Genomic DNA, 230,686 nt, shown 5'->3' with positions numbered 1-230,686 from the left:
GGATTGACATCGACTGACGCCCGATCATTCGCCGCCAATTAGGCCTTGAATGTTTGCAGTCCAGTCCAGTGAATTCTTCCCATATAAGCTCACCCTCAATTCTCGTGGGTTTGTTTACCCAGGGTATGATCTAAGCCGGGCTCAGCATTCAATGCCGAACGCAGCTTCATCGGTCAACAATCCATGCTTACAAGCGTCACGGTTGTTTTCCGCAGGCTAGATTTGCAGGCACGGCAACATCCATCAGTTTGGGGTCGGGCAAGTTAAGATTATTCATGATCCGGGCGTACTCGGCTTCCGATTTGCCCGCCAGGCGAGGGTTGTAATGCTTCTCCTCGTAGATGGAAGAGCTCAGCATTCCTTTGTAGTCATGCGCTGGATACACCAACGTATCGTCAGGTAAGCGGAACAGCTTGTTAACGATAGAATCGTAGCTCTTGCGCGGGTCGCCGCCCTGAAAATCAGTCCGGCCACTACCTCGAATCAATAACACATCGCCGGTGAATACCGCCTGCTGGTCGCCCTGATTCCAGTAAAAACTAAAGGATTCATCGGTATGGCCCGGAGTGTAAATGGCTTCCAGCCGAATGCCGTCGATATCAATTCGATCACCTTCCGATACGTGCTCTGATACGCATTCCGCCTTAGTGAATTCACCCATGATGGTGATGCATTTGGTGGCGTCACGCAGATCACCAAGGGCGGTGACGTGGTCAGCATGAGTGTGGGTATCAATCGCCCGGACAAGCTTGAGATCAAGTTGATCAATTAACCCAAGATAGGTCTCCGTAGACTCTTTTACGGGGTCGATGATGAGCGCTTCTCGACCCCGACCGGACGCAATGAGATAGGTGTAGGTGCTGGATGTTTTGTCGAAGAACTGACGGAACAGCATGAATTTCAACCTTGTGAAAAAATGCAAAAGATATAAATATGTGATTAAACGTAATAATAGAAAAGGCGACTGTCAATCTCAGAGGGAGTGCGCGCCATGCCTAGTGTCTCGTCCTTCGGGAGGCACTGCTTTTTTGGGTTGCTGAGGTTAGCGTACCTCCCTTCAGCCATTAATTCCGTATACACGCCTTTCAAGGGCTGCCTTGCCCTTTAATGAGGTAAAAGCCGAATATTTTCAATCCCATCCTGGAGCGATGCAATTAACGGGCATTCAACATTCCCACGCTGAGTGCAGCATTCCTGTACTAGCCCGTCCAGCGCACGCTCGATACGCTGCAGGTTTGAAATTTTCTGCCGCACACTGGTTAGTTTTTGCTCGCCCAATGCCCGTGCTTCATCGCAATGGGTACCGTCCTGCAATGTCAGCAGTCCTCCGATTTCATCAAGACTGAATCCCAGCCATTGGGCGGTTCGAATGAAGTGAAGGCGTGCCAAGGCCTGGTCGTCGTAATGACGAATGCTCCCATAGGGTTTTTCAGGTTCTGCCACCAGTCCCCGCCGTTGGTAATAACGGATGGTTTCCACCCCGATACCGGCGGCCTTAGCCAGTACGCCGATAGTCATTGAGCGTGTTTTTTTGGACATAAAGGTTGATTCCGTAGCTGACTACGGGAGTAACCTTATCTCAGTCACCCATCTCATGAAAGGAGCCATCGTAATGTCAGAGTCCAAATCCGGTCGCGGTTCGCTGATTGCCGGGGGGGTTGCGGCCGTCCTGGCGTCTGCCTGCTGCCTCGGCCCCCTGGTGCTAATCACGCTGGGTATTTCCGGCGCCTGGATTGGCAACCTGGCCGCCCTGGAACCCTATCGGCCATGGTTCATCGGTGCGGCACTGGTGGCGATGGTCTTTGCCTGGCGCCAGATATACCGTCCCGCTGGGGCCTGCCAGCCAGGCGATGTCTGCGCGGTGCCGCAAGTGCGCACGGCCTACAAGGTCGTTTTCTGGATCGTCGCGCTGCTTATTCTGGTGGCGTTGGCTTTCCCTTATGTTTTACCCCTATTTTACTGAGAGGCACTACACCATGAAAAAATCACTGACTGCCACTGCGTTGTTGCTGTTTGTTAGCCTGCCGGCCCTGGCGGCGCAACAAACAGTCACCTTGTCTGTCCCAGGCATGACCTGTTCGGCCTGCCCGATAACCGTTAAAGCGGCTCTTAACCAGGTCGAGGGGGTGAGTTCTGTTGATGTCCGTTATGAAGAACGCGATGCCACGGTCACCTTCGACGATGCGAAAACCTCCGTTGAGGCGCTGACTCAAGCCACGACCAACGCGGGCTATCCGTCCACACTGAAACAGCCTCAGGCAAAACAGGAGTAACGTTTATGAGTGGCAACAAACTTCACATTGCCGTGATTGGCAGTGGCGGCAGTGCCATGGCCGCAGCCCTGAAAGCAACTGAACGCGGTGCCCGCGTGACACTGATTGAGCGCGGCACCATTGGCGGAACCTGCGTCAACATTGGCTGTGTGCCCTCCAAAATCATGATCCGGGCGGCTCACATCGCCCACCTTCGCCGGGAAAGCCCGTTTGATGGCGGCCTGAGCGCCCAGGCGCCGGTGGTGGATCGTCCGGCGCTACTGGCTCAGCAACAGGGGAGAGTGGAGGAACTGCGTGAGTCCAAGTACCAGAATATTCTCAATGACAATGCCGCGATTACCGTTCTCAGGGGTGAGGCGCGGTTCGTGGACGAGCGCACGCTGACGGTTACGCTCAACGCCGGCGGCGAGCAGACGGTGAGCTTTGACCGGGCCTTTATCGGCACCGGCGCCCGGCCCGCTGAACCACCCGTTCCGGGGCTGGCCGAGACGCCCTATCTAACGTCCACCAGTGCGCTGGAACTGGATCGCATTCCCGAGCGCCTGGTTGTAATCGGTGCCTCGGTGGTGGCCCTGGAACTGGCACAAGCCTTTGCCCGCCTCGGTAGCCAGGTCACCGTTCTGGCCCGCAGCCGGGTGCTGTCACAGGAAGACCCGGCGGTGGGTGAGGCGATGGAAGCGGCCTTCCGTCGCGAGGGTATTGAAGTGCTCAAGCAGACCCAGGCCAGCGAGATTGCTCACGACGGCCAACTGTTCACCCTGCAGACCAACGCCGGCATGTTGCAGGCGGAGCAACTGCTGGTGGCCAGTGGTCGCACACCCAATACTGAAAACCTGAACCTCGAAGCCATCGGCGTTGCCACCGAGGGCGGTGCGATCCAGATTGACAAACATCTTCAAACCACTGCGCCGGGCATCTACGCCGCTGGCGATTGCACCGACCAGCCCCAGTTTGTCTACGTGGCCGCCGCCGGTGGTAGCCGGGCGGCCATCAATATGACCGGCGGTGACGCCAGCCTCGATCTCAGCGCCATGCCCGAAGTGATTTTTACCGATCCGCAAGTTGCCACCGTCGGCCTGTCCGAGACAGACGCTGAGGCTCGGGGATATGCCACCGACAGCCGCATCCTGACCCTCGACAACGTGCCCCGGGCGCTGGTTAACTTCGATACCGGGGGCTTCATCAAGATCGTCGCGGAGCGTGAAAGCGGGCGATTACTGGGTGTTCAGGCCGTGGCAGGCGAGGCCGGTGAGCTGATCCAGACCGCCGTGATGGCGCTGCGTGCGCGCATGACCGTCAACGATATTGCCGACGAACTGTTCCCGTACCTGACCATGGTGGAAGGTCTAAAGTTGTGTGCCCAGACGTTCACCAAGGAGGTAAAACAATTGTCCTGCTGCGCGGGGTAGGGCAGAACCGCCGATGAATAACATGCGTGAGATCATGGAACGGCCAGGGCTGACCGGAGAGGTGGAGGCCGCGCTTCATGTGGCCCTGCTGCGCGAGCCTACGCCGCGAAGCTTAAGAAGCAGGTAACGATTAGGCTGGATGAGGATACAGTAGAGTATTTCAAGAGTTAGCCAGGCCAGACCAGACACGGCGACGCCTTTTTCGGTGCGGCTTTGCCTCCACTGCAAAGGCGCGCATGCTGGCAGCGCTGCAAAGCGTTCGTCTTGACGTACGTTCCAAAAGGCGTACACTTGATTAGAATTTAAACACACAAGAGGTGCGTCATGACGGGGATCACAGCAACTGAGGCGCGCAGCAACCTGTATCGGTTGATTGATGAAACTGCCGAGTCCCATCAGCCAATCGTCATTATGGGTAAGCGGAATAAAGCGGTCTTGGTATCCGAAGAAGATTGGTCTGCAATTCAGGAAACACTTTATCTGCTCTCCGTACCGGGTATGCGTGAATCTATTCGTGAGGGGATGGACACCCCTGTGGATGAGTGCGATGAGGAGCTGGACTGGTGACATGGAAGTTGGTTTACACCAAGCAAGCCCAGAAAGACGCAAAGAAGTTGGCCTCCAGCGGTCTCAAACCAAAAGCCCAGGAACTGTTAGCGCTTATAGCGGAAGATCCATACCGCAAGCCGCCTCCGTTTGAGAAACTCATTGGCGATCTTGCAGGAGCCTACTCACGCCGTATCAATATCCAGCATCGTCTGGTTTACCAAGTGCACGAAGACGAGCGGGTGGTGAAGGTTCTAAGGCTCTGGAGCCACTATGAATAATACATAATGATAAAGCTAAAAGAAGAGTTGAGGTTTCTGTTGGCGAATCTGTCCGGATTCTGCGTGAACTTCAGGGTATGAGTCAGAATGAGCTAGCTGCGGCTACTGGCATACCCCAGTCTACTATTTCGGCTATCGAAAATGATCGGGTGCGCCTGGGTGTTGAACGTGCAAAGGTCTTGGCTCGGGCTCTGCAATGCCATCCTGCCGTGCTTGTATTCCCAGGTTGGGATATTGAGCACGAATCCGCCGCATGATCTCTCGGACAGACCTAGGATGGACAGGCGCAGCTTGATCTCAAGGTGCAATCTCGGATGGATAGGCTCGGCTTAGCCTGACCTGATTCCCAAAGGCCCGGTGGTTTCGACCCCCGGGCCTTTGCTTTTTGTGGTGCGCCTATTCTGGGTTTATTGAACACTGCGGGGCCATGCATCTTGTTTGCATATGTATGGCATATGCACTACAGTAACTCTGTGATCCCTTAACTGGAGGTAAAAAGATGCGTACTGTTTCTATTTTCAAAAATGGTAAGAATCAGGCTATTCGGCTACCTGCTGATATGGCCTATGAAGGTGTTGGGGAGCTTGAGATTTTGCGGGAGGGGGACGTGATTACTCTTCGCCCTGTGAGGCCATCCTGGGCATCTCTGCTTGAGATGCCAAAAGCAACCCCCGAGTTTCTTCAGGAGCGCCCTGTGATCACCGGTGATGAAGGTAGATTTAATCTGTGACTACGTTCATGCTCGACACGTGTATCTGCTCCTTCATCATGCGAGAACACCCCGCAGCGGTCATCCAGCGATTAACTGCCGAGGTTGAGCAGGGCAACCAGATTGTCATTTCTGCCATCACCTATGCCGAAATGCGTTACGGCCAGATTGGCAAAAAGGCCTCAACCAAACACAAGGCGCTGGTTGATGAATTTGTTAAGCGAACTGATGCCGTTCTGCCCTGGGATCAGCGGGCAGTAGACGCGACAGTAAGTGTAATGCTGGAGCTTAGTAAAACAGGCACGCTCATTGGCCCCAACGATACGGCCATAGCAGGGCACGCAATCGCCACTGCTTGCACTTTGATAACAAACAACGTGCGTGAATTTGCCCGTGTTCCTGGTCTTATATACGCAGACTGGGTTTGACGCGAAATTCATCCTTTCATGGACATCATCCTTTCATGGACAGGCGCTGGAATACTCTGGAACAGGAGGTGGAACAGGCAGACAGGCACTGGAATACTGGAGCAAGTCGATGGACATGGATGCCGGAAAAGTTTGACCGGGTGGATGCTGAGATTGCTGAACTCTTTTAACCTCTGACGAGTTGGTGGTTCGTTATTCTGGTCCTGTTCGGAAAGTTTAGTCAGAATTCAGAATGAAGGAGTAGCGGATCGTTGATGGTCCTCCGCTGTTCTCTAATCCCTGTTCTCGGCCGCGCAAAAAATGAAAAACAAGTCTTCCCCGGTTTTGGTTCCGGTTTTCGCTCTGTTCTTTGGTTCAGTCCTATTTGCCGACTTTATTCCATCAGTTTTTGGTGCCTATGCGGATCAGCGGATTTTGCTCTCGTTGTTGTTGATTGCCGTGATTGCCCTGGGGCTTGGGAGGCTGTCATATAGGGGGCAACTGGCGTCTGCAGTGCAGGAGGTGTGGCCGTTTCTCTTGCTGGTGTTCAGCTTTCTACTTGCCATGCTGCAATATCCCTCCGGGCCTTTTTATCTGGTGGAGCCGGTGTTTTATGCGCTTTACTTTTTCGCATTTGGCATCAGTGGCTACGTTATCCGGACGGAGGGTCTGGCTCGGGAGGCCGCACAGGCGCTGGTAGTGGTGGCTGCGGTAGTTTGTTTCTTCTATGCAGCGATGACGATCACAGTTTATCTTTTTGCCATTACCGATGACTTCTCCCAGCTCGACCACATTATTCCGTGGGGCTTTGTGAATATCCGTTACTGGAGCCACATAGCGACTTGGCTGATACCGCTGTTTCCATTATTTCTTCTGGTTGTGCCCTGTAAACGAAACACGCTCTGGCGGATGGGTGCTGCGTTTACGGGGGCTGTATGGTGGTGGATGCTGTTTCTGTCATCGTCCCGCGGTTCCATGATTGGCTTGCTTATTGGTTTTGTTTTGGTGTGGGCCTGCTTTGGAAGAGCGGCACTGCCTTGGGTAAGGTTGTTCGCCCGATTTGCGGTTTACGGGTTGGTCGCCTGGCTCATCCTGTCAGTGGTTATTCCCAGCCTCGTGTTTGATGAGATTCAGGTTCGTGGGCTCAAGGCAGACAGCTCCGGGCGTATGCCCTTATGGCAAGAAGCCTGGGCTATGAGTTTGCAGTACGTCCCGTTCGGCATGGGGCCCCAATCGTGGCTGACTCATGACATTCTGACAGATGCTTACCGGGCATCCCCGAAGTTAGGGCACCCTCACAACATGTACCTGATGTGGGCGGCGGAGTACGGGTGGATTTCCATAGTGGGCCTGGTCATCCTGTGTGGTTTTGCGTTGCGACATTTGTGGCGTCAGATTGCAGTGGTTCGGGCCAGGCAGGCCCATAATGGTCTATTGTTGGTGGCGTTCACGGCCTCGGTGCTGTCCGCTCTGGTTCACGCCGGCGTGTCGGCGGTGTTCATCGCACCAGGGTCCATGTTGGTGGGGTTGCCAATACTTGCGGTTTTTTGGGCACTCATGAAACCGGAACCTGCGCAACGAACAATGACTGCCTCTGTCAGCCAGTCAAGGCTCCCGAGAATGGCTGGATACGCCCTTATCATGGTGTTTCTCGTCGCCAGTACGGTTTGGTTCCGTGAAGTGCTCAGATACCAGCAGGCGATGGCTGACGATCTTGATTATTACCAGAACGAAGTCTCACTCGGCCACCTTCCCCGGTTCTGGTTTCACGGGTATTTCCCGAGGCATCCCAGCCAGATGCCGCCTCAAAATAATGGGTTATGAGTGATACGCTTAATCTGGCCGGCCTTTTGCATCAGTCAAGACAATCGATATCTCAATCCTGGTGCAATTTTATTATGCAACGAAAAAACGGCGGCTTTACCCTGATTGAACTTATGATCGTCGTCGCCATCATCGGCATACTGGCCGCCGTCGCGATACCCTCCTATCAGGGTTATGTGTCGAAATCCCAGGTAAATAGGGCTGTCGGAGAACTTTCGACCTACAAAACGTCCTTTGAATCCCAAGTGTCCGGTTCTGGTTCCGTTACGAATAATGCGCTGGGGTATACCCCCTCAAACCTCACCACGGGGGATGCCGCCACAGATATCGCTGTAGTTAACGCTGACGGTTCTGGTCACATTCAGGTGACCATGGGGGGCAATGCCCACCCAAACCTGGCGGGTGTTTTAATCAGATTTGAGCGCAGCGCTGGCGGCATCTGGCGGTGCGAGATTGATCCGAGTGCTGCCCCTCGCTGGAAGGACGCTTTCAGCCCTGACTCTTGTGTCGTGATTTAAATCGAGTGGAGTGTATGTGTTGCTTGGGCAGGCACAACATTGCTTTGTCAAGCCCTGGTCGGCAATCCTCACTTTCCGTCTGTGAGCGCCCGTGGCAAAAAAGCTTTACACCATTCCAGTATGCTATGATCAATACGATCAATATGGTTGGAGGCGTTCATGATCACAGAAACCAGCGCAGTGAAGTTCCGGCAGAATCTTGGTGAGATGATTAATCAGGTACAGTACCGGCACGACAGCATCCTGATTAAGAAAGACGGTAAGCCGGTGGCAGCCTTGGTGGATGCCCGCTTGTTTGGCCGAATCCGAAAAATGGAACAACGCTTTGAGGCGCTTAGTTCGCGATTGGAGAAAGGTTTTTCAGGTGTGCCTCAGGAAGATGGCATGAGAGAAATTGAAAGTGTGATCGCTGAAGATCGCTCCGGAAATTAATGAAAGGCACCAGGGATGGCGTTGATTCAGGCAGTTATTGACACCAACGTAATCATATCGGGCATGGCGTATCCGGCGAGCGTGCCAGGGAAAATCATACAGGCCTGGCGCAGCGGGGCAGTGGATGTGTATCTCTCCGAGTATATTTTGGATGAAATTCGCAGGGTATTACCGAGGCTGCAACACCGGCATGGCATGTCTGAGGCAGAAATAGACGACCTCGTGGACATCCTCGGGCTGCTGGCTGAAGTCATTGAGCCAGCGGCGCTGCCACTGGAATCCGTGAGAGACATCAAAGATACCCCGGTACTCGGAACCCTGATAAGCGGGATACAGACACACTCGGTAGATTACCTGATAACCGGTGATAAAGACCTGCTTGAGTTAAAGGAACATTATCCGGTGATAACCCCCGCTGAATTCTGGTCGAAACACGGTGGCCTATAGGCCTGCAGAATAGATCTTGTTTGTGATTGCGCAGAGTTTGGAAGAGCTGCTCCAGTAATAGCTTGCGATCATGGACAGGCACGATAGCTATTCTGGACAGGCGCGATAGCTTTCCTTGTCCGGGGCGCCCGCGTATTGATAAACGCCCTGGCTTAGTTCCGGGAGCAAGGCCCGAAAAGCTGCCGAGGAATGAAGGCGTCCGGTTTTGGCGGAGTTGGAGGCAAGTAGCCACCGCTCCAATCATTGTAGAGGTTGCATGAAAATATCCGCGCTTTGTTATGTTTAGTGTAACAAAGCGATGAGTTACGTGAATACGTGAGGCGGGTGGGCATGAAAACGGGGTCTGAAAACGGGGTCAGATGAAAAGTTCATCTGACCCCAAGGCCGACTCCAAGGCCGCGCTAAACCTCCACTTCCTCAAACAACTCCGGCACCTCGGCCTCCCAGCCAAATTTCTCCCGAATCCGTTTGCGCATCACGTCACTCGCCACTGCCTCCCCGTGAGTGACGTACACCTTCTCCGGTTTAAGTGAGCCTTGCTCCAGCCAGGCCAGAATCTCCTTGTAATCCCCGTGCGCGGAAAGCGAATCTAGATTATGAATTTCGGCCTTAACCGGCCAATATTCGCCATGAATCTTCACCGATTCCGCACCATTCACCAGCGCATCGCCCCGGGTACCCGGGGCCTGGAAGCCGGCAAAAACGATGCTGTTTCGCGGATTGGGCAGTAAGGTCTTCAGGTGGTGCAGCACCCGCCCGCCACTGGCCATGCCGCTGGCGGATATAATCACGCAGGGGTAACGAACAGAGTCCAGCTTAATGGATTCTTCCACCGTACGGACAAACTCAGTTTTCTCGTCCATCTGTTCGCATTGGGCGGCGTTGAGCTTGTGTTCCTTGTGATGCCTGGAGAAAATCTCTGTTGCCTTGATGGCCATGGGGCTATTCAGGAATACCGGCAGTTTGGGAATCCTGTCATCACCCATAATCTTGTGAATCGCATAAAGCAGCATCTGCGCCCGCCCAACCGCAAACGCCGGTATAAGTACAATGCCACCCCGGCCAGCCGTCCGCGTGATGATCTTCGCCAGTTCCGCCTCAGGATCGGTCTCGCCATGAACCCGGTCGCCATAGGTGGATTCACACACCAGCACATCCGCTTTTTGCAGCGGCTCCGGCGGCCGCATGATCATGTCGTTCTGCCGGCCTACATCACCACTGAATACAATCGTCCGGCCATCGCCTTCATGGTGAACGTGCACGCAGGAAGAGCCGAGAATATGCCCGGCCGGTGTGAAGGTTACCTGGAACCCTCTCACCGGCTCGAACGTCTCGTGATAGTGCAGGGATTCAAAATGCTTGAGGGCTTCCCAGGCGTCCTTCTCGGTAAACAACGGCTCCGGTTTCTCGTGCTTCGAGAACTTCTTGCGGAAGGCGTATTTCGCGTCCTCTTCCTGCAGGAAGCCGGCATCCGGCAGCAGAACCTTGCACAGCTCATGGGTGGCCTTGGTGCAGTACACCTTGCCCTTGAAGCCGTTTTTCACCAAAGCCGGCAGATAACCCGAGTGGTCAATATGAGCGTGCGTAAGCACCACCGCATCAATGGTGGACGGATCCACCGGAAACTTCGCCCAGTTGCGCCGCCGCAGGGTTTTCACCCCCTGGTACATACCGCAGTCCACCAGCACCCGGTGCTTGTCATCCGAGAGCAGATAGCGAGAGCCGGTAACCGTTCCTGTGCCGCCAAGGAAGCGAAGTTTCATATCTGATTCCTTCTTTCGGGTGAATCCGGGGCCAGAAGAACGCTTTCTTCTGACCCCTTTTTTTAGATGATACTATGGGCTTATAAAAATGGGGTCAGATGAACATTTCATCTGACCCCAAATTGACCTGAAGCAGGAAGCGAATCACATGCATTACAGCTCGATCCTCCCGGATGTCATTAAAGTGGCCGACGAGGCCAGCGAGAGAGTGCTGCAAATCTACCAGTCGGACTTCAAAGTGAGCTACAAAACCGACGATTCGCCCATCACGGCTGCAGACACTGCCGCCCATGACATCATCACCCACGGCCTGCGCAACATCAGCCGGGATATCCCCATCCTCTCCGAGGAAGGCAAGGATATTCCCTGGGAAGAGCGCAAACACTGGCGCCGGTTCTGGCTGGTGGACCCCATCGACGGTACCAGGGATTTCACCCAGCGCAATGGTGAATTCACCGTTAACATCGCCATGATCGAAGACGGCGAGCCGGTGATGGGGGTGGTGATTGCACCGGCTCTTAAAGAAGCTTACTGGGGCGTAACAGGCGAGGGTGCCTACATGCGTGATCGCACCGGCAGAGTTCGCCGTATCCGTGTTGCCGAGCCCAAGGCCGTAAAGCGCGTGGTGGCCAGCAAAAACCACCTCAACGAAGAAACCAGAGCTTTCATCGAAACGCTCGGCGAGCACGAGCTGGTGCAGGCCGGCAGCTCCCTCAAGTTCTGCAAAATCGCCGAAGGCCATGCGGATATCTATCCCCGGCTGGGGCCGACCTGCGAGTGGGATACCGGCGCAGCTCATGCCGTGTTGTCGGCAGCAGGTGGTAAGGTGGAAACGCTGGAGCGTGAGCCCTTGCGATATGGTAAGGAAGATGTCCTGAATCCATATTTCGTCGCATCCGGCGATTGGTATTGAAAAATCAAGAGGGCAGACCCCATTGATGCCTATGGCGTTTGATATAGAGCTTTCATCTTTGGCAATAATTGTCAAAAGCGGTTGGAGAGCGAGATGACTGTGGCTACAGTGAATGTTTCATTGCCAGAACCGATGAAGGAGTGGGTGGAGACCCAGGCCAATTCTGGCCGGTATACCTCAGGAAGAAGGTATGCGGGAAATCGAAGAGGCAATCACCAGCAAACGCTCCTCCGAAGGCAAATGCCTTTCCCATAATTCCAACCAAAATTGTAATAACACATCAAATCAATGCTAAAATTTCAACTCTACTTGGAATTTAAGGCATAGCCCATGGAGCTCACACTCCAGATTCATTGGAACAACCGCTGGCACGATGCCGGGCTTATTCGGTTTGTACAGCCGCAGCAAGGCCTGGCCGGGAAGCCCATGTTCTCCTACAGTGCGGGTTACGCGGTAGAGGCCCTGGAGTGGCTGGGTGACTTTGAGGCGCAGGGACTTATCGATAAAACAGCCGTCGGTGTTAATCTGCCCTGTCATTTGGGCGGTGACTACCTGGCGGGAGAGATTGCCCCTGTGTTACGGGACATCATTCCACAGGGCGCGGGTCGCAGGCACTGGTTAAAGATGCTTGGATACGAGCGGGACCCGGAACAGGCTATTGATACCCGGCTGTTGGCGGAGGGTTGCATTGCCCCAATCGGCAACCTGCGAATCAAGGAAGCGGCGGATGCTTTTGCTGAGAAGCTTTCCCAGGCCGGTCCTTCATACTTTTCTGCGGAAGAGGTTTGCACTCGCGCCGATAATCTGGTCGAGCATGCCCGGGCTATGGGTGTTGCCATTGGTGGTGCGACCGGTGCCGGCGGCGACGCTCCTAAATTGTTGTTGGTGGAAAACCACGAAGAGCTCTTTGCCCTTGAAGGAACGGTCCCTCCAAGCGAGATTCGCAAACACTGGCTCGTGAAGTTTCCCCGTGGCCGTAAAACCCGCGCCGATGTTGCCGTACTGCAGGGTGAAGCTGCCATCTACCGGGCCCTCGAGAGTCGCGGTTTCAACACGATCAAAGAGTCACGCCTTGATGAGCAGGACGGGCAGTTCGCACTCTGGCTCACTCGTTTCGACCGGGAAATGGTTGATGGTGAATTGGTTTGTCATGGTGTTGAGTCCGTCTATTCCATTATGGGCCGGATAGGCGATGGCTCCGGTCTTGATCATGCAGAGGTCATCAGTAAGCTGCAAACCTGTGTGACCTGGCCGGCCAACCCGGACAGGTTGCTGGCGGACTATCTGGTACGCGACATCCTGAACACCGCAATCGGCAATCGCGACAACCATGGCCGAAACACCTCTATTATAAAGCGAGACAGGCACATCGAACTGTCGCCAGCCTACGACCTTGCCCCAATGGTGTTAGATCCCGAAGCCATAGCGAGGACGACCTTGTGGCCCAGGAAGTTGAGAAGCGGCACGCTGGAGCCAGACTACCCCTCCATCATTAATGCCTTGTCTGCTGACCCTGGTGAGGTAACAAGGGGCGTGGTTGACCAACTGGAGCAGCTGACGGGCCTGAAGCAAGAACTGGCAAAGCATGGGGCGCCGGCAGAGATGCTTGAAAACAAGGTTATTCGGTTCAACGCCGTAGAGAAGGCTCTGGATCAGTTAAGTCATCCGCAGCTTACCGGCCAGGGCCCTGGATAAAGGTTCACCCAATGCCAAAGTTAAAAAAACCGATATCCACAGAACAAAGAATCATCGCCCGACAGGAAATGTTTGAACTCCTGGACGCGGGGGAGCTTACAATAGGGCAGGCTATTCGCCGAATGCGTCGGGAGTGGACCGGGCTCAGCCAGAGCCGGTTTGGTAAAATCGCGGGCCTGTCCGCGAATACCATTTCCGCCATTGAGCGCGATGCGAATCATGCAACTGCCAGAACACTCAATCAGATACTGGGCACCTTCGGCATGTCCTTGACCATCAGGCCCAAAGCGGCACCCAACATCGCCCAAAACACCCCAACCAAGAGGCACCAATGACCTGGTACGCCCTCCAACACAAACCCGCCCAGGGCGACCGTGCCCTGGCGCACCTGCAAAACCAGGACATCGCCTGCTTCTTCCCGAAAATCACGGTGGAAAAAATCAAGGCCGGAAAGCGCACTAAAAAGCTGGAGCCTCTGTTCCCCGGTTACCTCTTCGTCAACCTGGAGCAAACCGACCCTATATGGTCCAAGCTGCGGTCCACCCGGGGCGTGATACGGGTAGTGAGCTTCGCCAACAAGCCAGCGCCCATCTCAGACGGCGTCATTCAGCACATTAAGGACAGCCTCGATTCGGTGGCTGAACAGGGCGGTATCAAACCGGGCCAGGCCGTGCAACTGAATGAAGGCCCCTTTGAAGGCATCAGTGCGATTTTCCAGGCTTACGATGGCGAAGAGCGGGCGATTGTACTGATCAGCTTCATGCAGAAGCAGCAGCGGGTGAAAGTGCCGGTGTCTGCTATAAAGAAATAACAGGAAGACCCGGCAGGGCAATGAATCGGAGCTGCGCCAATTTCGCTTAACAGCTCAGCCCAGCGCCACATAACAATGAAGGTGAAGCTTTAATGGAAGAAAGACCTCGCGAACCTCAGTCGCACTACGATGACGAAATCAGCCTGGTGGATCTGGCGGCCACTTTTCTAAAACGCCGGCGAGTGTTTTATGCAGTGCTTTTTTCAGTGTTACTGGCGGGGATTATTTACGCCGTGCTGATGCCGGAGAAATACGATTATGTCAGCCTGATCAAGCTGGCAGAGAAGGAACCCGGCAGTTACATTGAAAAGCCCGCAACAGTCATTGCAACACTGGAGAATCGCTGGCTGCCGGAATATCAGTCGACATACCATGCGGACCATGACGAGCAGATCCCCTTCGAAATCCTCTTCGAGAATCCGGAGAACACCGGGCTGATCCGAATGGTGTCGGAGGCATCGCCATCTCAGAGCGAAGGTGTCAAACAGTCTCATGCCCTGCTCATTGATAAGCTCTCGGAAGCGCAATCGGCGGCTGTATCGAACCTGAGGGAGAATCTGGAGAGGCAAATCGAATCGCTTTCCTCGACGATAAAGATGCTGGAAGGCGCAACGGATGCCGGCGCGGCAATTGCGGCGGCTTTCGAAAAGCGGTTATCGCTTGAGGCTACCCTCAACTCCATGCAGCCAATGGAAGTTTTGACGGTAAGCCGGGAAAGCGCGGAGCGTAAGGGGCCGGCTCGGAGCCTGATTGTTCTGTTGGCCGGCCTGCTGGGTTTGATGGGAGGTGTTTTCCTCGCATTCTTTACAGAGTTCGCAAGCCTGGTGAAGGCGCAATTGACCGAAACGTGAGCGGTTTTCTTGCCTTTCCGAAGTTTTAACAATTCTTTACTCAGATAACTCTCTGAATCGCCTTGTGTCTGGCTTTTTGCCACTTGCTTGTCACAGGCGATGCCGTAAAATCAGCACCTTTCTGAAACACCATATTCATCTTCCGACAGGGACGCAGTTGGGATTTTGTTGTTCCCTTCCTTATTGTCTGTTTCCGGTCGCTTTTCAGATAATCCAACTCTATGACCTTAAAACACTGGGCCCTGGTCGGTGGGGCGGTAGCGTGCCTGGCAAGTGTTACCCTCTCGGCAGCCCCCTGGCTGGAGCCTGGAGACTCCCGGGCGCGTTTTGCGGCACAAAAGCTGGCAGATCGCGGCCATATGGATCGCACCGTCAGCACCTGGCCGCTGATGTGGAGTGCGGTGCACAGTGGTCTTGAGGCCAGTGTGAACTCGGATCAGTCGTCTGTTGGGTCAGCCGCCGCCTACCTCCGTTTTGAGAAAGAACAACAAGCCCAGCAGGGCTTCCGGGGCGAGTACAGCCTGTATGGCAGTAGTGAGATTCCCGGCATCCGGGGGTTTGATCAGAATGCATTGGCGAAGGCCGGAACGGCAATCAATCTCCAGTGGCAAGGCGAAGTCTGGGCCCTCGGGCTTAAGCCGGCTTATGCTGATAAATCGGATGACGGCAAAGAACTGCGCCTTGACGGCTCCTATCTGGCCGCGGCAGCCGGCAACTGGGTGTTTGGTGCCGGAGCCATTGACCGCTGGTGGGGGCCGGGTTGGCAGTCGAGCCTGATTCTTTCCAATAACGCCCGCCCGATGCCGGCGCTCTGGCTTAATCGCAACAACAGCGCCGCGCCGGAAACGGACTGGCTGCAGTGGGTTGGCCCCTGGCAATTTACCGCGTTCGCCGGCCAATACGAAAGCGGCAGGGCCGTGCCAGAAGCCAAGCTGATCGGCATGCGCTTTACGTTTCGCCCGGTAAGCGGACTGGACATTGGTTTATCCAGGGCGATCATGCTTGGTGGGGAAGGGCGGCCGGAAAATGCCTCCACGCTCTGGAACGCACTGATTGGCCGGGATAACGGGCAGCTTGAGGAAAACGATCCGGGCAATCAGCTCGCAAGCATCGACGCGCGCTATGGCTTTGGAATTGGCCAGCAATCCTTGGGTGTTTATGCCCAGATGATGGGCGAAGACGAAGCCGGCGCCTTCCCGGCCCGAAAATCCTGGCTTCTGGGGGCGGACTGGACCACCCAGCTCTTTAAAGCGGACCAGCAATGGTTTATCGAATACACCAATACCCTGGCCGACGACTTCCTCGGTGATGCCATGCCTAACATCACCTATGACCACTCCCGCTATCGCTCTGGCTACCGCTATTACGGTCGCAGCATGGCAGCCAGCTTTGATGGCGACGCGGAAGCCGTCACCCTCGGTGCCTTCAATTTTTACGACAACGGCACAAACCTCAGCGCGAAAATAACCTACGCAAGGCTCAATAAGGACGGCGGAAACCGAACTGTCACCCAAAACCGGGATATTGTCTATACCGTACCGGAAGGAGACCAAGACGTGGCCATTCTCGATGTCGGTTACGGTGCTCGTTTACTCAACGGCTGGCTGGATCTGAACCTTCAGGCCACCGACAAGAAAATTCAGTATCTGGGTGGCGAAAAGGATCAATGGTCCCTCGGCGCTGCCTGGACTTACCGATTCTGAACTCTGAAAAAGGAAAAAGGGGTCTGACCCCACGGGGTCATGAACTCTGAAAAAGGGGTCTGACCCCACGGGGTCATGAACTCTGAAAAAGGGGTCTGACCCCACGGGGTCAGACCCCAACTTCACAACTTCAAATCTCAAAATCCCGGACCCTCAATAAAGTGAACCTGAAAAAGCTACTCTTCACAGCCAGCCTTCTGTTGCCGCTAGCTGCAAATGCCCAATCGATCACGCCCGCCCAGATTGAGCAATTCAAATCCCTGCCCAAAGCCCAGCAGGAAGCACTGGCCAGCCAGTATGGCATAGACCTGGACAGCCTCCAGTCCTCCGGTCAGCAGAATCAGCGCCCCCGTGCAGTGCAGGTAGTGGAGCCGGTACCCAACACACCGGAGGAGGAGCGGGAGAAGGCGCGTGATGAGAAGCAGGAGGAGCAGAAGATCGCCGCAAAAAACGGCGGCCTCAAGCCCTTCGGTTACGATCTTTTCAGGGGCAGCCCAACCACCTTCGCCCCGGTAACCGAAATCCCGATCCCCTCCGAGTACACCCTCGGCCCCGGGGATGTATTGCGAATCCAACTCTGGGGTAAGGAAAACAAGAGCCTGGAGCTGCCCATCAGCCGCGATGGCACCATCAGCTTCCCGCAGTCCGGCCCCATGAGCGTGGCAGGGATGAGCTTTGATGAAGCCCGGCAACAGATACGCAAGCAGGTATCCGAGCAATACATTGGCGTTCAGGCCAGCGTCTCCCTCGGTGAGCTGCGCAGCATGCGGGTGTTTGTGCTCGGTGAAGCGCGTAACCCGGGCTCCTACTCGGTAAGCTCCCTGTCAACCATCACCAATGCCCTATACGTATCCGGTGGCATCAAACAAACCGGCTCCCTGCGAAACCTCCAGCTTAAACGCAACGGCAAACTGGTTGGCACACTGGATCTGTACGACCTATTGCTCAGAGGCGATAGCTCCCATGACAACCGCCTGCAACCCGGCGACGTTATCTTCATTCCGCCGGTCGGCAAGCGCGCCGGAATTGAAGGTGAGGTATATCGCCCCGCGCTGTATGAGCTGAGAAATGAGAACACCCTTGCGGACCTGGTTCGCATGGCCGGCGGCCTTACTCCCCAAGCCTACCCCCAGCGCATCAACATCGAGCGCACCAGCGAGGATTTCCTGCGCATCATCGCAGAGGCGGACTACACCGTAGCCGAAGGAAAGAATGCGCGAATCCAGGCGGGTGACAGAGCGAATATACCGTCAATTTCGGACATCACTGGCCAGTACATTGAGATCAGCGGTGCAGCCACCCGGGCCGGTCGATTTGCCTGGATGCCCGGCATGCGTGTCAGTTCAGTGATCAAGAACCTGGACGCAGACCTGACGCCTGTTGCGGACAAGCGCTATGCGGCCATCGTTCGTACCGATGAAAAGACCGACACTATCTCAGTTCTGAACCTGCGTCTGAGAAAGGCCATACAAAATCCGGGCAGCGCATTTGATCTGCCCCTCGAGGAAAAAGACCAGTTGCTGATCTTCTCAGATGCCGGAAAAGTGGAGGGCGGTGAAGAAGGGCGGGAGTTCACCCGCGAAAGTCTTTTCGAGCCGGTACTCCGCCGCCTGAAAAGCCAGGCAACACCTTCTTCGCCACAAAAGACCATTCGCATTACCGGGCCAGTTCGATATCCAGGAGAGTACCCCCTGCCCGCGTCCGGGCAACTTTCGGATGCGATATTCGTAGCCGGCGGCCTGAGAGATTCGGCGTCTCTATTCAATGCGGAGGTCGCGCGCTACACCACCGATAAGAACGGCATCGGCAAAACGGACATCCTCAACGTGAGCCTGGCAGATGCCATGGCCGGCAACGGCAACCTGGCTCTCCAGAGCCGGGACCGGATACTGATCAAATCCATCCCGGAATTCGCAAAAACCAGCACAATTGAGCTGAAAGGTGAGGTGCGTTACCCGGGCGAATATACCTTCCGGGATGGCGAAACGCTCAAAGAAGTTATTGAGCGTGCCGGCGGACTGACTGATAACGCTTTTCCGAAAGGTGCGGTATTTACTCGGGCCAAGTTGCGCGAACTGGAAGCGCAGCGGCTCCGCGAAGCGGAAGAACGGCTGCAGGGAGACCTCCTCGGTGTTCAGCTGGAGGGTGACTCTTTTGGGGGTCAGAATGCCCAGCGTGTGGATGAAGTGAAAGGTTTGCTTGAAGACGTACAGAGTAGCCGGCCAGTGGGAAGGATGGTGATAGATCTGCCGCAAGTGCTGGCAGACACCGGTTACCAGTCCATCCGATTACAGGATGGCGATACACTGACCGTGCCGACTATTCCTCAGGCTGTCAGCGTATTCGGTGAAGTTCAGTTCCCCACGAGCCATCTCTATACGGCTGGCCTTACTGTAGATGATTACCTGGAACGAAGCGGCGGCCCCACCCGCCAGGCAGACGAAAGTAGAGTTTATGTAGTAAAGGCAGACGGCTCGGTAATGCTGCCGGAGAAAAGCCGCTGGTTTGGCAGCCGCAGCCAGCAACTGGCGCCGGGGGATACGGTTATCGTACCAATTGATGTGGACCGCCTGAACCAGTTGGAGCTTTGGACTAACGTGAGCCAGATCGTGTACCAGATGGCCCTGGGTGCCGCCGCAGTCGGCAACCTCTGAAGCTGAAAAAGGGGTCTGACCCCGTGGGGTCAGACCCCAACTTCACAAGCACCCAACTTGACCCCACGGGGTCAGACCCCAACTTCAAGCACCCAACTCTATACACCCGACCCGGTTAAATCATGGCTCAATACGAAGTGTTTCACCCACAGCAACACGATGACGAAATCGACCTCCGTCAGCTCTTTGCCACCCTCTGGGCCGGCAAATGGCTGATTATCGCCGTCACCTTCCTGTTCGCGACAGGCGGTGTTGCCTACGCCCTGCATAAACCCAATATCTATCAGGCCAGCGTGTTGCTGGCACCTGCTAGTGAAGAGAGTGGAATAAGCGGCATCTCCGGTCAGCTCGGCGGCCTGGCCAGCCTCGCGGGTATCAACCTCGGCGGTGGTGGCTCCAATCAAACCGTTATCGCCAAGGAAGTGCTCCGCTCCCGTGCGTTCCTGGCCGATTTTATTGATCGCCACAATCTCGCCGTACCGCTCATGGCTGTGAAAGGCTGGAACATCGAACAGAGCGAGTGGCAATACAACCGGGAAGTGTACAACCCCGAAACCGGCCAATGGCTGCCGGACGAAGATGGCAAAAGCCAGCAACCCACAGACTGGGATCTGGTAAAAGCGTTTAAAGAAAACCATCTGAGTGTCAGTGAAAACAAAGAAAACGGCATGGTTACATTTTCCGTGAAGAGCCTCTCTCCAACAGCCGCACAGCAGTGGGCGCAATGGCTGGTTGAAGACATCAACGAACACATGCGCCGGCAAGACGTGGCGGAGGCTGAGGCCAGAATCAATTATCTGGAAAACAAACTGACCGATACCAACATCGCCGGAATGCAGCAGGTTTTCTACCAGCTTATCGAGAGCGAAACCCGCACGGTGATGCTGGCCAACGCCCAGCAGGAGTACGTGTTCAAAATCATCGATCCGGCGGTAGTGCCCCAGGAAAAGAGCGAACCGAAGCGGGCGCTGATTGCCATACTTGCCACCCTGCTCGGCGGCATGCTCGGTGTTTTCATCGTATTCATCCGGGCCCTCTTCAAAGGAACCCGTGAAGCTGAACAAGAGGCCAGCTAAAAAGGGGTCTGACCCCGTGGGGTCAGACCCCACCTTCACGCCTTAGCATCTCAATGAATCACCAAAGATAAAGCACCCAACGCCATGCAAACCAACAACCTCACCCTCGCAGTTATCGGCCTGGGCTACGTAGGCCTCCCCCTGGCTGTCGAATTCGGCAAAAAGCGCCCCGTCATTGGTTTTGATATCAACCAGAAGCGCGTCACCGAACTCCAGGGCGGCCAGGACCACACTCTGGAAGTGAGCAGCAAGGAACTCAAACAAGCGGCTCACCTGAGCTACACCGCCAGCGCCGACGATCTCAAAGCTGCCAACGTCTACATCGTAACGGTGCCCACGCCGATCGACGAGCACAAACGCCCGGACCTGACCCCGCTGATCAAAGCCAGCGAAACCATCGGAAAAACCCTCAAACAGGGCGACATCGTCATCTACGAATCCACGGTTTACCCGGGGGCAACCGAGGACGACTGCGTGCCGGTGCTGGAGCGGGTATCCGGCCTCGTGTTCAATCGGGACTTCTACGCCGGCTACAGCCCGGAGCGGATTAACCCCGGTGACAAGGAACACCGCGTCACCAACATCAAAAAAGTCACCGCCGGCTCCACCCCGGAAATCGCCGACCTGGTGGATGCGCTGTACAACGAGATCATTACCGTAGGCACCCACAAGGCCAGCAGCATCAAAGTGGCCGAGGCGGCCAAAGTCATCGAAAACACCCAGCGGGACCTGAACATCGCCCTGATCAATGAGCTGGCGATGATCTTCAACAAAATGGGCATAGACACCGAAGCCGTCCTGCAGGCCGCCGGTTCCAAATGGAACTTCCTGCCTTTCCGCCCCGGCCTGGTGGGTGGCCACTGCATTGGCGTAGACCCCTATTACCTGACCCACAAGGCCCAGACCATCGGCTACCATCCGGAAATCATCCTCGCCGGCCGCCGCCTGAACGACGGCATGGGCGCCTACGTGGTTTCCCAGTTGGTTAAAGCCATGCTGAAAAAGCGCATTCACGTGGAGGGCGCCAGGGTGTTGGTGATGGGGCTTACCTTCAAGGAAAACTGCCCCGACCTGCGTAATACGCGGGTGATTGATATCGTGAAAGAGCTGGCCGAGTACAACATTGAAGTGGACGTTTACGACCCATGGGTAAGCACCGCCGAAGCAGAACATGAATACGGCATCGCACCCATTGAACAGCCCAAACCCGGTCAATACGACGGTGTGATCCTTGCCGTGGGGCACAACCAGTTCAAGAGTCTGGGGGCGCCGGGTATCCGGGCGCTGGCAAAACCGGGCGGGGTGGTTTACGACCTGAAATATATTCTGTCCGCCAACGAATCCGACATCAGGCTGTAAACCATGACCCGATACGAACAGTTGCAGAATGAGCTAAACAAGGCGCCCAAAACCTGGCTGGTGACCGGCGTAGCCGGGTTTATTGGCTCCAACCTGCTGGAACACCTGCTCAAACTGAACCAGACCGTCGTTGGGCTGGACAACTTTGCGACGGGCCACCCGCATAACCTGGACGAAGTCCAAGCCCTGGTCAGCGCCGAGCAATGGCAACGCTTTTCTTTTATCGAAGGCGACATCCGCATCCTGGAGGATTGTCGGCAAGCGTGCCAAGGCGTGGATTACGTGCTGCATCAAGCCGCTCTTGGCTCCGTACCGCGTAGCATTAACGATCCGATTACCACAGATGGCACCAATATTCGTGGTTTCCTGAACATGCTCGTGGCTGCCCGTGATGCGGGCGTTTCCAGCTTCACCTACGCTGCCAGCAGTTCCACCTACGGCGACCACCCGGCGTTGCCAAAAGTGGAAGATAACATCGGTAAACCGTTATCCCCATACGCCGTGACCAAATACGTCAACGAGCTGTATGCCGACGTTTTCGCCAAAACATACGGGTTCAATACCATCGGCCTGCGTTACTTTAACGTGTTCGGCAAGCGCCAGGACCCGAATGGCGCCTACGCTGCCGTTATCCCGAAATGGGCCGCCGCGATGATTCAGGGTGATAATGTGTTCATCAACGGCGATGGCGAAACCAGCCGGGATTTCTGCTTTATCGAAAATGCCGTTCAGGCTAACCTGCTCGCGGCCACCGCTGCCCAAAGCGCCAAAAATGAAGTCTATAACGTAGCGGTGGGCGACAGAACCACCCTGAACGATCTGTTCAACGCACTGCAATCGGCCCTCGCAGAAAGCGGCAGGCCCTATGCCAAACCACCGATTAACCGGGAGTTCCGGGCCGGCGACGTCCGCCACTCCCAGGCGGATGTTAGCAAGGCTCATCGCAAACTCGGCTACACGCCGGAATACAGAATTAAAGAGGGCATAGCCAAAGCCATGCCTTGGTACATTGAACACGTTTAGGAACGAGGCCAGGATAACCGGGGTCAGAACCAAAGTTCTGACCCCATGTTCAGATCACCCGGCACCGAGTCAATAATCCTAGTTACCGACCAAAAGCCAAACTATGAAACTCCTAATAACCGGCGGCGCCGGCTTTATCGGCTCCGCCGTCATCCGCCACATTATTCAGAATACCCGGGATGAAGTGGTTAACCTCGACAAACTCACCTACGCCGGCAACCTCGAAAGCCTGGCAGAAGTAAGTGACAACGAGCGCTACGCCTTCGAACAGGTCGATATCTGCAACCGCACCGAACTCGACCGGGTACTGAAAGAGCATCAACCAGACGCCATCATGCACCTGGCCGCCGAAAGCCACGTAGACCGCTCCATCGACGGCCCGGCAGACTTCATCGAAACCAACATCGTAGGCACCTACACGCTGTTGGAAGCCACCCGCCAATACTGGCAGACCTTGGAAGCTGAAAAGAAAGCCAACTTCCGCTTCCACCACATAAGCACAGACGAAGTCTACGGAGACCTTCCACACCCGTCAGATTTCCCTTCTCCCCTTGCGGGGGAGGGGTCAGGGGAGAGGGGGCAAGCAAACCTCCCAATGTTCACAGAACAAACCCCCTACGCCCCAAGCAGCCCATATTCAGCCAGCAAAGCCAGCTCCGACCACCTGGTCCGCGCCTGGCGCCGAACCTATGGCCTGCCAACCCTGGTCACCAACTGCAGCAACAATTACGGCCCCTACCATTTCCCGGAAAAGCTCATCCCGTTGGTAATCCTTAACGCCCTGGAAGGCAAACCACTTCCGGTATACGGCAAAGGCGACCAGATCCGTGACTGGCTCTACGTAGAAGACCATGCCCGTGCCCTCTATAAAGTTGTCACCGAAGGCAAACCCGGCGAAACCTACAACATCGGCGGCCATAATGAAAAACAGAACATCGAGGTAGTGCAGACAATTTGCGATATCCTACGGGAACTCCGCCCACGGGAACGCAGCTACCGGGACCTGATCACCTTTGTTCAAGATCGCCCAGGCCACGATATGCGCTACGCCATAGACGCCAGCAAGATCCAGAAAGAACTCGGATGGCGGCCCCAGGAAACCTTCGAAACCGGCATCCGTAAAACCATGCAGTGGTACCTGGATAACCTCGACTGGTGCCAGCGCGTGCAAGACGGTAGCTACAAGCGTGAACGCTTAGGCACAGGAAGTCAGGACTGAGGCACTATCAGGACTAAGGCACTAAAGGAATGAAGCCACGTAAAGGACGCTATAATCCAAAGCGCAAACTACAGAATTCACTGCCAGTGCAGGAACTGGAGCAACTGGCCAGTAAAGTCAAATACGGTGGCAACCCCGAACACAAAAGAAATCCGGGTAATTTTGGCTTAACGCCGCCATCAGATCCGAGGCCGCACAAAACACTGTGTGACGACTGTGGTATCTTCAATAAAAGCATTGCGGAATCGCTTTTAACCGAAGGTGCTGAAAAGGGCATCGTAAGCGCTCAGATGAAAGGCCAGTGGCCCCAGAACATCTGGGCTGTGACCCGTGAAGGTCACCCGGTGGAAGCACAATTAGAAAACGAAGTACAAGGCACCTATCACGGATACCCGATGCCAGAGGCCGACCCGATGAGACAAGAAATCCTCAAACGGTGGAGCCAGTTGGCCATAGGTGGAGAAACAGATCATGCAGTTTGAAATAAACTGGATCGAAGGCTCGAACGGGACATCGACATCTGCTGATCTCTTGACCCGCTGCTACCTGGCCCTTCGGGTAAGTGGGCGCCAGCTGTTTTGCCACGAAGATCTTCTGGGCGACCATCAGGTAAAAGATGCCATTGGCGTTTCAGCGTACCCGCTGGCCGTATGGTTTGCGGCCAACTGGTGGCGCTTGCGATGGGAGCCGGGTTTAGCATCAGACGATGCATCCGCAATGCATGACTGGAAAATGAGCCATCTGCTTGCTGCAGCGGGTGAGGGCTACGCATGGCCGAACCTTACATTTGCCAGTGATGGCCAGAGCGTTCAGTTGAACCTTAAGCCCAGCTATGAAAACACAGGCTCGCTGCGTTACCTTGAACGGTTAGAGGCATGGGTGCCGGCAGAACAGTATGAATCAGGGGTAGATGAATTCATCAGCCGAACCCTTGAACAACTGAATGACTACGCTGGGCAAACTCCGCTTCATCAGTTGTGGCACACGGTTTTGGATGAAAGGGCCACACCTTCGCTGACGCTTCAGCGCCAGTTAGAAGCCAGGCTGGGCTACGATCCGGAAGAAGCTCCGGAATCGCTAATGACGCTCCTGCTCAAACTGGGCGCAGCTCACGGAGAAGCGGCCATACAGGAATTGGCGTGCATAGGCCACAAACACGCAGGAAAAACGATTGAGGAAGCGGAACAGTCTCTTGCAGAAGCCGGAGAGCTGATAACCTTGCCCATTCAGAATGTTCGCCGCTTGGCCGAGCTGCTTGGTGATGGGCAGCCAGGCTACCCTTGGGAAAAAGCGCGGGATGCAGCCAACGAAACACGTCAACATCTGGGTTTGAACAAAGGCCCGCTGAATAACCGAAAATTATCTGAGCTGTTAGAAACCTCCCCCCGGTTACTGGAACACAATCAGGCAGCCCACCGTTTACCAATAGGTCTGGGTGAGATTACAGATAACGGGCAAGCCAGGGTTGCACTGGGCAAAACACGTAAAGACTCCCGGCGCTTCATGACAGCCAGGTTCATTGCAGACGGAGTCTATGGCAGCGGGATTGGCAACTGGCTTCCGTGTACCGATGCGGCCACGGCCCGCCAAAAATTCCAGCGAGCCTTCGCGCAAGAATTTCTCTGCCCCTATAACGACCTCATTGAGTGGATGGACACTACCTATCCGGATGAAGAAACCATGGAAGCTGCAGCAGAGCACTTTGAAGTTTCACCACTCTTGATCAACACCGTAATGGTCAACCACGGCCACATCCCCCAGTCTGAACTGGAAGCCTTCCAGCAAGCTGTCTGAACGGACGTTGTTACCAAAGCATTGAAGGGTTCTGCCCCTACGTGGACAAACCCCAAGGCAACCAAGCTATGAACTTATTATTGCTAGGAAAAACCGGCCAAGTCGGCTTCGAACTCCACCGTACCCTCTCCCCCTTGGGCAAAATAACCGCCCCGGGCAGAGAAGAGCTGGATTTGATGGATGAAAAGGCAGTCACAGATTTTCTGGTGGCGACAAACCCCAGCATGATTGTAAACGCCGCCGCCTGGACGGCTGTAGACGCCGCAGAACAACAGCAAGCCGAAGCAGAACGCCTGAACACCGGTCTGCCAGAGCAACTGGCACACTACGCAGCCACCAGCAACGCCCGTCTGGTGCACTACAGCAGCGATTATGTCTACCCCGGCGATGGCGAGAAACCCTGGCAGGAAAACAGCCCCACAGGCCCGCTGAGCCACTATGGCAAAACAAAACTCGAAGGGGACGAGGCCATCAAACAAAGCGGCGCGAATTACCTGATCTTCCGTACCAGTTGGGTCTACAGCGCCCGCGGCAACAACTTCATGAAAACCATGCTGCGCCTGGCCGAAAGCAAACCGGAACTTAACATTGTGGCAGACCAGATCGGCGCACCCACCCCGGCACGCCTCATCGCTCAGGTAACGGCCTTGGCTATCCACAGTAAACTGGAAACCGGCCTCTACCACCTGGCCCCAACCGGCGAAACCAGCTGGCAAGGCTTCGCCCGGGAAATCTTTGGCCTGGCCGGCAAAAGCACCAAGGCGAACCCCATCCCAACGAGTGACTACCCAACCCCGGCAAAACGCCCGTCGAACTCACGGATGGACGTAACCAAACTCCAAGGCGCCCTCAACATCCAGCTCCCGGACTGGCAAAGCCAACTTGAGTTAACATTGAATGAACTGAACCAACAAATTTTCCAGGATGCTTTCGACACCTCAACAATGCGGATAAGCCGGCCATGATTAAAGAATTGTCTCTAAAAAACTGGAAAAGTTTTACAGAGGCCACGCTTTATATAGACCCCCTCACGGTGTTAATTGGCAGCAACGCCAGCGGCAAATCCAATGCCCTGGATGCGCTGCTGTTTCTTAACCGTGTTAGCCACGGTGTGAGTCTTTTCTCCGCGATTGCCGGAGATGTGAACCTGCCTCCGTTGAGAGGCGGTATTGAATGGGTTTGCCGAAAGCCCGAAAAGCAGTTCACTCTGATGATCGTAACGAGTGGAACAAACAGCAAACAGGATTATCGCTATAGCCTCACGGTGCAGGTGAACGGCACCAAAGCGGAAGTGCACGCCGAAGAGTTGGTTGCATTGAATTACCGGCCCAGGTCGAACAAGCCTCAGGAAAAAGCCCTGTTTCAAAGTAAACAGGAAGAGGCGGACTCACCGGCAATTCCTGTCTACTTCTCAACGGGCACGCAAGGCCGCGGAAAGCGTCTGGATTTAAGCCGGAGCCACACTATTCTTGCCCAAACCGAGACCTTATCCATACGCAAGGAAGTACAGGAAGCAGCAAGGTACATTTTGGCAAAACTGGTGCGGATATTTGTTTTTGACCCCATTCCAAGCCACATGAGGGATTACACAGCACTCTCTGACAGCCTAATGGAAGATGGCGCAAACATAGCCGGTGTGTTGGCAGGCCTGGAAGGCGAGCGAAAAGAGCAGGTAGAGCAAACGATTACGAAATACCTGAAGCAGTTGCCGGAAAGGGATATCAAACGAATCTGGACAGAAACAGTTGGCAAGTTCGGCACGGATGCCATGCTTTACTGTGAAGAAGGCTGGGACAGCCAGCCATCGCATGTAGTAGACGCCAGGGGCATGTCGGATGGCACGTTGCGTTATCTGGCCATTGTTACCGCACTATTAACGCGGGAGCCTGGCAGCCTGCTGGTTATTGAAGAGGTAGACAACGGCCTTCACCCTTCCCGTGCCCAAATGCTGGTTGAAATGCTGCAAACATTGGGTGAGGAGCGCAATATCGATGTGCTGGTGACCACTCACAACCCGGCATTGCTTGATGCTGCCGGTCCAATGATGGTGCCTTTTATCACCGTAGCAAGTCGTCATGCAAGTACCGGCTTCAGTGAGTTGACGCAGCTTGAGGATATCAGCCACCTACCCAAGCTGATGGCAGCGGGAAGCCTTGGGCGCCTGTCCACCGAAGGCCGAATTGAGAATGCGCTCAGGCGTGGTGGGTGATTAATGAAATCTGTATTGGTAATCGACACCTCGATTCTATGTGTTTGGCTTGATGTCCCGGGAATGAATAACTGCGGGCCTAACAACGACAAGTGGGACAAAACACGCGTTGAAGCAAAAATTAAGGACGAGCGCACAGCCGGCGCCACGTTTGTGTTGCCACTGGCGACCATTATAGAAACTGGTAATCACATTGCGCAGGCCAGGCATAGCCAGGAAGAAAGGGCAAAGGCTTTGGCTGAGTTAATGCACAAAAGTGCTCAGGAAGAAACCCCCTGGGCCGCATTCGCACACCAAGCGGAACTGTGGTCGCCGCAGAAGCTTAAAGTACTGGCACGAGATTGGCCTGCACTGGCAAGACAAAAAATGTCTTTGGGCGATGCCACCATCAAAGATGTTGCTGAGTACTATGCGGAAAGTGGTTATAAAGTTGAAATACTCACTGGAGACAAAGGTCTGAAAGCCTATCAGCCTTCGGCTCCCGCCAAGGTGCCACGCCGCCGGCAGCGGGGGTAGGGCATCCGCAAGTGTCTATAGCAAAAAAGTCTGTAATCTATAAGGAACAAATGTGAAAGGCATCATCCTGGCCGGCGGCTCCGGCACCCGGCTTTACCCAATCACCCGAGGCATCTCCAAACAGCTCCTCCCGGTGTACGACAAGCCCATGATTTATTACCCGCTCTCCATACTCATGCTGGCGGGCATCCGGGACATTCTCGTGATCACCACCCCGGAAGATCAACAAGGTTTCCAGCGCCTGCTCGGTGACGGCACCCAGTGGGGCATCAACCTCAACTACTCCGAACAACCCAGCCCGGACGGCCTTGCCCAGGCCTTCATCATTGGCGAAGATTTCATAGGCCAAGACAGCGTATGCCTGGTATTGGGCGACAATATCTACTATGGCCAGGGTCTGAGCAACCTGCTGCAAGCCGCCGCCAAGCGAGAGAAGGGTGCCACTGTTTTCGGCTACCAGGTCACCGACCCAGAGCGCTTTGGCGTAGTCGAGTTTGACGACAACCAGCGCGCCGTCTCTATCGAAGAAAAGCCGGCCAATCCGAAATCTGACTACGCCGTAACCGGCCTCTACTTCTACGACAACGATGTCGTTAACATCGCAAAACAGATAAAGCCATCCGCCCGGGGCGAACTGGAAATTACCAGTGTCAACCAGGCTTACCTAGAACGGGGCGACCTGAACGTCGAGCTGCTGGGCCGGGGCTTCGCCTGGCTGGACACTGGCACCTTCGACTCCCTGCACGAAGCCAGTGGCTTTATTGAAACCTTGGAAAAACGCCAGGGCCTGAAAATCGCCTGCCTGGAAGAAGTGGCCTACCGTATGGGCTTCATCGACGAAGAACAACTGCTGGCAGAGGCGGAAAACCTCAAAAAGAACAGCTACGGCGCCTACCTGAAAAAACTGGTCAAATCAGCTGAGTAAGATTTTATGAAGATTGTTGCAACAAATATTCCGGATGTGAAAATTCTGGAGCCGAAAGTATTCGAAGATGAGCGCGGCTTTTTCTTCGAAAGTTATAATCAGAGGGTGTTTGAAGAAGTTGTCGGCTATCCCATTTCCTTTGTCCAGGATAACCACAGCCGCTCGGTGAAGGGTACTCTAAGAGGCCTCCACTATCAGTTGCCACCGTACGCCCAAGGTAAGCTGGTACGAGTGACTATCGGCGAGGTTTTTGATGTGGCTGTAGATATCCGCGAGAAATCCCCAACATTTGGCCGGTGGGTTGGCGAAACACTATCTGCTACGAATAGGCGCCAGCTATGGATTCCGCCTGGTTTTGCGCATGGTTTCGTGGTGACAAGCGACGTGGCTGAATTTCAGTACAAGTGCACTGACTACTACTCCCCCGATTCCGAGGCCAGTATTCACTGGGCTGACCACGATCTGGATATCAAATGGCCGTTGGAAAACCGACCCTTGGTCTCGACAAAGGACAGTCAGGCAACAAGCTTCATTAACGCAGAATATTTCGCTTGAACCAGGGTCTGATTAGCCGCTTAATTGCTTCGGGGCGGGGAGATGGGCTTCGTGCTCAGCTTCTTAGGGGCAGCGTAGGCGTCGGTGCGCTGAAGCTGATTTCACTGCCGTTAACGCTGGCAGCTTCAATCTTGCTTGCCCGGAGTCTGGGGCCGGAAGGCTTCGGACAATACGCCTTTGTAATTGCCTTGATTACGACACTATCTATTCCGCTGGCCCCGGCATTGATGCAACTTACCACCCGTGAAACTGCTGCATTGCATCAAGCTGGCGAAGAGAGCCGAATCCGTACACTCTTGCGCTGGGGTAATCGCCATGTCTTGTTTGGCAGTGCCTTGGTAATGGTAGTGGTAGGCGGGGTTGCGCTTTGGAAGGCAGATTGGCAAATCGATGACCGTTGGACTCTGCTGCTTTTGGGCTTGTCGTCTTTGCCGTTGCTGGGGCTAAATGCTATCCGTTCAGGTATTTTAGCCGGGCTGCGCAGGATGGTGATAGGGCAGTTCCCAGATCTCGTTATCCGGCCTCTGGCTCTTTTGTTTGTTGCCACTGTAATGCTCTTGGGCGGTTTTCTGAGCCCGCTGACAGCTGTGGCAGCGTTCATCGCTGGAGCGGTTTCCGCGTTGATTGTAGGAACTGTACTGCTCCGGCGCACGTTTCCCGAAACCGGAGATGTCTTACCGTCAAACGATGCCTCGCAGCACAAGCAATGGATGCAGGCCTGGATGCCCTTCACATTGCTGGTAGCGGCTAGCACACTGAATGCACAGATCGGTATCCTCCTTTTGGGGTGGCTGAGCACAGAAGAACAGGTGGCCGCCATGCAGGTAGCCGAGCGAGGCGCGATGCTAGTGGTCCTTTCGCTAACCGTTGTGAATTTGGTTATTGGCCCACATATCACCCAGGTTCATAAAGCTGGCGATCACATCAGGCTTCAGAGTTTGAGTCGTTATTCGGCGCGGATGGCGTTGTTAGTTGCTCTGCCAATTGCCTTGCCTCTAATTTTTTTTGGTGCCCCCATTCTGGCTCTTGTGTTTGGTAATGAATATGCCGAAATTGCGACACTGCCCTTGGCGATCCTTGCGGTTGGCCAGGTTATCAATGTGACATTTGGGTCTGTTGGCATGCTGCTGACGATGAGTGGATTTGAACGTGATACCCTGCTTGGGCAGGTTGTTGCATTAATTGTCAACGTTATTGCCGCTGTTTCATTAATCCCAATTATGGGCGTGGTTGGAGCTGCTATAGCAACAGCAACGGGTCTTGTGTGCTGGAACCTTGTGTTGGGATTATTAGTGATGAAGCGACTTAAAATCAGGCCTGGTCCAATTTGAATATAGCTGGAAGTTATTATGAAGAATGAAAAATGTTCACCAATTATTTTTATTGGCATGCATCGCTCGGGCACCAGTTTACTGGGCCGCCTACTCGAAGATCTAGGCTTGTTTGTGGGAACCAAGAAGGATGAAAACAACGAAGCGCTCTTTTTTCTTGAACTCAACAGCTGGTTGATGGCGCAATGCGGCGCCCGCTGGGATAACCCTGAGCAGCTTGACTATCTTTGGAATCCAGAAGTCGAACCAGTGCTTACAGTATCAAAAAACTATGTGAGCGACCTTATGAAATCGCCCAGAGCTGCACGATATCTTGGGATGAAAAGGTACCTTAGCCAACACTCGATTTTTGCACAAAGCACTCCCTGGGGATGGAAAGATCCGCGCAACACGTTCACTTTGCCGTTTTGGCTCGATCTGTTTCCCGGCGCTCGCTTGGTTTTCATTGAGCGCCACGGTGTGGATGTGGCGCAAAGTCTCCGCGTACGTGCTGATTGCTCAATAGCGTCAACACAAAATAGATACAGTAAACTAAAGCCAATAACATGGCTAATCCCTAAGCGTGGAGGCTTCTGTGACTCGCCAAGGTCATTGTCACTGGAAGGTGGGCTATCGCTGTGGGACACCTATCAGACTCGGGCGCAAACTCAATTGGATAGTGTGGCGCAGGACAGGGTGTTCCGGGTTCGTTATGAAGATCTGCTCTCAGAGCCGCTAAAGATTCTCAAAGACGCTGCTGAGTTTTGCGGGTTGAGTACATCTGATCAAAGAGTCCAGGAGATAACTCGATCAATCAAACCCAGTCGAGCCTATTCCTATAGTAAGTCCCAGGATCTTCTTGAGTTTGCAAAAACGCATCAGAACACACTTGCTAAATGGGATTATCATGCTTGAGTGTTGAAAAAATGCGGAGATTTGAGGTTCCCTAAGTGCGCTGCTTTAAATGAATATATTGGGATACCTTGAAAATTATAGTCGAATTACGTGGTCAAGCCACTTAGGGTTAATGCGTTGATAGGTATGAACTCGGTATAGATAACGATATAAAAGACGATTTAAAAAAGTTAATGTATTTTCGTCACTTAACTTTCAGCATGCGCTGCTTATGAAGACTATTATAGAACAGCTTTACTTTTGGCTTTTTACGCTTTGCTTGTCATTTCCTAAGATGTTAATTTATCTCAAGGCGCCGATTTTGCTTGCGTTTTTCGTACTGTCTTTGGTTCTTTTTTTAAAAGTTGGCAATTTTAAGTTAAGGAAAAATTATTTCTTTTTCTTCATTGGCTGGATTTTTTTGTCTTTAACTTGGGTGGCATGGAGCGTTCTTAAGAATAACGAATTTGTCGCAATCATAGATTATTTTCGGATGTACGTGGTTTTCTTTATTGTTTATTTTTTCGTTTTTATTCTGGCCCTAAGAGTTTCTATTATTGGTATAGTTTTGAGGTCCGTCTGTTGGAGTTCTATAATAATCGCTCTGACAAACGTGACTTTAGTGATCGTTGCGTGGAGAGGACTTGATTTCCTGCCTGGCTGGTTTTTGGATGGCGTTAACTTCAAAGTTGGAATACATGACGGTTATGTTCAGATGGGAGTTAACAATATTACCTCGTTGTTTTTTATTGCGCCAATAATTTTAATAATTTCGTGCACGAAAGGGCAGTGGAAAGCCAATAACGGGAAACTTGTATATTTTTCTTTGTTCGCGGCTACATTAGCAGTAGCGCTTTCGTCTAGAAGAGCGCTGTATCTAATTTTTGTGATGAGCCCTCTTTTATTTTTTTTTATGGAGGTGATATTTTTTAAGAGGATTAAGTTCGGATTTGTCAACAGAGTAGGTGCACTGTTTTTGTCTCTAGCGGTTTTTTTTTCAGTGGCTATAGCCATTGGAGACGTCAATTACAGTAATCTTTTTCATAGAATATCCGGCGTATTTGATCATGACGAAGATAGTATAAGGATACGGCAGTTCAACGCTCTGTTGACGGGTTTTTTTGAGGCTCCATTGATGGGGAGTGGGCTAGGTGGATTTGTGGATGATGGGAGGGTCAAGGAAAAGCCTTGGTCGTATGAACTTTTTTATATGGCGTCTTTATATAAAGGTGGAGTTATAGGTTTTTCACTGATTTTCGCTTTGATGTTTTGGATCTTTATTAAGGCGGGTTTTAATTGCAAATCGTTATTAAGGTATAGGTCAGAAGGATTGGCGATATTAACTGGCATTTCCACGTTTTGTTTAGCTAGTTTTACAAATCCATACTTTTCAGGATTTGATGCGCTCCTAATATTGGCTTTGCTACCTGTGCTAGCATCTATAAGAGTTGAAAATACTGATGATTTGGTGAAATACTCGGATTTTTCTGAAAATCCCAGTGGCAGGGCAGCATGAGATCTAAACTTAGTGTAAAAAATGTTTGGCGCCCCCTGTAATCTTGGCTGTCGATTAAAACTTAACTTTTAATAAGTGTAATATAATGCGAAAGAATGACTGTTTGGCTGTTATTTTAAACTGGAATGGAGCGGATGATACTGTTGAGTGTGTGAAATCTATTGTTAGATCAGGAGAATCACTCGATGTTCTTGTGATTGATAATGGCTCTACCGATAATACTCTTCGAGTAAAGTTGGACAAGGCTTTTTTTGACAGCGACGGGTCACTCTTAGAGACCACTTTAAAAGGAGTTGACTCATTAGAGGTACGCAAAGTCTATGAGTTTGAATCAGTAAATATATTTCTTTTAGAGACTGTAGAAAATTTGGGTTTTTCTAAGGGTTGTAATCTAGGGGTTAGATTTTCTCACAACAACGGTTATTATTTTTCCTTGATTTTGAATAATGACACCGTTGTGACTCCTAATTTTCTTGGTCGCTTAAAAGGTGGACTATCGAGTCATTTTGACTTTATGTCATTTCCTCAGATCAGATATTTTTCATCACCAGAAAGAATATGGAATTGTGGTGGTAGAGTTACAGGCTATGGCAGGGTGAAATATTATTGCGCAAATGCAAAATGTGAAGTAATGGATGACCGTCCTGCGTTTGAAGTGGGTTTCGCTACGGGTTGTTGCTTTCTGGTGCGCACAGCTGATTTTGTGGAAATTGGTTTGTTTACAGAGAAGTTCTTTTTTGGCGAAGAAGATGTTGAGCTCAGCTTTAGGGTAAATAAGAGTAAGCGCAATATAAATTGTGTTCCCTCATCGATTATTTACCATAAAGTAGGTTCTAGTACCGACTCGCTTGGCGATGTGGTACTCAGGAAAGGATTTATTCACTACTTAAATCGAATTATCAATATGAAAACTCAGTTGAGTTTTTTTAAATGGAAAGCTTGGCGAAGATTGGTGCTTATAAAGGTTTTCCTGAGGTTGATTTTCAAGTATAAGTGTGATTTTTGGTATGCTCTTAATTATGTAAAGAGTTTAAGTTTTCTGTCTGAAAATCTAAATTCAGTCAGTAAGTCTCTTTTTTTTTGCATTCTCAATAATGGCTTGGCAGGTTTAAGTAGAAAATAGATAATAAGTTTGCTTAAAGTGTTGGGTTTCTAGGACAGGAATAGTTTCTTTAAGGCTTCGGGTTATTCAGGCCTTATCCAAAATCAGTATCCTTGGAAAGGATTGTTAATCTCATGAGTGGTTCTCGGAAATTGGTGGTAGTTGGTGGTCTGCCTGAACCTATTGGTGGTGTTACAAACTTCCTTTTGAGGCTCACTGCCTCTGGTCAAATCCATTCCATTGTTGATATCTATCCAAATAAAAATAAACTGGTCCCAAAAGACTTTGACGGAAAGATTTGGTTTTTACGGTCAAAGCTGAGGTTAGTTCTAAAATTTTTTGGTTTGAGTAGTTGGTTTTCCGGTAATGACGTTTTCTTTAATTTTTCTAAATCGAGATCGTTGATTTTTTTTCTGGTCTTGCCAAAAAGAAGATCTCGCTTTTTTTTGATGCTACACCATGGTGATCTGTCATCCGGTAAGTTCAGGTGGATTTATCGTTTTGCGATTTCGCGAATAGATAGGGTTTATTGTATAAGTGAGAAACAGTATGATTTTTATATCGGGATAGGTGTTGCTGAACGGAATATAATTAAGTGTAAATCCTATTTGCCGCCGCGAAATCAGCTTTCATTTTGCTTAGATCAACGATTGCAGAAGATTGATAATTTCTTTCAAGGTAAAAGGGTAATTGTATGCTCCGGATATCCATCACCATTATATAACCATAAATGGTGCATTAATTTTGTCAAGGAGCATCCTGACTGGTCACTTGCTGTCTTTCTCTATGGAGACGGCAATGATTTCGACGATATTTTGAGGCTTTCCGATGCCTTGCCAAATGTTTTATGTTTTTACAACTTTAATCAGTTTGAGTTTAATTATGCCTTAGCTAAGGCTGCGGTATATTTCCGTCCCACTGTAGAGGATAGTTTTGGAGTTGCTGTGGCAGATGCGGTGACGCTTGGTATTCCGGCATTAGCATCAAATATATGTGAACGTTATCCAGGTACCTATCTGTTTTCACCCTCTGATTATAGGTCCTTTGAAAGGGATGCATTAAATTTTTTACGGGGTAAAGGCGTACGAGCCTGCGGAGATACGAGAAATTTCCAGTTTTCATTTGAAATTAATGCTAAGGGTAAAAAATGAAGCAAGTACTTCAAGACATGAGAGAGGGAAAAACATCTTTAACCTCTGCCCCTTGCCCATCTTGCACTACAGGGGCATTGGTGATTAATACGAGTAAAACGTTGGTCTCTACCGGGACCGAGAGAATGCTGGTTGATTTTGGTAAAGCCTCCTATCTCCAAAAGGCGAAGAAACAGCCTGAAAAGGTAAAAATGGTGATTGAGAAAGTGCAAACAGACGGCTTGATGACCACTATCGACGCTGTCCAGTCCAAACTTGCTCAACCCTTTCTACTTGGTTATTGCAACGTTGGTGTTGTGTCGGAGGTTGGAAAAGGCGTAGACAATTTCCAGGCAGGAAGTCGCGTGGTTTCAAATGGTCCTCATGCCGACGTGGTTAGGGTCCCCCAAAACCTCTGCGCACTGATTCCTGATTCAGTATCTGACGAGGAAGCGTCATTTACCGTGGTTGCTTCTATTGGTTTGCAAGGCATCAGACTTGCTGAGCCCACTTTAGGGGAAAGCTTTGTAGTAACCGGAGTTGGCTTGATTGGCTTATTAACGGTCCAACTGCTTCGTGCCCACGGCTGTCGGGTTCTGGCAGTTGATTTTGATGAATCTAAGCTCGCGCTGGCTTGTGAGTTTGGCGCGAAAACCTGTAATCTCGCAAAGGGGGAAGATCCAGTTGCCGCTGGCATGGCGTTTAGCCGAGGCCGAGGCGTGGATGGGGTAATTATCACTGCGTCCACTAAATCTACAGATCCGGTTACCCAAGCCGCCCGAATGTCCCGAAAGCGGGGGCGGATTGTGTTGGTTGGCGTTACCGGGCTTGAACTGAACCGTGCAGATTTTTACGAGAAAGAACTGAGCTTCCAGGTATCTTGCTCCTATGGCCCCGGCCGGTATGACCCTGCTTATGAGGAGCAAGGGAGGGATTACCCGCTCGGTTTCGTGCGCTGGACCGAACAACGCAACTTTGAAGCAGTTCTGGACATGATGGCCAGTGGTCAGCTTGACGTGAAGCCACTGATTACCCATCGCTTCGATTTCGAGAACGCAACGGAAGCCTACGAGACCCTCTCATCCGATAAAACCGCTTTGGGTATTCTGCTGGAGTATAAAGGCGCACCAGAAAGCCGGCAGGTCAGGACCGTTACGTTGAATGAGGGCATAACCTTTAATCCACAGAAGTCTGTGGTTGGTTTTGTAGGGGCTGGTAACTATGCCTCCCGTATGCTAATTCCAGCGTTCAAGGCGGCTGGCGCTCAGTTTCATTCCATTGCAACGTCGGGTGGTATCAACGGTGTCATTCATGGTGAGAAGGCGGGGTTTGCGGAAGCCACTACAAACACCCAGGCGATGATTGATAACCCGGATATTAATACCATTGTGATCGTAACCCGCCATAACTCCCATGCTTCCTTCGTGGAGGCAGCTCTCAAGGCTGGCAAGCATGTGTTTGTTGAAAAACCTCTCGCGGTAACTCGTGATGATCTGAATAAGGTTCAGGAGCAGTTCCAGGCGAACCACGAAAGTGGTGTTACCGGTCACGTTATGGTCGGGTTCAACCGCCGGTTCTCGCCTCAGGTCCAGAAGATGAAGGAACTGCTTGAGTCGGTGAATGAGCCCAAGTCTTTCATTATGACCATCAACGCAGGGGCCATTCCGAGAGACCACTGGACTCAGGATATTGAAGTTGGTGGTGGCCGAATTATTGGAGAGGCTTGTCATTTTATTGACTTGATGCGCTTCCTTGCCGGTTCGAAAATTATGTCTGTACAAGCCCGTCGTATGGGGGATGCGCCTGGTGTAGCGGTTACGGAAGACAAGGCAGCCATCACACTTGGCTTTGCAGATGGCTCCTTCGGTACAGTGAATTACTTGGCCAACGGTGCCGCCAGCTTCCCGAAGGAGCGAGTGGAAGTGTTCGCTGCGGGCCGTGTGCTGCAACTGGATAACTTCCGCAAGCTAAGAGGGTTTGGTTGGCCGGGCTTCAAGAAGATGAACCTGTGGAAGCAGGACAAGGGCCAGGGAGCCTGTGCGGCTGCTTTTCTTGGTGCGATTGAAAAGGGCGAGGCTTGCCCGATACCGCCTAAGGAGATTTTTGAGGTGGCGCGGGTGTCGATAGAGGCCGCCGAGCAGTTACGTTCTCAGTGATAGGTTCAGGATAGTTTATGATGTCTGACATAAAAATTTGCATAGCTGGCTTGGGTTACATAGGCCTGCCTTCTGCTGCTCTGTTGGCCAACCGGGGCTATCAGGTTCAGGGTGTAGATATATCGCCAGAGGTGGTAGATACCATCAATCAGGGAGATATTCATATTGTTGAGCCAGATTTGGATTCTTTTGTTCATTCGGCGGTTAATTCCGGGCATTTGAAGGCGTCCCTCGACCCTGAGCCAGCCGATGTATTCATTCTTGCCGTGCCTACGCCTTTCCATGAAGGTTTTGTACCCAATATCGACTATGTGCTGGATGCAACCCGTGCGATTGCACCGGTGGTCAAGGCCGGTGACTTGGTGATTCTGGAATCAACTTCACCGGTGGGCACTACAGAGAAGGTTGCCCAAACCTTGCGCGAGGGTGGTGTTGATACCAACGCGGTTCACATTGCCCATTGCCCAGAGCGGGTTTTACCCGGCCATATCATGCGAGAGCTAGTCGAGAACGACCGCATTGTGGGCGGTATTACCCCCGAGGCGAGTGAAAAGGTGGCGGCTTTCTACCGTACCTTTGTAACCGGTGAGGTTTTGGTAACCGATGCCCGCACCGCCGAATTGGCGAAGTTGACGGAAAACAGTTTCCGCGATGTGAACATCGCGTTTGCCAATGAGCTTTCTCTGCTGAGTGACAAGTTCGGTATTGATGTTTGGGAGCTGATCCGGCTGGCAAACCGACACCCTCGGGTGAATATTCTGCAGCCTGGTACCGGAGTGGGAGGGCACTGTATTGCGGTAGACCCCTGGTTTATTGTGCATGAAGGTGGTGAGGATGCTCGCTTGATCCGTGCCGGGCGTGAGGTGAATACCCGTAAAACCGAGTGGGTGGTTGAAAAGATCAAAGGAGAGGTTGCCCGTTTCAAGGATGAGCAGGGACGTGATCCGGTTGTCGCTTGTATGGGGCTCGTCTTCAAGCCAAATATTGACGACCTGCGAGAGTCCCCGGCGCTGTGGGTTTTCCAGCAACTGGTCGCTGCTGATGTTCAGCCGTTGGCTGTTGAGCCGAATCTGAAAAAGCACGCGAGTATAACTCTAACGCCGTGGCAGGATGCAGCAGTTAAGGCCGATATCGTGGTTTACCTGGTGGCGCACCGGGAGTTCAAGAAGCTTGAGGTTGCTGGCAAAGTACTGGATTTCTGCGGAGTGGTGCAGGCGTGAGGGTTTTGCTCGTTTTTGGTACTCGACCCGAAGCCATCAAGATGGCCCCGTTGGTGAGGGCCCTGCAGGCAGATAGTTATTTCGAGGCGAGAGTGGCGGTAACTGCCCAGCATCGGGAAATGCTGGATCAGGTTCTGGCGCTGTTTTCGCTCGATCCTGACTACGATCTGAACGTAATGCAGCCTGGACAGGATCTGTACGATGTAACCAGCAAGGTTTTGCTTGGTCTGCGTGAGGTGCTGGCCGATTTCAAGCCGGATGTAGTGCTGGTGCACGGGGATACTGCGACTACCTTTGCGGGTGCTTTGGCGGCTTTCTATCAGCAGATTCCTATTGGCCATGTGGAAGCCGGTTTGCGTACCGGTGACTTGTATTCCCCATGGCCTGAGGAGGCCAACCGGCAATTAACTGGAAGGCTGGCGCAATGGCATTTCGCCCCGACGGAGCGCAACCGAAGGGCACTGCGAGCTGAGGGGGTTGTCGAAAATCAGCTACTGGTTACCGGCAATACAGTAATTGATGCCTTGCAGTGGGTGGTTCAGAAAATTGCCGATTCTCCCGCGTTACTGCAGCATATTAATGAATCCCTTAGAGCTTCAGGACTTGATATTGAGGTGAAGGATAAGCGTTATGTGCTGATTACGGGCCATCGCCGGGAAAATTTCGGTAGTGGCTTTGAAAACATCTGCCAGGCGCTGAGAGCGTTAGCCGAAACAAATCCAGACGTTCATTTTGTGTACCCTGTTCACCTAAACCCGAATGTTCAAGGACCTGTGAAGCGGCTCCTGGATGGGCTGAGCAATGTGCACTTGATTGAACCCCTAGGGTACGAGCCTTTTGTTTATCTGATGCAGAAATCATATCTGGTGCTGACAGACAGCGGTGGTATACAGGAAGAGGCTCCTGGCCTTGGCAAACCGGTGCTGGTTATGCGTGACAACACTGAACGCCCTGAGGCCGTAGAGGCAGGCACGGTGCGCTTGGTGGGGACGGAAAGCAGTATAATCCGAGATGCGGTGCAGGAGTTGCTGGATAATGAAATCTATTATCAGCGGATGTCCCAAGCCCACAACCCTTATGGGGATGGCGAAGCTTGTCTACGAATCGTTGAGTTTTTGAAAGACACCGTTGCAGGTAAAGGACGTTGAGACTTTGAGAATGGTAGTTCTGAAGCTAAGAGTCATTATGGCGCTTGGGCTTATTAGTGTCCTGAGGGTACTTTGGTTCCGGTTGAGTGTGCGCTTTGGGTTCAACTCGGTAAAGTGGCTGCAGGCTGATGTTCCCGAGGGGCCATTCTTTACCGCTGGGGTTATTCCGCCTGGATTGGCTAAGGGGTATCAGTACGCTCCTTCAGGCTTTGGGTGCGTACCTGTGAATGGAGATCGAACTCCTCCCGACTGGCACCGGAGTATTCTGACTAGACGTCGCTGCGTAAACCCCGACTATCCCTGGTACTTAATTCCTGATTTCGATCACGACCTGGGCGACATTAAGGGCGTATGGGAACTCTCCCGGTGGGATTGGGTGTTGGGGTTTGCACGGGAGTATTGTGAGGGGAAAGCTGAAGGGCTGACCAAGCTGGAAATCTGGCTGGATGATTGGGTAACAGCCAATCCGCCGTATTTTGGCCCTAACTGGAAGTGCGGACAGGAGGCGTCGATTCGCGTGATGCATCTGGCCATGGCGGCGATCATGCTTGGGAACGTCAATAAACCGGAAGCATCGCTTTTAAAGTTGGTCGAAGTTCATATGCAACGCATCGCTCCGACCATCAATTACGCTATTGCGCAGGACAATAACCATGGTACTTCAGAGGCCGCAGCCTTGTTTATAGGGGGTGCCTGGCTTGCAATACACGGTATTGTAGAAGGTGAGCGGTGGCAACGACAGGGGCGGAAATGGCTGGAAAATCGCGCACGGCGATTGATAGAAGAAGATGGCAGCTTTAGCCAGTATTCGGTGAACTACCACAGGGTAGTGCTAGATACTTTCTCCATGGTAGAAGTCTGGCGTAGATCCCAAGCTTTGCCTGCATTTACCGAGCATTGGTACGTAAAAACAGCGGTCGCAACCGAATGGTTGCGTGCTATGTTGCAGCCGGCTGGTGATGCTCCCAACTTGGGGGCCAATGATGGTGCCCGGTTATTGCCTCTCGCCGCGACGGATTACCGGGATTATCGGCCTTCTGTTCAGCTAGCAAGTGCACTGTTTTGCCAGCAAAGAGCGATTCAGGGGCACGGAGAGTGGAATGTCCCCTTGGGCTTGTTGGGTGTCGAAGTGCCCAAGACTCAGGCTCCGGCAATTGGTAGCGCGCTGTTTGATCATGGTGGTTACGCCATTTTGCGCAATCGAGTTTGTTTCGCATTGCTTCGATATCCGCGCTTTCGATTCCGGCCGGGCCAAGCAGATGCTCTGCATCTGGATTTGTGGCTTGGGGAGTGTAACCTTTTGCGGGACGGTGGTTCTTTCGGTTACAACACGAAAGAACCTTGGCAACGTTATTTCCCAGGAGTGGAGAGTCACAATACCGTTCAGTTCGATGACCGGGATCAGATGCCCAGATTAAGCCGTTTTCTTTTTGGGGAGTGGCTCAAAACCACCCTTTTTGAGCCTTTAAAAGAAACAGCAGATGGTCCGACTGTGTCGGCAGGGTATTGTGACTATAAGGGTGCGTGCCATACACGCAAGGTAACACTCGGTAAGGACCGTCTGAGTGTTGAAGACGAGGTTAGTGGTTTCTCAAAGTCCGCAGTGTTGCGCTGGCGATTGATGCCCGGTGAATGGAAGTTAAAAGGCCAGACTGCCACTATGGGTGACGTTTCCATTGCTGTAATAGCGAGCGTACCTATTGTTCGTTGCAAGTTGGTTGAAGGCTGGGAATCCCGCTATTACGGACAAAAAACGCCATTGCCTGTGCTTGAAGTCGGGTTGGCCAAACCCGGTCACCTGACCACGGAAATAACCTGGGGCACACTTTGAAAGTTCTATATTTTCACCAACATTTTGTCACACCCAAAGGCGCAGGTGCCATACGCTCATACGCAATGGCTCGCACGCTGATTGAGCATGGTCACACAGTTACCTTGGTTTGTGGTAGTAACACCACCGGAACCACTGGTCTTGGTGGACCGTTTTCTGTCGGCAAGCGCCGGGGAGTGGTGGATGGCATTGATGTGATTGAGTTGGACCTTGCCTATTCAAATAACGATGGATTTGTGAAACGGGCGTGGACGTTTCTTATGTTCGCACTGCGCAGCATCTGGATTGCGCTGACTGAAAAATACGATCTGGTGTTTGCAACATCAACACCACTTACCACTAGTATTCCAGGTATTTTTGCCCGCTGGATTCGCGGAAAACCTTTTGTGTTTGAGGTTCGGGACCTGTGGCCTGAATTGCCCAGAGAGATGGGCGTGATCACCAATCCGGTGGCGCTTTGGGCCATGGGATTGTTGGAGTGGGTAAGCTATCACTCTGCTCACCGTTTGGTTGGCTTGTCGCCAGGTATTGTGGAGGGCATTAAAAAGCGGGGGGTGTCAGGAATCCATATTGCAATGGTACCTAATGGTTGTGATCTGGATATTTTCACAGAAAGCGCCACACCCTGGCGGCCGCAGGGCGTAGCGGGATCAGACCTGATGGCGGTGTTCGCTGGTACCCATGGCATCGCCAACGGCCTGGACGCCGTTCTCGACGCAGCAGGTGAACTGAAAAAGCGTGGCCGTGATGATATAAAACTGGTGCTGATTGGTAGCGGAAAATTGAAGGCAACATTGCAGGCAAGGGCAAAGAGAGAGAATCTGAGCAATGTGGTTTTTCATGCGCCCGTAAAGAAATCGGAACTGGCAGGCCTGATGCGGGCCACTGATATTGGTATGCAGATTTTGGCAAATGTGCCGGCGTTTTACTACGGAACTTCACCAAACAAGTTTTTCGATTATATAGCGGCGGGCTTGCCGGTATTGAACAACTACCCTGGCTGGCTGGCTGAGATGATCGAGAACGAGCAGTGTGGTTATGCTGTTCCTCCAGCCGACCCGGTGGTTTTTGCGGACGTATTGGAACAGGCCGCCAGTGAACGGGACCAATTGCCGATTATGGGTCAAAAGGCCAAGGCCTTGGCAAAGCGGGATTTTGATCGGGAGAGGATGGCTGATGAGTGGTTGCACTGGGTGACAGGAGCAGCCCGATGATAAAACGTTCGTTTGATGTGTTTTGCTCGTTGCTTGGGCTAATGGTGATGTTTCCGGTTATTTTGGTGGTTGCATTTTTGGTTTTCTGGAAACTTGGTGGTCCCATGTTTTTCCGCCAAACCCGCCCGGGCATGAATGGCAAACCTTTCAAAATGGTGAAATTCCGCACCATGCTGGAAGCAGTTGACGATCAAGGCAATATGCTCCCGGATAATGAAAGGCTCACGCGTTTCGGGGCCGTACTTCGTTCAACAAGTCTTGACGAGTTGCCTGAGTTCTGGAACGTCCTGAAAGGCGATATGAGCTTGGTTGGTCCCCGCCCGCTGCTTATGGAGTACCTGCCACTATATTCCAAGGAACAGTACCGTAGGCATGAAGTGCGTCCCGGAATTACCGGCTGGGCTCAGGTAAATGGCAGAAACGCACTGAGTTGGGATGAGAAATTCCGGCTGGATGTCTGGTATGTGGATAATCAGAGCTTTTGGCTGGATATGAAAATCCTGTTTCTGACGGTACAGAAGGTCGTGAAGCGGGACGGTATCAATCAGGATGGCGAGGCGACCATGACCAAATTTCATGGAAATGATTCGTGAAGCGGCTGGCTATTCTTGGTGCCAGTGGCCACGGCAAAGTGGTCGCGGATGCTGCCGAGCTGTCAGGTTGGGATGACGTGATTTTTTATGACGATGCCTGGCTAGGAATCGAGACGAATGGTGCGTGGCCGGTTAACGGCGGTAGTCGAGAACTGATTGAGAGTCTCGGGAGCTACGATGGGATCGTCGTGGCCATCGGGGATAACACTGTACGTCTTGAGAAGCTTATTGAACTGGAAGCGGGAAATGCGCCTCTTGTGGTTATAATCCATCCTTCAGCGCAGGTCAGTCGCTATGCGAAGGTGTCTCCGGGGACGGTTATTCTTGCTAATTCGGTAGTGAATGCCGGGGCCGAGCTTGGCAAGGGGTGTATTATAAATACGGGCTCGGTGGTAGAACACGATTGCACGCTGGCTGGTGGTGTTCATGTTAGCCCCAATGCTGCCTTGGCCGGTGGCGTGGTTGTCGGGCGGGCAAGCTGGATTGGTATTGGTGCGGCTGTCAAGCAGTTGGTCTCTATTGGCGACGGAGTCATTGTTGGTATGGGAGCTGTTGTAACCCGGAATATGCCTGATGGGGTTGTGGCCTTTGGTAGTCCCGCCCGGCCCATGTGAAGTTTTGCACTGAATTTTTGATCTGCACAGGTAAGGCTAACTGAATGCTGAATGGTCCTTTTTCCCCTTGGCCCTCCTTCACCCAGGAGGAGGCCGATGCGGTTTCCCGGGTGTTGCTATCCAACAAGGTTAATTATTGGACGGGGTCGGAGTGCCGTGAGTTCGAAAAAGAATTCGCACGCTTTTCCGGCACGGAGTACGCCGTTGCGGTGGCCAATGGTACGGTCGCCCTGGATTTGGCTCTCAAGGGGCTGGGTATCTGCAAGGGTGATGAGGTTATTGTTACCTCAAGAACGTTTCTCGCCTCCGTCTCCAGTATCGTGACAGCGGGTGCAACGCCGGTATTTGTGGATGTCGATCGTGATTCCCAGAACATCACCGCCGAGACGGTTGCTCCCCTGATTACCAACCGGACCAGGGCGATTATTGCCGTCCATCTCGCGGGCTGGCCTTGCGATATGGATGCCTTGAACGAGTTGGCCGGCAAGCACGAGATCTCGGTGATTGAGGATTGTGCCCAGGCGCACGGTGCCACATACAAGGGAAGACCAGTCGGCTCGCTGGGCCACGTCGCCGCCTGGTCGTTCTGCCAGGATAAGATCATGACCACCGGTGGCGAAGGTGGCATGGTGACCACAAATGATCGAGGGTTATGGTCCCGGATGTGGTCTTACAAGGATCATGGTAAAAGCTGGGAGGCGGTTTACAGGCGCGAGCATCCGCCGGGCTTTCGCTGGCTGCATGAGTCTTTCGGCACCAATTGGCGCATGACCGAAATGCAGGCGGTTCTTGGTCGTATTCAGTTAAAACGCATGCCTCAGTGGCATGAAATCCGCCTCCGGTATGCAGAGCAGATCTGGAAGACCGCGCGCATCCTGCCGGGCCTCAGGGTTCCTGTGGTGCCGGAGCCTACTGGGCATGGGGCCTACAAGTGCTATCTGTTTGCTGAATCCGGTAATCGGGATAACTTGATGCAGGCCATCGTTGACAAAGGTGTTCCCTGCTTCTCAGGCTCCTGCTCCGAGGTTTATCTTGAGAAAGCCTTTGAGGGAACCGGCTGGCGGCCTGAACATCCGCTGCCTGTGGCCCATGAGTTGGGTAAGACCAGCCTGATGTTTCTGGTCCACCCCACGCTCACGCAGGCGGAGGTTGATAAAACCTGCCAGGTACTCCAAGAGGTTGTGAAGGAAGCGCAATGATCAATACTTTTCTGAATCTCCCCCGGGTGCAAAAACGGCTGATCTCTGTGGCATCCGATATGGTTGTGCTGTTCGTTGCGATATGGTCCGCGTTCGCACTGCGCCTGGAGCAGCAGTTGTGGGTGCCGGACCAAGGCCATGTCATCGTAGCCGCCATTACCGTGGTGTTTACGATTGTTGTGTTCATTCGGTTGGGCCTGTACCGCGCGGTTATCCGGTTTCTGGGCGATAAGGCGCTTCTCACCATCATCTACGGAGTGTTTGCGTCGGCCCTGGCGTTGATTATTACCGGGTACCTGCTACAAGTGCCCATTCCACGTTCGGTGCCGATTATTTACGGCGCACTGGCGTTTGTGTTTGTCAGCGGAACACGCCTCGGGGTTCGCATGCTGGTGAATCACCCTCACCAGCGGAACAAGGAAGCGGTGGCCATTATTGGTGCTGGTGAGACGGGTATGGCTCTGGCTTCAGCGCTTCGGCAGGGTATGGAATATCGTCCGGTTGTGTTTGTGACTTTCAATAAAGCCAACCACAAATCGATGATTGACGGCTTGCCGGTGGTGAGTATCGATCTGATTGCCAAGAATATGCTCAAATACGGCGTACGCAGGATTCTGCTGGCGCTGGACCCTAACTCTCGGGTTGATCGCAAGAAGCTGCTGAAACAGCTGGAGCCCCTGTCGATTCCGGTACAAACGGTACCGTCGGTTTCCGAATTGGTGGCGGGGCAGGCGCGGATCAATGATATCCGGGATCTGGAAATTGAAGATCTGCTGGGCCGTGATCCGGTTCAGCCGGATAACGCCATTGTTGCGGCCAGCCTGTACGGGAAGTCGGTGATGGTAACGGGTGCCGGGGGGTCGATTGGTTCGGAGTTGTGTCGGCAGATAATCCGGCACCGGCCGAAGGTTCTGGTGCTATTTGAGCAGTCGGAGTTTTCCCTGTACGCCATTGAACGGGAACTTCAGTCCATAAACCGGATTGAGGGGTTGGATGTGGCGCTTCATCCGTTGCTGGGCAGTGTTCACCATCGCCGCCGGTGCGAAACGGTTATGAAGGCCTTTGGTACCCAGACGGTGTACCACGCGGCGGCCTACAAACATGTGCCCCTGGTGGAGCACAATGTGATTGAAGGTGTGCAGAACAATGTATTCGGCACCTGGTACACGGCGGAAGCGGCGGTCGCTGCAGGTGTGGAACGCTTTGTACTGATCTCCACGGATAAGGCCGTGCGGCCCACTAACGTGATGGGGGCCAGCAAGCGCCTCGCGGAGCTGGTATTGCAGGGCCTGGCGCGGCGGCAGCGCGGTACGGTGTTTTCCATGGTGCGATTCGGCAATGTGCTGGGATCTTCCGGCTCGGTGGTGCCCCTGTTCCGGGATCAGATTCGCGATGGTGGGCCGGTTACGGTCACCCACCCGGACATTATTCGTTACTTCATGACCATTCCAGAGGCCAGCCAGCTCGTATTGCAGGCCGGCAGCATGGGTGAGGGCGGCGAAGTGTTCGTGCTGGATATGGGCGAGCCGGTGAAAATTGCCGACCTGGCCCGCAAGATGATTCACCTGATGGGGCTGACAGAGAAAACTGACGAGCAGCCTGAGGGTGATATCGAGATAGTCTTCTCAGGCCTTCGGCCGGGCGAAAAGCTCTTTGAGGAGCTATTGATTGGTGATGACCCTCAGGGCACTGCCCATCCACGAATCATGATGGCGCGGGAGGTTTCCATGCCTTGGGCGGATGTGGAACAGACCCTGAACCGGCTGATGCGGGCGAGCCACGAGTTTGACTGCCAGGAAGTACAGGATATTTTGAAAGCGGCGCCTACGGAGTTTGCTCCGAATAGTGGCGTTGCAGACCTGGTTTGGTGTAACGGCAATCAGGAGCGGGTAAGCGAGGCAAGGAACGCGGGCAAGGTCCGCCGGTTGCCTTTGGGCTGATGTATGATTTCAGATTATGACTTAGTTGCGGGGGCCTGATGGCCTCCGTTTTTTTACCGATTCTTGGGTTGTGCTATTCTGCATCAATCGTATGAACTTTGATGCGGAGTAAAGTGATGGCAACCATACGCAAGACAATTACATTGACTGACCAACAGGGTGACTGGGTTAAGTCTCGGATTGCCAGGGGCGGTTTCACCAACGACAGCGAGTACTTTCGTGATCTGATCCGCCAGGATCAGGCGCGTAATGCGGGGATCGAACAACTGCGTGCGGCTCTTGAAGAGGGTGAACGAAGCGGTATCAGCAACCGCACCCCGCACGAAATCCGCGAGGCGGCCAGGGAGAGGCTGAAAGCAGATGGCAAGTTACCGGCTCAGTAAAAGAGCTGATGAGGATTTTGAATCCATTTATTTGTTTGGATTGCTGAATTTTGGTTTGATTCAGGCGGACGCTTATGCCGATGGACTGGAGGAGCGCTTTGAACAGATTGCTGCGCAGCCCGATTTGTATCCGGCCATTGAGCACGTTAAGGCCGGGTACAGACTCAGTGTTTATCAGAGTCACTCAATATATTATCGGGTTGAACAAATCGGAGTTCTTATTGTTCGCATTCTGCGTAATCAGGACCTGAAAACGGCATTGCTGTAGCAAATACTCAGTTCCAGGTTTGTCTTTCTTTAGCTAGTTCACTGACAAGGATGTTGTCATGATTGAAATCAGCCACCACGGCGCCACTTCTGGCGTCACCGGCTCCTGCCATGAGTTGACGTTAACTCCCGGGATGAATAAGGGGTCTGACCCCGCGGGGTCAGACCCCAGGTCTGCCGCCGACTCCGGATCTGCGGGCATGCTGGTGAAAAAGGGGTCTGACCCCGTGGGGTCAGACCCCAACTTCATTCCCTCGGGCTCTGCCGGCATTCTCATAGACTGCGGCCTGTTCCAGGGCGAGGACTCGGGCCGCGGCGCTTCTGCTTCCGATCTCTCCATTGATTTCCCCATCGGGCATATCCGCGCCCTGGTCGTTACCCATGTACACATTGATCATGTTGGCCGCATACCCTATTTGCTGGCCGCGGGTTTTGAGGGGCCGATTATTTGTTCGGAACCGTCGGCCATTATGCTGCCGGAGATTCTGGAGGATGCCCTGAAGATTGGCTTTACCCGGGACAGGCGATTGATTGAGCAGGTTCTGGGGCTGATTCGTTCCCGGCTGGTGCCGGTGCCCTATGGCCAGTGGCATTCGGTGTTTTCCGAGGATGATGCTTCGCTGTCGGTTCGGTTTCAGAGGGCAGGGCATATCCTGGGCTCGGCCTATGTGGAGTGTGATGCGCGTGTGGGGGATTCAGAGGAGCGCATCGTATTCAGTGGCGATCTGGGCGCGCGCCATGCGCCTTTGCTTCCTGCGCCTGAATCGCCGGAGCGGGCAGATCGTTTGGTGATTGAGAGTACTTATGGGGATAAGGACCATGAGGACAGAGAGACTCGGCGTTACCGGTTGAAGGCGGTGTTGGAGCATGCGCTGGAGGATGGGGGCACGGTTTTGGTGCCGGCGTTCAGTATTGGGCGGACGCAGGAGTTGCTTTATGAGATTGAGGGGTTGATTCATGAGTTTGGGGGTGACGGCGTAGCTTCGGGCATGAAAATGGGGTCTGACCCCGTGGGGTCAGACCCCGACTTCAACGCTAACTCCGAATCTGCCGGCAAGCTCGTGAAAATGGGGTCTGACCCCGTGGGGTCAGACCCCTCCTTCACCTGGGAGTCTCTGGAAATCGTCGTCGATTCCCCGCTGGCTGCGGAATTCACCCGCATCTACCGGGATCTGAAACCCTACTGGGATGCTGAGGCCACAGAACTGGTTCGCAAGGGCCGGCACCCTTTGTCCTTCGAGCAGCTCACTGTGATTAATTCCCACGAAGACCACCTGAATGCGGTGGATTACCTGGCCCGCTCTCATCGTCCCTGTGTGGTTCTGGCCGGTTCCGGCATGTGCGCCGGTGGACGGGTGGTGAACTATCTGAAAGCCATGCTGGGTGATGAGCGCAATGATGTGTTGTTTGTCGGCTATCAGGCGGCCGGTACGCCGGGGCGGGATATTCTGACTTATGGCCCCCGGGGTGGCTGGGTTGAGCTGGAGGGCGAGCGCTATGAGATTCGGGCGAGGGTTCATCAGGTGGGTGGTTATTCGGCCCATGCCGGGCAGAGTGATCTGCTTCGGTTTGTTCAGGAAATACCCGAAGCCCCCATGGAAATCCGAATAGTGCATGGCGACGCGGACGCGAAGCAGGCGTTGAAAAGATGTTTTCATTTCCTGCGAGACACAGACATAATTATTCCAGCAGGCTAGGGCGACACACGCCGGGTTTACTTCTGGGGAAAGGATTTCAAATGAAGAAAATTGCAGTCATCGGTCTTGGATATGTGGGGCTTCCTCTTGCGGCCGCATTCGGTGAAAAGCGCCAGATTGTCGGATTTGATATCAACAGTAAGCGCATTGCCGATCTTAAAGACGGTGTTGATTATACCCGCGAGGTCTCCCGGGAAGAGCTGGCTGCTTCATCCGGATTGTCGTTCACGGACAATCTGGAAGGCATTCGCGATTCCCAGATATATATCGTGACGGTGCCCACGCCTATCAATGAGTTCAAAACACCCGATTTAACGCCGTTGATAAAAGCCAGTGAAACGGTGGGCGCGGTTCTGAAACAGGGCGATATCGTGATTTATGAATCGACGGTATACCCCGGCGCGACGGAAGAAGTGTGCGTGCCTGTACTGGAGAAAGTCTCTGGCCTGGCGTTCAACCGGGACTTTTACGCCGGTTACAGCCCCGAGCGCATTAACCCCGGCGATAAAGAGCATCGGGTGGCCAGCATCATGAAAGTCACCTCCGGTTCTACTCCGGAGATTGCCAATGAAGTGGATGCGCTTTATGCCGGTATTATTACCGCCGGCACCCATAAGGCCAGTTCCATCAAGGTGGCTGAGGCGGCAAAGGTTATCGAGAATACCCAGCGTGATCTGAATATCGCGCTGATGAATGAGCTTTCGATGATCTTCGCGCGGCTGAAGATTGATACCCATGAAGTGCTGGCGGCAGCCGCTACCAAGTGGAATTTCCTGCCCTTCAAGCCCGGCCTGGTGGGCGGGCATTGTATTGGTGTGGACCCGTATTATCTCACCCATAAAGCCCAGGCTATCGGGTATCACCCGGAAATTATCCTTGCCGGGCGCCGGGTAAATGACAACATGGGCCCCTATGCGGCGGCCGAGCTTGTTAAAGCCATGATAAAAACCGGGCACACCGTTGCTTCTTCAAAGGTACTGGTGATGGGCCTGACCTTTAAGGAGAATTGCCCGGATTTGCGAAACACCCGGGTTGTGGATGTTATCCGCGAGCTGGAGGATTTCGGTTGTGCGGTGGATGTGACGGATTGCTGGGCGGATAATGAGGAAGCCGTGCACGAACATGGTATTTCTCTGGTGGGTGCCCCGAAAGCCGGTGACTATGATGCGGTTTTTCTGGCAGTGCCGCACCGGGAATACGCTGCGAAGTCGTCAAAGGAACTCCGGGCTTATTTGAAAACGGGTGGTGTCCTGTTTGATCTCAAAGGTATTCTGCCATTGGGCGAAGCTGATTTGAGGCTGTAAATTTGGGGTCAGATGAAAAGTTCATCTGACCCCATCTTCATGAAGAGGCAGTATGCAGATTTACGATGTATTTAATGGCGATGCCGATGGCATCTGTGCACTGATCCAGCTTCGCCTCGCCGAGCCTGCGGACACAACACTCATCACCGGCGTCAAGCGAGACACGGCACTGGCCCGCCGGGTGCCGACCGACGCCCCGGCCCGGGTAAATATCCTCGATATCAGTCTCGATAAAAACCGTGAAGCCGTAGATGAACTGCTTGCCGCTGGCTGCTCGGTTTTTTATGTGGACCACCACTTTCCGGGTGAGGAACTGCCTGATAGCCCCAACTTCACTGCCTTGATCAATACCCAGCCAACCACCTGCACCAGCTTGCTGGTGGACCAGTACCTTGGCGGCCGGTTCCATAACTGGGCAATTGCAGCTGCCTTTGGTGATAACCTCAATGCTGTCGGCGAGGCATTGGCCGCTGAGGCCGGTTTATCATCAGATCAGGCTGAGGCGCTTAAAACGCTCGGCGTTTGCATCAACTACAATGGCTATGGCGCGTCGGTAGAAGACTTACACTTTCACCCGGCCGATGTGTACCGGGAATGTGTGAAGTTTGAGGATCCTCTTGAGCTGATCAATTCCGCTCCCGGAGCATGGCAGCAACTGCGAGATGGTTACGAGGCGGACATGGCGCAGGGGCAGGCGGCCCCCGTTCTTTCCGAAACGGCTAGCTCACTTGTGGTGAAACTGCCGGACGAAGCCTGGGCGCGACGGGTGAGTGGCGTGTTGGGTAATGAGCTGGCAAACCGCAACCCCGGCAAAGCCTGTGCGATCATTACTGGGAAGGCCGATAATACTCACCTGGTGAGTATTCGTGCGCCCCTGAACAACCGCAGTGGTGCCGATGAGGTGGCGCGACAGTTTGCGACCGGTGGTGGGCGGAAGGCAGCCGCTGGGATTAATTCGCTGCCGGCAGATCAGTTGGATGAGTTCTTGAGCGTGTTTGCTGCATTTTGGGCTTGATGGCGCGGCTGTCGGGATTAGCGAAGCGTAATCCGGCAAGCAAAACCAGATTTTAGGGGGAAGACCTTGGCTGAAAATATTGTCTGGCACGATCACAAGATTACCCGTGCCGAGCGTTCCGTCAACAAGAACCAGAAACCTTGCCTGCTTTGGTTCACCGGGTTGAGTGGTTCCGGCAAATCGACGATTGCCAATGCACTGGATGTCGCTTTGCACAAGCGCGGCTACCACACGTTTTTGCTGGATGGTGACAATGTTCGCCACGGTTTGTGCAAGGATCTGGGTTTTTCTGACGATGATCGGGAAGAGAATATCCGCCGCGTGGGTGAGGTTTGTAAACTCTTTGCAGATGCGGGTCTGATCGTAATGAGTGCGTTCATTTCTCCGTTCACCAGTGACCGGCGCCTGGTACGTAAGTTGTTCCCTGCGGGCGAGTTCATTGAGGTATACATGGATACGCCGCTGGCCACCTGTGAGGAACGTGACCCAAAGGGGCTTTATCAGAAGGCCCGTTCGGGCGAGATCAGGCACTTCACTGGGATCGACTCGCCTTACGAGGTGCCGGCACACCCTGAGATTCGGCTGGATACTTCCCGGCACTCGGTAGAGGCGTGTGTTGATTCTCTCATTGCCTACCTGCTTGAGCGGGAGCTGATTACCCACAAGGACTAAATCCATGGAGTGGCAAGGCATAGTGACACTGGCAACACTGTTTTCGGTGTTGTCGGCGCTTGCACTTACCCGTGTTTCCGCCGATCTGGTTTTGATGGCGGCTTTAGCGTTCCTGTTGATCATGGGAATTCTGAGGCCGGCTGAGGCTTTGGCGGGGTTCGGCAATCCGGGTGTGATTATCATCGCAACCCTGTACGTGGTGGCGGCCGGGCTGAAGGAAACCGGGGCGGTGCAGTGGATTGCCCGCCATCTGCTGGGGCATCCGAAAACCGAAAAAGGCGCCCAGCTGCGAATGGTTGCGCCCACGGGCATTCTCAGCGCTTTCATGAATAACACCGCCGTGGTGGCCATGTTCATTCCTGCCATCCAGGGCTGGGCCCAGCGGCTTGGCGTTCCGGCTTCCAAGCTGCTGTTACCTCTGAGTTATGCGGCTATTCTAGGCGGTACCTGTACCCTAATTGGCACCAGCACCAACCTTGTTGTGGATGGCATGCTCCAAAGTCGTCTCGGTATCAATCTGGGTTTGTTTGAACTGGCCTGGGTTGGAATTCCGTTACTGCTTGTGGGCGGTACCTTTCTTGTGCTGTTTGCCTCACGGATACTGCCGGATCGTGGTGGTGTTACGGAAGAACTGGATCAGGTTCGGGAGTACGGGGTTGAGGTTGAGGTGATGGCCCCGGGGCCTCTGGTGGGTAAAACCATTGCTGAGGCTGGCTTGAGGGCATTGAGTTATGGCTACCTCACTGAGATTGACCGCGGTGGCCGGCTGATTACTGCCGTAGAGCCAGACCGGACGCTGCAGGCCGGTGACCGGCTGTATTTTGTGGGAGCGCCGGAGTGTGCCAGTGAGTTGCGCCGTATCCAGGGCCTGAAGCCGGCCAACGGCAGCGTGCATAAGCTCGAGGTGGAAAACCATCAACGCTGCCTGGTGGAGGTGGTCCTCGGGCCGGAATTCCCGGCGCTGAACAAGACCATCCGCGATAGCCGGTTTCGGACCCGCTTTAATGCAGTGATTCTGTCCCTGTCGCGCGAGGGTAAGCGGGTGCCGGGTAAGCTCGGAGATATCACCTTTCGGATGGGGGATACCTTGCTGCTGGAAGCCAGCCATCAGTTTGTGGAGCAGTACCGGTTCCGGCGGGATTTCCTCCTGGTTAGCGCGTTGAATGATTCTACGCCGCCGGATTTTCGCAGGGCACCTCGTGCGCTGGGAATACTGGCACTGATGGTGCTGGTGAGTGCGTCCGGGCTTTTGCAGATTATGGAGGCCGCGTTTCTGGCCGCAGGAGCGATGATAGTTTCCGGGTGTCTTACCGCTAGCCGGGCCAGGCGCAGTGTGGATCTGCCGGTTCTGGTGGTGATTGCGGCTTCGTTCGCACTGGGAAATGCAATGACTGAAACTGGTGCGGCTATCTGGGTTGCGGATGGTATGCTGGGTTTTGGTGCGATGACACCCTGGCCGGCGCTGGCGTTGGTCTATCTTCTGACGGCGTTGTTTACAGAGCTGATTACCAATAATGCCGCAGCGGTTCTCATGTTCCCGATTGCGCTTGCGCTTTCCGAGCAGCTCGGGGTCAGTTTTCTTCCTTTTGCTGTTACGGTGATGTTTGCAGCATCCGCTTCGTTTATCACCCCTTTGGGATATCAGACTAATCTGATGGTATACGGCCCCGGGAGATACCAGTTTGTTGATTACGTTCGAATTGGCTTGCCTTTAAGCGGCTTGGTGGCTTTAACTGCGATATTATTAATTCCGCAGGTGTGGCCGTTTTGAGTCTGAATCTGATGTTCATGTTTAATTTGTAGATACTTTGAGTGCTGCGCCCACTCCTGAGCATTGATCTGCCCAAGAAGCTGATTGGCAAGGTGTTGTTTGAGATCAACCGGGAGGTGGGTCAAGGTCTTTTCGAGGGCACTAAAATCAGCTTTTTTCATGTTGCGCTCCACCGAAGGGTTGTTTATACAGTAGTATATACAGTATTGTGAGAGCGTGCCAAGCAGCAAAAGCCAACATAGCCTTAAATGTACAGTATATGGACGAGCATTATGGAAGGATCCCGGAAAATCAGCCATGATCAAAATTTCAAAAACCTTATTATTGACTATCCACGACAGGCTATTGAGCTTTTCAGCCCTGAAGAGGCCGGGCACATCGGCCGAAACGCGCGTGTGGTTCCATTGCGGCAGGAGCAATTAAAAGAGCGGCTTGGTGAGCGTTTTCGCGAGCTGGATGTCCCACTGATGGTGGAATGGCCAGGCGGTCAGCGTGAGGCGCTATTGTTTGTGCTTGAGGAGGAAACCGACCCCCAGCGCTTTTCAATACACCGTCTGGCACATTATTGCCTGGATTTGTCGGAGCTTTGTGAGACCGATCGGGTGGTGCCGGTGGTGATTTTTCTGAATATTCGGGGCAGCGAGCCGGTTCAGCTGAATCTGGGCGGTGACTGTCATGAGTACCTGAGATTCCATTACATTCGCTGTGCCTTGCAGGAATTGAATGCCGAGGACTACTGGGGCAGTAACAATCTGATCGCCCGACTGTGTCTGAGCCTGATGCAGTGGAAAGAGGATCAGAAACTGGAAGTATACGCCCGCGCCGTGAGTGGTCTGAGCATGCTGGAACCGGACCCTGAGAAGCAATTGAAGTACATTGACTTCATCGACATCTACTCAGCCCTGGATGATAATGAAATGGAACAATACAAAGCACAGTACCCGCAGGAGAACAACGTCATGGCCACCTTGAGTGAGCGGTTACGAGCTGAAGGAATGCAAAAGGGCATGCAGCAAGGAATGCAGCAAGGAATGCAGCAAGGAATGCAGCAAGGAATGCAGCAAGGAATGCAGCAAGGCGAAGCGGCCGCTCTGAAAAAGCTGATTACTCTGAAATTTGGCAAACTTCCCGGCTGGGCGGAAGAGCAAATTCACTCTGCCACTCTTCCGGAACTGGAGCTGTGGCTCGAAGCCATATTGACCTCAGATACGTTGGAGTCGCTACTCAGTCGGCATTAACATTCCTGTAGGAGTCACTTCAGTCGCGATGAATGTCATATAAGTGTTTTAAAAGCAGGGTTGCTGTTTTATGTCTGAGAACATCGTCTGGCACCACCAGAAAGTCACCCGGGCGGACCGGGCGTCCATCAAGAGCCAAAGCCCATGCCTGTTGTGGTTCACCGGCCTGAGTGGTTCCGGTAAGTCCACCATTGCCAATGCCCTGGATGTGGCCTTGTTTGAACGGGGCTACCATACCTTCCTGCTGGACGGGGACAACGTGCGCCACGGCCTGAACAGGGATCTGGGGTTTTCCGATGAGGACCGGGTTGAGAATATTCGCCGTATTGGTGAGGTGAGCAAGCTATTTACCGATTCTGGCGTGATTGTGCTCAGTGCGTTTATTTCCCCCTTCACCAGCGACAGGCGCCTGGTGCGCAACCTGTTTCCTGCCGGTGAATACTGAAGTATTTATGGATACGCCGCTTGAGACCTGTGAGGAGCGGGATCCGAAGGGGCTTTATGAGAAAGCCAGGGCCGGCAAGATCACGCACTTTACGGGTATCGACTCTCCCTACGAGGCGCCGGAGCGGCCGGAAGTGCGCCTGGATACGTCGCAGATGTCGGTTGAGGGCTTTGTGAACCGGCTAATCAGCTACCTGCTGGATCGGCAACTGATCTTTACCTCGCCCCAAGCCACCGGAGCCTAAGCGCCTATGGCGTGGGAAGCCATTGTTACCCTGCTTACCCTGTTTACGGTTTTAGCAGCACTGGTGATTGCCCGGGTGTCGGCCGACCTGGTGTTGATGGCTGCCCTGGTATTCCTGCTGATTACAAGAAACCGGTGCCGTGCAGTGGATTGCCCGTTTGCTGCTGGGCCACCCGAAAACCGAACGAGGCGCACAACTGCGTATGCTGGCGCCCACCGGTATTCTCAGCGGTTTTATGAACAATACCGCCGTTGTGGCCATGTTTATCCCCGCCATTCAGGACTGGGCGAAACGCCTGGGTATTCCTTCCTCCCGCCTTCTCTTGCCCCTGAGTTACGCCGCCATTCTGGGCTGGAAGGCTCTTGGCCCTATGGTTGGCAAAACGGTCGCCCAGGCCGGTTTGCGGGCGCTGAATGACGGCTACCTGACGGAAATCGATCGCGGTGACCGGCTGATTACCGCAGTTTAGCCGGACCGGATGCTGCAACCCGGCGACAGGGCAAGACGGTGCGGGAAAGCCGCTTCCGCCGGGATTTTCTGCTGGTCAGCGGGCTGAACGATTCCACGCCACCGGATTTTCGCGAGGCGCCCCGGGCACTGGGTATTCTGTTGTTGATGGTGCTGGTGAGTGCCACCGGCCTGCTGCAAATTATCGAGGCTGCATTCCTGGCTGCCGGTGCGATGATCCTGACCGGCTGCATTACCGCCAGCCGCGCCAGGCGTAGTGTGGATTTGCCGGTGCTGGTGGTGATTGCTGCTTCCTTTGCTCTGGGCACTGCGATAACAGAGACCGGTGGAGCAGAGTGGGTGGCCACCAGCCTGCTGGGCCTGTTCGGCCCGCTGATGCCGTGGCTGGCACTGGTTTACATCCTTACGGCAATGTTTACAGAAGCCATTACCAACAATGCGGCGGCGGTACTGATGTTTCCCATTGCATTGGCGGTGTCTGAGCAGTTGGGCGTCAATTTCCTGCCGTTCGCGGTGGCCGTGATGTTCGCGGCCTCGGCCTCGTTCATTACCCCGCTGGGCTACCAGACCAACCTGATGGTTTACAGCCCGGGCCGTTACAAGCTCATGGATTACGTGCGGTTGGGCTTCCCGTTGAGCCTGTTGGTAGGCTCAACAGCTATTGGATTAATCCCGTTTGTTTGGGCGTGTTGATCTGACTCCTGGTTGTCTGATGGTTTTGGAGCTGGCCCGGGAATGGGGGTACCTTTTCTTTGGAAAAAGAACTCGCTGCGCTCAGACACCTTTATTCTGGCAGAAAAGGTACTCCCACCTCCGGTCCGTTCGAACCTTCGGGCAAGGGTTTGGTTCCAACTACCTTGACAGAGGGGGCCGTAAACCACCGTCGCTTCGATCAGTTTGGTGGTTTGTACTGGGGCTGGCTTATTTTTTAGGGGGCAGGCCCAGTACACAGAAAAGAGGCCTGAAAATCACACTAAACGCAAAGCTGTTGTCCTGACCGATGAAATGATTCAGTACGCTGACCAGATAAAGAGTGACAAGCGGCGTGCAGACCTGGTTTGGTGTAACGGCAATCAGGAGCGGGTAAGCGAGGCAGGGAATGCGGGCAAGGTCCGGAGGTTGCCTTTGGGCTGATGTATGATTTTCGGGTTGTGAACTGATTTTGACTTGGTAGCGGGGGCCTGATGGCCTCCGCTTTCGTTGGGACTATGCAATCAGCACCTGCTAGAATTGTTTTTTCTGAATAGTCGGCGTTTTTAATCGTTTTTTTGGCAGGATAATCATTTTGGGCACGATGGTGGGTGATGAAATTGGCTATGCCTGGTTGGCGGCACGCTACAACGTGCAGGCAATCCAGCCGCTGCCGGTGGAGAGCCGTATTGGACGTAGGCGCCAAACCTACGATCAGGCCGGCTGCCGCCTGGAATACTACACAGAGCCAATGTGTCCTCAAGGCACCCTGGGCGCGCACCTTACGTTTGCGTTGAAACATGAGGGGGTGGCGCTGGAGTTCCTGGCAAGGTTGTTTTGGGTATTGCCCGCAGAGGCGCTTGCGGACTGGATACGCTCTGAACCTACCGGCCAGTATGCCCGGCGTGCCGGGTTTCTCTACGAGTGGCTAACCGGCAATACTCTGGCAGTGGAGGGTGTCGGTGGCAACTATCGTGATGCGCTGGATCCCGAACTGTATGTTACGGCGGTTACTGGGGTGTGTCGTAACCGCCGCTGGCGGATTAATGACAATCTGCCGGGGACCCCTGAATTCTGCCCGCTTGTTCGTCGCACGACTTCATTGTTGGAAGCCCGCCAGTACGGGATCGCCGACCGGCTTGCAGCGATGGAAGGTGAATTCGGGCCGGATATCTTGCGCCGCAGCGCGGTGTGGCTGACCATTAAAGAGAGCCGTGCCAGTTTCGTGATCGAGCACGAAGGGCAACATCAGAATCGCATACGCCGTTTTGCCACCGCCATGGAACAGTACTGTGGCAGGCTGGATTCTCCCCTTGATGAGGGCGCCCTGAGTGAATTTCAGTCGGCTATCCTGGATACCACTACGATCCGGACGGGCCTGCGGCAATCTCCGGTTTTTGTCGGGAGTAGCTTGATCGATTACGGTGCGGTTGTGCATTATGTCTGCCCGCACTGGGAGTGGTTGCCAGGCATGCTGAAGGGGTTGCAGTGTTTTCTGGCACGAACCGATCCGGCGGAAGCATTAGTTCGTGCTGCCGTGGCAAGTTTCGGGTTTGTCTTTATTCATCCGCTGGCAGATGGCAATGGGAGAATCTCCCGTTTTCTGGTGAACGATACCCTCCGCCGCGACGGCGTGGTGCCCGAGCCCTTTATTTTGCCTGTTTCAGCGGCGATAACGTCCTCGGCGGTGAGGCGGGCCGAGTATGATCGAATTCTTGAGCGCTACTCTCGGCCATTGATGTCGGCTTACCGTGATGCGGTCGATTTCGTCCATGAACGCGTGGCGTATGCAGATGGTATTGAATCGGACTTTGTTTTTAATGCCTATGACGAGGCGGCCCCTGCCTGGCGCTATCCGGACTTGACCAAACAAGCGGAATATCTGTTCACGATCATTCGCCACACGCTGGAACAAGAGATGCACCATCAGGCCGCCTTTCAGAGAGCTTGGTATCGCACACGCGAGGCGATCAAGGATTGGGTGGAAGGCCCTGATGAGCACATTGATCGGATGATCCGGGCAATACGCCAGCATGGCCGGGTCAGTGGCAAATTGATGAAGGAATTTCCGGTGCTGGCGCAGGCCGGCATTGCATCTGAATTAGAGCAGGCCGTAGCCGAAGGTTTTGCTGATCTGCAGGATGTGCATAATTGATGAGTCTGGTGAAGGCTATCTCTATCCAGCTCAGCTGTTTACTCGCCTCGAGCTTCACGCCTCAAATGGGGCAGTTTTTAGCATTTCAACCAATTGCAAGCGTGTCTTTCTATAACTAGTTCACTGACAAGGATGTTGTCATGATTCAAATCAGCCACCACGGCGCCATTTCCGGCGTAACTGGCTCCTGCCATGAGTTAACGTTAACTCCGGGGATGAAAAAGGGGTCTGACCCCGTGGGGTCACGAATTGACTCTGACTCCGGGGATGAAAAAGGGGTCTGACCCCGTGGGGTCAGACCCCAACTTCACTGCCAGCTTGGACCCCGTGGGGTCAGACCCCTCCTTCACCTGGGAGTCGTTGGAAATTGTGGTTGATTCGCCACTGGCAGCAGAGTTCACGCGAATCTACCGGGACCTGGAGCCATTCTGGGATGCCGAAGCTACCGAACTGGTCAAACAAGGCCGGCACCCTCTGTCGTTCGAGCAGCTCACGGTCATCAATTCCCACGAAGACCACCTGAACGCGGTGGATTACCTGGCCCGGTCCCATCGCCCCTGCGTGGTTCTGGCAGGTTCCGGTATGTGTGCCGGTGGCCGTGTGGTGAATTACCTGAAGGCCATGCTTGGTGATAAACGCAATGATGTGCTGTTTGTGGGTTACCAGGCAGCCGGTACGCCCGGGCGGGATATTCTGACCTATGGTCCGCGGGGTGGCTGGGTCGAGCTGGATGGCCAGCGCTATGGCATCCGGGCCCGGGTTCATCAGGTGGGCGGTTATTCGGCCCATGCGGGGCAGTCGGATTTATGTCGCTTTATTGATGAAATTCCTGAAGTTCCGGGAGAGATTCGGGTGGTTCATGGGGATCAGGAGGCAAAGGCGGCGTTCCGGGCGAAGCTTGACGTGCTTTTCCCTGAATCTCAGGTTGTGATTCCGGATTAGCGAGGTATTTATGCCAGTTATTTTCAGCTATCAAGGTTTCAGATTCTTTTTCTATTCGAACGAAGGCGATCCACGGGAGCCTGCTCATGTTCATGTCCGAGCTGTGGGCAAAGAAGCAAAGTTTTGGCTGTCTCCTGCCGTATCTCTGGCTCGTAATGATGGTTTTGATGCACATACTATTAGAGTATTGTTGGAAGTAACAGAGAACAACCGCCAATTGTTTGAGGATGCGTGGCATGACTACTTCGCCTGAAAAAGTATGGCTTGATGACGACAATCTTTGGGTCATACTTTCGGATGGTCGCACAATTGGTGCCCCGTTGGCCTGGTTCCCGCGCCTGCTGCATGCGGAAAAAAAAGCCAGGGATGACTTTGAGCTGAGCGTTCATGGTATTCACTGGGACTCGTTGGATGAGGATATCAGCATTGAGGGTTTGCTGACTGGCCTGGGCGACCAAACCCACCCAAAACGTAATCACGCGGCCTGATTTGGAAAGGAATTCAAATGAAGAAAATTGCAATCATTGGTCTTGGGTATGTGGGCCTGCCCCTGGCAGCGGCTTTTGGTGAAAAGCGGGAAATCGTCGGTTTTGATATCAACAGCAAGCGCATTGCTGATCTCAAAGACGGTGTTGATTATACCCGTGAGGTATCCAGGGAAGAATTGGCCGCTTCATCGGGGTTGTCATTTACGGATAATCTGGAAGGCATTCGCGATTGTCAGGTTTATATTGTGACGGTGCCAACACCGATTGATGAATTCAAAACGCCCGATTTAACGCCCTTGGTTAAAGCCAGTGAAACCGTGGGCCAGGTTTTGCAAAAAGGCGATATCGTGATTTATGAATCGACGGTATACCCCGGCGCGACGGAAGAAGTGTGCGTGCCTGTACTGGAGAAAGTCTCTGGCCTGGCGTTTAACCGGGACTTTTACGCCGGTTACAGCCCCGAGCGTATTAATCCGGGTGATAAAGAACACCGGGTAGCCAGCATTATGAAAGTCACCTCCGGTTCTACTCCGGAGATTGCCAATGAAGTGGATGCGCTTTATGCCGGTATTATTACCGCCGGCACCCATAAGGCCAGTTCCATCAAGGTGGCTGAGGCGGCAAAGGTTATCGAGAATACCCAGCGTGATCTGAATATCGCGCTGATGAATGAGCTTTCGATGATCTTCGCGCGGCTGAAGATTGATACCCATGAAGTGCTGGCGGCAGCCGCTACCAAGTGGAATTTCCTGCCCTTCAAACCCGGCCTGGTTGGCGGGCACTGCATTGGTGTGGACCCGTATTATCTCACCCATAAAGCCCAGGCTATCGGGTATCACCCGGAAATTATCCTTGCCGGGCGCCGGGTAAATGACAACATGGGCCCCTATGCGGCGGCCGAGCTTGTTAAAGCCATGATAAAAACCGGGCACACCGTTGCTTCTTCAAAGGTACTGGTGATGGGCCTGACCTTTAAGGAGAATTGCCCGGATTTGCGAAACACCCGGGTTGTGGATGTTATCCGCGAGCTGGAGGATTTCGGTTGTGCGGTGGATGTGACGGATTGCTGGGCGGATAATGAGGAAGCCGTGCACGAATATGGTATTTCTCTGGTGGGTGCCCCGAAAGCCGGTGACTATGATGCGGTTTTTCTGGCAGTGCCGCACCGGGAATACGCTGCGAAGTCGTCAAAGGAACTCCGGGCTTATTTGAAGGACGATGGTGTTTTGTTTGACCTGAAGGGTGTTTTGCCGTTGGGTGAAGCGGATTTGCGGTTGTAACATGCAGTGTGCCATCGTTCACACAGGTGGGGCAGATCCTGGGAGGTTGCGTAAAATTTACGCATGAGACTTGAGCGGCAGCTACAACAGTTTAACGGCATTCCTTTCACCAGATTGCTGGCATGATCCGGTTTTCCTGAAAGGCTACCTCCCCACCCACTCACTAATTGTCCGCTGCACCAACGCGTCGGGCAAAAACTCCTGCTCCAGCCTGCCCCGTTCTGCGTCCAGAAGCGCGTTGTAGAGTTGGGCTTCGCCGGTTGTCAGGCCGGTGGGAGCAACGGATTCGGCGGGTTGGGGTTCTTCTACGGCGTTCTCTTTCGCGAACTGTTCGAAGACCGCCTGGTTCATTAGCAGTGGCGTAAGGTGGGGCTGGTGGTTTCTGGCGCGCGCGAGCATGGTCAGGCCCCAGGTATCCAGGTCGCCCCAGTAGGCGAGGTTTTTATCGGCGAGCCAGCTGGCCTTTAGCCAGGACAGGTTCAGGCCGGAGCCGAGTACCGCCATGGTGCCGGGAGTGTGTGGCAACTGATGCAGGCAGCGTTCGTTCTCCACCAGCAACAGGTGCTGCCCCGGTAGCGGAGTCTTTTGCAGTTCGCGGGCCCGGACCCGGAACTGTGAAAAAGGCGTAAGGCCACCCTCCAGATCCGCGACCAGCAGCCAGTGATGGCCTTCATCCTCCGCACCCAGAAACGCTTCCAGGCCTGTTTCGCTGACCTGGCCATCGAACAGGATGTCCAGCATCCGCACGACCAGTTGGCGGTTGCGTTCGAAGAACTTGCTGTCGATACCCGCCAGGGGCAGCGCCCGCAGGGGCTTGCCGGCGGCACAGCCGGGGCTGAGTTGCAGGGCCAGTTTTCCGCACCGGATGACATCGCTTTCGGGCTTATCCAGCACCAGGCTGCGCCTTCGGATAATCAATGAGTGAAAGCGCTCATCCAGCGCCGCGGCCAGGCGGCTGAGTTGTTGATATTCTCGCCTTACTTCGCTGTTGCCGGTTGCCTGTATCCACTGGCTGGGCGATCCAAGCACCCAGGCTACGGGTATTTCCACGTTGTCGTTGGCGCTGCGGAACCGCACCTGTTGCCATTGTGTTTTTCCGACGGTGATTTCACGCCAGCGCTGCAGATGCTTGCGAACGCTGCCGGGATTATCCCGGACAGTGCCACCGGTGGGTTTGCTGATAGGGATTCGTAGCGGCCAGGTGTCGGCATTGAGCAGGCGCTGTTCCCGCAGGTCAGCGTTTTGCCATTGCCGGGCAAGACGGCTGGCCAGTTCAGCCGGGGATTTCATGGGCTTTCCGGGCCAGGCGTTCGGCGTGGGCTTCGAGTTCTTCCCAGCTCAGGGAGGTGAGGGTGGCCTGGAGCTCCTTGCGGTGTACCAGGATCGCAGAGCGGGTATGGGCTCGCAGTAACCGCATCTCCTTGTTGGGAGTAACGAACAGGGGGTGCAGGCCGAATTCGTTCAGGGCTGAGATAATCCGGCCGGCCACTGCATGGGAGCTTTTCGAGAAAGCTTCGTCCAGCACTATGGTGCCGAACAGAGGCAGGGTGGCACCGTCTGGGCACAGGGCGTAGCTGAGCGATGCGGTAAGGATATAACTGGCGATGATTTCTTTCTCGCCGCCGCTGCCACCCTGGGAGCCGGTGCGGGTTTCGATCACCGCGCTGCTTTCCCTGTCCAGTACCGACACTTCGAACTGTAACCGGTAGCGGGGGTCCAGTAACGCCCGGGCACCCACGGTGCGCTTGTTGTCGGCGGCATCCCTGAGCAATCCCACCATGTTTTGCAGGGCGCGGAAATGACTTTCGCCCTGGTCACCCTTCAGGGCGTCGGCGCGGAGTTGGCGCTGGGCCCGCTCCAGGGTGCGCAGGGACTCGTGGGTAACCCGGCGCGGTTCCAGCCTCAGGTATCGGCCGGGCTGGAAGTTCACCCGCCTCAGGGTGGCGTTCAAGTCCGCAATGCGTTCCTCAATGATAGCTACCTGGTTCTGGATATGGGCCAGCAGTTGGGTCACGCCCTGGTCCGAGGACTGGTTCAGGTAGTTCAGGAATCGTTCCAGCTTTTGGGGCAGGGCTTCTTCTTCCAGCACCCGCAGCCGCTCCAGGTATTCCGGGATGTCGCGAATATCGCTGCCGGTTTCCGCCAGGGCGCCGGTGTCGATGGAGCGGGCTTTTTCCATCAGTTGGGTCAGGCTCAGTTCATAGCCCTGTACCCGTTTGTTCAGAAGGCGGATATCCTGCTCCAGCTGTTCCCGCTGGGCTCGTTCCAACTGGTCGAGATGGTCGTACTGGTTGGCTTTCGGCGGGGTGAAATGCTTATCGGCCAAGGCCTGCTGCTCATCCGGCAGGCCGTCGCCGATCCTGTCCAGCAGGTCTTTGCATCGGTCGGTGGCCTGGCTTCGCTTGTCTTCCAGAAGGGCATGGCGGGTGCGTTCGTCAGACAACACCTGCTGGGTCTGTTCCAGCTGCCTGTTGACCGTTTCATACTCTTGCCGTGCCTTTTCCACGTCCGAATCCGGAGTGGTGAGGGATTCGAGGCGGGCCTGCAGTTCGTCCTGTGCGGCCTGGGCACTGGGCAGGTCGATGGTATCGAAATCGATTTCCGAGAGCAGGGTGTACAGCTTGATCTGATCCCTGGTGTCGTTCAGGGCAACTCGTGCCGTATTAAGCCGCTGCTGGACCTGCTCGGCGGCCCGCCGGGTTTCCGTCAGTTCGTCGCCCAGGGCCGCCAGCCTGTCCCGGTTGTTGAAGCCGGTCATCCAGTCCTTGTCCAGCCGCTGGTTATCCCGCTTTTCGAAATAGCCTTTCTTGCCGGACATGAGGCCCTGCATGGTCATGCCGTGGGGCGTCTGGCGCAGTGTTTCCGGCGAGCCGACACAATGGCGGTCGATACCGGCCAGCAGCTGCTTCAGGGCTTCCCTGTGAGGGTGGTTCTTGAAGTTGAGCTTGCGGGTGAAGCCATCTTCCAGGAACCGCGCCGGGGTCTGGGGTGCCTGAGCCTCCAATAACCGCACATGCAGCCGGTTCTCTCGGCTGTTGATTCGGTTCAGGGCTGTTTGCATGGCCGCGGGTGGCACCAGTAGCCGCAACCGGTGCCCGCCGATGGCACGCTCGATGGCACCGCGCCAGGCGCTTTCTTCCGATTTGACCTCCACCAGCTCCGCCACAAAAGGCAGGCTGTTCTCATCAAGGTTCAGTGCTTCGGCCAGTTCGCTGCGGAATTCCTGATACCGGCCATCGATGTTGGAGTCCGGCCTGGCCCTGATGCGGTCGATCTCCCCGGTGAGCTCGGTCAGGGTTTCGGCCAGCTTGCCGTGGTGGATCCGGAAGTCCAGTAGGCTCTTGTCCTGTTCTTCCTCCAGCGCAGCCAGTTCCCGGAGCTTTGCTGTGCCTTGTTGTTGGTTGGCGGCGAGGGCTCCCGCGGAGAGTGAGTCATCCAAGCCGAGCTTGCGAGTCAGGGATTGATAATCACTGGAGTCTCGGGCCCGCTCGTTCACCCATCGCTGTTGCAGGCTGATCTGTTCCCGCAGCTGCTCGATGCTGGCACCCCCGGCCTTCAGGTAGATGTCCTTGAGCGTGGTGGCCTTGCTGTTGAGGGCAGCCGCGGCGGTTTCCAGGGAGCGGATGGTGCTTTGGCTTTCCCCGAGCTGTGTATCTAGGTTCAGGATACGGTTACTCCACAGCTGGTAGCCCGCCTGGGCAAACCACACCGGCAAGTTATCCTTCAGGGTTTGCTGCTGGTCCAGCCCGGTGCGGGTGGCCTGGTGCTTCTCGTGGGTTTCGGCAATGGGCAATAGCGACTGGTGCTGTTTGCGGGCGGTCTCCAGTTCGCCGTGAATGGCTGCGAGGTCATCGAATTCGCTGGCCACTTCGGAGGCCCGGTCAAAGGCGGAGTGGTCTTCCAGCACCAGCTCCCGGAAAATGTCGTCGATGCTGTTGAGCTGCTTGAGGCCGGCGGCGCGGTTGAGCAGGGTGAAGGCATTTTCGCCCACCTCGAAGAACCGCCGTACCTGGGCGAGGTAGGCTTTCTTGCTGTCGTTGGCCTGCAGGCCGGGGTTGTCCCGGGCGTGCTGCTTGAGTTCCCGGGCGCCGCCCTCGTGGTGTATGGCCAGCCAGTCCTCCAGGCCCTGGTCGTCCCTTTCCGAGACCAGCCACAGGCGCTTGAGGTCACTGGTGGCGGAGCTGCTGCCATCCACCCAGAATAAGGCACCAAGGCGCAAGGCCTTGTTGCTATTGGAAAAGCGGGCGCAGACCGCGGTTACGGTCTTGCCCGGGCGAGCGATATGGCTGTTGTCCCCACTGTTGTTGCCTGCACCGGAGACGCCACGAATATAGGAGATCAGGTCCCGGTCGCTTTCATGACCGCCGGTGGAGGCGAGGTTGTAGCGGGGCTGGTGGGTGAGCAGGGTCATCAGGGCATCCACCAGGGTGGTCTTGCCACTGCCAGTGGGACCGATTATGGCGGTACCCCTGGGGTCGATTTCCGCGCAGTGCCGGCCACCGAACGGGCCCCAGTTATACAGGTCCAGGTGGGTCAGTATATACGCGGTGGGCGGGGTAACCTCGGTGGCAAACAGGTCGTTCCGGGGCAGGCTCATGACTCGCCTCCGTCCGTGTCAGCGGCCTGCCCGGCCAGCTTGCGGAAGTGGTGCAACAGGTTCTGCAGGTTTTCCGGGTTGGCCAGGTGAGTGATGATGGGGCGGATGACGACCTGATCGTTGGCATCAATGTCTGAGACGATACCGTGGTTTTTCAGATTCTCCATCAGGCTGCGCAGGCGTTTCTGGTCCCGGGTGTCGCTGCCGGTGTCACCCAGGTAGAGTTGCAGCTGCGGTATCAGTTCTTCCAGCTCCACGACAGCGTCGCCGGCACCCAGCCCGGCTTCCTGTTCATGGGCGATAAAGTGCTGCCGCAGGATGGCAATCAGCAGGGACTGTTCCATGTTCAGTCGCTGTCGGCGCACCAGGGGGTGGGACCATTCGTCGTCGTTTTCCTCGCCGTCCCGGAACAGTTGTTCGGATACCACCAGGAAGGCGAGGCCGCGGATGTCGTCCACCTTGAGGCGCAGATCCAGTGGCTCCAGAATCCGGTTGATGGCGGCAGTCTGACCGGTGGCTACCTGGTAAAGGCCGGGTTTGCGATCCGCCTCCAGCAGGCCGTATTTGAGCAGTTCCTGGGCGGTGGTTTTCAGGTTGGTGGCGGTGTACTGGTCAGTTTCCGCAGTCGGTGCCGGGGTGTCCTCGGCATGGGCCGGTGAGGGGGTACCCTGTTTCTGCGTGTCGCCTGTTTCCGGAGTGTCTGTCCGGCTGGTCAGGCGGTCAAAGTAGTCGGACATGCTGTGTTATAGCTCCCAGTCGATAGAGTGTGCGTCGTCCCTGGTGAGTGCCAGTTTCGGTACCTGGAAACGCAGTTTCTGGCCGTTGCTGTCGGTGATATCCACAGCTTCGCGGTCTTCGGAAATAGCCACCTCCGCCTCCCGGGCCATGGCCAGCCAAAGCGCGACCGTTTCCAGGTCGTGGGTAGGCGGCAGGTGGCTGGCCAGATCGGCAATGCTCATGGGCCGATCAGTCACCTTGAGCAGTTCTGCGGTTTGCTGGAACAGGGCCTCCCTGTCGAGCCCGTCGAAGGAACGCCAGAATTCCTCGTCCACCTCTTCGAGATTGACGTTCTGCTCCGCCAGTTCCAGGCCCCGGGCCTGTTCCTCGATTGCGGACTTGAATCTCAGCCGCTCCATCAGGGGCAGGCCGGAGGTTGCAACGGCCACCGGGGGCAGCGGTGTGTCACTCTTGCGGACCCGATGGCTGGACCAGTCAATCTGCAGTGCCGTATTGAGGATGCCGTTCAGTAGCTCACCCACCCGATGGTTTTCTGCCGCCAGCCCGGTCTTGAGGAAGCCCTTGACGTCCCGCTCACTGCGGGCCCGGGCCTTGATGACGGTGGCGGACTCTTGAATCAGACGAATAACCAGCCAGCGTAAATCGTCCTGTTGCTGACGGGAGAGGGCATGGCGGGTGGCCGGGTGGCGCAGAATGGTACGCAGCCGCTGTTTCATGTTGTCCAGCTCCGTGGACCGCCCCAGTTGTTCATGGAAGCCGTGGAAGACCTTGCCCTCGGAGGTTTCCAGCAGAGTGTCGTGGCCGTCGAGCAAGCGGTCGACAATCTCGCCACGGTGATGTTGTTCGCTGACGATAGACTGGCGCAGGCGTCGGTCGGCGTCGCGATAAGAGTCTTCCACGCGACGGAAGTCCGCCCGCAGGCTGATGGCCAGGTTGTAGACCTCACGAATGCCTTCGGCGGCCTCACCACCTTGCAGTACCTGGAAGCGGCCGGCTTCCACTTCGGCCAGTTCGTGCTCCAGATCTTTGATCTTGCGACGAATGTGATCCGCGCGGCTGCGGGCATCGGGGTTCAGGCGGGTTTCCAGGTTTTCGATTTCCCGCTGAACGGTGGCCAGGCGGGATGCGGTGGAGGTCATGATGCGGTTATCAAGCCCCTCTGCAAAGGCCAGGGCCTTTTGCAGAGCGTCGGTGGCAATCAGCCGGCCGTTTCTTTCGATGATCAGGCCCCGGCGGATCCAGGACCGAAGCTCCCGCCGGGCATCGCCAGCCGGGTCGTCGGTGGACAGCTCCAGGTCGTCGCTGTTGGCATGCTGGAGCAGGATGTCCGTCAGCATCTGCTGGGCATCCTCAAAAAGGATTTCCTCCCGGTTCTGCTCCAGCAATGCATGCAGACAGCTCAGAACCAGTGGTCCCCGGGTAGCGGAAAGCAGTTTCCAGGCCGGGTGCTGGTGGCGTGCCACCAGGTAGGACTGGGTGCGCAGATGGGTGCTTTCATCCATGGTGGTACTTGGTGATGTCTGGGCCGATTGACTTCGCGTTGGTAGTGGCTGGTTCAGTTCTGCCTTCTACCATGGATACTCTATCCTGTAGCGGCCCGACAGGCCAGCCAGAAGCATCGGAAGGTTTCCCGGTTGATGGTGTTTTATTTGATCCGCCGGGTGTTTTTTCTTTGTATGAGGCGGATCCGGGGTTGTAAGCACATTATTTGTACAGGGAACTTTTCAGAAGCCGCTAAAATTGACCGGATTTACTATTAAGGCTTCGTAAATAAATAATTTTGCCAGGATACATTGTTTTGTCTATTATTGTTGGCGACTTTTGGTCAACCCCAATTTAGTTTTTAAACCCCCTGTTTGAATAAGGTTTTAATTCCATGGCAAAGATTAACGATTACTACCAGAAAAAACAGCTTATGGAAAAGCTTGCTTCAGAGTTGGAACAGCTTGAAAAAGACCAGGCACTGAAAGGTGAGCTGGAGTTTGAAGACAAGGTTCGTGATTTGATGAAGAAGCATGGCAAGTCACCGAAGGATGTACTTCAGATCCTTTCTGCAATTGATCCCTCTGTGGCCGGTGGTAAGGCCGATTCAACAGCTGGCAGTCGCCCGAAGCGCCCGGTGAAAACCTACAAGAACCCGCATACCGGTGAAGTGGTTAAAACCCGGGGTGGCAATCACAAGACTCTGAATGAATGGCGTCAGAAGCATGGTAAGGAAGCTGTGCAGAGCTGGCAGCAGGACTAACGGCGTAAATCGGGGTCAGATGAAAATGGGGTCAGATGAACTTTTCATCTGACCCCATTTTCATGACCCCATTTTCATCTGACCCCAAACTTCACTCTTTCATTATCCGGACAATTTTATCGCTAAGGCAGCTTCGAACAAACCGGTTCATTGGCGCTTCTTCACCGGATTCGTAGAGCTCAAGCATTAACTCGTTAAACTCCAGCTGCCTTGACGCGGGTATATTAATCGCCGGATATCCGTTGTTCAGTAGATGGCCGTTCATCATGAATCGGCCCATCCGTTTGTTCGCATCGTAAAAAAACTGGCATCGGGCCATGGTCAGGAATATATGAATGGCCTGGTCGTAGATGTCGTTGATTTCATCCAGACTGTCTTTCATTTCATCGAATAGAGCCGGAAGCTTTTCCGCGGCCGGAGGTTCATAATCAGTGCCGGCTATGAGCACAGATCCTGAACGAAAGCACCCCCATTCCAGCGCCTCCTCTTTTGCAGCGATGGCATGCAGGCTTGTGGCACACTCTTTGGTCAGTTGGAACTGGCGTTCCCGGATCCTTTGAAACAGCGCTTTCCAGGTTTCACTCTGGTTGATGGCAATTTGCTGATCACTCAACTTGTGGCCGCCTACCGTAATGCCCTGCAGTAATGTTTGTATCTCCGGCAGCGTAAAGTTGAGGCCTTCCAGGCGCACGGCGTCATAGACAAAGACCGACACCTCTTTCTGCGCAATCATTAGTGCTCTACCCTGGTTAGGCGGCATTTGCCAGTAGGTGTCAGCAACTGCGGTCATATTGATTCCGGATCCGGTTTAAAGTGTATGCGACATTATAGCAGCGAGGTAAGGCGAATTCGGGGTCAGATGAAAATGGGGTCAGATGAAAAGTTCATCTGACCCCATTTTCATCTGACCCCAACTGTGAAGAGAGTCGCCCGCCCTCAGTCGGATATGCCGTACTTGGCCTTGAGCTGGCTTTTAAACTCAATCGAGCCGAGTGTTCTGCCGCTTTTTACCGTTTTCCGGATTTGATCTTTGAGAAAGTCTGGCATGGGCTTGGCAAACAGTTGGCGATAGCGCCGTTGGCGTTCGGATGGGTCTTTGCCGAGGGCCTGGTATAGCGGGTGGGGGCTGTGCATTTCACTGGTTTTTCCGAGCCCGTGGCACTGATAGCTTGACCACCAGTAATCTTCCGGGTTACGGACCATTCCTGCGCTGACCGGATTCATCTCAATGTAGCGCTGGCAGCCAAGCAGATAATTTTCTGAGTCAATCAGGCAGGATCGGAATCGCCCTTCCCAAAGGCCGCCGGTTCTGTCATGGCGCCGGTTGAAGTAGCGCACGTAACGCCGGCCAATTGACTGCATATAGTCTGACAGGCTTCTCTCTGTTGAAGGGGTTGCCAGCAGATGCACATGGTTTGTCATCAGTACCCAGCCATGCAGGGCGACACCGTGCTCTTCGGCATATTGCTCCATCAGACGACAGTAGAACGCAAAATCCACACGCCCTTTGAAGGTTGGCTGGCGGTTGTTTCCTCTTTGGATAACGTGTTGGGGAACGCCGGGAGGGCAAAATCTCGTGGTTCTGGGCATAACACCACATCCTTGTGATAGTTTGGTTGAGGCTGGAACCTTATCGTACGGCTACCCCGTCTACCATGACGCAGCGCACGAATTCGGGGGTCAGATGAAAATGGGGTCAGATGAAAAGTTCATCTGACCCCATTTTAAGACACCACTACGCGGTTCCTGCCTCCTTCTTTGGCGGCATACAGTGCCTCGTCCGCTTTCTGCATCCATTGCATATGGTTTTCCGGCTCGTCGGTTAACTGGGCAACGCCAATGCTGACGGTATAGCGAATCGGCGCTACGCTGGTTTCGACCACGCTCTGTTCAATGCTTTCCCGAATCCGCTCGCAGATAACCCGCGCCCCTTCGGCGTCGGTTTCCGGCAGTATGATGCCGAATTCTTCACCGCCGTAACGGCCGGCGCTGTCGGATTGGCGGATGTTGGCGCGGGTTATGCCAGCGGTGTGTCTGATCACTTCGTCGCCGGCCAGGTGGCCGTGGGTGTCGTTGACGGGTTTGAAGTGGTCTATGTCGAACATCACCAGGCTGGTGGTGTGGCCGTAGCGGCGGAAGCGTTCGAATTCAGCGTCTACCAGGTTTTCCCAGGTGCCGCGGTTGAGCAAGCCGGTGAGGCGGTCGGTCATGCTGAGTTTGGCCAACTGCTCGTTGGCGCGTTCCAGGGCGCGCTTGCTGCTGGCGATGTCGGTGACGTCGTACACCATCAGGCACACTTTCTCGACTTCGCCGGTTGTACCGGAGAGCGGGCTGATGGTGAGGTTCTGGAACATGTATTCTTCGGTACCGGTAATGGGCCGGGTGTTACGGAACCGGAACAGGTAAGGGCGTTGTTCCCAGGAGGTGAAGGCCCGGGTGTTCAGGAGGGCAACGGCATCTACCTTGCGGGCGAGCCAGGCTTTGGGGATGTCCGGGAATACATCGAACAGCACCTGGTTGCGGATTTTGTTGGCGGTGATGCCGCTGTGATTTTCCATGAAACCGTTCCAGGCCTGTACCCGGAAATCCAGATCAAGCACTACCAGGCCCACTTCCACGGATTCCAGCATGTCCACCAGCCAATGGAAGGAGTTGGCTTCTAAGTCGTTAATGGCCATCGGTCAGTCCACCAGGTATTGCAGGCGATCTTCGAGAAAAGGCACTGAATCCCCGGTGAGGAGGATCAGCATGTCGCATTCGATATCCCGGTCTTCCAGGGTGTAGCAGATTTCGATACACAGCAACTGTTCCTCCCGGCCGCTGTGGTGTTCCAGCAGTTCGGTAATTTGCCGGTGCTGGCCCAGTACGGTGGGGTGCCCCAGGCCGAGCTTCAGGTCCAACTGGTCGCCGATGCCTTTGAGGAAGGCACCGAACAGGATGCTGGACATGTCCATCAGTACTTCGACGTTGACGGCCTCGCCCTCGAGGTTTTCGTAGTGCAGCATCTCCGCCATGTCTCTGAAGCTGGCGTCTGCAAACAGCAGCAGTGCCTCACCGGCAATGCCGGCCCCGGTAAAGCCCTGGCATACGGCGGAGTAGGTGTCGCTGTTGCTGATTGAGGAAATCGCCATGTGCAGTTCCGAATTGGCGAGGAAAGCCACCTTGGGAATGGGTTGTTTCACAAATACCCTCAACAGGCGGGCCAGCAGATCCGAGGACCGGCCCATGGCCACGTTGGAGATTTCCTGCAGGTAGTCGTTCAGGGAAACGGAGATTTCCGGGGTGGCGCTGCCTGTATTCTTCAGGTTAGCGTCCTGCAGTGCGGCGTCTTCGAGGTCTCCGGGGCGGTAAACCCCGTAATCCACCAGCAGACTGAGCAGGATGCCCGTCTCGGTGGGCTTTTTGATGAAGTCGATGGCACCGAGTTTTTTTACCCGTTCCCGGGCTTCAGGCTGGATATCGCCGGAAACCACGATGGTCACGACCGGCAGGTCTTCCTTGCGGACCTGTTCCAGCACCTGGTAACCGTCCATTTCCGGCATGTTCAGATCCAGGAACATCAGCTCTGCCTCATGCCGTCGCAATTTCTCAAGTGCTTCCACGCCGTCTTTTGCGTAACTGACATCCCCCCTCAGCCCCTCTGGCAGGGCCCGGGCCATCTGCTTTCTGGCAAGGGCGGAATCGTCGCAGATCAGTATGCGGGTAGTCATTGAGGTGGCCGTTGGGGGTTGATTATCAGGTGAGAAAGTATACCAGCAGCAATTGTTATGTACAGGTTTGCTACAGCATTCGTAACGTTCGGTAAGAGGTTGTAAGTATATTAAACCAAAGGTTTTGTGACTGTATTCAAACTTGGCCGAGTATTACTGGATTTAAATGGCGATTGTGAACCTGCTCACTCTATTGGCCGGTCTGCCTTGTTTATAGTGTGTCGTCGGCAGATAAAATAATAATGGTTTTTCAGAGACCCAACTATATGAGACAGCAGGCGTATGGATACGCTGCCGTCACCCTGTTCTGCCTGGGTATTGCGCCCGTTGCCCAGGCCGAGCTGAAACCCATTTCAGACGAAACAATGGGTGAGGTGACCGGGCAGGGTTTTATTAAGATCGAGAACATACCGGGAGATCCCCACCAGTTCACGCGGATGACGCTGAGCATGGATGTGGAAACCCGGATGAATGTGGACGAGGTGAAAGCCGGTGAGATCGGCGGCGGAGTGGACTTCGCGGCGCAGCATGTGGCCCTGGGGCACATTGCCCGTAATGACGGCGTTCAGTATAACGGCCGCGCTTACAATGCCGGTGACACGGTGCCTTTCGAAGCGTTCCAGCCCTACATCGAGCTGGCGGAAGACCCGGCCGAGGGCAGGCTCTCCGGATTCCGCATGGGGTTCGGGCAGGCACGGGGATCTGTCTCTTCACTGACCAGCAGTTTCAGTGGTGATATCGGGCTCACGCTTGTTGATGATAGCGGTACCGAATTTGACGCCACACTATTTGACCAGAATTCCCAGGCCACCAACTATCGGGCCAGTTATATTGGCATAAACGATGGTTCGGCCGATTGCGCCCAGGGCATCAACTGTGCGCCTCTGGCCCAGTTGCAGTCACTGTTTGTGGGCCAGGAAAGCGCGGATGGCACGACGGGCTTCACCAGCGACTTCTTTATCGGCTTCCAGCGAGAGGGTGTTGAGTGGCAAAGCCCGGACGGCACGAACGTAATCAATGCCGGCAAGGGCGTGTTTATCAATCTGCCCACGAGCATGAAGGTGGATATGAGTCAGTTGATCAACCAGGGCGTGCCGCGATTGCAGACCCACCGGGAGGATATGGGTACCCGGCTGTTCTAGATGCTAAACTCCCGCCAGTTGGAACCCTATTTGGCAGGAGTTTAATCCCTTGATTCGCTCTTTTTACTGGCACGATTACGAAACCTTCGGTGTGGATCCGGTTCATGACAGGCCTTCCCAGTTTGCCGGAGTGCGGACGGACGCGGATCTGAATATCATCGAAGATCCGCTGGTTCTATACTGCAAGCCGGCGGACGATTACCTGCCAGCACCCGAAGCCTGCCTGATAACTGGCATTACCCCGCAGAAGGCACTGGAAAACGGGTTCCCTGAGGCGGAGTTCATCGCCCGGATCAACGAAGCCTTCAGCCAGCCCGGCACCTGTGTGGTGGGCTATAACAGCCTGCGTTTCGACGACGAAGTAACCCGCCACACCCTGTACCGGAACCTGCGCGATCCCTACGCCCGGGAATGGCAGAACGGCAATTCCCGCTGGGACATCATCGATATGGTGCGCCTGACCTATGCCCTGCGCCCGGAAGGCATCAACTGGCCCCGTAAGGAAGACGGCAGCCCCAGTTTCAAACTCGAGGCGCTGACGGCCACCAACGGGATCACCCATGAAGCCGCCCACGATGCCATGTCGGATGTGGAGGCGACGATTGCGTTGGCGAGGCTGATCAAGGAAAAGCAACCCAGGCTGTTTGATTTCGTGCTGCAGAACAAAGACAAGCACTCCGCCCGGGCCATGCTCGACACCGCCAACATGAAACCGGTTTTCCACATATCCGCCAAGTACCCGGCGACCCGTGGATGCTGTGCCCTGGTTGCTCCGGTGGCTGACCACCCCACCAACAAGAACCTGGTGATTGTGTACGACCTGCGGGAAGGCCCCGGCGAGCTGATCAACGCTACTCCTGAGCAGATTCGTGAGCGGGTGTTTACTTCCCGGGCGGAACTGGGGGAGGGCGTGAGCCGCTTTCCGCTGAAAGGCGTGCAGTTGAACAAATGCCCGGTGCTGGCGCCGGCGACCATGCTTTCCTCCCTTTCTCCGGAGCGGCTGGACGAACTGGAACTCGATGGCGATACCCTGCGGGCCAATCTGGCCATGCTGCGCAAGGCGCCGGACCTTCCGCGCAGGATTGCCGAAGCCTTTGACCAGCCCCACGAAAGCGACCTCACCGATCCGGACGAACAGCTTTACGCCGGCGGCTTTATCAGCAAGACCGACCGGGACAAGCTGAACCGGGTGCTGGAACAGCCGGTGGATACCCTGGGTGAGCTGGATGTGACTTTCGAGGATGATCGCCTGCAGGAACTGCTGTTCCGCTACCGGGCCAGAAATTACCCGGGCACCTTGATGGGTGAAGAGCTCGAGCGTTGGGAGGCGTTTCGTAGTCAACGGTTGATGCACCCGAAGAGGGGCTGGCGATCTTTCGAGGCCTACGCCCGGGAACTACAGCGCCTGGCGGCGGATCCGGAATTGACGCCGGAGAGGCGGCAGGTGCTGGAGGACTTGCATGTGTACGGGGAGTCTTTGATTCCCTATGTCTGAAGGTGGGGTCAGATGAAAACGGGGTCAGATGAAAAGTTCATCTGACCCCGTTTTCATCTGACCCCAATTTTATCTCTCAAAAAGCACGGTGATGTCATCGGCTGTCAGCGCCGAGGCAAAGCTGCCGGGTTTTCCATAGAGGCCGTCGGCCAGCCGGCTCTTGCGGGCCTGGAGGGCCTGGATGCGCTCCTCTACCGTTCCCTCGCTGATAAGGCGATACACGAATACCGGTTTGTCCTGGCCGATGCGCCAGGCGCGGTCGGTGGCTTGTTGCTCTACGGCTGGGTTCCACCAGGGGTCGTAATGAATCACGCAGTCGGCGGCGGTGAGGTTGAGGCCGGTGCCGCCGGCTTTCAGGCTGATCAGGAAAACCGGACTGTCTCCGTTCTGGAATCTTTTAACGGGGGTGGCACGGTCCCGGGTCTGGCCGGTGAGTTTTTCGTAACGGATGCCGGCAGACTCCAGCGCGGTTTCTATCAGTGCGAGCATGCTGGTGAACTGGGAAAACAGAATGATCCGCCGGCCCTCTTCCAGTAATTCGCAGATCATCTCCAGCAGGTACTCCATCTTGGCGGAACCGGCGTTACTTTCGCTGTTCAGCAGGGCCGGGTGGCAGCAGATCTGGCGGAGTTTGAGCAGGGCATCGAGAATTTCGATCTGGCTGCGGGCAGCACCTTTGCTGGCCAGGAGCTGGCGAATGCGTTTGTCCATGCTGGCGCGCACGGTTTCGTAGAGGTCCCGCTGTTCCCGGTTCAGTTCCACGTGGCGGATGATTTCTGTTTTCCGGGGCAGTTCCGGTGTTACCTGGTCTTTGGTGCGCCGCAGCATGAACGGGCGCACGCGGCGGCTGAGTTCGGCCTGGCGGCTGGCGTCACCGTTTTCTTCGATGGCCTTGCGGTAGTAGTCACGGAACGTCTTCTGGTCGCTCAGGTACCCGGGCAGGATCAGATCAAACAGGGCCCAGAGCTCGCCCAGGTGGTTTTCCATGGGGGTGCCGGTGAGGGCGATCCGGTTTTCCGCCGGCAGTTTGCGAGTGGCTTTGGCCAAAGCGGTAGCAGGATTCTTGAGGTATTGGGCTTCGTCAAAGAAGGCCAGGCTGTAGCCTTGCGCCTTATGCTGTTCGATATCCCGGGGTAGTAGTGGATAACTGGTAATCACCAGGTCGGCCCCGGGAATCTGTTCGAACAGTGGTTTGCGGTGGCTGCCGTGGAGGATCAGAAGTTTCAGCTCTGGTGCGAACTTTTTCGCTTCCGATTGCCAGTTCGCAATCAGGGTCGTTGGGCAGACTACCAGGGCAGGCGCTTTCAGCCGGCCGGCAGACTTCTCAACCTGAATGCACGCCAGGGTCTGCAGGGTTTTGCCCAGGCCCATGTCGTCTGCCAGTATGCCCCCGAGGCCAAATTCCCGCAGAAACTGCAGCCAGTTGAGGCCATCCTGCTGGTAATGGCGGAGCCGGGCATTGAGTTCGCTGGGCGGCAGTACGTCTTCCAGAGCCTGGAAGCTGGTCAGTTTTCTGCCCAGCGCCTTGAGTTCTTCACTGCTGTCCCAGTCGGCCCGGGTGCTGCCCATGACTTGCGCTGCGTCGAGTCGGGGTAGTCTGAACTTGCCGTTGGTTTCCTGTCCAAACAGGCTCAGGAGTGTTTGTACCAGTGGTTTGATCCGCTCGGAGGGGATTCGGATCAGGGTTTCGCCATTATGCAGCCAGAGGATCTCCGGCAGATCATCGGTACTCTCCTGATTGCCTTCGATGTGAACGGGAATGTATGCCAGAGCCTGGTGCAGCAGGGGGATCAGGTCTATTTTGGTGCCGTTGAAGTTTATGCCCAGCTCAACCTCAAACCAGCCCTGCGCGTCGTCGTCCGGGCGCAGGCTGCCCTGCAACTCGTCCGCCTCCACCACTGGCAGATCGAAGCTCTCATCCATTTCAATCTGCCAGCCTTCGGCGTGGAGCTGTGGTAACTGATAGGCGATGAAATCGAGCCAGGCTTTCCGGGTTGGCAGGGTAAAATCCAACAAGGCGGAACCGGGTAATTGGTTCAGGGCACGCTCGCCCTGTTCATCGGCAAGGATGCTGGCGAACTGGAAGCCGGGCAGGCCGTGGTGCAGGAAGCCGGCCTCCTGGTCTTTATCGCGGATGATCAGTACCGGGCCTTCCGATGCCTGCTGGAGAACCCGGGGCTGCTGCTCGGCATAGCCAACCTGATAGCCCTGGTAGCTAAACCGCAGGCGCGCAAGCAGCATGGGTACCTGCGCGCCGGGCGATGGATCATCCACGCTGTAAAGTTGCAAAATGGGCTGCGGGTCGGCTTTGATCATTTCCGGCGCCCTGAACGACTCGGGAAGCGGGGCGCGGGCTTGCTCCAGTAACGGTGTCAGATCCGGCAGGGCCTCCTGCAGCTGTTCTTCGGTTAAAGGCGGACATTGCTCCAGCAGGTCGCTGACTTCTGGCGAGAGCGCGCTGTGAACCGGCCCAATGCAGTGCGTTTCGGAATCCAGATACAGTGGCGGGTTGGTGTTGAGCACCGCGACCTGTGGTGGTAGCTCCCTTGGCACCAGCTGCCAGTGCCGGTCGCCTGGTAATTGCTGCCACTCGTAACCGGTCTTGATGGCATCCCCGGGCTGCAGTGGCGGATTGCTGGCGGACTCAAGGAACAGGCGCCCGGTTTTCATGGCGGTTTCCAGAAAATAAGCGCCGGTCGTTCCTTCCAGCAAGGGGTCGGAGCGGTAGGATGTGGGGGCGGCCTCCAGCCAGGTAAGCGGCGCGATATCGCTGTCCTGCAGGTATTTGGGGCGATCATATTCCAGTGTGGTCCGGCCCCAGACCGTGCTGACGGAACCCTGGGAGTAACCACCGGATTTACGGGCCCGGACCTTCCGAACCGAAACCGAAAGGCGCTTCAGGCTGGTGTACGCAGTGATGATGTACACCAGGCACTCGGGGCTGGCGGCCTTGGGAGCCGGATCCGCGGCTGAAGCAAGCCGCGCCAGCCAGGTTTCCGCCGTGTGTCCCGTTGCCCTGTTCCGGTGGCCCTCCGCCTTCTGCGCATCCACCTGCGACTGCTCGTAATTGGCCTGCAGGATAACCGCCGCGGCATGTTTACATTGAAAGCCCACAGGGCAACTGCAGTAGGTGTCGACCCTGTAGGGCGTGTAACGATCAAACCGTACCTCCGTACGGTAGGCCTGGTGCTGGCTGCCGATAACCTTCGCCCGCAACACCTGAATGCTCATGCCTTCGATATTGAGAGTCAGGTCCTGTACCCGGCTCTGGGCAAAATAGCGTTTGCCCCGCTGCAGGGTGTTGGTGTCGAAAATCTCGGTGAGGGTGTGGTTGTCGATCAGCATAATGTCGCGCTGTAGTGCAGAATCGGGAGGCACTACGCTAACCGAAAGCTGTGTGCGGCTCAATGCCCGGATTGGTGAAAGGCCGGCCGCAGTGCCGCGACGGCCGGCCTTTCACCTCATCTTCTGCGCTGGAAATAAACACTCAGATTCTGCCCCATCAGGCTCTGTACCTCACTTCCCAGCGCCTCCGCCTGAATCTGCTTCTGAACCGGCCCGGTCGCCAGGCTGTGGCCGTCGATATCCCGGGCCTTAACCAGCTTCCATTCCACTTCATTGCTGACCATCGCCATCAGTTCTTTTAACTGGGCGGTATCCTGGGGCCGGAACCATCTGTCCCGGCAGCCGCCGAGGCTGTAGAAATCGGCGTCGGCAGTCAGTTCCTGCCAGGTGGCATCCTTCCGGTTGGCCAGAACCATCCGGCGGAGTTGGCGCAGGGCCTGGCGGGTGGGTTGGAGCTTGTGCTCGCTGACCAGCTTGCGAATCTGTTTGTCACCGCTGGTTTGTTCGGCAACGGCCGTGTGTATGTGAACAACGGCACCGGAGCCGGTGGCTTCGTTAACGAGGGCTGCCAAAGAAAGAGTAGTCATCGCCGGTGAGGGCAGGCGGCCGACTTCAATCCAGTGCACCTGGTGGCCATCGGCCACGAAACGCTGGGCAATGGACCAGGGCCAGAACACGATGTTGTCCCGGCCCATGTCATTGGCCACGCGGGTGGCCTTGGCGATGTTAGCCAGGGATTCGTCCACCGCGATCACTTCCACATCGTCCAGGTAACTGGCCAACTCCATGGCGCGCTGGCCGGACTGGGCACCGCAGACCATGATGCGCAGGGTGGCCGGGAGGTTGTCGGTGGCCAGCCCCAGTTCTGTTGCCATCAGGGTTTTCAGGCTGCTTTCGGTGCGGTAGGCCAGCTGCGACCAGGCAGGCCATGCCTGGGGCACGTCGGTTTTGTCCAGGCAGAGCTCTTCGGCTTTCTCATCGAAGTTCTGCTTGATAGCCTCTTCTTGCGCCCTGTCGTAGTAGCTGGCGGCCAGGACCGGTTGCAGCGCCAGGGGCCAGTCCACCAGGTTCCACTGGCCAAGCTGGACGGCAAAGGTCTGGTGGAAGAGGGCGCCGTACATGGCGCTGATTATCAAAGAGCCAATCAGCGCATCCTGTTCCTCCCCAAGGGCAAACTGGGCCTGGAGGCTGTCGTTGATGGCGGCAACCAGGCGCTCTTCATCATCGTTAGCGGCCAGGGCATGGCCGGTTCTGTCCGCATACTCTGCAATGGCCAGGGCCAGGCGTTGTAGCTCATCCCGAAGTTCAACGGCTTGCGCGACTTCGGCAATAATGGCGCGGCGCAGCAGGGTAATCAGTTCTTCCACCGCCGGATTGGGCATCAGGGTTTTCCGGAGGGCAAGGATCAGCAGTTCATCCTCACTGGCGGCTTCCAGGAAAATCTGCGCGTTCGGATTATCCAGATCGTACTGCTGGTGAATGATCGCGCCGACAAACCTGCCCAGTTCCTGGTGCGGCAAACCCTCCCGCTGGAGCAGGGCAATGGCATCCCGGGCCAGGGCTGAATCCGCCTTGTTGACTTCCAGATGCTGGGCGCAGGTCAGCATGCCGCTGTACACAGACTCCCATTTGGCCCCGGTTTCCAGCAGCTTGCGGTAGTGCAGGTAGGCCACATCAAACTGGCCCAGCGAGCGTTTGGCATGGGCGATACCACAGAAAGCGGCGGCGGATTGCCGGTCGCAGTCCAGGGCCTGCAGGAAATACCGCTCCGCCAGCGCCGGGCGTTCGGTTTTCAGGGCCCAGTAACCCAGGTTGCAATACTGCTGTGCCTGCCCCGGCTGATGATCCAGGCTGGCGTTGAACAGCTTATGCGCCTTCTCAAACTGCCCGTCGTCTATCTCCACCCGCCCAAGCAGGCCCAGAGCGCCAGCGTTCGTCGGCTCAAGAGCCAGCGCCTCGTTCAGATACCCCCGGCATTCCTGCCGCGACTTCAGCCGCCGGATATGGCTGACGCCGTTGCTGTTGGATTCCCCGTAGGCAAGGTTGGCCTGCAGAAGCAGGCGGGCAACCTGGGCCTGTTGGGTTTGGGATACCGGAACTTGATGCTTGGCTTGCATGGGACACCTCGTAATACCAGCCGCAATGGGAAGCGGCAAAGGTCTGCAGTTTTTTGACGGATTGCCGGGGTTTGGGAGAGGTGCTGCGAAAGGTGTGCCAGTTTGGCAATATGGTGGCAGTGAGATTGGTTTTCGAAACATCTTGGGGCTGATCAAGAATTATTGTATCGTGTACATACAGATGTAAATACAAGGATGTGTAATGCGTTTTGAATGGGATGAGGCGAAGAATGCCCAAAACATCCGCAAGCATGGAATCGACTTCATGGATGCCGTCGATATTTTCAATCACCCGATGCTGACATCTATTGATGATCGGTATGCCTATGATGAAGAACGTTGGGTCGCTGTGGGTTTAATGCGACAGTTTATAGGGGTGATTGTATACGTGGAGAGATGCGGAGACGTTGTCCGGATTATTTCAGCTCGGAAAGCAACCCGGCGAGAGGTGAGGCTTTATGAACAGAACATCTAAAACAGACTGGCAGCGAATGGCTGAACAGGATGACAAACGGATCGACACCAGTGATATACCAGAACTGGATGAGACCTTCTTTGAAAAGGCCGAACTGCGAGTGCCGGCGAAGCAGCCTGTAACGCTTCGGATAGACGAGGATGTGCTGGTCTGGTTCAAAGCTCAGGGAAAGGGGTATCAAACGAGGATCAATAAGTTGCTGAGGCAATATATGGAAAATCAGGTTCACAGGCGCTGAATGTTGCAAACCAGCGCCTGGCTAAACCAAGCGCACAGGCCCCTGGTAGCCTGCCACCAGCTTATCCGAGGTGATTAACAAAAAGCCCTCAGTCTCTGCCTGGGTGACCAGAATCCGGTCAAAGGGATCCTTGTGAATATCCGGGAGGTGGCTTAACGCAAGTGTGTGTTGCGAGGTGATCGGCAATTCCGAATAGCCGTTATCGACAAGGCCGCGCCTCAGCAAATGGGGATCAACCCGAAAATCCGGCCGGCCCAGCCGATTTTTTATGACAACCTCCCAAAGGCTGGCAGCGCTGAAATATAAACGGTTGTTCTCATCGTTGATAAGCGCTGTCGCTTCAGGTGACAACTTGCCGGGCTCAGCGGCTGCCCAGAGAAGAATGTGGGTGTCCAGAAGCAGGTTCACTTCAGCCTCCGAACATCTCGGCTATTTCGTCCTGGCCCATCCGGTCAAAATCGTCCGGCACGGTGAATTCACCTGCCATAAAGCCAATCCTTTTTTGCTGGCTTTCTTCAGGGGAATCATAAGCCGTTACCCGGGCAACCGGCTTCCCCGCTTTGGCGATGATGAATGCTTCGCCCTTGGCAGCGCGGGCAACCAGTTGTGACAGGCGGGTTTTTGCTTCGTGCATGTTGACGGATTCCATGTTGGCTCCATTAGCTTAGTTTATAGGGCTTAGTCTATCATTGGCGAGCTGGTTGAGCTACCCAGGCAGATGACAAGAGCTGCGGGTGAATTTGCCAGTGGATATCGTCCAATTTCTAAATTAACTAAACTGTGCATACCGCTCAAAAAGATCTGTTGCTCTGAAGTGGATCCCAAAATATCGGAGCCCTTATGCCCCAGCCAGCCAACAAAGCCTACCAACTCAAAGTATCACTTCTTGGGGCCCAGCCGCCGATCTGGCGCCGGTTGCTGATTGCGCCGGATACCACGTTTCAGGATCTTCACCGGATTATTCAGTTGGCGATGGGCTGGCAGGCCTGTCACCTGCATATGTTTCGGGCGGGTGATGGCCGGTTGATTGGTGATCCGGCGGAGGATTTCGATGGCATGCTGAATTTTCAGGATGAAACCATGGTGGCGGTGTCTGCTGTGCTCAGCAAGGAAGGGCAGGCGCTGACGTATGAGTATGATTTCGGCGACAGCTGGGAGCATGAGGTGCGGCTTGAAAAGGTCCTGCCGGGCGATCAGGGTGAGCCGTTGCCCCGCTGTATAAAAGCGGTGCGCCAGTGCCCGCCAGAGGATGTCGGTGGCTTGCCCGGATTCTACGACTTCCTGGAAGTCATGGAAGATGCCGCTCACCCGGAGCATGTGGCAGTACGCGAATGGATGGGTGGCGAGTGGTTCGAGCCGGAGTTTGTGGATCTTGATGACATCAACCAGGCACTCGCCGAGCGGGATGCCCTGTTTACCGAAATAGAATCCGAATCCGATACCCCGCCGGCCAGCAACTTCTTCGGCCTTAGCCCCAGCCAGGTCCATGAGCTGCTGCAGAACCCGCTGAATTGCCCCTCTGTGTTCGAGCCGCTGATCAATGCCGAAGCCGTAAACCACGAACTCGACACCGCACCGGTCATCCGGATGGCGAAAGTTCTGGTTGAGGCATTGAAAGGCAAGGGCATCCGCCTCACCGGCAAAGGAAACCTGCCTCTCAAACAGGTCAAGGCCATGATTGAGGCTGGTGGCGAGGGGGTTGCGGCACCGATGGCGAGGTATTCTCCGATTCGCTCCGAGGAGCAGGCTCGATCTGCGATGCGCTCAAGAATGTTGACGCTGTACCAGCTACTTGGCCTGATCGAGCTGGATCCTGAGCATGCACGGTTGCGGGGTGAGGGTGAGCAGAGGATGCGGCGGACGGCGTTGTTTGAGGGGATGTTTGTTAGAGCTTAGTTTCGGGCGCTGCCAAAACGTGTGGCGCAAATTGGAGCGGTTCCAGAGGGTGGGTTAAACTGTTAAGCTAGTTGCAACTAGGGAGTGGGCGTTAATGGCTAATTCCGGATTGCCAGATATCCTGACAGAGCGATCAGGCGAGGTGAATTATCTTTGCCGCAAGTATAATGTGAGCGCCCTTTTCGTCTTCGGATCCGCTGTCACCGGCCGTTTTTCCGAATCAAGCGACCTGGATTTTCTGGTTACTTTTAACCCGGAGCTGTCCGCTATAGCCGTGGCCGAATCCTACTTCGGGCTAAAGGAAGAGCTTGAGGCTCTGTTTTGCCGGCCAGTCGACCTCGTAAGCACGGCCTCGTTGACCAACCCCTATTTTCGAGATGCGGTAATGGAAGAAAGGCAGTCGCTCTATGCAGCGTGAGGCACTGAAATATGTGTACGACATAAAAGTTGCGGCTGAGAAAATTCAGCGATTCGTTGCCGGTAAATCGCAGTCAGAGTATTTCGAAGATGAAATGCTGCAGTCGGCAGTGGAAAGGTAGTTTGAAATAATTGGAGAGGCGATCGGGAAGTTGCATAAAGTGGATGCTGCACTTGCTGATTCCATAACTGATTGCCGGAAAATGATTGCGTTTAGAAATGTGCTTATCCACGGCTATGCGACAGTGGACCCAGTAATAGTCTGGGGTGTCGTTGAATCGAACCTTGGCGGTCTCGCAAGAGAAGTCGGCCTCATTCTGGATTTGTAGTTCTGCGATTCCGTGTTGATGTGGGTCTTGCCAAACTTTGCCATAATCTCGCCAATGGAGGGCTTAAACATGGCAACAATGAATATATCCCTGCCCGATGCGATGAAAACCTGGGCAGAGCAACAGGCGGAATCCGGTAGGTATTCCAATACCAGCGATTATGTTTGTGATCTGATCCGCAAAGATCAGGACCGACGACACAAAATCGACCAGTTACAAGCTCTCGTTTCGGCGGGAATCGCCAGTGGAGAAGGGGCTCGTTCAATGGATGAACTAAGAGCTGCTGCAAAGCATTTAGCCAGGGATGGAGAAGTCGATGAATTACGTTCTCAGCAGGACGGCTGAAGAAGATATCATTTCTATCTCCATGGATTGGAAAACTTTGGTGAAATGCAGGCCGACGTGTATCACTCAAAATTGCAGGCTTGCTTTGAGTTTCTTGCTCGAAACCTGCTCTCCACGCCGGAACGCATGGAATTGTCACCGCCGGTAAGATTACATCCTGTCGGCATATATCGCGGTATACCAAATAATAGACTCGTGCAACATATTCATTGTGAGGGTGCGGCACGAGCGTGAAGACTGGCTAAGAATATAGGTCTCACCCAAAAACCAAAACGGCCGGGTTCTAGCCCGACCGTTTCGATTCCTCAGTTCAGGTTAAGCGACGTTATCCCTGCAGCAACTGCAACACCTGCTGCGGCCTCGCGTTGGCCTGGGCCAGTACCGACAGGCCGGCCTGCTGGAGAACCTGGGTTCGGGCCAGTTCGGCGGATTCCGCGGCGAAGTCGGCATCCTGAATCCGAGAACGAGCTGCGGTCAGGTTTTCGGACGTGGTGCCAAGATTGGCGATGGTAGTCTCAAAGCGGTTTTGGATAGCACCGAGGTCTGCCCGAACGCTGTTAATGGATTGCAGTGCAGAGTCCATGGCGAGGAGGGCCTTGTTAGCACCTTCGATTGTGGAGATATCGACTGTCGCAACGTTCTGCGTCTTGTCAGCGTTCAGAAGCGCTTGATCGAAGCCAATAATGTCGCCGCCTCCGTTAATAGTTACGTTATCGAGTGACTGCAAGGTGACTTCACCTCGGTAAAGAAAACTATTGGATACGGAGGCATCCGTGTTGGCTGTCTGGTCGAAGCCATCCTGGAAAATTGATACAAGGCTAGAGGCTGCTCCTGTATTAGTGGTGTCGCCTTCCGTTATCGACATGGTTTCGTCAATGTCGATATTTCTGCCGTCTTTTGCGCGGAGTACCAACTGCCCAGACGTATCAATTTCTGCGCGAACACCTGTTTGGCTGCTAAATTCGTTGATTGCGGCTTCAGCGTCCGCCAGAGAAATCCCATCACCAGTATCTAGCGTAGTCTCGAGGACTTTTACACCATTGATGTCGATGCTGTAAGTTGCCGTGTCGCCCTCAGCTGCAGGGTCTGTAAAGGTGGCGAGGGAGTTGCTGCCGGGGCCAACCCCAGTGAAACTTTTCTCTGTTTCGGCGAGTGCGCTCACACCATCGAGTGCACTACCATTAATGGCTGCGGCCTTTGCATAGGCGCTGTCAGCTTCTTGGCCAGCGAGCGTTCCTGCGAACCGTGTTGAGTCTGCCACTACGGTTCCGTTGATGATGACGGAGGTGCCCGTCGCCGCGCCACTAACACCGGTTGAGTCGGTGACACCAGCTTGAGCAGCGCCATTCGAGCCGCCGGTTGCCGTACCCAATGTCTCCGCGCCGGTTCGCGCAACTTCACCCGCGACGTCCACTACCGAGCCAATCTGGTTGGCCTTGGTGCCGTCAATGGAGACGCCGATGGTCTGGTTGGCATTTGCGCCAACCTGGAATTGTTGAGTGACATAACTGCCGTCAAGAATCCGCAATCCGTTGAATTCAGTTTCGGAGGCAATCCGGTCGATTTCTTCGATCAGTTGGGACACTTCGGCCTGCAGGGCTTTCCGATCCGAGCCGGAGTTGGTGGCGTTAGCAGATTGGACAGCAAGTTCTCTGATGCGCTGGAGGGCATTGGCGGATTCGCCCAGCGCACCCTCAGCAACTTGGGACAGTGAAATGCCATCGTTGGCGTTCCGGATGGCCTGATTGAGACCTTTCACCTGGCTGGTGAATCGCTCGGAGATGGCGAGTCCGGCGGCATCGTCCTTCGCAGAGTTAATTCGCAAACCCGAAGACAGGCGCTGCAGCGTAGTATCGGCTTCCCGCTGTGACGTATTGAGATTCCGCTGTGCATTCAGCGAAGCAATGTTGGTGTTAATGATCTGAGGCATATCAATTCTCCCTGCTAAGAAGTGCCGGAAGCCTGGTGCCCGATCTTGAAGGGGAACCCTTGCCGGCTGAAATTCGTTAACTTGCCGTTTTGCAGGGTGATAAGCGAAGGGTGTGCCAGTTTTCAGTATTTTTACTCAGGAGACTGTTTCTAAAAGAATTTCTATTACCGGTATCCATATACGGGGCCTTTAACGCGCCAAAGTGCTGCCGCTGGAAAAGGAACTGAATTGCCGGTTTTACATTTGTTAACAAAAACGCTAGTTTTTTTTCTAAAGCAATCGGATGTAGCGCCGTTATTTGAGGTAACAGGGCGGCGCTTCCAAACTGAAAACGGGCGCCAGACCTTTTCCATGAAGTAATGACTTCCGTCGAAGGAGAAGCAATATGGCTCTCAGTATCAACACTAACGTTGCGTCACTGTCTGCACAAAATCAGTTAAACAATTCTCAGAAGTTAAACGATCAGGCGCTGGAGCGTCTGTCCTCCGGTTTGAGGATCAACTCCGCGAAAGATGATGCTGCGGGCCTGGCAATCTCTACGCGTTTTCAGGCTCAAATCTCAGGCCTGAATGTGGCTCAGCGCAACGCTAATGACGGGATTTCTCTGGCGCAGACTGCTGAGGGCGCGCTTGGTGAAGTCACGAATTCTCTTCAGCGAATCCGCGAGCTTTCTGTTCAATCAGCCAACGCAACCAACAGCGCCTCAGATCGCCAAGCGCTGCAGGAAGAAGTGAGTCAGTTGGTAAGCGAAATTGAACGGGTTGCCACTACAACCGAGTTCAATAACACCAAGCTTTTGAATGGCAACTTTACTGCCCAACAGTTCCAGGTAGGAGCCAATGCCAATCAGACCATCAATGTTACTGTCGATGGCGCACGGACAACGCAGATTGGCTCAATTGTAAACGAGAAAGGCACGAACACGGTTTCAGGTGTAGCAACAATTGCCACAGCAGGTACAGCTGAAACAACCGCTGACACATACGCTGGTGTTGACTCCAACCCGATTGATGGCACCAACGTGACAATAAACGGCACTAACATTGTTTCGTCATCAGATTTTACTGGTGAGTTGGCCAGGGGCGAAACCAATGACAGCGCATTTGCGAAGGCAGCTGCAATTAATGCAAGTGATGCTGGCGTTAGCGCCGTTGCATCTAACACTCAAACTATCAGCGTTGGCTCCGCAAATGCTGTAAGTTTTGGTGCCGATGAGGCAGGAGACACCGCAACCTATGCTCTGGCGATTAACGGTGAGAACGTGTTTTCTCAAGATCTTACCTTCGCCAGCCAAACAATTTCCGCAACGGACATTCAAAATGCGGTAAACGCAAAATCAGATACAACAGGAGTTACTGCTTCGTTCAATGCCACCACCAACGAATTGACTTTTACCAACGCATCCGGTGGCAATATTGAGCTGAAAGAAACAGTAAGCGGGGTTGCTGATGGCGGTACAGGAACGGCTGACCCTCTGGATTCCATTCTGACGACTGGTGGTGCGGCGACAGTAACCGCTGGCGATAATACTGCCACTTTCAGGGGTGACATTACGCTGCAATCCAATGAGCTGGTTAATATAACTGCCGGGGCCGCTGTTGTTGGATTCGATGCTACATCTCAGAATATTCTGAATGTCGATACTACCAAGTCAGTGGCGACTGTCGATATCTCAACCGTAGCTGGTGCCAATGAAGCCATATTGGCTATTGACGCCGCTCTTGACAGCATCAATAGTTCAAGGGCTAAGCTGGGTGCGGTCCAAAATCGGTTTGAGTCCACTATTTCTAACATTGCATCCACCGCGGAAAACCTCAGTGCCGCTAACAGCCGCATCCTGGACGCAGACTTTGCCGCTGAAACTGCGAAGCTGTCCAAGTCCCAGGTATTGCAACAGGCCGGCATCTCCGTCCTGGCCCAGGCCAACGCCCGTCCGCAGCAGGTTCTGTCCCTCCTGCAGTAAGGGGCTAGCGGTAACAGCCGGAACCTTCGGGTTCCGGCTTAACGCCGTTTGAGGATAGCGAGGTAAAGCTATGAATGACGTTAACCTGAACAGCCCGGATCTGAAGCTGGTTCGTACCAGTGAGCAAGCACCGGCTCGGGCAATTTCGTCATCTCAGTCCGAAGGCAGGAATGCCTCCGACCTTGCTGGTTCGTCTGCCGCGGTCAACCAGACTCAGAATTCCCAGGTAACTTCAGAGGCGTCAAAAGCTGAGAAGCTGCAGGCTCGGAACGAAGCTACACGGGAGCAACTGGATGATGCGGTTAGTCAACTGAACGATTTTGTTCAGAATGTGCAGCGGGATTTGCAGTTTGAGGTGGATAATGAACTTGGTCAGACGATCGTGAAGGTCGTTGATCAGTCGACCAAAGAAGTCATTCGCCAGATTCCGGATGAACTAGCATTGAGGTTGGCAGAAAACTTGCAGCAGGATGAGCCGCTGACGTTGTTTAACATCAAAGTGTGAGGGTATGCCGCTTTTACTTTGATGAGAATGACGGTATTTCAGCACCGCCTTACCTTCTAGGGTTTGGCGGTGTTTTCGTTTTGGGTGCGAGTTTGAAAATGGGGTCAGAAGAAGGCTTTCTTCTGACCCCGGGCCACTCCCGATTGTTACGCGGTGTTACAAATCGGCGTGAGAAAAAGGCAAAGTTTTGCCGCCTTTTGCCGATAAACTGATCAGAATCGGGTTTTGCCCCCCTTGAGGAGGTATGAGCATGGCAAACATATCATCGTTGGGTCTTGGTTCAGGCGTTCTGAACTCGGATCTGGTAGATCAGCTGGTGCAGGCAGAGCGCGCGCCTACTGAAAACCGGCTGACTCAAAAGACAGAACAGACCCAGGCTCTCATTTCCGCCTATGGAAAGCTGCGCAGCGCCGTTACCGAATTGCGGTTGCCCATGCGCCAGCTCAGTGCCCCGGACAACCTCAAGGCCTTTTCCGCCAGTTCCTCCAATGAAGACATCGCGGTATCCGTGGACAGCACCAGGGCCAGCCGGGGCACCTACAGCGTGGCGGTGACCAGCCTCGCCGGTGCGCAGGCGCTGGCTTCCCGCGATGTGTTTGCCGACCGCGATGCAACCAGCGTCGGGCAGGGGGCGATGACTCTGAATGTTGGCGACAAAACCACGAACCTCACCATTGATAGCAGCAACGACACGCTTCAGGGGCTGGCGAATGCCATCAATGATGCCGACGCCGGCGTGTCGGCGGGTGTGATTGATACCGGCAACGGTTTCCAACTGGTTCTTTCCGCGGATGAGACTGGTACCGCCAATGCCGTCAGTATTTCTGTATTGGGTGACACGGTTGGAACCGATACCGATAACCTGGGGTTGTCGCGCTTTGCCTTCAATACCGGAATGGATGCGGATTCCGGTCTGCGCGAAACCATTGCTGCTTCAGATGCGGTTATGGAAATCAACGGTGTGGAAGTTACCCGTTCCACCAATAGCTTTGAGAACGTGATTGATGGGCTGACGTTTGATATTGCCGCCACAGGCTCTTCCATTATCAAGGTTCAGCAGGATTTTGGTGCGGTTGCGGATCGGGTTCAGGGCTTTGTCGACAAATTCAACAGCCTCCAGTCCACGATCGATAGTCTTGCCGGTTTTAATTCCGAGGCGGGCGTGGGCAGTTTGTTGACGGGCGACAGCACCGTACGGTCGATTCAGAACCAATTGCGCCAGGTGCTGACCCGCGTTGTGCCGGGTCTGGAAAATTCCAGCGTTCGCAGTCTGGCGGATGTGGGCATTACCACCAACTTTGAGACCGGCGGTCTGGAGTTTGACCGGGCGAAGTTTGAAGAGCAGCTCAAGAATAATCCGGATGATGTTACCGCTTTGTTTGCGGAGCGGGGGCGCACGACAGACGGCCAGGTTGAGTTTGTGCGCAGTGGTCTTGATACTGCCCCGGGTAAATACGGCATCAACATTACCCAGGCGGCAACGCAGGGTTCTCTTGTCGCCGGTAGCGCGCTTGCAGATGGCATTGCGATTGATGGAGCGAACGATGAACTCTCGTTTCAAGTCAATGGTGAGACGTCCGTTAGTCTGCTGTTGACTCAGCAAACCTACGCCTCTGCTCAGGATTTGGTGGATGAGATTCAGTCCCAGCTGAATAGCAATAATGCCCTGAATGCGGCAGGCACGTCCGTACAGGTTGAGCTTGATGCGAGCGGCAATCTGAACTTCAGGTCTGCGAAATACGGGAGCGAGTCTTCGGTATCCCTCACTTCGGCGGAAAATCCGGCCACTTTCGGCCTGGATTCTGTTTCGACTTCTTTGGGCGTCGACGTGGCTGGCACTATTGACGGCCGAACTGCCGAAGGCGATGGGCAGGTCCTGTTCCTTGGGAGCGGTAACGGCGGTGCTTCCGGCCTGCAGGTCCGTATACTTGGGGATCAGACCGGAAATCGAGGTTCGATCACGTTTGTTGAGGGTGTTGCCGAACGCACCGTGGATCTGGTGACCAGCTTTGTGGGCGCCGACGGCGTGATCGAATCGCGTACCGAAGGCCTGAATCGGGAACTTGAGCAGATTCAGCAGAACCAGACCCGCCTGGAAGAACGAATCGCAGCTTATCGTGAGCGCTTGGTCAGCCAGTTCACTGCTGCTGACTCCCTGATTTCCCGGCTCAGCAGCACCCAGGATTACGTAAGCCAGCAACTTGCCGCGCTTGCACCCCAAAACAACCGGAACAACAACTGACCGGTCCGGTCCGGTTGGCGAACAGAGAGGTCTAGCATGAACGGTTTACAGGCATACCAGCGGGTAAACACCCAAACCAGCATCACCGATGCGGATCCTCACAAGCTTATCCAGCTGCTTTATAACGGGGCTCTGGAACGCATCAACATGGCGAAGGCCCGCATGCAGGCGAAGGATTATGAAGGCAAGGGTAAGCTGATCACCAAGGCTATCGAAATCATTGGCGGTCTTCGCAGCTTCCTGGACTTTGAAAAAGGTGGCGATCTGGCGGTTCGGCTGGAAGGGCTCTACGACTATATGGAGCGCACGCTGTTCGAGGCGAATGCCAAAAACGATGTCGCCAAGCTGGATGAAGTCGCCGATTTGCTTCGTGCCATCAAGGAGGGCTGGGATGGGATTCGGGAAGAGGCTGTTGGGCAGCAGCAGGCTGTTTGAGGCGACGAATCCGCTGCTCTGAACATGGGTCATGAAGAGGGGGTCAGATGAAAACTTCATCTGACCCATGTTCACCTGATCCTTGGTTTGCGTTATCCCCCGGCCCAATAGCCATTCCCGCTGCAGTTCCGTACAATGTGCGCCTTATTTCGATCAAGAAATTGAGGTATACCCCGGGGTGAGGCTAAATTGGGGTCAGATGAAGTTTTCATCTGACCCCGCCTTCACTCTCACTCTGGGTTCATCCTCCGTTTCCATCCATTCTGTTCAGTCTGGAGCAAGGGCATGTCTGATATCAAAAAGGTGGTGCTGGCCTATTCCGGTGGCCTGGATACTTCCGTCATCGTTCGGTGGTTGCAGGATACCTATAACTGTGAGGTGGTGACCTTCACCGCCGACATCGGCCAGGGCGAGGAAGTGGAACCGGCACGCGCCAAGGCCGAGGCGTTGGGCGTGAAGGAAATCTACATCGAGGATCTGCGCGAGGCGTTTGTGCGCGATTACGTGTTCCCGATGTTCCGCGCGAACACCATCTACGAGGGTGAGTACCTGTTGGGTACATCCATTGCCCGCCCGCTGATTGCAAAGCGTCTGATCGACATCGCCAATGAAACGGGTGCAGATGCCATCTCTCACGGCGCTACCGGTAAGGGTAACGATCAGGTTCGTTTTGAGTTGGGCGCCTATGCGCTCAAGCCCGGTGTAAAGGTGATTGCGCCCTGGCGGGAGTGGGATCTGAACTCCCGCGAGAAGTTGCTCCAGTACTGTGACGAGCGCAATATTCCGGTGGAGAAGAAGAAGGGCAAGAGCCCTTACTCCATGGATGCCAACCTGCTGCACATCTCCTACGAAGGCATCAATCTGGAAGACCCCTGGGCGGAAGCCGAGGAAGATATGTGGCGCTGGAGCGTTTCTCCGGAAACGGCACCAGACACGCCGACTTACGTTGAGCTGACCTATGAGAAGGGCGACATTGTTGCCATCGACGGCCAGGAGATGAAGGCGCATGAAGTGCTGGAAACCCTGAACAAGGTTGCCGGCGCGAACGGTATTGGTCGCCTGGATATCGTCGAGAACCGCTACGTGGGCATGAAGTCCCGTGGCTGCTATGAAACCCCGGGTGGCACCATCATGCTGCGCGCCCACCGCGCCATTGAGTCCATCACCCTGGACCGCGAAGTCGCACATCTGAAAGACAGCATCATGCCGCGCTACGCCGAGGTGATCTACAACGGTTACTGGTGGTCGCCGGAGCGTGAGGCGCTGCAGGCGCTGATCGACCAGACCCAGAGCTATGTGAACGGCACGGTTCGACTGAAGCTCTACAAGGGCAATGTCGATGTGGTTGGCCGTAAGTCTGAGGATTCCCTGTTTGACGAGAAGATCGCCACCTTCGAGGAAGATCAGGGTGCGTACAATCAGAAGGATGCGGAAGGCTTTATCAAGCTGAATGCTCTGCGGCTTCGGATTGCGGCTGGCAAGGGTCGCAAGCTTTAGGGCGTGAAATTGGGGTCAGATGAAAATGGGGTCAGAAGAAAAGTTCTTCTGACCCCATTTTCATCTGACCCCGTTTTCAGCGATCCCCGGGGTCAGGCCCCTGATTCCCCGACTTGGTTCCCGCGAAATTCTCCGGGCGTCTTCCCCGTTACCGCCTTGAACTTCCGGTGAAACGACGTGGTTTCACTGTATCCCAGCCTTAGTGCGATATCCGGAATGGCCAGCTCGCTGTTGCGGAGATAGTCTTCGGCCATTTTTTGCCGCACTTCATCCAGCAGTTTCTGATAGGAAACGCCTTCCTGGCTAAGTTTCCTCTGCAGGGTTCGGCTGGTCATACCCAGGTCTTCTGCCACCATGTCCTGTCGTGTAATGCCGTGCATCAGTTGCTGCTGGATGCTGTGGCGCACTTTTGATCTCAGGTCGCTGTCAGTGTCCAGGGAGGCCAGTTGGCTCAGAGCATGGGCTTCCAGGGTTTTTCGGAGCAGGGGGTCTGGCTGCCGCAGACGGGTTTCCAGCAGAGCCTTTTTGAGGGTAATGCTGTCTTCATCGGCAGAAAAAGTGACTTGACACTGCCATCTTTCCTGATAAGCCTGTTCGAGTTCCGGGCCGGGAGAGGTGCGACGGAGTTGTATGGAGCTGGGTGACGCCTCGTGATCGTCCGCCAGCCAGCGAGCGTAGTTCACCCAGGAGGCAAATACGTTATCTACCAGCTGTGGCCGGACTACGGGATCAGTGTAGTTGCAGTTCCAGCTTAGCTTGATGTCGTCCCCTTTCATGGCAAGGCTGGTGGTGCCCATGTCCCCGACCAGTTTCTCAAAGGGCGCAATCCTTGCCACCGCCTCGCCCAGGGTGGCGCAGCTCATGGTGATGTAGCCCAGGACGCTGTAGGAACCAGGCTGTACAAAATCGCCAGTTTCCAGCCCGAGGATCGGGTTACCGGAGTGTTCGCACAGCAGGTGAATGAAATCCTGAAACTGCTCACCGTTAATGCGGCCGTCGTCCGTGTCCAGAAGATTTGGGTCCAGGCCGGCTTTGGCGAACAGTTTGTTGATATCAACGCCGGCAGATTCAGCAGCACGAGCATACTGGCGCAGGGCGGCGACGGAGGCAGTTCCAAGGGTTTTCATGGTTACAGCGCTGTTTTTGGAGTCTTATAGCTGGAGTATAACGGAACTGGTGCCGAAGCGTCTGGAAGGAAAAATAAAAAGGCCAGCTAAAAAGCTGGCCCAAAAAACAAGGAAAGAACGAAAGTGCCTGAAAAATTCGTTGATCCGGTGGATCTCACTCCCCATATGGCGGCGGAGGTACTGCGCGGCCCCTCCGCCATGGGGGATACTGCTTGAATCCACAATTTCAGAATAAGCCGCCCGCCTCGACCTGTCTGTTTGTGAAGTGTGTATCAGTGTTACTGACTGTGAAGGCGGGGTCAGATGAAAATGGGGTCAGATGAACTTTTCATCTGACCCCATTTTCATCTGACCCCAAGTTCGCTATGCCGTCGCTCCGATCTCCGGTGCTGTTTCGGTAAACCGCCGTGTATCATACGCATCCACCAGCCCCTGCACCGCGGCCCGCTCCATATCCTGTATCGAGGGCGTGCCATTCTGGGCGTCGGCCTTGCAAAGCACCATGCCTGCTTCCACGGAGGTATACCCGGCAGTGGTTTTCAGGGCCTTGTGGTTAATTCCATCGAACACGCGCCGGAAGGCGGTGGTGGTACAGTGGTCGCTGTTGGGGAAGTAGGCAATGATGGCGAACTGGTTGTCGCCCACGCGGCAAAGGGCGTCGATGGGGCGAATCAAGGTGCTCAGCCTGCGGGCAATGCCGATGGCCAGCTCGCTCATGACCGTGGGCGGGTGCTTGCGTTTCAGCTCCTGCCAGTTCCGGATGCCGCAAAGTACGTAAGCGGAACAGCCGCCCCGGGATTCGGCGTGGCGCAGCATTTTATTCAGTCGCTCGCGACCGTATTTGGTGTTGCAGAGGCCGGTTTCCAGGTCGATGATGTTGCTGGATTCCAGTTCCCGGTTGTTCTCAATCAGCAGCGAATTGGCCCGGAGCAGGGTATTCTGCCGGTCTGCCATGCGGTCCGCCGCAAAGATGCGGGGGATGAGTTGCTTGGTCATGTCGGACTTGTAGATGAAGTCATCCACGCCCCGGTCAAAGGCTTTCGAGAGTGCTTCCACACTTTCCCGGGCGGTGAGCAGGATCACATAAGTGTAGTGGTTGTTTTGCTCGTCCTGCTGGCGGACCTGGTCTGTCAGTTCCAGACCATCCATTTCCGGCATCAGCCAGTCGGCGATGAGCACGCTCACGGGTCGCTGTTCGATCAGTTGAAGGGCTTCCGGTGCATTGTTGACGATGCGTACGTCACGATACCCGGCATTTCGCAGGGTGCGGCCAACCACCATACTGCTGAATTTCGCGTCGTCTACTACGAGGATGGGAAGGTCCAGATTCGGCATTGTTATCTTCTTTTTACCAGTCCATTGTCAGATGCGGTATAAGCTGCAGATTGGTATGATTCCCTGCAAATCGAACGGGCGCGGAATGCGAACCCGGGGTCAGATGAACGCTTTCATCTGACCCCACTTTCAGCTTTTCCTCAGTATACCCGCTCAGCGTAACGGAGAATAACGACCATGCCGTCTTTTGACATTGTTTCAGAAATTGATATGCACGAAATCACCAATGCAGTGGACCAGGCCAGGCGGGAATTGGGCAACCGCTGGGATTTCAAGAACGTTGAAGCCGACGTCGAGCTGGACGACAAGGGCATCACCATCAGCGCCGAGCAGGAGTTCCAGCTTGAACAGTTGCTGGATATGCTGCGGATGGCCTTTGCCAAGCGCAATATCGATTCCCGCGCTCTGGCAGAGGATGGCGACAGCAAGTCCGGCAAGCTGGTGAAGCAGCACCTTCTGCTGAAGCAGGGCATAGAAACCGACATGGCGAAGAAGATTGTCAAGATGATCAAGGACGCCAAGCTGAAAGTGCAGGCCAGTATCCAGGGGGACAAGGTTCGGGTAACCGGCAAGAAGCGGGACGATCTGCAAACCGCCATTGCCATGCTCCGCGAAGCCGAGCTGGATATCCCGCTACAGTTCAACAACTTCCGCGACTGATCCGGAGGCTTTACCATCTTAACCGGCACCCGCCTGACCCTGATTCGGGATACGCTTTACACCTACACCCGTTGGCAGGTGATCGCCCTGTTATTCCTGGGGTTCTCGGCGGGTTTGCCGTTTCTGCTGGTGTTTTCCACCCTTAACGCCCGGCTGGCGGATGTCGGGGTGGAAACCGCCACCATCGGTTTTTTCAGCTGGCTGGGTATTACCTATTCAATCAAGGTTTTCTGGGCACCGGTTGTGGACCGCCTGAAACTGCCGCTGCTCGACCGTCTGCTGGGCAAGCGACGAAGCTGGATTATCTTTGCACAGGCGGGTATCGCCACGGGGTTGTACCTGATGGCTCATGTGGATGCCACGGCAGCGCCTGAAATGATGGCTCTTTGCGGCCTGCTGGTGGCCTTTTCCTCCGCAACTCAGGATGTGGCCATTGATGCCTACCGCATCGAGATTGCCGAGGAGCGGCTCCAGGCGGCCCTGGCTGCGACGTATATCTTTGGTTACCGTCTGGCGCTTCTGGTGGCCGGCGCCGGTGCTCTGTACCTGGCAGAATTCTGGTCCTGGCAGGTGTCCTATGAGGTGATGGCTGCCCTCGTGGGCGTTGGAGCTTTGACGGTTTTGATCGTTCGCGAACCCACCGTGAACCACTTTGCCGCCGCTCAGGACATTGCCCACAAGATCGAGCAGGAGGCCAGCAAGCGGACTCATCTCAATCCCCGGCTGGCGCGACTTGTCGGCTGGTTCTATGCCGCCGTTGCCGGTCCGTTCCTGGATTTCTTCCGCCGCTATAAAGAGCTTTCCATCGCGATTTTGCTGATGGTGGCGGTGTACCGGATTGCGGACATCGCCATGGGGGTGATGGCCAATCCCTTCTACCTGGACTTCATGGGCTTTAGCAAAACCGAGGTAGCGGACGTTACCAAGATTTTCGGTTTCTTCATGACCATCGCGGGTTCACTGCTGGGGGGGGTGATGGTGGTTCGCTACGGTGTGCGGCGTATTCTGCTGCTGGGCGCAATCATGACCGCCGCAACCAACCTTTTGTTTGTTCTGCTGGCCCAGTACCCACCCAATCTCATTACGCTTGCGGCGGTGGTCAGTGCCGATAACCTGAGCGGCGGTATTGCCAATGTGGCGCTGATTGCCTGGCTTTCGAGCATGACCAGCGCCTCGTTTACGGCAACTCAGTACGCGTTGTTCAGCTCGTTGATGACGTTACCGGGCAAGTTTCTCGGTGGTTTCTCCGGCATTGTGGTCGCCGGGTTTGGCTATGCGGAGTTCTTCCTGGTCTCTGCGGTTATGGGTGTGCCAGCGGTTCTTCTGGCAATGTTTATGATTCGCCAGGGAAAGCGGCTGGACGCTTTGGCGCCTCGGAATAAAGAGGGGTCAGATGAAAATGGGGTCAGATGAACTTTCATCTGACCCCATTTTCATCTGACCCCGAGTTCAATGAGATCGTGGGATGTCTGAACCGACTAAAGATCAAAAGATCTGGCAAGTGGTATTGGCCGTTCCCAGGGGGAAGGTGGTCAGTTATGGCCAGGTAGCAGAGATGGCCGGGCTTGGTCGGCAGGCGCGGTACATCGGAAGGGCGTTGGGTAGGTTGCCGGAGGGGCATTCGGTGCCTTGGTATCGGGTGATTCGCAGTAACGGCCAGATTGCTTTTCCCGTGGGTTCAGAGAAATACCAGGAGCAGGTAAGCCGGCTTGAAGCTGAGGGTGTAGAAGTCACTCACGGGCGGGTTTCGATGTCGCGGTTTCGGTGGCAATGAGAGTATGGAGGTGATCCAGCACGTCGGCTTTTGCCCCGGCAGGTGCTCGTGAAAGCCGTTCTTCGATATAGCGCTGAACCTTGTCAATTGCCTTCAGGCACTGTTCGTATAATTCCCGCGTTCTGGCCGAGCTCAAGTCACATACCTGAATGCCAAACCGCTCTAAATGCTTTCTTGGCCACCATTTTTTGCTGCCCATAAGGGTAAGGGCCGAGATGTCCTGCCTGATGTAGGCCGTGGTGCAAACGACATCGTAGGCCGGGGCCAGTCTGATGGCATCAATGCTTTCGTAAACCAGGCCAAAGTTCTTCAGGTGGGCGTCGCCATTCTGCAGGATGTTGTTCAGGACGATCATCTTGAAAAACTGCTCCAGGGAGGCGGCTTTGTTTTCCGCGCTCACAAAGGTCTTAATGGTTTTGGCAATCTGCTCGTAGCTGCCGGTGTACTTTTCCTCCCGCTGTTTTGCCTGAAGCACGCACATGTCTTCAAAGCCCAGAGCCACACCGCTGTCTTTCAGATCGAACCGCTTCATGATGAACAGGGATTCGTCATCCGAGAGGTAGAATTCAGGGACGGGAATGCCGGCATTCTGGCAGGCTAGCATGCAGCAGTATTCATTGAGGGCCAGCTCCGGATAATCCGGGCCCCAGGCTTTAACAATGTAGTCTTCAAGGTGAAGCGTCGCCTTGTTTTCCAGTGTCGCGAGGACCTTGGGCTGCACACCGCTCAGTGCAGAGCGAAGCGCAAAACGCGACACCAGTTCCTCGAACAGATCGGGGTTGCCAGAGTGCAAGAGCGTGTCGAGGCTCAGTGATCTCTCTCCGGGGTGATCATCAGGGTTGAATTCGATTCGGCCACGTATGTTTGGCGCGAGCAGTCGAAGAAGCCCGAAGTCGTCGGTATCCGTGAGTTTGGCAAACTGCTTTTTGATAACGGCGAGCAGGTAGCCCTCTGGCAGGTGCATCTCGAAAACAGGGTGCAGCTGTGGATGGGTATAATCTTTCTTTCGCACCGGCATGGTCAGCGAGACGAACGCGTCCGGACGGGCTTGTCCGGAATAGCTGAACACGTATTCGCCAGATTCCCGGAAAAGTCTCCCGGCAGGCCGCTGATGTACATGAACGTCGAGTTCATCGCTCATCACGCAGCTCCTCTAGTGTCGGGAACGGAGACTTGTCCCGGATAGCCAGTTCCTTTCCCAGGTAGTCCAGGATTTTCATAACCTTGCGGATGCCAATATCGCCGGACCGGCCGTTTTCCAGGGCATTGACGGTGGCACGGGAGATGCCCAGGTGGTCTGCCAGCTTCTGCTGGGAGACTCCTTGTTGCCGCCGGTGCAGGGCGATGTCGTGTCCGAGAGTTTGGAAATCCATTTTGGGCTCTGAGTGGCTAAAATAATTTACATCATTGGTTATTTTTTGTGATTTGTAAAGTATTTTAGCTTAATGCCAGCTCGTCCCTGATCTGGCATTACTTCCGGTGAGTTGCGGTTGATTACAGCCGCAAAGCCCCATCCACTTCAATTATCCGCCCGGAGACATAGTCATTCTCAAAGATAAACGCCGCCGCCGAGGCGATTTCTTCCGGCTGGCCCATACGCTTGAGCGGAATGCCGGCGATCATTTTTTCCAGGGCTTCCGGTTTCATGGAGGCGGTCATTTCGGTTTCGATAAAGCCGGGAGCTATGCCTGCACAGCGGATGCCGTGGCGGGCGAGTTCCCTGGCCCAGACCGGAACCAGGGCGGAGACGCCGGCTTTGGCGGCGGAGTAGTTGCTCTGGCCCATGTTGCCGGCGCGGGAGATGGAGGCAATGTTGATGATCACACCCTGGTCGCCGTTCTTGATCATCTGGGTGGCGGCTTCGCGACCGCAGAGGAAGACGCCGGTGAGATTGACGTCGATCACGGCCTGCCACTGGGACAGTTCCATGCGGCGCTCAACTTTGCACTCTTTGGCTTTGACCATCAGGCAGTCGCGGAGGATGCCGGCATTGTTGATCAGACCATTGAGGTGGCCGAAGTCTTTGATGATGGCTTCGAAGGTTTTCTCGACGTCTTCTTCTTTCGCCACGTTGCAAATGTAGCTTTTTGCCTCTGAACCGGCGGCTTTGCAGGCGGCGACGGCTTCGTCCAGTTTTTCCGGCATCAGGTCGATCAACGCGACTTTTGTGCCTTTGGAGGCAAGGTGTTCAGCCATGGCACGGCCCAGACCCTGGCCGCCACCGGTAATCGCAATCACGGAATCTTGAAGTTTCATGTTTTGCCCTAACTAAATTGAATGAGGTTCAGCAGTTTCTGTGTGCCTGTATCTCTACGCAAACCAGAGACAAATGTTTTTTAAGTGTGCGGCCCGCACCTTGCCACGTGCGCGTCACCGGGTAAGAGGCTTGTGGAATGTTGGAGGCCATGGATGGCCGGAAACAAGCGTACATGGACGTACTCGCAGCGGTTCCACAAGCCTCTTACCCGGTGACGCGCTAACTCACAATGCCGGACCGCATTCTCATTTTGAGGGCTGCGAGTATACCAGACCTTCTGAAATTCCTGTTCAGACCGCGAGGGCCTGATGTCTGTATTTCTCTTTTTATTCATTATCATGCCGATTGCCGAGATGGCGGTATTGATCAAAGTGGGCGGCATGATTGGTGTACTGAACACCGTGGGGCTGGTGTTACTGACGGCCGTTATTGGTGCCTGGCTTTTACGCCAGCAGGGTCTGGCAACACTGTTGAAGGCCAGCCAGCGCCTGAACAGTGGTGAACTACCCGCCAGGGAGGTTGCTGAAGGCCTGATTCTGGCTGTCGGTGGTGCCTTGCTGCTTACACCGGGGTTCATCACCGATACCGTCGGCTTTTTGTGCCTGATCCCGGGAACCCGCCACTGGCTGGCGGCCCAGGCACTGAAGCGGATGGTGGTGGCTGGCCGGAGCCGGAGTTTCCATTTCCGTTCCGGGGGTGAGTCGAATCCCTTCGGGCATGATCCGTTTGGTGGCCGGGAAAACCCGTTCGGACAGCAACGTCCGTTTGACCGGGACAGCAAGGGTGACATCATCGAAGGCGAGTACCAGGATGAGACGGAATCCGATCACGACCGGATCGAAAAAAAGTGAAAAATTTTTCTCTCGGGGTGTTGAAAACCCCTACCTGCTACCCCACATAGGAAACACAAGTTCGCCGCGGGCTCATAACCTCTGAAAAACAGATGGTTAGCAGCCGGGCAATTTGTCGGATTATGCTTTGCTGATCCGACTTTCAACAGCAAATGTCATTGCCACATTAATCTGACTATTGGAGAAACCGAGCAATGAAAATTCGTCCGCTACACGATCGTGTTGTCGTGCGCCGTAAGGAAGAAGAAGAGAAAACTGCAGGTGGCATCGTGCTGCCGGGCAACGCCAAGGAAAAGCCGTCCCAGGGTGAGGTAATTGCCGTGGGCAATGGCCGTATCCTCGATAACGGCGAGACCCGTGCGCTGGCGGTGAAGGTGGGTGACACCGTGGTTTTTGGTCAATACGCCGGTAATACCGTAAAGGTGGACGGCGAAGAGCTCCTGATTATGAGCGAGAACGACATCTACGGCGTGCTTGAGTGATCGCATAAGCGACCGGCACGAACTCTCATTATTCCGACTGACTCAACAAATTCGGTTTAACGAACAGGAATAGAAGACATGGCAGCAAAAGACGTTAAATTCGGTGATAGCGCTCGTAAGCGCATGGTCGCAGGCGTCAACGTTCTGGCAGACGCGGTTAAGGTGACCCTGGGCCCGAAAGGCCGTAACGTGGTTCTGGAAAAATCCTTTGGCGCGCCAACCATCACCAAAGATGGTGTTTCCGTCGCCAAGGAAATCGAGCTGAGAGACAAGTTCGAGAACATGGGCGCTCAGATGGTCAAGGAAGTTGCTTCCCAGACCAACGACACTGCCGGCGACGGTACCACTACCGCGACCGTTCTGGCCCAGTCCATTGTAAACGAGGGTGTTAAGGCGGTAACCGCCGGCATGAACCCGATGGATCTGAAGCGTGGCATCGACAAGGCCACTGCCCAAGCCGTGAAGGCGATCCGTGAGATGGCCAAGCCGTGCGACGACAACCGCAACATTGCTCAGGTAGGCACTATCTCTGCCAACGGCGACGAGGCCATCGGCAAGATCATTGCTGATGCCATGGAGCGTGTTGGTAAGGAAGGCGTGATTACTGTCGAGGAAGGCCGTGGCCTGGAAGACGAGCTGGACGTGGTTGAAGGCATGCAGTTCGACCGAGGCTTCCTGTCTCCGTACTTCATCAATAACCAGGACAACATGTCTGCCGAGCTGGATGACCCGTACATCCTGCTGGTCGACAAGAAGATCTCCAACATCCGCGAACTGCTACCGGTGCTGGAATCGGTTGCGAAAGCTGGCAAGCCGCTGATGATCATCGCTGAAGACATCGAAGGCGAAGCGCTGGCAACTCTGGTTGTGAACAACATGCGCGGTATCGTGAAGGTGTCGGCTGTGAAGGCTCCCGGCTTCGGTGACCGCCGCAAGGAAATGCTGCAGGACATCGCGATCCTGACTGGCGGCACTGTGATTTCCGAGGAAGTAGGTCTGTCTCTGGAAAACACCTCTCTGGATGACCTGGGCACTGCCCGGCGCGTCAACATCACCAAGGAAAACACCACGGTAATTGGCGGTGCCGGTGCCCAGGCAGACATCGAAGCCCGTGTTGAGCAGATCCGCAGGCAGATCGAAGACAGCACTTCCGATTACGACAAGGAAAAGCTGCAGGAGCGGGTTGCCAAGCTGGCGGGCGGTGTTGCCGTCATCAAGGTGGGCGCCGGTTCCGAGGTGGAAATGAAAGAGAAGAAAGCCCGCGTTGAGGACGCGCTGCACTCTACCCGCGCTGCGGTCGAAGAGGGCATCGTGCCTGGTGGCGGTGTCACCCTGATCCGTGCCATTGCGGCTCTGGACAAGGTGGATGCGCTCAACGAAGAGCAGAAAGCCGGTGTGAACATCCTGCGCCGTGCCATGGAAGCGCCGCTGCGCCAGATCGTGTACAACGCAGGTGGCGAGTCTTCTGTGGTGGTTGCCAAGGTTCGCGAAGGTGAAGGCGCCTTTGGCTACAACGCTGCTACCGAAGCGTACGGCGATATGCTGGAAATGGGCATCCTGGATCCTGCCAAGGTAACCCGCTCCGCGCTGCAGGCTGCGGCTTCCGTTGCGTCTCTGATCATCACCACCGAGGCGATGGTTGCAGACGAGCCGGAAGACGAGAAAGCCGGTGGTATGCCAGACATGGGCGGCATGGGCGGAATGGGAGGTATGGGCGGCATGATGTGATGCCGGCCTGATCCTGGCCCTTTAAAAACCCCGCGCTGGTTCACACTGGCGCGGGGTTTTTGTTTTTTTGTCATGAACTTGCGCCATGCCTTTGCTAGACTCGGCTTCCGGTCCATTTTCTGTGTGTAGCTGAATGAGTGACGCTGAACCAAGGCCCTTTCTCCGCCCCGGCAAGGTGTTTTTGCTTCTGTTGCTGGGTGCTCTGGTTTATCTGTTGTCACTGGTGTTTCTGGTACCCGCCGGCTGGGTCTGGCAGCAGGTGTCTGCCCAGGTGCCACTGCCGGCCCAGGTGCAGGTCCGGCAGGTGGCCGGCAGGCTTTGGGATGGCGAGGCTGGTGTGATTGTGGCGGGTTTTCCGCTGCGTGTGGACTGGCGCCTGCACCTGCCCTCCGTTACCCGCCTGGAACTGCCGCTCCGGGTTTCCGTGGAATCGTCACAATCTTCGCTGGATGGTGATGTTATGATCGGATGGCCAGCCAGCGCCCGAATGAACGCGCGCGGGCAAGTGGCGGTTGCGGAATTTGAGGCGTTTATCCGCCAGAGTGGCGGCGCGATGATTGAGGGTGTGGTGACCATTGATCGTCTTGAAATGGCGTGGGCGGACAACCGGATTACCCGGGCTGAGGGCCTCGGGCGCTGGGGTGGCGGGCTGGTTACCTGGCCCATGGGCGATCAGCGAGGCCAGGCTGAATTCCCGCCGATGCAGGCGACACTGGATACTGTAGAGAGCAGCCAGGGTGGTGTGGCCCTGACCGTTGCCGAACAGGGTGGAGAAGGCCCGGCGGCGGATGCAACGATATTCTGGAATGGGATGATGGAGCTGCGTGTCTACAAACGCATGGTGGATCTGGCCGGCCAGCCGTGGCCGGACTCCGCCAGCCCGGGGGACGTCGTGTTCCGGGTACGGCAGCCGCTTATCCCGGGGGCACGATAGTATGCCCCTGCTGAGCGCCCGGGCCCAAAGCCGAATTTCGCGGACTGTCGCGAACCTGTTGCTGGTGGCCCTGGTGCTGTACCTGGGGGTGGCCATGGCCCGGATTACCTGGCTGATTGCCTGGGACGACAGGCCGGTTCCCCGTGCGCCGGTGTCGGGTGGCGCAGGTAATCTGACAACGGGCGGTCGCATGACAGCCTCCATGGCCATCTACGATTTCTTCGGTCGTTTAGAGCGGGCGGTGGAGGTTGCTGAAGCCGTTCGCCGTTCGGCACCGGAAACCCGCCTGAGGCTTCGGCTCGAAGGCGTTCTGGTTGCGCAGCGTCCGGAGGACTCCGGTGCTATAGTGGCAGGAAGTAATGGTGAGACAGCGTATTACCGGGTGGGAGAGGTGTTGCCCGGTAATGCGGAACTCGCTGAAGTAGAGCCGGGGCGTGTGCTGATTCGCCGGGGCGGGCGTTATGAGTCGCTTACCTTTGAAGAGTCGGTGTCCGCGGACCTGGTTGCGGAGGTAGTGGCGAGGCCGGCAGACTCCTCCCCCGATGCGTTCCTCGCCAACGCCCGCGAACAGATTGACAGCCAGGGCCTGGCCGCATTGGCGCCATTCGGGTTGAGCCCGGTGGATGACAGCGGCATGTCCGGGTACGTATACGATGGCTCGAACGCCATGCTGAATGCCGTTAACCTGCAGGCCGGTGACGTGATTACCGCCATCAATGGCCAGCGGCTGGGTGATATCGATCAGGACAAGGCCTTGCTTGAGAACTGGCGTGACCAGTCTCAGCTGGAGATAGAAATCGAGCGTGACGGGTCCATCCTTACCATCAGTTATGCCATACCCGGGCAGTGGCGCTGACCGGGTTCATCGAAACAGGAAGAAATCGCCAGATGTATAATTACAAGACCAATCTGTTACGGGCCATTGCTCTGCTTATTTTGCTGCCGATGATGTCACTGGTGCACGGGCAGGAAGAAACCTGGCGGCTGAACCTGAAGGATGCGGATATTCGTGCCTTTGTTACCCAGGTGGCGGACATTACCGGTTACAGTTTTGTGGTGGACCCGAGGGTGAAGGGCAAGGTGACGGTGCTCTCCAGCGCGCCCATGAACAAGGATGAGATTTACGACCTGTTCCTGGCGGTTCTGAACGTACACGGCTTTACCGCGATTCCCGGCGAAGAAGTCATCAAGGTGGTGCAGCAGGTGGACGCCAAGCAATCGGCGGAATCCCTGGACCGGTTTCCGGCGACCCCTTCCGAACAGCTGATTACCCGGGTTATTCAGATTGACAATGGTAACGCGCTTGAGCTGGTGCCTATCCTGCGACCGCTGGTGGCCAAGTATGGCCACCTTGCCGGTGTAGCGGCCGCCAATGCGCTGATCATCAGTGACCACGCCTCGAATATCCAGCGCATCGAGCAGATCGTTCGCGAGCTGGACAGTCCCTCAAAATACGAAGTGGAAGTCATCCAGCTTCAGGAAGCCTGGGTTGGCGATATGGTTACCCTGTTGCAGGAGCTGGCACCGGATGAGCTGGGGCGTGCCGGTGGGGATAATGCTGCCCGGAAGTACAGCGTGACCGCGGATGAGCGCAGCAACCGGCTCATTCTCCGGGGCGATGAGACCTTCCGTGGCAAGATGCGAGGCCTGATCCGGCAGCTGGACCAGCCCTCGGCCTCCGGGGGCACCACCAAGGTTCTGAGACTGAAACACGCCGATGCCAAGAACCTGACCGAAATCCTCAAGGGGGTTATGGGCGAGCTGGTCAAAGAAGGGGGCGGCTCGGGAGGCACAGGCGGCGCCAAACCGCAAAGCAGTTTCGCCGTCTTCGCGGATGAGGGTCTTAACGCGCTGGTGGTTCGTGGCGAGCCATCCCTGATGCAGGAAGCCGAGCAGATTGTAGCAGCTCTTGATGTGCGCCGTGCCCAGGTCATGATTGAGGCGGCGATTGTCGAAATCAGCGACGAGCTGGGGCGGGATCTGGGTGTTCAGGTGGCCGTTGGTGATGAGTCCGGAGAGTCCACGCCGGTGGCCGGCACCAACTTTGGTAACGTGGGTCGCAGCCTGGGTGAGGTGCTGAGCGCGATTCTCACCGGGTCTGCCATTACGCCGGCCGCCGGAGGCATCACCATCGGGGCCGGCCAGCGAAACGAGAACGGCGTCAGTTGGGGTGTCCTGTTGCAGGCGCTCTCTACGTCAGCTGCCGCGAACCTGCTCTCCACCCCCAGCATCATTACCCTGGACAACCAGGAGTCGGAGATTATCGTCGGCCAGAATGTCCCGTTCCGCACTGGCCAGTCGACGGTTGTCGGTGACGGCACCACCAACCCGTTCACTACCATAGAGCGTCGTGATATCGGCCTGACGCTCAAGGTGACCCCGACCATCAGTGCAGAGGGGCTGGTTCGTCTGGTGGTCGAGCAGACCACTGAAAGTGTAGCGGACAGCATTGAGGATGCCTCGGACATTGTAACCAACAAGCGGGAAATCAAGACCACCGTGCTGGCCGATGATGGCGAGACCATCGTGCTGGGCGGGTTGACCCGGGACGACTACCAGGTCAACAAGAGCAAGGTTCCGTTGCTTGGCGACATTCCGTATCTGGGGCGGTTGTTTTCATCGGAATCAGAACGGCGGGTGAAACGTAACCTGCTGGTGTTCCTGCGCCCGAAGATCATGTTGGGCAAAGAGGAAGCCGTTGCCGCGACCGACGACAAGTTCAACAGGCTTTGGGATGTGAACCTGGGTATCCGCGAGAAGCTTGGCATGCCGACTCCCCGGCAGCACCCCTCCGTTGATGCGCTGTTTGAAGAGGGAAACACCCGGGTTCAGTAAGTCCTCAGGCAGTCAGTGGCGGCATCGGGCAATCCATCTGGTCCGCCACCAGCCGCATCAGCTCGTATTCTCTTGTCTCCACTTTGCCATCGTGGGTGATGCAGTGCCCGCAGGCATCGATCACCGCAGGCTTTAGCAAGGGGGACAGGCCGTTAAGAGCAGTCAGGGCTTCCCGTAGCTGGCGCATGGTGACCTTCTCCGGCACCGGCTGGCTTCCATTGCGGGTATCCATAAAGCCCGCCATTGCTTCCCGGTAAAGCGCTTCCGCATCAGCCTGGGAGGTGGAGCCTGCGCGAGCCAGCAGGCTCAGAAGCCGTTGCAGAGCTGGCAATACAGGCTTATAGCTTTTATAGCGAACAGGGACCACTTTGTCTGCCTCGGCACCCAGGTGCCGGGACAGGAAGCTGGTCAGCGCCAGCTCAAACAGGCTGACCCGGTTATCCGCCGCCACCAGTTTCTGAACATTGGTAATGAGCGTTTCCCGCTCTTCCGGATCCAGCTTGCGCAGCGCAGGCATGGCCAGCTCAAGGGCCGGGAACCGGACGCCGTCGCCAATGGTCTTCAGGGCCGGCAGCAGTTTTTCCAGCAGGTCCGGCTGGCTGCCCAGTACCGGGTGCGGGGGTAGCAGGATGAGCCTCTCAACCTGCTGATCGCGGGAAAGTTCACTGATCAGCATGGCGTAGCAAAGCTGCACAGCGCCGGCCCGGGTGTACAAGAGATTCCGAAAGGTGGCCGGGAGCCGGCCCAGAAAGCGGAGGGCGAAATCCTCGCTTTGCCGGTTGATGGTGCCAACCTGGTCTGAAAATTTCCGGGCTGGCTTCGTTGGTGATTCAGTGCCGGACGCCAGTGGTGATGTTCGCGCGCCTTTTCCGGATACCGGCCCGAGTATTTCCGAGGTGGCTCCGGTGAATCCCGACGTTCCAGCCGCTGGTACCGGGCCTGAACTCCGGTAAAGATCAGCCCCGGGCTTGGTATCCCGGAGACGGCTACGCAGTCTGGCCAGCATGCCGGGCTGAATCGCGTTGATACGCTCATCGATAGGAGGGTGGGACGCCAGCAGGGCGGTAAATTTCATTCGGGCGCTTTCGCCAAAACACATATGGTTCATGTCGCTGGCGTGGCTGGTGGTGTCCAGGTAGCCGCCCTTCAGGCCGATCTTGAACAAAGCGCCGGCAATCCCCTCGGGGTTACGGGTGAACTGAACGGATGAGGCGTCTGCCAGCATTTCCCGTTGCCGCGAGACAGCCGCCTGAATAAGCCGGCCGAAGAAAACCCCCACGTAGCCAATCACAAACAGTGCCAGGCCGATGATGCCCATGGCGGCCTGGGCCCGCCCGTCCCGGGACCGTCCGACCCGGTGACCCCGGTAGAAGGAGGCCCGGAGCAGGAAACCGCCAATCTGACCAATCATCAGAATGCCGGCAAGCAGGGCAATAAGGCGCACGTTCAACCGCATGTCGCCGTTAAAGATGTGGCTGAACTCGTGGGCAACAACGCCCTGGAGTTCGTCCCGTGAAAGTTGGGTAATGGCACCGTGAGTGACCACCATCACTGCTTCGCCGGGGGTGTAGCCGGCCACAAAGGCGTTGATGCCGGTTTCCTGGTCCATTAGGTAGAGTTCGGGTACAGGTACGCCGCTGGCGATGGCCATTTCCTCGACAATGTTGCGCAGTTTGCGCTCGTCGCTGTCCCGGGTGTCCGGGTCAACCGGCCGCGCGCCCACCATTTTCGCAACCCGGCTACCGCCGCCGGCCAGATCGACCCAGCGTAACAGGGACCCGAGACCAATCAGCAGCACGACCGTTGCGGCCGTTAACAGCCCGTGACTGGAGAGGAGCCAATGGTGAAAAGCGAGGCTGGTCGATTCGCTGCGGGTAACGAAGTAACCCACAAGAGAAACCGCCAGGGTGATAAAGGCGACCGCTGCCAGGAACAGGAACACCAGAAGACCGGTGTTGCGCCGGGCATGGGCCTGGCGCTGAAAGAAACCGGGATGAGCCATGCCTCGGGGCCTCAGAAGGCTACTTTCGGGGCCTGGCGGGCTTCCGGAGAATCCAGTTCCAGCTGAGCCGTTTCCTTGAAGGCAAACATGCCGGCCATGATATTGTTGGGGAACTGCTCCCGGAAAATGTTGTAGCTCATTACGCCATCGTTATAAGCCTGGCGGGCGAAGGCGACCCGGTTCTCGGTGCTGGAAAGCTCTTCCATCAGCTGCTGGATAGTCTCGTTGGCTTTCAGCTCCGGGTAGTTCTCCGCAACGGCATAAAAGTTGGCGAGGGCCTTGGTCAGGAGATTTTCGGCACTGCCCAGGCGCTGGATTTTGGTTCCGTCACCGGGGTCTTTCGCTGCATCTTTCTGGGCACTGACTGCATTGTTACGGGCTTCCATGACCTGGGTGAGGGTGCTTTTCTCGTGGGTAAGGTAGGCCTTGGCAGCCTCAACCAGATTTGGAATCAGGTCGTGGCGACGCTGCAGCTGCACATCAATCTGGGCAAAGCCGTTTTTGAATTGATTACGCAGGGAAACCAAGCGGTTGTAGATAAAGGCCAGGTAGATTAGGGCGACGGCAATAACAATCAGGCCAATGATGGTAGTTCCCATGGCAACTCCTCAGGGTGATGAATCAGGCGTTATTTTCCACGATTTGCCTGTGAAAACCTTTTACAAAAGTCTCAAAATCTTTCGGTAGTAGCGGTTTGTTGAAGTAGTAACCCTGCGCCAGTTGGCATCCGCGCTGGCTGAGACAGTACTCCTGCTCTGCCGTTTCCACGCCCTCTGCAATCATGGACAGGTTCAGGCTCCTGCCCGGATCGATGCTGAAGACGGCCTGGGTAGCTGCGTCTTTTACCATGGCAATGGTCTGGTTGGCGTTGTTGTCCAGACCCGCGGACATGCGCTTCGGGCCTCACCCTGATTACTGCTTCCAGGTATGGTCTGGAGTCGGGATAGCTTTATGGAGTATCGGTGATTTTTCCAAAGATTTCAGGATGTGGTTGTATCAAATTGTAATTGTTTCGGGATGACAGACACCAAAACGCCCGCCAGGGGGCGGGCGTTTCAACACAGTCTTCGACGACTGCATCTGGAAGCGGAGCTTTGATCAGGCCAGGTTTTCGTTCACGAAATCCCAGTTGACCAGGTTCCAGAAAGCTTCCAGGTAGTTCGGGCGGGAGTTGCGATAGTCGATGTAGTAGGCATGCTCCCATACGTCGACGGTCAGCACCGGCTTGTCGGCACCGGTCAGTGGGGTTTCCGCGTTGCTGGTGTTGGCAATCGCAACGCTGCCGTCAGCTTTCTTTACCAGCCAGGTCCAGCCGGAGCCGAAGTTGTTGGCGGCCTTGTCATTAAACTCTTTCTTGAAGTCTTCGAAAGAACCAAAAGCTTTCTCAATGGCTTCCTTGGCGGCACCGGTCGGCTCACCGCCGCCGTTCGGGCTCAGGCAGTGCCAGTAGAAAGTGTGGTTCCAGACCTGCGCCGCGTTGTTGAACAGCGGGCCGCTGGCGCTCTTGATGATGTCTTCAAGAGACTTGTTGGCGTTATCGGTGCCTTCCACCAGGCCATTGAGCTTGGTGACGTAAGTGTTGTGGTGCTTGCCGTAATGGTACTCAAGGGTTTCCTCAGAGATGTGCGGTTCCAGTGCGTTTTTTTCATAAGGCAGTGCGGGAAGTTCAAATGCCATGAGGTCGTTCTCCCTGTCTCTCTGTTTATGTGGATGTACATCACCCCGATATAAGGGCGCTTTGAGCTATATCAACCCTTTGGTGTCAAAGAGCTTTTAAACTCCGGGCTACCGGGCAGGAACTGCGCGCAGTTCTTTACTCGCCAGACCAGCTCTTCGTAGCTGTCTGCAAGAATGTTCACATGGCCCAGTTTCCGGCCCGGTCGTTCGCCTTTATTATAGAGGTGAACGTGGGCATAGGGCAGTTCGAGGATGCGCTCAATGTCGCCATGCTCGCCGATGATGTTGATCATGCAGCTTACGCCACGGGGCGCGACATTCCCAAGGGCATGGCCGCTTACCGCGCGGATGTGGTTCTCGAACTGGCTGGTCATCGCGCCTTCGAGGGTCCAGTGCCCGGAGTTGTGGACCCTCGGGGCCATCTCGTTGGCTACCAGGCCATTGGCAGTCTCGAACAGCTCAAGGGTGAGTACGCCAACATAATCCAATTCGTTCAGTAGCGCCCTGATGTAACGCTCGGCATCTTCCTGGATATGCTTCTCAAGCCTCGGGGCTGGCGCAATCGAGTAGCGCAGGATGCCTTCGTGGTGGGTGTTTTCCGTGATCGGGTAGAAGGCCAGTTCACCGTCTTCGGCTCTTACCGCGATCATCGATACTTCCCGGTGGAAGTCGACAAACTTTTCCACGATCAGGCGCGGATGGCCGATGGAATCCCAGGCCGCATCGGCATCCTCCGGACTTTTCAGGACTGCCTGGCCCTTGCCGTCATAGCCTTCGGTGTTGGACTTGGCCACCACCGGGCAGCCAAGCTCTTCGGCGGCGGCTCGCAGTGAGGCGGCGCTGTCGGCAATTTTCCACTCCGGCGTCGGAATGCCCAACTGGCCAAACAGGGTTTTCTCCGCTTCGCGGTTCTGGCAAACCCGGAGGGCCCGGGGGCAGGGGTGCACCGGTTTGTGGGCGGCAATTTTCTCGGCCACGTCTACCGGCAGGTGTTCAAATTCGTAAGTAACCCGGTCTACGCGGGAGAGAAAGTCATCCAGGTAGTCCCCGTCCCGGTCGATGATGACTTCACCAAGCCCGGCACTGGGGCTGCCGGACATGTCATAGAAAACAAAGGTCTTGGCCAGTGGGTATCCGGCCAGTGCCAGCATTCTTCCCAGTTGGCCGGCGCCCAGTACACCAATTCTCATTTGTGTTCTCCTGCCTTGTGTTCGGCGTTTAGCGTCTGACTTTTGGAGTGTGAGCGGGGTGGAAACCCTTTTCCAAAACACGCTCCTTGCGGCACGTCCATGTGACGCTTGGGCTCCGCCATCCATGGCTCCGCACAGTTTTGGAAAAGGGTTTCCACCCCGCTCAGCAGGCTTGGGAGTCAACGCGTGGCTTAGTTTGTTTGACCATGGTGCCATTTATGATGAACCACCCAAAGCTGGGGGAGCCTTCGGGAGATGCCCTTCCAAAACTGTAGAGGGCCATGGATGGCCCGAAACAAGCGCACATGGACGTGCTTGTAGCGTGTTTTGGAAGGGCATCTCCCGAAGGCTCCTTTCTCCGGAGTTTGGCTCCGGGGCCTGGCACCCAGTTCTGATTACTGATCCTGAGGGTCAGGATTGTCCAGTATCGTCTGTGTTTGAGTAGAGCGAAATTCTTCTACGGCTTGTCGGACATTGTCGTCGGAGGTGCCGATAATCTGTGCTGCCAGCAGGCCAGCATTGGTGGCACCCGCTTTTCCGATGGCCAGTGTGCCAACGGCGATGCCGCCGGGCATCTGGACGATGGACAGCAGGGAATCGAGGCCATTCAGGGCTTTGGACTGAACAGGCACGCCCAGGACCGGCAGGGCGGTTTGGGAAGCAACCATGCCCGGCAGGTGCGCTGCGCCGCCGGCGCCGGCGATGATGACTTTCAGGCCGCGGTCTGAGGCGGTTTTGGCGTAGTCAAACAGCAGATCCGGGGTGCGGTGGGCCGAGACGACTTTGGTTTCATAGGGCACGCGAAGTTTTTCGAGCATGTTGGCGGCGTGTTCCATGGTGGGCCAGTCGGATCTGGAGCCCATGATGAGTCCTACAAGCGGCTGCATATGCAACAGTCCTGTGATAATTGGAAAGCCGGCCATTGTATGTTTTGGCTACCTGCCATGCAACAAAGCCCGGAGCACGGCGGGGTCGGGATTCCTTTTCCAGAAACCGCTACAAGCACATCCCTGTGCGCTTGGCTCCGGCCATCCATGGCCTCCGACATTTCTGGAAAAGGAATCCCGACCTCGCCCAGGGTTCTGTGCGGTGTTCCTGTAACAAGCCTTTATTTCACCCTGCTTGTAAGTACGGGTATTATCGGTCCTTATTGTTCAATCCGTCCATAGTCAGGAGCTGTAATGGAACCCATCCGTCCAGGTGATGATGAACTGAGAGCCGAGCGACCGATTGGCAGTGCGGAGCCCAAGGCGGCGGCAGTGAGGAAGCCCAGGCCATCTTCCGCAGGGAAGGGGAAGCCGCCGCGGCATGAGGGGCCGGCTAGCGGGGGTAAAAGCGGCCAGGGCGGTAACGGCGGCAATGGCCGTGGGAGTGTGGTGATGCTCTGGTTGCTGATGATTGCGGTGGCCGTGGCAGCGGGTGCTGGCTGGTATTCGCAGAGCCAGCGGGTTCAGGCGTTAGAGAGCCAGTTGGAGGAGGCAGACTACTGGGCGCGGCAGAGCAAGCTGGCGTTGGCGCGGTTTGAGGGGGATCTTTCCGAAACCGGGGAGACTCTTCAGGAGCGTGGGGCGTCGCTGGCGGATCAGATGGCTGCCCAGGAGAAGCGGCTGGATACGGCGGACAGTGAGATCAGGAAACTTTGGGCCATTGCCAATGAGCGCAACAAGAAACGCCTGGACGAGCATCAGGAGCGGATTGCCACGGTTGAGTCCGGCCTTGCTGAAAGCAAGAAGGCAGTTGATGCGCTGGAGGCCTCAGCCGAGAAGGTCCGGGCATCGCTTTCGGCAGATATTGCCGCCGTGAAACAACAGACGGAGACGTCGATAACAGCCTTGCAGGACGCAAACCGGCAGGCGACGGATCAGCTTGCCAGGCTCAGTCAGCAACTGGCGGATGTGGACCAGGTGATTGAGAGCCGTATCCGGCGGTTTGAGCGTGAGCAGAAGCTGGGGGCGAGCGGTATGGAAGGGCGGATTGCGGCCCTTGAGCGGGAGACCGAGGCGCTTTCCGGTGGCGACCGGGTTCAGGCGCTTCGGAATGAGCTCGCAAACCTGAAAAGGACGGTGGAGTCCATTGACGCTTCCCGTTCGCAGTTGACTTCCCGCCTGGTAAGGCTTTCCGAGGAGGTGAATCAGCTTCGCACTCAGGTGAGCCGGCAGTAATCCGGGGTTTTCGGTTCATTAAACGGCGGTATTTCGGGTTTTGTAACGGTTTGTAGTCATCCCTTGCGGTAGCTCTCATTTCTGCCGTTTTGCAGTTGCTATGATCAGACAACTCGCAATCAGGATGAAGAGTTAACAACAATGAAAACCCGAGTGCCCCCTGTTCTGTCTGTTCTCCGGCCGCTGGCGGTGTTGTCGGTGTTGCTGGTGATGTCGGGTTGTACGGTGTACCAGTCCGTCGGCAAGAGCGTGGGTTCGTTCCTGCATCCGGTCTCCGGCCCTGACTTCGTGCATATTGATAACGACAGCTGGGACCGCCGGAATGCCCTGCTGTACTTCTACCGGACCGATTCCCAATGGGCGGCGGACGAGATCGAGGCCCCAAGCGTCTACATCGATGACAAGCACTACTTCAATATCCGCAACGACAGTTATACCTGGCTTGAAGTCAGTCCTGGTGAGCGCCGGATCACCATGCGTCGGCCATTGCTGGGTCTTGAGGGATTGAATTCCTTCAGCCTGAGCCTGATTGCCGATGCAACCCTTAAGGTTGAGCCCGGCCGGATCTATTACCTGCGTTACAACGAACTCTCGGAGCCGGCCCAGCGACATCCGGACCTGGACCCGGACGATCCGCTGGCCCAGGGTGACTTGCAACTGGTAACCCGGGATTACGCAATGCAGGCGGAGGAGATTGTTTCCACGCGCTTCCTGAACAGTGATCTGCTGGCACCGAACCATGCCGCTACCTCGATTGTGGAAGTGAATGAAGATCTCGATTACGAACGGCGGCTTGTAATGCTGGAAGAGGAGCGGGAGCTTGAGGTTGAGCGCCTGAAGGAAGAAGGAAGGTACGAATCAGCCTCTTGGTTCTGGCCGTTCGGTGGCGGCCCCACGGTTCCCCTGGAAGCGGATCGAAAGATCGATAGACTCGAGAGGGAATACGCTGAGCTGAAGCGTAAGCGGCGGGAAGCGGCAGAATCCGGTGGTGGCTGGTGGATTTTCTGAGTGCTGGCTACACTGACGGGAGGTGAAAGGCTCGGGAAGTTAGAAAATGGCTCTCAAGGATTCTCTTCGTCTGAGACTTGAAAAGCTGGCTGGTGGCGTTGTTCCCCAGCTACGGGATAGCTTGGGTGATCTCCGGAAACGGCTTGACGATCTGAACTGTTCACTGGCTAATCGCGCCTGTCCGGAGGACAGGCGCAGCCGTGTCAGTGAGCTGTCCCTGCAGGAGAAAGCGCAGCAGGCGGGCCAGAATCGCCCGGCTCTGAGGGCTGTCAAAACGGCTGGCAAGGCCTCGCGGGAAAAGTAGAATTGCTCAAAAACTGTCTGCTTTTGAATGACTTGCAGGTTTTCCCATAAAATTTCAGGAAAATATTTGACACTGTCAGCCAAATGCTTAAAATGCGCCTCTCACTTGATTGAGACAGCATCGCTGGCCAACAAGTGAGCGCCTTTGGAAGGTTTGTACGTCTTTGTCAGGTTTGAGGCAAAGGCCTGAAAGTGGGTGGTTAGCTCAGCTGGGAGAGCATCGCCCTTACAAGGCGAGGGTCACTGGTTCGATCCCAGTACCACCCACCACTTTCAAATGCATCACCGGATCATCCCATCCGGTTTCAGGTTCGGCCCAAAGGCCGGAGTTGATGCGGAGCGGTAGTTCAGTTGGTTAGAATACCGGCCTGTCACGCCGGGGGTCGCGGGTTCGAGTCCCGTCCGCTCCGCCATTTTCCCGGGTGGTTAGCTCAGCTGGGAGAGCATCGCCCTTACAAGGCGAGGGTCACTGGTTCGATCCCAGTACCACCCACCAGAATTCCGAAAAGGGCCGGTCCGCAAGGATCGGCCTTTTTTTCGTGCTGAAATCGGGGTCATGAAATCGGGGGGTGAAATCGGGGGGTGAAATCGGGGTCAGATGAAAGCTTTCATCTGACCCCAGGTTCAACCTCAGGTTCAACCCCAGGTTCACTTGCCGATCAGCGACTGCCCGCAAACCCGCACCACATTGCCATTCACGCCGTTGGACGCAGGGCTGCAGTACCAGGCGATGGTTTCGGCAACATCGACCGGTTGACCACCCTGAGACAGACTGTTCATGCGGCGGCCTGCCTCACGGATGGTGATGGGCATGGCGGCGGTCATCCGGGTTTCGATAAACCCGGGGGCGACGGCGTTGATGGTGATGCCATTTTTCACCTGCCGGGCCATGGCTTCCACGTAACCAATGACCCCGCACTTGGCGGTGGCGTAGTTGGTCTGCCCGAAATTACCGGCAATGCCGCTGATGGAGGAGATACAGACAATGCGCCCGTTCTCCCTCAGTAGCTCCCGGCGCATCAATTCCTCATCAATCAGTTCTTCCGCGGTCAGATTCACTGCGATGGTCATGTCCCAGAAGTGTTTGGGCATATTGCCGAGGGTTTTGTCGCGGGTGATGCCGGCATTATGGATGACCAGATCAACACCCCCGAAATGTTCTTCAAGAAAATCACCGACCAGCTTCGGGGCTTTGCCATCGGTAATGTCACAGGCGAGGGCCTTGCCGTTGATAGCGCCGGTAACTTTTTCCAGCTCCTCCGTGGCCGGAGGGATATCCAGCCCGATCACGGTGGCCCCGTCCCGGGCCAGGGTTTCGGCAATGGCGGCGCCAATACCCCGGGATGCGCCGGTGACCAGCGCAACTTTGCCGGTCAGTGGCGCAACGGGGTTGGTTGCAGGTGCGGGATCGCTCTTGCCGATTTTTACGACCTGCCCGGACACATAGGCCGAGCGGAGGGACAGGAAGAAGCGCACACTGGAATCCAGCTGCTTTTCGGCCCCGGGGGCTATCCACAGCAGGTTGGCGGTGGAACCTTTCTTTCCGATTTCCTTGCCGACACTGCGGACAAAGCCTTCGAGTGCCCGTTGCGCGGCAGCCTGTGGTGCCTTGCGGCAACTGGCGGGATTCTGGCCAATTACAAGAACGCGGGCGTTGCCGCCCAGTTTTTTGATGGTGGGATGGAAGAAGTCGTACAGCGCCCGCAGGTCGCCCGGGCCCTTGAGGCCGGTGGCATCAAAGATCAATGCCGAAAATGTTTGGCTGATTTCGGAACCCAAGTCCAGTGGGCGGGCTTTGTTGCCAGCTTTGGATGAGTCTGCCAGGCGATTGTTTCCGCTGGCATGATGAAGGGTGGCCGCGCTGGCGCTGAGAATACTGCCTAATGTGGCCATGGTTTTTCCGCCGTTGGCAGCGCCGATGAGCACATCGCCTTCGATAAACGGCTGGTCAGTGCGCTTCAGGCGTTTCAGGGGCACAGGCGCGGGGAGACCAAGCGATTGTGCCGCGGTTTTACCGACGGGGGTGTTTACTAGTCTAAAATAGAGGTCAGACATGGGGCTTCCTTGTGGTTGCAATCGGTTCTCTGGATGCGGATCGTTTACAGGGTAAAGAATCGGACAGTTTTTGGATTGACTCAATGCCTGTAAGGTATTGTCAGGGGTGCCAATGAGGCATTGTGCGTTGTCGCTACACTTGTTGCCAGCCTGGGTGCAGGGAGCATTGGGGGCTGGCCTCCCAAAACACGCTGTGAATACGTCCTTGTACGCTCGGCTCCGCCACCCATGGCTCCGCACGGTTTTGGGAGGCCAGCCCCCAATGCTCTATCCGGCAATGAAATTTTCCGCAAAAGGATTGGATTGATCATGGCAGAAGCATCGAAAACTCCACGCAAGAAAACCGCTACTTCAAAAAAGTCCAGCACAGCTCCTTCGGGTATTCGCCGCGTAGCGGTGCTGGGTGGTAACCGGGTTCCGTTTGCCCGGTCCAACACCGCCTACAGCAAGATCAGTAACCAGGAGTTGCTGTCCTCTGCGCTGCGGGGGCTGGTGGATCGGTACAGCCTTCAGGGCAAGCGGCTGGGTGAGGTGGCCGCTGGGGCGGTTATCAAGCATCCCCGGGACTTTAGCCTTACCCGGGAGTCGGCGATGAGTTGCGGCCTGGCGCCGGAGACACCGGCTTATGATATTCAGTTGGCCTGCGGGACGGGGCTGGAGGCAGCCATTCTGGTGGCCAACAGGATTGCCCTGGGGCAGATCGAATGTGGTATTGCCGGTGGTACGGATACCACGTCCGATGCACCGATTGGTGTAAGCGAGGGGCTTCGGGAGATTCTGCTGGACCTGAACCGGGCCAGAACCCCCGGCGAGCGGTTGAAGATTCTGGCGCGGTTCCGGCCCGCGCACCTAAAGCCCGAGGTTCCGGAGAACAGAGAGCCTCGCACGGGTATGTCCATGGGTGAGCATGCCCAAGTGATGGCCCGGGAGTGGGACATTTCCCGGGAAGATCAGGACAGGCTGGCCTGGGAGAGTCATCAGAAGCTGGCCAAGGCCTATGAAGAGGGCTTCTTTACAGATTTGCTGACGCCGCTGGCGGGGCTGGAGAAGGATAATATCCTGCGGCCGGACACGACCCTGGAGAAGCTGGCGACGCTCAAGCCGGTGTTTGACCGGGACAACGGCACCATGACAGCGGCCAACAGCACGGCGCTGACCGACGGCGCCTCCTGCGTGCTTCTGGCCAGTGAGGAGTGGGCCAGGGCCAATAACCACGAGGTGAAGGCCTGGCTGACGTTCTCCGAGGTGGCAGCGGTGGATTTTGTGGACAAGAAAGAGGGGCTGCTGATGGCGCCAGCTTACGCCGTGCCCCGGATGCTGGAGAAAGCGGGGTTGACACTCCAGGATTTCGATTTCTACGAGATCCACGAAGCCTTCGCCTCGCAGGTGCTGTGTACTCTGAAAGCCTGGCAGGATCCCGCCTTCTGCAAGGACCGTCTGGAACTGGACAAGCCGGTGGGCAGCATCGACCGGGACAAGCTCAATGTCAAAGGCAGCAGCCTGGCCACCGGCCATCCGTTCGCCGCCACCGGCGGGCGCATCATTGCAACCCTGGCCAAGTTGCTGGAGGAAAAGGGCAGTGGCCGCGGCCTGATCTCCATCTGCACGGCAGGCGGGCAGGGGGTAACAGCGATTCTGGAGCGGTAAGTTTCCGAAAAACCGGAACTTTCCTTTGACAGTGGCAGGCGCACCCCTTATCATGCGCGCCACGTTGATCAGGGGCTCCCTGAGAGAAACAACAGTTTGATGCGGGGTGGAGCAGTCTGGTAGCTCGTCGGGCTCCCAATCCCGAGAAAGCCGAAGGGAGTCATCGACCTTCGGCTTATGAGCCCGACCAACGGGCGGGCTCTGAAGACCAGAATGATGAAAAGTTTGATGCGGGGTGGAGCAGTCTGGTAGCTCGTCGGGCTCCCAATCCCGAGAAAGCCGAAGGGAGTCATCGACCTTCGGCTTATGAGCCCGACCAACAGGTGGACTCTGAAGACCAGAATGATGAAAAGTTTGATGCGGGGTGGAGCAGTCTGGTAGCTCGTCGGGCTCATAACCCGAAGGTCGTAGGTTCGAATCCTGCCCCCGCTACCATAAAAAAGAAAGGCAGATCAGTTGGTTACTGATCTGCCTTTTTTGCGTTTGGGGCCGCCAAACTTCCCTGTGACGAATATGTGACATATCTGTGCCAATCTTTGTGACGCCCCATTTGGATGGTTCGGTGAGATTGACCGTAAGTCTTTTGCTGTCACAGGTTGGGTAACCTTGCTGCGTATAGCCTGGTCAACCCTCATTTGGCAACCTCTTCTCTGGCATTACCCCAGTTGCCTTTAATTGTTGCTCACTGGTCTTCCTGAAACTCCAGCAGATCGCTGACCTCGCATTTGAATAATTTGCAGAGTCTGTCGAGCGCATCAAGATCGATCCGTTGAGCGGTCTCTTTATACAGCAGAGTCACCGTGTTGCGGTTCAGGCCGGTCTCTCGCGCCACATCTACGATTTTCATTTTGTGCTCGCCCATGATGCGGGCCAGGTGGCATCGAATCATCTCTAAATTATCCTTAATGAAAAAATGTTATCCAGAATGGCAAAAAGCTCTTGCAAATGTCATTTTGTTGCCTAAAATGTCATTCAGGATGACATTCTGATATAGGGAATGTCTTTTGTTGATTTAGAATATCGCAGCGGAAGGAATATTTCGATGGAAAACTCTTACACCTATCTGACCACTGAAGAGCTGGCTGGTCGAATCAAATATGACTGCCGGACCATTCGCCAGTGTCTGAAAGACACGGTTCTCCTTGAGGGCAAGCACTACATCAAGCCGTTCGGCCGCCGCAAGATTCTTTTTCTTTGGGAGGAGGTCGAAAAGGAAATGTTAGACGGTGCCAGGGAGCATGAGCATTTGGCTATTCCCATGGCGAGCGGGGTGGTTTGTCATGGGTAAGGTCAGGACAAGGAAAGAAACCGGAAAGCTGTATTTGGACTTTATGTACGCAGGTCACCGTTGTCGGGAGCAAACGGCCTTGGTGGACACGCCTCAAAACCGAAAGCGTGTAAACGCACTTTTGCAGAAAGTTGAGGCCATGATTCTCTTGGGTGACTTCAACTATGCGGAGTATTTTCCTGATAGTCGTAATCTCAAGAAGATCCAGGCCAGCCAAGCAAATTCTGGGGCAACTAATACCTCAGAAAATGGCAGGGCGTCTGATACTCCTTTGTTCGCAGACTTCGCTGACCAGTGGTTCCTCGAATCCAAAATCCAGTGGCGGAACTCCCACACTCGCAACGTGGAATCCATCCTGGCCAGTTCTCTCAAGCCAGCCTTCAAGGATAAACGGGTAGGCGAGATTTCCAAGCCGGATATTCTGGCCGCTCGTAACAAGATGGCTCGGCGGAAAGGAAGAGGGGCCAGTGGCTTGATGGCGCCCAAAACCATCAACAGCCACATGACCATTTTGCGGATGATTCTAACGGAGGCGGCTGAGCGGTTTGACTTCACGAATCCCTATCTGAACATAAAGCCGCTCAAGCAGCAGAGGGTACACATCGAGCCTTTCTCCCTGAATGAGGTAGAAAAGATTCTCGAAACGGTCAGAGAGGATTACCACAACTATTACCTGGTGCGTTTTTACACCGGCATGCGAACGGGGGAGGTTGATGGCCTCAAGTGGGAGTACGTGGATTTTGAAAAGCGGGAAATCCTGGTACGTGAAACACTTATCCACGGCCAAACCGAATACACAAAAACGGACGGCTCACAAAGGGAAATTCCAATGTTTGGCCCCGTGTACCAGGCACTCAAATCCCAGTACGAGGCAACCGGCAAACTCAGCAAGTTCGTATTTTGTAACCGGCTGGGAGAGCCGCTGGACCACAATAACGTGACCAAGCGTGTTTGGTACCCTTTGTTGGAACACCTCAAGCTGAAGAAACGCAGACCCTACCAGACCCGGCATACAGCTGCGACGCTACTCCTCGCGTCGGGAGAAAACCCGGAATGGGTCGCCCGCACTCTGGGCCATTCCTCAACGGAAATGCTGTTTAAAGTGTATTCCCGCTATATCCCGAACCTGACTCGCATGGATGGCAGCGCCTTTGAGCGACTGATTCAGAGTCGGGTCATCGAAAACGATAAGGAGGTAGGTGATGAAACTGAATGATCTACGCCCGTTGATGCAGGAAACCTTTAAAGGCACCTACCGACTGACGGGGCGTGTTGCCTGTTTTGATGATGAAGGCATTCCGTATCTGAAACTTCGGTTGAGCAGCTGTGCCAGCGACATCGTGGTTCTGGCGGTAATTGGTTCTATATTGATTCCAGAGCACTTGGGCCACATGGATCTGGTCGTGGTCAAAGGGCAGGTGTGTGTGGGTGCGGAGGAAAGTGAGATCCTGCTGACCGATATCCGCCGCCCGTTGCAGGCAGACGTTGCCGGCTTGCCTGCATTGCAGACTTTGCCACGGACGTTCTGTCCGAGACCGGAGGCACTGGATCAGCTGGTGGCTGCGGTTCGGTCTTTGCAGTCAGCCCCGTTACAGATGTTCATTAAGCGAGTATTGGAGCGCCGTGACAGGCTGGAAGTCTTTCTGAAAGCTCCGGCGAGCAGGAATTACCATCATAATGAACCTGGCGGGCTGCTGGCTCATTCCTTGGACGTGGCGAAGAACGTAGTGGTCATGACGAAGACCAATGAGCCAGACATGCCTCGAGAACTTCAGGAGCTCGGTTTCGTCGCTGGTTTGTTGCACGATATTGGCAAGACCTACACCTATGATACGTGGGGTAAGCCGACAGCAACTGCAAGGTTGTGCGACCATGCCGACATGACTTTAGAGGCCTGCGCCTACGGCCTGGCTTATCTTGACAAGGTAGACCCTGATGCGGCTCTTGCACTCCGGCACATTTGGACCTGTGCCTCGCCCGGTGCTCGCTACGGTGTCAGCCCTGCGATGACGCTTGCCCGTTATGTTCGGGACGCCGATGCCCAGAGTGCCATGGCTGACAATCAGCGGAAGGCCTATCGAAAGCGCCAGCCAATCGGTTTTGGGCGGCTCGGAAACAACACATATTGGCGGCCATCGATAGAAGCTCACGGATGAGGCGGATGAAAACTACAGTGAGGGGTGTGAGCACGTTGCGGCCACACCCCTTTTTTATTCGATGTTGTGTGAGGACAGCAGCTGGGCCGTGAAACAGGCATTTACCCGGCAACGGTGCTAAGGTCAGGAAACATATCGCGTCCAGAGCGAAGGATATGCTGAAAATATACTACCTCCACGGCTTCGCCAGCCGCTTCGATATCACCAGCGACAAACTTAAAGCGCTCGCGAAGCTTGGCCCTGTCTATGGTCACGACATCGATTACACTCAAGCCTCGGAAGACGTCATTGAAGATAGCCTGGACAAACTGATGCAAGTGAACCCGGACCTTCTGGTTGGGACCTCGATGGGGGGATGGTTGGCGGGTATTCTGGGTGCCGAATCCGGCATTCCGTTTGTCGCCATCAACCCGGTGACGGATCCCGGTCACACTCTCAAGCCCTGGATAGGGCAGGGTGTTGATCATCAGGGGCACGCCTATCAACTGACGGACGAAGTGGTTTCAAGCTACTATCCCTTCACTCACTATGGCAGCGGGCTTGTGTTGCTGGATCAGGGGGATGAACTGCTTCCGTGGAGCGACACCGTCAGGACGCTTGCGGATTATTTTCCGGTTCATAGCTTTGAGGGCGGGAGCCATCGGTTTGAGCACATGGAAGAAGCGTTGAAGCTGATTCGGGAACATGTGAAGGATTGAAACCGAAAACCCGGACTGGATGAATGGATGGACCGAACCATGAATTACGACACTCTCAAACAGCGCCACCGTGATGAGCGAGACGGCTACCCTGCCAATCTCAGCCTGCGGGTTCATCGGTCGCTGAGCTGGTTGCAGCGAGCAGAGCAACTCGACGACCCAGACAGCCGGTTCATCTTTCTGTGGATTGCGTTCAACGCCGCCTATGCCACAGAGATCAATGAAGAATACCGGACGACAGAGAAAACGGCCTTCCGTGGTTTCTTGGAGAAGTTAGTCGATCTTGATGCCGGCAAACAGCTGGATGAGCTGACCTGGACAGAATTCCCCCGGAGTATTCGGGTACTACTCAGCAATCGTTTTGTGTTTCAGCCCTTCTGGGACCATCAGAACGGAAAGCTCAGTGAGGAAGAGTGGCAGGACCAGTTTAACCGTGCAAAAGTCGCCGCTCAGTCCGCCTTGGGCTCAGAGGATACCGCGACGGTACTGGGCATTGCGCTTAGCCGGATCTACACCCTGCGAAATCAGTTGATACATGGCGGTGCTACATGGGGCAGTAAGGTAAACCGGGAGCAGATTCGTGACTGTGTAGCCTTGATGAGCCAACTGGTTCCCGTCATTCTGACAATCATGATGGATCACCCGGAGACACTGTGGGGCGATGCCTGTTATCCGGTAGGGAAGGACTAGTGTTCGACGAGTAAATTCATGCCTTCTAGTCCGCTTCGGCCTGATCAATGTCCAAGGAACGGTAAACAACCCACACTATGAGCTCTATGCCGCACTACCTGAAAAAACTGTTTTCCCGGGCGTATCGCCGTCAGCTTGCCGCTGAAGAACGCCAGAACGAGCTGCAGGCCCAGATTCAAGAGCATCTGGCGACACTTCCCAGATGTGAAGGACAAATACTGGTTGCCACTACCGAGAACCGGGATGAGGGCTTTTTCTGCGACGTGACGGTCCCGGCAAGAGTGTTGTTGGCCTGGGCAAGGGAAGACGCCGAGAGAACGGTGATTCAAAGCGTCAGTGCCCAAGCGGCGAGGGATGTGCTGCCAGTCTGGCTCGCCAATTCCACCTTCGACACACGCAAGGTGAGTCGGTTGCCGGGCGGCCATTTCGGCCTCGTTGAAGTGCGGATTAATGACTGGGTGACCGATGGAACCGCTACGGTGTATTGCCCGGAATGCGGCCATGAAGTCCAAGACGTTGCGATCACGAAGGCAAATGAAATGAGAGCTGGCAGGGCGTACTACTGGTGGACAGACATCTGGAGCTGCCCCCGCGGTCACCTGTTACGCCAAAAAGACCAGGAAACCCGGTTTATATTGAAGCCTCACCGACAAAGAGGTTGATTCGGCTCAGACTCCTCCCGCCTTCCTGGCAGCTGCACTAGTCCAAGTATAGAACACTAGGCCCAATGATGGGTTGACCCAACCGTATTGTCTCGCCAAAATACTGTATATTCAAACAGTATCTGGTGTAAAGCATGTCCTGCATTCTGCTTGGTGACTACGAATCCGTCTCACGCCTGAATATCCCGATGTTTCTTGAACGGGTCTCGGCTGGCTTCCCATCGCCGGCGGAAGACTATGTTGAGAAAACCATTGACCTGAACGAGCTGTGTATTCAACACCCGGCTGCCACGTTCTTTGTGCGAGTGCAGGGAGAGTCTATGGTTGAGGCGGGTATCTATCCCGGCGATGTCCTGGTGGTGGATCGGTCGCTGAGAGCCAAGCACGGAGACATCATCATCGCCAGCCTGGAAAGCGAGATGACGGTGAAGCAATTGCATTTGACGCCACCGCCCGTTCGGCTCCTTCCACGGAATTCAGCGTACCGGCCTATTACCGTCGAGGGCGATATGGTGATGGAGGTGTTTGGTGTGGTCACCAACGTCATCCGATCACTCAAGCGGGGAGGGCAGGGATGACACCTGAATCGGGAGTATCCTTTGTCACCGTAAGACGACGGTTCGATTTTCGCAGCATCGAGGTCGGACGCTGGGTGACGCCTCAGGAGCGGGACCGGGCAGCCGGCCGGTTCTATCAGGCGCTTTGTGATTTGATGACGATCCTGCGAGGACCGGAGCCATTGATCTCCCTGAGGAGCACGCTGGGCCTGCAGTATGGCATCGGCGGCCGGTTGGGCGTGGCGGCCCACTACATTCCCGCCACCCGGCAACTGGCGCTGGCCAAGAACGCCGGTGCGGGTAGCCTCGCTCATGAGTGGTTTCACGCCTTTGATCACTACATGGGTGGCAAAGCTTACCGGAATGCCGGACCGTGCGGCTTCGCTTCCAGTGCCTGGCTGAACAGCGTAAGCAGTAAACCCCACCCACTGAATGAACGGCTAGGCGCTTGCTTCCAGGCCATCATGCTGACGGAGGACGGCACAGCACCCAGCACTTTGTTCCGGGCCTCCCAGGTGGCCGATCAGCACTTGAAAACGGTTTATTACGCCAAACCGGAGGAGCTGTGCGCTCGCGCCTTTGAAGCCTTCATTGAAGACAGCCAGCCGCGTAACCGATTTCTGGTAAACGGAACCGTTCACTCTGATGAAGCCAAGGCGGGTCTGTATCCGCAGGGCGAGCATCGCCAGCGTATCAATGACGCCTTTCAGTATTACTTTGCCGCTCTCGGGGCTGCGTTGTATCGGGAACAGGCCAAAGCCGGATGAGGAAGCCTGTGTTCGCCCTGGTGGACTGCAATAACTTCTATGCCTCCTGCGAGAAGCTGTTCCGTCCGGATCTTCGTCATACACCGGTTGTGGTGCTGTCCAACAACGACGGCTGCGTCGTCGCCCGTTCCAAAGAAGCCAAGGCGCTGGGGATCAAGATGGGCGTGCCGGTTCATCACATTAAACTGGAGATTCGCCGATACGGCATCCAGGTGTTCTCCTCCAACTACACCCTCTATGGCGACATGAGCCGGCGGGTGATGACGACTCTGGAAGCCCTGGCTCCCAAAGTGGATGTCTATTCCATCGATGAAGCCTTTCTGGACCTGACCGGCATTGACCGGGTGGTGTCCTTTGAGGACTTTGGGCGAGAGGTCAGGAACACGGTGTATCAGAACGTCGGCTTACCGGTCTGTGTGGGCATTGCTCCGACGCGAACCCTGGCCAAGCTGGCCAACCATGCCGCCAAGAAATATCCACCCACTGGAGGCGTAGTCGATCTCACGGACCCCGCCCGGCAACGGCGGTTGATGGCCCGCGTACCGGTTGAGGAGGTTTGGGGTGTCGGGCGAAAGCTCAGTGCCAGGCTTCAGACCATGGGTATTGTCACGGCGTTACAACTAGCGGATACCCATCTGGCAACGCTCAGAAAACAGTTCTCTGTGGTGTTGGAACGCACCGCCCGGGAGCTCAATGGCGTACCCTGTGTTCCGTGGGAGGATGTACCGGCCCCGAAGAAGCAAATCATGTGCTCCTGATCGTTTGGTCAGCCCCTTCAGAAACTGAGCGACCTGGAAGAAGCCGTAGCGCACTTTGCGGCCCGCGCGACCGAGAAGCTGCGGGGAGGCCAGCAGTATGCTGGGGAACTGATGGTGTTCATCCGAACCAATCCGTTCAAGGCGACGGCGCCGCAGTATTCACGCAGTGCCAGCGTGAAGCTCATCCAGCCCAGCCAGGACTCCCGGGTTATTGTGCAGCAGGCTCTGAACCTCCTCCGACCGATGTACCGGGAAGGATTTGATTACGCTAAGGCCGGCGTTATGTTGGGGGAACTGGTGGATGAGTCAGGTGTTCAGGAGGATCTCTTCCAAGCCGCGCAGGAGCAGGCGCCAGACAATGGCAGATCGGAACGCCTGATGGCGGTGATGGATACCATCAACAGGAAGTCCAGGGCGACGGTCTACATGGCCAGAGAGGCCGGGCCTGCGGCCTATGCGATGCGGCGAGGGCATTTGTCGCCGGCGTATACGACCTGCTGGGATGACTTGCCGAAGGTTCGCTAGTAAACAAAAGCGAACGTTCGCAGCATCCCAAATTTCTGGATTTGATTCCCCCGAGTTGCCCAAGAAACGCCCCTGCATTTCGAGAGCTTGCTTACCGGTATCCGACTGAGAAGCCAGCAGCTCATCTAGCTCAACACCCAGCTTTTCGGCGTCAAATGGCTACCAGCATGCTGAGCATCGACAAACGCCCTTCTTGGCTTCAGGATCTTTTAGTCTCCTCCTATCAAAGGAAGTTTTCCTGTAGTGCATTATCAAAGATAAAGAAAAGGGCGGCCCCAATTCACCGAACGAGGCTGGTGACCGCAACAACCAGAATTCGCCGATCAAGTTAAAACGGTTACTAAACGCAATCGTAGGCGGTTAGCAATAACCTTTGATGAGTTGATTGTCAGTTGGACGGAGCGTAGTCAAATAAGCGAAACTATAATACATGTATACGCAAGCTGAGGGGTGTCGAGGATGAAAGCGCTAGCTGGGTGGCTTCTGAACGACGATGCACTGACAGCAGTAACCCTTACACTTTGGACCGTCGAAAACGTGAGTCCAAGGGAGGTGGAAGAAATTGACGATTTCACGACGCAGAGCCCGTGGGCTCTCGTCACAGAAGTTATCACTTTTGCGGTAAAGAATCAGCTATGAATAAAAAAGAATCATGCACAGATCAATGACGGTTACGAATAAAAGCCTTTTCGAGCGTCTTGCGGAAAACATGAGTGACCTAGTTGCCCTTCATGCACCGGACGGTCGTTATTCTTGGGTCAGCCCCTCAGCCGAGCGAATCCTTGGCTATTCGCCAGAGGAGCTTATCGGAACCGATCCATATGAACTGTTCCATCCAGATGACGCAGAGTCAATTCGGAACCAAACACATCAACCAGCGGTGTCCGGTGATGGAAACATTCTAATTAGATACCGGATCCGCAGAGCAGATGGTGAATACATTTGGTTCGAGACATTAACCCAGCCAATTGCGAACGATAAAGGCGACGTTGTTGAACTGCACACCACTTCGCGAGACGTAACTGAGCAGCAGCGAATTGAAGACGCGCTCGCTGAAAGCGAGGCATTATACCGGGTCGCGATGGAGAGTCTGGAAGAGGGAGTCGTCGTCCATGACTCTGAGGGTCGCATCATCGCCCATAACCTTCAGGCAGCGGATATTCTGGGATTAAATGAGGATGAACTTAATGGTCGCGAGCCGCGCGATTCGCGCTGGGAAGCGATACATCCCGACGGCACACCTTTCCCGGCTGAGGAACATCCGGCGATGGTGACAATGCGTACCGGGAAGTCCTGTTGCCAGGTATTGATGGGGGTGTACAGCCCTCGCTGGAATAATCGACGATGGATTTCGATCAATTCAAAACCTGTTCCTGCTGACGTTCGAAACGGGGATTGTAGAGCCGCCGTAGTTGTTTCATTCAGCGATGTTACAGAAAACATTGAGCGCGAGGGGCAGTTACAGCGTTGGTCGACGGTTTATCGTTTCAGTGGCGAGGCAATCATTCTTGTCGACTGTGAGGGTGTAATCAGAGACGCCAACAAAACCTTTTCACGAATTGTTTGCGATGAAAAGACGGCTTGGATTGGGCGATGTGTGGACGACATTACGCTGGAAAGTCGTTCAGACGGGCTATTTGCATCCACCATTTGGCCGACGCTGGAATCCACAGGCAGCTGGCGCGGGGAACTGTGGCTGCGTGATGCCAATGGTGGTGCTCTGGCAACCTGGGCGGCTATGACCAAAGTTAATCAGAGCATTGCTGCTGAGGCGCAGTACACCATGATCCTTAGCGATTTCAGTGAGCGAAAGGATACAGAGGCGAAGCTGCGCCACGATGCTGGCCATGATTCGCTGACAGGGCTGCCGAACCGGCTCCTGTTGAAAGATCGCTTCGAAGTGGCAATGAGTACAGCCGAACGTCAAAACGATACATTTGCCTGTCTATATCTTGATTTAAACGGTTTCAAGCTAATAAATGATCGTTATGGTCATGCGGTGGGAGATACTGTTCTCCAGCTAGTTGCCGATAGAATCTCAGGCGTTATGCGCTCGACCGATACGGTCGCAAGAATCGGTGGTGATGAATTCTTTGTCATAGTTTTCGGACTGGATACGAAAAGCGATTATCAGTCTTTTGCTGCTCGTATTTCCGAGGCGATAGGCAACCAACTGGAAGTTGATGGCCTAAATCTTTGTATTGGGGTCAGTATCGGAGTTGCGCTGTACCCCGACCATGGAGAATCTCTTGAAACTCTAATGAGTATCAGTGATTGTGCTATGTACCGAGCAAAGCAGCAGCGCCTGTCGATAGTTTTAGCTGATTATGACGCTTAAGTTTTTTCTGGATTAGCGTCATAGACCAAGTGTTTACTGCACCGGTGGATTCGCCAATGAAAGCTCTGATTCTGGAACACGACGTAATGATGGCAGATCTGCTGGAGACGGTTGTAAGCGGTCTGTATTCTGGTGCCACTGTCTTCGTAACCGGGTCTGTGGAAAGTGCTCTAGATTATTGGAGTAAATTCGGCGTTGATTTGATGATTACCGGGTGGAGCCTGCCGGACGGATTGGGCCTGGGCGTTGCAAGAGCCATTCGCCAAAAAGACAAACAAACACCCATTATCTTGATTTCCAGTCGGTCGGACCGCGACTCTGTGCGTCAGGCTGCACAAAATGGCATCAATAGTTACATAGTGAAACCATTCGATGTGTCGCTGCTGCACGACAGACTGAGAGCACTGGTTAAGCAGGGTGGTTTTGACCTGGAACCGCTCATTGATCTGGAGCGACGGTTACGAACCTCAGTGGATAGGGTCATTCAGCTTCCTTGCGAGATTAGTACGGCGGATGTCATCCAACTAATGGAACGTCGTCAGGATCTATCTCCTTCCCAACTCGCTAAGCGTTGGAATGACGAAATGGCGTTGATCTCTCGTCTCCTGGATGTTGCGAACAGGGCATCTTTTAAAAAGACTGGTGAACCCGTCCGAAATTTGCGTGATGCAATTGCAATCATGGGCGTGGATATGGCGCTCCGGCAAGCTGTGGCACTTTCCTTGAATATATCTGGACATTTGCGCCATCCGCGTCTTGTGGAGAAGGCCGAGACGTTTATAGAACTCGCCGAAAAAGTGGCCCACAACGCCCAAATTGTTGCGACGCGGGTTGATATCGACGCCTCGGAAATTCATGTTGCTGGACTGCTCAGCCGTATAGGTGAGCTGGCAGTACTAAAGGTGATGCAACAAGCAATTGACCAAAACTGCTCTATTTCTGATGATCAGATCGAAAGCGGGTTGCGGGCCTGGGCTCCCATTTTCGGAAACCGTCTGAAGGTCCAATGGCATCTGCCAATACAACTTAGGGAACTCATCGGGGCTGTACATGTTCTTCCGAAAGCGACCACCAGCAAGTCGCTGCTTGTGATGCGCACGGCGGCGCTTATGGCGGCTGATGGGAGCGATACCGAAGAGTGTTTGCGTCTTCAGCGTAGACTCGGGTTGAATGAATGTGATCGAGAACAACTTAAGCATGCGAATGCAGAAACTTCTGAGGATAACTCGTGGCAGAGTGATTGAATAGTAAGCGCAGCCCATCATACCTCGCCAAATGTGACCGGCTGCCAGTTATGGGGCAAAGCTCTTAGCGGGCATTGTTTTTCAGCGTCGGCAGTTTGGTAAGCACATTCTTTAGCTAGGTATAGGGATCATGCCGTTCGGCTTGGCTGCTTGGATCAGCACCTATACCGACGCAGCAAGATGACCACTGAGCAGTTTCACAGACAATCGATTATGAGGCTATCGCTTCCTGGGTGAGACGTTCCGCTTCGTTTTCGCGTTAAAAGTCACGAGGTAATACTTTGACTCCGAATGAAATATGTAGAGAGCTTGATTAAACAAAAGCGAACATTGGCCGGCCATCTGTAAAGATGCACGTTTATCGGAAAGCGGACCTTTTTACCACTCCGAGATTTGCTAGTGAAAGGAGCCTGGGTAGTCACCCAATGAGCGCACTTCTCGGTTTTACGCCTGGCGCAAATCCACGACACCGCCCCTCAAAGCGGGTGATGGAAAGCCCACCTTCAGGATCGCCGAAGAGGAGCTTTCTCATGAAAACCTACTACATGACGAGGCGAAAAACCTTTCTAAGACATAACTTTGCAGAATTACCAAAACTAGCTATAAGGTACTAAGCTATCTGATGAGCTCTAATCTGGGTTTAGATGTCCCTCTGATCCCGTTTCTCCTGGCGAAGAGGTTTCTCCAATGGAAGGCGATTCTGTTAGCTGGCTTGATGCCACTTTCATCGGGCATGGCCACTGCTATCTGTGGCGAACCGACTTGCTACTGCTGCACGCTGTCTCTGACAGTTTGATTTTTCTTGCCTATTTTTCCATCCCGGTGGCGTTATGGAGCCTCATGCGCCGACGACCCGACCTGGAATATGGATGGATGTTCAGCCTCTTCGCCATGTTCATTTTCGCCTGCGGCGCCACCCATTTGCTGTCAGTGTGGAACATATGGAATGGCGACTATTATGTGTCTGGATTGGTCAAGTTATTGACCGCGATTGTTTCGGTTCTGACCGCGATACTCATTTGGCCGCTAATACCCAAAGTCACTGCGCTGCCGAAGCCATCAGAGCTGGCCGCGTCCAATGCCAGCCTGAGGTCAGAAATCAAGCTGCGCCAAACAACCGAAGCCGAGTTGCGTGAGTCCCGTGAAGATCTCGAAAGGCGCGTTATTGAGCGTACTCGGGAACTGAGCAATGCCAAAGAAGCCCTCGAAAAGGAAGTTGAGTTCCGGCGACAAACGGAGAAACGGTTTCGAAGCCTGTTCGAATCCAGCCCCAACGGTATTCTCCTGGTTGCACCTGGCGGCGCTATTCAGTTGGCCAATGCCAAGACTCTGTCCCTTTTGGGGTATTCCCGGGATGAATTGATAGATAAAACCATTGAAAACGTGATTCCCGAATTTGGCAGCGCACCCGAGTTAGCATCATTCCTGGTAGCGCCCGAAACTTTTGATGGCGGGCAGGATTCGATGGCAGCGTGCAAGAATGGTGAGCGCATACCTATAGAACTTGGTCTGAGTTCCGTAGGTGACGCCGGGGATCGTTCCATTATCGTAACGGTGACGGACATTTCCGAAAGAAAACGGCTGGAGGAGCGCCAGAAACTCCAGAACACTGCTTTGAAGCGCTCCAACGAGGAGCTCGAACAATTCGCCTTCGTCGCGTCCCATGATCTGCGGGAGCCACTGCGCAAACTTTTGTCTTTCTCACAGCTACTGCTTTCTGGCCGCTACGGTGATTTTAACGAGCGGGGCCGTGAATTTGTCGGCTATATGCGGGACTCAGCACAACGCATGGAAGCGCTACTGGATAGCCTGCTTAATTATAGCCGGGTTACGTCGAAAGGCCGTCCGTTCGAATCCGTCGACCTGAATGAGGTTGTTCGCAATGTCGAAATGGATCTCCAGATGGCCCTGGAAGACAGCAATGGCACGATCACTATAAGCCCTCTGCCTACAATCATGGGGGATAAGGTGCAACTTCATCAATTATTCCAGAATCTGATCAGCAATAGCCTCAAATACTGGAAAGCCAATGAACCACCTCAGATCCGAGTCTACAGCCAGGAGGGAGAAGCGGGTTACGTTAACTTGTACGTCGAGGACACGGGTATTGGTTTTGATATGCAATACAGTGGGCAGATCTTCGACGTGTTCAAGCGTTTGCATGGGCGCAGCGAATACGATGGTACCGGGATGGGGCTGGCGATTTGCCGCAAGATCGTAGAGCGGCACAATGGAGTGATTGATGCTGAGAGCGAAGAAGGGGTTGGGACAACCTTTCGGATCTCACTGAAGGTGGCATGACATGAGGTATATGCAATGAGCGCTAGACCCATACCGATACTGATGGCCGAAGACGACGCTATGGATCGGCTGCTGACCGAAGAGGCACTCCGCGAGGGACGCCTCAACAATCCGCTATCCTTTGTTGAGGATGGCGTGCAACTCATGGCCTACCTCCGAAACCAGCCGCCATTCGAAGACGCTGCCACTTACCCGGAACCCGGCATAATTCTGCTGGACCTGAATATGCCGAAAAAAGACGGCCGGACATGCCTTGAAGAAATTCAGCAGGATCCGGCTCTCAAGCATATACCTGTGGTTGTCATGACCACATCTACCCAGGAAGAGGAAGTTTTTCGTAGCTACGATCTGGGCGCTAACTCCTTCATCTGTAAACCCGTGGACTTCGATAAGCTGGTATCGCTGATGAAGACGTTCAATAACTATTGGTTTTCCATTGTCGAGTTGCCTCGTGAACATAAATAACCTACGGATACTCGTGATTGACGACGACTACGCGGACTATGTCCTGATCGAGGAGACGCTGAAAGGGGCGACCCGAACACGTTTTCAGGTCAGCCATGTATCCGACTACGAGTCAGCCCGGGAAGCCTTCTTCAGCGACGAGTACGATGTCTTTCTGCTTGATTACTTCCTCGGTGCCGAAACCGCAAACCAGCTTCTGCATGAAGCCAGACGGATCCGTCTGGTACAGCCAATTGTGGTGTTAACCGGTGTCGGTCATGTTGAGATTGATGACCAGGTGATACACATGGGTGCGTCCGATTTCCTGCCCAAAGAGGAGCTTTCCAGTCCCCTGCTTGAACGCATCATTCGCCACGCGGTGGAACACAAGCGTTCGGAAAACCGGATGGAGCTACTGATCAAGCAGGATGCCCTGACCGGCCTGGGCAATCGACAGATTTTTGAGGAACTGCTAGAGCACTCTCTGGCCACGGCCGCCCGACACAAAAGCAAGCTGGCAGTCATGTTTCTGGATTTGGATCGGTTCAAGGAAGTTAACGATACCCTGGGTCATCCGGTCGGAGACCTGCTACTGATTCTTGTAGCCGATCGCCTGCGTAAATTGATCAGGGATTCTGATTTCATCGCACGCATCGGCGGCGACGAATTCACCATTCTTCTGGATGATATCGCCAGTTATGACGATGCCGCCCTGGTAGCGGAGAAACTGATTCACAGCCTGGCACAGCCATCGGCCATCAATGGCAATCATTTGGTGATTTCATCGTCGGTGGGCATCGCCGTCTATCCGGAGAATGGGGATACCCCCATTAAACTGATGCAGAAAGCCGATATGGCCCTCTATGAAGCCAAGCGGAAAGGGGCCGGACAATTCCAGTTTTTTACAGGCAATCTGCAAACCCAGCTGGAAGAGAGCATTCGCATCGAGAAAGGCCTACGGGAGGCACTGGAAAAGGATCAACTTGAACTTCACCTTCAACCCCAGTGGCGTCTTGAAGATCAGCAGATCACGGGTTTTGAGGGGCTTATCCGATGGCGGCAGGAAGACGGTCAGTTACTTTCGCCCGGTGTATTTGTCCCCGTTGCTGAAAAAACAGGCCTGATTCTACCCGTGGGCCGATGGGTCTTGGCCAAAGCCTGCGACATCCTGGCCAAGTGGGAAAAAGCCGGGCATAACAATTTTTCGATCGCCGTCAATGTTTCCCCCATGCAGCTTCGCACGCCGGACTTCGTGGAGGGATGCAATGAAGAATTGCGGGCCTCGGGCATCGACCCATCACGCCTGGAACTCGAACTCACAGAAGATGTTTTTCTTGATACCTCAGAAGAGCAGGGAGCAACTTTACGAGACCTGAAACGCCTGAAATCGCTGGGAATGAATATAGCCATCGACGATTTCGGAACCGGCTATTCATCACTGCGGTATTTGAAGGATTTCCCGATTGATAAAATAAAGATCGATAAGAGCTTTGTGTCCTCTGCCATGTCGGAGGAGCTATCGGAACCCGCCATTGCAAAAGCTGTGGTGATGATAGCGCAATCATTGGGACTGAGCGTGATTGCTGAAGGCATTGAAACACAGGCGCAAATGGCGGCCCTTAAAGAGCGCGGTTGCATCGCCGGACAGGGCTTTCTGCTGAGTGCGTCGTTGCCCGAAAAAGAGGCCCTGAAATTTGCCCTTGAACACAATGAAAAAAACGCCGAATAATGATACACGCGGTCTGTTTGTGCAGTCTGACGGCATGAAGATGTAAGGATTACCCATGCCTCATATCCATAAATCCCAGAAGCGCTATATCATCTGGCTGCTCGCAACGGTTGACTGGGAGCGTCGGGAATTGTTGGATGCACTGCAATCCAATCGCCTCTCTCACCAGCTGGAGGTGATGACGCAGTGCGAAGAGCTATTAGAACGAATGGAGGCGCTTCACGATACGGGCTACGCGGAGGCCCCTAATCTGATATTGCTTGCGATCGGCGCTGGAGAATGCAGTCCCAACAAGCTCTTAAAAACCATTAAAGGCGACCAGCGGTTGCAGGTTGTGCCTGTAATTTACTTTACGCGCCCCGGAAGGAATTTTGACACAGCGCTGGCCTACCAAAACGGCGCCGCCTCGGTAGTGTCGCTACCGCTTAAATTCGAAGGACTCGTCAGGGTAATGCAAACCATGGAAGACTATTGGTTTGACGTTGCCCGCCCGCCCCAGCCGCTCTAGCGTGAAAGCGGTGGCGGTCGTCAGAGAACCTCCACCGGGGTTCATGCCGGTTCAGATTTGCTTATTAACCACGGCAGAAAGCCTGCTGCGGTTGCTATCCGTATTCGGTTGGAGATTGCTAAGAACATCCGAGAGCTGGCGATGTTCAACATGGCAATTGATTGCAAGCTCCGGTCCTGCGATTTGGTAAAGCTCTTGGTTCGAGATATTTCCAGAAACGGGGAGGTTCTGGATCGGGCGCAAGTCACTCAGCAGAAAACCAGTCAACCGGTTCAATTTGAGATAACGAAAAAGACGCGCGAATCGGTCGAAGCGTGGATCGAATTGCGCGGACTCTCGGGTATGGATTATTTGTGGCCGAGTCGGATGAGAAAGTTCGACCACATCACTACCCATCAATATGCCCGTCTCGTCAAAAAATGGATAACCAGCATTGGACTTGATCCTTCAGTCTACGCAACCCATTCGATGAGACGCAGCAAAGCTACATTGATCTACAAGAAGACCAAAAATCTGCGAGCGGTACAGTTGCTGCTGGGACACACGAACATGTCGAGCACCGTGAGATACCTTGGCGTCGAAGTCGAGGATGCTCTGGAGATAGCTGAGAGTATTGAGATCTAAATGCGTAACTTGGCTCATTGGTCGCTGGATGTTGCAGACGCTGCCAGGTCCGGTCGATGATCACCTTCGGGTTTCGATCAGGCTCCTTCAGTCGTAAACAGGAGCGAACATTCCCACCTCGAAAACTTGATCCTGGGGTGCTGAACGATGCCATTGTGCCTGGGCTTTCCGACTCGCGTCATTTGCGTCAAACCGTGCCAAATTTCTTGGTTCATGACGCTTATCACAACACGTTTTGAGATTCTGGCTAACATCACGGTTTATACATACCCGAGAGATCAAGGAAGAACCATGGTGCGCATTTTCGCTCTAGTAATCGTTGTCGCTTTCATTTCAGGTTGCTCGTCTGTTCGACAAGAAAGTATGCAAGAAAAGCCGAACAGTCCAAGTCCCGAGCAGGTGAAATGGGACGGCTATTTCCAAAAGTGCATGTCCGCGAAGAATTTTGGCGATGCGTCCATTTGCCGACGTTACGAGAGGGAAAAATATCTTTCTGAAGAGCAGGTCAGCCAAGCGGAAGCCCAATGGGAGAAAATCTTTCAAGCCTCTGGGCCGGATTTCCATCTCTATACGGCTATAACATCAGCCGATCTTGAGGGAATGCAAGAGGCAATCAAAGCAGGGGCGAACGTCAATCGAATTTTTTCAAGTACAGAATTATTTGGTTCTAGAGCTGAAAGTGGGAAGGAAAGATTCACTACACCGCTGGCCGAGGCCTCGTCCCGTTCTTCGAGAAAGAAACTGGAGATGATGGAACTATTGCTGGAGAACGGCGCAAATCCTAGTTGGCGAAGAGGGCGAGGCTCGTATGAGTTCGATATTTTCACCGACTCTTTGGGGCGTTCCCTCCAAAATGCGGACGGTACCACGATCATCCATGGCGAAGATGTTGGTCTTCTTCTTCTCGAGTACGGATATGAACCAACGCTCTTCAGTGCAAAACGAGCGAAATCAAACCTTGGGAGTGGCCCGAAAGCAAAGAAGGTCTACGAAGAGGTCATGCGAGTAGCTGGCCCAGGCGTTTTAGCGGCGTTGAGCAAGGACGAACATAATGTTCGCCGACAAACTCAATCGCGTATTGAAAACGTCGAGAGAGCCAGAAATGACTTACAAGCCCAGATCGCCTCTATCCGTCAGAAAAAGATTGATGGCGTGAGGGAAATTGGGGCTAGGATTTGTCGGGTGGAAGAGGGAAGGTCTGGGGTTGTGTACGTTGGATACGTTGAAAGGATTGCGGAGAGCAAAGTTCAGATTCGCGTTGCTAATTCGTATTTTAAAGATGCCACGTACTCACGTCCGGCAGGGTTCGAACCCTCCATTATATGGGACTACCCGGCAAACTGGCAGCGCTGTGAATGATCAGGTTGAGGTCTCTATCGGGTTTAAGATGCCGATTCCGCGACAGCATCTAGTGCTTATATAATGCTGAAGCTCCTCGCAAAGCCGTCAATATAAGCTGTTTGTCATCAGAGAGGACCAGTTTTCGAGCTCCACGATGGCCGGCGCAGCCAATTAAAAGCTCTGAGCAATCTGGATTTCCCGGCTAAGCGTGGCGCCCCAAACCCCCAAAATAGAGCTCTGGTCCATGGCCTAGATTTACCGCCCTGAATGTTCGTTTTGCAACCCGAACGCACAGATTATGAGGGAACGGGCTGGGTGAAATAGTGGAAAAGTGCAACCTGCTATGTGTCAGGCGCCGGATTTTTCCAACTCTGGGTGGACCTAATTCGGGCTCAGGGTCAATTCCGTATCTTAGACAGTTTTTTTGCTCAGCTGGAGTTTGGGGCCAAAGCCTGGATGGAGAGGTGCACAGCCCCACAAGCCGTTTATTGCAAGACTATGAATATGTTCACGTTTTTTTAGCGGGTTTAACCTGATAATTCGTGCCTAAGGATAGTATCCAACCGAAAGGGAACTCAATTGAAGAAGACCATCGTCGCCGCAGCTCTGATCATTACAATCGCTATTTTTGCAGCCCCATTTTTCTATAATGGCGTTCAGTCATACCAGAAGGAACAAGAGACAAAAGAGCTAAGAAACCGTATCGAAAGCTCGCGTCAAAGAACGATGGTCTTGAATGCGACTGTGGAATTGTCGGCGGCGGCCCACAGCTATAAGGATGAACACGGAAGTTGCCCGGCTAACCTCGAAGCCCTCCCATCAAAATATATAGACGCATTCGTGCGAAGAGAATCAAAACCGTTCATCAAACACGCTACAACCGACGGTAACTGCACTTTCCAAATCCAGTAATTAACTCCACTTGGACCCTCCAAACCGAACGTGACAGCGCCTGGCTTCAAATGGCGACCTATTAAAAGTTCCAAATGTCCGCTTTGCGACCTTTCTTCGCATCGCTCAGTCTGCACACAGCAGACCTGGTCTGTGTTTCCTAACTTCTTCGACCAGTATTCACCCACTGCCGAATCCAATCCAAAGCACCCTCTGACGGGCTTGAATTACACACCCCGCGAACCTCGCCGATCACCCACGTTTTATTCTGATACTCAAGCGATATGGTTAAACGCGCCGGGTGGACCATCCGGTAAATGAAGACTTCCCCGAGGGCGACCGGCACGTCATAGCTGCCGACGCAATGGCGCATGGTTGCCCCTTCTTCCAGAAGCTCCAGCCAGGAACCCAACGGCTCTATACCGTCGATTGGGGCGAGGGGCGGTTTCGGATAGTCTCCGTGCTCCTCAGAAAGCTCCTTCGCCAGGTCTTGCCGTTTCTCTTCGGAGTTTCGGCTGTTTGCCCGGTTAAAACGTTCAACCAAGCGGTCATGTTGGTCCTGAAGGGTTTCTCGGGAATGGATTGCTGCAAGGGCCTGTTCGTTACCGCCGGCCATGGCGAGCGAATCCCGAATCATCCGGCATAGCCAGGACAACTCCACTGCCGAGGTGTGTTCGTCCACCAGATTCAGCAATCCGGGCCACAACGGTTGTCGAACGCGATTCAGCAAACGAAGGTGGTTCACATGGAGGTGAGGGTGGTGCCGCATCAAGGCTAAGTACTCGGGGTTCTGAAGTGCGGCGCGAATATCTTCCAGCTCCCAGGGTAATAAAGGCGACAAGGCCAGGCGACGGACTAATCGAACGAGGGATCTGCTGCCCGGAAGCCCAACGGCTTTAAGGATATCGGAGCGTTTACCGGCCAGAAACGCGTTAAACCGCTCGAGTGACCAAGACTGTTCACGCGCATGATCCACCGCCAGGATAAACAGTAGAGGAGCGTCCCCGGCCAATTCCCGAGCCGCTGCCGAAGCCGCACAGGCCTGTGCGAGCACAAAGTCCATGGCGGGCATCAACGCAGTGACGGCCGATACAGGTTTCGGCAGAGCATCACACAGGCGCCTTCCTTTATCATCTTCCAGCGTAAACAGCGGCAACCCGGGCGGCTCCAGGAACTGGCCCGAGGCAATCTGACCTTCATCGTTGTAGCTGGCCCAACGCAGGGGATGCTCTGAATCCCAACGATTAACCTCAACCCGGATCGGGTAATTGAGTATCTGGCTCAGGTCGTAAACGGTGGTGGTGCTGGTCATACAATCAAGCTCTTCGACGATCTTCAGGCAGGATAATCCAGCGATACGACAGTGTGGGTCGCCTAAGCCGTAAAACTTTGACTACACTGCCTCGGAAAGAACGGCCAAGGATACAGCTATGTGCGGACGGTACAACGTGACCGACTCTCCGGAAGTCCAAACGCTGATGGAACAACTGGAGCTGTCTGGCATTGCACCCGGACCCCAGCACAACGTCCCACCGGGCGGTATCGGCGAGTTTGTCATAGAAGCGGCGGATGACCGGTATCTGCTGCCAGGGATCTGGTCGCTATTGATCGAGCCAAACCCAAACGGCTATGGTTTCCGGCCCAACCCGAAATTCCACACCTTCAATGCCCGCAGCGATCGGCTGACCAGCAGTCCGTTATGGAAAAAGGTGTATCCGACCAAGCGTTGCATTATTCCAGTCAGCGCATTTCACGAATGGAAAGGTAAGCAGGTCTACAACATTCACCCGCAGAATGAAGCCACAGCACTGGCGGGGCTCTGGCAATCCTGGCATTTCGGGGACGAGCAGGTGAATTCCTTCACCGTCATCACACTGCCGCCGCACCCGAGGTTCAGCCATATCCACCCGAAAAGCATTCCGCTGATGCTGCGGCCAGAGGAGTTTGATCTGTGGCTGGATCCAGAACTTCACGAGACGGATGCGTTTCGGGGGCTGATGCGAACGCATATTTCTGCACCGTTGGTGTGCGAGCCGGTGCGGAGTACTCATAACTTGGAGCCGGTAGGCGGTGTGGAGGTTATCTCTGCCGATGGTTAGCTGTTTTTAGCGAACCCACCAGGAAATAAAAAACACCGGCGCAACCACCAGGATCGGAATCTTTAACCACACCGGGAAGGATTCCCATTCCTCCCAGCCGACACCGTGGTCATTGAAATAGCTGATGCACAGCATCGACACCACAACCCAGAGCACCACACACAGCGCAGCTAAAATCAGAATCATCACGCACCTCGTTGGATGGTAAAGACAAACGTCATCGCATTGGCTTTGCTGATGGTCAGCACGTGAATGCTGGCGGTATCTTTGTGCATCTCCAGATTGAGCAACTCCAACACCGGATTCTCATAGCGAAGCTCCTCAAACCATCGGGCATAGAAGTGCTGAACGGCTGCGGAAAGATTCTCTGACTGGGTGACGAGCTCACAGCGCAAGAGGGCATCGGGGCAATCGAGCTGCTCGCGAATGAACGATTGCTCGCTGAACACCGGGTCGTTGTGGATCAGGGCGTTAAAGATGTCGTGCTGGAACCCCAGCATGGTGGAGTCGAAATCGTAGGTTTTTGGGGTAAACCCATGTTCTAGCAGGAGGGAGGCAAAATTGTGTTTGTTCAGGGCAGGGCTCCTTGTGTCGTTGGCAAAATTGGCCAGTGGCTTTACTTGGCCAGTACAAGAATCTAGCATGATATAGCGTCAGATTGTGTCGCTTAGTTGTCGACTTCGAGAAAAGACAAGGATCCAGTTATGTCCAACACGGCCGTTCGCTACCTCACCATGCTCCGGATGGTGCCCCGGTACCCAAGATCCATCACCACCACCGAACTGGCGAGCCGCCTGGAAGAGCAGGGGTTTTCGGTAACCATGCGCTCGATCCAGCGGGATCTGGAAAAGCTGAGTGCGGATTTCCCTCTATTGGTTGATGAAAACTCCCGGCCTTACCGCTGGTCGTTTGACCGTAATGCCACCATGGACATCATACCGGCGCTTGATCTGCCGGCAGCCCTGACCTTTGAACTGGCGAAGGCCTACCTCTCACCCATGCTGCCGCCAAGGGCGCTGTCCCACCTGAAGCCCCACTTCGATGAAGCCCACCGCACGCTGTTGCGTGAAAAGAACCCCCTGGGCCAATGGCCAGACCGGGTCAGAGTAATCAATCGGGGGTTGGGAGGTGCGCGCCCGCCTGTTGATGCCGATGTTCTGGAAGCGGTCACCGAAGCCTTGCTCCGGGAATACCAGTGCAAACTCACCTACCAGGCCCGCAGCTGGCCGGATCCGGAAGAGATTGTGGTACATCCGTTCGGGCTCATCTTCCGGGATCCGAATGTGTACCTGATTGGTACCATCGACGGCAGGGAAGGGGTTCGCCAGCTGGTGCTGCACAGGGCGACGGCCGGTGAAGTAGTGGAAGAGCTCATCGACCGCCCGGAAGATTTTAATCTGGATTTATACATCCACTCCGGTGCCATGGGCATTCTGAAATCCGATGAGCCGGTGTATCTGAAGTTACGCTGCGACAAACCGGTGCTGAACCACCTGATCGAATCCCCACTGGGATTTGATCAGATCACCACCGAGATTGATGACAAGACCTTCGAAATGGCCGTCACCGTGGGCGACACCCAGGACTTGCGCTGGTGGCTTACCGCTCAGGCGGTGCATTGCGATATTCTGGAACCGGCGTGGTTGCGGGAAGAGATTGAAGACACGCTCAAGCAGGGTCTAAAGCGGACGCGAAGGATCGGTAACGCATGAGTCATTCCCCCAAGGATTCAATAATCACCGTTTTACCTTTGGCCCGCGCATAGTTCAGGGCGGACGCGGTACCTCGGGATTTGCCATCCCAGAAGGCGATCACCAAATCAGCCGTATCGACAATGGTACGGTTACGAATCGGGCCGGCCCCACGGCCGTATTGTTTCCAGTCGGGTTTGATCACGGTAATAGGCAGCTCATGTTCGCGGGCAGTTGCTCCGCTAGGGCATCCGCGCCTTTTGCGCCGCCAGAGATGATGTGTGCAGGCAACCAGGGTTGGAGTACACGCTCCAGGCGGTCGTAGTCAGTAAAGTGGCGAGAACCAATAACGGCGACTTTGCGCATAGCGAGATCCACAGGCTTGTGTATTGGTGCGAAAGCTTAAGGTGTAGTGGCGACAAATTATGTCGCCTTAGCGTTAGCTCTCCGCAACGCTTCTTCCCGGGCAACATCCCAGCTGGAATCGTCGGCAGGCAATCCGTTAGCTCCCAGCGGTGGCACCCCGCGCTCTTTCCGTCGGGCGTTTACCTTCTCGGTGTAGTCCACGCTCATGGGATTAATACCGCGGCGACGGTCGTTGGCGTCTGCGATGGAGTCCATCATGGCATCGTATTCTTCCGGGAAGAGTTCGTAGTGTACATCGTGGACCTGCTTGTTGAGCTCATCCAGCTTTCGGCACTCCTCCTCGGATAAACCCTTGCGTTCTGCGATGCGCTTCTTGAGCATTTCTTTTTCGGCACGATTCATCGTTTTCTCCCTGTTCAGTTCAGCTCCGATAATTCTAGAATAGGGATGCGACATTCACTGTCGCAGTGATCCCGTAAGAATAGCGAGCGATCAAGGTTCTATACCTGGACGAGCCGAAAGGTAACGTGATCGGCGAAAAATACTTTGCAACATGTAAACAATAGTTACGTTTGTTGGAATTCGCTCCAACTTCACGCAGTATTGCTTATACTCGGAATGCAACGCAGCCTAACTTTTCTGAACTTGGCGGACCGGCTGCGCAGAGAGATATACCAAGCAAGGACGAAAGATGTACGACCTGATCGGCGATATTCACGGCCACGCCACTGAACTCAAAGCCCTCCTCACCAAGATGGATTACCGTGAAAAAGATGGCGTGTGGCAGCACCCCGAGCGCACGGTTATTTTCCTGGGTGACTTTGTAGACCGCGGCCCGGAACAGGTAGAAACCGTCACCATTGCCCGAAACATGGTCGAGAAGGGCCACGCTCTGGCGGTGATGGGCAACCACGAATTCAACGCAGTAGCCTGGGCTACGGAAGACCCGCAAAACCCTGGTGAACATCTTCGTCCCCATATCGAAAAAAACCTGAAGCAGCACAGAGCCTTTCTGGAGCAAGTAGGAGAGGGGAGCGAACTGCACCACAGTATGATTGAGTGGTTCAAAACTTTGCCGGTGTACCTGGACTTGCCGGAATTTCGAGTAGTACATGCCTGTTGGCACCCAGAGCATCTTGCGGCCATAGCCAAGTACACCAATAAAGAAAACCGGTTACTTCCTGGCACCTGGGAGGAGGCAAGCCGAAAGGGCTCAGAGGCCTATGAGGGGATTGAAACTCTTCTCAAAGGGTTGGAGATTCCGCTTCCGGGCGACCATCACTTCTTCGACAAAGATAAGAATAAGCGAACCAACATCCGCACTGAATGGTGGCGCGAGGGTGAGCTGACCTATCGCGATCTTGCCATGGTACCGGAAGAGGTCATCGATAAAATTCCCCATGAGCCAGTAGCTTCTCATGTTTTACCTGGTTACGACGGTGAGAAGCCGCTGTTTGTGGGGCATTACTGGATGAAAGGGGAGCCGGCTCCATTGAATGAGCGCATTGCTTGCCTGGATTACAGCGTTGCCGGTGGGCCCGGCGGAAAATTGTGCGCATATCGGTTCGATGGAGCACAAAGGTTGAAAGCAAAGTGTTTTACCTGGGTCCAGGAACAGTAAGGCGTAGATTATAAAAATTTTTTGCTGATTTAGTTGGCGAAAGCAGTAGCTATGGTCAATTAAATCGTCCAAAGCAAATGAAGAAGAAAAGCCGTAAAAAGGACTTTGAAATGGATATGGGTATAAGAAATAAGTCAAAAGCCTGGGTAAATGAGTTTTTGTTCATCAGAGGTATGATTTCTGGGCCAGATGGAAGTCCGTTATACCTATACCACGTGACTGATGAAGAATTTGCCTATCTGCCGACTTTATTGAGACAGACTTTGCCCGATATCGAGAGTCCCGTGCATTCGGTATATTGGTCGGCTGCTTTCTGTCTTTTCGTTGCTGAAAAATATCGCAGAGAATACGACGGCACCAACCTTGGATGGTCTTGGGAGGGATTCGAGAAACCGCTTTCAATCAAGCTTCCAAGTTTGCGTCATTCAGAAATTGTCAGAAAAGGTCTTGAGTTTTGGCGGCGTCCAATTCGCTTGAGAACCAATGGTCATGATTATCTTGGCTCTCTGTTTGATGAAGGGGGATTACCCTGGCGCCTGATTCAGAGTGACACGCACGGCTTCGGTCGGGCTGTTCGTGGGACGATTTCTAACTATTATCGAGTCCAGCAGTTAGGCGGCGACATAGCTTCGACTGTGTCGAATTACGCCCAGTATTTTCCGCAGACATTCAGGACCCATGAAAAATATCTATTGATCGCATCCATTGTTGAGTGGCTGATGGGAATTGCAGAAGCCCATCCCATTGCATCAATTGAAGATCCGACCGATTACCTTGACGAGAATGCACCCGACTGGCGAAAGCTTTCCCCTCTCCCTGTGAGTGAGGGTAATGCGCGCAATCTCATCAATGAATGGCTTAAAGATGCGGGCAAGAGTCGGTCTGAGAAAAAGCGGATTGAAGCAGACGAGAAAAACTTTACCTGTGATCACTGGTTAAAAGGCACCTATGAAAATTGGGCGATCGAAACAGAGGTATTTCTGCCTTCAGAACTTTCGATTTCGCTTGAAGGTGCCCCCATTCAGAGCACCAGGGTAGAGGTCGCTTTCTACGAAGGCGATGAACTGCTAAGGCGATCGGGAATTGTTCATGGCAAAGTGAATGACGATCGTTCACAGATTACGTTAAAGATTAACAACCGAGCAATTCGAGTTAGCCGGGTGAATCCGGAGCTCCCTTTGACCGTTCAACTTCTATCGAATGGACAGCGAATCGATGCCTTCTATTTCGAGGGAAGCGAAGTCGATTTTGTATCATTGCCCCTAATTTTCATTGAGGACGGAGAGCAGTTAAAACTAGCCTCAATAGCGTCTACAACCCTGGCGGCTTCATATGCGTTGGTGAGAGTGCCCCCGGCGATGAGCTCTGAGGACTTATCCAAGAGTGAGCTGTTAGGAAGTGATCAATTGGGAGCAGAATGGATCCGCGTATCGGAAGATATCACGTTCGTAGGTCCGGATTCGCGAGTGGTTTTGCGGTTTGACCCAAATGCAGTAATCACAAAGCCAACTCTGGCCGGAACGGTGTCGTTGTACGACACACTTCCCAATATTGTCTATAGGGGCTGGCCAAACCTCAGGGTTTCTGGAAATGACGACAACCAGTGCATCAGTCTGCTCGCCAATGGCAAACCCCTGGAATTCGATTATCAAAAAAATGAAATTGGCAGTTTCGGTCTGAGCGCCGTTGCGAGGGGAGGAGAAACCGTTCTTCGCCGAAAGATTGGTGTTATACCCAAAGATCTGCGAGTAATTTCGGTTCCCGCTTCCACTCACAGCTCCGCCAAAATAATTCTGAGGAGTGGGAGGAAGCTTGCGGTTCGTATACTTGATGATGCTATACGGGCCGAAACTCAATTAATAGACGATGGTTGTGAGATAACCCTGGAGCCGATTGCACGAGGGCAAGTTCCCCAAAAGGTTAGCGTTGCGCTCTCTGATGGCCTTAATCCTGGTGATCCAGTGATTTTGAGATTACCTTATCCAAGGACTGGGGCTCAGCTTTATGACGATGTGGGCACTGAAGTTAAAGGTGGCTTGATATCCCTCGATCAGCTTATAGGGATGTCTATGACGCTGACACCAAAGCCCGACACGAGAGAACAATTCTTTGTTTCTCTTGAGCTTGTGTGTCCGCACCTTCCCAATTTTCGTCGTCATTATCCTTTCACGGTGAATGCCCAGGCGCAAAGAATTAGCCTCTATGCGTTCGAGGAAGATATTCAACAGATGTTGGGAACAACGTCCAATCAAGACGCATTTGTTCGCATTAGTGTCGAAACAGATCGCATCCTAAAACAGCTCAATATCGTTCGTTACGATGCCCGTCTTGAGGGCCCATCACCGGCAGGAAGGCTCGAAGTAGTTACAGATACTCTATGTGAATCAGAGAACTCAGTCAGAGTATCTGGTATGCGACTCGACGACCCCCGGGCAATTCCAGTTGAGGTTCCAGAGAGGGTATCCCAGGGCGTTGGAATGGGGGTATTCGAAATCCCACCGAAAATGATGAAAAACGGTCCTTGGTTACTATTTCCGCCGGCTGAGTCCAACGTTAAGTTCCGGCCAACGGTCTGGGTTACGGAGGACTCTGCTAACACATCCGAATCTCATGTAAACACCCTGCATTCGGCCGCCAAAGCATTTCACCCAGTGCACAATCCTAATGCTTTTGATCAAGTCATCTCGGCGATGGCCCGGGATTTCTCACACAGTGGTTGGGATTATCTTCGTGCCCTTAAAGAGCAATACAGCGCTTTGCCCTTGTCGGCATTCGAGAGTTGGAAGGCCTTGGCGAACAATACTTCCGCGATAGCTGCGGCAGTTTTTCGGCTCGAGTTTGATCCTGCATTTTGTCGGCGGTTGAGTAATGAGCTTGCGGTAATTTGGGAGACTGTAAGTATCCAATCATGGATCAAAGTTCGGAGTGCTCAGATAAGTTTTCTCGTCGACCAGGGAATACCTGAGGATTTTTCAGAAAGGTTTGTAGCAGATCGGATCACAAATGTCGCGAGCATGATTCCCTGTTTTATGCATCTTACAGAGTATTTGAAACAGCCCCATGACGCGAACTTGCAGCAATTGCCTTATTTTTTGGTCAAAGGTTGGTTTGAAGATCTGCGACGCCATCATGCAGACGACCAGAGGTGGCCCGAATGGTTCAAGGTGGAGCTCACAAACTGGGTTCACCAGCAGAACTTCCCGACGGAAATAACGACACTCCCCGATGTTGGTTTTTCGAGGGCTGTGGCTTACTTGCCTGTATTTATGGCGGCGGTGACCGCAGGAAAAGCGAGGTTTACGGATGTTTCAGAATCGCTTCCGGAACTGAGGTTTGCTGTTCGGGTTCTTTCGGACTTCGACCGTGACGCTTGGTATGAACCTACCTATTCACTGGTACTCTCAAATCTTTTGCTCGAAACAGTAAGGAATCAAAATGAGTGGTTATTTCAAGGATCTCATTAACCAATCACTAGAGCGTACCCGGGAGTCCACGCTCAGCATCTTGGGCTTGGCTGACCCCGGATTGCGAGCCCATTTGGCAAAGCAAATGAGCAACCAGTTGGGCGAGGAGGGCTGTTTTCTCGCGCCACCGGTCTTCGAGCACACGTTTGGATGGGAGCCGGGCAATATTACCTTTAAGGCACTGGAGGGCGAACTGCTCAGCAGTGAAGTTATCTCTGCTTTGTCCGATGCGCCCAACGAAAACTATCGGTTTGACCCGAATATAAAACCGTATACGCATCAGTTGACTGCCTGGCGAACTTTGCTCGCTGAAAAACCACAGTCTGCGGTAATCACCACCGGGACAGGGTCAGGTAAAACCGAGTGCTTCATGATCCCGATCTTGCAGGATCTCGTCAGTGAATATCAGCAGACAAGGAAGCCACTTCAAGGCGTGCGAGCCCTGTTCCTTTATCCTCTTAATGCGCTAATCAACTCTCAACGGGAACGTCTTGACGCCTGGACTCGGCCATTCGATCAGAACATCAGGTTCTGTCTTTACAATGGCAACACTAAAGAATCTAGAGCCTCCGTTCGGAAAGAACAAAAAGAGGCTCCCAATCAAACCCTCTCACGGGAGGAGCTGAGGGAGCATCCGTCGCCGATTCTAATGACTAATGCGACGATGCTTGAGTATATGCTCGTCCGTCAGGTGGATGATCCAATCATTCGAAAGTCACGGGAAGCGCAATCTCTTCGCTGGATTGTCCTCGACGAAGCCCACACCTACATCGGATCTCAAGCCGCTGAGCTCTCTCTGCTGCTTCGTCGTGTAGTCGAAGCCTTTGGCCGCGAAGCCTCAGATATCCGGTTTGTCGCCACATCTGCGACCATCGCTGATGAGAAGGCTGAAGAAAGGTTGAGAGAATACCTTGCAGGTCTGGCTGGTGTTCCTTTGCGCCAGGTTGTAGTGATCGGTGGTCAGCGTCAGGTTCCGGAAATTCAGTTTGACGGCGATGACAGCGGCATGTCATTGACACAGTTAAAGTCGATCGAGGAGGGAAGCACAACCTCGGCCAAGAGATTCGACGCCCTTTGCAAATCCAGAACGGCACAGCTGATACGGAATACGGTAGTCAACTCACCGAAGCCCGTCAGCCTTAACGATCTCTCCGGCTCTGTGGGGCCTCTGTTGGTTAGTAAAGATGGTGTTCAACAACAGCAGGAACTATTGGAATGGTTGGATTTGCTAACCGACACCAAACCGTCGGATAAAAAGGAGCCATTCCTGAAATTACGGGCTCACCTGTTTCAACGCATGCTTCATGGTCTCTGGAGCTGCGTAAACCCCGGCTGTTCTGCAAAATCCGGAGATCTGAAAAACTGGCCATTTGGCCAGGTGTATGTTCAGCAGCGCGGGAAGTGTGACTGTGGTTCGCCCGTGTACGAAGCCGGTTTTTGTGACGACTGCAAAACACCTCACCTGACAGCTGAGCATGCCCATCCGTACCTGCGTCAGGCCAGTCCCTATGTCAGTGATGAGTTCTCACTGCAGGAGGATGACTCAGATGACAGTGGCATTTCGGAAAGAGCTGGAAGCTCATTAAAAGGGCGCACCGTCATTGCGCCCACGCCCCATGAAGCCTTCGTTTCTGAAGATCTGGATCTGGACACAGCAGAGCTTGGAAAGCTGGATGCCGAAAACAGCATTACGATATCACAGGCCGATGAACGTGATGCGATCTGCGTGAACTGTGGTAGCGCTGGAAAACCAGCAGGGGGATTTCTGCGCAAGTCGTATTTAGGGGCGCCTTTCTACGTCAGCAACGCAGTGCCAACAGTTTTGGAGTTTTGTCCCGATCCATCTCGTGAAGATTGTGACGGTGCCTCTCCGGAATCCCTGCCAGGCCGGGGCCGTAAACTGATCACCTTTACCGATAGCCGCCAGGGCACCGCTCGCATGGCGGTGCGCATGCAGCAGGAGGCGGAGCGATCGCGCCTAAGGGGGCTAGTATTTCAGATACTGAGAAATAAGCAGGCAAAGGCTGACGCCGGCCCTAAAAATGCTCCGACGGCTAGCTATGAAGAATTAATACAGCAAGCAGAGCAGCTTGATAAAATGGGTCTGCACGCTGCTGCTTCGGGGGTAAGGTCTGAAGCTGAGAAACTCAATAGTGGGGGGAGTTCAGAGGACCGTTTGGAGGTTCACTGGCCTGAACTGGTCGAGGATCTAGCCGCTACGAACGACCTCAAATATTCAATTCTGGATTACAACCGCTACGCCAACCCACAGTTGTTCAAAGGCAATGAGGGCAGCTATTCCATGGCGCGAGTTCTCCTCTTGCGCGAATTCGCCCGCCGGCCCAAAAACCAGAACAGCACGGAAACGCTGGGTCTCGTGGCTGTTGGCTACAAAGGCCTGGAGCAGGTCACCAACACGCCAGACTTCTGGACGGAAACTCAGGCTCCGTCGGCAGATGGCAAAAGCGAATCCCGGCTAACCCTGGACGACTGGAAAGATTTTCTGAAAGTTTCCTTGGACTTCCACGTAAGGGAAAATACTTTTCTCCGGTTTGGCGAAACGGAGCGTTCATGGATGGGCGCGCGGTTCGCGCCGAAAGAGCTATACGCTCCGGGCAGCGATGTCAGTGGCACCAGAGACAAGGCGTGGCCTCAGTTTCAAAAGGGTTCGCAGTCGCGCTTGGTCAAGGTGCTTTCTCTCGGAACAGGCTTGAACACCGAGTTGGAATCGCACCGAAACAAGCTGAACGGTTGGCTCAAGGCCGCCTGGCAAGCATTGGTAAAATCACAGATTCTGCAAACTCAGGGTGGGGGTTATGCGCTTTCCCGCGAAACGCTGACCTTTTCTCTGCCCAAGTCGGCTTGGGTATGCCCGGTTACAAACCGGCTTATCGACACTACATTCCGTGGGTTAACTCCCTACTTGCCCAACAAGGCCGAAGTAGAGAAGTATCGATGCACAAGAATTGATATGCCTGAATTCACCTCGCTTGCCCCGGAAGGGGAGACGGAAGGTGTGCTCCGGTCTATCCGAAACCGCGTTGCGGCAAATGACGTTGTTGCGTCTCTTCGTGAGCAAAACCTCTGGACGGACATTTCAGATCGCACCGCTGAGGGCGGCTTTTACTATCGCACCGCCGAACACTCCGCACAGCAAGCTGCAGAGCGCCTACAGAGATACGAGGATGATTTCAAAAAAGGCAAGATCAACGTTCTCAATTGTTCCACCACCATGGAGATGGGCGTTGATATTGGCGGTATTTCGGCTGTAGTCATGAATAATGTGCCGCCCCACCCAGCCAACTACCTCCAGCGAGCGGGTCGGGCCGGCCGGCGTAGTGAGCCGAGAGCCGTTGCCTACACTCTATGTAAACCAGATCCCCACAACACCCGGGCCTTCCAGAATCCTCAGTGGCCCTGGGTAACGGCCATTCCAGCTCCGGTGATCACTCTCAGTGCGGCGCCGCTGGTACAACGGCACGTGAATTCTTTCCTGCTAGCGAACTTCCTCAAGTCCGAAACGGACAGTGAGGATGATCGCACCCGATTAAATGTTCATTGGTTCTTCGGCGGTAATCCCTCGGTGTGTGAAAGGTTTGTCGATTGGCTGGATACACTGGCCGCCGGATCAGCAGAAAACAACGTGGTGAAAGGAGTTGGCCGGATCACTCGAGAAAATACCGCGTTATCCGCCACATCCTTTGCCGTGTTGGCAGCCGACTGTAAAGAAGCGATCCAACGATTGTCATCATCCTGGCGGGAAGAATACCGTCGCCTCAATGAACGGCATCGCGAAGCGTCGGATGACGCATACAAAAAAGCGTTGGAACTCGAGAAAAAGCGCCACGAAGAGGAGTACTTACTGCGCGACCTGGCGGCCCGCGCTTTCCTGCCGGGGTATGGCTTTCCCACAGACGTAGTGAACCTCAATACCTACAACGTCGAAGATTTCATCAATAAGACCGCCCGCAAACAGGAGAAGTCCCGAGAGGACAACATCTTTACTTACAAAGAAAAACCATCAAGGGGCCTACCGATCGCCATCCGCGAATATGCTCCTGGAGCCCAGGTTGTCATTGATGGCCGTGTATACCGCTCTGCCGGTGTGACCCTGTATTCCTATTACGACAGCGCGCAGGGTGGGGCACAAAAGTTCGATCTGGCCTGGAGTTGTCAGACATGCGGTGCACATGGCTACCGAGAGTATGCCTATGCGAACAGTGATGAGCTGTCATGCACACAGTGCCCCAACATGATTAACCCGAAATACGTCAAACGGGTCCTCAGACCGGCTGGCTTCACCACGGATTTCTACGATTCGACGAGTAACGACGTTACTTCTCAGAAATTCATTCCCGTTGAAAAGCCCCGGATCAGCGTAGATGAGAATGTGATTTCACTGCCTGACGAACGCTGCGGTTTCATCAGATTCGGCGAGAAAGGGCATGTCTTCCATCACTCGGGTGGAGAAAATGGAACCGGATATGCGGTATGTATGAGCTGCGGGCGCGCAGATTCCATGTCTGCCAATCACGAGAAGCCGAAAGACCTTCAGCCTGACAAGTTTCACCGGCCCATTGGAGGAAATGCGGGTAGCCACAAAGAGAAAGATTGTTCGGGCGAGCAGGTTATGGCCGGTATCTACCTTGGGTACCAGGCTCAAACTGATGTCCTGGAACTCATACTAAAGAGTCCGATTACCGGTGAATGGATACCGGCCTCAGAAGACGGCCGGGTCATTGCCACAACCCTGGCAGTCGCGCTGAGGGATACCATTGCAGACCAGCTCGGCATTGCGACCACTGAAATGGGCTTCGGGGTCCGGCAAGACAAAGACCTCGATACAGGAGCAACCCGTTACGTCATCCAGGTATACGACGACGTTGCCGGTGGCGCGGGCTTTGTTCTGACGGGATTAGAGAATCTGGCAGAACTCATCGAAAAGATGCTCAAAAAGCTTGAATGCCCGGCCAACTGCGACAATGTCTGTGCGGCCTGCCTTGCCAGCAAAGACAGCCGGGTGGAATTCGACGAGCTGAACCGTAGGGCGGCACTGGAATGGGTCGCTCACAGCGGTATCAGAGACCATCTTTGTTTACCTGAACCTTTCGCTTCTGTTCCCGGCGCAGCCTACTGGCCGTATGATCCTGAGCGATTTGTCCGGCATTGGATTAACAAAGGTGCGAAAGCTGTCTCATCGCGTCTAAAAGGAGACCCCAGCGAGTGGGATCTCGGTAACCCTGATTTTCGCCGGAAACTCATGGGATGGCGTGCTATTGATGGCTTGCGAGTAACTCTAATCTTGCCGAAGGGCACAACGTTGAGTGAGGAGATTAAACAGGAGCTCGCCAATCTCGGCCGATTCGGTATCGACGTCTCAGAAACAGACGAGGATCACCCAAATCCAGATATAAGAATGCCGCTTCAGTTCGAGCTTGAAAAGGACGGACTCGTTACTCTGATTACCAACAGTACAAACGCCCAGAGTCCCGGTGAAAACTGGCTGAGTGGCGATGATCAGGCCTTGTGGGTCTATTCACATCAGGAGCCTGTTTTCTCAGCCAGCAGCTTGGATATGGCAGGTTGGTCGGCTCAGCCTAGCGGCGCAGCTGTGGTAGAGCTGACCACTGAACTGAACGGCTCAATTCAGGATTTGGCTCGAAACTTTTGGAGCATACTCAAGCAAAAGGCTCCGAGTTATGCGGAAGCCATTGATCAAGAAAAAATTGTTTCGCTGCAGTACGAGGATCGCTATCTCAAGTCACCCTGGGCGGTAGTAATGCTCGCCAACATCCTGAAATCGTTGGAGATAGGCGATGAAACATCATTGTCTGTTATCACCATGCCCGGAGATGGCCGCCGAGATAGCCGAATGGCGTGGGACGATTGGGTAAACCCCGAAACGCAGCGCGTCGTTTCGGGTGCCTTTCTTCGCGCTGTTTTGGGAGCCAAACAGGTAGATTTCCAAGTCAACAATGATAGGCGCGAACTTACCCACCGTCGGGTACTCAGTATTGGATTGGCCTCGGGGCGTACGATCAAGTTGGCTTTCGATCAGGGCATGGGCTACTGGGAAATGAAAGCCTTCCGCCACGATCTGAAATATTTCAATTTTGATCTGGGCCTTGAAGCACAAGTACAAAGAATGTTGGAGCTTGATAAGGATGGTCGGTTAGTCAATGCCGGTGGCTGGGCTACGGATATTACGATTTACGAAGACAGTAGTATGGATCATTAACGAAAGGACTCATCTATGACGAACGATGCACATGAACGAGAGCAGGACCCGGCGGATGTCGGGGTTGATGTTAGCCGTGGACTAATTATTGATCAGCCGTGGATAGGAAAAATTCTCAGGGGAGAGAAAACCTGGGAAATGCGAAGCACCCGAACATCAATACGAGGCCCTATTGCCCTCATTGAAAAGGGTAGCGGTACTGTTGTCGGCGTGGCTTCAATCTTGAGCTCCTTGGGTCCTATGTCTCTTCAAGACATCTCTAACAACAAGTTAAAACACAGGGTCGGCCCAGAGATCTACACGCAGCACGACTACAAGTGGAATCATGCCTGGGTGTTAGGGGAGGTTAGGCCTCTCTCCCATCCAGTAAAATACCGTCATAAGCCGGGGGCAGTAATCTGGGTGGAATTAGATGCCACGGCCAGGGAGGCCCTTCAGAAAGCGTTTATAGGAGCTGGTCCCAGCCGGAGCAAAGCGGTTTCTGACTCAATTTCAGCAAGGGTTCAAGTAAGCACTGAGAAGCAGGTACCCTATGCGAGGGATGGCAGTTCGTTTTGCAGAGATAGCTGCAACAGAAACGGATATTTTACCGTGGGCGAAAAAGGATCAGAGCAACGCTTTGCCGATTATTTTGCTGCACTTGAGTATCTAGAGCGGATGCCAACCGCAAAATGGCGGAGGCCGAACCCTAAAGGTAACTGGGGGATCGTAAGTGCCATAGGCTGGAAAGATTCTGTAGGCCTTGACCAGCAATGATGGCGGGAAAAAACAGAGTAGAATAAAACAGTTAGAACATGCAACAGACACGAATTCTGTTGGCCGCTATGATGGGTAGTTTGTAACTGACTAATAAGTTCATGGATGGCGAAATACGTGCATAAGACCCTGATAAGCTGGATTGGAGGCAATGACTTAAAGGCTGCGGCTTCTGACCAAAAAGTCCCATCGGGGCCTATCCGTTCGACGCTTAAAAATATCGATGTCGACGCGGTTCAATTGCTCTTTTCCTATCCCCGCTCAGAGGTGGAGCCATACCTTTCTTGGCTGAAGAGCGAAGTTGATATTCCCATCCACGCCACCGAAGCCAAACTCAGTTCTCCAGTCAATTTTGGTGAGATCTATCTTACAGTCGAGCCTCACCTGAAACGGCTTTCGGCCGCAGAAACCGAGTTGTCGCTTTTGCTGAGTCCAGGCACCCCTGCCATGCAGGCCGTTTGGATACTTCTGGGCAAAACCAGATACCCAGCTATTTTTTACCAATCCTCACTGGAAAGGGGAGTTGAGAAGGTAGAGATACCTTTTGAGCTATCCGCAGAGTTTGTTCCTCCGGTTTCCGAAATTTCAGATGCGAAGTTCCGTGCGCTGGCTGATTCCAGGGTACCTATCAATGCCGCGTTCGATAATATTGTCACCCAGAACCCGGGGATGCTCTTGCTAAAACAGCAAGCGCAGGTACTAGCGGAGCGCAACGTGCCAGTCCTGATCTATGGTGAGACAGGTACAGGAAAAGAGTTGTTTGCCCGGGCCATCCATAATGCCAGCCTGCGTCGTGAGAAGCCCTTCATTGCATTGAACTGCGGGGCCATTCCGGAAGACCTGATTGATTCAACGCTCTTCGGCCATAAGAAGGGGGCCTTTACCGGTGCGGTTGCGGATCGCCCAGGTGTGTTCCAGCAGGCGGATGGCGGCACGTTATTTCTAGATGAGTTTGGTGAACTGTCTCACCAGTCTCAGGTTCGGCTGCTTCGTGTGCTGCAGGAAGGCCGATTGGTCCCGGTCGGCAGTGACAAAGAACTGCCTGTAGATGTGCGCATCATTACAGCGACACACCGAAACCTTTTAGAAGAGGTCGCAGATGGCCATTTCCGGGAGGACCTTTTCTACCGTGCTGCCGTTGGCGTTTTGCACCTACCACCCCTTCGCAACCGTGAAGGTGACCTTTCGTTACTTGCAGATATGTTACTCAAAGCTCAAGGTGAGCAGGATTCAGTATTTGCCAGTAAGAAACTTTCTTCCGATGCAAAAAAAATTATCCTCCAGCATCCGTGGCGTGGGAATGTCCGGGAGCTCCAATCAACTCTGGTAAGGGCAGCGCTCTGGAGCGCTGGGGTGAACATAACCGGCGCCGAATTACAGCAGGCACTGTTCACAATGCCAGAGCGTGAGCCCGAGCTGCTAAACCATGATGTGAGTCAAGGTGTTGATCTAAATGATCTAATGGGAGAGCTCGCGGCGCATTATATCCAGAATGCGATGGCTCACACCGGGCAGAACAAAACGAAGGCGGCCAAACTTCTTGGCTTGAAAAGCCAGCAAACCTTAAGCAACTGGATCGAAAAATACGGAATCGAACAATAATGGCATGGTCCTCGCATTGGGATCAGCATGAGCAGAGTATCTTTTATGAAATCGGTCAATTTTGAGTTTCTTCGGCCAAAGTACGACGTCCTGGCAAATCTTGGTGGTTTGGCAGAGGCCGTTCTTCACGTCGACCCCGGCAGCGCCCTTACAAGGCTGCGCAGCTTTGCCGAGGAGATGACCAAGACCATCTACAAAGAAGAGTCTCTGCCGAGATTGCCTCAGTCCAGCTTCTATGAGTTGGTTAAAAATCCGGTATTTGCTGATTGTGTCGATAAGTCATTGATCCATCAGATCAACTTTCTTCGTGTTCAAGGCAATGATTCCGCACATGGTGCCCAGGGAGATTTGCGAAGCGCAAAGATGGCGCTCTCAACCGCACATCAGCTGGCGGGCTACATGGCGCTCACCTATTGCGGGGAACCAAAGGAGAGTCTGCCATCTCTCAAAGAAATCCCAGATCCGACCAACACCATTGTTGAGCTCAAAAAGTCGGTCTCCAGCTACAAGAGAGATATAGAAAAGCAGCAGGAAGAGCTCGATCGAGTAATGGACGAACTGGACCGTGAGCGCGCCAAGCAGGCAGAGGCGTTCAGGCCGCCAGCTGAACCTGAGCAGCAAGCCCGTAAACAGCGAAGCCAGCAGGCGGCTGACTCCCTCCAATGGAACGAAGCCAAGACCAGAGCTCAGCTGATCGACGCAATGCTGGTGAAGGCGGGATGGGACATTGGCAATCCTGCCCAGGTTGGCCAAGAAGTAGAGGTAAAGTTCCCAGATAACCCCTCAGGGAAGGGCTATGTAGACTACGTTCTCTGGGGCGACAATGGGCAGCCATTAGCGCTGGTCGAGGCCAAGAAATCTGGAACGGTTAACCTTCAGGCTGGCCGCGAGCAAGCTCGCTTGTACGCCAACTCTTTCGAGTATATGGGGTTCCAGCGCCCGGTCATCTTCTACAGCAATGGCTATGAAACCTTTATCTGGGACGACCACCAATACAACGCCTATCGCCCAGTCTATGGGTTCTACAGCAAGGAAAGTCTGGAGTACCTGATTTACCAGCGCCACTATCGCGCTGCTGAACTGGAGCGCTTCAATCCGGAGCTCAAGATTGCAGACCGTCCCTACCAGATTGAAGCCATCAAAACAGTTGCAGCACATTTCCAGAATCAACGGCGCAAGGCGCTGATCATCCAGGCAACCGGTACGGGCAAAACGCGCGTAGCCATTGCCCTCGCTGAGCTTTTGTTGCGAACTGGCTGGGCCAAGCGGGTTCTGTTCCTGTGTGACCGAAAAGAGCTGCGTGTTCAAGCTGATGATGCGTTCAAGCAAAATCTGCCGAGTGAGCCGCGCTGCATCATCGGTGAAACCCGCCAGATTGACGAATCCGCACGCATTTACATCGCCACCTATCCCGGAATGATGAACCGGTTTGCTCAGCTGGATGTGGGCTTCTTCGACCTGATCATTGCCGATGAAAGTCACCGCAGTATCTACAACAAATATCGCGATCTGTTCGATTACTATGATGCCTTGCAGGTCGGTCTTACCGCGACACCGGTCAAGTTTATCAGCCGTAACACCTTCGACATTTTTGATTGTGAAACCACAGACCCAACCTTCGAGTTTGGGCTGGATGCGGCGATCAATAACGAGCCACCCTATCTGGTGCCGTTCCGGGTAAAGGACCTGACCACCGAATTCCTTCGCGACGGTATTCACTATACCGATCTGACGCCCGAGCAACAGCAACAGCTGGAAGAGGACTTGGGCGAGGAAGAGGCCCGCAATACCAGGATTGCCGGAAAAGACATCGGTCGAAAAATTTTCAGTGAGGAAACAGATAGGGTCATCCTGGAAAACCTGATTAAAAACGGTATCAAAGATGAAACCGGGTCACTGGTTGGGAAAACGATCATCTTCGCCCAGAGGCAAGACCACGCAGAGCATCTCGAAAGGGTGTTCTGCGATATGTACCCCCAATACGGTACCAAGGTCTGCAAGGTTATCCATAACGACATTCCCCATGTGGATAGCCTGATCAAAGAATTCAAAAAACCGGATAACGATTTCCGAATTGCCATCTCCGTCGACATGCTCGATACCGGCATTGATGTGCCTGAGATCGTTAACCTCGTCTTTGCCAAGCCGGTTAAATCCTGGGTGAAGTTCTGGCAGATGATTGGCCGAGGCACACGCTTGCGTCCAAACCTGTTTGGTCCCGGACAGGACAAAACCGAGTTCCTGATCTTTGATCACTACGGCAACTTTGATTTCTTCGAAGAGGAATACAAAGAGCCGGAAGACACCGGCAGCAAGTCACTCCTCCAAGCCACCTTCGAGGAACGATTGGCCCTCGCACAAGCGGCCCTGAAGCAGAATCATGCCGCCGGTTACGATGTTGGTGTACGCCTGCTCAAGGAAGACATCAATGACCTGCCGGATGAAAGTATTGCCGTTCGCCGTAACCTGCGAGTGGTTCATCAGCTCCAGCAGACGGATCTGTTGGACAAACTGGATGCTAGAACGCAGCACCTTTTGGCCGAAACCATAGCCCCGCTTATGTCCAGCCGGGTACTTCGGGATAAACACGCCACAGCGCTCGACAAACTCATGGCAGAGATTGAGCGCTGCCTGGTGGAAAAGGCGAGCTGTTTCCAAGATGGCAAAACGGCGCTCATAGCCGAAGTCGAGAGGCTAGCAGTCAATATCCAGGCCGTTCGTCAGAAAGACAAAGTAATCGAAGAAGTAAAAAGTGCCTCATTCTGGGCGGATCCCAGTATCGCAAAGCTGGAAAATGCCCGGTTGGAGTTGCGTGGCATTATGAAGTATCGGAAGTCTCAGGTTTATCCTGGTGCCGGTACGCAAACTACGAAAACCAAGGATGGGGAGGTCTGGATCAGTGAGCGCGAGGTCTACATCACCGGCGCAAACGAAGCCATGATCTACCGCCGGCGCTTGAAGGGTATTCTCGATAAGATGCTCGCAAACAATCCGATTCTTCAGAAAATCCATAATGGCGAAACAATCGCCGAGTCTGATCTCAAATCGCTGACATCCACAATCCTAACCACGAACCCCGGGGTCAGCCTAGATGTACTGAATCAGTTTTACGGACGCACGGCTGACCAGTTGGATGTCACGGTCAGAGAAATCATTGGTCTTGATCCCCAGGCAGTCGAGGAACACTTCAAACAGTTCCTTCATGCGCACCCGACGCTAACTGCTCAGCAGGTACGGTTTATGAACCTGCTGAAAAACTACATCGCCCAACATGGCTCCATCGTCGTCGAAACCCTTTACGATGCGCCGTTTACCTCAGTCTCCCACGAAGGAATCGACGGTGTTTTCAAACCGGATGATGTGGGCGAGTTGATCACCGTACTGAAACCTTTCCTGAAACCAGAAGCACCAGCCACAGAGCTACAGGGATAACGATGCAGAATATCCAATGGACCACAGAACTGATCGTGATGGCCAGTCTGATTGGCGCTGTGTTGGCAGGGTTGGGCTTTTTGCTGGCATCTGTGCTGCAAGGCCGTAAGTCTACCCGGCTTACTACGCAACTGGAGCAACTTCAGGAGGACCTGGAGCAAGCGAAGGCACGTGACGAAGCTGCCCAGACTGCCATCAAAGAGCTCGAAGCCTCTGTGCATGAAAAGGATCTGGCAGAAAGCCGCTTGCAAGCGCAACTCACCAGTGCCCAATCCAACGAGCAACGGCTTACCGGTGAGCTCCAGAGCCAAAAAGATGAGCTTGCGGCTGCGAATGCGAAGTTGGAAGAATCGCGCCACCGTCTCCATGAGACAGAGAAACAGCTGGAAAACGTACAGGCAGATAACCGTGCCCATCAGGACCGAGTAGAAGAACTTCGTCAGCGACTCTCACGCTCAGAACAGGATCTTCAGGCAGAACGGGAGCAGGTCAGTCAGCTGAAAGAAAGGCTCGCAGAAGAAGGGAAAAGGTCGCGAGCCTTCGAATCTTCAAGCTTGGATGCCAAAGAGCAACTGAAGGAAACTAAGGCAAATCTGCTGGCTCAACAGGATAAATACGCCGAGCTTCAGGAGCGCTACCAGTCCCTCAGCGGTGAACACACGGAACTCAAAACCACACTGGAGCGCAAAGAAGAGCACTTCAAAGAACAGATGCAGCAACTGGGTGAGGCCAAGCAATCCCTCACCAAAGAGTTCGAAAATGTTGCGAACAAGATCTTCGAGGAGAAAGGCAAGACCTTCACCCAAACCAGCCAGAGCAGCATCGACAGCATGCTCAAGCCCTTCCGGGAACAGATTGAAGGGTTCCAGAAGCGCGTGAACGATGTCCATGAATCTTCGGTGCGCGGCCAGACGGAGATGAACGCAAAAATTCGCGATGTTCTGGAAATCGGCATGAAGATGAGTGCTGAAGCCAACAATCTAACCTCCGCTCTGAAAGGCGACTCCCAGCAGCGGGGTGCGTGGGGCGAAGTTCAGTTGCGTAGAACCCTGGAAATGAGCGGCCTGATCGAAGGCGAGCACTACGACGCTCAGGGCGAATTCAAGGACGCGGAAGGCAAGAAGAAACGCCCCGACTACCTGATCCGCCTGCCCGACAACAAACAGATCATCATCGACAGCAAGGTTTCCCTGGTTGCATACGATAAAGCGGTGGGCGCGGAAACACCTGAGGAGTCACGCCTGGCGATGGATGAGCACGTTAAAGCGGTTAAGCGCCACATCGACGATTTGAGCAGCAAGGATTACACCAGCCTCATCGGCATGCGTAGCCCCAGCTTCGTATTGATGTTCATGCCCATAGAGCCCGCCTACATCGAGGCCCTTAAGTACGACAAGGGGCTATTTGAATACGGCTATAGGCAGAATATCGTACTGGTCTCGCACACCACTCTGATTCCCATTCTGCGCACAGTCTCCAATCTGTGGATGATCGAGCGAAGCAACGCAGAGGCCCGGGAAATTTCCGAGAAGGCCGGGGAGATTTTCAACCAGGTCTGTGTGGTTGCTGACCGGCTGAATAAGCTAGGCGGCACTCTGAAAACTGTAAGCAACCATTACAACAACACCGTTACGGCTCTGGCAGGCCAGCAGGGTCTATACGGCAAGGTGGATCGTTTTAGCCAGCTCTCAACCAAAGTCAGCAAATCCTTGCCACAGATCGAGCCTGCCCATACAGACTTCGAGTCTGAGCGCCTTGCTCTGATTGTTGAACCGCTCGATGAGCCGGAAGAGCAGGAGCAAGAAATGCTGGAAGAGCTCGGCTCTGATCAGCAACTAACCAATCAAACTGATACTCCGTCTGAGGAACCGGAACAGGAAGCCTCAGATGCAACATCGAATGAAGAGATCCATTAAATGCTCACAGGTCAATTACGCAACGACATCGACAAGCTCTGGGAAAAGTTCTGGACCGGGGGCATCACCAACCCCCTGACCGTCATCGAGCAGATCAGCTACCTCATGTTTGCCCGCATGCTGGACATGCAGGAAGAGGTGGCCGAGCGTAAGGCCGCGCGAACTGGCAAATCCTTCGACCGGTTGTTTCCGGATACGCCGGAAGGCCAGCTTCTGCGCTGGAAGAATTTTCACCATATGAGCGGTAAGGAGCTGCACAGGCATCTGAAGCTTCATGTATATCCGTATTTCGCCAGCCTCGGCCAGCACTCAGAGGAAGAGGGGCTTGGAACAGAAGGCAGCGCCGCCCAGGCACTGGGACACATCGGCGAATACATGCAGGATGCGGATCTGGAGATTAAGAACGAATCCGTACTTGTCTCAGCGGTCGAAATGGTCAACAACCTGCCGCTCACCCAGAGCGACGTAAAGGGGGATATCTACGAATACCTGCTGAGCAAACTGACCACGGCAGGTATCAATGGCCAGTTCCGCACCCCCAGACACATCATCGATGCGATGATCGAGCTGATCGACCCGCAGCCCACCGACATTATCTGCGATCCCTCCTGCGGAACAGCAGGATTCCTGGCTCGAACCATGGAGTACCTGAACAGAAAGTATTCCAGTGAAGCGGGAACCTTTACCGATGAAGAAGGCAACCTCCACTACACCGGGGACATGCTCGAACCCTATCGGGATCACATCAACAAGCAGATGTTTTGGGGCTTCGACTTCGACACCACCATGCTGCGCGTGAGCAGCATGAACATGATGCTGCACGGGGTGAACGGCGCCAACATTCTCTACCAGGACAGCCTCAACAAATCCATCAAAGAGCATTACCCGGAGCAGGAAGAAGACTTCTTCGACGTCATCCTCGCCAACCCCCCTTTTAAGGGAACGCTAGACGAAAAAAATGTTAATGCCGACGTGCTCGGTTTGGTAAAAACGAAAAAAACTGAGCTTTTATTTGTGGCGCACATTCTCCGTTCGCTAAAACTTGGTGGGCGCGCAGCAATTGTAGTGCCTATTGGTGTTTTAGAGGGTGAGTCGAACTCTCACGTACAGCTTCGTAAAGAGCTTTTAAATCATCAAATAGAGGCTGTTATATCATTGCCTCATTGGGTTTTCAAACCTTACGCAAGCGTAGCAACGGCAGTTATAATTCTAACGAAAGGAGGAAATACTGATAAAGTTTGGTTTTATAGAGTCGATAATGATGGCTTCTCCGATGGATCGAATAAGGTACAGATCGATGGGTCAGAAATTCCAATGGCAGTTGAACTGTTTAAAAAGAGATTCAACCGTTCTTACAGGGAGGTTAGGAATAAGCATAGGTTTGTAAGCCTGGAAGAAATAGTGGATAACGAATTTGATTTTTGCCCAAGTATTTACCTGAGAGACTATCGGTACCCTGAAGGTATTCCACTGAAGAGGTTGGATGAAATTTTCGAAATATCGAAAGGTCAGCTAGGTGCTTCGGAGGCAATGGATAGTGGGGAGTTTGACTTTGTAACAAGTTCTTCCGAGATCAAGCGGTGCAATAGATTTAGTTTTGATTGTAAAGCAATTTGTATCCCGCTGGTTTCTTCTACCGGCCATGGGCATGCAAGTATAAATAATATTCATTATTATGATGGTAAGTTCGAGGCTGCAACAATTATTGCTGTTTTAACACTTCGAGACGATTTGAAGGATGATTCAATAATTGAGTATGTTTATGCCTACCTTCTAACTCATAAGGATCAAGTTTTGGTTCCTTACATGAAAGGTTCCGCTAATGTATCGCTAAATACGACCCGACTTGGAAAAATAAAAATTCCTATTCCAGGAAGGACCCAAAGGATGAGGATTTCAGAGGATATTTTAGGTAAGCAAAATGAGATAAGACGGTTAAAAAGAGAGCTGAAAGTAGCGATTGATGATTTTGAGGATGTAAAATCAAGCGTTAGAAACATGTTGTAAATTTGAAAGGTAATTCAAATAGTCGTGCTGTAAAAGTCTATGGCTATTAAATAGGTGCGAAAGAAAATGGATTTATTTGATAGCTTGAAGCTGACCATTACCTTACCTGAGAAGCGCGTTCTTGAGTTGAAGAGTGGTCAAAATTCAGTGGTTCGGTTGCTTGTTCGATCACATTTGTGTGATGTTGAAGTAAAGGAGTCAGCATTTGACGGCTATTTTGAATTAGCTACCGAGCTTCCACCACCGTTAAATGTAATGTATCTGAAGAACTCCCGGTCAAAGGGACGGTGCCCAACCGGCGTGCCGGTTTTAACAGGTAAACAAGCGTTCGATATTGCTGAGTTGTCTCCCGAAACTGATTTGGTTTGGGCTGAATTCCCTGATGAACTCGATGGCATTTCCCCAAGAGAGATTGTCCGTTCTTGGGGTGGGCAATTTTTGTTTAAGGAAGAAGATTCGGAGCAAAGTGTTCTGGGACTACGCCGCCCCCAGCTAGGCGCTCTGCATGCGATATCTGCATACTTTGCTACTGATCGAGAAGTAGATCCCGCAACAGTCGTTTTACCAACTGGGACAGGTAAAACTGAGACTATGTTGGCAACCATGATCTATCAAAAGTGCGACTTGGTCTTAGTTATCGTCCCGTCCGATTCACTCCGAACCCAGATTGCAGGCAAGTTTTTGAACTTAGGTTATCTGCCCGAGTTAGGGATTGTGCCTGTAGGTATCAATTTACCCGCCGTCGCAATCATTAAATCAGGAATACGCACCACGGAAGCGGCCGATAACCTTGCGAATACGGCTAATGTTATCGTTGCAACCACCAGCGTTCTCTCAGCTTCAGAGCCAGAAGCTGTCGACCGACTTTGCGAGCGTTGCTCTCATTTGTTTGTTGATGAAGCCCATCATATTTCTGCTAAGTCTTGGCTAGAGGTTCTTGAACGTTTTCGAGGCAAAAAGGTTCTTCAATTTACAGCCACACCCTTCCGTAACGATAAAAAAGCCTTGGGTGGTCGGGTTATCTTTAACTACACCATGGGGGAAGCACAGCGCGCTGGATATTTTACCCATGTGGATCTCCTGCCGGTTGAAGAGTACTACGAGGATCGGACTGATACTGAAATAGCCGCAGTGGCTGTGGAACGCTTGCGAGAGGATCTGGCCCAAGGATTGGATCATCTTATGATGGCTCGAACGTCAAGCAAGTCTAAAGCGGAGGCGCTGCTTTCCGTTTACGAGGGCATTGCTGCGGATTTAAAGCCAGTCGTAGTGCACTCTACCTACGGAAAACCGGAGATCAGGAGACGACTTGAAGGCCTTTTGGCAAGGAAGTCCAAGATTGTCATTTGCGTGGATATGCTCGGCGAGGGCTATGATTTGCCTAATTTAAAAGTCGCAGCCTTGCATGACCACCACAAAAGCCTGGCGGTAACACTCCAGTTCATTGGTCGTTTTACGAGAGTCAGTCGCAAGGAACATTTGGGCAAGGCAAGTGTTGTGATGAATGTTGCGGACCCTGATGTGGAGGGTGACCTACAGAATCTGTATTCCCAGGGTGCGGATTGGGATAGTGTCTTGAGGCGCTTATCCGAGAATCGCATTGAGCGCGAAGTCCGACTCCAGGAGGTTGTTGATTCGCTGAAGCAGGAAGGTGATTTGCACAAGCAGATATCCTTGTGGAATCTTGAACCTTCCTACACCGCGACGCTGTTTCGGACCTCATGTGAATACTGGGAGCCTGAGCGCTTCGTTGAGAAACTACCCAAATTTGATGAGTATTGGCATGCCATCTCATCCGATGAAAACTTGCTGGTGGTACTCGCGATCCAATCTGCGCCAGTGAAATGGGGATCTTATAAGGACCTCAGAGACACAAACTTCAAACTACTCATCGCGCATTGGGACAAAGAACGAAATGCCCTTTTCGTTTTCTCCAATGACTATAAAACTTTTCGTGTGGAAGCTTTGGCTGAGGCGATAGCTCTAGGTCAGTGCGAACTGATTAGTGGCGATCAAGTCTTTAATGTCTTTAACGGAATTGAATACCCGTTAGCCCGCAATCTCGGGACGGCACAAGAAGGCGCCATTAGTTTTACGCAGTATTTTGGTCCAAATGTAACCGAGGGATTATCGCTAATTGAGTCAGAACGCTCCAGCTTGAGCAATATCGCAGCTTTGGGGTATGAGTCCGGAAACCGGGTCGTGTGGGGCTGTTCGCAGCGGAAGGGAAAGGTTTGGTCACCACAAAAACGTGGCTCGATTGCTGATTGGTGTGCTTGGGCCAAAAAAGCGTGGGATAAGGTCATTTCTGCGCAGCCTGCTGAACACAATTTTACTAAGAATTTCCTGAGGCCGGAGCGGATGCGCGCTCCTCACCAGAGCTACCCGTTGTCAGTGCAGCTGGGAGAGCAGTTGTTAACCGCCTTCGAGGATAAGGTGGATGTATTTTTTGGTGAGGTCTCCGTGCCGCTTTTCGCAGTGGATGTGGAAACAGACGGGCGAGAGCAAGATGGCAGCGTTAGAATTTCTATTAGCTGTGACGCAGAGACTTCTATCTATAAGCTTGTCATCGACGATGAGGCCACGACTAAAGGCTATGATTACGAGTTAGTAGATGGGCCCGAAGTCGCCATTCAGAAAGGTGATTCGGATGCCGTTTCTTTGCCCGAATACATGGTGTCTGACCCATTTACCATTCATTATGCTGACAGTGCGTTTTCCTACAACGCTCAGATTGTCCATGTCCGTGAAAGCGTTGGCTTGTACAGAAAGGACGACATAGTTCCTTTTGACTGGCAAGGTACCGACATCCGCGTTGAATCAATGGGGTATGGACAGAATGATCGTTCCATCCAGTGGCGTTACTTTATGCACATCTGCAATGAATATGATCTCATTATTAACGATGATGGATCTGGTGAAGCTGCCGATTTGGTTGCATTGAAGATGCTGGATGACGGTATTCTTCTTACTCTAGTCCACCTGAAATATTCTAATGATGATGAGCCAGGCGCTCGTTTAAAGGATCTTTACGAGGTTTGCGGCCAGGCTCAGCGCAGTGTGCGTTGGAAGCATTTGAACTTGAATTATCTTTACCACCATATCAGACGACGAGAGGAGCAGTGGCGCCCTCGCGGCTATTCACGTTTTCTTAAGGGCGGCATTAAAGATCTTGCAGCCTTTAGGGACAGATCTCGTACGACCCCTCTTAAGTTTCATATTGAAATCGTCCAGCCTGGGTTGAGCATCAAAAAGGTTAATGAAGAAGGCCTGAAGTTGTTAGGAAGTACTGCTCTTTATATCAAGAAAACAACGATGGCAGAGCTGTCCGTAATTGGCTCTCAATAAAGTGAAAAATTTAGCAGGACTGGCAACGAGTTTGTCCCAGTCGATGGAGCTACAGGTTTAATCATGCGGTTACCTATCAGGTACAACGGGAACTACATAGTCGAGTTCGATCAATTGAAGGTTCACGGTCGGGAGGCGGCTGGTGGATATGGCCTTACCTTTGTGATGCGAGGCAATCGGCTGCCTTGCCACAGTCAAATGATGTTATTCGATATAACCCTGTCGATCGCCTTGGCTGATCCTTTACGGCCCCTAGTAACTTCGGTTCCTTCTTCAACTCGTATCATTCGGTGCCACAGCTTTTCGAGCAGTGAGCAAATTGACTTCGAGATGGTACTCAGTGGGTCACAGGTAAATTCGCTCGAGGAGTATCGTGAGGAGAATGATCTTAAACTGAATCTTGGGTTGAGGGCACTGGTTACATCGGACGATGAACTGACTTCGAGCTTTGATTGCACGGATATTACTGTGCCTCGGGAACAGTGGCTGGATGCGCTGAGAAATGCCGAATATCGGAACACTCTTTTGTTCGAAGTTCCGCTACCGAATGCTTCAGGCGATTTGAAGGCATTGTTTTCAAAGGCTCAGGAATTTATCGAAATAGGGCACTACAAAGATGCTGTTATGCAGTGTCGGCACATTGTCGAGCAGGTTGAAGCGTTGCGTGAGGATAAGCAGGCATCGGCCGCTGCTAACAGGAAAGCACATTCCAGTGACCGGAAGGATATGAGCTCTATAGAGCGCCTGATGAGTCTTCGAGAGCAGCTCAAGAATATTTGTCAGTTGGGGGCTCATGGCAATGAGGAGTTCACGCGCTCTCAGGCGAGGGCGGTTTTAGGTATGACCATGGCTTTGCTGGCGGAACCCACTGTGGGGTTTGTTTCCGGACAGGAGTGCACTGAGGAGCAATATTAATGGCAGTCCAACACGGCATCTGGAAGATCGGTGAAAAGCCCCAGACTTTGTCAACGGTGAAGTTGGAGAGCGAGTCGCTACTTGAAGAACAAATCACCAAGGACATCTCCATCCTAAGCGACAATTGGTTATTGATTGGTCGCCAGGTATACACCGACTTCGGTAAGTACATTGATTTGCTGGCCATTGATGCGACCGGCTCCATCATCATTATCGAGCTCAAGAAGCACAAAACGCCCCGGGATGTCGTTGCGCAGACCATCGATTACGCTGCCTGGGTCGAGAACCTCTCCTCGGAAAAGTTCGTCCAGATATACGCCGAGTTTGCAGAGAGGCACGGCCTTCCTGAAAGAACCTTCGATCAGGCCTTCAAAGCCAGGTTTGGAGTGGCGCCCGTCGAGGAGGAGATCAACAGCTCCCACCAGATGGTGATTGTTGCCGCGGAACTTGATGCGAGCACCGAACGCATCATCAACTACCTCAATGATAAAGCCAGTGTTGCGGTGAATGCCGTTTTCTTTTCCGTATTCCGGGATGGGGAGAGTTTGTACCTCAGTCGGTCCTGGATGATTGATCCTGTTGAGACGGAAGAGCGTGCAGCAAATACAGGGCAGAAAGGTGACTGGAACGGTGAATTTTATGTCAGCTTTGGCACCTCGCCGGGTGGGCGCAGCTGGGAGGATGCCGCAGAGTATGGGTTTATTTCCGCAGGTGGTGGGCGTTGGTATAGCAAAACGTTGTTCATGCTCAAACCAGGTGATCGCGTTTGGGTAAATATCCCAGGTACGGGCTACGTTGATGTAGCAGAAGTGTCCGGCCATCCGGTAGTTGCCGATGAGTTCATCACCGCGGATAAGACGATACAGGGCCAATATTACATGGCAGCAGATTGTGGTGAGGACGAGGCCGAGTATTTTGTGCCGGTAGATTGGCTTCACAAGGTTCCTGTCACCAGCGCAATCAATGAAGTTGGTCTGTTTGGCAATCAGAATTCAGTGGCCCGGCCACGCACGCCAAAATGGGAGCACACAGTTACTCGGCTGAAGGAGCTCTGGCATATTGCTAAATAGGAAGAAGGACGCCCAGGCCTTAACGCAGGTGTTAATTTTAGCTCAGGGATATAGCGGTAAGAAACGTTACATCACAGTAAACAGTTTTACCTGCCACCTTGATCCTCATTGCGTTTTTATTTTTAATTCGTTGAAAATCATGAGTTAATTTTATGGCACGCTTTTCGCTTTCCTTTTGGCAAGAAAAGAAGGAAAGCGCAAAGTTATTTTAATCATGACAGTTGACTTGTAGCACCAACTTATTCAATTAGGAGTACCAAGGATGTTTGATCCAAGTAAATTTACTACCCCCTCTGCCAAACCGCTTCCACTCGTTCTGCTTCTGGATGTCAGCTCCAGTATGTCCGGAGAGAAAATCGAAAACCTTAACAAGGCTGTCGAGGATATGTTGGATACCTTTGCTCAGGAAGAAAAGATGGAGACTGAGATTCTTGTTTCCGTCATCACTTTCGGCAATCAGGTTGAGCTGCATGTTCCCTACACCAAGGCTTCTCAAGTGCAGTGGCAAGGTCTTCAGGCAAACGGTATGACCCCGATGGGAACCGCCCTCAAGATGGCCAAGGCCATGATTGAGGACAAGGAGACCACACCGTCCCGTGCCTACCGCCCGACGATTGTTCTTGTTTCAGACGGGCAGCCTAATGACAGCTGGGAAAGGCCGCTGGAGGACTTTATCTCCGAAGGGCGCTCTTCCAAATGTGACCGCATGGCAATGGCTATCGGACGTGATGCGGATGAGACGGTTCTGAAGCGTTTTATCGAGGGCACGCCCCATGACCTTTTCTATGCGGAAAATGCCGGGCAGCTGCATGAGTTTTTCCAGCGAGTGACCATGTCGGTGACCATGCGTACCCAGTCCAAGAATCCGAACCTGGTACCGGCCCCGTCGGAGATCAAACTGGACGGCGGCAGCGTCAAGTCGGCTAAAGCCGGATATACAACCGCTTCATCCGATGATGAAGGTTACTGGTAAACAAAAATCTGGAGGTGAATTATGCCACAGGCAATTGGCGATCCTGATGAACTTGACCGTTTCGCGCAGTCTTTGATGCAGTTCATCGATACTTTGAATGAAGCGGTTAACGGTTTGAATCATAGCTTTGGTGCCCTCGGGGATACCTGGCAGGACGAAAAGCGAGCGAGTTTTGAAGAAGACTATAACGCGCTGGTGCAGCAGCTTTCTCATTTTGAGGCAAACGCATCGGAACAGGTCCCTTATCTTCACGCTCTGGCTTCACGTTTAAGAGATTATTTACAGAGTTAAGGTGGGGAATGGCGTACGTATCCGTTGGACAAGTTGAGAACCTCGAGGAGGCAATAGCCGGTATCCAGTCGGCCTATGACTCCATGGAGAGTGCTTGTCAGGCCCAGATTGCTGCGGCTGAGGCCAAGTTGGCCGAAGCACAGCAGGAGGCCGACAACAGCGCTCAACTGCTGGACGCTGCGATGGAAGCCGAAATGGAGGCCGGGCAGCAGCTGGAACAGGCTAATGAGCAGCTTGCTTCAGCCAATGAGCAGTTGAGTTCCGCTCGTTCATCTCTTTCCACCTGCGAAGCGAGTGGCAGCCATGATGAGGAGGGCAACTATGAACCGCCCAACTGTTCATCTGAAGAGGCCGATGTAGCCGCCGCAGAATCTTCGGTCGCCGAAGCGGAATCTGTTGTTGCGGCTGCTGAGGAAGCTTTGGAAGCGGCAAAAGACCATCGCATGCAGATGGAGCAGCGAAATGAAATGGCCCGGCAGTGTCTTGATATGGCAACGCAGCTGGCGGAAACAGTTCAAACGGAGTGTGCAGCCCGGCTTGCCAGTGCTGCGGCTCACCTTGAAACAGGAAAAGCCCGGCTGGAAAGCGCCAAGGCAGCTCTCAACGCCTATCTCGATACGCACCCGCCAGCAGCGGAATTTTATTCATGGCTGAAATGGTCTCCGGACCCTAATAAACCGATTACGCCAAAAGAGCTGCATTCACGGCTGAATCTATCCGTTGAACAGCAGCGCTACTATTTTGAATACCTCGTCGATCGTGATCCGGCTTTCAGGGCAAAGATTACAGACTACAGAAGTCAGCTTGAAGTCGCTAACGGTGCTGCTGAAAGGCATGCAGTTCAGCTTAAGATTCGCCGAAACCTGAGCGGCTACTGTGGCGAAAAAATTGTGGAAGAGGCATTGGGTCCGCTAGGACATAGAGCGGATACGCAGGCACGTACTACATTTGAGGACGGTCGATTTACTAAAACCGATCTGATCATCGAGGATCTCAAAGTGCCGGTTATTCTCGGTCGTGGTGAAGGCATGAGTGCTCCGGCCGGTGGTTCTGTCGCCATTGAAGTGAAATGCGGCCGGGCTTCGTACCTTTATTCTCAGAAAGACCACATGGTTTTCCAGTCCGGCGGACATCAGGAAGCCAATGCGTCGATGACGGTATGTTCACGCGACATCAAGGATTTAACTCCAGAGCAGGAAGAAGAGCTGCGTGAAGCCCTTCGGATTGCCGGATCGCCATTAATAGGCATGCTCCCGACAAAAGACGAGATCGACAAAGTCTGCTGGGACATGGTGATCGGTTCTAATGCAAAGAAAGGAGGAACTCATGAAAATTAAAATCGCTCTGATACCGAGTGAACACACCAGCCAAGCTCGGGATCTTTCCTCCAAGCTCCAGAACGCGATGGAGGCAGGTGAGATGAGTGCTGTCGACCAGCTCACGGAAGAACTGATTTCGCTAACGGATAGCAAGCATTCCCGTTCCTTGTTGGAAGAATACTGGCACCAGGTGATTGAAAAGGTCAGAAGCTCTGATGACGATTTTAAGTCCGACTACATCATGGCCAAGCCGCAACTCGAGACGATTATTTCAGCCGGTGTGGCTGAATCATTTGCGGACGTGTCAAGTGTTGTAGAGCAGGCATTAAAGTCTAACGGTGTCGTCCTCCAGCTACCGGTTGAAGAGGAGGATGTCGATGATTGAAGATCTATTCAATATGACTTCACAGCAGATGGGCAAATTTTCGGACACAGTCAGGGACGAGTTTGGTCATTCAATAACTTCGGAGGTTTTCGAGCCTCTTTTGAATGACATCTCCGGCCTCCGGCAAATTGGAGAATTATTTCAGACCAGAGCCGCTGAGATTGACCAGCTAACAGGAGAGCTGCAATCGATAGGAAATATGTCCCATGAGTAACAGCCAGAAGAACAGGGAGTCCATGCCTAAACGTCTGTTCGCCGCTGTTGGTGCATTGAATTATGCCGTTGCTCAAAGAGATCAAAAGGTTGACCGCATTGAGAAAGACTACCCGGGCGAAAAACTCAAAACAGAAGCTTACAACACCCGAAAACAGCTGCTTGCCTCTGTCAATCAGGAGTTTGAGAAGGAATGGGTTTCGGCCCTGAAAAATCTTGATGATCTGTGCAAAAGAGTTCGCCAGCGCCAGCCGCATCTGAATGAGTTAACAGCCGAAAATATCAACACGGGCACGCGTTTCCCTGACGCTCTGGCATTCGGGCGCATGTACCTTACCTATCAAAACTGGAAAGGGTATATCCCACGACTGATTCCTTTTCCTTTTAAAAAATCGCTTTGGCTACCCGACCAGACCACAGGACACCGGTTGATTCACCAGCTGATGCTCCGGCTGATGCACTGCATGCCGGTCGGCAATGTTGAAATTACTGCTGCAGATCCGCTGAGATTGGGCACATCTCTGGACCCGTTTCTTTCTCTGTTGAAAGTAAAACGGCTCTTTCCCGAGCAGCGATTGCTGACCCGGTCGGACGAACTGGAAAATGCTCTGGCCCGGTTAACGGACTATGTCGAAGACCTGCTTCAGAAAAAATTCAGGGGAGAGATCAAGAGTTGGTCCGCCTACAACGAGGCAAACAGTAACAATCCCATACCGTATAAACTGCTGCTTATTTTCGGAGTGCCGGAACAGTTGACGGACAAAAGCCTCTGGTACCTTGGCCGCCTTTTGGAACACGGCCCTGTCTGCGGCGTGCTTCCGGTATTGACCATTGATGAGGATCGGCTGGAGGATCGCAAGTTTACAGGGCTGCGCACCGCGATAGACAAATATTCCAAGAGAATGGATTCCATTGTCCCGGCAGAGATTCTGACCAGGCATATCTCTGAAATTAGTGTTGTGGAGGAACAGGAGTTCTGGCCCGGACGTTCTGAACTGACAAATTTTCTGGCATCCATATCTGACCAATATGAACAGAGCTCAAAATTCAGCAAGCGCCTGACTGACCTCTGGTGCAATTCGGACTACTGGGAACACGATGCTGTTCAGGGCCTGCAGGTGCCGATTGGCTGGACTGCAGATGGCGAGATCGTTCCTTTCTCAATTGGCGGGGTGAATACAGAACACCATGTTCTTCTGGCCGGTCGTTCAGGGTCAGGTAAATCAAATTTGCTCCATGTTCTGATTCATAGCCTCTGCCACACATATTCACCTTCGGAGTTGAATATCTACCTGCTGGATTACAAGCAGGGTACGGAATTCAGTATTTATGCTTCCCCTCCACTTCCTCAGGCAAAACTGGTGGCTACAGAGAGTGATCCCGAATACGGGGTAACTGTTCTGGCGCATTTGACCGAGGAGCTTGAAAAACGGGCTCAAGAGTTTAAAAGCCGGTCAGTCCGCGACTTTTATGAATACAGGGAATCTTCAGCAGCTGAACTCCCGCGTATTCTGCTGATTATCGATGAGTTTCAGATCCTGTTTTCTGAGGGACGTCAAGTGGCCGAACCCGCAGAGAAAATGTTGAACCAGCTGCTAAGGCAGGGACGGGCCTACGGCATACATGTGCTGCTGGCCACCCAGACACTGAAAGGAATCCAGTCTCTTTCAATGGGCCAGCTGATAAGCCAGATCGGCTGCCGGATTGCTCTTGCCTGCAGCGAGGAAGATTCCGCGATGATTCTTGGCAACAGCAACTGGGATGCCTCGAAACTAAGCAGCCCACCGGAGGGAATCGTTAACAACTCCAACGGGGCAAAATCGGCAAATCAAAGGCTTCTGATTCCATTTGCCGATCGAGGACTGTGCAAGGATCACATTACCAAGATTGCTCAGATCGCAGGGCAGCGTGGTTACTGCGGCTCAACAAAAATATTCAACGGTTCGCGACTGCCTGAAATGCCGGTACCTGATTGGTTCAACTCAAAAAGCCACGAGGCGGTGCAACTGCATCTTGGTGAGCGTTTGAGTTTTGAGGCAGAGCCGCTCTCACTGACACTGGTTAACCGGCCATCATCGAATTTACTGATATCCGGCTATAACGACGCAATCCACGACGGACTGCTCGCCTCCATCCTTCAAAGTTTGGATGCTCAGAACGGTATCGATGAGATCATCTACTTTAACGGGCGCTCCATTGTACCGGTAGGTGCATCAAAATATCTCGACGGTTCCGGGAAGAGACCCGTTTCAAAGCACGAGAGTGTTTCCGCGCTGAATCTGGCCGGGATCTCCGATGAATTACAAAAAACCAAAAGGATCCTGCTCATAGACGGCTTGGATTCTACGAAGGAATTCCACGCCGGACCGGCGAGCTTTCGAACGATGAAGAAAGATGAGTTGCCCTTACCACAAGAGAGCATAAAGAAAATCCTTGAGGGTGGCCCCTTGCATGGGACATTTGTGATCGCGTTTGCAGATAACTGGAAACGCTGCAATTCAACATGCAAAGACCTTCTTGGGTTCTTTGAGATGCGCGTCGGATTCTGCATGAATGAAGATGATGCTGGCTCATTCGTCAGTGGAGCAATAGGAAAGTTTAAAGGACTTGAAACAGACAATCGCGCTGTCTTTGCCGATCGCTTGAAAAATCAGGTTAGTTGGTTCCGTCCATACATAAATGGGGAGTGTCTATGAAGAAATATTTAATGACATGGTACGGAATGACTGATTTCAGGGCCTCACTCGGACTGGAGCAGACAACCGGCCCCGTTCTGGGAGCTTTGCTGGCGGATGAATACACCGATGTGATCATTCTCGGTTTTACGCACCCGGATAAAATCGAAAACAAAGCTGATGAATTTCAGCAAAAAATAGCCGATGTTGAAGGCTCTGACCCGGTTACTGCGAGACAGTTGATAGACCTGTTTTCAAATACAGGGGATGCGCACCATCATTTCAATAAATGGTTAAAGAAACAGCTTAGGGATGCCGGTAAAAAAGTCGATGTGCGTTTTCACCCTGTGGGGCTGACGCACCTCAATGACACGGAAGGTATCTATGGGGCGGCGACTCAATCCCTGAATGCCGTTGCGGCATCTGAAGGTGAAAAGCTCGTTACGCTCTATCTGAGCCCGGGGACTCCGGTTATGGCATTCGTCTGGGCTTTTGCGGCCCTGAGGCACCCGACTTTAAAAAAACGTCTTATCGCATCTTCTCTGCCTGGAAGACCTCCGGAAAGAATCGTCCTGCCGAACGAGTGGCTGGAATGGCACGGAAGACAGGTTCGAACAACAAATACGGAATCTGATCAGTATGATACTATTTTTCACTTGTTCGGCGAACAGCGAATGCCGAACCTGCTTGGTGTGATCCAGTTTTCAAGTAAGAAGCATATCTTCGTGAATTCCGCACAGTTCCCTGCCGATGTCATGAAGCAGTTTCTTGGAGAAGCTGAATACGGTGAAATTGCGGTGGACCCGTATGACCCCGAAAACGTCCGGTCAACTATTCTGGATCTGATCTCAAAAATGCCCGCCGATGCGAAGATCGGCTTCAACTTAACTGGCGGAACAAAGTTGATGTATGCGGGGGCTCTTGCCGCCTGTCGCAAGGTGAATGCAACGCCATTTTATTTCAATAGCCGCAACCATCAAGTAGTTTATCTCAATGACTTTAAGACCGTTGAAGCAAAACGGATTCCATCGGTAGAGACCTTTATCCAGCTCAACGGCAATAATCTGTTTATCTCAAAATTAGGTCATTGGTCTGATATCCCTGGTATTGAATCCCCTGACCGGAAAAGTCTGACCAATGAGCTCTGGCAGTCGCGTTCCAAAATTTCACGACTCTATAGAGAACTATCCCGTTACAACGACAGCTTTCAACCATTTGAATTGAATAATGGAGATATCTACGCAAAGCTCACCAAGGATAAAAATGCGAAGATAAGCATCGGCGCTAAACACTTTGAGTTCAAGGAATGGCCGGATTTTGCCAAATATCTCTCTGGCGGATGGTTTGAAGAATACACCTTCATGAAGCTTCAACCCCTTGTTGATGTCGGCTTGATCAAGGATATGCGCATTGGCCTTGAGGTCTCATTCAAAGGAGACGATGCCGACAAGAGCTCATCAAGTTTTAGCGCACAGCTGAGCAACCTGTTTGGGGATACTTATCAGGAGCTTGATATTACCTTCACGGACGGGCGACGTCTCTACGTCATCGAATGCAAAGCTGGCAATGTGAACAGCGAGCATGTCATGAAGCTCCAGAATATTGTCCGCTATTTTGGCGGAATTGAAGGCAGAGCTGTTTTAGCCTCATGTTTCTACCCGAAAAACAAAGTCGTAAGAAAGAAGATCGACGACTCGAAAAACCTGCAGTCAGTATCGGGTAACAGCCTGTTCAGGCAACTGGAAGAAATGATTCAACCCGGAGGGCGTCATCGATGAAAGTACCCCTCTATATCATTGTTGATGTTTCCGGCAGTATGAATGAGATGGGCAAAATCCATCTTCAGAGTAATTTGTGCCGTTATGCGGCTCAGCTGCGGCTCATAGATCAGGAAAAATACTCAGGCTCTGACATCCGCTTTTATCAATGGGCACAGAACGTTTCCGAGGTCGCTTTGGGAAGCGACGGGGATATCCCTGCCTTAAACGCTGAAGGCTCCTCGAACCTATGTGTTCTCTCCGATTTTATGTACCAGTATCTGAATGATACCGGGAGATTAATGGTTCTCATTCTGTCTGACGGCAATTTCCCCAATTCAGACATCGTAAGCTTTAAGAACCAACTGGGCACATTCAGCGACCTGATCATCCGGACAGTTGCCGTCGGCGCTGATGCTGACTTGTTGAAGTTGAAGAAAATTTCCACAAATAACACTGTTTACCTTTCGGAGAACATAGCTTCAGCGATTGCCAGCACAATCTTTGGTTCTGATGAGCCGTTGACCGCGCCAGTATCCACAGCCCGGATTCTGGAATCCGCACCGGCTGAAACAGAAGAACCAGAGGAGGATTGGGATGCTTGATCAACTCTGGAATAGCTGGGGTGCTTCAGTAATCGGCCCCCTACATATTAAAGCCGGGATTCCCAATCAGGATTCCTGGATGGCACGCAGGTATAAATGGGGAAATGTCGTTGTTGTATCGGACGGACTGGGCAGCAAGGCACATTCAGATCACGGTTCAAAAGCCGCCTGTCTGGCTGTATTTGAGGCAGCCAAGAGCTACCAGAATACCCCTGATGCCAATATCGTTGATATTTTAAGGCTGATTCATGCCAACTGGCTCGTGAAAATAGCTCCGTACTCTTCAACAGATTGTTCGGCCACATGCCTTTTCGCCATCCAGATCGAAGGGATTATCACTCTTGGCCGCCTTGGTGACGGCATGATTGCCGCCCTTGGAGAAACTGGCGAAAACCACCTTATTCTCAGTGATAACAAACAGGATTCCTTCTCAAACTACACAAACAGCCTTCAACAGGAGTTTAAGCCAGATCAGTGGGAAACCGCGACGATTAAAAGCGCGACATGCAATGCAGTTGTGCTATGCACGGATGGCATATCCGATGACCTGTTACCTGAAAAGCAGATGACTTTTGCACAGGAACTCTACTCCACTTATGCAGACCTGGAGTCGGAGGAAAGAAAGAGGGATCTTAAACGTTGGCTCAATGAATGGCCGGTTCCGGGACACTCCGATGACAAGACGATTGTCTGTCTGTTTAAGAAAGGAGGTTCCCAATGAGTCAAAGATTCAACGAGTATGTGGATGAATATCAGAATGTACACATTCAGGACAAGGTGCTCGGGCAAGGAGGCCAAGGGGTCGTTTTCCGTACCAAGGACCCTGATCTGGCGATCAAGCTTGTTACAGATGAAAGCGGAACTCCGGTCACCGATGAGGAGTCGGTGGAACGGTATTCAAAGCGCTTTAAGCGCGTCCGGCTCCTGCCTCTGCCAGAAAACCTGAATATATCAGTACCGGCAGCTCTGCTTCAAAACAATGCCGGTTATGTGATGCAGCTTTTGAGTGAAATGGTTCCGTTCAGTCATTTCTGGCTCGATGGCAAGTCCGCAGAAAATATTGGTCCAGACGATATCCCGGCATGGCTTTCGGCAATGCCGGAGAACGAAGCTAAAAAGATTGTTCATTATTATAGAACCGGTGGGCTCAGACGCAGACTTCATGCGCTCTACAAATGCGCATCATTGCTGGCACGCCTTCACGGCAATGGCATGGTCTATGGTGACATCTCTCCCAACAATATCTTTATTTCAGAAGGGCTTGATGATTCAGCAGTCTGGCTAATTGATGCCGACAATATTCGATTTGAAATCACCACAGGCGGAAGTGTTGTTTACACACCAAAATACGGAGCCCCCGAGCTCGTTCAGGGCAAAGACGGCGGAAGACCTTCTAGCGATTGTCATGCGTTCGCGGTCGTGGCTTTCTACCTTCTTTCGCTGATTCACCCTTTTGTCGGAAAAAAGGTGGATGGAACAGATGAAGGCGACTGGGCTGATGAGGAAAATGATGGCGAGGATGTTGAAGATAAAGCCTATGCAGGGCTGTTCCCTTGGGTTGATGACCAAGATGATGATTCAAACTCTTCCGACAGCGGTCTGCCCAGATCCCTTCTCCTTACAGAAAAACTGATCACTTTATTTGAGGGCACATTCGGCCCGGGCAGGACATCCCCATTGCTGCGGCCGACCATCTATCACTGGCCTGAAGCTCTCGCTCAGGCAGCGGATATGACCGTCACGTGCCCGGGCTGCTCGATGAACTATTACTATGATTTCATTCACCCGGAAACAGAGGATCAAAATTGCCCTTACTGTAAAACGCAGAGGCCGCAGGTGCTCATTCTTGAGTCTTATCGATGGAATGGACCGGACAAACCCATAAACTCACCATGCTGGCGATATGTACGTGAGATCTCCCAGGGGTCAGAACTGACAGTACCGAGACGAGTCTTTGATGAGTTTGAAATGCTTGATTCGGATACAGCAGAGGTGCTCATCTCTTCGAGCAACAATGGCATTCTGATTAAAAAGTCAGACCATGGCAAAGCCGATTTGTCCGTTGCTGCTGACAGTCACCCGCAAAGAGGTTTTCAGAAGCTCTATTCACAGATGAAAATAGACCGGGTAACGCCGGATGTTCAGTTCTGGATGTTCGCACATTTGAATAGTCCTCGGTTGGTTAAATGCATGATCAGCGGAGGTGGCAAATGCGACTGAAAGATATAAATGCTGAAATCACCTTTGAATTATGGTTGAAACCGGAGCTGACCGGAGAGACTCCAAACATTGGTATTGGATATATCGCACCCAACAATACCGGGCAGGCATACAGATTGAGAATCGATGGCCAGCAGTGGAGCGTTCAGCTTCGTGATCCCTCGGCCGGAAAGGATCTGAATTTTCACCTGAAAAGAGGTTGTGCGCATCTAGCCGAGGTAATGCAGGTCGCCAAGGACGGTAGTGCGCTTGTTAAAATCATTTTTTTCAATGGTGAAATCGTTGAAATTGGCGACGTGGAGATCGGCATTGATGAGCGCATAGAATCAACGGCTAAAAGAAATGGCATTCGCTTCAATGGAGCGGAAGAGCTGGGGAGCGTATTAAACGATAAATGCAAAATCAGCGTTGGCGGCGAAGATTTCTTTCTGCTCATGAGCGGTCCATCCGCCAAGGCTGACTTTGAAGCGGATATTCCTGAGGATGAAGACTCGCCCGATTCCCAAGCCGTTGTGCAGGAGAGGTACCGGGAATTCGCTATCTATGGTGATAGAGTTCGTATCCCGGTTGAAAGGCGCAATGTCGATAAGTCAAAGGACATCTATTTTGCGACTAAGGCGGTCTTCAAGGAAAACCAGAAGAGTGAAGGATCATTGCGTCTGGCAAGGGGTGCGGTCCAGTTTTCTGACTACACCAAGACAGGTCGCATTCGGGCTTTAGCCGCTGGAGCGATGAGTCAGCTTACCAAGGAGACCGGAAGTTACTTGAAACAGTGGGACGAGTACGGCGCAATTGAAGGTGAAATGCTGCTGGCCCGGGCCAAAGCTGTTGGCAGAATAGACTATCATGGCACTGAACAGACAACAAAAGGCGTTAAGTTCTTTGTGTCGTCTATTCCGGATCAACTTACCGAAGGCGATGAGATAGAGATCACCTCCGATGAGCCTTTATACCTCAAGAATCCGGATCTTACATGGGAAGCCTACAGCAAGGCTCTGGAAGAAGAATTCGCAACCAAAAAGGATCGGAAAAAGAACGATGCTGAAATGCCAGTTTCTGTTTATGCCCCTATCCTTAAGATTTCAAAAACCAGCATTGAATTGGATCTGCCGTCAATTCCGTCTGGTCAGATGTTTTTGATTCTGTCCATCAATGGCGACAAGATTCAGATTGAAAGACGAATGCGGGCACGTTCAGCCATTCTGGAAGGACGCTGTGCTAACCCGCTTCTTGGCCTGCTGATTGAAGAAGGAGGAACGCTCCCGGACATACAGCGCGTCACCAAACTGAAGCCTTTGACGTCCTTTGTGAGAGAGAAAATTTTCAAGCATGATCCAACTCCTAAACAGATAGAGGCCATCGATGTCGCATTGAACACCCCGGATATTGCTCTTGTTCAGGGGCCTCCGGGAACAGGAAAAACAACTGTTGTTACAGCTATTCTTGAAAGGCTCAATGAGGAATATGACAAAACCAAGTCGATAAGAGGTCAGATACTTGTCTCCGGTTTTCAGCATGATGCCGTTGAGAACATCGTTGCCAGGCTGAGTGTTAATGCACTTCCGGCAGTTAAGTTCGGCAGAAGGTCCGGTGACTCGGAATTTACGGAAGATGCCGTCACTGAAAAAATTAACAAATGGTGCTCCAATGTCGCCGAGAATATTCGAAACAAAAATCCTCAAATCGCTCAGACTGAGGATCAGGTAAGACTGGCAGAGCTGTTTGTCGCATATTCATTGTGTCCTTCGAAGAACAACACAGTCAGTTTAATGAAGCGTATTCTGGATTTGCCCAGAGACGTGATTTCTGAGGATATCACCAGTGAGGCTGAAGAAATCATCAATTCCCTGCAAACGGAACTGAAGCCGAATGATCCTTTCACCTTGCGGCTTGTTCGAGCCCTGCGTGTCAGTGAAGCAGCCTTTGTTGACGACGGTGCCGCAAGAGCTGTCGATTTGCTGGATAAGATCGAAGACGAACCTGCTAATCCGGATTTAAGCGTTCTTGAAAAAGCGGCCCGTTGGCGCAGCGGTAAGCCGTTGAGTTTTCTTCCAGAGCTTAGAGAACTGAAAGGATCTCTGCTCTATAAATACCTGCCTTCTCCCGATTTCAGGACTGAAAAACCAAGAGAAGATGTTTTGAGATTGGTGGCAACGGTATCTCAGCTTCTGGAGAAAAAACTCAATTCAACCAATAAACGGGATGCAATTCTGGCTGAGTTTTTACATGAGCTTGAAGACAATCCTGATGGCGTTCGTGAGGCCATAGAGGACTACAACTTTGTGTATGCTGCAACCACTCAACAGGCGGTAGGGAAAGATATCATCCGCTCAAAGAATAAAAACGTCCGATATGATCAGCGAACGGAAATGGTCAAGTACGACACGGTCATCATAGATGAGGCTGCGAGAACCAGCCCGCGAGACCTGCTTATCCCAATGTCTCAAGCTGCAAAAAGAATAATTCTTGTCGGGGATCACAGGCAGCTGCCTCATATTGTAGATGAGGATATTGTACGAACCGTTGAAGAAAAGCTGGGTAATCAGGATAAAACTGAATCAGACTATGTTCGAGAAAGCATGTTCTCTTATTTGAAGTCACGCCTGTTAAAACTCGATAAAGATCAAAATTATAAACGCGGCAGGGTAGTTACGCTGGATGCACAGTATCGAACTCATCCGTTGCTTGGTGATTTTTGTAGTGCGAATTTTTACCAGAAACACAACGAGGGATATAGCTCTCCATTAGGCGCAGAACATTTTAATCAGCAACTTCCTGGTATCGAAGAGAAAGCGGCAGTATGGATTAGTGTGCCAAATGATTTAGGGAAAGAGCGCCGTCTTGAGAGTGGTAGTCGTGAACGAGAAGCTGAAGCAAAAATTATCGCCAAAAGAGTAAGTGACTGGATTAAGTCATATGAATCCAGTGCGGACTTTATGAAAAAGCTAACCAAAGATGACAAGCACCCAGGTTTAAGCTTTGGTGTAATTAGTTTTTACAAGGCTCAGGTAATTGCTGTGTATAAAGCTTTGAAAGAATATGGCATCACAGAAAAAGCTCAAGATGGAACATGGCAGATATGTCAGGAGTATCGTGTTCTTGAAAATGGTGAAGAGCGGCTCCGCATCGGCACTGTTGATGCCTTTCAGGGTATGGAATTCGATATTGTGTTTCTTTCCATGGTGAGGTCTCAGGATATGAACGCCTTGCCGCCTCATATACGCAACGAGGAGGATTACAAAAAGAAGCAGCAAAAACTATTCGGTCATCTCATGTCGGAAAACCGCCTATGTGTGAGCATGAGTCGCCAGAAGAAGGTCTTAGCCATTGTGGGAGACGGCGTCCTTGCAAACAGCCAGATAGCTGTGGATGCAGTTCCTGCTCTGAAAAACTTCTATGATTTGTGCCATGAAAAGGGGGTGATCCTATGAGTGCCTCCTCTATTAGAACTAAGGCAAAAGATCATCGGCCTAAAGTAATTAGTTTCCGCACAGCATTGGATGGATTGAACATCGCCGCCAGACAAAGTGTTCTATGGCCATGTCACGCCTTCAACATCTCTATTCCGCAAAAGAAAAAGAGCGGCCTCAATGTGTTTGAAGAAACTGTCTTGAGGATAACAGAGATTGAATCCGGCGATACAGAAAATATTGCGCTACTCACTTGTCTGGAAAAAGAGCTGGTGGCTTTCATTCAGAATCGCCTCAACCAACTCGGTCTTTTGAATGACCGCTATGAGTTGTCTGAGCACGGACAGGACCTTTTGAACGAGTGGCAGAATAAATCAGACGGAAATCTGGAATACACCGTGGCCACAGTGTTTGTAGATCTGCTGTCTGGGAAGCTTCTTCCCTATGTCAGCACGGAGCAGCTGAGCTATAAAAAAATCTCAAGGATTGGTGACAATGGATTTATTGATTTTTTAATCAATCCAACCAATGAGAAGTCGAGGGTCAGTGCAAGACAGATACGCCCTTCAAAAGACTCTTTCTGGAAAGCAGTTCCTGACTCCAACGATGTCATCAGAGCTATCAGGGAATTTAAGAAAAAATATAAGCGGCATGCCCTGTTGAACCAAGCTGTCGATCAGTATCCGCCTCCAGTTCCAGTGGCTGAAGCCATAACCTTACATGAGAATCCGGAACTGGTTTACCTGCGTTGCAAGGTCCTTATCCAGATAGGTAATTCTGACCTTCTGGTGACGGATGGATGCGGCTTTGGCTTCTCTGAAAGCTTCGCCAATTACCTTACTTCTCAGGACTGGCAGTGGGTCATAGACTTGAAGAATAAAGGTGTTATTGACAAGCTGAGCCCCGACCAAAGCAATGAACAGGCTGAGGATGAATCTTCAGTGGCGGACGGGTTGAAGAGATATCCACGGATAGCTCGCCCACTTCGACGCGCACAAGAGTATTTGTCATACGCAGAAAAGATCGAGGTTGATTCCTCCAATGATGAGCAGGAATTCGCCCGTTTGACGGGCTTGGCGGTAGTCGCCTTGTATGAAGCCATAGAATGGGCACTGCGATTTGTTGTAACTGATACTCCTGTGACTCACTGGGAACGTTTGTTCTCATCACAGTCTTACCGGGAAAATGACAAGATACTGCGCTCGTTTGCTATCAAGATTGGGTTTGATGTTTCGGACAGTGTGAAGGCGCTGCTTCAAGTGAAACCCGGCAAAATCAGAGCCGTTGACCGTGGTGTTTCCGAGATGCAGCCGTTATTGGCTCTGGCAATAGCCGGGGCGATAAACGACCCCAACCATCCGCTTCACCATCTGGCCATTGAGGACTCTGGGTGTCTCTCTTTTATCAATGCGCTGAAAGAAGTCAGGGATCCGGTGTCCCATGGAAGCTCAACAGATGTTGAACTCTCACCGGAAACCCTCGAGGGCTACCGCGATAGAACCATTCGGCTCATCCAGTCGCTAATACCGGATATAACCGCAGTTGCCTATACAGCCACATCAAGGCAGGAAAGAGATATTGATCAAGTCAGATTGAAGGCCAGGATCGAACTGGACATGTCATTGGGACTTGGATTTGTTCAAGCTGTTTCCCCGTCTTTGCGGGAAGAGTTGGTCAAAGCGACGATCTTAAGCCAGAGGGAGACTCTGGATAACGAGCAGCTTCAGCGCTACATAAATGTTTTGGCGTCCATTATGCAGCTGTCGTTATTTGAAGTCGCTAAGGGTAGGGCATCATCAGTCAAAAACCAGGCAAACTTGAGGGATGAGGCGATTGAAAAAATCGTTCAATCCGGGTTTTATCCAGCGCCTGATGCCATCCCCGAACAAATCAGTACGGTAAATACCAAACGACTCTATCGAGCTGTTCAGGGTTCAAGCACAACTCTGGGAGCTCACCTTCTTGCGGTTTTCCTATTGGGATCAGAAAGTGAACTGATCGAGTTCCAAAAATCAGATCCAACATTCGTTGATTTTGTTGCCAATTTGATCCGACTGCGTGGACACGGCAATAAACAGCAATCTGACTTTTCACGGGACGACATGGAGTCGTTGAAAAACAATGTATTCAAAGCAATCAAGATAATAACGGAGGTCTTCTAATGGGCAACAAGAACAAGCAGAGCGCCCAGTCTTCTGCCGATAGTGAACAGGCAGGTCAGGCTGATAGAACTATGAACGTCACAGAGGCTGGCCTCCTGAATAAACAGCAGGAACTGAAGGAATTGGAAGACTCTCTGACTCAAAAAGAAACGGTTATTGCCCAAAAGGAACAGGCGCTAAAGGCCGCTAAAGACGCGATAGCCCAAAAAGAAGCGGAGCTGAATGACAAACGCGTTCATCTTGAAGAGATGGAGCTTCAGGCAAAGAACGGCTTTCCGAAACTCTTTGAGGAAAAGTTCGCAGCATTCAAAAACCAATTGGCACAGCGGGAAGCTCAGTGCGCAGGCGAGCTGGAATCTCTTGAAGGCGAAAAGGAGAAACTGCGGCAAAGAGAGGTAGCAGTTAAAAAGGCTGAAATCCAAAGGGATAATGGGTATGCAGATGCCCGGGCAGAGCTTGATGACGAACTCTTCAATCTTCGAAGAGAACAGGAAAAGGAGCTGGAGTCAAAACGGGCAAGCGCTTTGACTGCCATTGAAAAAGAACTTTCGGAGGAGAGGGCATCTAGAATAGCAACCCTGGAACAAGAGATCGCTGATCGACTGGAAGCTCATGAGGCGGCGATTCAACAGGAAAAAGATGACCTCGAACAAGAAAGAAAGGCGTTCCTGAAGGACCAGGCAGAGCTTGATGAACTTAAGGATGAACTTGAGTATCAAAAGCAGCGCCTTCAATCCCGCAAAGACAGCCTTGAGGAAAGAGAAGCCAATTTGAACTTTGAGGTGGATGCCAAGGTTGTTGAACGGAAGCAATCGTTCGAGAATGAGAAGTCTGCGCTTAATGATGAAATTGCACGTTTGAGAGAATCTATCAAAACGAGCAGTGCTCTAATTTCAAACTTTGAAGAATTGAAGCATAAGCTCGGTGATGAAGACCCAGCCGCTGTTTTACTGAAACTGAAAACCTATGAAGAGGAAATTAAAAAGCTGCGCGATGACCTTGCCACACGCCCAACGCAGGAGATGCGGGAAGCTTTTGATCGCTTGAAGTCCGAACAGAGCGAACTGCAGCTGGCCTGTGAGCGACTCTCTGAAGAAAATGAGGCTCTCAGAAGTTCAGTACGCGCACAGTCGGCTCTTGAAATGCAGGTAGCGGAACTGACCGATAAAAACAAATCTCTGCTGAGGCGGTTTGAATCAGTGGATGCCGACAATAACCGATTAATGGAGGAACTTAAACGTTTACAGTCCTCGTACGAACGGGAACAGGACCGTGAGGCAAGGATTCGGGACATTGAAACTCCATACATTCAAAAGGAACTGCCTCGTGCGGTGGATAAAGTTGAAGAGCTTCAATGGCTGGACGGGATCAGTAAATCCTGCATCGATTATGGGCTGAGATTCCCACGGCGAATTTTACACGCATTCCACACTGCTCTAAAAACTTCAGAGTGGTCTCCTATGACTGTTCTGGCAGGCGTAAGCGGAACCGGAAAGTCCGAGCTGCCAAGGCTATATTCACATTTTGGCGGCATAAACTTTTTGAGTCTGTCCGTGCAACCGAACTGGGACAGTCAGGAATCCATGCTTGGTTTCTTCAACTCTATCGATAACAAGTTTGATGCCCAGCCTGTTCTGCGTTTATTGGCACAAAGTCAAAAGGCTCAAGCTGAAGGATATCCTTTCGGCCTTGAAGATGTCATGAGTCTGATATTGATGGATGAAATGAACCTTGCCCATGTCGAACTCTATTTTGCGGAATTCTTGAGCAAGCTTGAGCTGCGGCGCGGTCGCAAAGGCAATGAGGTGCCGAGCCTTGAAGTTAAGCTGGGCGCAGGTATCCAACACTATGATCTGCCCTTGGGAAGAAATGTGCTCTGGGCAGGAACTATGAATCAGGACGAGACAACCAAATCCCTCTCAGACAAGGTCCTTGATCGAGGGATTGTAATCAACTTCCCCCGGCCGACCACCCTTGAAAGACGCCGTCAGCTGAAACCGTTGGGCGATCAAGCTCCTCTGCTGTCTCGTAAACTGTGGGAGAGTTGGTGGTGCAGAGAAAGTAAATTCAACGACGATCAGATTTTGCCATTCAAGGGGTTCATCGAAGACATGAACACCTCGCTGTCCAAGGTTGGTAGAGCTCTGGGGCACAGGGTGTGGCAGTCTATAGAGTATTACATGGCTAATTATCCAGATGTGTTGGAAGCCCAGAGAAACAACGATGACGCAAGCTTGGGCAAAGCAATGAAAGTTGCCTTTGAAGACCAGCTTGTTCAAAAGGTTATGCCAAAACTTCGAGGAATTGAAACCCGAGGGAAATCAAAATTAGACTGCCTAGATAAAATACGAACTCAACTAGTCAATGACGATTATAACATCGTAGAGGACTTCGATCTTGCTTGTGAATTTGGCTATGGGCAGTTTATCTGGAATAGTGCTAATTATTTAAAAGATGATGCATTTTTGAATGAGCAAAATAATAACGATTCCAGAGAGGTCATAATTGCCTCATCTGAACAATTAGATGTTCATAATAGTTCAAGTGTGGGAGGTAGTCTTATTCCTAGTAAGCTCAATAAATTTGCCAATGATAATCAAAAGAAGCTTTGGCAGCTAACCACAAACGAAATAATGAGCGCCATGTCATGTGACGTAAAAGAAGCGAAATCACTTAAGGATATGTGTAATAAGACAAAGGAGTCATAGATAATGGAAAGAACCATTGAATTTGACTCTATTGAATCTGTTTATAGCGGGCTAAACGATAAGGATGAGGTAAAGACCCAAGCAAATTGGATACTTATCGTTCGCAACTGGCTGACGGAAGTATCAAGCTTCGACCCTGTTTCCGGGCATGCCCTGTATACCGGCATTGTCGATTTTTTGGATGCTGTGGCGAAATCGTTGCAGGATGCGTCACCTGAGGGTGAGATAAAAGACCGTATCTATCGAATTGTGTCGCACACGAAGGAAGCTGTTCTGGCAATCATGGAGCATACTCGGGATAAGATATTACGAGAGCATGCCATGCTGCCAATACATGCGGCAAGAGAGGTTGACAGCAACAGTGTGCAATGGCTCAGCCGTCAGCCGGGAAGAACACTCCGCGAGAAACTTTCCGGTAAACCTTATATCAAGGCTGTCAGGCGGAGATCCAGTGTTGATACGGCAGAAAACCGACTATTAAGAGCTTTTCTATTCCGGCTGGAGCAGATTCTGATTGAAAGACAGTATGCTTTGTCTGCAGCGGCAGAAGAGACCTGTGAGGAACTGCTTGTTTCCCTCCAGCGCTGGCTTAGAACTGAAGATGCCGCTGAAATTGGCAATTGGGGCAATCTTCCGCCCAACAACACGCTTCTTCAGGATAAGCGTTATCGAAAAGTCTGGGATGGTTGGCTCTGGCTCCAAACCATAGACGAGCAGATTACAGGGGACAGCAAAAGAGTCCATAGCGATATCCTCAGCGTTATTTATTGGAATACCCTTTCCTTGCTTAACGATAGTGGTCGTTTTCGAACAGTTCAGCAGCCGGTCGGTCTCGACTATGATAATTTTTCTATAGCTCCAGAATTGCCCGTTCGGGGATATTTGTTTCCTGCGTTCGACTCAAAGATCAATGGGAAGATAAAGTTCATAAAGCCCGATAAGTCATTCGGGTTTATCACCTCTGATGATGGAAGAGACCTGTATTTCAACATATACAATCTATCCCGAAAATTAGACATCAATTCACTATCCGCTGGAGATGAAGTTTCTTTTGTTATCGGCAGCAACCGACAGGGCGAATGTGCTGACGACATAACCCTTCCAGCAGGAATCATCCCTGTCGATTTCAATTTGACGGGTGATAAATGGAGGATACAAATCGGTGAGGATAAGTATTTATTACAGATCGTTTCCGAGAATCTGGTTATTGAGCAAGTTCAGGGCGCAAAAAAGAAAATAAAAATAGAGCCAGCATCTCTCAAAGAGATACCGAAGGCGATACTGTCATTTGTCGCGGATGCCTCGTTTGAATACTCTGCGCCGACAAATAATCAAAGTGATCCAATACGGATAGATAGATCTGTTGTTGACCTGTGTTCTATCCGTCCGACGTTCACGAATAATATAGGCTCTCAGGCGCATCTGCCGTTCAGGTTGCTACAACAGCGCTGGCCCTTAAATATTAATGGAGGGGCGGTAATAGACTGCGGTTACGCAAAATCAATCGCCCTGTATTCCGATATTGAAACGGTTAGCATGAGGAGCCTCTTTTCACATAGCTCAACACTGCCCGATGACACCAAAAGCAGTGCATCGATGTTTTTTATTAAAAAGTTGAGTGAATATATCAAGGCGGACAAGCTGACCTATCTTGTCCCCGATTGGGGCAATGACTTCGATCTGGAGGGAATAAGAAAAAGCGTCAATTTTTATTTTGGCGATTCGACACCGCTTCCCAAAAGCATAGCCGCTATCTTTGCATGGCAATCATCGAAGAAATTTGTACAGGACAGAGTTCGAGAGAAAGATTTTGTGCTGGTGGTTGATTCATTTGACGGCGGCATTTCAATAACCCCAGTTCAGGCAATATACCAAAAAGAGCTGGACGAAATATTGCCTGAGACACAAGGCATTAGCTGGGAAAGACATCCTACGGTTATTAATCCAAACAGAGGCATTCATACTGCCATGGCCCGCAATCTTGACCGTAATGGCTGCCAGACATCTGAAGAACTCCTCCATTTGTTCGGCTTCGATGGTTTAGTCAGTGATTCCGGGCAGGTGTCTTTTGTGAACGATGATCACTGGTATCACTTGCCGGATTCTATTCGAGAGGCTCTGACTCAGGATCTAGATCTCAACATATTATCAAACCACGCTATCAGTGACTGCCTGAACTCTACAAACGGGGATTCTCGGGGAGTTGGTGTCTTTATCCTGCCTCTTGAAGATACAATGAGGAAACCTGATGTGCGAATGGATTACAAGTGGCTGGGCTCTGCATGGTCACCAATTAAAGGCTGCCAGACTTTAAACAGATGGCAGAAAGAAGTTGATGACATTGCCCTTTGGCGTGATCATCTGCCAGAGCTGTCGATCAGAATTGTACGTGATGGGCTCTTTGAAAATTTCTATCTGGTAAAAGATGCAACAGTGACACCGCAACGTGGCAGAACTGTGAATATACCAGTGGAAGAGTCATTTACTCTTCCAGCCGGACAAATGCATTACAGTTTTCCTCTACAGCAGGGAGAAGGCAATAAAGAGCTACATTTTGTTGCATACCTGAAATCGCCAGCATTCCCTTTAAAGAAGGCCACGGCCTGCAAGCTGAAGATGACCTATACTTATGGCGCTGATGATCCATACGAACTGAGATTCATTCCGCTGGATTCAGCGGAAGCAGGTTTTAAATCTATTCGAGTTGAGTGGCGTTCAGCTTCAGAGGGCGAGGTTGCCGATCTTGAGAACTTACCGGTTCCAGATTTCCCGGCCCGTAAAAGCTGGTCCGATTTTCAGAAGTTTCCTAAAGAAGATGGCAAGAGCTTCTCTGACCTTCTGGACTGGTGTTGCTCTAAACTTTCTGTTTTGGACGAGCTAAGCTCGTTCAATCATGAACAGGAAGTTCAAGCTATCCTTAGTAGAAGGAAAGTCGGCCATTTTGACTGGGGAGCCACTGACCGCAACGGGAAATATTATTGCCGAGTCGATGTTGAGGGCGATAGTGTTTTTTGCCACAGCTCTAAATTTATTGAGGCAGTTGATGAAAACTCCCTACATGAAGGGTGCTCGGTATATCTGGATGTTTTTACAAATGAAAAAGGTTCTTCTGGAGCAAATATTTCGTTTTCAGAGAGCTTGCCTCCGAGCCTCCAGGAGACGGCACAGGATACCATCAATGGGAAGTTTTCTAGAATGATGAATAATGCTGAAAAAGGAATCTTCAGCCTTCGATTTCCTGCATTAACTATCTGGAATCACGGTCACTCCCTCTCAGAGTCAGATGTCCCTGACCATTTTAGAAGCTCGATATTTGAAGGGGTAGAAAGTGCCCTTTCAATAATTGAATCTGATAGTACGTCCGACACTCTTAAAGAAGAGCTTTTCTTCTTTTTGTGCTGCCTTCACAAGGACGCCCCAGGAATTGTGAGAAGTCGACTACTTGATGCGGTTAAGGATAAACAGCTTTTACGGAAGTACTACAGGAATATTGCATTTTCCATCGGTAGTGCCGAGTTGCCGTGGCAAAAGATGTTATTGGATAATGTTATAAATCCTATTGATAGTGAGGGGTTAATCAGATCCATCACTATGGAGGTTTTGTCGATAGCCTTCTGGCGCTCTAAAGAGTTGGTTCTTAAGTTGACTGAAGAGGAAATGCAAAGCTTAGGACGAAGCCTATATGGGTGCCTCGAATTTGACCTCCAAAAAATCGTAAGAGATGGAAAAGGATATCAGATCGCAACCCTCTGTAAGCATTTAGAACTACTTCTTGCGCTCTTGAGAGGCCGAGCGAATGAGGGTAAAGCTTTCAAAGCAATGTTAGCTCCAGATAAGGATCTGACCAAAAAATATGTAAACTTGGTGGAGGAGGTCTCAAAAATAGTGATTGAAAACAATATGGAACTAAAGTCCCGAATCAGCCTTAAAATTGATAAGCCTGAATTGTTCCGCAGTACTCCAGATCTGCTATATGTATTGCGAATGTATTTAACCGGTGAATCCGGAGCAAATACTATTGTTATCACAGGAGTTAGTGATGCAGAGTGAGTGACTTTTTAATACCTCCTTTTCTTTCACCAACAACCTCGACTTTCTGTAGAGCCTTGCTTTCCGGTCCATCGTGAACACCCATTCAATTCGGATTGCCTCAGATTCTAGGGAAATAGCAGAGCCTCTAATATCCGGCGCTATTCACCAATTGAGTTGTATTCTGTCACTCCGACTTCGGCGGGCGGAGGAAGAAAAGGAGGTCTTAAAAAGTCTACGGTGAGTTCAACCGGACAACGCAAATATACTTTGTAGCTTCTCCACAGGTGTCAGGTAGTCGAGTGTTTTCCTCGGTCGTTCATTCAGCTTCCTTGCAAATTAATTTAACTGCTTCTGGGAATAGCCCGGCGATTAAGGACCGACACGGCCGGGGCTTGCTAGCTCGACGCTCATCGCCAGCTACCCACCGAACACTGGCACGACTACAGCGGCTCTGCCAGGCTGGTCGACGCCATCCTGGATCGGCTTCTGCACGGCGCTCACCGACTCAATCTGACGGGGGAATCACTGCGAAAGGCCAAAGTGCATATTACGGCCATCGTGACCGCTCAGAGTAGAAAACCGACTCCAGCGTGATGGTCGAGTGCAAAACGGTCACGATCCCCGGAATGACTGGCCACGTTCGCCGGAATACGCAATGGGGATTACACTGGATTCTAAAGCACTGAATCCTCCATCCCTCAGCCCCTTGCGCCTTCAAATCTTCGCCTAGCCCAAGCTTCCAGGGCATCGGCCTTCCAATACCCAACAACACCAATGGCCAGTAACGACAAGACAAAGCTTCCATAGCCGATGAGGGCTGCTGTCATATTCATGGTGCCTCCGCATTATCTAGTGCTGGGTGTTCATCATACCTGCCCGGAGATATCTCTGGCGAGTATCTCAACTTCCGAGGGGTCATGGCCTGAGGCGAGCCAATCCCTTGGGCTTAGGCAGCGGTTGCCGAGCAGCAGATCACCGTTTTCGGTCGTCATAAACCGGTTCAGGGTAAGCAGGTTCACACCCGGGCCAAGGTTCTGCAAAATGATCTGAAGATGGGGGAGAGTGGCTTCCTTTGTAAACTGCCAAAGAGGAAACAACGACACTCTGCTGGGAGACTTAAATGTGTAAAGCCCCGGGGGTGTCTTCGCAAGAAGACCGCGAACCGCTTCCTTTGATGTGGAAAGACGTTGGGCTACCTCGTCCAGAGTAAGCGCTTGCTCAATGATATCTCGCACCTCATTCTGGAGCCGCTGGATCTGGCTGCGGCTTATTTCTTCGATGGCATGGCCGTCAGCGTCTGTGAACCGCGCTCCGCCGGCTTTGAGAATGTCCTTTTCTTTTGGCGATAGAGGCTGGCTCTTCTGACGAGTTTCGTTATCGGGCTGTGAGTTCGAAATGCTGTTCTGGATGTTTTGAGACATAATGTAGGCCAGATAGTCTTGACTCACTTCAGTGGCGTGTTGATCACGAATTTCGTCTTCTGATGGCACGTTTCAAACCCTCCATTCGGATCACCAACACAAAGCTGGCGCTAAATTGGTAACCGGGGTCTGCTCCAAATTCTGCACTGCATTGGTGCGAGTTCCCTTATGAAATTCTGGAGTCAGATAATATCGTAGTCTGGATTTTACGATAATTTACTCAATCACGGTTTATCACGCCGAACACCGCAATCTTCATTAACATTATTACCGATTGTTTCCACTTACCATCAATAGGCAACGGCATAAACTAACATCAGGTTGTTGCGCAGTTGCACTTCGAGACTGACTCGACCACGTGATCAAAGCGGGTTATGGTTTCTTGATCTGTGCCCCTCTTGTGACCATGGAGTGCTCTACCATGACGATGAAACGCCTAACCGAAAAAGAGCTCTTGGAGGACCTCAATCCCCACACCGCCCATGCCGATGAGCTGGCCGAGCCGTTGCCTCAGGAGCTTACACCTCTGGAACGCCTCAAAGGTTCGGTTAAGCGCTATGACCGGCCGACCGACCCGGTTTGGGACGAGTATTTCGACTCTGAAGGCGTCAGTGATGACTTTATGGAAGATCAAGAGCAGCCCAAGAAGGGACGAACAGAATGGCCGTCGATGACGAAAAAGCCAAAGGGCATGTGGCTCTCAAAGGATTCTTTGGTATCTGCCGTGAGTGGGGCTGCACCGAGGAAGAAATGATGCAGATGCTCGGCGGTGTGTCCCAGAGCACGCTGGCCAGGTATCAGGCGTTGCCACAGGCAAAGCTCTCAAGGAATACCCTGGAGCGTATCAGCTACATTCTGGGCATCTACGAATCTCTGAGGGTCATGTATCCAACGGCCGAACGCGCCAACCGCCGGATTCGCCTGGAAACCAGTGAAGCTCCTTTTGCTGGAACGTCTGCCCTGGACTTTATGGCGCGAGGCTCCCTAAAGCATCTCATGGAAGTTCGACGCTACTTTGATGCAAAACGGGCGGGGTAATTGCCACCGCAGGGCGATAACTATGCCGATTACATACATTACCGGCCTGACGGCACTCTGTACTCTTCACCCGGGGCGCTTTAAACCTTTCTGGCACAACATGGGGCACCCGAGGCCTAGCCAGTTAAAACGTGGGGACGCCATGCGGAACTGGTTGAAGGCAGAGCACTGGAGTAGCTGCACTACTCCAGTGCTTTCTCCCTGAGATTTCCGGGCTCGTATCAACGCTGGTGTTTTTTGATTGGCATTGCTAGCCTGTAGCCATATGTTGTTGTTAATGAAAGGCAATATGCCTACATATGGTGCTTATTGATGAGCATGCGACTGACCCCGCACCGACTTTTTGCCGCCAATCCGACCGGAGTGGATTGGGTCTGTGGTGACCTTCACGGCGAGTTCAAGGCTCTGCAAGCCGCGTTGTCGGATGCTGGTTTCAACAAAGTGGTTGATCGTCTGTTTCTGCTGGGAGACACGATTGATCGCGGGCCCGAATCCCGGGCTCTTCTGGAGTGGGTGCTGACAACGGACTGGGTACACAGCGTGATGGGCAACCATGAGTTAATGTTTATCGCTGGCGCTGAAGATAGCCGAAGCCGATACAAGCATCGGGGCATGGGCGGTGACTGGGCCGCGACCCTTGACGAGGTTTCCTATACGAGCCTGGCAACCCGATGCCGTTACCAGTTTCCACTCACCATCACGTTGGAATGCGAGGACGGCCAACTCGGGTTGGTGCATGCCCAAAGTCCATTCGATGACTGGTGCACCGTTCAGGACAGCCCCTTCTCAGAGCGTTTTGCCATTGAGTGTACCTGGCCCTGGAGCCGGGCGCAGGGGGCGGATCATGCCATTTCGGGCATCTCGGCCGTGGTGTCGGGCCACATTGGGACCGACGAGATGGTTCAGAAGGGCAATCAGCTCTGGATTGATACTCTGGCAAAAACCGGTCGGGTGCCGTTGATGCCGGCGCACCAATTAGTAGACATGGTGGCAAAGGTGCCGCGACATGAATAATGGCAAACTGCTGATCGTAGATCTCGAAGCCAACTGTTGGGAATCCCGGTTAAGCCAGGAGGGCGTGCTGCAAGGCTTCCACAATATAAAAATTATTGAGTACGGTTGCAGTGTGAACGATGCGCGCAACATGGGCCAATTGCTTCCTTATATGGATTGGCGCCTGGAACCAGAACTGTTAACGCCATAGGAGTGGACTGAATGAAGCTGGTCTGTATCTCAGATACTCACAGCCTGCACCGTCGCATTCCAGATATTCCCGATGGCGACGTGCTAATTCATGCCGGTGATTGCCTGGGCCAAGGAACACTGGAGAACATCGAAGACCTCAACGATTGGCTTGGAATGCTGCCGCACCGGCATAAGATTGTGATTGCCGGAAATCATGACTGGGCGTTTCAGGAAACTCCAGAATTGGCCCGAGAGGCGCTGACCAATGCGGTTTACCTGGAAGACAGCAGCGTGGAGATCGAGGGCATTCGATTTTGGGGTTCACCTTGGACGCCCACGTTTATGGATTGGGCGTTCATGTTGGAGCGTGGTGAACCGCTGTACCAGAAATGGCAGCTAATTCCTGATAACACCGATGTGCTCATCACCCATGGGCCACCCAAAGGTATTGGTGATGAGGCGAACCTGGGGTTCAAGTGTCAAAATGTAGGCTGCGTTGATCTGCTAGCTCGAATCCATCAGCTTTCACTGAAGGCGCACATTTTTGGCCATATCCATGAAGGCTATGGGGAGTACCTGCGGGGAAAAACGCGCCTGATCAATGCCAGTGCCTGCACCGTACGGTATGAGCCGCGCAACGCGCCAATTGTGGTGGACGTTTGAGACGGTCAAATTTGACCGAGGAAAGTCCACCACTTCAGGAAAAGTGCCAGGTTGATCTGAATGATTAAGAATCCTCGGAGATGGCGAGTCTAATGACGTGGATTAACTGTAAAGAACAAATGCCAGCGGATATGGAGGTTGTTATCGCTCTGTACCTCGGGCATTGGCTTGGTCGAGGAAACAGCGGCATTACTGATGCCTATGCTGTGGATGGGCAGTGGGTCAATATCCCTGAAGGCATCACTATTGCTGGATGGATGCCTGTGCCGGACAAGGGCGAGTTACCTGAATGGCTTGCAACATCAATTGATGATCACGTACTCGTTGACCTGTGCAAAGAGCGGATGAATGAAAAGAGTGTGCGCGTTAATCTGGATGACGACGAATCTTCCATACTCTGAGGGTGTCTAACGTGACAGCAGAAGAACTGATTGCGCGCCTGGAAGCCCTGCCACCGGATACGCCAGTGCTCGTTGAGGGTTACGAAACAGGGTTCGACGATATTGTCGAGCTCACCTCAGAACAGGTTGTCCGGTACCGACATGCTCAGGAGTGGGATGGTGAATACCAACCACTCGACAGGTTCTCCAGCCAGGAAACCGGAGCGCTGCATGCCCTAGTGATTTGGGGGCGTAGAAGCACTAGAAGGTAGAGTTATGACAGGGAAAAAATCATACAGACTGAATGACCTTATGGCTCAGTGTGACCCCAGCGCCCCCATGCCAGAAATAGTTCGGGAGTGGGAACAGGCTGCGCCGGTTGGTCTGGAACAGGTCGTTATGGGTGAGCAGGTTGATATTGGGGAGGCGGTCCTGCGTTTTCGTGAAAAGCTGGCCGATCGTTTCGATATCGTTCAAATGATCCTGTTTGGCAGCCGGGCCCGTGGTGATTGTCACGACGAAAGCGATGCCGATGTCGCGGTGATTTTGGCCGGGCAGCCAGGGGATTTCGTTGAGACCAAGATGGAGATGGCTGGTCTGGCGTTTGATGTGCTTTTGGATACTGGTGTGTTGATTCAGGCCCTGCCAATCTGGGAGCGTGAACGGGCGAGCCCGAGGGACTACTCCAACCCAGAGCTACTCGAAAACCTTGCCATGGACGGCATTGTGCTTTGGCACGCGGGATAACTAAGCTGGCTGTCAGGCATTGAAATCAGTGGAATGGAAACAATGAACTCACGGGCTCCTCCAGTCCGCTCAATCCCTTTTCCCAGTATCTGCTATTTTGTTCCCCTCCCCCTCAATCTCCTCATCGGTTCCATCTGCCGACCAAAAGATTTGGTGACTTCTTACCATCTCGTTGTATTAGCCACGAAAAAAGACAGTTTGGCGACCAAAAGTATCAGTGATTAGAAATACACTTTCTCTGTTGTGGCCAAAAGTCCGGATACCTGGACAAGATGTAGGGTTACGGTAGCCGAAATGAAAATGCGGATATAACGTCTGCTGTAGTTCATGGGGAAGCTCTAGGAATACATCGTGAAGGTGCCGAAATCAACACCACCGCCGTTCTGAAGTTCCTTCCCTTGAGTGCGATGAATCAAATTCGATGCTGGAGATCCATCATGCAGGAACTTCATTTGTTTGGAAGCACCATAACGTTTATCCGTCTGAAGAACAGCGCTTTTAGTCCACTTTCAGATCATGTCTACGCAATTAATCGGAAGCGCACCAAAAATCCTGCGCTCGATAATTTTCTGGGAGGGGTGCTTGCGTTATTCGAGGACTACGCCGGAACGTTTATTTTAGAGGACGAACTGACATTTACATCCCAGGACTGTCTGATCGAAGCTTGGGACCCGTCTGACCCATTTTTTATCCTTCTCCTCGTAAAGTCGGCGTCAGAGCACGTTGGCGATGCCACGGTAGAGAAGCTGCGTCAGGTCCTGTTTGAGTTTACTTCGTCAATTCTGGAGTTCGGCGCGGATATCTTCTCGCCGCCCTCGACAACCCTTACTGCCGAGCAACGCAAGTTTGTGAGGGAAGCAGCCATAGAGTACCGTCGACAACATAAGAACCAGACAATCACCGCACCGTTTGAATGTTCGTTCCCCAATTCAGGTCTCCAACCGCTCCCCATTCAGGGCAAAATCAAACCGGCACAGTCGGATGTCGTAGATTCAAGTGACGAGGTTTTTCTGGCGCTATCCGATGGAATCAAAGCGGATGATTTGTCGATCTTTCTTCGGAAAATCAACGATACGGGACAACCTCAGACGGACCGAACAGATACATACACCGCTGAGCAGGAAAACCAGCTGCGCATCGCCGCCGAGGCCTTCCTCGAACCTATCAAAGCCGTCGAGGTTACCGTTTGCAAGAGACAAGACCTCAAAGGTGTTGTTAGGCGCTACGTGAAGGATATCCGACCCATTACCGAAGAGGAAATTCAGACAAAAATCGTTTGCGGTCAGTTGGCGCTGTAGAGCGCTACTGATTGTCGTCCTAGGCGGCACCGATGCCGATGGTGCCGGTGTCTATTTGGATCAGAACACCGACAGCGAGGAATACCAGAACGAGCTCAAAGGAATTGCGGACAATTCCAGCCTTAGATCGCGAGAGTACCAATCCACCATAGTCCTTAACGTTAGTGTTCGTACCTCGATCCTGCATATACACTGAAAAGCCATCCAGGTTGAACCTGATTGAGGTATCCGGAAGCACATCAAAACCAGCAGCCCGCATTTCGGTCATGATCTCCGCGCGTCCATTTTTTGCAACAACTTTAAATTGACTACTCGGTACTTGAAACAAATCCGTAACGTGTTTTACCAATGCAAAATGCGAAGCCTGGTACATGAGCAGTTGGCGATTCGGGCTCACCATGTAGCGAAGTTCATCCAGGTAATCGGTCGAGACACCGCTCCAACCAAGAACCTTTTCCTCACTTAAAGACTCAGCGTGATGGATCAGTCTGCTCCAGGCTTGATCCGAGACGGTCTCCAGCAGAGCATTAGGGCAATCCTCACCCTTCAATTTTACGTTTTTGTCAGTGGGTGAGCTGAACCTCATGCGATCATTTGCTAGGTTGATGAGGGACTTCAACTGCGCCTGAACGTTAGGATGAATCTTCATGAGCTCTGCGGCCCGCTCGTAGCGTTGCCCCAACCCCACAAGCCGAAGTGTTCTCAAGAGGGCACCTAACGTAGGGGCCGGGTAATCCAGTGCAGCTACCATTTCCGGAGAGGCCGTTGCCGGTCTCGTTGGCAGTTCGGAAATTTGAACAACGCCGGCTAACTTGCGGGCTCGCTGGTGGACTACCGGAGTCAACCGATCGATCCAATCCGTCACCAGGTGACAGTAATTTTTGAGCCCTGTACTCGGAAAGCGATGCCCCATCAAGCGGCCTGCAGCCATTGCACTTCGACGTGAGACACCATCCGCTTCACCCAGTATCAAACGTTTCAAGGCAGGATGATCGAGGACGTCAGTTAGCTTATTCGACAGAGGGCTATCGAGGCCGAACAGCGCTGGAACAATCCGGTTGTAAAAACTGTGGCGACAGTGATGAAGAACCAGTGTGGGATTGCCCGTGACACTGCGAAGAATACGAATCAACGCCTCGGATATCCGCGGCGCAAGACTGGTGAGCACCGGAACCCCTTTGTCCGAGGTTTCACAGAGAATGGGCCGATTGGTTTCTGGCCAGGCAATCGTTTGATAGCGGGCCAGAACACCATCAATGAGATCTTGCTCGATCTCAGACAGCGTGAAAAGCAAAGGCACAGCACGACGACTTGGTTTGCTTTTCAATTTCCGGTACTGGTTATTTTGAACCAGGACCCAGTGGAACCGCTCATCTTCGCACCAATCTTTGCGCAATAGATTGATTGCCTCCTTGGCTCGCAAGCCAAAACGGTAGGTCAGGAGAAGAACAAATCCCAGCATCCTCTTATCATCGACCTCCAGACTACCGTCTTCCTGAATGACCTGTTGCGCAGCCTGGTACTCAGTTTCAGTAATCAGCCCAGGGCTCACCGACCGATAATCACTGGTGATATCCAGCTCATCCCACTCAGGCGAGGCCACGCCGTACCGTGAGGCCCAATTAAAAAAATCCTTGAGTCTTTTGCCGAACGCTCCGGTGTACCGGGATGTGAGAGTTTTGTACTCCAGCATGTCGGCGCACAGTTCCGTGATCTCATCGCTGTCGAGGCCCACCAAATCAACGTCATACAGCAAGCCCCGAACCGCCGGGGACAACAAGCTCCAATACGTCGTCAACGTATTCTTGGCGAAAGCATCGAACCGCTTTCGCCATTTAGCTTTTCCACGCCGAGCATGATCGGCAATCCATAGACCACTGAGAATCAAGCTCGGGCTGATCAAACCACGATAGTTCTCACAGATCGTTTGAATACTTTTATCGCACTCAAGGGCTTTGGACTGTCTCGGCTCATACTCATTCAAGGCAGCCGTGACGAGTTGAGTGAAGGTTTTTGCGTTTTCCTGGAGTCGCGTCTTATCGGTTTCCTGATCTCGTAAGCGCGCAGGAAGTCTTGATGGAAGTTCGGCAGCCTGATCCTCGTCACCTGGCAAATCGATAACGCGGTCATGAAGGATGCGGGCGAAATCCGACATCGAAGCACTGGTTGGTGGCGCGCGGTCACTCAACGCCGCCGCAACAATCCCAGGCATATCAGCCAGGTTGGATTGATTGATGACACCGCACAACCAGTCAACCAGTTCCAACATTGACGGATCAGGGTGACCTGAATGGTTGTCTTGATAGATCGCTAACAGACCCTTGAATTCGGTTATCTCCTTGGGCGCCGGCAGAGTGGCTCCGCACTTCTTACCCCACCCGTAGGCCAGCAAACTGGCGACCTTAAAACTGACCTCAAGCCTCTGTACCGGCGTCACGAAATCATCCGACGTGAGCGTTTCGCTGTACTCGAAGAAATACTGACGCTTGTGCTGTATCAGACGAAAATTATCCCCCTTGATCACATCGAGCAATAACTGCTGGTATCCGAGCCGCTTTTCCACCGACAACAGCACGGCTCCCAAGCAAAGGGCACGGGTTTTCGACAGCTTCGCCTTGTAAGAGGATTTATTGGTTAGCTCAGCCCAGTGTAGCAAGCGGTCACACACCGTCAGAGACGCTGCAATGTCTGGACTCATCAACGATCGCTCATCGCTGACCTTGATGAGTCGTTTTTTCAGGATTTTCTGTCTTGCTGCTCCAGAGTCCAGCGCCCCATCCCGTTCTTTCTGGTCGCTACCTTTGGGTTCAGGAATCGAATCGGTCTCTTGCCCGGGCTGTGTCATGAGCTTGGTAAGGACCCGAAAACGTACACTGGCCTGCGGGTGCGGCAAGTGATTTTCTCTTAACAGCATCCGATGACTCAGCCGGACCAGTTCGTCATCACTGATTTCGTTAAGTGGCCGCCCATTCAGGATCAACTCAATATCTGCCCGGGCCTGTTGAATCGCGGCTTTCAGCTTTTTCTTCCGATCACGGGCTCGGGCTCTGTGCCCAAACACCTCGGGCTCTCTATAGCTTCCTGGTGGGGTGTCGGCTAGAACCAGCAGGGGCGGCTCCGGGAGTGATGCTGGAAGCGCAAAGGGCAGTGAACGAAACACGTGTTCAATCACATCGCGGTAGTTCTTTGCGTCTTCTGCCCAACATCGGGCGGAATAATCACCGTAACTTGCAGCCCCCCGTTCCGCATGCCCCATCCACCCTTCGATGACTTCCGGGTCAACCCCTTCTTTCAATAACCGCTGGGCATACCTGTGGCGAAACAAATTATTGGGCAGCCCCCAGTCGAACAGCGAACAACTCAGGTCAGCGGCATCAGCCATGGAGTGCCAGCGAAGGTGGTCATCAAGAAGAAAGAACAACGGTATGCTCGGCATAGCCGTAGGCCCTTGGACCATGTCGGCTATTTGCTCCGCCAACTCTGGGCGGTGGGTACCGATAGCCTGACTCAAGTGGTTCAGATGACCAAGATAGAGCGCCAGCAACTCAATCGCAGCCTGCGGCAATGGAACCAAACGACCGTTATGGAGCCCTTCATCATTCTTGTCGTTGATGTAGACGCACTGGCGCGATAACGAGAAGTGATGAATCGATTCAAACGGATCCCTCAACGGGCGGGCGCCACTTGCAGCGTAAAGTGCCGTTACAACATACTGGCCCAGCACATTGTGATAGAAAACAAGCCCTCGTCCTCTTGCTTGCTCGAGCTTTTCCGTGGCTTGCTGAATTTCCTCGGACAGAACTGACTCAAGCGGGGCCAGAAGACTTCCCATTACATGAAGGGAATCTTGCTCGTTGGGCCCTTTCGTTACTTCTAGCTGTAAGCCTTTTTCGATCGCTTTAACGTCCCAAGTAGCATAGCTACAAGCTCCCGGAAGTGCGCTTCTCGGATGTGACGCCAACAACCTCGAAAAGCTGAAGTCGCCGCTTCGACCGAATAACTGCTGACCTTTGCATTGCGCCAACTTTGCGCTGGTGACCCGAGGAAAGTGCTTCTCAGCCTGGCCATTGAACCAGGTTTCCAGCTTGATCTCCGACAGCTTATTCCAGACCGCCCCCAGGGTGAGCTCCCCGCCAGACTCGTTGGCATCAATCACCCATTCCAGGGACTGCTTAACTTTTTCTGGAACGATGATGGCTAGATCGTCACGGAATGGCTCGACGAGATTCCTACTAACGTCATCAGGGCGCCACGCACTGTGGCGTCTCGGCGATCGCCGCTTAAGAAACATGAAGTCTGGACTCAGGCTCCATTCATCGGTCATCTCGGTCCCAATTGGTATTCGCTCAACCAGCTGAAGTGATCGAGATAACTGTATGGCTGCCCAAACCAGAACACCGCCAAACCGGTCTCTCCTGTCCATCGTTTGCAATGTGCGCTCAACCCAGGACTCGACCAACTGAACCTCAGGAGGCAAAAGGCGATCCCAGGTCCACGGCAGATAATGGGCCAGTTCCATTGTCTGCATGAACACACTTCCGGAGCTGAGAGTTTGCTGGGCCGCACTATCCGTTGGATCAACTTCAGTGACGTACGAAAAGGTTTCGCCCTCATCGTCATCAGAAACCGAGGGGATAACACTGTACGTCGAGTCTCCAGACTCGAACGGCAACTCATCAATCGGGGAGGGCTTGGATCTTAAATGAAGGGGAATCGCAGTGGTTTTTGCTGAAGTTCGCGATTCGATTTGGTGATACGAGCCGCTCGCGATGGAGAGTATCGCATTGAGAAATTCGTTATGGCTTTTCGGGCGAGATTTTACTTCCCTCATCACACCTGCCGCATTCTCCATTGCAGAGGTGAAGTTCTCAAAGGAATTTGGAGCGGAGCCGATCAGCTTCTTTGTTCTACTTAGTAACTCGTCAATCAATGCCCAACGACTGTCGAGCGAGTCGGCTTGTAAGAACCTGGCCGCACTGCTAACGGAGGTATCTGCAACACAACCAAAATCAATGAGCCGAATCGCTGCTTGACCAATGAGCCAGATACGCAAGCGCCGTCGATTACAAAAGACTTCTTCATCCGTGTTAGCGGCCAGCGGGTTAACAATCAAGCTCAACAAAAAAGTTCGGCTTGCGAGATCTTTGAACTGTCGCTTGTTCCTCTTAGCACCCCCGCCGTGCCCAATGCTGGGGTAGAGTTTGGGCAACCTTGAATCAGCAGCAAACCCGTCAGCGAATTTCTTTAGCTCGTGGACAACTGGGTTGAATGACCAGTCTGCGAGGATGGACTCGGATTCAGGATGCCGTAACTCCTGGACCAGGTTTTCAAAGCCAACCGTGAACTCGTCTAAGCCGAGGATGTGGAAACTCAGCTCGACTGGAAACTCCAGCCCTTGGTCCACCGCCCAATGACACAGGTCACCAAAGCGCTCTCCGAGCCTTAAGGTCATATTGTCCGCAGTAGTCGCTGAAGATCTGTGCCAATCCTGCACGACGTTTTTTGTCATTGATCGCTCTTAATACCATGGCGAAATTATGAGCAATCATCTCTTATCATGTGATTTCATGCAACTTTAGGCCAAATAGCGACTATTTATTAGTCGCCCTTGGTGTCCTCCTCATAACCTTCGAATCCAGCCCCCGCTACCATTTTATAAAAGCAGATCAGTCGTCGACTGATCTGCTTTTTTTTCGTCTTCGCACTGATCGACAAACAGGCGTATGCTGAACGCATTGTCCAGAAAAACAACTGAACTCCGACAGGATAATGCGCATGATGATGTACTACACGCACGAACTGAGCCGGCTGGCCCTGAAACCCGCCCGTTTGCTGGCAAGCGGCCAGAGCCAATTGCTTCGACACCCGTTGAATCCCTGCTCCAGAATTCCCGGAACCCGCAGTATTGCCTCGGCGCTCAACGTGTTTGAGGATCTCACCAGGCGTTACCCGAAGCCTGCCTTTAATCTGGAGACAACGGTTTGCGACGGCGAGACGGTTCTGGTCAGAGAGACCATCGTCAAACGCAAGCCCTTCTGCCAACTGAAGCACTTCCAGCGCAACATTGATCGTCCCGATGACCCAAAGCTGCTAATCGTGGCGCCACTGTCCGGCCATTTTGCTTCGCTTCTCAGGGGCACGGTGGAAGCCATGCTGCCGGGGCATGATGTTTACATCACAGACTGGCGTGACGCCAGCAGGGTGCCAATTTCGGAAGGCAATTTCGGGCTCGACGACTACATTGATTATGTTATTGATTTTATTGACCATATAGGCCCAGATACCCACGTTCTCGCGGTCTGCCAGCCGGTCGTGCCGGTGCTGGCGGCTACCGCACTGATGGCCCAGGATGATCACCCGTCGGCGCCCCGTTCTCTGGCCCTGATGAGTGGCCCGGTGGACGGGCGCGTTGATCCAACAGAACCCTGCGAGCTGGCCAGCAAACACAAACTTTCCTGGTTCAGACGCAACCTGATCCATACCGTGCCGGCGCCTTATCCGGGTACCATGCGCAAGGTTTACCCCGGTTTTTTACAGCTGACGGGGTTTATCAATATGAACTTCGACCGTCACCTGGGTGCCTATCGGGGGCTTTTCCGGTCTATTCGCGATGATGACGCGCAAGAGGTCGCCCGTCACAGAGAGTTTTACGACGAATATCTGGCGGTGATGGATCTGCCCGATGCCTACTACCTCGACACCATCGAACGTGTCTTTCAGGAGTTTCACCTGGCTCGTGGTTGCTTCAGGCACCGCGGTCGGCTGGTAGACCCCGGGGCCATCCGAAAAACGGCGCTGATGACCATCGAGGGGGAAAAGGACGATATTTCCAGCCCCGGTCAAACCCGTGCCGCCCACACACTCTGCACCAACATTCCCGACGACCGCCGGGTGCACCACTTGCAGCCGGGAGTCGGCCATTACGGCACGTTTAACGGTCGCCGCTGGCGAGAGGAAATCGCACCTCGCCTGCAGGAATTTATTCGCAAGGCCTGAGCGGATCATCGCCCAGGTTTCTTGTTACACTCGCTTCCCTCTGCAAGCTCGTACTGATCTGGGGAAGGCAAGATGCCCACGTTTTTACACACAGCAGACTGGCAAATGGGGCGGGCATTCAGTCGCTTCGAAACAGAAGACGGCGCGGCGCTGGTTGAAGCACGCTTTGAGGCCATTGAAAGAATCGCCCGCCTGGCTAACGAGCACCAGTGCGATGCGGTCCTGGTGGCAGGAGATGTCTTTGACGCCCAGATCGTCGCGGACCGAACCATTCGCCGCGCATTCAACGCTATCAAAGAATTTGCGGGCCCTTGGGTAATGCTGCCCGGAAACCACGATGCGGCGTTGGCGGAAAGCGTCTGGACAAGAGCCAAGCGCCTCGGTGCGGTGCCAGAAAATGCTCATCTGGCTTTGGAGCCGGGCATTATCCATCTCGAGCCTCAAGGCCTGGCGATCCTCTGCGCACCCCTGACGCAACGCAACACCTACAGTGATCTCACTGAAATCTTCAATACGTGGGAAACCCCGGAACGCCTGATCCGGGTTGGCCTTGCCCACGGCAGTGTGCAAGGTGTGTTGCCCGACGACATTGACTCCGCCAATCCCATATTGCCGAACCGTGCCGAAGCAGCCCGTCTGGATTATCTCGCCCTTGGCGACTGGCACGGTACCAAGCAGATTGATGAGCGCACCTGGTACAGCGGCACTCCCGAGCCTGAACGGTTCCGGAACAACGGTGCCGGCTACGCCCTGATCGTCGATGTGCCCGGGCCAGGAGAGTTGCCGAAGGTAACACCTGTGGAGACCGCCCGCTACCAGTGGCACCAATGGCGCGAAACCTTGACTGTTGAATCCGATCTGGACCAAATGCTGGAAAGACTCCAGGCACTACCCGAGTCATCCGTGGTTGATCTCCGCCTGGAAGGGGCGGTCACTCTGGCGGGTGAGGAGAAACTGATTGATGCGTTGTCCGTGGCCGAGGCCAGGTTCCGGAGCATCCAGTGTGATCGAAGCAGGTTACAGTTGGAACCTACCGACGAGGATATTGCCGCCCTGAAGGCGGATGGATACGTAGGGGAAGTCATCGAGCATCTCAGAAACCCGCAAAAAGACGACGACGCAGAGGCTGCACGGGATGCGCTCGCCATTCTGGCAGGGCTGCTGAAAGACCGGAAACGGGAGGCCGGCGAATGAAACTTCGTCGTCTGAAAGTGGAACAGCTTCGCCAGTTCCGGCAGCCGTTTGTGATGGACGACCTGCAGCCGGGGCTGAATCTGATTCACGGCCCCAATGAGTCCGGCAAGAGCACCCTGGTGCGGGCTATTCGTGCCGCCTTCTTTGAGCGTTACCGGACCAGCTCTGTTGAGGATCTTCGCCCCTGGGGCGATTCTGCGGCAGCCCCAACCATCACATTGGACTTTGAGGTCCGGCAAAAGTCCTGGCACCTGGTAAAAAGTTTTCTCCAGCGCAAACGCTGCGACCTCAAGATCGGTTTGGACAGCTACAGCGAAGACGAGGCCGAAGAAAAGCTCGCGGAACTCCTTGGCTTCCAGTTCTCCGCCAAGGGCATCAGCAAGCCCGAGCACTGGGGCGTGCCCGGGCTGCTGTGGGTTGAGCAGGGTGCCGGGCAGAACATCGAACAGGCGGTGGAGCATGCGGGCGATCACCTCAAATCAGCGCTCAATTCCCTGGTCGGTGAAGTGGCCAGCACCGGTGGTGACGAACTGATCGAACAGGTCAGAGCCCGCTGGAGTGAACTGTTCACGCCGACCGGCAAACCCCGTGGCGATTACCAGAAACTGGAGAAAGAGCGGGAAGAGCACCAGCAGGAAATCGACGAACTGCAGGCGCGCATCCAGAAATACCGGGAGCAGGTAGACCGGCTTGGCAAACTGACCCAGGACTACGAGCGCACCCGGCACGAGCGCCCCTGGGAAGAGGCTGAACGCCAGCTTGAACAGGCCAGGGAGCGGTACCGGCACGTCGAGAAACTGGAACAACTACAGGTTCAGGAAAAAGAAACCCTGACCCACCTGCAGAACAACCAGCAACTGTTACGGCAGAATCAGGAGCAGTTGCAAAGCCTGAACAAAAAACTGGATACCCGCAAAGCAGAACTTGATAACGCCCAGCGTGAACTGGAGCAGGCTGAGGCCCGCAGCCCGTCCATTGCAAGCAAGGTCCGGGAGGCAAAATCTGCTTATGAAGTCGCCGCAAAGCAGGTTGAACAGGCTCGCCTGCAGGAAACCCGTTCCCGGCTGGAGCAGGACATCGGCCGGCTCGAACAGCAATGCCAGACCCTGGACCGGAATCTTGCGAAGGCCCGGCAGTACCAGCATGAGCTCGAACAAGCGAGAGACCAGGCACGGCAGAACCAGATTGATGGCCAGGCGGTGAAAATCCTGAAGGACACCGGGTATGAACTGAAAGAAGAGAATATTCGCTCGCAGACCATCGCAACCCGATTAACCTGGCGGCTGGAGCCGAGTGCCAGGCTGGCTCTGAATGAGGAGCTGCTGGAGGGGCAGGGCGAGAGACAATTGCTCGAGGAATCCAGCCTCGTGATTCCCGGTGTGGGCACGTTGGGGATCACCCCAGGTGGGAAGGATCTTGCCAGTACCCGCCGTAAACTTTCGGCGCTGGAGCAAAGCCTGGCCGAACAGATGAAAACACTCGGGGTGAGCTCCGTTCAGCAGGCTGAGTATCGCGTGGCTGCCTGTGAGGCCGCCGAAAGGGCGCTGCTGCATACCCGCGAGTTGCTCAAGTCTGTTGCACCCATGGGTATCGACCAGCTACTGGCAGAGCAGAAAGAAACCGAATCCCGCCTGCAAAATGCAAAAACTGAACTGCAAAACAGCCCGGCCCCAGAGCCAGGCCAGCCGCCACAGGTGACCAACCTTGCCTCAGCAGAAGCACGGCGTACCCGGGCGGAAACCCGGCTGGCGGAAGCGGAGGCCGAGGAACGCAAGCACCAAACGGAGCTCTTGACCCGTCGCCAGACCCGCGACAATGCTAAATCCGAGTGGCAACAGTTGCAGGACGAAGTGCAAAACCCGGAACACCAGAAACAGCTCCAGAGGCTCTCAACAGAGCTGGCTGAAATTGAAGAAAGGCGGGTTCGTCTGGAGGCCACCCTGCAGGCCCGTGAGCAGGAAATACAGGAAGCCCGCCCGGCGATCCTGAAGCAGGACATCGAACGCTACCAGCGCAGCATCACCAACCTGCGCCAGGCCCAGGAAGAGCGGCAACGGGAATTGAGAGATATACAGGTGAGGCTGGAAGCCTGGGGTGCCGAAGGTCTGGAAGAGCAGTTCAGCGACAAAGTGGCCGGGCTTGAGCGGTGCAATCGACGTTACCAGGAGCTGCATCGTCGCGCCCGGGCGCTGAACCTTCTGCTCTCATTGCTGACGGAAAAACGACAGGCACTGACCCGGCGCCTGCAGGCGCCTTTGCAAAAGCACCTGGACCACTACCTCTCGCTACTCTTCCCGCAAGCCACTCTGGAAGTTGATGAGCACTTAAGGCCGGGCACGTTCACTCGGGGCACCGAACTGGGGCAGATTGCCGAGTTAAGCTTTGGCGCCCGCGAACAAATGGGGCTGATCAGCCGCCTCGCCTACGCAGACCTGCTGCGCGAAGCTGGAAGGCCCACTCTGGTGATACTGGACGACACCCTGGTGCACAGCGACACGGACCGTCTGGAAGACATAAAACGCATTCTGTTCGACGCCGCCAACCGGCACCAGATACTGCTGTTTACCTGCCATCCGGAAAAGTGGGGTGACTTGGGGGTTGCGCCCAGGGATATTCAGGCAATGAAAGAGCAGGCTCCTAGGCAGTAAATCGCCCGCTTACACGAGCTATTGGAAGTTGCCCCGCCGCTCACCATTATTGACTTGCCCGCCAGGCAAAAAATGCCCGCCATATCAGCACTTTTCCTTACGTCATTACCATGGTATGACGAAAAATTGACAATTTTTTAATTAGAAAAATGACCGACGTCACGTTGATAATCCGCCTCGTTTTATAAAATTTCACAAATTCGACGGAAAATTGGTGTTAAGTTAATATGGGATGCGTCGTAAAAATGTCTAAGGCATGGATTGCCGCATTTGTTCTTGGAGTGCTGCTTGCAGGGTGTGGGGGAGGTGGTGATTCCAGCGCTTCCAGTACGCCAGCCTCGTCACCGGAGGGCTCTGCGGTTTTAAGTTGGCGTGCACCGCTTACCCGGGTTAACGGCGAGAGTATCCCGATGGGCGAGCTGGACAAGTACGTTATCCGGTACGGTCAGGATACCGGTAATCTCAGCAAGGAAGTGATTGTCAGCAATGCGGCGGCCGAGGCGGAGATGTCTTACGAAGTAAGCGGCCTGGAGAAAGGCACCTGGTACTTCACCATTCAGGTTCAGGACATCAGTGGGTTGACCAGCGAGCCCTCCGAAGCAGTCAGCAAGGCCATCAGTTCCTGAAGCTGGCAACCTGTTGCCCGAAGACGCCTGGTCTCACGCCATCGGGTCGGTGATCGGCAGCTTCAGGGTGAAGGAAGAGCCTGCGCCCGGAGTTGACCATACCGAAATTTCCCCTTTGTGTTTTTCCACCACGGTTTTCACGAAGGAAAGTCCGAGCCCGGTGCCATGTACTCCTGCCAGCTCGCTGCTTTTCTGGCGCCGGTAGCGGTCAAACAGGTAGGGCAGTTCTTCCGGATCAATACCGGAACCTTCATCGGCGATGGCAAGGCACGCCTGATGGCCTGCCCGGAATACCTGAATGCTGACGGCGGAACCTCCCGGGCTGTACTGAACCGCGTTGGTGAGCAGGTTGATCACCGCTCGCTCCAAGAGCTCCGCGTTACCCCGGAGCCAGAGATCTTCCGTGCCCTGCAACTGAAGCTGTATTTGTTTCTCCACCGCCTGTTCACTGACGCTGTCCCGGGCGTTTTCAATGATGGCGAGGAATTCGCATTCGTAAAACCGGGTCTCGGTGAGTTGTTCGGCCCGGGCAAGCTGCACGAATTCCTCGGCCAGGTGATAGCTTCGCCGGGCGAGTCTGCCCAATTGGTCCAACTGGCTTTGCTCAATGTGGCTGGGGTCGCGTTTGAGCTGCTCAATCAGCGCCAGTTGGGAGACCAGCGGTGAGCGGACATCGTGGGAAATAAAGTCGATGGCCTCGCGGTGCTGGCGCTGCTGCTCTCGCAGTTCCGAGATGTCGGAAATGTTGGCGATGATGCCCTGCTCGTCGCTGTCGGGCAGGGCAAACGGGGCAAAGTGGATCAAAAAGTCCTTGTCGCGAATTCTCAGGTCCACGGTTCGGCTCTGCCGCAGCGTGAGGGTGTCTGAAACCGTTTCATGCCAGGGAGGCGTTTCCCGGGGGTCGTGGCCTTCAAGGAGTTTAACGAGAGGAAGGCCGCCCAGGCTTGGCATGGGTTCCTGGAACCATTCTTCGATATGGCCGTTGGCGAAGCGGATAACAGCCAGTTCGTCGGTCACGATGATGCCGTCGGGCATTCGCTCGAAGCTCCTGCGGATGAACTGTTGCATATGATTCAGCCGATCCGTGGCAACGCGGACCCGCTCGATTCGTGCGGAGATGTTCTCGCTGGGCCTGGCGATGCGGTTTGCCGGTGCGGTCGGCTCAAGGTGGAGCCTTCGAAGATAGCGCTGGATGGCTTCGCGGCCGAGGTCGTTGGGCAGTACCAGGCCAAGATGGTAGCGGGTGTTTCCTCGCAAGAGCTGAATCCAACTGTGGTTGCTGTCATGGAGCCAGTGGCCAGGGCGCAGGTCTTCCGGAATGTCGGCGGGGGAGAGGTCCCGCCTGGACAAAATATTGCGCTCCTCCGTGAGCAGCCATCCGGTGGGCTGGAACAGAGCCTGGAAATACTCCAGAAGTTGTGTCGGGTGCCGGCCTGAAGGCGCAGGCAGGGCAACCTGGGGGCTCCTGGCCAGATCATCCAACTGGCGGTTCAGGAAGCGGTTGGTCATGGCCAGGCGAAGGCCGCTGGATACCGGGAAGGCCAGGAAAGGAACGATCATCGCACTGGCCAGTGGCACCCACCATCGGAGAGCCATTAACATGAACAGGTACAACCCGGCCAGCGCACCTACGGCAGTTGCGCAGGCCAGGAGGGTGCGTGCCGGCCGCATGGAGGGCAGGGCAAGCGCGAGTACCAGAATCGTTGCCAATGCCAGAAGAGCCGACGCCCACTTCGGTGCCAGGCGAATAAGCAGCCCGCTGGCCTGCGCAGAAAACACGTTGGCGTGGAATTCAACACCGGGCAAGGGGCGGCTGAGTCCTGAGAAAGGCGTTGGCAGTACGTCTCCGAAGCCGGCAGCTGTGGCACCTACAAACACTGTCTTGCCGCTGAACAGTTCCGGCGAGGGTGGTTGAGTTAGTACCTTTGCGAACGAGTACGCCGGCAGGGAGCCCGCACCGCCGATCAGGGGAACCGCCCGGTACTGATCCCGTACGTTCACGTAAGGGGGTATGTTTCGGGTTTCTGCGCGTTGCGGCCCTTTGCCTGTGGCGGCCAGGGAAAGGCTGGGCCAGAGGCGCTCGCCGAGACCGTTATAGAGATAGAGGCCGCGGGCGACGCCGTCGCTGTCCAGCTCTACATGGGCGTGGCCAAGGCCAGCGGCCGCCGAGGCAAGTTTGCTGACGGGCAGTTGTTCGCTTAACAAGTACTGGGAGGTGGGCGGTGACAGATAAACGGGCAGAATCACATTGCCGTGGTTGCGCATCTGTTCGGCCAGTTCATCATCACCTGATGAGGGTTCGGCAAACAGGATGTCCAGCACGATCATCTTGGCACCTGCCTGGGTGAGTTTGGCGATCAGTTCCGCGTGCAGGTTCCTCGGCCATGGCCAACGGCCCAGACGGTTCAGGCTGAGTTCGTCGATGGTAACCAGAACAACATCGTCAGAGGCGCGCACCGGGCTGGCGGTGATGGCCCTGTCGTACAGCCAGTAATCGAGACGCTGGGGCAGTGCGGTGATCTGGATAAGCAGAAGGAGTGCCAGCAGTATCAGGCCCAGTGTCCAGGGGGTCGTTTTTATTGGCAGCCAATCCCGGTTCATGAGCCCTGCTGTGTGTTTCGGTCGATCAAAGGATTATTCCAGGTACAATTCCCTCCCAGGTCCCCAGCGGCTTTGCAGCGGACCGTCAGAAAGAGCTTTCAGGCGCACAAAATACCGCCTTCCGGGAATCAGACGCAAGGCTGCCGTGGTATCTGACAGCGTGGCTTCCTTGATGATGTTGTTGAATTCCGGCTCTTCAGACAGCTGCAAGCGGTAATCCGTGGCCGTGACGACCTTTTCCCAGAATACCCGCACCTGGCTGTCAATGTAGTTGACGCTGATGATGCGCACCGGCGGCAGGCTGCCGTTTACCACCAGTTGCCGGGGCCCGGTGGTGGCCACGGAGTTGCCGCCGGCCTCGGTCACTACCCGCCAGTAATATTTGCCCGGCCCAAGGGGGCGAGATGGCAGGGCGGAGGTTTCCGGTGCCCATTCGCTGGTGGTGACCAGGTTCCGGAAGTCTTTGTCTTCGGCGATTTCCAACCGGGCCACTTCGTTATCGCCATTAAGCTGCCAGCGGAATTCCGGCATGTCATCGTTTACGGTATCACCGTCCGGGGGCGACATCAGACTGGCCATTCTGGCCTGCAGGTCGACTTCAACCGGAATCACAGCGGGCATACCGGCAGTGCCGCGGTTGTCCAGGGCGGCCAGGTGAATTTCGTAGCTGCCGTTGTCCAGCCGGCTGATATCAAAGCTGTTGCCGGTGATTTCCCGGCTCTCCACCCAGCGGCCGCTGTCGGCTTCAAAGATGTCCACCCGGTACAAGGGGGCCCGGCTTTCCTGCCAGGTCATGGTCGATGGCAGTTGGGTCAGCGTGGGGGGCAGAGGGTTGATTTCCGGAGCGGGCGGCAGGCGACGAATGCTCAGGCCACTGCTGCTTTTGGTGGACAGGTTGGCGCCGAACCCGGCTGGGATGCGCTGGGTTTTGCCCGGTGCGCCGAAATCCACCTCGCCCTCGGTTACCTGCAGGCTGGTGCCTTTGGTTGAGGTCTGGAGGGCAAATGCGGTGCCGCGCACGGCGGCCACGGCGGATGGAGTTTCAATCTCGAAACGTGCTCCGCCTTCCATTACCGGTTTTACCCGGGTGTGGATTTCACCGTGGTTGAGCCGAAGGCGGGTGTCGACCATACCGGCTTTGCCGTATTGGGTCAGACGATTGAATATCAGACGGGAGTTAGGCGAGATCCGGACTTCCGAGCCGTCGGCCAGTTCGATGGTCGCGGTACCAGAGGCAGAGAGAATCTCGTCGCCGACTTGAATCAGAGTGCCTTCGGTCAGGCGAATCTTGCGGCCAGTGTTGCCTGAAATCAGTTGAACCGTTCCCGAGACGGTGCTGGCTTTCGCCGGTTGGGGCTGGCGCTTAAGCCAGGCCAGGGGAATGCGAACGGCGTCGCCGGCTCCGAGGATGGCACCATTGCTGATGCTGTTGTACTGAAGCAGGCGGCTGGCGCTGTAGCTTTGTGCGAGCAAGTCGTTTGCCACTTCCGGGAAACTCTCACCCGGGTGTAGGGTATAGATCCACTCCGGTACCGGGCTGGCAGGTGAGGTGTGAGACTGCCCGGCGGACCCACGGGTTAGCGACAGTTCCGCGCCCGCCGGAAACGCACAGGCCAGGAGGGCAATGATCAGCAGCAGTACAGGCAGCTTTGGCACCCGGGCATCAATCATTGGTTACCGTGTCTGTCTCAGCCGAATCGACATCCTGTTCCCGGGCTTTCATGGCTTCCAGGCGGTAGCCGCGCTGGTAAATGGTTTTGATCCGGAAACCGTTTTCCGGATTCATGCCCAGGCGACGGCGAAGGCGGCTCATGTGGGTGTCAACGGTGCGGGTGTTGATGTCGCGGGCCAGGCCCCAGACCCGCTCCAGAAGCATTTCCCGGGTAAGCAGGCGGCCCTGGTTCTGGAACAGGAACAGGGTCAGGTCGAAATCCTTGTCGGTCAGCGTGAGTTCTTTGCCGTGCAGAGAAATGATCCGGTGTTGAGTGTTGATTTCGAAGGGCCCGTAGCGAAGTACTTCTTTCTCGCTGTCCGGATTCGTGCGTCTGGCCAGGGCGTTGATTCGTGCCACCAGTTCCGCTGCCCGGGCCGGCTTGGCGAGGTAATCATCGGCACCTGCGTCCAGGGCCCGGACGATATCCGCTTCACTGTCCCGCTGGGTGAGGAAAACCACGGGAATCGGCCAGTTCAGCTGGGCCCTTATGCTTTCAAGAACATCAATGCCGGTCATGTCCGGAATCTGCCAGTCCAGAATCAGGAGGTCGTAACTGCGGTGCAGTACCGCGCTCAGAAAGCCCTGGCCGGTAGGGAAGCTGTCGCAGTGATGCCGGCGCTCAGACAGAATCGACTGGATGTGCTGTGCCTGTTCGGCTTCGTCTTCAAGCAAGGCAATACGCATAAAGTCTCTCCCGGAGTGTTGCTTCTTTTTTGCCTGCCATGGCGCAGAGTTTTGGACCGAGTGCTCTGCTATATCAACCAATTATCACAAAATGTGCATTTGTGTTCAGTGTCGTTATGTAGACTTGCGTAAACGGACGGCGGGCTTTCCGTTATTGTCATCCAGTGTTTGTCGGCAGCCGGGGAAATTGCTGCAGCCCCAGAACCAGCCTTTTTTGCTTTTTCGCCGAACCAGAGGCGAGAAGCAGTGGGGGCAGGGGATCGGCTTCTGGCTGGTGCCGTCCTGGGGGTTGGCCTCTTCCAGTGGCCGGGTGCCGCGGCAGTCCGGATAGCGGGTGCACGCATAGAAACGTCCGAACTTGCCGTCCCGCTCGAGCATGGGAGCCCGGCATTTTGGGCAGTGGGGCTGGTTTTCGGGTGCGTTTGTGTCCGGATGCCCGGAGCCGCCGGTTGGCTGCCCCTGGGGCCGGTTCAGGAAGCCACGAATTTCCTGTTTCAGGGCCTCCAGAAATTTTTTCGGGTCGCCCTCGCCACGGCGAATACTCTCCAGTGTGGCCTCCCACACTGCCGTGCGATCCGGCTTGCTGACCGATTCGGGCAAGGCAAGGATCAGTGCCTTGCCTTTGTCCGTGGCACGGATGTGCCGGCTGTCCCGGTACAGATAATCCCGTTTGAACAGGGTGTCGATGATGGCAGCCCGGGTGGCTTCGGTGCCCAGTCCATCGGTTTCGCGCAGGGTTTTGCGCAGCTCGGCATCGGTGACAAAGCGCGCGATGTTGGTCATCGCCGATAGCAGCGTGGCATCGGTAAAATGCTGGGGCGGCTTCGTTTTCCGTTCGGCGATGGTGCTGTCCTGGCAGAATACCGGTTCGCCCTTATCGAGCCGGGGTAGCGGTGTTTTTTCCGGCTCGGCCCGTCCTTCCCGGAGTTTTAACTCCAGGGCTTTCCAGCCGGGCACCAGAATGGCGGTTTCCGTGGCCCGGAACTGATGTTCAGCCACCCGTACCGTGAGCTGCCCTTCCCGATGAACCGCGTCTGCCGCGAATTGCATCAGGTAGTAGCGGCTGATCAGGCCATGGATTTTCTTTTCCGCAGCACTGAGTTTGCCGTTGGGTGATGTCCGGCTGGTGGGAATAATCGCATGGTGGGCATCCACCTGTTTGTCGTTCCATGCGGCGGTTTTCCGGTTCAGGTCTGCGTCATCGCAGGCTTCCTGAAGATCCGGTGCCACCCGGCCGATTGCCCGCAGTATCTGTTCTCGCTGGCCGTAATGGCCCTCTGGTAAGTGCCGGCAGTCGGAACGGGGGTAGGTAATCAGTTGGTGGCGCTCGTAAAGGTTCTGGGCGGTATCAAGCACGTCTTTGGCACCCATCCGGAACAGCCGGCCGGCTTCAATCTGCAGCGCCGACAGGGACAGTGGCAGCGGCGGTGCTTCCGGTCGGTCCCGGAAGCGGGATTCAGTGACCTTGCCGGACCGGCCTTGTACACTCTCGGCGATCTGTTCGGCCACTTCCCGGCTCAGCAGGCGGTTTTCTTCGTCCAGGTAATCCTGGAATTGCTCGTTTGGCAGCCAGCGGGCGGTGAAGGTTTGCTGGTCGGCTTCTTCTTCCTGGGCCTTGAAGCGGGCTTCAATCCGGAAATAGGGCTTGGGCTGGAAGTTCCCGATGATGTTGTCCCGCTCCACCACCAGGCCAAGCACCGGGGTTTGCACCCGGCCAACGGAATAGACGCCCTGTTCTCCCTGCTGCTGGTAACTGAGGGTATAGAAGCGCGTGAGATTGATGCCGTAGAGCCAGTCGGCCTGTTGCCGGGCCAGTGCCGAATGGGAAAGGCGCCGGAATTCGCGGTTGTCCTTGGGGCTCTGGAGGGCTTTGGCCACGGCCCCCGGGGTCAAATCGTTGATCAGGACCCGCTTTACCGGTGCGCGGGCGCCGAAATAGCGGATAACTTCGTCTACCAGCAGCTGGCCTTCGCGGTCCGGGTCGCCGGCGTGGGTGATGGTTTCGGCCTGGCGGATCAGGGATTCGAGGACTTTGAGCTGTTGCCGCACACTGTCCTTGGGCATGACTTCCCATTTGTCGGGAAACATGGGCAGGTCTTGCTGGCGCCATTTTTTCCAGGCCGGGTTGTAGCGCGCGGGTTCTGCCGGTTCCAGTAAGTGGCCGATACACCAGCTTACGGTGACGGCGTTTTCTCCATTGCCACAGCGTATCCAGCCCTGTCCTTTCTGGTGCGGGCCGGGGAGGGCGGCGGCGATGGCGCGGCCGAGGCTTGGTTTTTCGGCGATGTACAGGTGCATGGGGTCTGGTGTTTTGGAAACGGGATGGGAATGTGGCGCTTTGGCTTTGAGCTGTCAAGGTTCGGGCGGTGCCTGATATGTGTAGTAGACTGGTGGGCATGGGGGAGGCGGCTGTGGAAGTAGCTTTCCCAAAAGACGCCGTGAACCCCCTCCGGGTCCGGCCTGCAATCACAGATTGCAGTCGTTCGCCTGCGCATGAAGCGATGCTTCATAATCGCTGGGCTCACCCATGGGGGCTTGGTGTTGCCATCCATGGCAACACACACTTTTGGGAAAGCTATCTCCACACCCGCGTCGGGTCACATGCAATTCGCCCCCTTAACCGCGGGTTGAGCAGTAGGAGTCCTAAAACATGAAAATTCAAAACGCAATTGAAACCAAACTGAACGAGGCGTTCGATGCGCGCCTTCTCCAGGTGGAAAACGAGAGCCACAAGCACAGTGTGCCGCCGAATTCTGAAACTCATTTCAAGGTGACGCTGGTGTCACCGGAGTTTGAGGGGCTGATGAGGGTGCGGCGGCATCAGGCGATTTATAGGGTGCTGGCCGAGGAACTGGAGGGGGAGGTGCATGCGTTGGCGCTGCATTTGTATTCTCCGGAGGAGTGGGAGGCTTCCGGGCAGGCGGCGCCGGAGTCCCCGAATTGTATGGGCGGGTCCAAGAAGGGTCCGGCGATGGCGGCACGATCCGCTCAGGGAGAGGGTTAATGAGTCAGTTTTTCCAGATCCATCCGGAGACGCCGCAGAAACGTCTGATTAACCAGGCGGTGGATATCCTTCGCCGCGGGGGGGTGATCGTGTACCCCACGGATTCCGCCTATGCCATTGGCTGCCACCTGGGTGACAAGCAGGCGGCGGATCGGATCAAGCGAATTCGCAGGCTGGATGACAAGCACAACTTCACACTGGTGTGCCGGGATCTTTCCGACATTGGCGTGTATGCCAAGGTCGACAACACCCAGTACCGGTTGCTGAAGAATTTCACGCCGGGGCCTTACACGTTCATTCTGGATGCCACCAGCGAAGTGCCGCGCCGGTTGCTTCATCCCAAGCGGCGGACTGTCGGTGTGCGGGTGCCGGACAATGCCATTGTTCAGGAGTTGCTGGGAGAACTCGGTGAGCCGATCATGAGCAGCACGCTGATCCTGCCCGGTGAGAAAGAGCCGATGACCGACCCCTACGACATCCGGGATGCCCTGGAGCATGAGCTGGACCTGATTATTGATGGTGGGTTCTGTGGCATGGAGGCAACCACGGTGGTGGACTTCACCGGCGAAGCGCCGGTGGTGACCCGCGTTGGCAAAGGCGATCCGGCGCCTTTTGAAGTCTAACCAAGTCTAATTATCCAGATGGGGCACTGTCAGCCACCCTATGCCCGCGCGTTCAGGTTGAAAGCGTACGCCCGGGTATTGCCCGCAGCTTCCATTTGCCCGGCGCCGACCGAGCGCCGCATGGTATCGTATCGGTGAACCAGATCCTGAAGGCCGTTGAACTGCTGGTTTTCGCTGATCAGTGTGTCCAGTAGCGGGTTGTTAACCCCGTAGGCCTGGTTCAGCTTGAGCGCGTTGTCCATGAAATCAAGTGTCGGTTCGTTGACACTCAGGCGATTGAACGCGTCCTTGAAGTTTTTGTTCACGTTCAGGTCTTTTTCAATCAGTGCCCGGGTTTTGTCCGCGATTTTTCCTTCCACGGCGACGCTGCCGTTTTCATATTTGCTTACATTGAGCGCCGTTGCCGGCTGCAGGTTGTACTCGGCAAGTTTGTGCCGCAGGGTTTCCCTCACGAAGGCAAGATCCTGCCCCACGGTTTGTTTGTAGTCGGCCATGGCGAGCCCGCGGGCTTTCAGGCGGCCGAGGTCGGTCTGGCTGTCGTCCGAGGGTGTGAAGCGGTCATCGCCGGCGTTCGGCCCGGTTTCTAGGGTTTCTGTCTCGGCCCTGGCAGCTGTGGCTTCCGGGCTTGTGGCCGGTGCCTGGCGCTTTTCCATGGCCTGCTGGAACTGGGTGCTTACCCGGATCAGTGAAGTCAGTAGGGACATGGACGGTTTTTCTCCTTCGGCTTGCCCGAGAGCAGTTGCCGAACAGTCAGTGCTTGAGATTTCTGGTACTCACCACTGGTTCCTGCAGCTTTCAGGCCAACCCCACCAGGATGTCCCGGTTTGCCTTTTCCAGGCAGGGAACGCCATTGACCTCGCCCCGATCTGACCCAGGTCAGGAAAAAAATGACGCACCTCTATAAAGTCCGGCGACAGTTGGCCGTTATTTTATCCAGTCAAACCAATTTTCAAGCCGCCCGCAGAGCGGTTCCTGAGTCGGGTTACCATGAAAAAACACTACTCCATTCGATTCCTGTTACTCGTTGCCCTGGCGGCGGCTTTCTCGCTGGTACTTGTGTTTACGGTGCTCTATAGCGCGAATTCACAGCGCGCCCATGTTGAAGAGTTCAGCCACAGGTATGTCGACGGGCTGGCCAAGTCCTATTTCGACGGGCTGAACACCATGATGATCACCGGCACCATTGGCAACCGGGATGTACTTCGGGAGAAGGTGAAGGCCCCCGAGGATGTTCTGGATGTGCGGGTGATTCGAAGTGATCTGCTGAACCGGGCCTTTGGTACCGGCAATCAGTCCGAACAGAAACGGGAGCCCCTGGACAGGAAAGCGTTGTCCGGCGAGCGGGTGGAGGCTTATTCCCGAAATGAGGAAGGCCGGGTTTACACCCTGATTGAGCCGGTGATTGCCAGGGAGGACTATCAGGGCGTTAACTGCCTGGGTTGCCACCAGGCCAGGGAAGGAGACGTACTGGGCGCCATCCGGGTGGATTATTCCCTGGCGGGAAGCGATGCCCGTTTGCACCAGCAACTGCTTACCAGCGGTGGCATCCAGGTGGCCATTTTTGCGGCGGTGTTTTTCCTGACGGCGGCGGCCCTGGGCCGGCTGGTATTTTCCCGTCTGCGCCGGCTCCACGACAGGATGGACGAGATCTCCCGCAATTCCGACCTGACCATTGAGCTGGAAGTAACCCGTAATGACGAAATTGGCTCTGTCTCCCGGGCGTTTAACCGAATGATGGCGAGGATCCGGGAGAGCATGAACACCGTGATGGACAACGCCGAGCAAGTGGAGCAGGCGGCCCGAAGTATTGCAGGCAAGGCGGAGACCACCGGGCGCGAGGTGCTGGCCCAGCGGGACAACACCGACCAGGTGGCCAGTGCCACCACGGAAATGGCGGCTTCTGCCGTTCAGGTTCGCGAAAACGCCGTTCACACCACGCGCAAATCCGCGGATACCGCAGAATCCGCCAGCAAAGGTGAGGGTCTTGCCCGCAACGCGGTGGAAGGTATTGAGGCACTGAACACTGAAGTACAGAGCGGCGCACAGCGTATCGAACAGTTGGATCAGCGCACCAGTCAGATGTCGGCAATGCTGGAGGTGATTTCCAACATTGCCGACCAGACCAACCTGCTGGCGCTGAACGCCGCCATTGAAGCCGCGCGGGCCGGTGAGCAGGGCCGTGGCTTCTCTGTGGTGGCGGACGAAGTGCGCGCGCTTGCCTCACGCACCCAGGATTCCACCGAGGAAATCCGTAACACCATCAATGGGCTTAAGGGCGAAGTGGTGGATTGCGTGGCCACCATGCGACACGCCTCGGAGATGGCGGAACAGCAGGTATCCGCGATTCTGAAGGTGGAATCGGAGCTTCAGACCATTGCCGCTGCGGTACGCCAGATCACCGATCTGAACCAGGAAATGCAAAGTGCTGCCAATGAACAGAGCGAGGTTTCCGAATCCATCAATCGCAACCTGATCGAAATCAGCCGTTCAGCGGAGCAGACCTCCGGGGACGCCAAGGAGACGGCCCGCGTTGCCGGAGATTTGCTCTCCATGGCGGAAAACCTGAGAAAAACCATAGAGCAGTTCCGGCTTAACCAGGGGGACCGCCATAAACCGGCGCGTTAACAGCTACCACGCCAGCCATATAACGTGACGGGCGCCCTTGCCAGGGCGCAGAGCCCGCACCGTCACCGGCTCCACGGAAAGCCCGGCGCGGCGCAGCCGCTCGGTAAATGCGTGCTCCGGGCCGGCGGACCAGTATGCCAGGACGCCCTCAGGGCGCAGGGATTTCTGGGCGGCGGCAATACCAGCCGGGGAGTAAATCCAGTTGTTCTCCCTGCGGGTTAGCCCTTCCGGGCCGTTATCGACATCCAGCAGGATGGCATCCCATTCGCCATCGCTGTTTCTGAGCAATTCCGCCACATCACCAATATGGACACTGGCCCTGGGATCGTTCAATGGGTTCCCGGCAGCAGCGCCCAACGCCCCCCGGTTCCACCCTTCAACCTCGGAAACCAGTTCCGCTACCGTTACCCGCGCATCTTCACCCAGTGCTGATAACGCTGCGGCCAGAGTAAACCCCATTCCCAGCCCGCCAATCAGTACGCGGGGGGAGGGTTGGTCGGCAATCCGCTCGCACGCCAGTGTGGCGAGTGCATCCTCCGAGCCATGTATCCGGCTGTTCATCAATTCACCGGTAGTGCCAGCAATCCTGATGGAGAACTCATCGTTGCGCTGCAGCAGCCGCAGTTGGGTTCCCTTGCCGGGAATGGTTGCGGTGCCGATTTCGGTGAAGCGGGCCATTTGGGGTTCCGGGTGCGGATCGGGAAGGCAGTTTAACCTGCTTGCTTGGGAGTGAATATGCTTGGAGATGGAAAAGCACGGTGGAGTGAAAAGAGGACTTGCGGGCTTATGTGGAGGGGCTGCACTCTATTTTGTCCCTTAATAGACTTTATGATGCCTTTAGTCCTATATTAGACTGATAATGTGCATAAAGCGGGGTTAGTATGATGAGTGCGATTGCGGAGAAAAAATCACTCGCTGAAGCCCGTCGCATGGGTATCAGTGGTCTAAAAGCTGCGTTCAGCATTCTCGACAAATGGGGATGCAGTGCCGAACAGATGCAGGCTATTCTGAGGCTCCCGAAGGCAACCTTTTACAAGTACCGGAACGATCCCGAGAGCGCCCGTCTGGACAGGGATCAGGTCACGCGCATCAGCTACCTGCTGAACATGCATCAGGCCCTGCGGATTGTGTTTGAAAATCCGGAGAACGTGTATGGATTCATGCGAAAGAGAAACCACAACCCCTATTTCCATGGCAGGGCGCCGCTGGAGGTGATCGAAAACGGGGATTTTGCAGCGCTATATGAGACGTTCAGGCGCATTGACGCCCTGCGTGGTGGTCTCTGGTGATGGAGTTGAACCTCCCGGTCATAGCGGTTCCGGAAACAAAGGGCTTTCGCCTGGTCAATTCCAAGCTTCCTCCCATTGATATCTTCAACGATGTGGCCGATCCGGATGAGTTTCAGGATCTTTTCGACCTGCAGGCCATGACAAACCCTCGCCTCAAGCAGGAAGTCGGTGACCTCAATTACATCGACCTGGAGGAAATTCCCTGGGGCATTCCCGGTTGTTACTATGCTGCGGCACCCTTTACCCATGTTTTCCCAGACGGAAGTCGGTTCAGTAATGGCGAGTACGGGATGTTGTACATCGGCGATACCATGGAGACGGCGCTCGCTGAGGTTGAATATCACCAGGGCCGATACCTGGCGAATATCGACGACCTGAAATTCGACCGAATGATCTTCCGTGGCCTAGCCTGCACGTTTACCGGGGACGTAATTCATGACGCCACCGCGTTGCCGGCGACCCACGAGATATACCAACCCGACGACTATTCCGCGTCTCGTGCGTTGGGTGCCCACCTCCGTGCTGGTAACTCTGAGGGTATCCAGTACTGGTCAGTGCGGAATTCCGGTGCCACTTGCTGGGGGTTATTTACACCAAGACACGTTCATTCGGTTGTACAGACTGCAAATGTCGAATTCATCGTGCGTGGCGGGGAGATCGTAGACAGAAAGAAAGTTCTCGGTATGAGTTTTCCAGAAAAGCGGAGAAATTAACCTAAGCCTGGCCTCCATTTACAGAGAGATACTGGGTTCACTCCGGACCAGGTGTATGTGGCGGGCAGCGAACAGGACATCCGGTGCACGATACGTGGACTAAAAAGGTGTCTTGGCAGTTTTTATACAAGGCTCACGTTTTCGCTCGCCATAAACCGTTAACGTTTGCAGCTTGTGAAAATCAGATCAAACGTTGTCAGGGAAGAATTCCATGATCACTCATCTCAAACTCGAATCGCCAAAGGCCTGGTTGCTTGTTGTTTTACTTTCGCTGGGCCCACTGCTCGCCGGGTGCATGCCAGGCACGATTGAAACTGTCGCAGGCACGGCTTTCATCTGGGAGCAGAAACAGGACTACAAACACAAGAATGAAGTGGACCGTGCTGTCGACAAGTATGTGAGAGACCACGCCGAATCGCCTTGCAAGTATGATGAGGACCGGGTGATGACCTCGGCGGTCGAGATTCTGAAAAAGTACAGGCTCACAGGCCTGGAAGAGGTTTACAAAAGGCTTGAGGGCATCTACGAAGACGAGAGCCAGCCGGATAACGTTCGAGCCGGCGCCCTGTATAACATGGCGGTTTTGCAGTCACGCAGGCACGCACCCAAAAAAATCCTGGCCCGGGAGCTCTTCAAGCAGCTTTACATCGAGTTTCCCAACGAGTACCGCTGTATTTTTAAAGCAACGGAATGGCGGGATTCCATGATTGAACAACAGTTACTGCTGCCGGGCGAAACCGTGGAGTCGTTTCTGCGTGAGGCCGCGGAAGATATCGAGAAAAGAAAAGGAGTACAGTGATCGGTGAGGCCCTGTGAGAAGAGGGCCTGCTCGCCTGGCCGGCCTGCGAGACTCATATTGCCCTCGTTGCCCTTGAAAAGGCACTTTAGGGGAAGGAAGCTCGGTCCGTCAAACGGTTTCAGAAACCAGACATTGCAACCGGGGCTTGCTGTTTCTTCTCTAAGAGGGTCCCGTTAGTGAAGGGTATGTTCATTCCGTCCAATTCCGGACACTGAACAACCAGAAACCCCAACTGAGCGCCCGTTTTCGTGCGTTGGTTGGACGAACCGAGCGTCAGCGCCTGATTTACCTGAGTCTCCGTGAAGGCGTGGGCGAGCCCATTGAACCGGACGAGCCAATTGAACCGGATGAGTACCCGGAGGAATTTGCGGTGAATACTCCGCGACCCGGTCAGGCAGCGAAGTTAACTCGCACCTGGCTCGGGCTCCGGCCCAGTGTTGCACTGGAAAGGTGTTGCACTGGAAGAAGTGGGGAAGAAAACTCCGAAACGCGCTGAGTGGTTGAAAGGCAAAGGTATCACCGTATTCCCTCTGACGCCCAACAAAGAGGCAAGCACAAGCGGCTTATTCAAAGCGGTTGGCCCAGATGTTAGTGCGGGTGCCATCGTATTGCCGCCACACGACCAGCGCATTGCCGCTGCTGTCGATGGCGATTTGAGGGCTATCGGCATCCCCGTCATTGTTGGTCTCAATCAGTACGGCGTTGCCCCAGTTGCTGCCGTTAAAGCGGTTGGCCCGGATGTTAACGCGGGTGCCACCGGATTGAGCCCACACCGCCAGCGCATTGCCGTTGCTGTCGACGGCGATTTGGGGCTGATAGGTACTCCCTGTATTGTCGGTCTCAATCAGTGCGGCGCTGCCCCAGCTGCTGCCGTCAAAGCGGTTGGCCCAGATGTTATCGCGGGCGCCATCGGATTGCCGCCACACCGCCACTGCATTGCCGCTGCTGTCGATGGCGATTTGAGGGCTATCGGCATCCCCGTCATTGTTGGTCTCAATCAGTGCGGCGCTGCCCCAGCTGTTGCCGTCAAAGCGGTTGGCCCAGATGTTATCGAGGGTGCCATCGGATTGAGTCCACACCGCCAGCGCATTGCCGCTGCTGTCGACGGCGATTTGGGGCTGATAGGCATCCCCGTCATTGTTGGTCTCAATCAGTGCGGCGCTGCCCCAGTTGTTGCCGTCAAAGCGGTTGGCCCAGATGTTATCGCGGGTGCCATCGGATTGCCGCCACACGGCCAGCGCATTGCCGCTGCTGTCGACGGCGATTTGGGGCTGATAGGCACTCCCTGCATTGTCGGTCTCAATCAGTGCGGCGCTGCCCCAGCTGCTGCCGTCAAAGCGGTTGGCCCGGATGTTAACGCGGGTGCCATCGGATTGAGCCCACACCGCCAGCGCATTGCCGCTGCTGTCGACGGCGATTTGGGGCTGATAGGCAAACCCTGCATTGTCGGTCTCAATCAGTGCGGCGCTGCCCCAGCTGCTGCCGTCAAAGCGGTTGGCCCAGATGCTATCGCGGGTGCCATCGGATTGAGTCCACACCGCCAGCGCATTGCCGCTGCTGTCGACGGCGATTTGGGGTTGATAGGCATTCCCTGCATTGTCGGTCTCAATCAGTACGGCGCTGCCCCAACTGTTGCCGTCAAAGCGGTTGGCCAGGATGTTAAAGCGGGCGCCATCGGATTGAGTCCACACCGCCAGCGCATTGCCGCTGCTGTCGACGGCGATTTGGGGCTGATAGGCAAGCCCTGTATTGTCGGTCTCAATCAGTGCGGCGCTGCCCCAGGCGCCATCGGCAGTGGTAAAAGACCAACTGACATTAGCCGCCAGGGCATTACCGCTGAGATCGGTAATGGCTGTGGTTAAGGTGGCCGTGTAGGTGGCAAGGGCAGCCAGGGCGTTGTCCGGCGTCAGGCTCGCCACATTATCGACGCCATCAAAACTGACGGTGCCAGAGGTAGTGCCTGAACCTGATTTTGCCAGCGTAAAGCTGCTGGCATCGACTGTTGTGGCAAAAATATCTTCGTTAAAGGTTGCTGTGAGGGTGCTGTTTCGCGCAACGGCAGTCGCGCCACTCAGAGGAGAGGTGCTGGTGACGGTCGGCGCGGTGGTGTCACCGGTGGCACCAGATGATGACCCCCCGCTACAGGCGGACAGGAAAAGCGGCGCCAATAATGATAGACACAGAGGCCATCGAGTTGCTGTTGTTTTATCCATGTTCATAGTTTTTTCTCCTTGCGCATGCGGTAACTTCGTGTTGTTTTTTTATTGCTGCTAACGTCACTATTATATATAAGCGGTGAATTATAGTTGGTTAAAATAAGTGACGCAGGAGTATAAACCAACTGTAACTTGTCCGGCTTCAATGCCTTGATACTGATTGGGCCTCCTCCCCAGCCCATCGGTTATTCGCCAAGCTGGAAGGCGACCAGGCCTGAAAGGGCAATGTCATCAGCTCACAATCAATATCAGTTGGGCTGATAAAGGGCAATCACCAGAGCCCGAAAAGTACGTGAGTCCGACAACAAGGGTTCCTGGTAAAGATTGTTCGTTTGGGTTAAGGCGCAGGATGGTGGGTAAGTTGACTTTTGCTTTCTGACGTATTGATTTTACTGATGGAATGGTACCCCCGGCAGGTTCCACGCTAATGACCCAATTAGTCTCAGAATGTCTCAGGTGGTAACTAAATCATTGTTTTTAAACAAAAGTTATTGCGAGCTTTGATTTTAATGGTATCGTTTAGTAACAAATATGCCCATTCAACGACAGGTTTTATGAGGGGTAGGTTGATGGGTATGTAGAATTCTGGAGTCAAACGATGCCGAAAAAGTGCCTGAAATGGGGCCCGCTCAAGTGCGTAACTTACGCCATGGGGTGGTGAAAGAAGGCGGTAAGAAGCGCATAGCCGGAGAGCCCTGTGTTGCCTATCACAGAGTGGGCGGGGTCGACGGTCTCGCACTGCAATGCCGGCCGCCAACGACTGGACAGGAAATAGGCTCCCGGTCGTGGGTGTTGATTGCCACTGTAGGCCTCCGTCGTCGCGAGATCGGCCTAGGAGGATATCCGGATGTGAGCCTTGGAGAGGCGCGAGAGCTGGCGCGCCAAAAAAGGCCGAGATCCGCAATGGCATAGATCCTGTAGACCAGAATCAAGAGCGAAAAGCGCGAGACCGCGAGCGCCAGCGCAAGAAAATCACCTTTGGTGAGCTTGCCGAGGAATATTACAAGATTAAGGAAGTGACTTTCGGTGGCAAGGATCCGAAGCGGCAGCGTAACAGACTAAGGAAATCTATTGACCGATGCATAGCCGAGATTGGCGATACCCAGATCGGCGACCTGACCGTTGAGGATGTTTTGCGCGTACTCAGTCCTATATGGACTACCCAAACACCAACCGCCACAAGAGTCCGCCAAACTATCGTCCAAATATGGGAGCTGGCGGAATCTAGGAACCTAGTTTCAGGAAAGAATCCCGCAGATTGGGATAAAAACCTGGATGGTTGGCTACCGCCGGCGAAGCGTATCCATCACACAAAACATAAGCCCGCGATGCGGCACCAAGATCTGCCTGATTTCATGCAGCTCTTGACGATGCGAGACACTACGCCCGCGCGCGCTTTGGAGTTCCAAATATTAACTGTCGCTCGACCGACAGAAGTTCAGTTTGCCGAGTGGTCGGAAATCAACCTGGACGAAGGGACTTGGACTATTTCTGGCTCGAAAATGAAAAACCGGAATCCTAACGAGGTTCACGTTGTGCCTTTGGTGCCACGTGCAATAGAAATTCTTCGGAGTATGCCTCGGTCCGGACGATATGTATTTCCGGGTTACAAAGAAAAAGAGCACATCAGCGAGAACGCGCTGAACAACACTGTGAAGGCAGTTCATCAAGAGTCTTTGAAGGCTGGCGGCAAAGGATTTATGGACCCTCGATATAACAAGATCGCGTGTGCACATGGAATGAGAAGTTGCTTCAAAAATTTTGCCGCAGCCAAGACGGATTTTGATGATGTGGTCTCCGAGCTCAGTTTGGCGCACCTGGACAGCGATGAAACCCGCGCAGCTTATCTGAGCGAACAGATCTTGGATCGTCGCCTACAATTGCTCAACGCCTACGCCAGGTATGCATACACAGGAAAGTTGCCGCGGAAACGCCGGCACTAGGATTATTAACCATAATTCCTGAGTTTCTGCCGTTTTCTGGTAATTACACGAGACAACCGGCCCTTGTTACCGATTAAGTTATTGGGTACCACTTAATCGGAATGAGGTACATCAAGTGTTTTACAGCATTAAAGAAGTCAGCAAACGTTACGGGGTTTCCCCTAAGAGCATTTGGCGTTGGATTCGGGAAGGGCGTTTTCCGAAACCGGTCAAACTTGCCCCCAAGACTGCCCGGTGGCGAGAGACTGACCTGCAAGCCTATGAGGACGGCCTGGACGGTTAATGGCCCGGAAATTCGACTGCATAAGCATCGTGACTAATGGCGGGTTCTGTTCGTTTCGAACCCGCCACACAGTACGGCCCTTTTCATCGCATCATGTTTCTTCTGCCCTTTGGTTGGCCGGCTTTTTCTGAATAGAGGGTGAGTTGGCGGAAAGCGATCACGGTGTTTTCTCTCTCTCAGCGCGGCGTTGCAGTGCCAGTTGTTCTCTCCTGATTTCGTCCTGATGCAATTGCTGTTTGAGTTGACGTAACACGGCTTTGACGTTCGACGCTTTGCGTAGCTCGCGGATCAAGTTCCTGCTTGCCTCTATGTTGCCAGCACGGGCACCTCGGGCAAGAGCCAGAAGGTGAGAGAAGTTCTCGGACTGAAACGTGCTGGTTTTCATATGGTTGCTCCTCAGGATTTATCATTGGTTCTTCATCAGCAACTTCGGTCTATCGATATTTCAAAGCCTAGTGAGAAATGATGGCCATAAGCCTGTTGAAATATGATCGTAACTATTCAGCTCACTTTTTCTCAAAAAGTGCTTGACAAGGTTTTTTCTCAAATCCCGGGAATTTCGGCCGCGCCCGGGACGTTGCGGTAAAGGGGCGCTCAAGTCGCCTGTCAACCCGTCAGTGGTGTTTTAAGCGGACAGACATCCCCGGGCAGGTCGCCAACAGGGAAAGTCCCGC

200 protein-coding genes, 4 tRNA genes and 7 pseudogenes (1 of these 211 cut by a window edge) are annotated in these 230,686 nt (G+C 53.9%); 162 read left to right on the top strand and 49 right to left on the bottom strand.

Annotated elements, in window-relative coordinates; all coding sequences use genetic code 11:
- Positions 1-7 carry the end of a hypothetical protein gene (locus QPL96_RS03040; RefSeq protein ID WP_303285488.1) on the top strand. Its footprint begins 605 nt before the window's first position, so 7 of the gene's 612 nt are visible here — the last part of the coding sequence; its start codon lies off the left edge, out of view; its stop codon occupies positions 5-7.
- 189 nt (positions 8-196) lie between these two features.
- On the opposite strand, the gene QPL96_RS03035 is transcribed toward QPL96_RS03040, so the two are convergent.
- Together QPL96_RS03035 and merR are read right to left on the bottom strand one after the other, a co-directional pair.
- Positions 197-895, bottom strand: a complete 699-nt coding sequence (locus QPL96_RS03035; protein WP_303285487.1) for an MBL fold metallo-hydrolase — start codon at positions 893-895, stop codon at positions 197-199.
- A 209-nt stretch (positions 896-1,104) separates the two neighbouring features.
- Entirely contained in the window at positions 1,105-1,539 is a 435-nt protein-coding gene (gene merR / locus QPL96_RS03030) for an Hg(II)-responsive transcriptional regulator (protein WP_303285485.1), read from the bottom strand.
- A 73-nt stretch (positions 1,540-1,612) separates the two neighbouring features.
- Between merR and merT the strand changes: the two genes are divergently transcribed.
- The 13 genes and pseudogenes from merT (at position 1,613) to QPL96_RS02970 (ending at position 8,846) form a co-directional block, all read left to right on the top strand.
- Complete coding sequence (gene merT, locus QPL96_RS03025; RefSeq protein ID WP_303285483.1) at positions 1,613-1,963, top strand: mercuric ion transporter MerT; 351 nt, start codon at positions 1,613-1,615, stop codon at positions 1,961-1,963.
- Between the two features lie 13 nt (positions 1,964-1,976).
- Entirely contained in the window at positions 1,977-2,273 is a 297-nt protein-coding gene (gene merP, locus QPL96_RS03020) for a mercury resistance system periplasmic binding protein MerP (protein WP_303285482.1), read from the top strand.
- 5 nt (positions 2,274-2,278) lie between these two features.
- Positions 2,279-3,682: a mercury(II) reductase gene (gene merA, locus QPL96_RS03015; protein ID WP_303285481.1), complete on the top strand. Its 1,404-nt coding sequence runs from the start codon at positions 2,279-2,281 to the stop codon at positions 3,680-3,682.
- Positions 3,683-3,793: 111 nt separating this feature from the next.
- A pseudogene (locus tag QPL96_RS03010) lies at positions 3,794-3,853 on the top strand (BrnA antitoxin family protein); the annotation flags it as partial.
- Positions 3,854-4,006: 153 nt separating this feature from the next.
- Entirely contained in the window at positions 4,007-4,249 is a 243-nt protein-coding gene (locus tag QPL96_RS03005; RefSeq protein WP_058092928.1) for a type II toxin-antitoxin system Phd/YefM family antitoxin, read from the top strand.
- Complete coding sequence (locus QPL96_RS03000) at positions 4,246-4,509, top strand: Txe/YoeB family addiction module toxin (protein ID WP_303285479.1); 264 nt, start codon at positions 4,246-4,248, stop codon at positions 4,507-4,509. The genes QPL96_RS03005 and QPL96_RS03000 overlap by 4 nt, the downstream gene beginning before the upstream one ends.
- Positions 4,506-4,766, top strand: coding sequence for a helix-turn-helix domain-containing protein (locus QPL96_RS19435; RefSeq protein ID WP_368388903.1), 261 nt, complete (start codon positions 4,506-4,508; stop codon positions 4,764-4,766). The genes QPL96_RS03000 and QPL96_RS19435 overlap by 4 nt, the downstream gene beginning before the upstream one ends.
- Before the next feature lie 242 nt (positions 4,767-5,008).
- A complete protein-coding gene (gene vapB / locus QPL96_RS02995) occupies positions 5,009-5,239 on the top strand; it encodes a type II toxin-antitoxin system VapB family antitoxin (protein ID WP_303285478.1) in 231 nt (76 codons plus the stop codon).
- On the top strand, positions 5,236-5,646 hold the full coding sequence (locus QPL96_RS02990; protein ID WP_303285477.1) for a type II toxin-antitoxin system VapC family toxin: 411 nt from the start codon (positions 5,236-5,238) through the stop codon (positions 5,644-5,646). Before vapB ends, QPL96_RS02990 begins: the two co-directional genes overlap by 4 nt.
- A 423-nt stretch (positions 5,647-6,069) precedes the next feature.
- Positions 6,070-7,449, top strand: coding sequence for an O-antigen ligase (locus QPL96_RS02985; protein WP_303285476.1), 1,380 nt, complete (start codon positions 6,070-6,072; stop codon positions 7,447-7,449).
- Positions 7,446-7,967 carry a pilin gene (locus QPL96_RS02980; protein ID WP_303285475.1) on the top strand — a complete coding sequence of 174 codons (522 nt, stop codon included), beginning with the start codon at positions 7,446-7,448 and terminating at the stop codon, positions 7,965-7,967. Before QPL96_RS02985 ends, QPL96_RS02980 begins: the two co-directional genes overlap by 4 nt.
- 159 nt (positions 7,968-8,126) lie before the next feature.
- Positions 8,127-8,399: a type II toxin-antitoxin system Phd/YefM family antitoxin gene (locus QPL96_RS02975; RefSeq protein WP_303285474.1), complete on the top strand. Its 273-nt coding sequence runs from the start codon at positions 8,127-8,129 to the stop codon at positions 8,397-8,399.
- A gap of 15 nt (positions 8,400-8,414) precedes the next feature.
- Positions 8,415-8,846, top strand: coding sequence for a putative toxin-antitoxin system toxin component, PIN family (locus QPL96_RS02970; protein WP_303285472.1), 432 nt, complete (start codon positions 8,415-8,417; stop codon positions 8,844-8,846).
- A 401-nt stretch (positions 8,847-9,247) separates the two neighbouring features.
- Here the strand turns inward: QPL96_RS02970 and QPL96_RS02965 are convergent, their stop codons facing one another.
- Positions 9,248-10,609: an MBL fold metallo-hydrolase gene (locus QPL96_RS02965; protein ID WP_303285470.1), complete on the bottom strand. Its 1,362-nt coding sequence runs from the start codon at positions 10,607-10,609 to the stop codon at positions 9,248-9,250.
- 148 nt (positions 10,610-10,757) lie between these two features.
- Between QPL96_RS02965 and cysQ the strand changes: the two genes are divergently transcribed.
- The 39 genes from cysQ (at position 10,758) to QPL96_RS02770 (ending at position 54,888) form a co-directional block, all read left to right on the top strand.
- Entirely contained in the window at positions 10,758-11,522 is a 765-nt protein-coding gene (gene cysQ, locus QPL96_RS02960; protein ID WP_303285468.1) for a 3'(2'),5'-bisphosphate nucleotidase CysQ, read from the top strand.
- Positions 11,523-11,852: 330 nt separating this feature from the next.
- The gene (locus QPL96_RS02955) at positions 11,853-13,217 is read left to right on the top strand and encodes a HipA domain-containing protein (RefSeq protein WP_303285467.1); all 1,365 of its coding nucleotides are present in this window, start codon (positions 11,853-11,855) and stop codon (positions 13,215-13,217) included.
- An 11-nt stretch (positions 13,218-13,228) separates the two neighbouring features.
- Positions 13,229-13,552 carry a helix-turn-helix domain-containing protein gene (locus QPL96_RS02950; protein WP_303285466.1) on the top strand — a complete coding sequence of 108 codons (324 nt, stop codon included), beginning with the start codon at positions 13,229-13,231 and terminating at the stop codon, positions 13,550-13,552.
- Positions 13,549-14,028 carry a transcription/translation regulatory transformer protein RfaH gene (rfaH, locus tag QPL96_RS02945; protein WP_303285464.1) on the top strand — a complete coding sequence of 160 codons (480 nt, stop codon included), beginning with the start codon at positions 13,549-13,551 and terminating at the stop codon, positions 14,026-14,028. The genes QPL96_RS02950 and rfaH overlap by 4 nt, the downstream gene beginning before the upstream one ends.
- 92 nt (positions 14,029-14,120) lie before the next feature.
- On the top strand, positions 14,121-14,879 hold the full coding sequence (locus QPL96_RS02940; RefSeq protein WP_303285463.1) for a Wzz/FepE/Etk N-terminal domain-containing protein: 759 nt from the start codon (positions 14,121-14,123) through the stop codon (positions 14,877-14,879).
- A 221-nt stretch (positions 14,880-15,100) separates the two neighbouring features.
- On the top strand, positions 15,101-16,582 hold the full coding sequence (locus QPL96_RS02935; protein ID WP_303285462.1) for a capsule assembly Wzi family protein: 1,482 nt from the start codon (positions 15,101-15,103) through the stop codon (positions 16,580-16,582).
- 161 nt (positions 16,583-16,743) lie between these two features.
- Positions 16,744-19,236, top strand: a complete 2,493-nt coding sequence (locus QPL96_RS02930) for an SLBB domain-containing protein (protein ID WP_303285461.1) — start codon at positions 16,744-16,746, stop codon at positions 19,234-19,236.
- 122 nt (positions 19,237-19,358) lie between these two features.
- The gene (locus tag QPL96_RS02925) at positions 19,359-20,312 is read left to right on the top strand and encodes a Wzz/FepE/Etk N-terminal domain-containing protein (protein WP_303285459.1); all 954 of its coding nucleotides are present in this window, start codon (positions 19,359-19,361) and stop codon (positions 20,310-20,312) included.
- A gap of 84 nt (positions 20,313-20,396) precedes the next feature.
- On the top strand, positions 20,397-21,671 hold the full coding sequence (tviB, locus tag QPL96_RS02920) for a Vi polysaccharide biosynthesis UDP-N-acetylglucosamine C-6 dehydrogenase TviB (protein WP_303285458.1): 1,275 nt from the start codon (positions 20,397-20,399) through the stop codon (positions 21,669-21,671).
- Between the two features lie 3 nt (positions 21,672-21,674).
- Positions 21,675-22,694 carry an NAD-dependent epimerase/dehydratase family protein gene (locus tag QPL96_RS02915; protein WP_303285457.1) on the top strand — a complete coding sequence of 340 codons (1,020 nt, stop codon included), beginning with the start codon at positions 21,675-21,677 and terminating at the stop codon, positions 22,692-22,694.
- Between the two features lie 103 nt (positions 22,695-22,797).
- The gene (locus QPL96_RS02910; RefSeq protein ID WP_303285456.1) at positions 22,798-23,913 is read left to right on the top strand and encodes a dTDP-glucose 4,6-dehydratase; all 1,116 of its coding nucleotides are present in this window, start codon (positions 22,798-22,800) and stop codon (positions 23,911-23,913) included.
- 29 nt (positions 23,914-23,942) lie between these two features.
- Positions 23,943-24,395, top strand: coding sequence for a hypothetical protein (locus QPL96_RS02905; RefSeq protein ID WP_303285455.1), 453 nt, complete (start codon positions 23,943-23,945; stop codon positions 24,393-24,395).
- On the top strand, positions 24,385-25,707 hold the full coding sequence (locus QPL96_RS02900) for a hypothetical protein (RefSeq protein ID WP_303285453.1): 1,323 nt from the start codon (positions 24,385-24,387) through the stop codon (positions 25,705-25,707). Before QPL96_RS02905 ends, QPL96_RS02900 begins: the two co-directional genes overlap by 11 nt.
- A gap of 68 nt (positions 25,708-25,775) precedes the next feature.
- Positions 25,776-26,672, top strand: a complete 897-nt coding sequence (gene rfbD / locus QPL96_RS02895; protein ID WP_303285451.1) for a dTDP-4-dehydrorhamnose reductase — start codon at positions 25,776-25,778, stop codon at positions 26,670-26,672.
- Positions 26,669-27,916: an AAA family ATPase gene (locus QPL96_RS02890; protein ID WP_303285450.1), complete on the top strand. Its 1,248-nt coding sequence runs from the start codon at positions 26,669-26,671 to the stop codon at positions 27,914-27,916. Before rfbD ends, QPL96_RS02890 begins: the two co-directional genes overlap by 4 nt.
- A 3-nt stretch (positions 27,917-27,919) precedes the next feature.
- The gene (locus QPL96_RS02885; RefSeq protein ID WP_303285449.1) at positions 27,920-28,432 is read left to right on the top strand and encodes a hypothetical protein; all 513 of its coding nucleotides are present in this window, start codon (positions 27,920-27,922) and stop codon (positions 28,430-28,432) included.
- A gap of 52 nt (positions 28,433-28,484) precedes the next feature.
- Positions 28,485-29,357: a glucose-1-phosphate thymidylyltransferase RfbA gene (rfbA, locus tag QPL96_RS02880; protein WP_303285448.1), complete on the top strand. Its 873-nt coding sequence runs from the start codon at positions 28,485-28,487 to the stop codon at positions 29,355-29,357.
- 6 nt (positions 29,358-29,363) lie between these two features.
- A complete protein-coding gene (gene rfbC / locus QPL96_RS02875) occupies positions 29,364-29,912 on the top strand; it encodes a dTDP-4-dehydrorhamnose 3,5-epimerase (protein WP_303285447.1) in 549 nt (182 codons plus the stop codon).
- Entirely contained in the window at positions 29,909-31,243 is a 1,335-nt protein-coding gene (locus tag QPL96_RS02870) for an oligosaccharide flippase family protein (protein WP_303285446.1), read from the top strand. The genes rfbC and QPL96_RS02870 overlap by 4 nt, the downstream gene beginning before the upstream one ends.
- A gap of 18 nt (positions 31,244-31,261) precedes the next feature.
- A complete protein-coding gene (locus QPL96_RS02865) occupies positions 31,262-32,137 on the top strand; it encodes a sulfotransferase (RefSeq protein ID WP_303285445.1) in 876 nt (291 codons plus the stop codon).
- Between the two features lie 211 nt (positions 32,138-32,348).
- Entirely contained in the window at positions 32,349-33,632 is a 1,284-nt protein-coding gene (locus tag QPL96_RS02860; RefSeq protein WP_303285444.1) for a hypothetical protein, read from the top strand.
- 103 nt (positions 33,633-33,735) lie between these two features.
- Entirely contained in the window at positions 33,736-34,755 is a 1,020-nt protein-coding gene (locus QPL96_RS02855; RefSeq protein WP_303285443.1) for a glycosyltransferase, read from the top strand.
- Positions 34,756-34,868: 113 nt separating this feature from the next.
- Positions 34,869-35,885: a hypothetical protein gene (locus QPL96_RS02850; RefSeq protein WP_303285441.1), complete on the top strand. Its 1,017-nt coding sequence runs from the start codon at positions 34,869-34,871 to the stop codon at positions 35,883-35,885.
- A complete protein-coding gene (locus QPL96_RS02845) occupies positions 35,882-38,020 on the top strand; it encodes a bi-domain-containing oxidoreductase (protein WP_303285440.1) in 2,139 nt (712 codons plus the stop codon). The genes QPL96_RS02850 and QPL96_RS02845 overlap by 4 nt, the downstream gene beginning before the upstream one ends.
- A gap of 20 nt (positions 38,021-38,040) precedes the next feature.
- Positions 38,041-39,240 (top strand): UDP-N-acetyl-D-mannosamine dehydrogenase, encoded by a 1,200-nt coding sequence (wecC, locus tag QPL96_RS02840; protein WP_303285439.1) that lies wholly within the window; start codon positions 38,041-38,043, stop codon positions 39,238-39,240.
- A 41-nt stretch (positions 39,241-39,281) separates the two neighbouring features.
- Positions 39,282-40,388: a non-hydrolyzing UDP-N-acetylglucosamine 2-epimerase gene (gene wecB / locus QPL96_RS02835; protein WP_368388902.1), complete on the top strand. Its 1,107-nt coding sequence runs from the start codon at positions 39,282-39,284 to the stop codon at positions 40,386-40,388.
- A gap of 10 nt (positions 40,389-40,398) precedes the next feature.
- Positions 40,399-42,219, top strand: coding sequence for an alginate lyase family protein (locus tag QPL96_RS02830; RefSeq protein WP_303285674.1), 1,821 nt, complete (start codon positions 40,399-40,401; stop codon positions 42,217-42,219).
- Positions 42,216-43,433, top strand: coding sequence for a glycosyltransferase family 4 protein (locus tag QPL96_RS02825; RefSeq protein WP_303285435.1), 1,218 nt, complete (start codon positions 42,216-42,218; stop codon positions 43,431-43,433). Before QPL96_RS02830 ends, QPL96_RS02825 begins: the two co-directional genes overlap by 4 nt.
- Complete coding sequence (locus QPL96_RS02820) at positions 43,430-44,026, top strand: sugar transferase (protein ID WP_303285434.1); 597 nt, start codon at positions 43,430-43,432, stop codon at positions 44,024-44,026. Before QPL96_RS02825 ends, QPL96_RS02820 begins: the two co-directional genes overlap by 4 nt.
- On the top strand, positions 44,023-44,640 hold the full coding sequence (locus QPL96_RS02815) for an acetyltransferase (RefSeq protein WP_303285432.1): 618 nt from the start codon (positions 44,023-44,025) through the stop codon (positions 44,638-44,640). The genes QPL96_RS02820 and QPL96_RS02815 overlap by 4 nt, the downstream gene beginning before the upstream one ends.
- Positions 44,641-44,684: 44 nt before the next feature.
- Positions 44,685-45,839, top strand: a complete 1,155-nt coding sequence (locus QPL96_RS02810; protein ID WP_303285430.1) for a DegT/DnrJ/EryC1/StrS aminotransferase family protein — start codon at positions 44,685-44,687, stop codon at positions 45,837-45,839.
- Complete coding sequence (locus QPL96_RS02805; protein WP_303285429.1) at positions 45,836-47,779, top strand: nucleoside-diphosphate sugar epimerase/dehydratase; 1,944 nt, start codon at positions 45,836-45,838, stop codon at positions 47,777-47,779. Before QPL96_RS02810 ends, QPL96_RS02805 begins: the two co-directional genes overlap by 4 nt.
- Positions 47,780-47,895: 116 nt before the next feature.
- Positions 47,896-48,162, top strand: a complete 267-nt coding sequence (locus tag QPL96_RS02800; protein WP_303285428.1) for a type II toxin-antitoxin system ParD family antitoxin — start codon at positions 47,896-47,898, stop codon at positions 48,160-48,162.
- Complete coding sequence (locus tag QPL96_RS02795; RefSeq protein ID WP_303285427.1) at positions 48,140-48,430, top strand: type II toxin-antitoxin system RelE/ParE family toxin; 291 nt, start codon at positions 48,140-48,142, stop codon at positions 48,428-48,430. Before QPL96_RS02800 ends, QPL96_RS02795 begins: the two co-directional genes overlap by 23 nt.
- A gap of 58 nt (positions 48,431-48,488) precedes the next feature.
- Positions 48,489-50,126, top strand: a complete 1,638-nt coding sequence (locus tag QPL96_RS02790) for an MBL fold metallo-hydrolase RNA specificity domain-containing protein (protein WP_303285426.1) — start codon at positions 48,489-48,491, stop codon at positions 50,124-50,126.
- 41 nt (positions 50,127-50,167) lie between these two features.
- Complete coding sequence (tviB, locus tag QPL96_RS02785; protein ID WP_303285425.1) at positions 50,168-51,430, top strand: Vi polysaccharide biosynthesis UDP-N-acetylglucosamine C-6 dehydrogenase TviB; 1,263 nt, start codon at positions 50,168-50,170, stop codon at positions 51,428-51,430.
- A 52-nt stretch (positions 51,431-51,482) separates the two neighbouring features.
- Positions 51,483-52,445, top strand: coding sequence for a DHH family phosphoesterase (locus QPL96_RS02780; RefSeq protein ID WP_303285424.1), 963 nt, complete (start codon positions 51,483-51,485; stop codon positions 52,443-52,445).
- A 66-nt stretch (positions 52,446-52,511) separates the two neighbouring features.
- Positions 52,512-53,117 (top strand): adenylyl-sulfate kinase, encoded by a 606-nt coding sequence (cysC, locus tag QPL96_RS02775; RefSeq protein ID WP_303285422.1) that lies wholly within the window; start codon positions 52,512-52,514, stop codon positions 53,115-53,117.
- A 4-nt stretch (positions 53,118-53,121) separates the two neighbouring features.
- Entirely contained in the window at positions 53,122-54,888 is a 1,767-nt protein-coding gene (locus tag QPL96_RS02770) for an SLC13 family permease (RefSeq protein WP_303285421.1), read from the top strand.
- 56 nt (positions 54,889-54,944) lie between these two features.
- Here QPL96_RS02770 and QPL96_RS02765 read toward each other — a convergent pair.
- Positions 54,945-55,049, bottom strand: a pseudogene (locus QPL96_RS02765) (IS1595 family transposase); the annotation flags it as partial.
- Between the two features lie 111 nt (positions 55,050-55,160).
- On the opposite strand from QPL96_RS02765, the gene QPL96_RS02760 reads away from it, so the two are divergent.
- From QPL96_RS02760 to tviB (QPL96_RS02725), 9 genes and pseudogenes are all read left to right on the top strand, one after another.
- A complete protein-coding gene (locus QPL96_RS02760) occupies positions 55,161-56,126 on the top strand; it encodes a DUF4351 domain-containing protein (protein WP_303285420.1) in 966 nt (321 codons plus the stop codon).
- Between the two features lie 70 nt (positions 56,127-56,196).
- Positions 56,197-56,815: pseudogene (cysC, locus tag QPL96_RS02755) on the top strand (adenylyl-sulfate kinase).
- 139 nt (positions 56,816-56,954) lie between these two features.
- Positions 56,955-57,284, top strand: coding sequence for an SLC13 family permease (locus QPL96_RS19430; protein ID WP_339754408.1), 330 nt, complete (start codon positions 56,955-56,957; stop codon positions 57,282-57,284).
- Between the two features lie 38 nt (positions 57,285-57,322).
- A complete protein-coding gene (locus tag QPL96_RS19425; protein WP_368388896.1) occupies positions 57,323-57,976 on the top strand; it encodes an SLC13 family permease in 654 nt (217 codons plus the stop codon).
- A 631-nt stretch (positions 57,977-58,607) separates the two neighbouring features.
- Positions 58,608-60,128, top strand: a complete 1,521-nt coding sequence (locus tag QPL96_RS02745; protein WP_303285419.1) for a Fic family protein — start codon at positions 58,608-58,610, stop codon at positions 60,126-60,128.
- Positions 60,129-60,479: 351 nt separating this feature from the next.
- Positions 60,480-61,070 (top strand): annotated as a pseudogene (locus QPL96_RS02740) (MBL fold metallo-hydrolase RNA specificity domain-containing protein); the annotation flags it as partial.
- A gap of 10 nt (positions 61,071-61,080) precedes the next feature.
- Positions 61,081-61,323 carry a DUF4160 domain-containing protein gene (locus QPL96_RS02735; protein ID WP_303285418.1) on the top strand — a complete coding sequence of 81 codons (243 nt, stop codon included), beginning with the start codon at positions 61,081-61,083 and terminating at the stop codon, positions 61,321-61,323.
- A complete protein-coding gene (locus QPL96_RS02730; protein ID WP_303285417.1) occupies positions 61,307-61,558 on the top strand; it encodes a DUF2442 domain-containing protein in 252 nt (83 codons plus the stop codon). The genes QPL96_RS02735 and QPL96_RS02730 overlap by 17 nt, the downstream gene beginning before the upstream one ends.
- Positions 61,559-61,575: 17 nt before the next feature.
- Positions 61,576-62,838 (top strand): Vi polysaccharide biosynthesis UDP-N-acetylglucosamine C-6 dehydrogenase TviB, encoded by a 1,263-nt coding sequence (gene tviB / locus QPL96_RS02725; RefSeq protein ID WP_303285416.1) that lies wholly within the window; start codon positions 61,576-61,578, stop codon positions 62,836-62,838.
- A gap of 144 nt (positions 62,839-62,982) precedes the next feature.
- Here the strand turns inward: tviB (QPL96_RS02725) and QPL96_RS02720 are convergent, their stop codons facing one another.
- From QPL96_RS02720 to QPL96_RS02705, 4 genes are read right to left on the bottom strand one after another with little or no spacing between them, the layout of a single operon-like run.
- Entirely contained in the window at positions 62,983-64,128 is a 1,146-nt protein-coding gene (locus tag QPL96_RS02720) for a DUF3322 domain-containing protein (protein WP_303285415.1), read from the bottom strand.
- On the bottom strand, positions 64,112-67,435 hold the full coding sequence (locus tag QPL96_RS02715) for an ATP-binding protein (RefSeq protein WP_303285413.1): 3,324 nt from the start codon (positions 67,433-67,435) through the stop codon (positions 64,112-64,114). Before QPL96_RS02715 ends, QPL96_RS02720 begins: the two co-directional genes overlap by 17 nt.
- Positions 67,432-68,172: a DUF4194 domain-containing protein gene (locus tag QPL96_RS02710; protein WP_303285411.1), complete on the bottom strand. Its 741-nt coding sequence runs from the start codon at positions 68,170-68,172 to the stop codon at positions 67,432-67,434. Before QPL96_RS02710 ends, QPL96_RS02715 begins: the two co-directional genes overlap by 4 nt.
- 6 nt (positions 68,173-68,178) lie before the next feature.
- Positions 68,179-69,675: a DUF3375 domain-containing protein gene (locus QPL96_RS02705; RefSeq protein ID WP_303285410.1), complete on the bottom strand. Its 1,497-nt coding sequence runs from the start codon at positions 69,673-69,675 to the stop codon at positions 68,179-68,181.
- A gap of 374 nt (positions 69,676-70,049) precedes the next feature.
- Between QPL96_RS02705 and QPL96_RS02700 the strand changes: the two genes are divergently transcribed.
- Positions 70,050-70,418, top strand: a complete 369-nt coding sequence (locus QPL96_RS02700; RefSeq protein WP_303285409.1) for a histone-like nucleoid-structuring protein, MvaT/MvaU family — start codon at positions 70,050-70,052, stop codon at positions 70,416-70,418.
- Positions 70,419-70,509: 91 nt separating this feature from the next.
- On the opposite strand, the gene QPL96_RS02695 is transcribed toward QPL96_RS02700, so the two are convergent.
- The 4 genes from QPL96_RS02695 to QPL96_RS02680 all read right to left on the bottom strand — a co-directional run bounded on the left by QPL96_RS02695 (position 70,510) and on the right by QPL96_RS02680 (position 74,128).
- Positions 70,510-71,208 (bottom strand): Fic family protein, encoded by a 699-nt coding sequence (locus tag QPL96_RS02695; protein ID WP_303285408.1) that lies wholly within the window; start codon positions 71,206-71,208, stop codon positions 70,510-70,512.
- Between the two features lie 146 nt (positions 71,209-71,354).
- Positions 71,355-72,008 carry a transposase gene (locus QPL96_RS02690; RefSeq protein WP_303285407.1) on the bottom strand — a complete coding sequence of 218 codons (654 nt, stop codon included), beginning with the start codon at positions 72,006-72,008 and terminating at the stop codon, positions 71,355-71,357.
- A gap of 134 nt (positions 72,009-72,142) precedes the next feature.
- Positions 72,143-73,096 carry a sensor domain-containing diguanylate cyclase gene (locus QPL96_RS02685; protein WP_303285406.1) on the bottom strand — a complete coding sequence of 318 codons (954 nt, stop codon included), beginning with the start codon at positions 73,094-73,096 and terminating at the stop codon, positions 72,143-72,145.
- Positions 73,097-73,099: 3 nt separating this feature from the next.
- Positions 73,100-74,128, bottom strand: a complete 1,029-nt coding sequence (locus QPL96_RS02680) for a response regulator (protein ID WP_303285404.1) — start codon at positions 74,126-74,128, stop codon at positions 73,100-73,102.
- 670 nt (positions 74,129-74,798) lie between these two features.
- Here QPL96_RS02680 and QPL96_RS19420 point away from each other — a divergent pair.
- Positions 74,799-74,864, top strand: coding sequence for a hypothetical protein (locus QPL96_RS19420; RefSeq protein ID WP_368388901.1), 66 nt, complete (start codon positions 74,799-74,801; stop codon positions 74,862-74,864).
- A gap of 455 nt (positions 74,865-75,319) precedes the next feature.
- Complete coding sequence (sbcB, locus tag QPL96_RS02670) at positions 75,320-76,765, top strand: exodeoxyribonuclease I (RefSeq protein ID WP_303285402.1); 1,446 nt, start codon at positions 75,320-75,322, stop codon at positions 76,763-76,765.
- Positions 76,766-76,834: 69 nt separating this feature from the next.
- Here the strand turns inward: sbcB and QPL96_RS02665 are convergent, their stop codons facing one another.
- Together QPL96_RS02665 and QPL96_RS02660 are read right to left on the bottom strand one after the other, a co-directional pair.
- On the bottom strand, positions 76,835-80,143 hold the full coding sequence (locus QPL96_RS02665) for a DEAD/DEAH box helicase (protein WP_303285401.1): 3,309 nt from the start codon (positions 80,141-80,143) through the stop codon (positions 76,835-76,837).
- 83 nt (positions 80,144-80,226) lie between these two features.
- Positions 80,227-82,227, bottom strand: a complete 2,001-nt coding sequence (locus tag QPL96_RS02660) for a hypothetical protein (protein WP_303285399.1) — start codon at positions 82,225-82,227, stop codon at positions 80,227-80,229.
- A gap of 202 nt (positions 82,228-82,429) precedes the next feature.
- Between QPL96_RS02660 and QPL96_RS02655 the strand changes: the two genes are divergently transcribed.
- On the top strand, positions 82,430-82,702 hold the full coding sequence (locus QPL96_RS02655; RefSeq protein WP_303285398.1) for a BrnT family toxin: 273 nt from the start codon (positions 82,430-82,432) through the stop codon (positions 82,700-82,702).
- Complete coding sequence (locus QPL96_RS02650; RefSeq protein WP_303285397.1) at positions 82,686-82,940, top strand: BrnA antitoxin family protein; 255 nt, start codon at positions 82,686-82,688, stop codon at positions 82,938-82,940. The genes QPL96_RS02655 and QPL96_RS02650 overlap by 17 nt, the downstream gene beginning before the upstream one ends.
- A gap of 21 nt (positions 82,941-82,961) precedes the next feature.
- On the opposite strand, the gene QPL96_RS02645 is transcribed toward QPL96_RS02650, so the two are convergent.
- Both QPL96_RS02645 and QPL96_RS02640 read right to left on the bottom strand, forming a co-directional pair.
- A complete protein-coding gene (locus tag QPL96_RS02645) occupies positions 82,962-83,348 on the bottom strand; it encodes a type II toxin-antitoxin system VapC family toxin (protein WP_303285395.1) in 387 nt (128 codons plus the stop codon).
- A gap of 1 nt (position 83,349) precedes the next feature.
- A complete protein-coding gene (locus QPL96_RS02640) occupies positions 83,350-83,589 on the bottom strand; it encodes a type II toxin-antitoxin system Phd/YefM family antitoxin (protein WP_303285394.1) in 240 nt (79 codons plus the stop codon).
- Positions 83,590-83,780: 191 nt separating this feature from the next.
- Between QPL96_RS02640 and QPL96_RS02635 the strand changes: the two genes are divergently transcribed.
- From QPL96_RS02635 to QPL96_RS19415, 5 genes are all read left to right on the top strand, one after another.
- Entirely contained in the window at positions 83,781-84,836 is a 1,056-nt protein-coding gene (locus QPL96_RS02635) for a plasmid pRiA4b ORF-3 family protein (RefSeq protein ID WP_303285393.1), read from the top strand.
- A 94-nt stretch (positions 84,837-84,930) separates the two neighbouring features.
- A complete protein-coding gene (locus tag QPL96_RS02630; RefSeq protein ID WP_303285392.1) occupies positions 84,931-85,254 on the top strand; it encodes a nucleotidyltransferase family protein in 324 nt (107 codons plus the stop codon).
- Positions 85,255-85,405: 151 nt separating this feature from the next.
- Positions 85,406-85,582 (top strand): HepT-like ribonuclease domain-containing protein, encoded by a 177-nt coding sequence (locus QPL96_RS02625; RefSeq protein WP_339754619.1) that lies wholly within the window; start codon positions 85,406-85,408, stop codon positions 85,580-85,582.
- Between the two features lie 69 nt (positions 85,583-85,651).
- Complete coding sequence (locus QPL96_RS02620; protein WP_303285387.1) at positions 85,652-85,927, top strand: type II toxin-antitoxin system ParD family antitoxin; 276 nt, start codon at positions 85,652-85,654, stop codon at positions 85,925-85,927.
- A 154-nt stretch (positions 85,928-86,081) separates the two neighbouring features.
- Positions 86,082-86,180 (top strand): type II toxin-antitoxin system RelE/ParE family toxin, encoded by a 99-nt coding sequence (locus QPL96_RS19415; RefSeq protein WP_368388900.1) that lies wholly within the window; start codon positions 86,082-86,084, stop codon positions 86,178-86,180.
- Between the two features lie 72 nt (positions 86,181-86,252).
- Here QPL96_RS19415 and QPL96_RS02615 read toward each other — a convergent pair whose 3' ends face one another.
- Positions 86,253-87,857, bottom strand: a complete 1,605-nt coding sequence (locus QPL96_RS02615) for a flagellin (RefSeq protein WP_303285386.1) — start codon at positions 87,855-87,857, stop codon at positions 86,253-86,255.
- Positions 87,858-88,242: 385 nt separating this feature from the next.
- On the opposite strand from QPL96_RS02615, the gene QPL96_RS02610 reads away from it, so the two are divergent.
- The 5 genes from QPL96_RS02610 to QPL96_RS02590 all read left to right on the top strand — a co-directional run bounded on the left by QPL96_RS02610 (position 88,243) and on the right by QPL96_RS02590 (position 94,499).
- Positions 88,243-89,820 (top strand): flagellin, encoded by a 1,578-nt coding sequence (locus tag QPL96_RS02610; protein ID WP_303285385.1) that lies wholly within the window; start codon positions 88,243-88,245, stop codon positions 89,818-89,820.
- A gap of 70 nt (positions 89,821-89,890) precedes the next feature.
- The gene (locus tag QPL96_RS02605) at positions 89,891-90,325 is read left to right on the top strand and encodes a flagellar protein FlaG (protein WP_303285383.1); all 435 of its coding nucleotides are present in this window, start codon (positions 89,891-89,893) and stop codon (positions 90,323-90,325) included.
- 250 nt (positions 90,326-90,575) lie between these two features.
- Positions 90,576-92,567 (top strand): flagellar filament capping protein FliD, encoded by a 1,992-nt coding sequence (gene fliD / locus QPL96_RS02600; protein WP_303285382.1) that lies wholly within the window; start codon positions 90,576-90,578, stop codon positions 92,565-92,567.
- Between the two features lie 36 nt (positions 92,568-92,603).
- Complete coding sequence (fliS, locus tag QPL96_RS02595; protein WP_303285381.1) at positions 92,604-93,002, top strand: flagellar export chaperone FliS; 399 nt, start codon at positions 92,604-92,606, stop codon at positions 93,000-93,002.
- A 285-nt stretch (positions 93,003-93,287) separates the two neighbouring features.
- Positions 93,288-94,499, top strand: coding sequence for an argininosuccinate synthase (locus QPL96_RS02590; RefSeq protein WP_303285380.1), 1,212 nt, complete (start codon positions 93,288-93,290; stop codon positions 94,497-94,499).
- Between the two features lie 92 nt (positions 94,500-94,591).
- Here the strand turns inward: QPL96_RS02590 and QPL96_RS02585 are convergent, their stop codons facing one another.
- Both QPL96_RS02585 and QPL96_RS02580 read right to left on the bottom strand, forming a co-directional pair.
- The gene (locus QPL96_RS02585) at positions 94,592-95,626 is read right to left on the bottom strand and encodes an AraC family transcriptional regulator (RefSeq protein WP_303285378.1); all 1,035 of its coding nucleotides are present in this window, start codon (positions 95,624-95,626) and stop codon (positions 94,592-94,594) included.
- A gap of 363 nt (positions 95,627-95,989) precedes the next feature.
- Positions 95,990-96,961, bottom strand: coding sequence for a response regulator (locus tag QPL96_RS02580; RefSeq protein WP_303285377.1), 972 nt, complete (start codon positions 96,959-96,961; stop codon positions 95,990-95,992).
- A gap of 177 nt (positions 96,962-97,138) precedes the next feature.
- On the opposite strand from QPL96_RS02580, the gene QPL96_RS02575 reads away from it, so the two are divergent.
- From QPL96_RS02575 to QPL96_RS02565, 3 genes are all read left to right on the top strand, one after another.
- Positions 97,139-97,621: a YajQ family cyclic di-GMP-binding protein gene (locus tag QPL96_RS02575; RefSeq protein WP_303285376.1), complete on the top strand. Its 483-nt coding sequence runs from the start codon at positions 97,139-97,141 to the stop codon at positions 97,619-97,621.
- Positions 97,622-97,699: 78 nt separating this feature from the next.
- The gene (locus QPL96_RS02570; RefSeq protein WP_303285375.1) at positions 97,700-99,034 is read left to right on the top strand and encodes an MFS transporter; all 1,335 of its coding nucleotides are present in this window, start codon (positions 97,700-97,702) and stop codon (positions 99,032-99,034) included.
- 52 nt (positions 99,035-99,086) lie between these two features.
- Complete coding sequence (locus tag QPL96_RS02565) at positions 99,087-99,395, top strand: MGMT family protein (protein WP_303285374.1); 309 nt, start codon at positions 99,087-99,089, stop codon at positions 99,393-99,395.
- Here the strand turns inward: QPL96_RS02565 and QPL96_RS02560 are convergent.
- The 3 genes from QPL96_RS02560 to QPL96_RS02550 form a co-directional block, all read right to left on the bottom strand.
- Positions 99,352-100,536, bottom strand: a complete 1,185-nt coding sequence (locus QPL96_RS02560) for a type II toxin-antitoxin system HipA family toxin (protein ID WP_303285373.1) — start codon at positions 100,534-100,536, stop codon at positions 99,352-99,354. The genes QPL96_RS02565 and QPL96_RS02560 overlap by 44 nt on opposite strands.
- Entirely contained in the window at positions 100,526-100,768 is a 243-nt protein-coding gene (locus QPL96_RS02555; protein WP_303285372.1) for a helix-turn-helix transcriptional regulator, read from the bottom strand. The genes QPL96_RS02560 and QPL96_RS02555 overlap by 11 nt, the downstream gene beginning before the upstream one ends.
- A 121-nt stretch (positions 100,769-100,889) precedes the next feature.
- Positions 100,890-101,651, bottom strand: a complete 762-nt coding sequence (locus tag QPL96_RS02550) for an SDR family oxidoreductase (protein WP_303285370.1) — start codon at positions 101,649-101,651, stop codon at positions 100,890-100,892.
- Between the two features lie 309 nt (positions 101,652-101,960).
- On the opposite strand from QPL96_RS02550, the gene QPL96_RS02545 reads away from it, so the two are divergent.
- The 6 genes from QPL96_RS02545 to gspD all read left to right on the top strand — a co-directional run bounded on the left by QPL96_RS02545 (position 101,961) and on the right by gspD (position 108,482).
- Positions 101,961-102,503 carry an FxsA family protein gene (locus QPL96_RS02545; protein WP_303285369.1) on the top strand — a complete coding sequence of 181 codons (543 nt, stop codon included), beginning with the start codon at positions 101,961-101,963 and terminating at the stop codon, positions 102,501-102,503.
- Between the two features lie 194 nt (positions 102,504-102,697).
- Positions 102,698-102,985 (top strand): co-chaperone GroES, encoded by a 288-nt coding sequence (groES, locus tag QPL96_RS02540; protein ID WP_011785505.1) that lies wholly within the window; start codon positions 102,698-102,700, stop codon positions 102,983-102,985.
- A gap of 78 nt (positions 102,986-103,063) precedes the next feature.
- Positions 103,064-104,713, top strand: coding sequence for a chaperonin GroEL (gene groL / locus QPL96_RS02535; protein ID WP_303285368.1), 1,650 nt, complete (start codon positions 103,064-103,066; stop codon positions 104,711-104,713).
- 133 nt (positions 104,714-104,846) lie between these two features.
- Complete coding sequence (gene gspN / locus QPL96_RS02530; RefSeq protein ID WP_303285367.1) at positions 104,847-105,647, top strand: type II secretion system protein N; 801 nt, start codon at positions 104,847-104,849, stop codon at positions 105,645-105,647.
- 1 nt (position 105,648) lies between these two features.
- Positions 105,649-106,503, top strand: a complete 855-nt coding sequence (locus QPL96_RS02525) for a type II secretion system protein N (RefSeq protein ID WP_303285366.1) — start codon at positions 105,649-105,651, stop codon at positions 106,501-106,503.
- A gap of 32 nt (positions 106,504-106,535) precedes the next feature.
- The gene (gene gspD, locus QPL96_RS02520) at positions 106,536-108,482 is read left to right on the top strand and encodes a type II secretion system secretin GspD (RefSeq protein WP_303285364.1); all 1,947 of its coding nucleotides are present in this window, start codon (positions 106,536-106,538) and stop codon (positions 108,480-108,482) included.
- Between the two features lie 4 nt (positions 108,483-108,486).
- Here the strand turns inward: gspD and QPL96_RS02515 are convergent, their stop codons facing one another.
- From QPL96_RS02515 to purE, 6 genes are all read right to left on the bottom strand, one after another.
- A complete protein-coding gene (locus tag QPL96_RS02515) occupies positions 108,487-110,484 on the bottom strand; it encodes a M48 family metallopeptidase (protein WP_303285362.1) in 1,998 nt (665 codons plus the stop codon).
- An 11-nt stretch (positions 110,485-110,495) separates the two neighbouring features.
- Positions 110,496-111,083 (bottom strand): LemA family protein, encoded by a 588-nt coding sequence (locus QPL96_RS02510; RefSeq protein ID WP_303285361.1) that lies wholly within the window; start codon positions 111,081-111,083, stop codon positions 110,496-110,498.
- 22 nt (positions 111,084-111,105) lie between these two features.
- Positions 111,106-111,375, bottom strand: coding sequence for an EAL domain-containing protein (locus QPL96_RS02505; RefSeq protein ID WP_303285360.1), 270 nt, complete (start codon positions 111,373-111,375; stop codon positions 111,106-111,108).
- Positions 111,376-111,582: 207 nt separating this feature from the next.
- Positions 111,583-112,161: a superoxide dismutase [Fe] gene (gene sodB / locus QPL96_RS02500; RefSeq protein ID WP_303285359.1), complete on the bottom strand. Its 579-nt coding sequence runs from the start codon at positions 112,159-112,161 to the stop codon at positions 111,583-111,585.
- A 71-nt stretch (positions 112,162-112,232) separates the two neighbouring features.
- Complete coding sequence (locus QPL96_RS02495; protein WP_303285357.1) at positions 112,233-113,351, bottom strand: 5-(carboxyamino)imidazole ribonucleotide synthase; 1,119 nt, start codon at positions 113,349-113,351, stop codon at positions 112,233-112,235.
- Between the two features lie 395 nt (positions 113,352-113,746).
- Positions 113,747-114,238, bottom strand: coding sequence for a 5-(carboxyamino)imidazole ribonucleotide mutase (gene purE / locus QPL96_RS02490; RefSeq protein WP_303285356.1), 492 nt, complete (start codon positions 114,236-114,238; stop codon positions 113,747-113,749).
- Positions 114,239-114,532: 294 nt separating this feature from the next.
- Here purE and QPL96_RS02485 point away from each other — a divergent pair, with 294 nt between their 5' ends.
- The 6 genes from QPL96_RS02485 (at position 114,533) to QPL96_RS02460 (ending at position 117,320) form a co-directional block, all read left to right on the top strand.
- Positions 114,533-115,513: a hypothetical protein gene (locus QPL96_RS02485; RefSeq protein WP_303285354.1), complete on the top strand. Its 981-nt coding sequence runs from the start codon at positions 114,533-114,535 to the stop codon at positions 115,511-115,513.
- A 141-nt stretch (positions 115,514-115,654) separates the two neighbouring features.
- Positions 115,655-116,521 carry a DUF2846 domain-containing protein gene (locus QPL96_RS02480; RefSeq protein WP_303285353.1) on the top strand — a complete coding sequence of 289 codons (867 nt, stop codon included), beginning with the start codon at positions 115,655-115,657 and terminating at the stop codon, positions 116,519-116,521.
- A 46-nt stretch (positions 116,522-116,567) separates the two neighbouring features.
- Positions 116,568-116,825: a hypothetical protein gene (locus QPL96_RS02475; RefSeq protein ID WP_303285351.1), complete on the top strand. Its 258-nt coding sequence runs from the start codon at positions 116,568-116,570 to the stop codon at positions 116,823-116,825.
- A 193-nt stretch (positions 116,826-117,018) separates the two neighbouring features.
- A tRNA-Val gene (locus QPL96_RS02470) sits at positions 117,019-117,094 on the top strand.
- Positions 117,095-117,160: 66 nt separating this feature from the next.
- Positions 117,161-117,237, top strand: a tRNA-Asp gene (locus QPL96_RS02465).
- Positions 117,238-117,244: 7 nt separating this feature from the next.
- A tRNA-Val gene (locus tag QPL96_RS02460) sits at positions 117,245-117,320 on the top strand.
- Positions 117,321-117,472: 152 nt separating this feature from the next.
- Here QPL96_RS02460 and QPL96_RS02455 read toward each other — a convergent pair.
- A complete protein-coding gene (locus tag QPL96_RS02455) occupies positions 117,473-118,879 on the bottom strand; it encodes a 3-oxoacyl-ACP reductase (RefSeq protein ID WP_303285350.1) in 1,407 nt (468 codons plus the stop codon).
- 309 nt (positions 118,880-119,188) lie between these two features.
- On the opposite strand from QPL96_RS02455, the gene QPL96_RS02450 reads away from it, so the two are divergent.
- Complete coding sequence (locus QPL96_RS02450; protein WP_303285349.1) at positions 119,189-120,526, top strand: acetyl-CoA C-acetyltransferase; 1,338 nt, start codon at positions 119,189-119,191, stop codon at positions 120,524-120,526.
- 358 nt (positions 120,527-120,884) lie between these two features.
- Positions 120,885-120,961: transfer RNA gene (locus QPL96_RS02445), tRNA-Met, on the top strand.
- A gap of 247 nt (positions 120,962-121,208) precedes the next feature.
- Here QPL96_RS02445 and QPL96_RS02440 read toward each other — a convergent pair.
- Positions 121,209-121,415, bottom strand: coding sequence for a helix-turn-helix transcriptional regulator (locus tag QPL96_RS02440; RefSeq protein ID WP_144822322.1), 207 nt, complete (start codon positions 121,413-121,415; stop codon positions 121,209-121,211).
- 153 nt (positions 121,416-121,568) lie between these two features.
- Between QPL96_RS02440 and QPL96_RS02435 the strand changes: the two genes are divergently transcribed.
- From QPL96_RS02435 to umuC, 9 genes and pseudogenes are all read left to right on the top strand, one after another.
- A complete protein-coding gene (locus QPL96_RS02435; protein WP_094625544.1) occupies positions 121,569-121,814 on the top strand; it encodes a hypothetical protein in 246 nt (81 codons plus the stop codon).
- Complete coding sequence (locus QPL96_RS02430) at positions 121,807-123,030, top strand: DUF3596 domain-containing protein (protein WP_303285347.1); 1,224 nt, start codon at positions 121,807-121,809, stop codon at positions 123,028-123,030. The genes QPL96_RS02435 and QPL96_RS02430 overlap by 8 nt, the downstream gene beginning before the upstream one ends.
- Positions 123,017-123,970 carry a TraI domain-containing protein gene (locus QPL96_RS02425; RefSeq protein WP_222447794.1) on the top strand — a complete coding sequence of 318 codons (954 nt, stop codon included), beginning with the start codon at positions 123,017-123,019 and terminating at the stop codon, positions 123,968-123,970. The genes QPL96_RS02430 and QPL96_RS02425 overlap by 14 nt, the downstream gene beginning before the upstream one ends.
- A 155-nt stretch (positions 123,971-124,125) precedes the next feature.
- Positions 124,126-124,668, top strand: coding sequence for a YqiA/YcfP family alpha/beta fold hydrolase (locus tag QPL96_RS02420; RefSeq protein ID WP_303285344.1), 543 nt, complete (start codon positions 124,126-124,128; stop codon positions 124,666-124,668).
- A gap of 39 nt (positions 124,669-124,707) precedes the next feature.
- Positions 124,708-125,358 carry a HEPN domain-containing protein gene (locus QPL96_RS02415; protein ID WP_303285343.1) on the top strand — a complete coding sequence of 217 codons (651 nt, stop codon included), beginning with the start codon at positions 124,708-124,710 and terminating at the stop codon, positions 125,356-125,358.
- Positions 125,359-125,435: 77 nt separating this feature from the next.
- Positions 125,436-126,020 (top strand): hypothetical protein, encoded by a 585-nt coding sequence (locus QPL96_RS02410; RefSeq protein ID WP_303285342.1) that lies wholly within the window; start codon positions 125,436-125,438, stop codon positions 126,018-126,020.
- Positions 126,021-126,154: 134 nt separating this feature from the next.
- Entirely contained in the window at positions 126,155-126,598 is a 444-nt protein-coding gene (umuD, locus tag QPL96_RS02405; protein WP_199457149.1) for a translesion error-prone DNA polymerase V autoproteolytic subunit, read from the top strand.
- Positions 126,595-127,344 (top strand): CLCA_X family protein, encoded by a 750-nt coding sequence (locus QPL96_RS02400; protein ID WP_303285340.1) that lies wholly within the window; start codon positions 126,595-126,597, stop codon positions 127,342-127,344. Before umuD ends, QPL96_RS02400 begins: the two co-directional genes overlap by 4 nt.
- Positions 127,341-128,627: pseudogene (gene umuC, locus QPL96_RS02395) on the top strand (translesion error-prone DNA polymerase V subunit UmuC). Before QPL96_RS02400 ends, umuC begins: the two are co-directional and overlap by 4 nt.
- A gap of 75 nt (positions 128,628-128,702) precedes the next feature.
- Here umuC and QPL96_RS19410 read toward each other — a convergent pair.
- A pseudogene (locus QPL96_RS19410) lies at positions 128,703-128,815 on the bottom strand (DNA recombination/repair protein RecA); the annotation flags it as partial.
- 464 nt (positions 128,816-129,279) lie between these two features.
- On the opposite strand from QPL96_RS19410, the gene QPL96_RS02390 reads away from it, so the two are divergent.
- From QPL96_RS02390 to QPL96_RS02350, 9 genes are all read left to right on the top strand, one after another.
- Complete coding sequence (locus QPL96_RS02390) at positions 129,280-130,965, top strand: diguanylate cyclase (RefSeq protein WP_368388895.1); 1,686 nt, start codon at positions 129,280-129,282, stop codon at positions 130,963-130,965.
- A 56-nt stretch (positions 130,966-131,021) separates the two neighbouring features.
- Positions 131,022-132,209, top strand: a complete 1,188-nt coding sequence (locus QPL96_RS02385; protein ID WP_303285337.1) for a response regulator — start codon at positions 131,022-131,024, stop codon at positions 132,207-132,209.
- A gap of 687 nt (positions 132,210-132,896) precedes the next feature.
- Positions 132,897-134,510 (top strand): ATP-binding protein, encoded by a 1,614-nt coding sequence (locus tag QPL96_RS02380; protein ID WP_303285335.1) that lies wholly within the window; start codon positions 132,897-132,899, stop codon positions 134,508-134,510.
- Positions 134,511-134,525: 15 nt separating this feature from the next.
- Positions 134,526-134,975 (top strand): response regulator, encoded by a 450-nt coding sequence (locus QPL96_RS02375; RefSeq protein WP_303285333.1) that lies wholly within the window; start codon positions 134,526-134,528, stop codon positions 134,973-134,975.
- The gene (locus QPL96_RS02370; RefSeq protein WP_303285332.1) at positions 134,962-136,683 is read left to right on the top strand and encodes a bifunctional diguanylate cyclase/phosphodiesterase; all 1,722 of its coding nucleotides are present in this window, start codon (positions 134,962-134,964) and stop codon (positions 136,681-136,683) included. Before QPL96_RS02375 ends, QPL96_RS02370 begins: the two co-directional genes overlap by 14 nt.
- 55 nt (positions 136,684-136,738) lie before the next feature.
- Complete coding sequence (locus QPL96_RS02365; RefSeq protein WP_303285330.1) at positions 136,739-137,191, top strand: hypothetical protein; 453 nt, start codon at positions 136,739-136,741, stop codon at positions 137,189-137,191.
- Between the two features lie 57 nt (positions 137,192-137,248).
- Positions 137,249-137,815 carry a tyrosine-type recombinase/integrase gene (locus tag QPL96_RS02360; protein WP_303285329.1) on the top strand — a complete coding sequence of 189 codons (567 nt, stop codon included), beginning with the start codon at positions 137,249-137,251 and terminating at the stop codon, positions 137,813-137,815.
- A 291-nt stretch (positions 137,816-138,106) separates the two neighbouring features.
- Positions 138,107-139,174, top strand: a complete 1,068-nt coding sequence (locus tag QPL96_RS02355) for a hypothetical protein (protein ID WP_303285327.1) — start codon at positions 138,107-138,109, stop codon at positions 139,172-139,174.
- A 561-nt stretch (positions 139,175-139,735) separates the two neighbouring features.
- Positions 139,736-140,068: a hypothetical protein gene (locus QPL96_RS02350; protein ID WP_303285325.1), complete on the top strand. Its 333-nt coding sequence runs from the start codon at positions 139,736-139,738 to the stop codon at positions 140,066-140,068.
- A gap of 139 nt (positions 140,069-140,207) precedes the next feature.
- Here QPL96_RS02350 and QPL96_RS02345 read toward each other — a convergent pair whose 3' ends face one another.
- A complete protein-coding gene (locus QPL96_RS02345) occupies positions 140,208-141,359 on the bottom strand; it encodes a PcfJ domain-containing protein (RefSeq protein ID WP_303285324.1) in 1,152 nt (383 codons plus the stop codon).
- Positions 141,360-141,477: 118 nt separating this feature from the next.
- On the opposite strand from QPL96_RS02345, the gene QPL96_RS02340 reads away from it, so the two are divergent.
- On the top strand, positions 141,478-142,146 hold the full coding sequence (locus tag QPL96_RS02340) for an SOS response-associated peptidase (protein WP_303285322.1): 669 nt from the start codon (positions 141,478-141,480) through the stop codon (positions 142,144-142,146).
- 6 nt (positions 142,147-142,152) lie between these two features.
- On the opposite strand, the gene QPL96_RS02335 is transcribed toward QPL96_RS02340, so the two are convergent.
- Positions 142,153-142,332, bottom strand: coding sequence for a hypothetical protein (locus QPL96_RS02335; protein ID WP_303285321.1), 180 nt, complete (start codon positions 142,330-142,332; stop codon positions 142,153-142,155).
- Entirely contained in the window at positions 142,332-142,790 is a 459-nt protein-coding gene (locus QPL96_RS02330) for a hypothetical protein (protein WP_303285320.1), read from the bottom strand. Before QPL96_RS02330 ends, QPL96_RS02335 begins: the two co-directional genes overlap by 1 nt.
- Before the next feature lie 60 nt (positions 142,791-142,850).
- Between QPL96_RS02330 and QPL96_RS02325 the strand changes: the two genes are divergently transcribed.
- Positions 142,851-143,858, top strand: a complete 1,008-nt coding sequence (locus QPL96_RS02325; protein WP_303285318.1) for a YafY family protein — start codon at positions 142,851-142,853, stop codon at positions 143,856-143,858.
- A gap of 1 nt (position 143,859) precedes the next feature.
- Here QPL96_RS02325 and QPL96_RS02320 read toward each other — a convergent pair whose 3' ends face one another.
- From QPL96_RS02320 to QPL96_RS02315, 3 genes are read right to left on the bottom strand one after another with little or no spacing between them, the layout of a single operon-like run.
- Complete coding sequence (locus QPL96_RS02320; RefSeq protein ID WP_303285316.1) at positions 143,860-144,042, bottom strand: hypothetical protein; 183 nt, start codon at positions 144,040-144,042, stop codon at positions 143,860-143,862.
- Positions 144,039-144,203, bottom strand: a complete 165-nt coding sequence (locus QPL96_RS19405; RefSeq protein ID WP_368388894.1) for an SLOG family protein — start codon at positions 144,201-144,203, stop codon at positions 144,039-144,041. Before QPL96_RS19405 ends, QPL96_RS02320 begins: the two co-directional genes overlap by 4 nt.
- A gap of 57 nt (positions 144,204-144,260) precedes the next feature.
- A complete protein-coding gene (locus QPL96_RS02315) occupies positions 144,261-144,605 on the bottom strand; it encodes a hypothetical protein (RefSeq protein WP_303285315.1) in 345 nt (114 codons plus the stop codon).
- 289 nt (positions 144,606-144,894) lie between these two features.
- On the opposite strand from QPL96_RS02315, the gene QPL96_RS02310 reads away from it, so the two are divergent.
- From QPL96_RS02310 to QPL96_RS02190, 25 genes are all read left to right on the top strand, one after another.
- Positions 144,895-145,824, top strand: a complete 930-nt coding sequence (locus tag QPL96_RS02310) for a metallophosphoesterase (protein WP_303285314.1) — start codon at positions 144,895-144,897, stop codon at positions 145,822-145,824.
- A gap of 77 nt (positions 145,825-145,901) precedes the next feature.
- Positions 145,902-149,288: an STY4851/ECs_5259 family protein gene (locus QPL96_RS02305; RefSeq protein WP_303285313.1), complete on the top strand. Its 3,387-nt coding sequence runs from the start codon at positions 145,902-145,904 to the stop codon at positions 149,286-149,288.
- The gene (locus tag QPL96_RS02300) at positions 149,260-155,526 is read left to right on the top strand and encodes a DEAD/DEAH box helicase (protein ID WP_303285312.1); all 6,267 of its coding nucleotides are present in this window, start codon (positions 149,260-149,262) and stop codon (positions 155,524-155,526) included. The genes QPL96_RS02305 and QPL96_RS02300 overlap by 29 nt, the downstream gene beginning before the upstream one ends.
- 15 nt (positions 155,527-155,541) lie before the next feature.
- Positions 155,542-156,282, top strand: a complete 741-nt coding sequence (locus QPL96_RS02295) for an ASCH domain-containing protein (protein WP_049756966.1) — start codon at positions 155,542-155,544, stop codon at positions 156,280-156,282.
- A gap of 105 nt (positions 156,283-156,387) precedes the next feature.
- On the top strand, positions 156,388-157,884 hold the full coding sequence (locus QPL96_RS02290) for a sigma-54-dependent Fis family transcriptional regulator (RefSeq protein WP_303285311.1): 1,497 nt from the start codon (positions 156,388-156,390) through the stop codon (positions 157,882-157,884).
- 45 nt (positions 157,885-157,929) lie between these two features.
- Positions 157,930-161,316 carry a DEAD/DEAH box helicase family protein gene (locus QPL96_RS02285; RefSeq protein WP_303285310.1) on the top strand — a complete coding sequence of 1,129 codons (3,387 nt, stop codon included), beginning with the start codon at positions 157,930-157,932 and terminating at the stop codon, positions 161,314-161,316.
- A gap of 2 nt (positions 161,317-161,318) precedes the next feature.
- Positions 161,319-163,232, top strand: a complete 1,914-nt coding sequence (rmuC, locus tag QPL96_RS02280) for a DNA recombination protein RmuC (protein WP_303285308.1) — start codon at positions 161,319-161,321, stop codon at positions 163,230-163,232.
- Positions 163,233-165,239, top strand: a complete 2,007-nt coding sequence (locus tag QPL96_RS02275) for an N-6 DNA methylase (protein ID WP_303285306.1) — start codon at positions 163,233-163,235, stop codon at positions 165,237-165,239.
- A gap of 66 nt (positions 165,240-165,305) precedes the next feature.
- On the top strand, positions 165,306-168,587 hold the full coding sequence (locus QPL96_RS02270) for a DEAD/DEAH box helicase (RefSeq protein ID WP_303285305.1): 3,282 nt from the start codon (positions 165,306-165,308) through the stop codon (positions 168,585-168,587).
- A gap of 63 nt (positions 168,588-168,650) precedes the next feature.
- Entirely contained in the window at positions 168,651-169,502 is an 852-nt protein-coding gene (locus tag QPL96_RS02265; protein WP_303285304.1) for a hypothetical protein, read from the top strand.
- Entirely contained in the window at positions 169,502-170,572 is a 1,071-nt protein-coding gene (locus tag QPL96_RS02260) for an endonuclease NucS domain-containing protein (protein ID WP_303285303.1), read from the top strand. Before QPL96_RS02265 ends, QPL96_RS02260 begins: the two co-directional genes overlap by 1 nt.
- A 262-nt stretch (positions 170,573-170,834) precedes the next feature.
- Positions 170,835-171,545, top strand: coding sequence for a VWA domain-containing protein (locus QPL96_RS02255; RefSeq protein ID WP_303285302.1), 711 nt, complete (start codon positions 170,835-170,837; stop codon positions 171,543-171,545).
- A gap of 21 nt (positions 171,546-171,566) precedes the next feature.
- Positions 171,567-171,836, top strand: a complete 270-nt coding sequence (locus QPL96_RS02250) for a WXG100 family type VII secretion target (RefSeq protein ID WP_303285301.1) — start codon at positions 171,567-171,569, stop codon at positions 171,834-171,836.
- 8 nt (positions 171,837-171,844) lie between these two features.
- On the top strand, positions 171,845-173,173 hold the full coding sequence (locus tag QPL96_RS02245) for a hypothetical protein (protein ID WP_303285299.1): 1,329 nt from the start codon (positions 171,845-171,847) through the stop codon (positions 173,171-173,173).
- Positions 173,163-173,540: a hypothetical protein gene (locus QPL96_RS02240; protein ID WP_303285298.1), complete on the top strand. Its 378-nt coding sequence runs from the start codon at positions 173,163-173,165 to the stop codon at positions 173,538-173,540. Before QPL96_RS02245 ends, QPL96_RS02240 begins: the two co-directional genes overlap by 11 nt.
- Entirely contained in the window at positions 173,533-173,754 is a 222-nt protein-coding gene (locus QPL96_RS02235) for a hypothetical protein (RefSeq protein WP_303285297.1), read from the top strand. The genes QPL96_RS02240 and QPL96_RS02235 overlap by 8 nt, the downstream gene beginning before the upstream one ends.
- A complete protein-coding gene (locus tag QPL96_RS02230) occupies positions 173,747-176,449 on the top strand; it encodes an FtsK/SpoIIIE domain-containing protein (RefSeq protein WP_303285295.1) in 2,703 nt (900 codons plus the stop codon). The genes QPL96_RS02235 and QPL96_RS02230 overlap by 8 nt, the downstream gene beginning before the upstream one ends.
- Positions 176,446-178,206 carry a DUF1887 family CARF protein gene (locus tag QPL96_RS02225; protein ID WP_303285294.1) on the top strand — a complete coding sequence of 587 codons (1,761 nt, stop codon included), beginning with the start codon at positions 176,446-176,448 and terminating at the stop codon, positions 178,204-178,206. The genes QPL96_RS02230 and QPL96_RS02225 overlap by 4 nt, the downstream gene beginning before the upstream one ends.
- Positions 178,203-178,790, top strand: coding sequence for a hypothetical protein (locus QPL96_RS02220; RefSeq protein ID WP_303285292.1), 588 nt, complete (start codon positions 178,203-178,205; stop codon positions 178,788-178,790). The genes QPL96_RS02225 and QPL96_RS02220 overlap by 4 nt, the downstream gene beginning before the upstream one ends.
- On the top strand, positions 178,783-179,511 hold the full coding sequence (locus QPL96_RS02215; protein ID WP_303285291.1) for a PP2C family serine/threonine-protein phosphatase: 729 nt from the start codon (positions 178,783-178,785) through the stop codon (positions 179,509-179,511). Before QPL96_RS02220 ends, QPL96_RS02215 begins: the two co-directional genes overlap by 8 nt.
- The gene (locus tag QPL96_RS02210) at positions 179,508-181,010 is read left to right on the top strand and encodes a serine/threonine protein kinase (RefSeq protein WP_303285290.1); all 1,503 of its coding nucleotides are present in this window, start codon (positions 179,508-179,510) and stop codon (positions 181,008-181,010) included. The genes QPL96_RS02215 and QPL96_RS02210 overlap by 4 nt, the downstream gene beginning before the upstream one ends.
- Positions 181,001-184,441, top strand: a complete 3,441-nt coding sequence (locus QPL96_RS02205; RefSeq protein ID WP_303285289.1) for an ATP-binding protein — start codon at positions 181,001-181,003, stop codon at positions 184,439-184,441. Before QPL96_RS02210 ends, QPL96_RS02205 begins: the two co-directional genes overlap by 10 nt.
- Entirely contained in the window at positions 184,438-186,582 is a 2,145-nt protein-coding gene (locus tag QPL96_RS02200; protein ID WP_303285286.1) for a hypothetical protein, read from the top strand. The genes QPL96_RS02205 and QPL96_RS02200 overlap by 4 nt, the downstream gene beginning before the upstream one ends.
- On the top strand, positions 186,582-189,290 hold the full coding sequence (locus tag QPL96_RS02195) for a chromosome partitioning protein ParA (RefSeq protein WP_303285284.1): 2,709 nt from the start codon (positions 186,582-186,584) through the stop codon (positions 189,288-189,290). Before QPL96_RS02200 ends, QPL96_RS02195 begins: the two co-directional genes overlap by 1 nt.
- A gap of 3 nt (positions 189,291-189,293) precedes the next feature.
- Entirely contained in the window at positions 189,294-193,340 is a 4,047-nt protein-coding gene (locus QPL96_RS02190; RefSeq protein WP_303285282.1) for a DUF2357 domain-containing protein, read from the top strand.
- A gap of 225 nt (positions 193,341-193,565) precedes the next feature.
- Here QPL96_RS02190 and QPL96_RS02185 read toward each other — a convergent pair.
- A pseudogene (locus QPL96_RS02185) lies at positions 193,566-193,685 on the bottom strand (IS30 family transposase); the annotation flags it as partial.
- A 96-nt stretch (positions 193,686-193,781) separates the two neighbouring features.
- Between QPL96_RS02185 and QPL96_RS02180 the strand changes: the two are divergent.
- On the top strand, positions 193,782-193,916 hold the full coding sequence (locus QPL96_RS02180) for an ATP-binding protein (protein ID WP_368388899.1): 135 nt from the start codon (positions 193,782-193,784) through the stop codon (positions 193,914-193,916).
- Between the two features lie 104 nt (positions 193,917-194,020).
- Here QPL96_RS02180 and QPL96_RS02175 read toward each other — a convergent pair whose 3' ends face one another.
- On the bottom strand, positions 194,021-194,155 hold the full coding sequence (locus QPL96_RS02175) for a hypothetical protein (RefSeq protein WP_303285280.1): 135 nt from the start codon (positions 194,153-194,155) through the stop codon (positions 194,021-194,023).
- Between the two features lie 33 nt (positions 194,156-194,188).
- A complete protein-coding gene (locus QPL96_RS02170) occupies positions 194,189-194,812 on the bottom strand; it encodes a hypothetical protein (RefSeq protein WP_303285279.1) in 624 nt (207 codons plus the stop codon).
- A gap of 352 nt (positions 194,813-195,164) precedes the next feature.
- On the opposite strand from QPL96_RS02170, the gene QPL96_RS02165 reads away from it, so the two are divergent.
- From QPL96_RS02165 to QPL96_RS02125, 9 genes are all read left to right on the top strand, one after another.
- On the top strand, positions 195,165-195,497 hold the full coding sequence (locus tag QPL96_RS02165; protein WP_303285278.1) for a hypothetical protein: 333 nt from the start codon (positions 195,165-195,167) through the stop codon (positions 195,495-195,497).
- Complete coding sequence (locus QPL96_RS02160; protein WP_368388893.1) at positions 195,404-195,781, top strand: antitoxin Xre-like helix-turn-helix domain-containing protein; 378 nt, start codon at positions 195,404-195,406, stop codon at positions 195,779-195,781. Before QPL96_RS02165 ends, QPL96_RS02160 begins: the two co-directional genes overlap by 94 nt.
- A gap of 312 nt (positions 195,782-196,093) precedes the next feature.
- Complete coding sequence (locus tag QPL96_RS02155) at positions 196,094-196,795, top strand: metallophosphoesterase (RefSeq protein WP_303285275.1); 702 nt, start codon at positions 196,094-196,096, stop codon at positions 196,793-196,795.
- The gene (locus QPL96_RS02150) at positions 196,788-196,985 is read left to right on the top strand and encodes a hypothetical protein (RefSeq protein ID WP_303285274.1); all 198 of its coding nucleotides are present in this window, start codon (positions 196,788-196,790) and stop codon (positions 196,983-196,985) included. Before QPL96_RS02155 ends, QPL96_RS02150 begins: the two co-directional genes overlap by 8 nt.
- A gap of 11 nt (positions 196,986-196,996) precedes the next feature.
- Positions 196,997-197,629 (top strand): metallophosphatase domain-containing protein, encoded by a 633-nt coding sequence (locus QPL96_RS02145; RefSeq protein WP_303285273.1) that lies wholly within the window; start codon positions 196,997-196,999, stop codon positions 197,627-197,629.
- 92 nt (positions 197,630-197,721) lie between these two features.
- Positions 197,722-198,030: a DUF551 domain-containing protein gene (locus QPL96_RS02140; protein WP_303285272.1), complete on the top strand. Its 309-nt coding sequence runs from the start codon at positions 197,722-197,724 to the stop codon at positions 198,028-198,030.
- An 11-nt stretch (positions 198,031-198,041) separates the two neighbouring features.
- Positions 198,042-198,281 (top strand): hypothetical protein, encoded by a 240-nt coding sequence (locus QPL96_RS02135; RefSeq protein ID WP_303285271.1) that lies wholly within the window; start codon positions 198,042-198,044, stop codon positions 198,279-198,281.
- A gap of 67 nt (positions 198,282-198,348) precedes the next feature.
- Positions 198,349-198,756: a nucleotidyltransferase family protein gene (locus QPL96_RS02130; protein WP_303285269.1), complete on the top strand. Its 408-nt coding sequence runs from the start codon at positions 198,349-198,351 to the stop codon at positions 198,754-198,756.
- Between the two features lie 437 nt (positions 198,757-199,193).
- Entirely contained in the window at positions 199,194-200,054 is an 861-nt protein-coding gene (locus QPL96_RS02125) for a hypothetical protein (protein WP_303285268.1), read from the top strand.
- A 19-nt stretch (positions 200,055-200,073) separates the two neighbouring features.
- Here QPL96_RS02125 and QPL96_RS02120 read toward each other — a convergent pair whose 3' ends face one another.
- On the bottom strand, positions 200,074-205,563 hold the full coding sequence (locus tag QPL96_RS02120) for a hypothetical protein (protein WP_303285266.1): 5,490 nt from the start codon (positions 205,561-205,563) through the stop codon (positions 200,074-200,076).
- Between the two features lie 266 nt (positions 205,564-205,829).
- Between QPL96_RS02120 and QPL96_RS02115 the strand changes: the two genes are divergently transcribed.
- From QPL96_RS02115 to QPL96_RS02100, 4 genes are all read left to right on the top strand, one after another.
- On the top strand, positions 205,830-207,050 hold the full coding sequence (locus QPL96_RS02115) for a polyhydroxyalkanoate depolymerase (RefSeq protein ID WP_303285264.1): 1,221 nt from the start codon (positions 205,830-205,832) through the stop codon (positions 207,048-207,050).
- A gap of 72 nt (positions 207,051-207,122) precedes the next feature.
- Positions 207,123-208,244 carry a DNA repair exonuclease gene (locus tag QPL96_RS02110; protein ID WP_303285263.1) on the top strand — a complete coding sequence of 374 codons (1,122 nt, stop codon included), beginning with the start codon at positions 207,123-207,125 and terminating at the stop codon, positions 208,242-208,244.
- Positions 208,241-210,892 carry an AAA family ATPase gene (locus tag QPL96_RS02105; protein WP_303285262.1) on the top strand — a complete coding sequence of 884 codons (2,652 nt, stop codon included), beginning with the start codon at positions 208,241-208,243 and terminating at the stop codon, positions 210,890-210,892. Before QPL96_RS02110 ends, QPL96_RS02105 begins: the two co-directional genes overlap by 4 nt.
- Before the next feature lie 245 nt (positions 210,893-211,137).
- On the top strand, positions 211,138-211,518 hold the full coding sequence (locus tag QPL96_RS02100; protein WP_303285261.1) for a fibronectin type III domain-containing protein: 381 nt from the start codon (positions 211,138-211,140) through the stop codon (positions 211,516-211,518).
- A 33-nt stretch (positions 211,519-211,551) separates the two neighbouring features.
- Here QPL96_RS02100 and QPL96_RS02095 read toward each other — a convergent pair whose 3' ends face one another.
- The 4 genes from QPL96_RS02095 to QPL96_RS02080 all read right to left on the bottom strand — a co-directional run bounded on the left by QPL96_RS02095 (position 211,552) and on the right by QPL96_RS02080 (position 218,815).
- Positions 211,552-214,119 (bottom strand): CHASE2 domain-containing protein, encoded by a 2,568-nt coding sequence (locus QPL96_RS02095; RefSeq protein ID WP_303285259.1) that lies wholly within the window; start codon positions 214,117-214,119, stop codon positions 211,552-211,554.
- Positions 214,120-214,152: 33 nt separating this feature from the next.
- The gene (locus QPL96_RS02090; RefSeq protein WP_303285257.1) at positions 214,153-215,790 is read right to left on the bottom strand and encodes a FecR domain-containing protein; all 1,638 of its coding nucleotides are present in this window, start codon (positions 215,788-215,790) and stop codon (positions 214,153-214,155) included.
- On the bottom strand, positions 215,783-216,517 hold the full coding sequence (locus tag QPL96_RS02085; RefSeq protein ID WP_303285256.1) for a response regulator transcription factor: 735 nt from the start codon (positions 216,515-216,517) through the stop codon (positions 215,783-215,785). Before QPL96_RS02085 ends, QPL96_RS02090 begins: the two co-directional genes overlap by 8 nt.
- 114 nt (positions 216,518-216,631) lie before the next feature.
- Complete coding sequence (locus QPL96_RS02080) at positions 216,632-218,815, bottom strand: DNA topoisomerase III (protein ID WP_303285255.1); 2,184 nt, start codon at positions 218,813-218,815, stop codon at positions 216,632-216,634.
- A 352-nt stretch (positions 218,816-219,167) separates the two neighbouring features.
- Here QPL96_RS02080 and QPL96_RS02075 point away from each other — a divergent pair, with 352 nt between their 5' ends.
- Positions 219,168-219,521 carry a BolA family transcriptional regulator gene (locus QPL96_RS02075; RefSeq protein ID WP_303285253.1) on the top strand — a complete coding sequence of 118 codons (354 nt, stop codon included), beginning with the start codon at positions 219,168-219,170 and terminating at the stop codon, positions 219,519-219,521.
- The gene (locus QPL96_RS02070) at positions 219,521-220,144 is read left to right on the top strand and encodes an L-threonylcarbamoyladenylate synthase (protein ID WP_303285252.1); all 624 of its coding nucleotides are present in this window, start codon (positions 219,521-219,523) and stop codon (positions 220,142-220,144) included. Before QPL96_RS02075 ends, QPL96_RS02070 begins: the two co-directional genes overlap by 1 nt.
- A gap of 38 nt (positions 220,145-220,182) precedes the next feature.
- Here QPL96_RS02070 and QPL96_RS02065 read toward each other — a convergent pair whose 3' ends face one another.
- Positions 220,183-220,848, bottom strand: coding sequence for a hypothetical protein (locus tag QPL96_RS02065; RefSeq protein WP_303285251.1), 666 nt, complete (start codon positions 220,846-220,848; stop codon positions 220,183-220,185).
- A gap of 283 nt (positions 220,849-221,131) precedes the next feature.
- Between QPL96_RS02065 and QPL96_RS02060 the strand changes: the two genes are divergently transcribed.
- Positions 221,132-222,769 carry a methyl-accepting chemotaxis protein gene (locus QPL96_RS02060; RefSeq protein WP_303285250.1) on the top strand — a complete coding sequence of 546 codons (1,638 nt, stop codon included), beginning with the start codon at positions 221,132-221,134 and terminating at the stop codon, positions 222,767-222,769.
- A 3-nt stretch (positions 222,770-222,772) separates the two neighbouring features.
- Here QPL96_RS02060 and QPL96_RS02055 read toward each other — a convergent pair whose 3' ends face one another.
- Complete coding sequence (locus QPL96_RS02055; RefSeq protein ID WP_303285249.1) at positions 222,773-223,447, bottom strand: spermidine synthase; 675 nt, start codon at positions 223,445-223,447, stop codon at positions 222,773-222,775.
- A gap of 203 nt (positions 223,448-223,650) precedes the next feature.
- Here QPL96_RS02055 and QPL96_RS02050 point away from each other — a divergent pair, with 203 nt between their 5' ends.
- The 3 genes from QPL96_RS02050 to QPL96_RS02040 all read left to right on the top strand — a co-directional run bounded on the left by QPL96_RS02050 (position 223,651) and on the right by QPL96_RS02040 (position 225,570).
- On the top strand, positions 223,651-224,058 hold the full coding sequence (locus tag QPL96_RS02050; RefSeq protein WP_303285247.1) for an MbcA/ParS/Xre antitoxin family protein: 408 nt from the start codon (positions 223,651-223,653) through the stop codon (positions 224,056-224,058).
- A complete protein-coding gene (locus QPL96_RS02045) occupies positions 224,058-224,771 on the top strand; it encodes an RES family NAD+ phosphorylase (RefSeq protein ID WP_303285246.1) in 714 nt (237 codons plus the stop codon). Before QPL96_RS02050 ends, QPL96_RS02045 begins: the two co-directional genes overlap by 1 nt.
- A 211-nt stretch (positions 224,772-224,982) precedes the next feature.
- Positions 224,983-225,570, top strand: coding sequence for a hypothetical protein (locus QPL96_RS02040; protein WP_303285245.1), 588 nt, complete (start codon positions 224,983-224,985; stop codon positions 225,568-225,570).
- Between the two features lie 563 nt (positions 225,571-226,133).
- On the opposite strand, the gene QPL96_RS02035 is transcribed toward QPL96_RS02040, so the two are convergent.
- Entirely contained in the window at positions 226,134-227,789 is a 1,656-nt protein-coding gene (locus QPL96_RS02035; protein ID WP_303285244.1) for an Ig-like domain-containing protein, read from the bottom strand.
- A 615-nt stretch (positions 227,790-228,404) separates the two neighbouring features.
- On the opposite strand from QPL96_RS02035, the gene QPL96_RS19400 reads away from it, so the two are divergent.
- From QPL96_RS19400 to QPL96_RS19390, 3 genes are all read left to right on the top strand, one after another.
- Complete coding sequence (locus QPL96_RS19400; RefSeq protein ID WP_368388892.1) at positions 228,405-228,698, top strand: Arm DNA-binding domain-containing protein; 294 nt, start codon at positions 228,405-228,407, stop codon at positions 228,696-228,698.
- 416 nt (positions 228,699-229,114) lie between these two features.
- Positions 229,115-229,729, top strand: a complete 615-nt coding sequence (locus QPL96_RS19395) for a site-specific integrase (RefSeq protein WP_368388898.1) — start codon at positions 229,115-229,117, stop codon at positions 229,727-229,729.
- 115 nt (positions 229,730-229,844) lie between these two features.
- Positions 229,845-230,012, top strand: a complete 168-nt coding sequence (locus QPL96_RS19390) for a helix-turn-helix transcriptional regulator (protein ID WP_368388891.1) — start codon at positions 229,845-229,847, stop codon at positions 230,010-230,012.
- 157 nt (positions 230,013-230,169) lie between these two features.
- Here the strand turns inward: QPL96_RS19390 and QPL96_RS02025 are convergent, their stop codons facing one another.
- The gene (locus tag QPL96_RS02025; RefSeq protein ID WP_303285242.1) at positions 230,170-230,397 is read right to left on the bottom strand and encodes a hypothetical protein; all 228 of its coding nucleotides are present in this window, start codon (positions 230,395-230,397) and stop codon (positions 230,170-230,172) included.
- Between the last annotated feature and the right edge of the window lie 289 nt (positions 230,398-230,686).

The organism is Marinobacter sp. SS8-8 (genome assembly GCF_030540945.1).
Taxonomy (GTDB): Bacteria; Pseudomonadota; Gammaproteobacteria; order Pseudomonadales; family Oleiphilaceae; genus Marinobacter.
The sequence above is the reverse complement of the archived record's forward strand: the minus strand, read 5'-3'. Positions and strand labels throughout refer to the sequence as shown.

Coding starts and splice junctions, on each gene's coding strand:
- cysQ (WP_303285468.1), top strand. CDS start 10,758: ATGCATTACAGCTCGATCCTCCCGGATGTCATTAAAGTGGCCGACGAG.
- QPL96_RS02690 (WP_303285407.1), bottom strand. CDS start 72,008: ATGCCCAGAACCACGAGATTTTGCCCTCCCGGCGTTCCCCAACACGTT.
- QPL96_RS02330 (WP_303285320.1), bottom strand. CDS start 142,790: ATGCTAGATTCTTGTACTGGCCAAGTAAAGCCACTGGCCAATTTTGCC.
- QPL96_RS02655 (WP_303285398.1), top strand. CDS start 82,430: ATGCGTTTTGAATGGGATGAGGCGAAGAATGCCCAAAACATCCGCAAG.
- QPL96_RS02695 (WP_303285408.1), bottom strand. CDS start 71,208: ATGACCGCAGTTGCTGACACCTACTGGCAAATGCCGCCTAACCAGGGT.
- QPL96_RS02365 (WP_303285330.1), top strand. CDS start 136,739: ATGCCTCATATCCATAAATCCCAGAAGCGCTATATCATCTGGCTGCTC.
- QPL96_RS02480 (WP_303285353.1), top strand. CDS start 115,655: ATGAAAACCCGAGTGCCCCCTGTTCTGTCTGTTCTCCGGCCGCTGGCG.
- QPL96_RS02225 (WP_303285294.1), top strand. CDS start 176,446: ATGAAGAAATATTTAATGACATGGTACGGAATGACTGATTTCAGGGCC.
- QPL96_RS02190 (WP_303285282.1), top strand. CDS start 189,294: ATGGAAAGAACCATTGAATTTGACTCTATTGAATCTGTTTATAGCGGG.
- QPL96_RS02780 (WP_303285424.1), top strand. CDS start 51,483: ATGCAGATTTACGATGTATTTAATGGCGATGCCGATGGCATCTGTGCA.
- merA (WP_303285481.1), top strand. CDS start 2,279: ATGAGTGGCAACAAACTTCACATTGCCGTGATTGGCAGTGGCGGCAGT.
- QPL96_RS02970 (WP_303285472.1), top strand. CDS start 8,415: ATGGCGTTGATTCAGGCAGTTATTGACACCAACGTAATCATATCGGGC.
- QPL96_RS02515 (WP_303285362.1), bottom strand. CDS start 110,484: ATGGCTCATCCCGGTTTCTTTCAGCGCCAGGCCCATGCCCGGCGCAAC.
- QPL96_RS02160 (WP_368388893.1), top strand. CDS start 195,404: ATGGCCGTCGATGACGAAAAAGCCAAAGGGCATGTGGCTCTCAAAGGA.
- QPL96_RS02325 (WP_303285318.1), top strand. CDS start 142,851: ATGTCCAACACGGCCGTTCGCTACCTCACCATGCTCCGGATGGTGCCC.
- QPL96_RS02735 (WP_303285418.1), top strand. CDS start 61,081: ATGCCAGTTATTTTCAGCTATCAAGGTTTCAGATTCTTTTTCTATTCG.
- wecC (WP_303285439.1), top strand. CDS start 38,041: ATGTCTGACATAAAAATTTGCATAGCTGGCTTGGGTTACATAGGCCTG.
- QPL96_RS02045 (WP_303285246.1), top strand. CDS start 224,058: ATGGAGTTGAACCTCCCGGTCATAGCGGTTCCGGAAACAAAGGGCTTT.
- QPL96_RS02760 (WP_303285420.1), top strand. CDS start 55,161: ATGGAAGGATCCCGGAAAATCAGCCATGATCAAAATTTCAAAAACCTT.
- QPL96_RS02090 (WP_303285257.1), bottom strand. CDS start 215,790: ATGATTGATGCCCGGGTGCCAAAGCTGCCTGTACTGCTGCTGATCATT.
- QPL96_RS02795 (WP_303285427.1), top strand. CDS start 48,140: ATGGCAAGTTACCGGCTCAGTAAAAGAGCTGATGAGGATTTTGAATCC.
- QPL96_RS02730 (WP_303285417.1), top strand. CDS start 61,307: ATGACTACTTCGCCTGAAAAAGTATGGCTTGATGACGACAATCTTTGG.
- QPL96_RS02975 (WP_303285474.1), top strand. CDS start 8,127: ATGATCACAGAAACCAGCGCAGTGAAGTTCCGGCAGAATCTTGGTGAG.
- groES (WP_011785505.1), top strand. CDS start 102,698: ATGAAAATTCGTCCGCTACACGATCGTGTTGTCGTGCGCCGTAAGGAA.
- QPL96_RS02400 (WP_303285340.1), top strand. CDS start 126,595: ATGACACCTGAATCGGGAGTATCCTTTGTCACCGTAAGACGACGGTTC.
- QPL96_RS02205 (WP_303285289.1), top strand. CDS start 181,001: ATGCGACTGAAAGATATAAATGCTGAAATCACCTTTGAATTATGGTTG.
- QPL96_RS02240 (WP_303285298.1), top strand. CDS start 173,163: ATGAAAATTAAAATCGCTCTGATACCGAGTGAACACACCAGCCAAGCT.
- QPL96_RS02230 (WP_303285295.1), top strand. CDS start 173,747: ATGAGTAACAGCCAGAAGAACAGGGAGTCCATGCCTAAACGTCTGTTC.
- QPL96_RS02950 (WP_303285466.1), top strand. CDS start 13,229: ATGCCAAAGTTAAAAAAACCGATATCCACAGAACAAAGAATCATCGCC.
- QPL96_RS02475 (WP_303285351.1), top strand. CDS start 116,568: ATGGCTCTCAAGGATTCTCTTCGTCTGAGACTTGAAAAGCTGGCTGGT.
- QPL96_RS02555 (WP_303285372.1), bottom strand. CDS start 100,768: ATGGATTTCCAAACTCTCGGACACGACATCGCCCTGCACCGGCGGCAA.
- QPL96_RS02345 (WP_303285324.1), bottom strand. CDS start 141,359: ATGACCAGCACCACCACCGTTTACGACCTGAGCCAGATACTCAATTAC.
- merP (WP_303285482.1), top strand. CDS start 1,977: ATGAAAAAATCACTGACTGCCACTGCGTTGTTGCTGTTTGTTAGCCTG.
- QPL96_RS02850 (WP_303285441.1), top strand. CDS start 34,869: ATGAGTGGTTCTCGGAAATTGGTGGTAGTTGGTGGTCTGCCTGAACCT.
- QPL96_RS02390 (WP_368388895.1), top strand. CDS start 129,280: ATGCACAGATCAATGACGGTTACGAATAAAAGCCTTTTCGAGCGTCTT.
- QPL96_RS02310 (WP_303285314.1), top strand. CDS start 144,895: ATGTACGACCTGATCGGCGATATTCACGGCCACGCCACTGAACTCAAA.
- QPL96_RS02060 (WP_303285250.1), top strand. CDS start 221,132: ATGAAAAAACACTACTCCATTCGATTCCTGTTACTCGTTGCCCTGGCG.
- gspN (WP_303285367.1), top strand. CDS start 104,847: ATGAGTGACGCTGAACCAAGGCCCTTTCTCCGCCCCGGCAAGGTGTTT.
- rfbD (WP_303285451.1), top strand. CDS start 25,776: ATGAACTTATTATTGCTAGGAAAAACCGGCCAAGTCGGCTTCGAACTC.
- QPL96_RS02705 (WP_303285410.1), bottom strand. CDS start 69,675: ATGGATGAAAGCACCCATCTGCGCACCCAGTCCTACCTGGTGGCACGC.
- QPL96_RS02565 (WP_303285374.1), top strand. CDS start 99,087: ATGTCTGAACCGACTAAAGATCAAAAGATCTGGCAAGTGGTATTGGCC.
- QPL96_RS02270 (WP_303285305.1), top strand. CDS start 165,306: ATGGATTTATTTGATAGCTTGAAGCTGACCATTACCTTACCTGAGAAG.
- QPL96_RS02640 (WP_303285394.1), bottom strand. CDS start 83,589: ATGGAATCCGTCAACATGCACGAAGCAAAAACCCGCCTGTCACAACTG.
- QPL96_RS02510 (WP_303285361.1), bottom strand. CDS start 111,083: ATGGGAACTACCATCATTGGCCTGATTGTTATTGCCGTCGCCCTAATC.
- QPL96_RS19400 (WP_368388892.1), top strand. CDS start 228,405: ATGGGGCCCGCTCAAGTGCGTAACTTACGCCATGGGGTGGTGAAAGAA.
- QPL96_RS02260 (WP_303285303.1), top strand. CDS start 169,502: ATGGCAGTCCAACACGGCATCTGGAAGATCGGTGAAAAGCCCCAGACT.
- QPL96_RS02145 (WP_303285273.1), top strand. CDS start 196,997: ATGAAGCTGGTCTGTATCTCAGATACTCACAGCCTGCACCGTCGCATT.
- QPL96_RS02440 (WP_144822322.1), bottom strand. CDS start 121,415: ATGATTCGATGCCACCTGGCCCGCATCATGGGCGAGCACAAAATGAAA.
- QPL96_RS02660 (WP_303285399.1), bottom strand. CDS start 82,227: ATGCAAGCCAAGCATCAAGTTCCGGTATCCCAAACCCAACAGGCCCAG.
- sodB (WP_303285359.1), bottom strand. CDS start 112,161: ATGGCATTTGAACTTCCCGCACTGCCTTATGAAAAAAACGCACTGGAA.
- QPL96_RS02810 (WP_303285430.1), top strand. CDS start 44,685: ATGCTGAATGGTCCTTTTTCCCCTTGGCCCTCCTTCACCCAGGAGGAG.
- QPL96_RS02860 (WP_303285444.1), top strand. CDS start 32,349: ATGAAGACTATTATAGAACAGCTTTACTTTTGGCTTTTTACGCTTTGC.
- QPL96_RS02435 (WP_094625544.1), top strand. CDS start 121,569: ATGGAAAACTCTTACACCTATCTGACCACTGAAGAGCTGGCTGGTCGA.
- rfaH (WP_303285464.1), top strand. CDS start 13,549: ATGACCTGGTACGCCCTCCAACACAAACCCGCCCAGGGCGACCGTGCC.
- QPL96_RS03005 (WP_058092928.1), top strand. CDS start 4,007: ATGACGGGGATCACAGCAACTGAGGCGCGCAGCAACCTGTATCGGTTG.
- QPL96_RS02210 (WP_303285290.1), top strand. CDS start 179,508: ATGAGTCAAAGATTCAACGAGTATGTGGATGAATATCAGAATGTACAC.
- QPL96_RS02200 (WP_303285286.1), top strand. CDS start 184,438: ATGAGTGCCTCCTCTATTAGAACTAAGGCAAAAGATCATCGGCCTAAA.
- rmuC (WP_303285308.1), top strand. CDS start 161,319: ATGCAGAATATCCAATGGACCACAGAACTGATCGTGATGGCCAGTCTG.
- QPL96_RS02375 (WP_303285333.1), top strand. CDS start 134,526: ATGAGCGCTAGACCCATACCGATACTGATGGCCGAAGACGACGCTATG.
- groL (WP_303285368.1), top strand. CDS start 103,064: ATGGCAGCAAAAGACGTTAAATTCGGTGATAGCGCTCGTAAGCGCATG.
- QPL96_RS02630 (WP_303285392.1), top strand. CDS start 84,931: ATGGCTAATTCCGGATTGCCAGATATCCTGACAGAGCGATCAGGCGAG.
- QPL96_RS02585 (WP_303285378.1), bottom strand. CDS start 95,626: ATGAAAACCCTTGGAACTGCCTCCGTCGCCGCCCTGCGCCAGTATGCT.
- QPL96_RS02220 (WP_303285292.1), top strand. CDS start 178,203: ATGAAAGTACCCCTCTATATCATTGTTGATGTTTCCGGCAGTATGAAT.
- QPL96_RS03035 (WP_303285487.1), bottom strand. CDS start 895: ATGCTGTTCCGTCAGTTCTTCGACAAAACATCCAGCACCTACACCTAT.
- gspD (WP_303285364.1), top strand. CDS start 106,536: ATGTATAATTACAAGACCAATCTGTTACGGGCCATTGCTCTGCTTATT.
- QPL96_RS02830 (WP_303285674.1), top strand. CDS start 40,399: ATGGTAGTTCTGAAGCTAAGAGTCATTATGGCGCTTGGGCTTATTAGT.
- QPL96_RS02195 (WP_303285284.1), top strand. CDS start 186,582: ATGGGCAACAAGAACAAGCAGAGCGCCCAGTCTTCTGCCGATAGTGAA.
- QPL96_RS02575 (WP_303285376.1), top strand. CDS start 97,139: ATGCCGTCTTTTGACATTGTTTCAGAAATTGATATGCACGAAATCACC.
- QPL96_RS02415 (WP_303285343.1), top strand. CDS start 124,708: ATGAATTACGACACTCTCAAACAGCGCCACCGTGATGAGCGAGACGGC.
- QPL96_RS02335 (WP_303285321.1), bottom strand. CDS start 142,332: ATGATTCTGATTTTAGCTGCGCTGTGTGTGGTGCTCTGGGTTGTGGTG.
- QPL96_RS02155 (WP_303285275.1), top strand. CDS start 196,094: ATGAGCATGCGACTGACCCCGCACCGACTTTTTGCCGCCAATCCGACC.
- fliD (WP_303285382.1), top strand. CDS start 90,576: ATGGCAAACATATCATCGTTGGGTCTTGGTTCAGGCGTTCTGAACTCG.
- QPL96_RS02125 (WP_303285268.1), top strand. CDS start 199,194: ATGCAGGAACTTCATTTGTTTGGAAGCACCATAACGTTTATCCGTCTG.
- QPL96_RS02265 (WP_303285304.1), top strand. CDS start 168,651: ATGCGGTTACCTATCAGGTACAACGGGAACTACATAGTCGAGTTCGAT.
- tviB (WP_303285458.1), top strand. CDS start 20,397: ATGCAAACCAACAACCTCACCCTCGCAGTTATCGGCCTGGGCTACGTA.
- QPL96_RS02105 (WP_303285262.1), top strand. CDS start 208,241: ATGAAACTTCGTCGTCTGAAAGTGGAACAGCTTCGCCAGTTCCGGCAG.
- QPL96_RS02290 (WP_303285311.1), top strand. CDS start 156,388: ATGGCGAAATACGTGCATAAGACCCTGATAAGCTGGATTGGAGGCAAT.
- tviB (WP_303285416.1), top strand. CDS start 61,576: ATGAAGAAAATTGCAATCATTGGTCTTGGGTATGTGGGCCTGCCCCTG.
- QPL96_RS02790 (WP_303285426.1), top strand. CDS start 48,489: ATGATTGAAATCAGCCACCACGGCGCCACTTCTGGCGTCACCGGCTCC.
- QPL96_RS02685 (WP_303285406.1), bottom strand. CDS start 73,096: ATGGCCATTAACGACTTAGAAGCCAACTCCTTCCATTGGCTGGTGGAC.
- QPL96_RS02165 (WP_303285278.1), top strand. CDS start 195,165: ATGACGATGAAACGCCTAACCGAAAAAGAGCTCTTGGAGGACCTCAAT.
- QPL96_RS02380 (WP_303285335.1), top strand. CDS start 132,897: ATGGAAGGCGATTCTGTTAGCTGGCTTGATGCCACTTTCATCGGGCAT.
- QPL96_RS02305 (WP_303285313.1), top strand. CDS start 145,902: ATGAAGAAGAAAAGCCGTAAAAAGGACTTTGAAATGGATATGGGTATA.
- QPL96_RS02455 (WP_303285350.1), bottom strand. CDS start 118,879: ATGTCTGACCTCTATTTTAGACTAGTAAACACCCCCGTCGGTAAAACC.
- QPL96_RS02150 (WP_303285274.1), top strand. CDS start 196,788: ATGAATAATGGCAAACTGCTGATCGTAGATCTCGAAGCCAACTGTTGG.
- purE (WP_303285356.1), bottom strand. CDS start 114,238: ATGCAGCCGCTTGTAGGACTCATCATGGGCTCCAGATCCGACTGGCCC.
- QPL96_RS02610 (WP_303285385.1), top strand. CDS start 88,243: ATGGCTCTCAGTATCAACACTAACGTTGCGTCACTGTCTGCACAAAAT.
- QPL96_RS02140 (WP_303285272.1), top strand. CDS start 197,722: ATGACGTGGATTAACTGTAAAGAACAAATGCCAGCGGATATGGAGGTT.
- QPL96_RS02050 (WP_303285247.1), top strand. CDS start 223,651: ATGATGAGTGCGATTGCGGAGAAAAAATCACTCGCTGAAGCCCGTCGC.
- QPL96_RS02980 (WP_303285475.1), top strand. CDS start 7,446: ATGAGTGATACGCTTAATCTGGCCGGCCTTTTGCATCAGTCAAGACAA.
- QPL96_RS02865 (WP_303285445.1), top strand. CDS start 31,262: ATGAAGAATGAAAAATGTTCACCAATTATTTTTATTGGCATGCATCGC.
- QPL96_RS02820 (WP_303285434.1), top strand. CDS start 43,430: ATGATAAAACGTTCGTTTGATGTGTTTTGCTCGTTGCTTGGGCTAATG.
- QPL96_RS02890 (WP_303285450.1), top strand. CDS start 26,669: ATGATTAAAGAATTGTCTCTAAAAAACTGGAAAAGTTTTACAGAGGCC.
- QPL96_RS02800 (WP_303285428.1), top strand. CDS start 47,896: ATGGCAACCATACGCAAGACAATTACATTGACTGACCAACAGGGTGAC.
- QPL96_RS02235 (WP_303285297.1), top strand. CDS start 173,533: ATGATTGAAGATCTATTCAATATGACTTCACAGCAGATGGGCAAATTT.
- QPL96_RS02040 (WP_303285245.1), top strand. CDS start 224,983: ATGATCACTCATCTCAAACTCGAATCGCCAAAGGCCTGGTTGCTTGTT.
- QPL96_RS02900 (WP_303285453.1), top strand. CDS start 24,385: ATGCAGTTTGAAATAAACTGGATCGAAGGCTCGAACGGGACATCGACA.
- QPL96_RS02495 (WP_303285357.1), bottom strand. CDS start 113,351: ATGAGAATTGGTGTACTGGGCGCCGGCCAACTGGGAAGAATGCTGGCA.
- QPL96_RS02720 (WP_303285415.1), bottom strand. CDS start 64,128: ATGAAATCCCCGGCTGAACTGGCCAGCCGTCTTGCCCGGCAATGGCAA.
- QPL96_RS02410 (WP_303285342.1), top strand. CDS start 125,436: ATGAGCTCTATGCCGCACTACCTGAAAAAACTGTTTTCCCGGGCGTAT.
- tviB (WP_303285425.1), top strand. CDS start 50,168: ATGAAGAAAATTGCAGTCATCGGTCTTGGATATGTGGGGCTTCCTCTT.
- QPL96_RS02245 (WP_303285299.1), top strand. CDS start 171,845: ATGGCGTACGTATCCGTTGGACAAGTTGAGAACCTCGAGGAGGCAATA.
- QPL96_RS02590 (WP_303285380.1), top strand. CDS start 93,288: ATGTCTGATATCAAAAAGGTGGTGCTGGCCTATTCCGGTGGCCTGGAT.
- QPL96_RS02425 (WP_222447794.1), top strand. CDS start 123,017: ATGAAACTGAATGATCTACGCCCGTTGATGCAGGAAACCTTTAAAGGC.
- QPL96_RS02120 (WP_303285266.1), bottom strand. CDS start 205,563: ATGACAAAAAACGTCGTGCAGGATTGGCACAGATCTTCAGCGACTACT.
- fliS (WP_303285381.1), top strand. CDS start 92,604: ATGAACGGTTTACAGGCATACCAGCGGGTAAACACCCAAACCAGCATC.
- QPL96_RS02650 (WP_303285397.1), top strand. CDS start 82,686: ATGAACAGAACATCTAAAACAGACTGGCAGCGAATGGCTGAACAGGAT.
- QPL96_RS02115 (WP_303285264.1), top strand. CDS start 205,830: ATGATGATGTACTACACGCACGAACTGAGCCGGCTGGCCCTGAAACCC.
- QPL96_RS02285 (WP_303285310.1), top strand. CDS start 157,930: ATGAAATCGGTCAATTTTGAGTTTCTTCGGCCAAAGTACGACGTCCTG.
- QPL96_RS02095 (WP_303285259.1), bottom strand. CDS start 214,119: ATGAACCGGGATTGGCTGCCAATAAAAACGACCCCCTGGACACTGGGC.
- QPL96_RS02680 (WP_303285404.1), bottom strand. CDS start 74,128: ATGACTACCCGCATACTGATCTGCGACGATTCCGCCCTTGCCAGAAAG.
- QPL96_RS02525 (WP_303285366.1), top strand. CDS start 105,649: ATGCCCCTGCTGAGCGCCCGGGCCCAAAGCCGAATTTCGCGGACTGTC.
- QPL96_RS02710 (WP_303285411.1), bottom strand. CDS start 68,172: ATGTCCGACTACTTTGACCGCCTGACCAGCCGGACAGACACTCCGGAA.
- QPL96_RS02315 (WP_303285315.1), bottom strand. CDS start 144,605: ATGAATCGTGCCGAAAAAGAAATGCTCAAGAAGCGCATCGCAGAACGC.
- QPL96_RS02955 (WP_303285467.1), top strand. CDS start 11,853: ATGGAGCTCACACTCCAGATTCATTGGAACAACCGCTGGCACGATGCC.
- QPL96_RS02845 (WP_303285440.1), top strand. CDS start 35,882: ATGAAGCAAGTACTTCAAGACATGAGAGAGGGAAAAACATCTTTAACC.
- QPL96_RS02075 (WP_303285253.1), top strand. CDS start 219,168: ATGAAAATTCAAAACGCAATTGAAACCAAACTGAACGAGGCGTTCGAT.
- QPL96_RS02940 (WP_303285463.1), top strand. CDS start 14,121: ATGGAAGAAAGACCTCGCGAACCTCAGTCGCACTACGATGACGAAATC.
- QPL96_RS02910 (WP_303285456.1), top strand. CDS start 22,798: ATGAAACTCCTAATAACCGGCGGCGCCGGCTTTATCGGCTCCGCCGTC.
- QPL96_RS02420 (WP_303285344.1), top strand. CDS start 124,126: ATGCTGAAAATATACTACCTCCACGGCTTCGCCAGCCGCTTCGATATC.
- QPL96_RS02275 (WP_303285306.1), top strand. CDS start 163,233: ATGCTCACAGGTCAATTACGCAACGACATCGACAAGCTCTGGGAAAAG.
- QPL96_RS02065 (WP_303285251.1), bottom strand. CDS start 220,848: ATGTCCCTACTGACTTCACTGATCCGGGTAAGCACCCAGTTCCAGCAG.
- merR (WP_303285485.1), bottom strand. CDS start 1,539: ATGTCCAAAAAAACACGCTCAATGACTATCGGCGTACTGGCTAAGGCC.
- QPL96_RS02615 (WP_303285386.1), bottom strand. CDS start 87,857: ATGCCTCAGATCATTAACACCAACATTGCTTCGCTGAATGCACAGCGG.
- QPL96_RS02340 (WP_303285322.1), top strand. CDS start 141,478: ATGTGCGGACGGTACAACGTGACCGACTCTCCGGAAGTCCAAACGCTG.
- QPL96_RS02035 (WP_303285244.1), bottom strand. CDS start 227,789: ATGAACATGGATAAAACAACAGCAACTCGATGGCCTCTGTGTCTATCA.
- QPL96_RS02925 (WP_303285459.1), top strand. CDS start 19,359: ATGGCTCAATACGAAGTGTTTCACCCACAGCAACACGATGACGAAATC.
- QPL96_RS02560 (WP_303285373.1), bottom strand. CDS start 100,536: ATGAGCGATGAACTCGACGTTCATGTACATCAGCGGCCTGCCGGGAGA.
- QPL96_RS02715 (WP_303285413.1), bottom strand. CDS start 67,435: ATGAGCCTGCCCCGGAACGACCTGTTTGCCACCGAGGTTACCCCGCCC.
- umuD (WP_199457149.1), top strand. CDS start 126,155: ATGTCCTGCATTCTGCTTGGTGACTACGAATCCGTCTCACGCCTGAAT.
- QPL96_RS02505 (WP_303285360.1), bottom strand. CDS start 111,375: ATGTCCGCGGGTCTGGACAACAACGCCAACCAGACCATTGCCATGGTA.
- QPL96_RS02295 (WP_049756966.1), top strand. CDS start 155,542: ATGACGAACGATGCACATGAACGAGAGCAGGACCCGGCGGATGTCGGG.
- QPL96_RS02430 (WP_303285347.1), top strand. CDS start 121,807: ATGGGTAAGGTCAGGACAAGGAAAGAAACCGGAAAGCTGTATTTGGAC.
- QPL96_RS02965 (WP_303285470.1), bottom strand. CDS start 10,609: ATGAAACTTCGCTTCCTTGGCGGCACAGGAACGGTTACCGGCTCTCGC.
- QPL96_RS02355 (WP_303285327.1), top strand. CDS start 138,107: ATGGTGCGCATTTTCGCTCTAGTAATCGTTGTCGCTTTCATTTCAGGT.
- QPL96_RS02110 (WP_303285263.1), top strand. CDS start 207,123: ATGCCCACGTTTTTACACACAGCAGACTGGCAAATGGGGCGGGCATTC.
- QPL96_RS02550 (WP_303285370.1), bottom strand. CDS start 101,651: ATGAAACTTCAAGATTCCGTGATTGCGATTACCGGTGGCGGCCAGGGT.
- QPL96_RS02450 (WP_303285349.1), top strand. CDS start 119,189: ATGGCAGAAGCATCGAAAACTCCACGCAAGAAAACCGCTACTTCAAAA.
- QPL96_RS02485 (WP_303285354.1), top strand. CDS start 114,533: ATGGAACCCATCCGTCCAGGTGATGATGAACTGAGAGCCGAGCGACCG.
- QPL96_RS02215 (WP_303285291.1), top strand. CDS start 178,783: ATGCTTGATCAACTCTGGAATAGCTGGGGTGCTTCAGTAATCGGCCCC.
- QPL96_RS02935 (WP_303285462.1), top strand. CDS start 15,101: ATGACCTTAAAACACTGGGCCCTGGTCGGTGGGGCGGTAGCGTGCCTG.
- QPL96_RS19405 (WP_368388894.1), bottom strand. CDS start 144,203: ATGCGCAAAGTCGCCGTTATTGGTTCTCGCCACTTTACTGACTACGAC.
- QPL96_RS02070 (WP_303285252.1), top strand. CDS start 219,521: ATGAGTCAGTTTTTCCAGATCCATCCGGAGACGCCGCAGAAACGTCTG.
- QPL96_RS02885 (WP_303285449.1), top strand. CDS start 27,920: ATGAAATCTGTATTGGTAATCGACACCTCGATTCTATGTGTTTGGCTT.
- QPL96_RS02635 (WP_303285393.1), top strand. CDS start 83,781: ATGCCCCAGCCAGCCAACAAAGCCTACCAACTCAAAGTATCACTTCTT.
- QPL96_RS02255 (WP_303285302.1), top strand. CDS start 170,835: ATGTTTGATCCAAGTAAATTTACTACCCCCTCTGCCAAACCGCTTCCA.
- QPL96_RS02085 (WP_303285256.1), bottom strand. CDS start 216,517: ATGCGTATTGCCTTGCTTGAAGACGAAGCCGAACAGGCACAGCACATC.
- QPL96_RS02250 (WP_303285301.1), top strand. CDS start 171,567: ATGCCACAGGCAATTGGCGATCCTGATGAACTTGACCGTTTCGCGCAG.
- QPL96_RS02770 (WP_303285421.1), top strand. CDS start 53,122: ATGGAGTGGCAAGGCATAGTGACACTGGCAACACTGTTTTCGGTGTTG.
- wecB (WP_368388902.1), top strand. CDS start 39,282: ATGGCCCCGTTGGTGAGGGCCCTGCAGGCAGATAGTTATTTCGAGGCG.
- rfbC (WP_303285447.1), top strand. CDS start 29,364: ATGAAGATTGTTGCAACAAATATTCCGGATGTGAAAATTCTGGAGCCG.
- QPL96_RS02580 (WP_303285377.1), bottom strand. CDS start 96,961: ATGCCGAATCTGGACCTTCCCATCCTCGTAGTAGACGACGCGAAATTC.
- QPL96_RS02130 (WP_303285269.1), top strand. CDS start 198,349: ATGCCAGAAATAGTTCGGGAGTGGGAACAGGCTGCGCCGGTTGGTCTG.
- QPL96_RS02605 (WP_303285383.1), top strand. CDS start 89,891: ATGAATGACGTTAACCTGAACAGCCCGGATCTGAAGCTGGTTCGTACC.
- QPL96_RS02805 (WP_303285429.1), top strand. CDS start 45,836: ATGATCAATACTTTTCTGAATCTCCCCCGGGTGCAAAAACGGCTGATC.
- QPL96_RS02055 (WP_303285249.1), bottom strand. CDS start 223,447: ATGGCCCGCTTCACCGAAATCGGCACCGCAACCATTCCCGGCAAGGGA.
- vapB (WP_303285478.1), top strand. CDS start 5,009: ATGCGTACTGTTTCTATTTTCAAAAATGGTAAGAATCAGGCTATTCGG.
- QPL96_RS02025 (WP_303285242.1), bottom strand. CDS start 230,397: ATGAAAACCAGCACGTTTCAGTCCGAGAACTTCTCTCACCTTCTGGCT.
- QPL96_RS02545 (WP_303285369.1), top strand. CDS start 101,961: ATGTCTGTATTTCTCTTTTTATTCATTATCATGCCGATTGCCGAGATG.
- QPL96_RS02620 (WP_303285387.1), top strand. CDS start 85,652: ATGGCAACAATGAATATATCCCTGCCCGATGCGATGAAAACCTGGGCA.
- QPL96_RS02700 (WP_303285409.1), top strand. CDS start 70,050: ATGGCAAAGATTAACGATTACTACCAGAAAAAACAGCTTATGGAAAAG.
- QPL96_RS02300 (WP_303285312.1), top strand. CDS start 149,260: ATGAGTGGTTATTTCAAGGATCTCATTAACCAATCACTAGAGCGTACC.
- QPL96_RS02915 (WP_303285457.1), top strand. CDS start 21,675: ATGACCCGATACGAACAGTTGCAGAATGAGCTAAACAAGGCGCCCAAA.
- merT (WP_303285483.1), top strand. CDS start 1,613: ATGTCAGAGTCCAAATCCGGTCGCGGTTCGCTGATTGCCGGGGGGGTT.
- QPL96_RS19395 (WP_368388898.1), top strand. CDS start 229,115: ATGCGGCACCAAGATCTGCCTGATTTCATGCAGCTCTTGACGATGCGA.
- QPL96_RS02080 (WP_303285255.1), bottom strand. CDS start 218,815: ATGCACCTGTACATCGCCGAAAAACCAAGCCTCGGCCGCGCCATCGCC.
- QPL96_RS02385 (WP_303285337.1), top strand. CDS start 131,022: ATGAAAGCTCTGATTCTGGAACACGACGTAATGATGGCAGATCTGCTG.
- QPL96_RS02905 (WP_303285455.1), top strand. CDS start 23,943: ATGAAGCCACGTAAAGGACGCTATAATCCAAAGCGCAAACTACAGAAT.
- QPL96_RS02175 (WP_303285280.1), bottom strand. CDS start 194,155: ATGAATATGACAGCAGCCCTCATCGGCTATGGAAGCTTTGTCTTGTCG.
- QPL96_RS02100 (WP_303285261.1), top strand. CDS start 211,138: ATGTCTAAGGCATGGATTGCCGCATTTGTTCTTGGAGTGCTGCTTGCA.